The sequence below is a fragment of the Martelella sp. FOR1707 genome, from assembly GCF_053484265.1.
In genome coordinates this window covers 168,191-398,338 of sequence record NZ_JBAKFP010000004.1, presented here as the reverse complement: position 1 = coordinate 398,338, position 230,148 = coordinate 168,191, and the positions used below count along the sequence as shown (strand labels likewise).

212 protein-coding genes, 2 tRNA genes, 1 other RNA gene and 1 pseudogene (2 of these 216 only partly in view) are annotated in these 230,148 nt (G+C 62.2%); 132 read left to right on the top strand and 84 right to left on the bottom strand.

The window, feature by feature from the left end:
- The 13 genes from ctaD to V6765_RS13200 form a co-directional block, all read left to right on the top strand.
- On the top strand, positions 1-1,051 hold the 3' portion of the coding sequence (gene ctaD / locus V6765_RS13260; protein ID WP_448429492.1) for a cytochrome c oxidase subunit I. It extends 599 nt beyond the left edge of the window; the window shows 1,051 of its 1,650 coding nt (coding positions 600-1,650); the start codon falls outside the window, past its left edge; it ends in the stop codon at positions 1,049-1,051.
- Between the two features lie 72 nt (positions 1,052-1,123).
- Entirely contained in the window at positions 1,124-2,050 is a 927-nt protein-coding gene (locus tag V6765_RS13255; protein ID WP_448429490.1) for a heme o synthase, read from the top strand.
- Positions 2,051-2,054: 4 nt separating this feature from the next.
- Positions 2,055-2,189, top strand: coding sequence for a hypothetical protein (locus V6765_RS13250; protein WP_018066523.1), 135 nt, complete (start codon positions 2,055-2,057; stop codon positions 2,187-2,189).
- Between the two features lie 9 nt (positions 2,190-2,198).
- Positions 2,199-2,783, top strand: coding sequence for a cytochrome c oxidase assembly protein (locus V6765_RS13245; RefSeq protein WP_448429488.1), 585 nt, complete (start codon positions 2,199-2,201; stop codon positions 2,781-2,783).
- A 178-nt stretch (positions 2,784-2,961) separates the two neighbouring features.
- Complete coding sequence (locus V6765_RS13240; protein ID WP_448429486.1) at positions 2,962-3,846, top strand: cytochrome c oxidase subunit 3; 885 nt, start codon at positions 2,962-2,964, stop codon at positions 3,844-3,846.
- A 60-nt stretch (positions 3,847-3,906) separates the two neighbouring features.
- Positions 3,907-4,188: a GNAT family N-acetyltransferase gene (locus V6765_RS13235; RefSeq protein WP_448429484.1), complete on the top strand. Its 282-nt coding sequence runs from the start codon at positions 3,907-3,909 to the stop codon at positions 4,186-4,188.
- Between the two features lie 37 nt (positions 4,189-4,225).
- The gene (locus V6765_RS13230) at positions 4,226-4,612 is read left to right on the top strand and encodes a DUF983 domain-containing protein (RefSeq protein ID WP_448429482.1); all 387 of its coding nucleotides are present in this window, start codon (positions 4,226-4,228) and stop codon (positions 4,610-4,612) included.
- Positions 4,605-5,333 carry an SURF1 family protein gene (locus tag V6765_RS13225; protein WP_448429480.1) on the top strand — a complete coding sequence of 243 codons (729 nt, stop codon included), beginning with the start codon at positions 4,605-4,607 and terminating at the stop codon, positions 5,331-5,333. The genes V6765_RS13230 and V6765_RS13225 overlap by 8 nt, the downstream gene beginning before the upstream one ends.
- The gene (locus V6765_RS13220; RefSeq protein ID WP_448429478.1) at positions 5,326-5,805 is read left to right on the top strand and encodes a mismatch-specific DNA-glycosylase; all 480 of its coding nucleotides are present in this window, start codon (positions 5,326-5,328) and stop codon (positions 5,803-5,805) included. Before V6765_RS13225 ends, V6765_RS13220 begins: the two co-directional genes overlap by 8 nt.
- A gap of 5 nt (positions 5,806-5,810) precedes the next feature.
- Positions 5,811-6,806 (top strand): 4-hydroxy-3-methylbut-2-enyl diphosphate reductase, encoded by a 996-nt coding sequence (gene ispH / locus V6765_RS13215; RefSeq protein ID WP_448429476.1) that lies wholly within the window; start codon positions 5,811-5,813, stop codon positions 6,804-6,806.
- Between the two features lie 4 nt (positions 6,807-6,810).
- Positions 6,811-7,779, top strand: a complete 969-nt coding sequence (locus V6765_RS13210) for a homoserine kinase (protein WP_448429474.1) — start codon at positions 6,811-6,813, stop codon at positions 7,777-7,779.
- The gene (gene rnhA / locus V6765_RS13205; RefSeq protein WP_448429472.1) at positions 7,776-8,228 is read left to right on the top strand and encodes a ribonuclease HI; all 453 of its coding nucleotides are present in this window, start codon (positions 7,776-7,778) and stop codon (positions 8,226-8,228) included. The genes V6765_RS13210 and rnhA overlap by 4 nt, the downstream gene beginning before the upstream one ends.
- A gap of 18 nt (positions 8,229-8,246) precedes the next feature.
- Positions 8,247-8,555, top strand: a complete 309-nt coding sequence (locus V6765_RS13200; RefSeq protein ID WP_448429470.1) for a Dabb family protein — start codon at positions 8,247-8,249, stop codon at positions 8,553-8,555.
- 6 nt (positions 8,556-8,561) lie between these two features.
- Here V6765_RS13200 and V6765_RS13195 read toward each other — a convergent pair whose 3' ends face one another.
- From V6765_RS13195 to V6765_RS13185, 3 genes are all read right to left on the bottom strand, one after another.
- Positions 8,562-9,662: a hypothetical protein gene (locus tag V6765_RS13195; protein WP_448429468.1), complete on the bottom strand. Its 1,101-nt coding sequence runs from the start codon at positions 9,660-9,662 to the stop codon at positions 8,562-8,564.
- Positions 9,663-9,990: 328 nt separating this feature from the next.
- A complete protein-coding gene (locus V6765_RS13190; protein ID WP_448429466.1) occupies positions 9,991-10,476 on the bottom strand; it encodes a redoxin family protein in 486 nt (161 codons plus the stop codon).
- 35 nt (positions 10,477-10,511) lie between these two features.
- A complete protein-coding gene (locus V6765_RS13185; RefSeq protein WP_448429464.1) occupies positions 10,512-11,324 on the bottom strand; it encodes a protein-disulfide reductase DsbD domain-containing protein in 813 nt (270 codons plus the stop codon).
- Between the two features lie 141 nt (positions 11,325-11,465).
- On the opposite strand from V6765_RS13185, the gene V6765_RS13180 reads away from it, so the two are divergent.
- Positions 11,466-12,077 carry a YqgE/AlgH family protein gene (locus V6765_RS13180; RefSeq protein WP_448429863.1) on the top strand — a complete coding sequence of 204 codons (612 nt, stop codon included), beginning with the start codon at positions 11,466-11,468 and terminating at the stop codon, positions 12,075-12,077.
- 68 nt (positions 12,078-12,145) lie between these two features.
- Positions 12,146-13,210: a zinc-binding metallopeptidase family protein gene (locus V6765_RS13175; RefSeq protein ID WP_448429462.1), complete on the top strand. Its 1,065-nt coding sequence runs from the start codon at positions 12,146-12,148 to the stop codon at positions 13,208-13,210.
- A 63-nt stretch (positions 13,211-13,273) separates the two neighbouring features.
- Here the strand turns inward: V6765_RS13175 and V6765_RS13170 are convergent, their stop codons facing one another.
- The 4 genes from V6765_RS13170 to thrC all read right to left on the bottom strand — a co-directional run bounded on the left by V6765_RS13170 (position 13,274) and on the right by thrC (position 19,616).
- Positions 13,274-16,165 (bottom strand): EAL domain-containing protein, encoded by a 2,892-nt coding sequence (locus V6765_RS13170; RefSeq protein ID WP_448429460.1) that lies wholly within the window; start codon positions 16,163-16,165, stop codon positions 13,274-13,276.
- Positions 16,166-16,174: 9 nt separating this feature from the next.
- Positions 16,175-16,708, bottom strand: a complete 534-nt coding sequence (locus tag V6765_RS13165) for a GNAT family N-acetyltransferase (protein WP_448429458.1) — start codon at positions 16,706-16,708, stop codon at positions 16,175-16,177.
- Positions 16,709-16,894: 186 nt separating this feature from the next.
- Positions 16,895-18,193 carry a M16 family metallopeptidase gene (locus V6765_RS13160; protein WP_448429456.1) on the bottom strand — a complete coding sequence of 433 codons (1,299 nt, stop codon included), beginning with the start codon at positions 18,191-18,193 and terminating at the stop codon, positions 16,895-16,897.
- Positions 18,194-18,221: 28 nt separating this feature from the next.
- The gene (gene thrC, locus V6765_RS13155) at positions 18,222-19,616 is read right to left on the bottom strand and encodes a threonine synthase (protein ID WP_448429454.1); all 1,395 of its coding nucleotides are present in this window, start codon (positions 19,614-19,616) and stop codon (positions 18,222-18,224) included.
- Positions 19,617-19,795: 179 nt separating this feature from the next.
- Here thrC and V6765_RS13150 point away from each other — a divergent pair, with 179 nt between their 5' ends.
- Positions 19,796-20,332, top strand: coding sequence for a hypothetical protein (locus tag V6765_RS13150; RefSeq protein WP_448429452.1), 537 nt, complete (start codon positions 19,796-19,798; stop codon positions 20,330-20,332).
- A gap of 77 nt (positions 20,333-20,409) precedes the next feature.
- Here V6765_RS13150 and V6765_RS13145 read toward each other — a convergent pair whose 3' ends face one another.
- Entirely contained in the window at positions 20,410-26,550 is a 6,141-nt protein-coding gene (locus V6765_RS13145) for an apolipoprotein A-IV repeat region-like domain-containing protein (protein ID WP_448429450.1), read from the bottom strand.
- A 507-nt stretch (positions 26,551-27,057) separates the two neighbouring features.
- On the opposite strand from V6765_RS13145, the gene V6765_RS13140 reads away from it, so the two are divergent.
- From V6765_RS13140 to folK, 4 genes are all read left to right on the top strand, one after another.
- Positions 27,058-27,378, top strand: coding sequence for a 2Fe-2S iron-sulfur cluster-binding protein (locus V6765_RS13140; protein ID WP_026173774.1), 321 nt, complete (start codon positions 27,058-27,060; stop codon positions 27,376-27,378).
- Positions 27,379-27,560: 182 nt separating this feature from the next.
- Positions 27,561-28,433: a dihydropteroate synthase gene (gene folP, locus V6765_RS13135; RefSeq protein WP_448429448.1), complete on the top strand. Its 873-nt coding sequence runs from the start codon at positions 27,561-27,563 to the stop codon at positions 28,431-28,433.
- Positions 28,430-28,798 (top strand): dihydroneopterin aldolase, encoded by a 369-nt coding sequence (folB, locus tag V6765_RS13130; protein ID WP_448429446.1) that lies wholly within the window; start codon positions 28,430-28,432, stop codon positions 28,796-28,798. The genes folP and folB overlap by 4 nt, the downstream gene beginning before the upstream one ends.
- Positions 28,788-29,300, top strand: coding sequence for a 2-amino-4-hydroxy-6-hydroxymethyldihydropteridine diphosphokinase (gene folK / locus V6765_RS13125; RefSeq protein ID WP_448429444.1), 513 nt, complete (start codon positions 28,788-28,790; stop codon positions 29,298-29,300). Before folB ends, folK begins: the two co-directional genes overlap by 11 nt.
- Positions 29,301-29,327: 27 nt before the next feature.
- Here folK and V6765_RS13120 read toward each other — a convergent pair whose 3' ends face one another.
- From V6765_RS13120 to V6765_RS13105, 4 genes are all read right to left on the bottom strand, one after another.
- Complete coding sequence (locus V6765_RS13120; protein WP_448429442.1) at positions 29,328-29,873, bottom strand: hypothetical protein; 546 nt, start codon at positions 29,871-29,873, stop codon at positions 29,328-29,330.
- 99 nt (positions 29,874-29,972) lie between these two features.
- Positions 29,973-31,034 (bottom strand): YcjF family protein, encoded by a 1,062-nt coding sequence (locus V6765_RS13115; RefSeq protein ID WP_448429440.1) that lies wholly within the window; start codon positions 31,032-31,034, stop codon positions 29,973-29,975.
- Complete coding sequence (locus V6765_RS13110; protein ID WP_448429438.1) at positions 31,031-32,509, bottom strand: YcjX family protein; 1,479 nt, start codon at positions 32,507-32,509, stop codon at positions 31,031-31,033. The genes V6765_RS13115 and V6765_RS13110 overlap by 4 nt, the downstream gene beginning before the upstream one ends.
- 94 nt (positions 32,510-32,603) lie before the next feature.
- The gene (locus tag V6765_RS13105) at positions 32,604-33,119 is read right to left on the bottom strand and encodes a SixA phosphatase family protein (protein ID WP_448429436.1); all 516 of its coding nucleotides are present in this window, start codon (positions 33,117-33,119) and stop codon (positions 32,604-32,606) included.
- Between the two features lie 355 nt (positions 33,120-33,474).
- On the opposite strand from V6765_RS13105, the gene dksA reads away from it, so the two are divergent.
- Positions 33,475-33,894 (top strand): RNA polymerase-binding protein DksA, encoded by a 420-nt coding sequence (gene dksA, locus V6765_RS13100; protein ID WP_448429861.1) that lies wholly within the window; start codon positions 33,475-33,477, stop codon positions 33,892-33,894.
- Between the two features lie 73 nt (positions 33,895-33,967).
- Here dksA and V6765_RS13095 read toward each other — a convergent pair whose 3' ends face one another.
- Positions 33,968-34,324 carry a flagellar biosynthetic protein FliO gene (locus V6765_RS13095; RefSeq protein ID WP_448429434.1) on the bottom strand — a complete coding sequence of 119 codons (357 nt, stop codon included), beginning with the start codon at positions 34,322-34,324 and terminating at the stop codon, positions 33,968-33,970.
- Positions 34,325-34,600: 276 nt separating this feature from the next.
- On the opposite strand from V6765_RS13095, the gene cckA reads away from it, so the two are divergent.
- Positions 34,601-37,195 carry a cell cycle histidine kinase CckA gene (cckA, locus tag V6765_RS13090; RefSeq protein WP_448429432.1) on the top strand — a complete coding sequence of 865 codons (2,595 nt, stop codon included), beginning with the start codon at positions 34,601-34,603 and terminating at the stop codon, positions 37,193-37,195.
- Between the two features lie 134 nt (positions 37,196-37,329).
- Here the strand turns inward: cckA and V6765_RS13085 are convergent, their stop codons facing one another.
- Positions 37,330-37,803 carry a hypothetical protein gene (locus V6765_RS13085; RefSeq protein ID WP_448429430.1) on the bottom strand — a complete coding sequence of 158 codons (474 nt, stop codon included), beginning with the start codon at positions 37,801-37,803 and terminating at the stop codon, positions 37,330-37,332.
- A gap of 9 nt (positions 37,804-37,812) precedes the next feature.
- Here V6765_RS13085 and V6765_RS13080 point away from each other — a divergent pair, with 9 nt between their 5' ends.
- Positions 37,813-38,139 carry a hypothetical protein gene (locus V6765_RS13080; RefSeq protein ID WP_448429428.1) on the top strand — a complete coding sequence of 109 codons (327 nt, stop codon included), beginning with the start codon at positions 37,813-37,815 and terminating at the stop codon, positions 38,137-38,139.
- A 352-nt stretch (positions 38,140-38,491) separates the two neighbouring features.
- Complete coding sequence (locus V6765_RS13075) at positions 38,492-39,574, top strand: hypothetical protein (protein WP_448429426.1); 1,083 nt, start codon at positions 38,492-38,494, stop codon at positions 39,572-39,574.
- 101 nt (positions 39,575-39,675) lie between these two features.
- On the opposite strand, the pseudogene V6765_RS13070 reads toward V6765_RS13075, so the two are convergent.
- Positions 39,676-40,161: pseudogene (locus V6765_RS13070) on the bottom strand (5'-nucleotidase C-terminal domain-containing protein); the annotation flags it as partial.
- 53 nt (positions 40,162-40,214) lie between these two features.
- Between V6765_RS13070 and V6765_RS13065 the strand changes: the two are divergent.
- Positions 40,215-40,637 (top strand): DUF2834 domain-containing protein, encoded by a 423-nt coding sequence (locus V6765_RS13065; RefSeq protein WP_448429424.1) that lies wholly within the window; start codon positions 40,215-40,217, stop codon positions 40,635-40,637.
- Positions 40,638-40,845: 208 nt separating this feature from the next.
- Here the strand turns inward: V6765_RS13065 and V6765_RS13060 are convergent, their stop codons facing one another.
- Positions 40,846-42,834 carry a bifunctional 2',3'-cyclic-nucleotide 2'-phosphodiesterase/3'-nucleotidase gene (locus tag V6765_RS13060; RefSeq protein WP_448429422.1) on the bottom strand — a complete coding sequence of 663 codons (1,989 nt, stop codon included), beginning with the start codon at positions 42,832-42,834 and terminating at the stop codon, positions 40,846-40,848.
- Between the two features lie 140 nt (positions 42,835-42,974).
- On the opposite strand from V6765_RS13060, the gene V6765_RS13055 reads away from it, so the two are divergent.
- On the top strand, positions 42,975-43,556 hold the full coding sequence (locus tag V6765_RS13055) for an N-acetyltransferase family protein (RefSeq protein ID WP_448429420.1): 582 nt from the start codon (positions 42,975-42,977) through the stop codon (positions 43,554-43,556).
- Here V6765_RS13055 and V6765_RS13050 read toward each other — a convergent pair.
- Positions 43,553-44,014: an Lrp/AsnC family transcriptional regulator gene (locus tag V6765_RS13050; RefSeq protein WP_448429418.1), complete on the bottom strand. Its 462-nt coding sequence runs from the start codon at positions 44,012-44,014 to the stop codon at positions 43,553-43,555. The genes V6765_RS13055 and V6765_RS13050 overlap by 4 nt on opposite strands.
- 147 nt (positions 44,015-44,161) lie before the next feature.
- On the opposite strand from V6765_RS13050, the gene ald reads away from it, so the two are divergent.
- Positions 44,162-45,280 (top strand): alanine dehydrogenase, encoded by a 1,119-nt coding sequence (gene ald, locus V6765_RS13045; RefSeq protein WP_448429416.1) that lies wholly within the window; start codon positions 44,162-44,164, stop codon positions 45,278-45,280.
- A gap of 70 nt (positions 45,281-45,350) precedes the next feature.
- Here ald and rpsD read toward each other — a convergent pair whose 3' ends face one another.
- Entirely contained in the window at positions 45,351-45,968 is a 618-nt protein-coding gene (gene rpsD, locus V6765_RS13040) for a 30S ribosomal protein S4 (protein ID WP_448429414.1), read from the bottom strand.
- Between the two features lie 275 nt (positions 45,969-46,243).
- On the opposite strand from rpsD, the gene V6765_RS13035 reads away from it, so the two are divergent.
- Complete coding sequence (locus V6765_RS13035; RefSeq protein ID WP_448429412.1) at positions 46,244-47,071, top strand: inositol monophosphatase family protein; 828 nt, start codon at positions 46,244-46,246, stop codon at positions 47,069-47,071.
- Here V6765_RS13035 and V6765_RS13030 read toward each other — a convergent pair.
- Entirely contained in the window at positions 47,061-47,702 is a 642-nt protein-coding gene (locus V6765_RS13030) for a TetR/AcrR family transcriptional regulator (protein ID WP_448429410.1), read from the bottom strand. The genes V6765_RS13035 and V6765_RS13030 overlap by 11 nt on opposite strands.
- A 71-nt stretch (positions 47,703-47,773) precedes the next feature.
- Between V6765_RS13030 and V6765_RS13025 the strand changes: the two genes are divergently transcribed.
- A complete protein-coding gene (locus tag V6765_RS13025) occupies positions 47,774-48,490 on the top strand; it encodes an SDR family oxidoreductase (protein WP_448429408.1) in 717 nt (238 codons plus the stop codon).
- Positions 48,491-48,565: 75 nt separating this feature from the next.
- Here V6765_RS13025 and V6765_RS13020 read toward each other — a convergent pair whose 3' ends face one another.
- From V6765_RS13020 to V6765_RS13000, 5 genes are all read right to left on the bottom strand, one after another.
- Positions 48,566-49,747 carry a multidrug effflux MFS transporter gene (locus V6765_RS13020; protein WP_448429859.1) on the bottom strand — a complete coding sequence of 394 codons (1,182 nt, stop codon included), beginning with the start codon at positions 49,745-49,747 and terminating at the stop codon, positions 48,566-48,568.
- Positions 49,748-49,940: 193 nt separating this feature from the next.
- Positions 49,941-50,276, bottom strand: coding sequence for a Grx4 family monothiol glutaredoxin (grxD, locus tag V6765_RS13015; protein WP_292052795.1), 336 nt, complete (start codon positions 50,274-50,276; stop codon positions 49,941-49,943).
- Positions 50,277-50,405: 129 nt separating this feature from the next.
- Positions 50,406-50,639 (bottom strand): BolA/IbaG family iron-sulfur metabolism protein, encoded by a 234-nt coding sequence (locus tag V6765_RS13010; protein WP_018064326.1) that lies wholly within the window; start codon positions 50,637-50,639, stop codon positions 50,406-50,408.
- A gap of 28 nt (positions 50,640-50,667) precedes the next feature.
- Entirely contained in the window at positions 50,668-52,902 is a 2,235-nt protein-coding gene (purL, locus tag V6765_RS13005) for a phosphoribosylformylglycinamidine synthase subunit PurL (protein WP_448429406.1), read from the bottom strand.
- Positions 52,903-53,011: 109 nt separating this feature from the next.
- Complete coding sequence (locus V6765_RS13000; protein WP_448429404.1) at positions 53,012-54,466, bottom strand: TrkH family potassium uptake protein; 1,455 nt, start codon at positions 54,464-54,466, stop codon at positions 53,012-53,014.
- A 103-nt stretch (positions 54,467-54,569) separates the two neighbouring features.
- Here V6765_RS13000 and ilvA point away from each other — a divergent pair, with 103 nt between their 5' ends.
- Both ilvA and V6765_RS12990 read left to right on the top strand, forming a co-directional pair.
- Entirely contained in the window at positions 54,570-55,820 is a 1,251-nt protein-coding gene (gene ilvA, locus V6765_RS12995; protein ID WP_448429402.1) for a threonine ammonia-lyase, read from the top strand.
- A gap of 60 nt (positions 55,821-55,880) precedes the next feature.
- Positions 55,881-56,207 (top strand): HlyU family transcriptional regulator, encoded by a 327-nt coding sequence (locus V6765_RS12990; RefSeq protein WP_448429400.1) that lies wholly within the window; start codon positions 55,881-55,883, stop codon positions 56,205-56,207.
- A 357-nt stretch (positions 56,208-56,564) separates the two neighbouring features.
- Here the strand turns inward: V6765_RS12990 and V6765_RS12985 are convergent, their stop codons facing one another.
- Both V6765_RS12985 and V6765_RS12980 read right to left on the bottom strand, forming a co-directional pair.
- A complete protein-coding gene (locus tag V6765_RS12985; protein ID WP_448429398.1) occupies positions 56,565-56,792 on the bottom strand; it encodes a hypothetical protein in 228 nt (75 codons plus the stop codon).
- A 355-nt stretch (positions 56,793-57,147) separates the two neighbouring features.
- Positions 57,148-57,223, bottom strand: a tRNA-Val gene (locus V6765_RS12980).
- 237 nt (positions 57,224-57,460) lie between these two features.
- Here V6765_RS12980 and V6765_RS12975 point away from each other — a divergent pair.
- The 20 genes from V6765_RS12975 (at position 57,461) to V6765_RS12880 (ending at position 76,794) form a co-directional block, all read left to right on the top strand.
- Positions 57,461-57,907 (top strand): DUF3788 domain-containing protein, encoded by a 447-nt coding sequence (locus V6765_RS12975; protein ID WP_448429396.1) that lies wholly within the window; start codon positions 57,461-57,463, stop codon positions 57,905-57,907.
- A gap of 311 nt (positions 57,908-58,218) precedes the next feature.
- Positions 58,219-58,295: transfer RNA gene (locus V6765_RS12970), tRNA-Asp, on the top strand.
- Positions 58,296-58,640: 345 nt separating this feature from the next.
- Positions 58,641-59,006 (top strand): NADH-quinone oxidoreductase subunit A, encoded by a 366-nt coding sequence (locus V6765_RS12965; RefSeq protein WP_230720603.1) that lies wholly within the window; start codon positions 58,641-58,643, stop codon positions 59,004-59,006.
- Positions 58,997-59,572, top strand: coding sequence for a NuoB/complex I 20 kDa subunit family protein (locus tag V6765_RS12960; RefSeq protein WP_230720602.1), 576 nt, complete (start codon positions 58,997-58,999; stop codon positions 59,570-59,572). Before V6765_RS12965 ends, V6765_RS12960 begins: the two co-directional genes overlap by 10 nt.
- 15 nt (positions 59,573-59,587) lie before the next feature.
- Complete coding sequence (locus V6765_RS12955) at positions 59,588-60,184, top strand: NADH-quinone oxidoreductase subunit C (protein WP_448429393.1); 597 nt, start codon at positions 59,588-59,590, stop codon at positions 60,182-60,184.
- Positions 60,185-60,194: 10 nt separating this feature from the next.
- A complete protein-coding gene (locus V6765_RS12950) occupies positions 60,195-60,620 on the top strand; it encodes a GFA family protein (protein WP_448429391.1) in 426 nt (141 codons plus the stop codon).
- A 5-nt stretch (positions 60,621-60,625) separates the two neighbouring features.
- Positions 60,626-61,816: an NADH-quinone oxidoreductase subunit D gene (locus tag V6765_RS12945; protein ID WP_448429389.1), complete on the top strand. Its 1,191-nt coding sequence runs from the start codon at positions 60,626-60,628 to the stop codon at positions 61,814-61,816.
- A 122-nt stretch (positions 61,817-61,938) separates the two neighbouring features.
- Positions 61,939-62,907: an NADH-quinone oxidoreductase subunit NuoE gene (gene nuoE / locus V6765_RS12940; protein ID WP_448429387.1), complete on the top strand. Its 969-nt coding sequence runs from the start codon at positions 61,939-61,941 to the stop codon at positions 62,905-62,907.
- A gap of 9 nt (positions 62,908-62,916) precedes the next feature.
- Positions 62,917-64,215 carry an NADH-quinone oxidoreductase subunit NuoF gene (gene nuoF, locus V6765_RS12935; RefSeq protein ID WP_448429385.1) on the top strand — a complete coding sequence of 433 codons (1,299 nt, stop codon included), beginning with the start codon at positions 62,917-62,919 and terminating at the stop codon, positions 64,213-64,215.
- A gap of 4 nt (positions 64,216-64,219) precedes the next feature.
- Complete coding sequence (locus tag V6765_RS12930) at positions 64,220-64,519, top strand: pentapeptide repeat-containing protein (protein WP_448429383.1); 300 nt, start codon at positions 64,220-64,222, stop codon at positions 64,517-64,519.
- An 86-nt stretch (positions 64,520-64,605) separates the two neighbouring features.
- The gene (gene nuoG, locus V6765_RS12925; protein ID WP_448429381.1) at positions 64,606-66,681 is read left to right on the top strand and encodes an NADH-quinone oxidoreductase subunit NuoG; all 2,076 of its coding nucleotides are present in this window, start codon (positions 64,606-64,608) and stop codon (positions 66,679-66,681) included.
- A gap of 10 nt (positions 66,682-66,691) precedes the next feature.
- A complete protein-coding gene (gene nuoH, locus V6765_RS12920; RefSeq protein ID WP_448429379.1) occupies positions 66,692-67,738 on the top strand; it encodes an NADH-quinone oxidoreductase subunit NuoH in 1,047 nt (348 codons plus the stop codon).
- A 39-nt stretch (positions 67,739-67,777) separates the two neighbouring features.
- Positions 67,778-68,269, top strand: a complete 492-nt coding sequence (gene nuoI, locus V6765_RS12915) for an NADH-quinone oxidoreductase subunit NuoI (RefSeq protein WP_448429377.1) — start codon at positions 67,778-67,780, stop codon at positions 68,267-68,269.
- 135 nt (positions 68,270-68,404) lie between these two features.
- Positions 68,405-69,013 (top strand): NADH-quinone oxidoreductase subunit J, encoded by a 609-nt coding sequence (locus V6765_RS12910; RefSeq protein WP_448429375.1) that lies wholly within the window; start codon positions 68,405-68,407, stop codon positions 69,011-69,013.
- A gap of 41 nt (positions 69,014-69,054) precedes the next feature.
- Complete coding sequence (gene nuoK / locus V6765_RS12905) at positions 69,055-69,363, top strand: NADH-quinone oxidoreductase subunit NuoK (RefSeq protein WP_018064310.1); 309 nt, start codon at positions 69,055-69,057, stop codon at positions 69,361-69,363.
- 7 nt (positions 69,364-69,370) lie between these two features.
- Positions 69,371-71,380: an NADH-quinone oxidoreductase subunit L gene (gene nuoL, locus V6765_RS12900; RefSeq protein WP_448429373.1), complete on the top strand. Its 2,010-nt coding sequence runs from the start codon at positions 69,371-69,373 to the stop codon at positions 71,378-71,380.
- Positions 71,380-72,891 carry an NADH-quinone oxidoreductase subunit M gene (locus tag V6765_RS12895; RefSeq protein WP_448429371.1) on the top strand — a complete coding sequence of 504 codons (1,512 nt, stop codon included), beginning with the start codon at positions 71,380-71,382 and terminating at the stop codon, positions 72,889-72,891. The genes nuoL and V6765_RS12895 overlap by 1 nt, the downstream gene beginning before the upstream one ends.
- 17 nt (positions 72,892-72,908) lie before the next feature.
- Positions 72,909-74,348 (top strand): NADH-quinone oxidoreductase subunit NuoN, encoded by a 1,440-nt coding sequence (nuoN, locus tag V6765_RS12890; protein WP_448429369.1) that lies wholly within the window; start codon positions 72,909-72,911, stop codon positions 74,346-74,348.
- Between the two features lies 1 nt (position 74,349).
- Complete coding sequence (locus V6765_RS12885; RefSeq protein ID WP_448429367.1) at positions 74,350-75,114, top strand: biotin--[acetyl-CoA-carboxylase] ligase; 765 nt, start codon at positions 74,350-74,352, stop codon at positions 75,112-75,114.
- Positions 75,115-75,120: 6 nt separating this feature from the next.
- Entirely contained in the window at positions 75,121-76,794 is a 1,674-nt protein-coding gene (locus V6765_RS12880) for a ribonuclease J (RefSeq protein WP_448429365.1), read from the top strand.
- A 342-nt stretch (positions 76,795-77,136) separates the two neighbouring features.
- Here V6765_RS12880 and V6765_RS12875 read toward each other — a convergent pair whose 3' ends face one another.
- Positions 77,137-78,021: a MurR/RpiR family transcriptional regulator gene (locus V6765_RS12875; RefSeq protein ID WP_448429363.1), complete on the bottom strand. Its 885-nt coding sequence runs from the start codon at positions 78,019-78,021 to the stop codon at positions 77,137-77,139.
- Between the two features lie 137 nt (positions 78,022-78,158).
- On the opposite strand from V6765_RS12875, the gene V6765_RS12870 reads away from it, so the two are divergent.
- The 9 genes from V6765_RS12870 (at position 78,159) to V6765_RS12830 (ending at position 86,920) form a co-directional block, all read left to right on the top strand.
- Complete coding sequence (locus V6765_RS12870) at positions 78,159-78,929, top strand: N-formylglutamate amidohydrolase (protein WP_448429361.1); 771 nt, start codon at positions 78,159-78,161, stop codon at positions 78,927-78,929.
- Complete coding sequence (locus V6765_RS12865) at positions 78,929-79,438, top strand: TRAP transporter small permease subunit (protein WP_448429359.1); 510 nt, start codon at positions 78,929-78,931, stop codon at positions 79,436-79,438. Before V6765_RS12870 ends, V6765_RS12865 begins: the two co-directional genes overlap by 1 nt.
- The gene (locus tag V6765_RS12860; protein WP_448429357.1) at positions 79,435-80,763 is read left to right on the top strand and encodes a TRAP transporter large permease; all 1,329 of its coding nucleotides are present in this window, start codon (positions 79,435-79,437) and stop codon (positions 80,761-80,763) included. The genes V6765_RS12865 and V6765_RS12860 overlap by 4 nt, the downstream gene beginning before the upstream one ends.
- 90 nt (positions 80,764-80,853) lie before the next feature.
- Complete coding sequence (locus tag V6765_RS12855) at positions 80,854-81,900, top strand: TRAP transporter substrate-binding protein (protein WP_448429355.1); 1,047 nt, start codon at positions 80,854-80,856, stop codon at positions 81,898-81,900.
- A gap of 250 nt (positions 81,901-82,150) precedes the next feature.
- Entirely contained in the window at positions 82,151-83,524 is a 1,374-nt protein-coding gene (locus tag V6765_RS12850) for a glutamine synthetase family protein (RefSeq protein ID WP_448429353.1), read from the top strand.
- 52 nt (positions 83,525-83,576) lie between these two features.
- Entirely contained in the window at positions 83,577-83,978 is a 402-nt protein-coding gene (locus V6765_RS12845; RefSeq protein ID WP_448429351.1) for a helix-turn-helix domain-containing protein, read from the top strand.
- On the top strand, positions 83,968-84,378 hold the full coding sequence (locus V6765_RS12840; protein WP_448429349.1) for a type II toxin-antitoxin system VapC family toxin: 411 nt from the start codon (positions 83,968-83,970) through the stop codon (positions 84,376-84,378). Before V6765_RS12845 ends, V6765_RS12840 begins: the two co-directional genes overlap by 11 nt.
- Positions 84,379-84,392: 14 nt before the next feature.
- The gene (locus V6765_RS12835; protein ID WP_448429347.1) at positions 84,393-85,778 is read left to right on the top strand and encodes an aldehyde dehydrogenase family protein; all 1,386 of its coding nucleotides are present in this window, start codon (positions 84,393-84,395) and stop codon (positions 85,776-85,778) included.
- The gene (locus V6765_RS12830) at positions 85,775-86,920 is read left to right on the top strand and encodes an iron-containing alcohol dehydrogenase (protein ID WP_448429345.1); all 1,146 of its coding nucleotides are present in this window, start codon (positions 85,775-85,777) and stop codon (positions 86,918-86,920) included. The genes V6765_RS12835 and V6765_RS12830 overlap by 4 nt, the downstream gene beginning before the upstream one ends.
- A gap of 21 nt (positions 86,921-86,941) precedes the next feature.
- Here the strand turns inward: V6765_RS12830 and V6765_RS12825 are convergent, their stop codons facing one another.
- A complete protein-coding gene (locus tag V6765_RS12825; protein WP_448429343.1) occupies positions 86,942-87,595 on the bottom strand; it encodes a hypothetical protein in 654 nt (217 codons plus the stop codon).
- Positions 87,596-87,790: 195 nt separating this feature from the next.
- Here V6765_RS12825 and V6765_RS12820 point away from each other — a divergent pair, with 195 nt between their 5' ends.
- A complete protein-coding gene (locus V6765_RS12820) occupies positions 87,791-88,057 on the top strand; it encodes a DUF1467 family protein (RefSeq protein ID WP_448429341.1) in 267 nt (88 codons plus the stop codon).
- A 106-nt stretch (positions 88,058-88,163) separates the two neighbouring features.
- Here V6765_RS12820 and V6765_RS12815 read toward each other — a convergent pair whose 3' ends face one another.
- The 4 genes from V6765_RS12815 to V6765_RS12800 all read right to left on the bottom strand — a co-directional run bounded on the left by V6765_RS12815 (position 88,164) and on the right by V6765_RS12800 (position 93,561).
- Entirely contained in the window at positions 88,164-90,422 is a 2,259-nt protein-coding gene (locus V6765_RS12815) for an LPS-assembly protein LptD (protein WP_448429339.1), read from the bottom strand.
- A gap of 89 nt (positions 90,423-90,511) precedes the next feature.
- Positions 90,512-91,582: an LPS export ABC transporter permease LptG gene (lptG, locus tag V6765_RS12810; RefSeq protein ID WP_448429337.1), complete on the bottom strand. Its 1,071-nt coding sequence runs from the start codon at positions 91,580-91,582 to the stop codon at positions 90,512-90,514.
- Complete coding sequence (locus V6765_RS12805) at positions 91,579-92,739, bottom strand: LptF/LptG family permease (RefSeq protein WP_448429335.1); 1,161 nt, start codon at positions 92,737-92,739, stop codon at positions 91,579-91,581. The genes lptG and V6765_RS12805 overlap by 4 nt, the downstream gene beginning before the upstream one ends.
- 36 nt (positions 92,740-92,775) lie before the next feature.
- Complete coding sequence (locus V6765_RS12800; RefSeq protein ID WP_448429333.1) at positions 92,776-93,561, bottom strand: phosphatase PAP2 family protein; 786 nt, start codon at positions 93,559-93,561, stop codon at positions 92,776-92,778.
- 172 nt (positions 93,562-93,733) lie between these two features.
- On the opposite strand from V6765_RS12800, the gene V6765_RS12795 reads away from it, so the two are divergent.
- Together V6765_RS12795 and V6765_RS12790 are read left to right on the top strand one after the other, a co-directional pair.
- Positions 93,734-95,221 (top strand): leucyl aminopeptidase, encoded by a 1,488-nt coding sequence (locus V6765_RS12795; protein ID WP_448429331.1) that lies wholly within the window; start codon positions 93,734-93,736, stop codon positions 95,219-95,221.
- A gap of 14 nt (positions 95,222-95,235) precedes the next feature.
- The gene (locus V6765_RS12790) at positions 95,236-95,685 is read left to right on the top strand and encodes a DNA polymerase III subunit chi (RefSeq protein WP_448429329.1); all 450 of its coding nucleotides are present in this window, start codon (positions 95,236-95,238) and stop codon (positions 95,683-95,685) included.
- Between the two features lie 19 nt (positions 95,686-95,704).
- Here V6765_RS12790 and V6765_RS12785 read toward each other — a convergent pair whose 3' ends face one another.
- The 6 genes from V6765_RS12785 to V6765_RS12760 form a co-directional block, all read right to left on the bottom strand.
- Complete coding sequence (locus tag V6765_RS12785; protein ID WP_448429327.1) at positions 95,705-96,382, bottom strand: hypothetical protein; 678 nt, start codon at positions 96,380-96,382, stop codon at positions 95,705-95,707.
- 146 nt (positions 96,383-96,528) lie between these two features.
- Positions 96,529-97,350: a phosphate ABC transporter ATP-binding protein PstB gene (gene pstB, locus V6765_RS12780; RefSeq protein ID WP_448429325.1), complete on the bottom strand. Its 822-nt coding sequence runs from the start codon at positions 97,348-97,350 to the stop codon at positions 96,529-96,531.
- 17 nt (positions 97,351-97,367) lie between these two features.
- Positions 97,368-98,273, bottom strand: coding sequence for a phosphate ABC transporter permease PstA (pstA, locus tag V6765_RS12775; RefSeq protein WP_448429323.1), 906 nt, complete (start codon positions 98,271-98,273; stop codon positions 97,368-97,370).
- Positions 98,274-98,292: 19 nt separating this feature from the next.
- A complete protein-coding gene (gene pstC, locus V6765_RS12770) occupies positions 98,293-99,264 on the bottom strand; it encodes a phosphate ABC transporter permease subunit PstC (protein WP_448429321.1) in 972 nt (323 codons plus the stop codon).
- 140 nt (positions 99,265-99,404) lie between these two features.
- A complete protein-coding gene (pstS, locus tag V6765_RS12765) occupies positions 99,405-100,442 on the bottom strand; it encodes a phosphate ABC transporter substrate-binding protein PstS (RefSeq protein WP_448429319.1) in 1,038 nt (345 codons plus the stop codon).
- 376 nt (positions 100,443-100,818) lie between these two features.
- Positions 100,819-101,178, bottom strand: coding sequence for a hypothetical protein (locus V6765_RS12760; RefSeq protein ID WP_448429317.1), 360 nt, complete (start codon positions 101,176-101,178; stop codon positions 100,819-100,821).
- A 67-nt stretch (positions 101,179-101,245) separates the two neighbouring features.
- On the opposite strand from V6765_RS12760, the gene V6765_RS12755 reads away from it, so the two are divergent.
- Entirely contained in the window at positions 101,246-101,677 is a 432-nt protein-coding gene (locus V6765_RS12755) for a CoA-binding protein (protein ID WP_448429315.1), read from the top strand.
- Between the two features lie 3 nt (positions 101,678-101,680).
- On the opposite strand, the gene V6765_RS12750 is transcribed toward V6765_RS12755, so the two are convergent.
- Positions 101,681-102,040, bottom strand: a complete 360-nt coding sequence (locus V6765_RS12750) for a DUF6455 family protein (RefSeq protein WP_448429313.1) — start codon at positions 102,038-102,040, stop codon at positions 101,681-101,683.
- Positions 102,041-102,159: 119 nt separating this feature from the next.
- On the opposite strand from V6765_RS12750, the gene V6765_RS12745 reads away from it, so the two are divergent.
- Positions 102,160-103,443, top strand: a complete 1,284-nt coding sequence (locus V6765_RS12745; RefSeq protein ID WP_448429311.1) for an O-acetylhomoserine aminocarboxypropyltransferase — start codon at positions 102,160-102,162, stop codon at positions 103,441-103,443.
- Between the two features lie 70 nt (positions 103,444-103,513).
- On the opposite strand, the gene V6765_RS12740 is transcribed toward V6765_RS12745, so the two are convergent.
- Positions 103,514-104,608 (bottom strand): GGDEF domain-containing protein, encoded by a 1,095-nt coding sequence (locus V6765_RS12740; protein ID WP_448429309.1) that lies wholly within the window; start codon positions 104,606-104,608, stop codon positions 103,514-103,516.
- A gap of 382 nt (positions 104,609-104,990) precedes the next feature.
- Here V6765_RS12740 and clpP point away from each other — a divergent pair, with 382 nt between their 5' ends.
- The 7 genes from clpP to ilvC all read left to right on the top strand — a co-directional run bounded on the left by clpP (position 104,991) and on the right by ilvC (position 117,211).
- Complete coding sequence (clpP, locus tag V6765_RS12735; protein ID WP_448429307.1) at positions 104,991-105,617, top strand: ATP-dependent Clp endopeptidase proteolytic subunit ClpP; 627 nt, start codon at positions 104,991-104,993, stop codon at positions 105,615-105,617.
- A gap of 327 nt (positions 105,618-105,944) precedes the next feature.
- On the top strand, positions 105,945-107,225 hold the full coding sequence (gene clpX / locus V6765_RS12730) for an ATP-dependent Clp protease ATP-binding subunit ClpX (RefSeq protein ID WP_448429305.1): 1,281 nt from the start codon (positions 105,945-105,947) through the stop codon (positions 107,223-107,225).
- Between the two features lie 251 nt (positions 107,226-107,476).
- On the top strand, positions 107,477-109,894 hold the full coding sequence (gene lon / locus V6765_RS12725; protein WP_448429303.1) for an endopeptidase La: 2,418 nt from the start codon (positions 107,477-107,479) through the stop codon (positions 109,892-109,894).
- A 207-nt stretch (positions 109,895-110,101) separates the two neighbouring features.
- Positions 110,102-110,377, top strand: coding sequence for an HU family DNA-binding protein (locus V6765_RS12720; RefSeq protein WP_018066007.1), 276 nt, complete (start codon positions 110,102-110,104; stop codon positions 110,375-110,377).
- A gap of 264 nt (positions 110,378-110,641) precedes the next feature.
- Entirely contained in the window at positions 110,642-115,126 is a 4,485-nt protein-coding gene (locus V6765_RS12715; protein WP_448429301.1) for a PAS domain-containing protein, read from the top strand.
- 383 nt (positions 115,127-115,509) lie between these two features.
- Positions 115,510-116,133: a TetR/AcrR family transcriptional regulator gene (locus V6765_RS12710; protein ID WP_448429299.1), complete on the top strand. Its 624-nt coding sequence runs from the start codon at positions 115,510-115,512 to the stop codon at positions 116,131-116,133.
- 58 nt (positions 116,134-116,191) lie between these two features.
- The gene (gene ilvC / locus V6765_RS12705) at positions 116,192-117,211 is read left to right on the top strand and encodes a ketol-acid reductoisomerase (protein WP_448429297.1); all 1,020 of its coding nucleotides are present in this window, start codon (positions 116,192-116,194) and stop codon (positions 117,209-117,211) included.
- An 82-nt stretch (positions 117,212-117,293) separates the two neighbouring features.
- Here ilvC and V6765_RS12700 read toward each other — a convergent pair whose 3' ends face one another.
- The gene (locus V6765_RS12700) at positions 117,294-118,247 is read right to left on the bottom strand and encodes a threonine ammonia-lyase (protein ID WP_448429295.1); all 954 of its coding nucleotides are present in this window, start codon (positions 118,245-118,247) and stop codon (positions 117,294-117,296) included.
- An 89-nt stretch (positions 118,248-118,336) separates the two neighbouring features.
- On the opposite strand from V6765_RS12700, the gene V6765_RS12695 reads away from it, so the two are divergent.
- The 3 genes from V6765_RS12695 to V6765_RS12685 all read left to right on the top strand — a co-directional run bounded on the left by V6765_RS12695 (position 118,337) and on the right by V6765_RS12685 (position 121,874).
- Positions 118,337-118,798 (top strand): Lrp/AsnC family transcriptional regulator, encoded by a 462-nt coding sequence (locus tag V6765_RS12695; protein WP_448429293.1) that lies wholly within the window; start codon positions 118,337-118,339, stop codon positions 118,796-118,798.
- Between the two features lie 174 nt (positions 118,799-118,972).
- A complete protein-coding gene (locus V6765_RS12690) occupies positions 118,973-120,199 on the top strand; it encodes an aminotransferase-like domain-containing protein (RefSeq protein WP_448429291.1) in 1,227 nt (408 codons plus the stop codon).
- A gap of 199 nt (positions 120,200-120,398) precedes the next feature.
- Positions 120,399-121,874 carry an MFS transporter gene (locus tag V6765_RS12685; protein WP_448429289.1) on the top strand — a complete coding sequence of 492 codons (1,476 nt, stop codon included), beginning with the start codon at positions 120,399-120,401 and terminating at the stop codon, positions 121,872-121,874.
- 67 nt (positions 121,875-121,941) lie between these two features.
- Here V6765_RS12685 and proX read toward each other — a convergent pair whose 3' ends face one another.
- From proX to V6765_RS12670, 3 genes are all read right to left on the bottom strand, one after another.
- Positions 121,942-122,946: a glycine betaine/L-proline ABC transporter substrate-binding protein ProX gene (gene proX / locus V6765_RS12680; RefSeq protein WP_448429287.1), complete on the bottom strand. Its 1,005-nt coding sequence runs from the start codon at positions 122,944-122,946 to the stop codon at positions 121,942-121,944.
- A 110-nt stretch (positions 122,947-123,056) separates the two neighbouring features.
- Positions 123,057-123,968 carry an ABC transporter permease gene (locus V6765_RS12675; RefSeq protein WP_448429285.1) on the bottom strand — a complete coding sequence of 304 codons (912 nt, stop codon included), beginning with the start codon at positions 123,966-123,968 and terminating at the stop codon, positions 123,057-123,059.
- 19 nt (positions 123,969-123,987) lie between these two features.
- The gene (locus V6765_RS12670; protein WP_448429283.1) at positions 123,988-125,223 is read right to left on the bottom strand and encodes a quaternary amine ABC transporter ATP-binding protein; all 1,236 of its coding nucleotides are present in this window, start codon (positions 125,221-125,223) and stop codon (positions 123,988-123,990) included.
- Positions 125,224-125,604: 381 nt separating this feature from the next.
- Between V6765_RS12670 and V6765_RS12665 the strand changes: the two genes are divergently transcribed.
- The 3 genes from V6765_RS12665 (at position 125,605) to V6765_RS12655 (ending at position 127,913) form a co-directional block, all read left to right on the top strand.
- Entirely contained in the window at positions 125,605-126,246 is a 642-nt protein-coding gene (locus tag V6765_RS12665; protein WP_230722241.1) for a J domain-containing protein, read from the top strand.
- A gap of 73 nt (positions 126,247-126,319) precedes the next feature.
- On the top strand, positions 126,320-127,651 hold the full coding sequence (dgt, locus tag V6765_RS12660; RefSeq protein WP_448429280.1) for a dGTP triphosphohydrolase: 1,332 nt from the start codon (positions 126,320-126,322) through the stop codon (positions 127,649-127,651).
- A gap of 121 nt (positions 127,652-127,772) precedes the next feature.
- Entirely contained in the window at positions 127,773-127,913 is a 141-nt protein-coding gene (locus tag V6765_RS12655) for a hypothetical protein (protein WP_230722243.1), read from the top strand.
- 179 nt (positions 127,914-128,092) lie between these two features.
- Here the strand turns inward: V6765_RS12655 and V6765_RS12650 are convergent, their stop codons facing one another.
- The 3 genes from V6765_RS12650 to V6765_RS12640 form a co-directional block, all read right to left on the bottom strand.
- Positions 128,093-128,752 (bottom strand): hypothetical protein, encoded by a 660-nt coding sequence (locus tag V6765_RS12650; protein ID WP_448429278.1) that lies wholly within the window; start codon positions 128,750-128,752, stop codon positions 128,093-128,095.
- Entirely contained in the window at positions 128,749-129,177 is a 429-nt protein-coding gene (locus V6765_RS12645; RefSeq protein ID WP_448429276.1) for a hypothetical protein, read from the bottom strand. The genes V6765_RS12650 and V6765_RS12645 overlap by 4 nt, the downstream gene beginning before the upstream one ends.
- Positions 129,178-129,374: 197 nt before the next feature.
- On the bottom strand, positions 129,375-130,490 hold the full coding sequence (locus tag V6765_RS12640; protein WP_448429274.1) for a hypothetical protein: 1,116 nt from the start codon (positions 130,488-130,490) through the stop codon (positions 129,375-129,377).
- Between the two features lie 467 nt (positions 130,491-130,957).
- Here V6765_RS12640 and V6765_RS12635 point away from each other — a divergent pair, with 467 nt between their 5' ends.
- Positions 130,958-131,647 carry an NnrU family protein gene (locus V6765_RS12635; RefSeq protein ID WP_448429272.1) on the top strand — a complete coding sequence of 230 codons (690 nt, stop codon included), beginning with the start codon at positions 130,958-130,960 and terminating at the stop codon, positions 131,645-131,647.
- 69 nt (positions 131,648-131,716) lie between these two features.
- Here the strand turns inward: V6765_RS12635 and V6765_RS12630 are convergent, their stop codons facing one another.
- Positions 131,717-132,418: a helix-turn-helix domain-containing protein gene (locus tag V6765_RS12630; protein ID WP_448429270.1), complete on the bottom strand. Its 702-nt coding sequence runs from the start codon at positions 132,416-132,418 to the stop codon at positions 131,717-131,719.
- Between the two features lie 242 nt (positions 132,419-132,660).
- Between V6765_RS12630 and V6765_RS12625 the strand changes: the two genes are divergently transcribed.
- Genes V6765_RS12625 through V6765_RS12575 form a run of 11 tightly spaced genes read left to right on the top strand, consistent with a single transcriptional unit; the run spans position 132,661 to position 145,925 of the window.
- A complete protein-coding gene (locus V6765_RS12625; protein ID WP_448429268.1) occupies positions 132,661-135,336 on the top strand; it encodes a nitrate/nitrite transporter in 2,676 nt (891 codons plus the stop codon).
- Positions 135,337-135,360: 24 nt separating this feature from the next.
- Positions 135,361-139,104, top strand: a complete 3,744-nt coding sequence (locus V6765_RS12620) for a nitrate reductase subunit alpha (protein WP_448429266.1) — start codon at positions 135,361-135,363, stop codon at positions 139,102-139,104.
- Positions 139,101-140,639, top strand: coding sequence for a nitrate reductase subunit beta (narH, locus tag V6765_RS12615; protein ID WP_448429264.1), 1,539 nt, complete (start codon positions 139,101-139,103; stop codon positions 140,637-140,639). Before V6765_RS12620 ends, narH begins: the two co-directional genes overlap by 4 nt.
- Positions 140,639-141,349 carry a nitrate reductase molybdenum cofactor assembly chaperone gene (narJ, locus tag V6765_RS12610; RefSeq protein ID WP_448429262.1) on the top strand — a complete coding sequence of 237 codons (711 nt, stop codon included), beginning with the start codon at positions 140,639-140,641 and terminating at the stop codon, positions 141,347-141,349. Before narH ends, narJ begins: the two co-directional genes overlap by 1 nt.
- A gap of 10 nt (positions 141,350-141,359) precedes the next feature.
- Complete coding sequence (gene narI, locus V6765_RS12605) at positions 141,360-142,079, top strand: respiratory nitrate reductase subunit gamma (protein WP_448429260.1); 720 nt, start codon at positions 141,360-141,362, stop codon at positions 142,077-142,079.
- A gap of 6 nt (positions 142,080-142,085) precedes the next feature.
- A complete protein-coding gene (locus V6765_RS12600) occupies positions 142,086-142,991 on the top strand; it encodes a peptidylprolyl isomerase (protein WP_448429258.1) in 906 nt (301 codons plus the stop codon).
- A gap of 16 nt (positions 142,992-143,007) precedes the next feature.
- Entirely contained in the window at positions 143,008-143,571 is a 564-nt protein-coding gene (locus tag V6765_RS12595) for a DUF2478 domain-containing protein (RefSeq protein ID WP_448429256.1), read from the top strand.
- A complete protein-coding gene (gene moaA / locus V6765_RS12590) occupies positions 143,561-144,589 on the top strand; it encodes a GTP 3',8-cyclase MoaA (RefSeq protein ID WP_448429254.1) in 1,029 nt (342 codons plus the stop codon). The genes V6765_RS12595 and moaA overlap by 11 nt, the downstream gene beginning before the upstream one ends.
- Position 144,590: 1 nt before the next feature.
- Positions 144,591-145,112 carry a molybdopterin adenylyltransferase gene (gene mog, locus V6765_RS12585; RefSeq protein WP_448429253.1) on the top strand — a complete coding sequence of 174 codons (522 nt, stop codon included), beginning with the start codon at positions 144,591-144,593 and terminating at the stop codon, positions 145,110-145,112.
- Positions 145,113-145,146: 34 nt separating this feature from the next.
- Positions 145,147-145,638, top strand: coding sequence for a group III truncated hemoglobin (locus V6765_RS12580; RefSeq protein WP_448429251.1), 492 nt, complete (start codon positions 145,147-145,149; stop codon positions 145,636-145,638).
- Entirely contained in the window at positions 145,635-145,925 is a 291-nt protein-coding gene (locus tag V6765_RS12575; protein WP_448429249.1) for a DUF6522 family protein, read from the top strand. The genes V6765_RS12580 and V6765_RS12575 overlap by 4 nt, the downstream gene beginning before the upstream one ends.
- Before the next feature lie 3 nt (positions 145,926-145,928).
- Here the strand turns inward: V6765_RS12575 and V6765_RS12570 are convergent, their stop codons facing one another.
- Positions 145,929-146,456 carry a DUF488 domain-containing protein gene (locus V6765_RS12570; protein WP_448429247.1) on the bottom strand — a complete coding sequence of 176 codons (528 nt, stop codon included), beginning with the start codon at positions 146,454-146,456 and terminating at the stop codon, positions 145,929-145,931.
- A gap of 294 nt (positions 146,457-146,750) precedes the next feature.
- Between V6765_RS12570 and V6765_RS12565 the strand changes: the two genes are divergently transcribed.
- From V6765_RS12565 to cobU, 12 genes are all read left to right on the top strand, one after another.
- Entirely contained in the window at positions 146,751-150,545 is a 3,795-nt protein-coding gene (locus tag V6765_RS12565; RefSeq protein WP_448429245.1) for a molybdopterin-dependent oxidoreductase, read from the top strand.
- Between the two features lie 21 nt (positions 150,546-150,566).
- A complete protein-coding gene (locus tag V6765_RS12560; RefSeq protein ID WP_045679664.1) occupies positions 150,567-151,157 on the top strand; it encodes an ANTAR domain-containing response regulator in 591 nt (196 codons plus the stop codon).
- Between the two features lie 2 nt (positions 151,158-151,159).
- Positions 151,160-152,380, top strand: coding sequence for a CmpA/NrtA family ABC transporter substrate-binding protein (locus V6765_RS12555; RefSeq protein ID WP_448429242.1), 1,221 nt, complete (start codon positions 151,160-151,162; stop codon positions 152,378-152,380).
- Between the two features lie 258 nt (positions 152,381-152,638).
- Positions 152,639-154,012: a CmpA/NrtA family ABC transporter substrate-binding protein gene (locus V6765_RS12550; protein WP_448429240.1), complete on the top strand. Its 1,374-nt coding sequence runs from the start codon at positions 152,639-152,641 to the stop codon at positions 154,010-154,012.
- 41 nt (positions 154,013-154,053) lie between these two features.
- Positions 154,054-155,130, top strand: coding sequence for an ABC transporter permease (locus tag V6765_RS12545; RefSeq protein ID WP_448429238.1), 1,077 nt, complete (start codon positions 154,054-154,056; stop codon positions 155,128-155,130).
- A 7-nt stretch (positions 155,131-155,137) separates the two neighbouring features.
- Positions 155,138-156,904, top strand: coding sequence for an ABC transporter ATP-binding protein (locus tag V6765_RS12540; protein ID WP_448429236.1), 1,767 nt, complete (start codon positions 155,138-155,140; stop codon positions 156,902-156,904).
- A gap of 5 nt (positions 156,905-156,909) precedes the next feature.
- A complete protein-coding gene (gene nirB / locus V6765_RS12535; RefSeq protein ID WP_448429234.1) occupies positions 156,910-159,357 on the top strand; it encodes a nitrite reductase large subunit NirB in 2,448 nt (815 codons plus the stop codon).
- A 10-nt stretch (positions 159,358-159,367) separates the two neighbouring features.
- Positions 159,368-159,703, top strand: coding sequence for a nitrite reductase small subunit NirD (gene nirD, locus V6765_RS12530; RefSeq protein ID WP_448429232.1), 336 nt, complete (start codon positions 159,368-159,370; stop codon positions 159,701-159,703).
- A gap of 12 nt (positions 159,704-159,715) precedes the next feature.
- Positions 159,716-161,200 carry a siroheme synthase CysG gene (gene cysG, locus V6765_RS12525; RefSeq protein ID WP_448429230.1) on the top strand — a complete coding sequence of 495 codons (1,485 nt, stop codon included), beginning with the start codon at positions 159,716-159,718 and terminating at the stop codon, positions 161,198-161,200.
- Between the two features lie 243 nt (positions 161,201-161,443).
- Positions 161,444-161,869 carry a hypothetical protein gene (locus V6765_RS12520; protein WP_448429228.1) on the top strand — a complete coding sequence of 142 codons (426 nt, stop codon included), beginning with the start codon at positions 161,444-161,446 and terminating at the stop codon, positions 161,867-161,869.
- A gap of 315 nt (positions 161,870-162,184) precedes the next feature.
- Entirely contained in the window at positions 162,185-163,186 is a 1,002-nt protein-coding gene (locus tag V6765_RS12515) for a glycine betaine ABC transporter substrate-binding protein (protein WP_448429226.1), read from the top strand.
- Positions 163,187-163,397: 211 nt separating this feature from the next.
- On the top strand, positions 163,398-163,922 hold the full coding sequence (gene cobU, locus V6765_RS12510) for a bifunctional adenosylcobinamide kinase/adenosylcobinamide-phosphate guanylyltransferase (protein ID WP_448429224.1): 525 nt from the start codon (positions 163,398-163,400) through the stop codon (positions 163,920-163,922).
- On the opposite strand, the gene V6765_RS12505 is transcribed toward cobU, so the two are convergent.
- On the bottom strand, positions 163,906-164,697 hold the full coding sequence (locus tag V6765_RS12505; RefSeq protein ID WP_448429222.1) for a TSUP family transporter: 792 nt from the start codon (positions 164,695-164,697) through the stop codon (positions 163,906-163,908). The genes cobU and V6765_RS12505 overlap by 17 nt on opposite strands.
- Before the next feature lie 132 nt (positions 164,698-164,829).
- Here V6765_RS12505 and V6765_RS12500 point away from each other — a divergent pair, with 132 nt between their 5' ends.
- Together V6765_RS12500 and V6765_RS12495 are read left to right on the top strand one after the other, a co-directional pair.
- Positions 164,830-165,780 (top strand): nucleoside hydrolase, encoded by a 951-nt coding sequence (locus tag V6765_RS12500; protein WP_448429220.1) that lies wholly within the window; start codon positions 164,830-164,832, stop codon positions 165,778-165,780.
- 116 nt (positions 165,781-165,896) lie between these two features.
- Complete coding sequence (locus V6765_RS12495) at positions 165,897-166,349, top strand: L,D-transpeptidase (protein ID WP_448429218.1); 453 nt, start codon at positions 165,897-165,899, stop codon at positions 166,347-166,349.
- 6 nt (positions 166,350-166,355) lie between these two features.
- Here the strand turns inward: V6765_RS12495 and V6765_RS12490 are convergent, their stop codons facing one another.
- Complete coding sequence (locus tag V6765_RS12490) at positions 166,356-167,087, bottom strand: Crp/Fnr family transcriptional regulator (protein ID WP_448429216.1); 732 nt, start codon at positions 167,085-167,087, stop codon at positions 166,356-166,358.
- A 195-nt stretch (positions 167,088-167,282) separates the two neighbouring features.
- Between V6765_RS12490 and hemN the strand changes: the two genes are divergently transcribed.
- From hemN to V6765_RS12455, 7 genes are all read left to right on the top strand, one after another.
- Entirely contained in the window at positions 167,283-168,635 is a 1,353-nt protein-coding gene (hemN, locus tag V6765_RS12485) for an oxygen-independent coproporphyrinogen III oxidase (protein ID WP_448429214.1), read from the top strand.
- A gap of 96 nt (positions 168,636-168,731) precedes the next feature.
- Positions 168,732-169,019, top strand: coding sequence for an acyl carrier protein (locus tag V6765_RS12480; RefSeq protein WP_085986543.1), 288 nt, complete (start codon positions 168,732-168,734; stop codon positions 169,017-169,019).
- A 77-nt stretch (positions 169,020-169,096) separates the two neighbouring features.
- The gene (locus tag V6765_RS12475) at positions 169,097-169,582 is read left to right on the top strand and encodes a 3-hydroxyacyl-ACP dehydratase FabZ family protein (RefSeq protein ID WP_448429212.1); all 486 of its coding nucleotides are present in this window, start codon (positions 169,097-169,099) and stop codon (positions 169,580-169,582) included.
- 1 nt (position 169,583) lies between these two features.
- Complete coding sequence (locus V6765_RS12470) at positions 169,584-170,786, top strand: beta-ketoacyl-ACP synthase (RefSeq protein WP_448429210.1); 1,203 nt, start codon at positions 169,584-169,586, stop codon at positions 170,784-170,786.
- Between the two features lie 15 nt (positions 170,787-170,801).
- Positions 170,802-172,082 carry a beta-ketoacyl-ACP synthase gene (locus V6765_RS12465; protein WP_448429208.1) on the top strand — a complete coding sequence of 427 codons (1,281 nt, stop codon included), beginning with the start codon at positions 170,802-170,804 and terminating at the stop codon, positions 172,080-172,082.
- A 65-nt stretch (positions 172,083-172,147) separates the two neighbouring features.
- Entirely contained in the window at positions 172,148-173,179 is a 1,032-nt protein-coding gene (locus V6765_RS12460; protein WP_448429206.1) for a zinc-binding dehydrogenase, read from the top strand.
- 85 nt (positions 173,180-173,264) lie between these two features.
- Positions 173,265-174,194, top strand: a complete 930-nt coding sequence (locus tag V6765_RS12455; RefSeq protein ID WP_448429204.1) for a lipid A biosynthesis lauroyl acyltransferase — start codon at positions 173,265-173,267, stop codon at positions 174,192-174,194.
- Between the two features lie 8 nt (positions 174,195-174,202).
- On the opposite strand, the gene V6765_RS12450 is transcribed toward V6765_RS12455, so the two are convergent.
- Positions 174,203-174,643 (bottom strand): hemerythrin domain-containing protein, encoded by a 441-nt coding sequence (locus tag V6765_RS12450; RefSeq protein WP_448429202.1) that lies wholly within the window; start codon positions 174,641-174,643, stop codon positions 174,203-174,205.
- Positions 174,644-174,911: 268 nt separating this feature from the next.
- Between V6765_RS12450 and glmU the strand changes: the two genes are divergently transcribed.
- The 3 genes from glmU to V6765_RS12435 are packed head-to-tail and all read left to right on the top strand — an operon-like array spanning position 174,912 to position 178,607.
- On the top strand, positions 174,912-176,279 hold the full coding sequence (glmU, locus tag V6765_RS12445) for a bifunctional UDP-N-acetylglucosamine diphosphorylase/glucosamine-1-phosphate N-acetyltransferase GlmU (RefSeq protein ID WP_448429200.1): 1,368 nt from the start codon (positions 174,912-174,914) through the stop codon (positions 176,277-176,279).
- A 4-nt stretch (positions 176,280-176,283) separates the two neighbouring features.
- Positions 176,284-178,110: a glutamine--fructose-6-phosphate transaminase (isomerizing) gene (gene glmS, locus V6765_RS12440; RefSeq protein WP_448429198.1), complete on the top strand. Its 1,827-nt coding sequence runs from the start codon at positions 176,284-176,286 to the stop codon at positions 178,108-178,110.
- A complete protein-coding gene (locus V6765_RS12435; protein ID WP_448429196.1) occupies positions 178,107-178,607 on the top strand; it encodes a GNAT family N-acetyltransferase in 501 nt (166 codons plus the stop codon). The genes glmS and V6765_RS12435 overlap by 4 nt, the downstream gene beginning before the upstream one ends.
- A 13-nt stretch (positions 178,608-178,620) precedes the next feature.
- On the opposite strand, the gene V6765_RS12430 is transcribed toward V6765_RS12435, so the two are convergent.
- From V6765_RS12430 to ssrA, 4 genes are all read right to left on the bottom strand, one after another.
- Positions 178,621-178,833: a ribbon-helix-helix domain-containing protein gene (locus V6765_RS12430; protein ID WP_448429194.1), complete on the bottom strand. Its 213-nt coding sequence runs from the start codon at positions 178,831-178,833 to the stop codon at positions 178,621-178,623.
- Entirely contained in the window at positions 178,830-179,021 is a 192-nt protein-coding gene (locus tag V6765_RS12425; protein WP_448429192.1) for a DUF4169 family protein, read from the bottom strand. The genes V6765_RS12430 and V6765_RS12425 overlap by 4 nt, the downstream gene beginning before the upstream one ends.
- Before the next feature lie 7 nt (positions 179,022-179,028).
- Positions 179,029-179,505, bottom strand: a complete 477-nt coding sequence (locus tag V6765_RS12420) for an SspB family protein (protein ID WP_448429190.1) — start codon at positions 179,503-179,505, stop codon at positions 179,029-179,031.
- 98 nt (positions 179,506-179,603) lie between these two features.
- Positions 179,604-179,962, bottom strand: a transfer-messenger RNA (tmRNA) gene (gene ssrA / locus V6765_RS12415).
- 133 nt (positions 179,963-180,095) lie between these two features.
- On the opposite strand from ssrA, the gene thyA reads away from it, so the two are divergent.
- Positions 180,096-181,022, top strand: coding sequence for a thymidylate synthase (gene thyA / locus V6765_RS12410; RefSeq protein WP_448429188.1), 927 nt, complete (start codon positions 180,096-180,098; stop codon positions 181,020-181,022).
- A 228-nt stretch (positions 181,023-181,250) separates the two neighbouring features.
- Here thyA and V6765_RS12405 read toward each other — a convergent pair whose 3' ends face one another.
- Positions 181,251-181,550, bottom strand: a complete 300-nt coding sequence (locus V6765_RS12405; protein WP_448429186.1) for an ArsR/SmtB family transcription factor — start codon at positions 181,548-181,550, stop codon at positions 181,251-181,253.
- Between the two features lie 135 nt (positions 181,551-181,685).
- Between V6765_RS12405 and V6765_RS12400 the strand changes: the two genes are divergently transcribed.
- The 3 genes from V6765_RS12400 (at position 181,686) to V6765_RS12390 (ending at position 186,225) form a co-directional block, all read left to right on the top strand.
- Positions 181,686-181,889 carry a YgaP family membrane protein gene (locus tag V6765_RS12400; protein ID WP_448429184.1) on the top strand — a complete coding sequence of 68 codons (204 nt, stop codon included), beginning with the start codon at positions 181,686-181,688 and terminating at the stop codon, positions 181,887-181,889.
- A gap of 77 nt (positions 181,890-181,966) precedes the next feature.
- Entirely contained in the window at positions 181,967-182,977 is a 1,011-nt protein-coding gene (locus V6765_RS12395) for an efflux RND transporter periplasmic adaptor subunit (protein ID WP_448429182.1), read from the top strand.
- Positions 182,974-186,225 carry an efflux RND transporter permease subunit gene (locus tag V6765_RS12390; protein WP_448429180.1) on the top strand — a complete coding sequence of 1,084 codons (3,252 nt, stop codon included), beginning with the start codon at positions 182,974-182,976 and terminating at the stop codon, positions 186,223-186,225. Before V6765_RS12395 ends, V6765_RS12390 begins: the two co-directional genes overlap by 4 nt.
- A 23-nt stretch (positions 186,226-186,248) precedes the next feature.
- On the opposite strand, the gene V6765_RS12385 is transcribed toward V6765_RS12390, so the two are convergent.
- Entirely contained in the window at positions 186,249-187,889 is a 1,641-nt protein-coding gene (locus V6765_RS12385) for a sulfatase-like hydrolase/transferase (protein WP_448429178.1), read from the bottom strand.
- Between the two features lie 80 nt (positions 187,890-187,969).
- Between V6765_RS12385 and V6765_RS12380 the strand changes: the two genes are divergently transcribed.
- A complete protein-coding gene (locus tag V6765_RS12380) occupies positions 187,970-188,896 on the top strand; it encodes a lysylphosphatidylglycerol synthase transmembrane domain-containing protein (protein WP_448429176.1) in 927 nt (308 codons plus the stop codon).
- 11 nt (positions 188,897-188,907) lie between these two features.
- Here V6765_RS12380 and V6765_RS12375 read toward each other — a convergent pair whose 3' ends face one another.
- Together V6765_RS12375 and ribA are read right to left on the bottom strand one after the other, a co-directional pair.
- Positions 188,908-189,651 carry a CDP-alcohol phosphatidyltransferase family protein gene (locus V6765_RS12375; RefSeq protein WP_448429174.1) on the bottom strand — a complete coding sequence of 248 codons (744 nt, stop codon included), beginning with the start codon at positions 189,649-189,651 and terminating at the stop codon, positions 188,908-188,910.
- A gap of 13 nt (positions 189,652-189,664) precedes the next feature.
- Entirely contained in the window at positions 189,665-190,762 is a 1,098-nt protein-coding gene (gene ribA, locus V6765_RS12370) for a GTP cyclohydrolase II RibA (protein WP_448429172.1), read from the bottom strand.
- A gap of 221 nt (positions 190,763-190,983) precedes the next feature.
- On the opposite strand from ribA, the gene V6765_RS12365 reads away from it, so the two are divergent.
- Genes V6765_RS12365 through V6765_RS12350 form a run of 4 tightly spaced genes read left to right on the top strand, consistent with a single transcriptional unit; the run spans position 190,984 to position 194,225 of the window.
- Positions 190,984-191,982, top strand: coding sequence for a zinc-dependent alcohol dehydrogenase (locus V6765_RS12365; protein ID WP_448429170.1), 999 nt, complete (start codon positions 190,984-190,986; stop codon positions 191,980-191,982).
- Between the two features lie 13 nt (positions 191,983-191,995).
- Positions 191,996-192,394, top strand: a complete 399-nt coding sequence (locus V6765_RS12360; protein WP_448429168.1) for a 6-pyruvoyl trahydropterin synthase family protein — start codon at positions 191,996-191,998, stop codon at positions 192,392-192,394.
- Positions 192,391-193,434: a glycosyltransferase family 4 protein gene (locus tag V6765_RS12355; RefSeq protein ID WP_448429166.1), complete on the top strand. Its 1,044-nt coding sequence runs from the start codon at positions 192,391-192,393 to the stop codon at positions 193,432-193,434. The genes V6765_RS12360 and V6765_RS12355 overlap by 4 nt, the downstream gene beginning before the upstream one ends.
- Positions 193,431-194,225, top strand: a complete 795-nt coding sequence (locus V6765_RS12350; RefSeq protein ID WP_448429164.1) for a class I SAM-dependent methyltransferase — start codon at positions 193,431-193,433, stop codon at positions 194,223-194,225. Before V6765_RS12355 ends, V6765_RS12350 begins: the two co-directional genes overlap by 4 nt.
- On the opposite strand, the gene V6765_RS12345 is transcribed toward V6765_RS12350, so the two are convergent.
- Both V6765_RS12345 and V6765_RS12340 read right to left on the bottom strand, forming a co-directional pair.
- A complete protein-coding gene (locus V6765_RS12345; RefSeq protein WP_448429162.1) occupies positions 194,206-194,967 on the bottom strand; it encodes a RibD family protein in 762 nt (253 codons plus the stop codon). The two genes, V6765_RS12350 and V6765_RS12345, sit on opposite strands and share 20 nt — an antisense overlap.
- Positions 194,968-195,228: 261 nt before the next feature.
- Positions 195,229-195,753: a DedA family protein gene (locus V6765_RS12340; protein ID WP_448429857.1), complete on the bottom strand. Its 525-nt coding sequence runs from the start codon at positions 195,751-195,753 to the stop codon at positions 195,229-195,231.
- Positions 195,754-196,073: 320 nt separating this feature from the next.
- Here V6765_RS12340 and wecB point away from each other — a divergent pair, with 320 nt between their 5' ends.
- The 4 genes from wecB to V6765_RS12320 are packed head-to-tail and all read left to right on the top strand — an operon-like array spanning position 196,074 to position 203,839.
- Positions 196,074-197,273 carry a non-hydrolyzing UDP-N-acetylglucosamine 2-epimerase gene (gene wecB / locus V6765_RS12335; protein WP_448429160.1) on the top strand — a complete coding sequence of 400 codons (1,200 nt, stop codon included), beginning with the start codon at positions 196,074-196,076 and terminating at the stop codon, positions 197,271-197,273.
- On the top strand, positions 197,270-199,513 hold the full coding sequence (locus tag V6765_RS12330; protein WP_448429158.1) for a cellulose biosynthesis cyclic di-GMP-binding regulatory protein BcsB: 2,244 nt from the start codon (positions 197,270-197,272) through the stop codon (positions 199,511-199,513). The genes wecB and V6765_RS12330 overlap by 4 nt, the downstream gene beginning before the upstream one ends.
- A 10-nt stretch (positions 199,514-199,523) precedes the next feature.
- The gene (locus V6765_RS12325) at positions 199,524-201,698 is read left to right on the top strand and encodes a glycosyl transferase family protein (RefSeq protein WP_448429156.1); all 2,175 of its coding nucleotides are present in this window, start codon (positions 199,524-199,526) and stop codon (positions 201,696-201,698) included.
- A 2-nt stretch (positions 201,699-201,700) separates the two neighbouring features.
- Positions 201,701-203,839 carry an NfrA family protein gene (locus V6765_RS12320; RefSeq protein ID WP_448429154.1) on the top strand — a complete coding sequence of 713 codons (2,139 nt, stop codon included), beginning with the start codon at positions 201,701-201,703 and terminating at the stop codon, positions 203,837-203,839.
- 32 nt (positions 203,840-203,871) lie between these two features.
- Here V6765_RS12320 and V6765_RS12315 read toward each other — a convergent pair whose 3' ends face one another.
- From V6765_RS12315 to V6765_RS12285, 7 genes are all read right to left on the bottom strand, one after another.
- Positions 203,872-204,720, bottom strand: a complete 849-nt coding sequence (locus tag V6765_RS12315; RefSeq protein WP_448429152.1) for an MOSC domain-containing protein — start codon at positions 204,718-204,720, stop codon at positions 203,872-203,874.
- A gap of 13 nt (positions 204,721-204,733) precedes the next feature.
- Positions 204,734-205,720 carry a mechanosensitive ion channel family protein gene (locus V6765_RS12310; protein WP_448429855.1) on the bottom strand — a complete coding sequence of 329 codons (987 nt, stop codon included), beginning with the start codon at positions 205,718-205,720 and terminating at the stop codon, positions 204,734-204,736.
- Between the two features lie 62 nt (positions 205,721-205,782).
- Entirely contained in the window at positions 205,783-206,325 is a 543-nt protein-coding gene (locus tag V6765_RS12305; protein WP_448429150.1) for a tyrosine phosphatase family protein, read from the bottom strand.
- Positions 206,322-206,954, bottom strand: coding sequence for a YfbR-like 5'-deoxynucleotidase (locus V6765_RS12300; RefSeq protein ID WP_448429148.1), 633 nt, complete (start codon positions 206,952-206,954; stop codon positions 206,322-206,324). The genes V6765_RS12305 and V6765_RS12300 overlap by 4 nt, the downstream gene beginning before the upstream one ends.
- A 4-nt stretch (positions 206,955-206,958) precedes the next feature.
- Positions 206,959-207,777 (bottom strand): CAF17-like 4Fe-4S cluster assembly/insertion protein YgfZ, encoded by an 819-nt coding sequence (gene ygfZ, locus V6765_RS12295; RefSeq protein ID WP_448429146.1) that lies wholly within the window; start codon positions 207,775-207,777, stop codon positions 206,959-206,961.
- A 190-nt stretch (positions 207,778-207,967) separates the two neighbouring features.
- Positions 207,968-208,225: a hypothetical protein gene (locus V6765_RS12290; RefSeq protein WP_018066457.1), complete on the bottom strand. Its 258-nt coding sequence runs from the start codon at positions 208,223-208,225 to the stop codon at positions 207,968-207,970.
- 126 nt (positions 208,226-208,351) lie between these two features.
- Complete coding sequence (locus V6765_RS12285; RefSeq protein ID WP_448429143.1) at positions 208,352-208,795, bottom strand: NUDIX hydrolase; 444 nt, start codon at positions 208,793-208,795, stop codon at positions 208,352-208,354.
- Positions 208,796-208,874: 79 nt separating this feature from the next.
- Between V6765_RS12285 and V6765_RS12280 the strand changes: the two genes are divergently transcribed.
- Entirely contained in the window at positions 208,875-209,612 is a 738-nt protein-coding gene (locus V6765_RS12280) for an SOS response-associated peptidase (RefSeq protein WP_448429141.1), read from the top strand.
- Positions 209,613-209,903: 291 nt separating this feature from the next.
- On the opposite strand, the gene pssA is transcribed toward V6765_RS12280, so the two are convergent.
- The 4 genes from pssA to V6765_RS12260 all read right to left on the bottom strand — a co-directional run bounded on the left by pssA (position 209,904) and on the right by V6765_RS12260 (position 215,192).
- Positions 209,904-210,788, bottom strand: coding sequence for a CDP-diacylglycerol--serine O-phosphatidyltransferase (pssA, locus tag V6765_RS12275; protein ID WP_448429139.1), 885 nt, complete (start codon positions 210,786-210,788; stop codon positions 209,904-209,906).
- Positions 210,788-211,486 (bottom strand): phosphatidylserine decarboxylase, encoded by a 699-nt coding sequence (locus V6765_RS12270; RefSeq protein ID WP_448429137.1) that lies wholly within the window; start codon positions 211,484-211,486, stop codon positions 210,788-210,790. Before V6765_RS12270 ends, pssA begins: the two co-directional genes overlap by 1 nt.
- A 95-nt stretch (positions 211,487-211,581) precedes the next feature.
- A complete protein-coding gene (locus V6765_RS12265) occupies positions 211,582-213,468 on the bottom strand; it encodes an ABCB family ABC transporter ATP-binding protein/permease (protein WP_448429135.1) in 1,887 nt (628 codons plus the stop codon).
- A gap of 254 nt (positions 213,469-213,722) precedes the next feature.
- Positions 213,723-215,192, bottom strand: a complete 1,470-nt coding sequence (locus tag V6765_RS12260) for a LysM peptidoglycan-binding domain-containing protein (protein ID WP_448429133.1) — start codon at positions 215,190-215,192, stop codon at positions 213,723-213,725.
- 173 nt (positions 215,193-215,365) lie between these two features.
- Between V6765_RS12260 and V6765_RS12255 the strand changes: the two genes are divergently transcribed.
- Complete coding sequence (locus V6765_RS12255) at positions 215,366-215,986, top strand: LOG family protein (protein WP_448429131.1); 621 nt, start codon at positions 215,366-215,368, stop codon at positions 215,984-215,986.
- 6 nt (positions 215,987-215,992) lie between these two features.
- On the opposite strand, the gene rarD is transcribed toward V6765_RS12255, so the two are convergent.
- The 5 genes from rarD to cysS all read right to left on the bottom strand — a co-directional run bounded on the left by rarD (position 215,993) and on the right by cysS (position 221,302).
- Positions 215,993-216,925, bottom strand: coding sequence for an EamA family transporter RarD (gene rarD / locus V6765_RS12250; RefSeq protein ID WP_448429129.1), 933 nt, complete (start codon positions 216,923-216,925; stop codon positions 215,993-215,995).
- Between the two features lie 102 nt (positions 216,926-217,027).
- Positions 217,028-218,647: a citramalate synthase gene (gene cimA, locus V6765_RS12245; protein ID WP_448429127.1), complete on the bottom strand. Its 1,620-nt coding sequence runs from the start codon at positions 218,645-218,647 to the stop codon at positions 217,028-217,030.
- A 49-nt stretch (positions 218,648-218,696) separates the two neighbouring features.
- Positions 218,697-219,167, bottom strand: a complete 471-nt coding sequence (locus tag V6765_RS12240) for a GFA family protein (RefSeq protein ID WP_448429125.1) — start codon at positions 219,165-219,167, stop codon at positions 218,697-218,699.
- Entirely contained in the window at positions 219,157-219,648 is a 492-nt protein-coding gene (locus tag V6765_RS12235) for a GFA family protein (RefSeq protein WP_448429124.1), read from the bottom strand. The genes V6765_RS12240 and V6765_RS12235 overlap by 11 nt, the downstream gene beginning before the upstream one ends.
- A 199-nt stretch (positions 219,649-219,847) precedes the next feature.
- The gene (cysS, locus tag V6765_RS12230; RefSeq protein WP_448429123.1) at positions 219,848-221,302 is read right to left on the bottom strand and encodes a cysteine--tRNA ligase; all 1,455 of its coding nucleotides are present in this window, start codon (positions 221,300-221,302) and stop codon (positions 219,848-219,850) included.
- Positions 221,303-221,795: 493 nt separating this feature from the next.
- Between cysS and V6765_RS12225 the strand changes: the two genes are divergently transcribed.
- The 3 genes from V6765_RS12225 (at position 221,796) to V6765_RS12215 (ending at position 224,785) form a co-directional block, all read left to right on the top strand.
- Complete coding sequence (locus tag V6765_RS12225) at positions 221,796-222,362, top strand: outer membrane protein (RefSeq protein WP_448429121.1); 567 nt, start codon at positions 221,796-221,798, stop codon at positions 222,360-222,362.
- Between the two features lie 357 nt (positions 222,363-222,719).
- Positions 222,720-223,424 (top strand): outer membrane protein, encoded by a 705-nt coding sequence (locus V6765_RS12220; protein WP_448429119.1) that lies wholly within the window; start codon positions 222,720-222,722, stop codon positions 223,422-223,424.
- A 209-nt stretch (positions 223,425-223,633) separates the two neighbouring features.
- Entirely contained in the window at positions 223,634-224,785 is a 1,152-nt protein-coding gene (locus tag V6765_RS12215) for an MFS transporter (protein ID WP_448429117.1), read from the top strand.
- On the opposite strand, the gene V6765_RS12210 is transcribed toward V6765_RS12215, so the two are convergent.
- The 6 genes from V6765_RS12210 to alr form a co-directional block, all read right to left on the bottom strand.
- Entirely contained in the window at positions 224,786-225,349 is a 564-nt protein-coding gene (locus V6765_RS12210; protein WP_448429115.1) for a DUF1349 domain-containing protein, read from the bottom strand.
- A gap of 13 nt (positions 225,350-225,362) precedes the next feature.
- Positions 225,363-226,106: an SDR family NAD(P)-dependent oxidoreductase gene (locus V6765_RS12205; protein ID WP_448429113.1), complete on the bottom strand. Its 744-nt coding sequence runs from the start codon at positions 226,104-226,106 to the stop codon at positions 225,363-225,365.
- A 20-nt stretch (positions 226,107-226,126) separates the two neighbouring features.
- Complete coding sequence (gene purF / locus V6765_RS12200; protein WP_448429111.1) at positions 226,127-227,617, bottom strand: amidophosphoribosyltransferase; 1,491 nt, start codon at positions 227,615-227,617, stop codon at positions 226,127-226,129.
- Between the two features lie 51 nt (positions 227,618-227,668).
- Entirely contained in the window at positions 227,669-228,259 is a 591-nt protein-coding gene (locus V6765_RS12195; protein WP_448429109.1) for a CvpA family protein, read from the bottom strand.
- 66 nt (positions 228,260-228,325) lie between these two features.
- Positions 228,326-229,732 (bottom strand): DNA repair protein RadA, encoded by a 1,407-nt coding sequence (gene radA, locus V6765_RS12190; RefSeq protein WP_448429107.1) that lies wholly within the window; start codon positions 229,730-229,732, stop codon positions 228,326-228,328.
- Positions 229,733-229,756: 24 nt separating this feature from the next.
- On the bottom strand, positions 229,757-230,148 hold the final stretch of the coding sequence (gene alr, locus V6765_RS12185) for an alanine racemase (protein WP_448429105.1). 775 nt of this gene lie beyond the right edge of the window; the window shows 392 of its 1,167 coding nt (coding positions 776-1,167); its start codon lies off the right edge, out of view; the stop codon is at positions 229,757-229,759.

Genomic DNA, 230,148 nt, shown 5'->3' with positions numbered 1-230,148 from the left:
CATCACCACCATCCTGAACATGCGCGCGCCGGGCATGACCCTGCACAAGATGCCGTTGTTCGCCTGGTCGGTGCTGATCACCGCCTTCCTTCTGCTGCTGTCGCTGCCGGTTCTGGCGGGCGGCATCACCATGCTGCTGACGGACCGTAATTTCGGCACGACCTTCTTCTCGCCGGATGGCGGCGGCGACCCGATCCTGTTCCAGCATCTGTTCTGGTTCTTCGGTCACCCCGAGGTCTACATCCTGATCCTGCCCGGTTTCGGCATCATCAGCCACATCATCTCGACCTTCTCGAAGAAGCCGGTGTTCGGCTATCTCGGCATGGCCTACGCCATGGTCGCGATCGGCGCCGTCGGCTTCATCGTCTGGGCCCACCACATGTACACGGTCGGCCTGTCGCTCGACACCCAGCGCTACTTCGTCTTCGCCACCATGGTGATCGCGGTGCCGACGGGCGTGAAGATCTTTTCCTGGATCGCGACGATGTGGGGCGGCTCGATCTCGTTCCGCGCGCCGATGGTGTGGGCGATCGGCTTCATCTTCCTGTTCACCGTCGGCGGCGTTACGGGCGTGCAGCTCGCCAATGCCGGCCTCGACCGCTCGTTCCACGACACCTATTACGTGGTGGCCCATTTCCACTACGTGCTGTCGCTCGGCGCCGTGTTCGCGATCTTCGCCGGCTGGTATTACTGGTTCCCGAAGATCACCGGCTACATGTACAATGAGAAGATTGCCCACATTCATTTCTGGGTGATGTTCGTCGGCGTGAACCTGGTGTTCTTCCCGCAGCACTTCCTGGGCCTGTCGGGCATGCCGCGCCGCTATATCGACTATCCGGATGCCTTTGCCGGCTGGAACGCGGTTTCGTCCTACGGCTCCTATATCTCGGCCATCGGCGTACTGATCTTCCTGTTCGGCATTTTCGAGGCCTTCGCGAAGAAGCGGGTCGCCGGCAACAATCCCTGGGGTCCGGGCGCGACCACGCTCGAGTGGCAGCTTTCCTCGCCGCCGCCCTACCACCAGTGGTCGGAACTGCCGCGCATCCGCTAAGGCGATGCGACAAACAACAAAGCTCGCGCGCCGCCCAATGGCGCGCGGTCTTGTTTGAAATGAGAGCTGACAATGACAGTAATCGACAACGACCTTGGCGACGATCTCGTGCTTTCGGAAGCAACCGGGCGGGACTATTTCGCGCTGTTGAAGCCGCGGGTGATGTCGCTGGTGGTGTTTACCGCCTTTGCCGGCCTGTTCCTGGCGCCGGGCTCGATCAATCCGGTCATGGGCGCGATCGCGATCCTGTGCATCGCCATCGGCGCCGGCGCGGCTGGCGCGCTCAACATGTGGTATGACGCCGATATCGATGCCGTGATGTCGCGCACGGCGAATCGCCCCATCCCGGCCGGCCGGGTCCGCCGCGAAGAGGCGCTCGCTTTCGGTATAACGCTTGCCTGCTTCTCGGTGGCTACGCTCGGCCTCGCGATCAACTGGTTCGCCGCCGGTTTTCTGGCGTTTACGATCTTCTTTTACGCCGTGTTCTACACGATGTGGCTGAAGCGGGCGACGCCGCAGAACATCGTCATCGGCGGTGCGGCCGGCGCTTTCCCGCCCATGATCGGCTGGGCGGCGGTCACCGGCTCGATCTCGCTCGACAGTATCATTCTGTTTTCGATCACCTTCCTGTGGACCCCGCCGCATTTCTGGGCGCTGGCGCTCTTCAAGAAGGGCGATTACGACGATGTCGGCATCCCGATGATGCCGAATGTGGCCGGCGAGAAATCAACAAAGAACCAGATGGTCGTCTATGCGGTGCTGACCGCGATCGCAGGCGTCGCGCCGGCGCTGACGGGGCTTGCGAGCCCCTTCTACGCGGTGTTCGCGGCAGCGCTCGGCGGCTACTTCGTCTACCATTCACTGAAGGTGCGGGCGATGGCCGAGGGCGACAGCAAAATGGTGCCGGCAAAGAAGATGTTCGCGTTTTCGCTCTTCTATCTGGCGGCGATCTTCGCCGGTCTGATGGTCGATCGCGCGGCCATGCTGGTCTTTGGGTGAAGCCATGATCGAGACAGTGAAATTGACCGACAAGCAGAAGCGGGCCCGGCGCGCGCGCAATATCGCGCTCGGCTTCGTGCTGTTCGGCCTCGTGGTGCTGTTCTATATCATCACCATGGTCAAGTTCGGCGCGGCCTGAGGAGGCGAGATGACGCAAGCGAGCGGCAAACGCAACAACGGCGCCATCGTTCTGATGTGCCTTGTTTTCGTGTTCGGCATGACCGCGATGAGCTTCGCCGCCGTGCCGCTCTATCGCATATTCTGCCAGGTTACAGGGTATAACGGCACGGCCCAGCGGGTCGAGCAGTATTCCAACGTGGTGCTCGACAAGACGATCAAGGTGACCTTCGACGCCAATGTCGCGCCGGGTCTCGACTGGGAGTTCAAGCCGGAGCAGAAATCGGTTTCGCCGAAGATCGGCGAGACCGTGCAGGTCATGTTCAACGCCCGCAACAAGAGCAGCGAGCCTATACTCGGACAGGCGATCTTCAACGTCACGCCGCTTCAGGCCGGCGCCTATTTCAACAAGGTCGAGTGCTTCTGCTTCACCGAAACCGTGCTGCAGCCGGGCGAGACGCTGGAAATGCCGGTCGTCTTCTTCGTCGATCCGGCGATCGTTGAGGCGGAAGAGACCAAGGATATCAGGGTTCTGACGCTGTCCTATACATTCTTCGAACACGAGAAGCCGGTCGCCGCCAAGGCGTCTGCCGCAAGCTCGGACGGAAGCTCCTGAAGGAGCGCCGCCACCGCTCGCGGATTATCGTTCGCGGGGATTGATTAAGACGGCAAGTTCGGACCAAATGCTGATAAAGCAGCGGGCGATTTGCCAAAGACCGGAAACGGTGTAGATGCTAGTTTACTGAAACAGCGCCCGACGCGGTTTTCAGGGAGAGAGGAAACGGGGACCAGGAATGGCAGACGCGCAGCACAAGAACCACGATTATCATATCATCGACCCAAGCCCCTGGCCGCTGGTCGCCGCTATCGGCGCTTTCCTGCTGTGCTTCGGCGGCGTCGGCTATATGCGCTATCTCAGCGGTGGTTCGTTCAATATTCTCGGCCTCGATCTGGCGCAGCCCTGGCTGCTGCTGATCGGTCTCGCGGTTACCATCTATGTGATGTTCGGATGGTGGTCCGACACGATCAAGGAAGGGCGCGAGGGGCACCATACTCCGGTCGTTTCGCTGCATCTGCGCTACGGCATGATCATGTTCATCGCCTCGGAAGTGATGTTCTTCGTGGCGTGGTTCTGGGCGTTCTTCGATGCCAGCCTGTTCACCGGCGAGGCGATCCAGGCAGCGCGCGTGGAAGCGACCGGCGGAACATGGCCGCCGGAAGGCATCGCGGTTGTCGACCCCTGGCACTTCCCGCTCTACAACACCATCATCCTGCTTCTGTCCGGCACCACGCTGACCTGGGCGCATCACGCCCTGATCCATGGCGACCGCAAGGGCCTGCTCCAGGGTCTGACGCTCACCGTGTTGCTCGGCCTGCTGTTTACCGGCGTTCAGGCCTATGAGTATTACGAGGCGCCGTTTGCCTTCAAAAACTCCATTTATGGCGCCACCTTCTTCATGGCGACCGGTTTCCACGGCTTCCACGTGATCGTCGGCACGATCTTCCTGATCGTCTGCCTGATTCGCGCGGCCCGTGGATCGTTCACGGCGGAGCGCCATTTCGGCCTCGAGGCCGCCGCATGGTACTGGCACTTCGTCGACGTGGTCTGGCTGTTCCTGTTCTTCACCATCTATATCTGGGGCGGATGGGGCGCGCCGCTGGCCGAGACCGGCCACTGATTTTGAAACCACCCTCCGCCGCCCATCGAGGCGGCGGTCGGCTTTTGGGAAGGGCGCATCATGGCCATACAGGAAGAAAAGACCGCCTCGGGCGGCCGCTACTACACGGTCGTTGACGGCCATGAGGCGGAGATGACCTATTCCCGCAGCTCCGAACGGCTGATCATCATCGATCACACCGGCGTGCCGGATGCGCTGCGCGGCAAGGGCGTCGGCGAAACGCTGGCCCGCCACGCTGTCGACGAGGCGCGCAAGGGCGGTTGGAAGATCATTCCGCTCTGCCCGTTCTTCAAGGCGCTGAGCGTGCGCAACCACAACGACTGGCACGACGTTATCAAGTGAAGAGGCGCCTTCCGGTTTCAGGAAGGCTTTCAAATTCATGCCCGCAGACCAAAATCCGCTTGCCCCGCTCATTCTTTCCGGCCTCAAGGGCCGCTGCCCCCGCTGTGGCAAGGGCCCGCTTTTCGATGGCTTTCTGGCCGTGAAGCCGGAATGCGACAACTGCGGCCTGGACTACGGCTTTGCCGATTCAGGAGACGGTCCCGCGATCTTCGTGATGCTGGCCGTCGGCTTTCTGGTGATCGGGTTGGTGCTGTGGACCGAGATTACCTATTCGCCGCCGTTCTGGGTGCATATCGTCATCTGGGTGCCGCTCGCGATCGCGCTTTCGCTGGCTGCGCTGCGGGCCTTCAAGGGCGTGCTGATCGTTCTGCAGTACCGCCACTCCGCCGCCGAGGGCATGATCAAGCGCGATGACGATGCCTAGACGGAAGACGCTTGTGCGGGTGTTGGGGCTGGCGCTGGCAGCGCTTGCCTTCGTGACCCTGATCTCGCTCGGCAACTGGCAGGTGCGCCGGCTGCACTGGAAGGAGGCGCTGCTGGCCTCGGTCGAGCAGCAGTTGCAGGCGCCGCCGATCACGCTCGCCGAGGCAGAGGCGCTGCCGCGGAGTGAAATCGAATACCGGCCGATAGAGGTGACCGGCCGGTTTGAGCATGACCGTGAGCGGCATTTCTTCGCGACCTATCAGGGCCAGTCCGGCTATTACGTCTATACCCCGTTGCGGCTCGCCGATGGCCGCGCGATCTTCGTCAATCGCGGCTTCGTGCCGTTCGACATGAAGGATGCCGCGAGCCGGCCCGAAGGGCAGGTGACCGGCACGGTTACCGTGACAGGGCTTGCCCGCGACCGGCTCGACGAAAAACCCTCGTTTGCGGTGCCCGAGAACGATATCGCGCAGAACATCTTCTACTGGAAGGATATCGACGCGATGGCGCAATCGACCGGGCTTTCGGCCGGTGAGGTGGTGCCCTTTTTCGTCGATGCCGGTGACGCCCCCAATCCGGGCGGCTTGCCCGTCGGCGGCGTGACCCGGATTTCGTTTCCGAACGACCACCTGCAATATGCGGTCACATGGTACGGGCTTGCGGCCGTGCTGGCGATCATCGTTGGCCTGCTCGTCTGGCGGGGGCGGCGAAAGCATGATTGACCTGCTCGCGCCGGGCCTCGATATCGTGTTCTGCGGCACGGCGAAGGGGCACATCTCGGCGCGCACCGGCTCGTTCTACGCCAACCCCTCCAACAAGTTCTACCGCACGCTGCACGAGATCGGGCTGACGCCGGAGCGGGTTTCGCCGACGGATTTCCGCAAACTCCTTGATTACGGTATCGGCCTTACCGATCTAAACCAGAGCGAAAGCGGCATGGACAAGGCGCTGACCCTGTCGGCCTTCGATATCGCCGCATTCGAGGAGAAGATGCGGCATTTCCGCCCGAAGCTGATCGCGTTCACCAGCCTCACCGGCGCGCGCATATATTTCGGGGACAAGACGATAAGCTGCGGCCTGCAGCAGCGCACGCTCGATGGCATCGCGATTGCGGCGCTTCCATCCACCTCGGGCGCAAACGCGCATTGGACAAAGGACCGTCATCATTGGTATCAGTTGCCCGGAATGATTTGAGCGAGATGACCATGACCCCATTGACCATTCGCCTTTGCGGCCCGCGCGGCTTTTGCGCCGGCGTCGACCGGGCGATCCAGATCGTCGTGCTGGCGCTGAAGCGCTACGGCGCGCCGGTCTATGTGCGTCACGAGATCGTGCATAACCGCTACGTCGTGGAAGGGCTTGAGGCGCGCGGCGCGGTTTTCGTCGAGGAGCTCGACGAGATTCCGGCGGAGCATCGCGAGCAGCCTGTGGTATTTTCCGCCCATGGCGTGCCGAAATCCGTGCCGGCCGATGCCGAAAGCCGGAATCTCTTCTATCTCGACGCCACATGCCCGCTGGTTTCCAAGGTCCACAAACAGGCGATGCGCCATGAGCGGCTCGGCCGCCACGTGGTGCTGATCGGCCATGCCGGCCACCCGGAAGTGATCGGCACGATGGGGCAGTTGCCGGAGGGCGCGGTGTCGCTGGTGGAGACGGTGGAGGATGCCGAGCGCTACCAACCCGCCGATCCGGACAATCTCGGCTATGTGACGCAGACGACGCTCTCGGTGCAGGATACTGCGGCGGTGATCGCCAAGCTCACCGAGCGGTTTCCGAACCTCACCGCGCCGTCTGCCGATTCGATCTGCTATGCCACCACCAACCGCCAGGAATCGGTGTCGGCGGCAGCGCCCGGCTGCGATCTTTTCATCATTGTCGGCGCGCCGAACTCGTCCAATTCCCGGCGTCTCGTGGAGGTTGCGAAACGGGCAGGGGCGAAGGAGGCGATCCTCGTCCAGCGCGCCGCCGAACTCGATTTCGATGCGATCGGCCCGATCCGCACGCTTGGGCTTTCCGCCGGCGCTTCGGCCCCGGAGGTCGTGGTGAACGAGATCATCGAGGCGTTTCGCGCGCGGTTCGACACCACGATCGAGCTTGCCGAAACCACGGTCGAGAACGAACATTTCCTCGTCAACCGCCAGCTCCGCGATGTCGAACTGACCGTCGAGGACATGGCCTTCGTCAACGGACGATAAGCATTTGGCCGTCTATACCGATATCAATGAAGACGATCTCCGGCAGTTTCTGAAAGCCTATGACGTCGGCGGACTCCTGTCCTATCGCGGCATCGCGGAGGGCGTCGAGAACTCCAACTTCCTGCTCCACACCGAGAAATTTCCTCTGATCCTGACGCTCTATGAAAAGCGGGTGGATGAGGGCGATCTGCCGTTCTATCTCGGGCTGATGCAGCATCTGGCCGATCGCGGCCTGTCATGCCCGCTCCCGCTTCCCCGCGATGACGGCGCGCCTTATGGCAGGCTCTGCGGCCGCCCGGCGGCGCTGATTTCTTTTCTGGAAGGCATGTGGCTCAGAAAGCCCGCCGCGCCCCATTGCCGGGAACTGGGCGTCGCGCTCGCCCGCATGCACATCGCCGGGCAGGATTTCGATCTGACGCGCAAGAACGCGCTGGCGCTCAAGGGCTGGGTCGATCTGTGGGACAAGTCCGCCGCCCGCGCCGACGAGGTCCAGAAGGGGCTGGAAAGCGAGATCACCACGGAACTCGCGACGCTTGAGGATCGCTGGCCGGTGGACCTGCCGGAGGGCGTCATCCATGCCGATCTGTTCCCCGACAACGTGTTCTTCATCGGCGACAAGCTTTCCGGCCTCATCGACTTCTACTTCGCCTGCAATGACTTCCTCGCCTATGACCTTTCGATCTGCCTCAATGCCTGGTGCTTCGAGAAGGACGGCGCCTTCAACGTCACCAAGGCGCGGGCGCTGATCGAGGGCTATCAGAGCGTGCGGCCGCTTGGTGAGGACGAGATCGAGGCGCTGCCGCTGCTGTGCCGCGGCTCGGCGCTGCGCTTCTTCCTCACCCGGCTTTACGACTGGCTGAACACGCCGGCGGGCGCGCTGGTGGTCAAGAAGGACCCGCTCGAATATCTGCGCTATCTGCGCTTTCATCGTTCTGTGGCAACGGCCAGCGAATACGGACTGGAACAGGTTTGAAGAAGACAGTTGAGATTTTCACCGACGGGGCCTGCTCCGGCAATCCCGGCCCCGGCGGCTGGGGCGCGGTGCTGCGCTATGGCGACAAGGAACGCGATCTTTGCGGTGGCGAGAAGCTGACCACCAACAACCGCATGGAGCTGATGGCGGCGATCGAGGCCCTGAAGGCGCTGAAGGAGCCTTGCACCGTGGCGCTTTATACCGATAGCGTATACGTCAAGGACGGCATTTCGAAATGGATTCACGGCTGGAAGAAGAACGGCTGGAAAACCGCCGCGAAGAAGCCCGTCAAGAATGCCGAATTGTGGCAGGCTCTTGAAGCCGAGCGCAACAGGCACGATGTCACTCTACATTGGGTGAAGGGCCACGCCGGCCACGAAGAGAATGAGCGCGCCGACGAATTGGCGCGTCAGGGGATGGAACCGTTCAAAAAGGGGCCAGGGCGCTGAGGCGCTTCGGAAAACATCATGATCATGCATTGCGTATTCATTCGATTTCGACAGGAAGCCGGGGCCGAGGAAAAGCAGGCGCTCTACGATGAGATCGCCGGGCTGAAGCGCGTCATCCCCGGCATCGTGGATTTCAAGTCCGGCGCGAATGTCTCGCCGGAGGGGCTCGACAGCGGCTATGGCGACGGCTTCATCGTGACCTTCGAAGATTCGGCCGCGCGCGATGCCTATCTCGATCACCCCGATCACACAGTGGTCAGCGAGAAACTCGTCGCCGCCGCGGCCGGCGGCATTTCCGGCATCCTCGTCTTCGATATGGCGGTTTGAGCTCGCTCAAGCCCAGAGCCGGACAAGCATTCGTCCGGCCGGATAGAACAGAAACCGCCAGCCGACCCTGAGGGCGCGATAGCTGAAATAGGCCGCGCCCAGGAGCCACATCGCGAAAGTCGCCGTCCAGCTTGCCGCGATGAGCAAATACCCGGCGAGTGAGATGGCGCCGGAGCCCAGCATAAAGACGATGGCGCGGAAGCGCTTGCCGAAGCGGGTCGAGAGCTTGCCGAGCTTGGTCAGGTCGGCCGGCGTATCCGCCACTTTCAGCATGTCCGTGCCGGCCTTGAAGCCGTTCTTGGTCATCACCGTGCCGACCTCCATGGCCGCGTCCTGCATCTTCACCAGCGGCTTGACGTCGAGCGAGCTTGTCAGCGCCCGCCGTGCCGCCGGTACATTGCCGCGCTTGAGCAGCGGCAGGCTTTTGCGCAGCGCCGGGCCGCTGACGACCTCTCCGGAAAGCCGGGTAAAGGAACGGCGGAGCGGCGTGGCGATCGCGCCCGCCTTGCTCGCGGCCTTCAGCGTGCTGGTGCCGATCTTGGCGGATGACGCCGAGCCGCCGGACAGCACAACAGCGCCGGTGATCGCAAGACCTGCCATCGAAAGACCCAGGATCAGAGGGTCGTAGTCCTCGCCCTGCAGATAGGACCCGCCCTCGATGATGATGTCGCGGACATCGCCGACCGTCGTGAGATCGGTGGCGATCGCGCCCACGAGCCCGACGGCGCTGTCCGGCTTGCCGGTCAGCGCGCCATCCCACAGCTCATAGATCTGGTTGCCGAGGCTATTCTCCTCTGAGACGGCGATCTCGACGCGTTCCCGCTCGGCGCCGTCGATGCGCACGCCGCGGCTGTCGGCAAGGGTGATGACGCTTTCGGCAAGATCGGGATCGTCGCTGGCAAGCGCCTCGCGGATGGCGCGGTCGTAATCGGCGGGCGTGAGCTGCTCCAGCCGATAATCCGTCAGCTTGACCGGGTCATTGCGCAGCGCAAGCAGCTTCACGGATTCGATGCCGTTCGGCACCACGAACGGCGTGGAGACGATAAAGGCCACGGCGAGAAGCGCCGTTGCCGTCCGCCGGACGGTTCTGCTGGCAACGCGTTGCATTCGGGCCCTCCGTTCTCGGGTATCTTACCAGAGCCGATGAAGAATATGGAATGGTTTGTTATTGAGAACGGACAATGTAATACAATTAATATTAATTAATAAAAATGGTTTTAACTTTAAAATTGCATTGTATTATCTGCAGTGTTGTTTCGCATGGCGTAGAGACCAGCGTGCTTGTGGGGCCGCGGCTTGCGGCTCCGTCAAGCCTGGCGTGGTAATGCTACGGGCGCTTCCTGCCAAGTGTTGCGTCCGGGCATGAAAGAAGCCGGTCGGATATCCCGGCCGGCTTCCGTTTTTTCTTCAATGGCGTCTGCGCAAAAGTGCGCGATCAGAGTTGGCCGAGAATGGTCGCCGCGGCAGAGACGGTGGCCTCGCCGGGATTGTCCTCGACATTCAGCTCCTTCACCTTGCCGTCCTCGACGAGCATGGAATAGCGTTTGGAGCGCAGGCCGAGACCGGCGCCGGACATGTCGAGATCCATGCCAAGCGCCTTGGTGAACGCGCCGTCTGCATCCGAGAGGTAGCGAATCTTGCCTTCGCCGCCGGTGGCCTTGGCCCAGCCGCCCATCACGAACGGATCGTTGACCGCCACCACCGCGATCTCATCGACGCCGCGGCTCAAAATGGCGTCGCGGTTTTCGAGATAGGTCGGTAGATGGTTGATCGAGCAGGTCGGCGTGAACGCGCCGGGGACTGCGAACAGCACCACGCGCTTGCCCTTGAAAATGTCGTCGGTGGAGACCTGCTCCGGCCCGTTTTCGGTCAACTCGCGCAGGGTGGAGGAGGGCAGTGTGTCGCCCTTTGAAACAGACATGGAAAACTCCTTCTCTTATCCTCTGGGGACGAAACCTAAGGGGAGACCGTTTCAAACACAAGCGGCGTTTCCATGACCCGCCCGCCCGCCTTGGCAAGCAGCAACCAGTCGCCCGCGACGGAATCCCGGCCGTCGGGAAGGGAGGCCAGCGGTATGGTGATCGTGTAGGCTCCGTCCTTCATAGCGCCCGCCGGGGCCTCGACGATAAAGCCGCCGCTGCTGGCAAGCGTGATTTCGGGGTTTTCGGCTTCCGGCAGGGCGATCGCAAGCTCCAGGGCCTCGCCGGTCTTGACCGCGCGTTCGACGCGGAAATCGGCCGATGGCGCTTCCGGCAGCGTGGTTTCTGCGACGGCGAGGATCGCGGCATCCACCGCGCTGCCGTCATAGGTGGAGGCGGTGATCTCGAACGTCGTCTGGAACGGGATGCAGATATCCTTGCAAAGCCCGATAAAGGCGGTGACATCCATCCGCGGATGCGTGCCCGGCGCGGCCTTGAAGGTCAGCGGAAAGGTCACCGGCCCGTCATAGCCCATATCGGTCACGCCGGCGAGGTCAATGCGCTTGGGCACCGGGTAGGCAATCGCCTCGAGCGTGACGGCATCATTGCCGTCGACGGTGATCTGCGGAGGAATGCCGCTTTCGCCGGGCTCACGCCAGTAGGTGATGAAACCGTCGGCGGGCTCCACCTGCAGCGCGGCGCGGATCGTGCCGTCCTTATCGGGCGCCGTCATGATCATACGCATGCGCCCGCCGGCATCTTCGGCCCATTCGGTTTGTCCGGCATGGGAGAGGCTCGCGAAAGCGGGCAGGGCGAGTGCGGCGATGATCAGGATGCGGCGTGTTCTCATGCTTGCTCTTTAGCGCAGCCGGCGGGGCGGGGATATGGCGCTTCGATGATATTGCGGACAATTTGATTTGAATATCGCGTGACCTTGCCCCATCTTGGTTTCATGCCTACGATGAATTTTGAAAGCGGCGCAAACGGTTCGCTGGAGATCGACGTGTTGGAGAACTTTGCAAAAGGGCGTGAACGCGGGCCATTCGACGGCCAGTTTCTGATCGCCATGCCGCAGCTTGCCGAGAGCGAGTTCGAACGCAGCGTGATCTATATCTGCGCCCATTCCGGCGAGGGAGCGATGGGTTTTATCATCAACCGCGCTCAGTCCGTCACCTTTCCCGAAGTCCTCCATCAGCTCGACCTTGTCGGGGACGAGCGCGATCCGGAGATGCCGTCTCTGATCGATTTTCCGGTACTGTGCGGCGGGCCGGTGGAACCCGGCCGCGGCTTCGTGCTGCATTCCTACGATTATTCCGGCGACGGCAGCATTCCGATCAGCGATGATATGGCGATGACGGGAACGCTCGATGTGCTGAAATCGGTCGCCGCCGGCAGGGGCCCGGAACGGGCGACGCTGCTGCTCGGCTATACCGGCTGGGCGCCCGGCCAGCTTGAAAGCGAGATCGCCAACAATGACTGGCTGACATGCCCGGCGATCGAGGACATGGTTTTCGATCGCGATCTCGACAGCAAATATGAACGCGCGCTGTATTCGATGGGCGTGCGCCCCTCGTCGCTTTCCACCAATATCGGACACGCCTGAAACAATCCGGCCGGGATTCCCGTTTAGGGGCGTCTGCCAATGATGGCGGATGCAATTGCGAGGCCTCCATGAAGATCTTTGAATGCGATCACTGCGGGCAGACCGTTTATTTCGATAACGATACCTGCGTCGCTTGCGGCCATCGGCTGGGCTTTGCGCCGGATGATATCGCCCTCTATTCCATCAGGCAGGGCGAGGGAGACCTCTGGCACAAGGCGGATGATGAGAGCCGCCGTTTCCGGCTTTGCGAGAACACCGGGATCGGCGTGTGCAACTGGCTGGTGGATGAAGACGACGACGAAACCTTCTGCCTGGCCTGCCGGCACAACAACCTGATACCGGACACCAGCACCGAGATCGGGCTCAACCGTTTCAAGCGCATCGGCGCTGCCCAGCGGCATCTCTTCTATTCGCTGCTGCGCTGGGGCGTGGAAACGCCGACGCGCAAGCAGGACCCGCAAAACGGGCTGGTGTTCGATTTCCTTGAAGACACCGTGGAGGCTGACGGCTCTGTCACGCCGGCGATGACCGGCCACGAGGACGGCTTGATTTCACTCCGCGCGGCCGAGGCCGACGACGTCACCCGCGAGATCATCCGCGATCAGATGAACGAGCCCTATCGCACCATGCTCGGCCATTTCCGCCACGAGGTCGGGCATTATGTCTGGGACCGGCTGGTGCGCGACGACGGACGGCTGGAGAGCTTCCGCAAGGTGTTCGGTGATGAGCGCGACGACTATCAGGCGGCGCTCCAGCGGCACTATGAAAACGGCCCGCCGCCGGACTGGCCCGAGCACCACGTCAGCGCCTATGCGGCGACCCACCCCTGGGAGGATTTCGCCGAGAGCTTCGCCCATGCGCTCCATATCGTCGACACGCTGGAAACCGCGCGCGCCTTTGGCCTTGCGGTGGACGACGCACGGCTCGAACCACTCGGCGACCCCTATAAATGCGTCAGCGGCAAACGTCTGGCGGATGCGTGGATACCGCTGACGATCGCGATGAATGCGATCCACAAGTCAATGGGTCAGCAGGATTTCTATCCCTTCGTGCTCACCCCGGAAATCGTCGCCAAGATCGATTACATCGTCACCATGCTGAACGGCCCTAATGCCGGAAAAGCGGCAGCGTAACGCCGAGCCGCGCCCGGCAGGCCATGCCCCGGCTTTCGCGGGCGCGGGGCGGACCTTGCCGGTTCAGCTTGCTCCGTTCTCGCGCACAAGGCGGATCGCGGTGGTTGAGACGACCGCCGGCCCGTAAATCGGGCCGGTTGCATAGGTGCAGCCGGCTTCGGCAAAGGCTGTGGCATCGGCCTCATTGTCGAGGTCGCTGATCCCGATTGCCGTGCCGAGGCGCTCGGCCAGTTCGCTGAAGGCCTTGACGATTTCCGCCTGCGGTTCCTGATTGTATTTGAAGATTGCGCCGTCGACATAGGTCGCATCGAAGCGGAAGCTCTTCAGCAGCGTCAGCGAGCCGTGGCCGTTGCCGAAGCCCGACAGGGTAACGCCCGCGCCGATGGTGCGCAGATACTGCAGGGCGAGCTTCGCCTGCTCGGGCGCTTCCTGCACGATATCCTCCGGAATGGAGAACACGATCTGGCGCGGCGCGACTTCCGATTCCCGCACAATGCTTTCCAGCTCGATCAGCGTGCTGGTTTTCAGCATCTCGTTGCAGCTCAGCTCGACCATCACAAACGGGCGGGCATTGGCGACGGATTGCTGCCATGCCGCGAGATCGTTGGCAGCCTGACGGACGGTGTAGAGGATGAGCTCCGCCGAGCGGCCGCTCTCCCGGCTCAGCTCGAAAATCTCGCCGGCGGAGACATCGCCGCGCTGGGGATGCTTCCAGTTCAGCGAGCACCTGAAGCCCGCAAGCTTCTGCCCCTCGAACTTCACGATCGGCTGGTAGAGCACCGTCATTTCCTGGCGGTCGATCGCGCGGCCGAGGTCGCCTTGCAACTGCTTGCGCTCGTCATCGAGCATTCTGAGCGCCGGACGATAGGTCTCGACTGTGTTGCCGCCCATGCGCTTGGCGCGCAGCATCGCCAGCCGGGCATCCTCCAGAAACGCCTCGGCGGTCTCATGGTCGTCGTGCCACGACGCGATGCCGATCGCCGCCGTGAGCGCGATCTCGCGGTTCTCGAAGGTGATCGGCACATCAATCGCGGCGGTCAGGGCGTCGGTGAACTCGGCGATCGCGTCCGGGTCATTGTGGGATTGCAGGATGATCGCGAAGCTGCTGCCCCAGATTCTGGACAGCGTGTCCTCCGGCTTAAGCAGCCGCTGGATGCGGCGCGTCAGCGCGATCAGGATGTTGTCGCCGGCGGCAAAGCCCAGCGTCTCGTTGATCTCCTTGAACCGGTCGATATCCGCCACGATCAGCGTCGGGTGGAGATGCGGCGCCGTGCGCGACAATGCGATCAGCGATTGCAGCCGGTCGGTGAGGATGGTGTGGTTCGGCAGGCCGGTGAGATTGTCGATCACGGCGTCCTGCAACAGGCGCTGTGTGGAGACCTTGTGGTCCGTCTGGTCGTTCAGCGTGCCGACACAGCGGATCACCTCGCCATCCGAACTCAGCACCGGCCGGGCGCGGATGGTCATGAAATGATAATGCCCGTCATTCGCGCGCACGCGGAATTCAAGCTTCAGCCGGCCGCGCCGCCATTCGAGGAACAGGTCGAGGGTGGAGCGGAACCGGTCGCGGTCGGCGGGGTGGAGATATTGCAGCCATGTCCGCGCCGGGCCGTTCAGCGCGCCTGGCGCAAGGCCAAGCTTGGGCGCGAAATCGGGCTCTGTAACGATCCTGTCGCGGCCGACATCCCAGTCCCACACCGTGGCGTCGGTGCCGAGAAAGGCGAGCGCCTGACGCTCCAGATCGGAAAACAGGCCGGGCTGATAAACTCCGCCGGCAAAGGCGTGCTGGATCACGGTGAAGCCGAGCAGCAGCACGATCAGAACCATGCCGCCGTCAAGCGCCGGCTGAATGATGTCGTTGTCGATCCGGCCGGTCACAGCCATATAGCCGGCAAACAGCCAGGCGACGATCAGCGCCCAGGCCGGCATCAGCAAGATCGCGCGGTCATAGCGCCGGAAGCTCAGGTAGAACATCAGCACGATGCCGGCAAGCACGGTTGCGGCGAACGAGAGGCGCGCAATGCCGGCGGCCGCGGATGGGTCGAACAGCGCCACGCCGAACAGCGCCATCAGGAGCACGCCCCAGGCGGCCGTGCCATAGCCGAGCTGGGCATGCCATCGCGCCAGATTGAGATAGGTGAACAGGAACACCACCAGCGAAAACGCGATCGCGACATCGGCGCTTGCCCGCCATATGCGTTGATCAGACGCCGACAGCGGTATGATCTGGTTCAGGAAATTGAAATCGATCGCGACATAGAGCAGCACCGACCATGCCAGCATCGCCGTCGCCGGCAGCACCGAGGTTCCCTTGACCACGAACAGGATGCTCAAAAACACCGCCAGCAGGCCGGCAATGCCGAGCACGATGCCGTGGTAGAGCGTGAAGGCGTTTTCTGTGTCCTTGTAGGCCTCGGGCTCCCACATGTAGAGCTGCGGCAGTTCGGCGGTGTTGAGTTCCGCCACGAAGGTGATCACCGATCCCGGATTGAGCGTGATCGAGAATACGTCCGCGTCGTCGCTGTTGACGCGGTTCAGCGCGAAGCCCTCGCTCGGCGTGATCGCCTCGATCCGCGACGAGCCGAGATCGGGCCAGAACAGGCCGGAGCCGACGAGACGGAAATGCGGCGCGACGATCAGCCGGTCGAGCTGCTCGTCGGAAATATTGGCAAGCGAAAACACCGCCCAGTCGCCGGAGTGGCTGTCGCCGGTGGAGCGGACCTCGATGCGACGTCTTATGCCGTTCGGGTCGGGCACCGTGGAAATCTGGAAGGTCTCGCCCTCATTGGGATAGAGCTCGACCTGCGAGGTCAGGTCGATGGCGACATCGCCGCGCGACACTTCCACCGGTTCGAGCGCCAGGGCCGGCGCGGCCACAGCGATCATCACGACGATCGCGCCAAACAGCGCCAGAAGGTTACGGCAGAGCCAGCCGGTGAGGGGGGACATTGGCATCAGCGGTCTTTAATTCCCTTTGCGGTCGTAGTCGTCTTTGAGCAGGGCAAAGAGAATATGATCCTGCCATTCGCCGTTGATGCGCAGATATTTGTGCAAGTACCCCTCCTTGGTGAAGCCGGCTTTTTGCAACAGCGACGCGCTGCGCATATTGGTGGGGATACAGGCCGCCTCAATCCGGTGCAACCTCAACTCCTCGAAGATATAGCGAATTACGAGTTGAAGTGCGGCGAACATATGACCCTTGCCGGCATATTCCTCGCCCATCCAGTATCCAAGCATGCACATCTGCGCCACGCCGCGCCGGATCAGCCCGATCGTGATGCCGCCGACCAACCTGTCGGGGTTTCTGGCAAAGATGAAAAGCTGGATGCCCGAGCCCGACTCGAATTCGAGATTGACCCGGGCGATGCGCTTGCGAAATCCGCGCCGGGTCATGTCGGCAGCGCTCCAGACCGGCTCCCACGGCTGCAGAAAGGCGCGGCTGCGGGTTCTAAGCGCTTTCCACTCCTCGAAATCGGCCATCCGCGGCAGCCGCAGCATATGGTCGGCGGATTGTATGGCGAACCGATGGCGCCGTCGCGCGCGGGACGAAATCAGCAACGCAGCCACGCCTGCTACTCCGCCAACCGGCTGTCGGAGCCGCCGGACGCGCGCGCGGGACGGCCCCGTGGCGCAGCCGAAGGCGGGGCGGTTTTAACGGCGCGACGGGCAGCGTGCCCGTCTGGTCTACCCGGCAGCATTCACCGCCTGCTTGTGATTGAAGCTGAGGCTGCCGGCGATGTCTTCGATCCCGCCAAGCTGGTCCAGCGGCCCGATTGCCGACAGCGTCAGCGGCGCGTCGTAGAAGGAACGGCCGGCAAGGTCGGTCAGGCGGCGCGGCGTGATGTTTTCGATGCGCAGCATCATTTCCTCGTTGGGGATCGGCCTGCCCCACAGCATCACCTGGCGGGCGATCTGCCCGGCGCGGGCGGCCGCGCTCTCCTGTCCCATCAGAAGCTGGGCGCGGATCTGCTGGCGTGCGCGCTCGATCTCGCTTTCGTCGAAATGATCGGCCGCGCGCTGCAGCTCGTTTACGATGACGGGCATCAGTTCGGGCAGTTGCTCGCCGCCGGTTGCCGCGTGCACCGCAAATACGCCGGAATCCGAAAATCCCCAGTGGAAGGCGTAGACCGAGTAGCACAACCCCCTGATTTCGCGGACTTCCTGAAACAGGCGCGAGGACATGCCGCCGCCGAGGATATTGGCGAGGATCTGCGAGCAGTAGAAATCCTGCGCGTGATAGGCCGGGCCCTCGAAGCCGAGAATGATCTGCGCATCGGAAAGCGTGCGGCTCTCGCGCACCTCGCCGCCGGTGTAGATCGCGGCCTCCATCTGCGGCGGCGTTTCCGGTTTGCGCGGAAGGGATGCAAAGCGCTCCTCCACCATGCGGGCGAAGGACTGATGGTCGACCGCGCCGGTGGCGACGATGAAGATGCGGTCGGTCGTATAGTTGCGGGCGAGATAGCGGCGGATATCGTCCGGCGTGAACGCCATCACGGTCTCCGGCGTGCCGAGGATCGGACGGCCGATGGTCTGGTCGCGAAAGGCCGCGCCCGCGAAATTGTCGAACACCACGTCATCGGGGATGTCGTTGGCGGCGCCGATCTCCTGCATGATCACGTTCTTCTCGCGCGCCAGCTCCTCCTCGTCGAAGGCGGAACCGGTGAGGATATCGGCCAGGATATCGACGGCCAGCGGTACGTGATCCTTCAGGACGCGCGCATAGTAGGACGTGGTCTCGGTGGATGTCGCGGCATTGACCTCGCCGCCGACATTTTCGATCTCCTCGGCGATCTGGCGGGCGGTGCGGCGCTTGGTGCCCTTGAAGGCCATGTGTTCCAGAAGGTGGGCGATGCCATGCTCGTTTATGAGTTCATTGCGCGAACCAGACTTGATCCAGGTTCCGATCGCAACGCTTTCGATATGCGGCATGTTCTGGGTAACGACGGTCAACCCGGAGGAAAGCCGGGTGTACTCTACGGTCATGCGGTCCTGCTTTCGTTTTGGTCAGTGCTCAACCTTTTTGGATGCCTGAACGAATATAGGCCTCGATGGCATCCAGGTCGGGAGAGAGGACACTGAAACGCTCCTCCTTGTCCATCAAACCAGCAAGCCATGCGGGAAGCGCCGGGTCAATACCGCTTGCCGATTTTACTGCGTCCGGGAACTTGGCGGGATGGGCGGTCGACAGCACCACCATCGGGTTTTCCCTGCGCTCGTGCTTTCTGGCAACGGCGACGGCGACGGCGGTGTGGGGATCGATCAGCACGCCGGTGTCTTTGAGCGAGCGCGCGATCTCGGCGGCAGCGCCCGCCTGATCCGTTCTGCCGGCGGCAAACAGGGCGCGGATTTCGGCGAGCGTCTTCTCCTCGATATCGAACGCGCCGGATTGTTTGAGCCCGGCCATGGCGCGGCGCACATAAGCGCTGTCGCGGTCGCTTGCCTCGAACAGCAGCCGCTCGAAATTGGAAGAGATCTGGATGTCCATCGACGGCGAGGTAGTGGCCTCGACGCCGCGCATCTCATAGCGGCCGGTCTCCAGCGCGCGGGCGAGAATGTCGTTCTCATTGGTGGCGATCACCAGCCGGCCGACGGGCAGCCCCATCTTCATCGCGACATAGCCGGCGAAGATATCGCCGAAATTGCCGGTCGGCACGGTGAAGTCGATCTCGCGGTCGGGCGCGCCGAGCGCGATGCCGGCGGTGAAGTAATAGACCACCTGCGCCATGATCCGCGCCCAGTTGATGGAGTTGACGCCGGAAAGCTTCACCTCGTCGCGGAAGCCGCCATCGGCGAACATCGCCTTGACGAGGTTCTGGCAGTCGTCGAAATGTCCTTCCACTGCGATCGCGTGGACATTGTCGGCGCCGAGCGTGGTCATCTGCCGCTGTTGCACCGGCGACACCTTGCCATGGGGAAACAGGATGAAGATGTCGGTGCGGGTGCTTGCCGAAAACGCATCGATCGCAGCGCCGCCGGTATCGCCAGAGGTAGCCCCGACGATCGTGGCGCGCTGGCCGCGTTTTGCCAGCACGTGATCCATCAGCCGGGCCAGCAACTGCATGGCAACGTCCTTGAAGGCGAGCGTCGAGCCGTGGAACAGCTCCAGCGTGAACCGGTTCGCGCCGCTCTGGACCACCGGCACGACCGCCTCGTGGCGGAAGGTGGCGTAGGCGTCGTCGATCATCGCCTTCAGCTCGTCATCGGCGATCTCGCCATCGATGAACGGCTTGATGATCGTGAAGGCGATTTCCTGATAGGTCTTGCCGCGCAGCGCGCGGATACTATCGGTCGGCAGGAACGGCCATTCGCGCGGCAGATAGAGCCCGCCATCCTTCGCGAGGCCGGCCAGAACCGCATCTGAAAAACCGAGGACGGGCGCCTCGCCACGGGTAGAAATATAGTCCACGCAAAGCCCCTTTGTGCTTGCCAGAATACGGAAATTGTCTAGCTTGTGGCAGGCTTTACCTGTTAAGACCGTTCTAATGGAGACGAGGGGGCGGTCGACCAGACAATCTGTGTTGGCGCTGATATAAAGCAAAGCCCGAGTGCTTGAAAACCCCTTGAGAGAGGAAAGGAAGTTTCGCCGTGTCATTTCGCACTACCCGCCGCGTGGCAGCTGTTCTTGCAATTTCGGGACTGGCGGCCTGCTCGACGGCCCAGAACGAGCCGGAGCCCGCGCCCGCCCGCCCGGTCACCCCGGGCATCAACCTGACCGCCTTGACGAAGCTCTGCCCGAAGGTGATGCTCGATGACGAGGTTGCTTTCAAACGCGTTTACTCGCCGGCCAATTCCGAAGCGCCGGAAAATCTCGCCTACCAGGTCTCGCTCGGCGAATTCAGCCGCACCTGCGCGGCCGCGCCCGGCGGCAACCAGCTGCTTGAGACGATTTCGATCGCAGGCCGCCTCGTCGGCGGCCCGAAGGCAAAGTCCGGCACCTATCAGGTCCCGGTCCGCGTCGAGGTGGTCGATGGCGATGTCGCGCTTTACGACCAGGTGATCCAGCAGGAAGTCACGCTGCCCGCCGAAGGCATGTCGACCCAGTTCCTGTTCCGCGCCGACAACCTGCCGGTGCCCGCCACGGCAGGCCCGAACACCGCCGTCAGAGTTGGCATCGCCCGCTGAGCGGTCTGCATCCTTCTGCATTGGAACAATAAAAAAGGCGGCTCCGGGGCCGCCTTTTTCGTGTCGTGTCTTTCGCCTTATCGCAGCCTTCCGGCCGCGTGGGCGAGCATGGTGTAGACCTTGCCGGTGTCCGATGTCAGGTAGGACTGGACCACGCCGCGGTCGCGGTTGTTGTGCATCACGTCCGACAGAAGCTTCTCGAAATCGGCGATATAGCGGTCGACGGAGGTGCGGAATTCGCGGTCGCCTTCATAACGCGTCTTGATCTCGTCGAAGGTGCGCTGGCCCTTCAGCGTGTAAAGACGTCGGGAGAAGATGTCGCGTTCGCCCTGCTGGTACCGGTGCCAGAGATCGGCGGCGGTGTCGTGGTCGATCGCGCTGGCGATATCGACCGAGAGCGCATTCAGCGTTTCAGCGGCCGGCCGGCGTTCGGCGGGTTTGCGGCTCTGGCCGGCTTCCTCGCGGGCGGCGGCGCGCAGCAGATCGCTGATCCAGCCTTCGCCGCCGGGCGCGCTGGAGCCTGACGACCGGGTCACCGCCTGGCGGGCGGGCTGCGCGGGAGCGGCCGAGGCCTTGGTTTCGAAACTGCCGAGGCTGCGTTCGCCGGAAGCGTTGCCGGCGGGCGATGCCGAAAACGGCGGCAGGCTGTTGCTGTTGCGCGGCGCGGCGGCGGCAGGCGCGGGGTCCTGGCGCGTAGCCGGCTGCGAAAGCTGGTTGCGCGAGGTCGACACCAGCGTGGAGATATCCTGCAGCGCGCGGATCTGGTCCTCGACAGCCTTGCGCATGGCCTGCGCGCTTTCGCGGGCCTCCTCGGGCATGTCGTGAATGCCGCGTTTGACGGCTGCACGTGTATCATCAAGCTCGGCGCGGATGGCTGCTGCTGCCTGTTCGATCTCCCTGGTCGCGCCGGAGAAGCGCTTGGCGGCGTCTTCGACCGAGCCGCGCATGGTCTCGCCCACGCGCTGCGACATCGTCTCGGCCTCGCGGCCGGTCTGGTCCATGGTCGAGGCGATCATGGCGGCGACCGCCTTCAGACCGCGCTCGATTTCCTGCGAACGCTCGGCAAGCCCGTTGGACAGCAGGCCGAGAGCCTCCTGACGCTCGGTGAGCGTATTGGCGAGGTTGGACTGGGCGGAACCGATCAGGTTCGAGGCGCGGTCCAGAATGCCGGCATGGCTTTCGATCTTCTCGACCAGTTCGCGCACCGCGGCAAGCGAGTTGGACGCACTGCCGTCGAGCGCATCGACCTTGTTGCCGAGCATGGCGCCGGCCTCGGACATCGAGGCGGCGGAGCGTTCTGCGGTTTCGGTGATGCGGTTGGCGGTCGTGTTGAGGTTCCGGTCGACGGAAGACAGGCTGTCGGCGGCCTCGTTGACGACGCCGGCGAGCAACTGGTGGCTCTGGCCGAGATGGCGCACCAGCGCCTCGACATTGCCGGCCAGCGCATTGCTGTCATCGCGAAGCTGACGGCTGGTCTCGTCGGCGGCCTGACGGATTTCCTCCGCCGCGATCCGGCCGGTTTCGGCGTAACGCGCGATCAGCGGCTGCGCCTTTTCGTCGATCAGGGCGTTGAGTTCTGCGGTGCGGCCGGCCAGCATCGAGTTGAGGTCGCGCGAGCGCTCGTCGAGCGCGGTGCCGACGGCTTCGCCGCGGGCGGCAAGCGCACGGTCGGCGGCGCCGAGGATTTCCTGCAGCGATGCGATCTGCGAACCGAGATTGTCGCGCAGTTCGGCGGCCCGTTCGGTCATGGTCCGCTCGGTTTCGCCCATCGACTGCGAGATTGCGCCGGCGGCTTCGGTGATGCCGGCATTCATCCGCTCGGTGCGCTGGGCAAGCAGGTTTTCGGCATCGCTCATCGTGCTTTGGATCGTTGCGATCTGGTTGTCGATCCGCGCGCTGGTGGCCGACAGGATCTCGCTGATGCGGGCGCTGTTTTCCGATGCGTTTTCGCTTGCCGCGTTGCTCTGTTCGGCAAGCGCCTGCTGCAGTTCGCGGGCGCGGTCGAAGATCGCGTTGGCGGAAAGTTCCATGCCCTCGCGTGCGGAAGCGACGGAGTTCGTCACCTGCTCGGTGAAGGCGCTGCCGCTGGCTTCGAGCTTCTGACGCGCTTCCTCGGCATTGCGGGTCATGTCGCCGGCGGCCTCGGCGACGGTGTCGCGCAGGCGGCCCGCCAGCTCGCCGGCGCGGCGATCCATCGTGCTGTTGAGATTGCCGATGCCGTGATCGAGTGCCTGTTCCAGCCTGCCGAAGCGTTCCTCGATCTGGCCGTGGCCCTGTCCGAGCGTCTCGGAAATCCGACCGTGGCTCTGTTCCAGGGAATCGGAAAGTCGGCCCTCAGCCTGTTCCAGGGTCTCGGATATTCTTCCGTGGCCCTGTCCAAGCGTATCCGAGAGACGGCCCTCAGCCTGTTCAAGGCTCTCGGATATCCGGCCATGCCCCTGTTCCAGCGTCTCGCTGATCCGGCTGTGGCGGGCGTCAAGGGCTTCGCCGAGGCGGTCGGCGGCGGAGGAGGAGGCGGTCTCGATGCCGCGCGTCTTTTCGTCCAGCATGCTGTTCAGCCGCTCGTCGAACTGCGCGCCGATCAGCGAGAAGGTGTTTTCGTGCGTCAGCAGCGTCTCGTGGAGCCGTTCCGAAACGGTCTCGCCGGCCTGTTCCAGGCGCTTGCCATTGTCTTCCAGCGCGCCGGAGATGCGCGCGTGAAGCGCATCGGCGGAGGCATTGAGCTGGCTGCTCGCGTCATTGGCGGTGCGCTCGAAGGCCGAGCGCTGTTCGGCGAAGGTGTTTTCGAAACGGGTCCGCGCCTCGTCGGACGAGCGTTCGATCGCGCTGACGTGGTTGGTGAGCGCGTCGTCGAGACGGCGTCCGGTTTCCTCGGCAAGCCCCTCGATCCGGAACGCGCCTTTCTCCACGGCATCGCCATGGCGGGTGAGCGTTTCGTTCAGCACACCGAAGGAGGTTTCCACCCGGTCGGTCATGGTTTCGGCCGAGCGGGTGATGAGCCCGGCGGCGGTCGAGACCTTTTCGGCGATCGCGCCCGCCGAGCCGCGCAGGCGGCCTTCGAGCGCGGTGCCGGCCTTGTCGATGGTGTCCTGCAGGGCTTCGCGCCGGCCTTCCAGCGTCATTTCCAGGAGGCTGGTGGAGGCGGCGATCGATGCGGAGATATTGGTGGTCTGGTCGGTAAGCGTCTCGTTGACCTGTGCGCTTGCCTGGTCGAAGGCGCGCTGGATCTCGCCCGCATTGCTGCGCAGGGCGTCTTCGAGCTGGGTCTGGCCCTCGCGATAGGCATCGCGAATACCGGCTTCGCGGGCTGCGAAGGTTTCCGCAATCCGGCTGTCGATCGCGCTGATGCGGCCGTCAAGCGCGTTGGCTTCGTTGGTGATGGCCGCCTGCAGCCGGCTTGCCACGCCCTCATAGGCGCCTGCGAGCTGGCTCTGGCCGGACTCAAGCGCCGCGGCAAGGCGTGCGGTATTCGATTCGATGGTCTGGCCGAAGGTTTCCTCGCCGGTCGAAAGCGTGGTCGCCAGCATGATGGCGTGCTCGCTGAAGCGCTCGTCGAGCCGGCTGGCGGCCTCGGTGAGCGTTTTCGCGATGCTGCTTTCGCCATCGCCCAGACCCTGGGTGAGGCGGTCGAACTGCTGGTCGATCCGTTCCGAAGCGCCCGCAATGGCGGCGGAAATGCCGGTCTCGCCGGTGCTGATCCGGTCGCTGAAGCGTTCGAACTGGCTGCCGATCTCGCCGGTCGCCTGTTCCAGCGCCTGGCCAAGCCGGCCCTGGCCCGCGCCAAGCGTCTCTTCAAGCCGCGCGGAATGGGTGTCCAGCGTCTGGGCGAAGGATTCCTCGCTCGCCGAAAGCGCCGTGGTGAGCATGATCGTGCGGTCATTCAGCGTGTCGCTCAGGCGCTCGGAGGCGGCGTTGAGCGATGCGGCGATGCCGTTCTCGCTGTCGCCGATCTGGGCGTTGAAGCGGGTGAGGCGTTCCTCCAGCTTTTCGGCCGCGGTGTTGAGCGTGCCGTCGAGCTGGTCCTGGCTGAGGCGGATGGTATCGCCGAGCTTCTCCGCCTGGTTTTCGAGCGTGAGGCCGAAGGTTGCCTCGCTTGCCGAAAGCGTCGCGGCAAGGTCCATCTGATGTTCGTCGAGCTGCTCCTTGAGCCGGCTCGAAGCGTTTTCCAGCGTTGCGGCGATACCGCTCTCGCTGTCGCCCACCTGGGTGTTGAAGCGTTCGAGCTGGGCATCGAGCCGTTCCGAAACGCCCGAAAGCGTGCCGCTCAGGCGTTCATTACCCGCGCGCATGCTTTCCTCGACGCGCGCCGAATGGGAATCGAGCGTCTGGGCAAGGCTTTCCTCGCTCATCGAAAGCGTGGTGGTCAGCATGATCGCCTGCTCGTTCATGCGGTCGCCGAGCCGCTCGGCGGCATCGCTGAGTGAGGCGGCGATGCTGGCTTCTCCGCCGGCGAGCTGCTGGTTGAGGCGGGCAATATTGCCTTCCAGGCGGTTGCCGGCTTCATCGAAGGTCTGGCCAAGACGCTCGTGCTCGGCGCTGATCTTGCTGCCAAGCTCGCGGCTGCGGTTTTCAAGTGTCTGGTCGAGCGCTTCGACATTGGCCGAAAGGCTGGCGGCAAGCGCCTGGGTTTCGTCGCTCATGCGCTCCTGAAGGCGCTCGGATGCACTCTCCAGCATGCTGCCGATAGTGGATTCGCCCTCGGCCAGCGAACGCGAAACGCGCTCCACGCCGCCATTGAGACGATCTTCCAGAGCATTGCCACTGGCTTCGAGCGCGCCAGTGAAATTTTCCAGGCGGCTGTCGATATTGCTGCCGAGCCGGGTGAGCGTGGCTTCCAGCCGCTGGTCGACATACTGGCTGCGTTCGTCGAACCGGCTTGCCGCTTCCTCATTGGCCTCGTTGAGCTTCTGGGTAAAGCGGGCCTCGGTCTCGGTGATGGTGTCGGTCAATCCGCCGACAACGCGTTCGAGCGCCGCGTTCATTGCGGTTTCGCTGCTTTCGGCAACGTCGCGCAGCTTGGCGGTGCGCTCCGACAGGATTTCGTCAAGCTTGGCGCCGCGCTCGCTGAGCGTTGCCGTCAGGCGCTCGGTGTCCTCGTTCAGCGCGGTCGCGCTGGTGTGGAAATCGCCGATAAGCTTGCGACCGCGCTCGTCGAAGCGGTTGGAAAGGTCGTTGAAGCGGTCGTCGAAGAGTTCGCTCAACTGGCCATAGCTGCGATCGAAGGATTCGCGCAGTGTGGTCGAGCGTTCCTCCAAGAGGTCGCCAAGCGACTGGGCCGCGCGGCTTGTGCTTTCCGTGAGCGTCGCCGCGCGGGTTTCGAGCATCTTGGCAACGCCGTCGCCGGCGGTTCCGACCGTCTGGGTCAGTTCATCCATCACCTGGGCGATGTCGGACTTCATCTGGTCGTTGGTGCCCAGAAGCGAGGTGCGGATGCGGGCGGCGTGATTGACCACAGCCTCTCGCTCGGCCGTCAGTTCCTGCACCAGATTGCGGATCCGCATTTCGTTTTCGGCATAGCTGCGCTCGAGCGCATTGACTTCGGAATGGACCAGGTTTTCCAGTTCCGAGGCGCGCGCGATGGTGCGCTCGATGCCTTCATTCATGGCATAGACTTCGCGCCGCACCGCCTGGCTGACATTGCGCACCTGCTGGGCGGCGTTCTCATCCGGGTCGGAAAGCTTGAGCGCGACCTCGGCCATCGAGCGGGCGGCCTCCTGCATGTCGCGGGCGCGGGCGAGCATCAGGTTGAAGGCGTAGAACACGAAGATCGGCGCGACGGTGAGCGCCGCGGCAAGGCCGATGCCGTCGATCGAGAGAATGTCGGCGAAGGAGCGGGCGCGGAAGATTTCCGAACCGAAGGCGACCATGGTGCCGCCAATGCCGAGCGCCAGCCAGCCGGCGGCCATGATGGTGGAGTTGCGCAACGCCTTGACGGTCGACGAGCGCTCGAAGGCGCGCAGCACGCGCTGGGTCGAGACGATCCCGGGGTCGTTCGCGGGGCGGAATTCGGGTGATTTCGGCCGGGCGGCGGTGGCGCGCGACGATGCGGGCGCAGCGGACTGCTTGCGCTGCGACGGCGCGCGCAGCCGCGGGGCCTTCTTCTGCGCCGCGTCGGCTTCACCGGAAGTGTCGTCGCTCGCCACATCGGATGCAAGCGCGTCCTCCAGTGCGTGGAGTGCCTGATCGTCGAGCGAAGAGCCGCCAGTTTGGTTCGCCATAATACGCCTCGCAACACACGGGCGGTCTCGCATCAAGGCGAAAGCCGGCCCGATTACTCTATTTCAATCCCGAACCACACAGCCGTTGCGGCCTGTCTGGCGCGGTACGCATTTTCTGAAACAGCGTCCAGATGCCTTTTCAAACGGGACCTTTTCCATATGGGAAAGGCCTGTAAACTCGGGCAAATGTCTTCTATTTCAAAGGATTATCCCAGCTTTTCATCGCACATTCGCCAGACGCGCACAACATCGTGAAAGTCTCCCTCCCGAAGCTCCCCGCGATCGATCGCGCAAGAGCCGGTTTTGCGGCGGCAAAAACCGATCAAATTCCGATATTTAGCAAATATTAACCATAATGCGCCTTTTCTGAGGCTTTCGCAAAACCAAAACGCGGGGCCTTCAAGCCCGGCGTCCGCCACGCCATATGGGCAAGGCGATATTGACTGCCTCGCCCAGATGGCCCAATTAGCGCTGAACGACCCTCCCGAAAAGACCAAGGCCCGGCAAATGCTCAAACTGAAATTCATCGGCAATGACGATACGGTATATGACCTCGAGGTGCAGGACGGCTCGACCGTGATGGAAAACGCGGTCCGTAACGGCGTGCCCGGCATCGAGGCGGAATGCGGCGGGGCCTGCGCCTGCGCCACCTGTCACGTCTATGTCGACGAGGCCTGGACCGAAAAGGTTGGCGAGCCCGAGCCGATGGAAGAAGACATGCTCGACTTCGCGGTCGACGTACGCGCCAATTCGCGGCTTTCCTGTCAGATCACCATGTCCGCCGAACTGGACGGCCTGACGGTGCGGGTACCCGACAGCCAGGGCTGAGGCGCGCGCAGAAGGGGCAATGACGGCTTTCCGAGTGGACGAGCGGAAGGCCCGGATGTATGCGGGTCGTGACGGTTTCCCGTGCTTCGCCATGATGCCGCGCGCGTCATCTTTCTGTCTTGCCGCATGTTCGGGAACCTTGCCTGGTTCCGCCTGACTGCCAATTGCCCTGGAGGAACATCATGATCGAAGCGTCCGCCAGAATTTTTCAGCTGCGAAAGCTTGAATGCGCGCACGGGCGCTCGCTCACGCTCGGGCCGCGCGGCGTGCTGATGGCGATCGTCAATGTGACGCCCGATTCCTTTTCCGATGGCGGACAGTTCGACAGCGTCGAGGCTGCTGTTGACTTTGGCCTTGGGGCTGTGGAGGAGGGGGCAGCGATCCTCGATATCGGCGGCCAGTCGACCCGGCCGGGCGCCGCCGATGTGACGCCTGCCGAGGAGCAGGACCGCGTGCTGCCGGTGGTCGAGGCGCTGGCGGCGAAAACCGAGGCGCTGATCTCCATCGATACCTACCACGCCGAGACCGCCCGGCTCGCGGTGGCGGCGGGCGCGCATATCGTCAACGATATTTCCGGCGGCACGGCGGAGCCCGAGATTCTGTCCGTGACGGCCCGAAGCGGTGCGGCCTATTGCCTGATGCATACCAGCCGCCGGGATGACACGCTTTCCGATCCGATGGCCGATCAATTCGCCTTTCTCGAAGAAGCGCTTCGTGCGGCGCGCGCTGCGGGGATCGCCGATGACCGGTTGGTCCTCGATCCCGGCTTCGGCTTCGGCAAGGACAGCGACGACAATCTTGCAATCATGGCGCATTTTGAGCGGCTGCACGAGCTTCGCCTGCCGCTCCTGATCGGCACCTCGCGCAAGCGCTTTATCGCCGCCCTTGCCGGGGCCGACGACAATCTCGCGCGCGATTTCGCCACTGCCGCGACCACCGCGCTGCTGCGGCTTGCCGGAGGCGCGATATTCCGCGTGCACAATGTCGCGGCCAACAAGGCGGCGCTTGCCGCCGCCGACGCAATCATTTCCCGACGGTATGGAGACCGGTCATGAGCGGACGCTACACGATCACCATGAAAAACTGCGCCTTCTATGCCTATCACGGCGTATTGCCGGAAGAGGAGCGAATGGGCCAGCGCTTCTTCGTCGACGTCATCGTCGATGTCGATGACGCGGCAGCCCTTGCCGACGATTTCACCAATGCCGTCGATTACGGCGGGCTCTATCCGGTGGTGGGCGCGGTGGTGACGGAACGGCGCTTCCAGTTGATCGAGGCGCTTGCGGCCGCGATCGCCGAGGCCGTTGCCGCCTATCACCAAGCCATCACGCGCGTCGAAGTGGCGGTGCGCAAGCCCTCGGTGCCGATCTCGGGCATTCTCGATCATGTCGAGGCGAGGCTGGTGCGCGATGTCCGCTGAACCCGTCCGCGCCGCGCTCGGGCTCGGCGCCAATCTCGGCGATCCGGCGGCCGCCATGGCGCGCGCCTTGCAGTTGCTGGATGACGGGGAGGGCACCGCAGTTGTCGCCGTCTCGAAGCTTTACAGCACCCCGCCCTGGGGCCTTGTCGAGCAACCGCCCTTCATCAATTGTTGCGCGCTGGTCGAAACGTCACTGCCGCCGCAGGCGCTGATGCAGCGCTGCCTCGATATCGAAAAGCAATTGAAACGGGTGCGCGATGTGCGCTGGGGCCCGCGGTTGATCGATATCGATATCCTGACCTATGGCACGGAGACTTTGAATACCGAGACCGTGACCATCCCCCATCCGTGCATGCTGGAACGCGGCTTCGTGCTGATGCCGCTCGCCGAAATCGCGCCCGACCTTGCCGTCAACGGCCGCGCGGTGTCTGAATGGGCATCCGAGGCCGATATGGCGGGCATTGTCGCGATCAGCGATGACGGGGCATGGTGGACGGCGTGAGCGCGCTCCGGTTTTCCGAGGACGCCGCTATTTGATCGCGCCAACGGTGAAGGGATCGCCCTCGCGCTTCAGCGACAGGCCGATGACCGGAACATAGCGGGTGCCGCCCTTGATCAGAAGCGTGATGTTGAGATCGTTTTCGCTCTGCATGCTGGTCACCAGAGCGCCCTCGACCTCCTTGCGCCGCAGCGAAATCACGGCTTTCTGGTCCTCGATGCTGCCGCCGGTCACCGCCAGCCCGTCGCCATCCTCGCCGTCGAGAAACTGGCCGCGATAGCTGTCGCCGTCGCGGATGAACACGGCGGTGATCGGGTGGGAGAACAGGCCGGCGCGGCATTTGCCGTTCAGCTTGAAACCGCCTTCCTCGCCGGTTACCGGAAGGCCGTCGAGTTCGCATTTGAAGTGCGTGCCCTTCAGCTTGCCCTCGACGATCTTGCCGGGGCCTGTCCATTTGCCGGCAACCTGGCGGAAGAACGCGTCGTCATCGCTTTCGGCAAGGGCGCTTGCCGGAAGCGCCGCCGCGAGGGCCGCGATCAGCAGGGCGGAGCGAAGGATGCGGAAAGTGGGGGCCATCGATTGTTCCGGTTACGCAAGACATCAGTTCGGTAGCCAATCATGACGGCGAATGGTTAAGCTTTGGTTTGCGCACAATCTATGCTTGCGCGCAGGAGCCTATGGGTTCGACAGGTCGCGCTTTTCGCCGGGCGCGAGATCGCCGATGAAATCGCCCATGCCGGGGCGTTTCAGGGCGTGGAACGGCATCGGGCGGCAGAGATCCATGGCGGCGATGCCGATGCGGGCGGTCATCAGCCCGTTGATCATGCCCTCGCCGAAGCGGGCGGAAAGCTTGGAGGCGAGGCCATGGCCGAGCACCTGCTGGATTAGGCTGTCGCCGACGGCGATCGACCCAGTGACGGCCAGATGCGAGAGCACGTCGCGGATCAGCCGGAACATGCCGACAGAGCCGGGCCGGCCGCCATAAAGCTCCGCCATGTTGCGGATCAGGCGGATCGATTCGTAGAAGACATAGAGAAGATCGACGGCGGCGCGCGGGCTGATGGCGGTCACCACCGATACGCGCTTGGAGGCGTTGAGGATCAGCGCGCGGGCTTTCAGGTCCAGCGGCGCCATCATCTCGCGTTCGCAGAATTCCACAAGCTGCGGCGCGTCGACCACCTCCTCGTCGAGTTCGGACAGCCGCTGGCGGCCGCGCGCGGTCTCGGCCTTGCCGGCAAGCAGCGTGGAAAGCTCGCGGGCGGCGGTGCGGGCGCTTGCGGCATCGCTGCTCGCATGGGCCTCGGCCATCTTCAACTTGATATGCTGGATCGCGCCAAGCCGCATGATCGCGACGATCTCGCGGGCCACGACCACCAGCGCCGCCGCCACGCCCACCACGACAGCGCCGAGCGCCAGCCAGCCGAGCCAGGGCGCGCGGGCGAACAGCGAACGCACCAGATCGTCGATCCACAGCCCGATCGCCAGCGACAGCAGGATGCCGAAGGCGATGCCGGCAAGCTTGGAAAACGAGAAGCCGCGTTTCTTCATGGTCGCGACCGGCGGCTCCATCTCGTCGGCCGCGATCGTCTCCGCGTCGTTCAGGAACGGGTCGTCCTCATCGGGCGTCACCGGGGGCGGATCGAAATGGCGGGGCGGGCGGCGCGGCTCGTCTTCCTTGCGGGAGGCTTTCTCCTCGATATCGAATACCGCCGGGCGGCGCGTGTGGTCGGGGCTCATGCCAGTCTGTCTCCGATCAGAAACTGCAATGCCCGGTCGAGGCGGATATGCGGGATCGAAACCCCGCCCTCGCTGGCCTCGATGTCGATCTCGGGCGGGCGGAAACGCACGGCATTGATATCGGCAAGGCTTTCCGGCACGTCGCCGCCGCGCTTCAGCATGCGGAAAAACGCCTCCGGATTGGCCGGCAGGTCGCCGGGGAAGATTGCTGTTTTTCGAATTCCATCAAAGGTTTCCGTGCCGATCTTCTCGCCTTTTATAGGGGTGCCGACGATGACCGGAAGAACCTGCGATCCGGATTCAACCGTAGCTTCCCGCGTCGCCCGGACGGAGGCGATCGCCATCACGTCTATCCCGGCGCCGGAAATGCCGATGGTCTTGATCGCGTCATTGACGAGCCGGCGGGTCAGCTTTTCCAGCCGGTCATGGCTTTCGTGATGCAGATGGTCGGCCTTGGTGGCGGCGATCAGTACCCGGTCGATCCGCCGCCGCGCAAGCGAGGAGAGCCAGGAATTGCGTCCCGGACGGAAGCAGGACAGCACCTCGGAAAGCGCGCGCTCCAGATCGGCGATCGCCTCCGGCCCGCGGCTCAGCGCCTGCAGCGTGTCGACCAGCACGACCTGGCGATCGAGTCGGGCGAAGTGGTTGCGGAAGAACGGCTTCACCACGACGGATTTATAGGCCTCGAAGCGCCGCTCCATCTGGGCTGCAAGCGAGCCGCGCTTGAATTTTTCCTCGCCAAGACCCGGCAGCGGCGCGAAGGTGAGGGCGGGCGAACCTTCCAGATCGCCCGGCATCAGAAAGCGCCCGGGCGGCAGGGTGGAAAGCGAATGCTCATCCGCCCGGCAGGCGGTCAGATAGGCCGTGAAGCTTTCATGCAACGCCTTCAGGGCTTTTTCATCGGCAGGCGCGTCATAATCGAGAGAGCCTGCAAGCTCCATCCAGCCCTTGGCGAGCGCCGCTCGCGCCGGGCTTGTCGCCCGCGCCTCGGTCTCGCGACTGAAGGTGCGGAAATCCTGACCGAGCAGCGGCAGGTCGAGCAGCCATTCGCCTGGATAATCAACGATATCGATGGAGATGCTGCCACGCGAGAACATCCGGTTCCAGCGGCTCGCGCTCTGATAATGCAGCGTCAGGCGGAGTTCGGACACCGCGCGGGTCGAATCGGGCCAGATGCGTTCGTCGACCAGCCGGTCGATATGGGTTTCGTAGTCGAAGCGAGGGACCTGATCGTCGGGCTGCTCTTCCAGCCTGATGTCGGAGATGCGCCCAGAACGCATCGCCTCGAAGAATGGCAGGCGGCCATTATGCAGCAGGTTGTGGACAAGAGAGGCGATGAACACCGTCTTGCCGGCCCGCGACAGGCCGGTGACGCCAAGCCTGAGCGTTGGCTGAACAAGGTCGGAGGCGCGATCCGTGATGTTGTCGAGCGTAAGTCTGGCATTGTCGCCCAGCGACGTATGGATCGGCGTCAAGATCGGCCTCCTTTCACGGGTCTACCCGCAATATAGGGAAGCCGGCGCGCGGATCAAAGCGCTGTTGTGAACGGGAGCGTGCTTGCGCACTGGCCTAGTTCGGCGCGAGGAAGGCCGTGATATTCCATTGCGGCGTTTCGGTGCCCGCGCCATCGCCCGCGTGATCGAGCACAGCCATGCCGGCGGTGGGGAAGCCGTAGGGGCAGGCCCTGTTGAAGGCTTCGGGGCCCACCAGCATCAGCAGCGTTTCCTCTATGCCGGGATTGTGGCCGCAGATCAGCACGGTCTTGGCGTCGGCATTCTCGGCCAGCGCCTCCAGATAGGTGACGGGCGCGGCCTGGTAGAAATCGTCGAGGAACCGGCAGGCCGGCGCGCGGCCGAGCGTACGATAGGCGGCATCCGCCGTCTGCCGGCAGCGCATCGCGGAAGACGACAGGATCAGGCCTGGAACGTAGCCGCTCTGCTTCATCCGCTCGGCAAGCTCGGCCGCGTCATCGACGCCGCGCTTGGAGAGCGGCCGGTCGTAATCGCGCATGGTCGGCTCGGGCCAGACCGCCTGGGCATGGCGCAGAAGATAGATCCGGTCGGGGTGCGGGTTGATGGTCGACATTCTCAATCTCGAAGCGGCGTGAAGCGGTATCGAACGCGCGGTGGCTGCGCTGACATTCAAAAATCGACCATGTCTTTACCATGATTTTTTCACAAGGCCTCACGCTTTTTTGCCGGCTTTGTTCGATGCTTCCGGAGCGCGGAAAATCCATTCAAATACAGCCCTGGAGAGCGATATTCGCCGGTCCTGCAACGCAGGCGCGATTTTGAACGGCATTGTGACAGGAAGGCCGTTCTTCAGGCAGGGCCTATTTTTTCAACAGTTTTTTACCTGCCCAAATATGAAGCAGAGGCTTGAATTTTCGTATTTGTTTGGGATATACACCGCCCGTGGGGTGTTGTTCAGGAGAATGGCTTTGAACAAGAACATTGATCTTAGTAGCTATGTTCTCTCCGATAACGAAGAGTTCATGAATCCCAACCAGCGGGCCTATTTTCGCGCAAAACTGATCGCCTGGAAAAACGATATTCTGCGGGAAGCACGCGAAACGCTCGAACATCTGGCCGCCGAAAGCGCCAACCATCCCGATCTCGCTGACCGGGCCTCTTCCGAAACCGACCGTTCCATCGAATTGCGGGCACGCGATCGTCAGCGCAAGCTGATCTCGAAGATCGACGCGGCGCTGCGCCGTATCGACGACGGAACCTATGGTTATTGCGAGGAGACGGGTGAGCCGATCGGTCTCAAGCGGCTCGATGCGCGACCAATCGCAACCCTGTCGATCGAGGCGCAGGAGCGCCACGAGCGACGCGAAAAAGTCTACCGCGACGAATAGCATGACACATCAAAAGGCCGCGCCAGAGGACGCGGCCTTTTGATTCTCATGGCTGTTTGCGCTTGCCGCCGAATCACCTGGGCTCGGTGGGCGCGGCTGCGGGCTTTGCGGCGGTCTCTTCGGCCGAAGGCGCGCGGCGCGTGCCGATGGGCGCCGGTATGCGGGTTTCCAGAAGGATATCGTTCGGGCCGCCGATCATCACCAGATGTTCGACATTGTCGCGCCGGATCAGCACCACCCGGCGGCGCGCGTCGACGGCTGCGGCATCGACCACGAAAAGCCTGGGCTTACGGTTCTTGCCGCCCCTTATGAAGGGCGATGGCGGGCGCAGATGCATCAGAACCCAGATCGCGACTATGACCACGATGATCACGCCGATCGCGATCAGCGGTATATCGAAAATCATGCTGCCAAAACCGAGGTCGCCCATCGTCTGCCTTTCACTGCCTATGCCATGTCTGCGCATTGCCTGCGCATGCGCGGCACAATCTAGCATGGCTTACGGATTGAAATCGCGCCTTTTTTGGCAATATCACCAGAACGAAGCAAGGCATGGGCGCAACCGGGTCGCAGCGGGGCGGAAACCGTGCGGCAATACCGAAATTTAAGCATTTGTCGCTAGATATGCTTGCAGAACTGGCCGATCCTGTTGCATCGGGCACCAACGATGTTTCGCGGCGCGGGCCGGACGGATGACGAGGTTTCAATGACATCAGGGCAAAAGGACGACACGGGCAGCGAGACCACCGTCAGGCGCGGCTTCGGCGCCGGCATCATCTCCCGGCTGGCGCTCGTGCTTCTCATCCTGGCGACGATCGTCGTGCTTGCCTACCAGTATCGCGGCTATCTGCCGGAAGATCTTCTGCTGGCGATCCTCGGTCTGTTTGCCGTGCTCGGCGTGTTTTTCGTGCTGGCCACGCTGACCGGCCTTGCGGAACTGTTCCCGACGGGACGCCAGAATCACTTCGCCCGGCCGTTTCTCGACCAGTATCCCGAAGCCGTCGTGATCACCGATCACCGCAACCGGCTGGTCTATGCCAACGCCGCCTATGGCCGGCTGACGGGGGCGGCCGAGCCTGCAACGCTTGATACCCTGCTTTCGGAGGAGCCGGAGAGCTCGGAAGTGCTTTATCGCCTCAGCCAGGCGGTGCGCGCCGGCCGCGACGGGCAGGAGGAGTTCCGCCTCGTCAAGGCGCTTGCGAACGGGGAAGGCCCGCGCTGGTATCGCCTGCGCGCCCGCTTCTTCCCCGTCACCGACAGCCGCGCCACGACGCGCAATTTCCACATCTGGCAGATTTCCGACATCACCGAGGAGCGCCAGGAGCAGGAGCGCTATTTCCGCGAATTGCAGAAGGCGATCGACTATCTCGACCATGCCCCGGTCGGCTTCGTGGCGGCGGATAGCGACGGGAAGGTCAGCTATATGAACGCCACGCTCGCCGGCTGGCTGGGCGTCGATCTCGCCGCCTTCGTGGCCGGCCGGATGAAATTCTCCGATCTGGCGACCGGTGAGGGCATGGCGCTTCTGACCGCGCTCGATCCCGAACCCGGCGCGCGCGTCAGCGAACGGATTGAGGCGAACCTGAAGCTCGCCTCAGGACAGACCATGCCGGTGGTCATGCTTCACGAGGCCGTTGGCGGCCGCGAGGGCAGGGCGGGCGACAGCCGCACCGTGATCGTCCGGCGCGAGGCCGACGAACGCGCGGGCGATGCCGCCCCCGGCCGGTTCTTCGACGATACGCCGATGGCGATCGCCACCGTTGACCGCGATGGCAGGCTGCTCACCACCAACACCCGCTTCCTCACCATGTTCGCCGACCTTGTGCGGCGCGAGGATATCGGCACGGGCACCCGCGCGGGCGGGCTGATCGATGCCGGCGACCGGCCGCGGCTGGATGAGGCGCTGGCAGCGGCAGCGGCGGGCCAGAGCGATATCGCCCCCTTCGAGGCGCGCCATTTCAGCGACGACAGCCGCCATTTCCGCTTCTTCGTCCATGGCGCCAGCGGCTCCGCGCCGGATGCGCAGGCGCTGATCTATGTGATCGAAATCAGCGAACAGAAATCGCTGGAGGCGCAGATGGCGCGCACCCAGAAGCTCAATGCGGTCGGCACGCTTGCCGGCGGCATCGCCCATGATTTCAACAATGTGCTGACCGCGATCCTGCTTTCGGCCGATCATCTCCTGCTGCAGTCGCGCGCCTCCGACCCGGAATTCGCCGATCTGGTGGAGATCAAGCGCAATGCCAACCGCGCCTCGGGGCTCGTGCGGCAATTGCTGGCCTTCTCCCGCCAGCAGACCATGCGCCCGGAAGTGGTCGATCTCAACGACGTCATCGGCGACAACAGGATGATGATCGAACGCCTCACCGGCGGCTCGGATGTGCGCCTCACCACCGATTTCGCCCGCAATCTTTGGCCGGTGAAGACCGATCCCGGCCAGTTCGGCCAGGTGATCACCAATCTCTCGGTGAACGCCCGCGATGCCATGCCCGAGGGCGGCACGCTGACGGTGACGACCCGCAACGTGCCGGCGGCAGACGTCGCGAGCCTTGGCCTGCGCGAGGTGCCGGAGAAGGACTTCGTGATGGTCGAGGTCGCCGATACCGGCACGGGCATTCCGCCGGAAGTGCTGGACAAGATCTTCGAACCGTTCTTCACCACCAAGGATGTCGGCAAGGGCACGGGCCTTGGCCTTGCCATGGTCTATGGCATCGTCACCCAGTCGGGCGGCTTCCTGCACGCGGTTTCCGAAGTCGGCAAGGGCACGCGCTTCATCATCCTGCTGCCGCGCCATCAACGCGCTGCCGGCGAGAAGGACATGGCCGAAGCGCCGAAGGACCACAAGGGCAAACCGATCGCCGCCGCCTTCGGCGAGGGCAATGAGAGCGACAACGAAGCCCCGCGCGAGGAGGATATGGACCTCACCGGCCAGTCCGCCGTGGTGCTTCTGGTGGAAGACGAGGACGCGGTGCGCCGCTCCGGCAAGCGCATGCTGGAAATGCGCGGCTTCACCGTCTACGAGGCCGATACCGGCGTCCACGCCCTGAAGGTGCTGGAGAAGCTCGAAGGCGCTGTCGATATCGTCGTGTCCGACGTGGTGATGCCGGAAATGGACGGCCCGACGCTTCTGCGCGAGGCGCGCCGCATCTATCCCGACCTCAAATTCATCTTCGTCTCCGGCTACGCCGACGACGCCTTCGCCAAAAACCTCCCCGACGACGCCAAATTCGGCTTCCTCCCGAAGCCGTATAATCTGAAACAGCTGGTGGCGGCCGTGTGGGAGATGATCCGGGAGGGGTGAATGATACCCGAATTGATGGGCAACCGCATGGTTGATCCGGACGTCCGCCAGATCAGAGGCAGCATAAAGCAGACCGGAAACCACTTAAGAACGACCATAAGCCTGTTCAATCAATCCGAGCCAATTTCGACTGACTAACTATTTGCTGCATCGTCGGCTGAGAAACTCGCTATCGCGCTGGAGAATATTTTTCGCCTCTCAAGCTCTTCCTTTTTCTTTCTGTCATCTTCGAGAATGATGATGATCGACTGCTTCATGGCGTCGAACCAGCCCAAGCAAGTCTTGTCGTCGAGCGCGTGAATCCCAACGCTCAGAATCGAGTAAATCTTCCTGTTTTCCACCAGAAACTCCGGCAGATGGCCTTTCAAAAGGTCTATCTTGTCTTCCATCCGCACTGCGTAAAACTGCTTATCTTCCCAGCCTTCGGCCTCTTTAGACTCAACGAAACGCTTCTCGATCAGGCGCTCGAAGACCCGGCGTAAGTAGACGAATGACCCTACGCCTACTCCATGGGCAGCAAGACCGATGGCTTTGTGAAATTCTTGTGCGTCCAGCCTCTCCATATCTTTCCGATAGATGGCGACTTCATCATTGGCGATGTCTGCCAATGAAGGATATTGGCCAATCTTTTGGACAACCAATCTCTCAATACGGAAGAAATACTAGATGATGTGATCGCTCTTGCGGCTACAAGTCAGAGCCATCCTATCGTGTGCCAAACGTTTGGCGATCTCATTGCGATGAACGCCGCTGGGTATGTTCTGGAAGCGAACGCTAAATGTTGTTTGACGATTGCAGTAGGGGCAATGCCCGTCAATTTTGATTTCTTGCTCGAGCGAGTGTTCAGGCCAACCATAAAGTTGCCGGGGTCCAAACTCTTCATTCAGACCGTGGGGAGCGTAAAGAGGAACCTCAAAGAGAAAATGCTCAAGGCTCTTCAGTGACGGAATTTCTCTGGTCATTTATCGGTTCTTGCCGTTCTCGAAATGGTTGCCGCGTTTATTTTCTCAGTTCTATCACTGGGATCAAGTGAGGTCACACACGTTTCGCCAAAGTGATGTGAGAGCCTATGAATCATGAGACGTATTGCGGAGCGGGAGACCGCAAGTATCTGTTTCCATGGTTTTCAGACGGGGAGCAGGAACAAGATGAAATTAGTGGTATGGACCGAGCATCGACCGATTGTTTAACAGATACTGGTTTCAAATTTGGTTTTCAAAGTCCGTTCCTGCCTGACGCCATGTCAGCTTGCAGTCACAGCAAATGGCTGCTTTCCGGCCATTGCGGGAATTGTCCGTGCGCAGTACGAACGGCGGCTATTGGGGCAAGTCTCCATTGCTTCGAACGTCTGATAAGGCGCGCGCAAAACAGTCGCCAAATAGTCGCCCCTCATACGACACTTTCCTCTATTTGAGATCGAAGCTCGGGATGCTATTCTCGCAGCAGTTCGGAAAATTTTATGCGGGGGTAGTAATGGGCGATTGGGATTTCGATCTGGATGAGTACAATTTGGTAGACAGCGGAACTATCCAAGACCCTGTACTCGCATATTCTCTGGAAGAAACGAAATTTTATGAGGATGGTTCCCTGGCCAAGGGCGTCCTTCGCGAGGACACCTTATACAGGGGGCGTCTTTACAAAGGGGGCACCGAGCTATTGTTCTACAGGACCGGCGTTCTGCAAGCCGGTACGCTGGCCCGTGACGAGACTATTCCCATGCTTGGCGCATCGTTTAGTTTCGCGGCAGACACGCGAATTGTCTACCATGTCAATGCTATGATCCAGTCGGGCACCTTGAAGAACCATGCTGTCGTGCCGCAACCATACGGGCTGACGATTGGGCCCGCTTCCGTTAGCTTTCACATGAGCGGGGGCCTGGCCTTTTGCAGGCTGCTGAACGGGATTGCTGTGCAGATCGGCGTTTCGCAGCCGGTGATCAAGGCAAATACAACCGTTTCTCTGTTCGATTTCGATCGCGACGGCCAGGTATCGATAAAACAGGCTACTGTTACCGGGGGCTTCCGGTATCTTGATTTCGAAGCCGATCCCGCTACGCCGGTTTCTTTCTATCGCGGATCGTCAGTGGTGAAATGCGGTCCTCCTGAAGGATTCCAGGTGGCCCATGCCACGCTGGAGCAAGGATATATCGTCGCTGCTGGTTCATATGTGGGGCTCTACGAAAGTGGTCGATTGAACAGCCTCACCATGGGCGAAGATGCCGTCGTCGGTGAGCTTCGGCTGCTCACTGGAGAGCAGGTAGCGCTTTATGAGACAGGGCGGTTGCGTCTCTGGGTGCCGGAGCGGCAAGTCACCGTGGCCGGAGAGACATACGAAGCTTATGTGCCGATTCACTTCGATATCGAGGGGAATGTCATCTGAGGCCGTGAGGCCGCTCTTCCGCCGCCTCCGCTCATTTTCGGTCTCCAGGCAGGGTCGATGGTAAATCGGCCCTTTTCGATGAACGCGGTTCGCACTGGTCCTTATAGAACCACCCGATAAAGCGCGAACCCGTTCTCGCCGTCGCCCGCCGTTTCGATCTTCGCGCCCTTCACGTCGGCGATGTATTCCGCCGCGCGGGGGCCGGTTTCGAAGGTGGCGGTGGTGCCGGGCATGGGGGCGAAGGTCCAGTTGAAATCGGCCGACGGGTTGATCGTGCCTTGGTCGACGATGTAGCGCACGATCACGTCGCGGTTGGTGTCGGGGCCGACGAACACGATCACGTCCGAATTGATATCCGGGAAATTGCCGCCGCCGCCGGCGCGGTAATTGTTGGTCGCCACCACGAATTGCTGCTCGGGGTCGATCGGCTTGCCGTCATGGGCAAGATCGATGATGCGGTGGCTGTCCGGATTGGCGCGGCTGCCGTCCTTGGCGTAGCGCGCCGGCTTCGACAGGTCGATCTTGTAGGTCACGCCGTCGATGACGTCGAAATTGTAGGACGGGAAATCCGGGTTCAGCAGCGGGGCGAGCGAATATCCGCACCCACCGCAACACTTGCGACATTCGAGCAGGCAATGACATGTCGCTTCCTGGTGAGGCCGGCAACGGCCGCTGCGAGCCCGTTGTTTTTCAACCCTTTTCGCCCTTACATGGCGGCGTAAGCAAACCACCTTGGAATTTTTCTATGTCTCTTCGCCGCTTCTACCTCGTTATGTCCGTTCTCGGAGCCGTTGTTCCCTGGATATTTTTTGCAAATTTCTTCGCAGAAAACGGATTCGATGTCCCTCTGTTTGTAAGCGGCCTGTTTTCAAACGGCGCTGCTGGCGGGTTTTCGACGGATGTTATGATTTCAATTGGGGTATTTTGGGTTTGGTCGTGGGTTGATGCTCGGCAGCATAGTGTGCGCAACTGGTGGCTCGTCGTTCCGGCAGGGGGGCTTGTCGGTCTGTCACTCGCGCTGCCGCTTTACCTCTATTTCCGGCAAGAGATTGATCAGGAGTGAAGGGCAGACTTTTTGAGAACGTCCGCTTCAATGACGTCGCGTGCGAAAGCCGCCATTCTCCTCACTGCCCCTTAATGCGTGTTTCCGCTGTGCCGGCATTGCGCTCAAAGGGGCAGACTCGAGGATGACGCCCAAGGGGCAGTGGACAAAACAAAGGCCGACCCTCAGGCCGGCCCATGCCATTCCGCTCTGTCAAAAACTCAACCGATCACAGAACCACCCGATAAAGCGCAAACCCGTTCTCGCCGTCGCCCGCCGTTTCGATCTTTGCGCCCTTCACGTCGGCGATGTATTCCGCGGCCCGCGGTCCGGTCTCGAACACCGCCGTGGTGCCGGGCATGGGGGCGAAGGTCCAGTTGAAATCGGCCGACGGGTTGATCGTGCCTTGGTCGACGATGTAGCGCACGATCACGTCGCGGTTGGTGTCGGGGCCGACGAACACGATCACGTCCGAATTGATATCCGGGAAATTGCCGCCGCCGCCGGCGCGGTAATTGTTGGTCGCCACCACGAATTGCTGCTCGGGGTCGATCGGCTTGCCGTCATGGGCAAGATCGATGATGCGGTGGCTGTCCGGATTGGCGAGGCTGCCATCCTTGGCGTAGCGCGCCGGTTTCGACAGGTCGATCTTGTAGGTCACGCCGTCGATGACGTCGAAATTGTAGGACGGGAAATCCGGGTTCAGCAGCGGGGCGTCGGTCGCGCCGGGCGCCACCTGGTTGAACATGCCCGCCGACATTTCCAGCCACTCGCGCACCTGCGCCCCGTTGATCAGCACGGCGCGGGCGGTGTTGGGATAGAGGTAGAGGTCGGCGACGTTCTTGATGGCGATGTCGCCGGCCGGGACCTCGGTATAGTAATCCGGCCCGCCGCGACCGCCGGCCTTGAAGGGGGCTGCGGCGGAAAGCACGGGGAAGTCCCGGTATTCCGTGTCCTTCAGCATGTCTTTCGTGTACCAGGTCTGCGCCTTGGACACGATCTGCACGGACGGGTCGTCGGCCACCAGCGCGAAATAGGATTGCAGCGGCGCGGATGTCTTGCCGACCGGGGTGCGGACATATTCCAGCGTCGCCTCGTGATCGGCCTCGGCGGCGGCGATCACCGCCGCGTCGCTTTCGACATCGGCGATCACCTTGCGGTCTTCGGTGCGGTGGTAGATCGGCCGGGCCTCGGTGGTGAAGTCGACGATTTTCCAGCTATCGCCGTCCTTTTCCAGCAGCAGGTCGATCAGGCCCATATGCGAGCCCCAGAAGCCGGCCATCACCGCAGGCTTGCCCTTGAGCGTGCCCTTGTCGATATCGACGCCCTCGATGCCGGCGAAATCATCCGTGCCGGGGAAGACGAGATGCTGGTGGCCGGTGAACACCGCGTCTATGCCCCCGACGCCGGCGAGATGGAGCGAGGCATTTTCCATCAGGGGCGCGGGGCCCGTGCCATCGATGCCGGAATGCGACAGCGCCACGATGATATCGGCGCCTTCCTCCTTCATGACCGGCACCCAGGCTTCGGCCGCTTCCACGATATCGCGGGTATTGGCCTTGCCGGAAAGGTTCTTCTCGTCCCAGACCATGATCTGCGGCGGCACGAAGCCGATGAAGCCGATCTTCACCGGGCTCTTGTTGCCGTCGCCATCGGTGATCATCTGCTCCTGGATCAGGTAGGGCCTGACCATCAGATCGTCCTTGGTCGGGTCGTCCGCCAGTTCGCCGGTGGTCAGATTGGCGCAGACATACGGGAAGTTCGCGCCGGCCAGCACCTTGTGCATGAAATCGAGGCCGTAATTGAACTCGTGATTGCCGAGCGTGCCGACATCATAGCCGAGCACATTCATGGCCTTGATCACCGGGTGGACGTCGCCATCCTGCATGCCGCGCTCATAGGCGATGTAATCGCCCATCGGGTTGCCCTGCAGGAAGTCGCCATTGTCGATCAGCATGGAATTTGTCGATTCGGTGCGGATCGCGTCGATGATCGAGGCGGTGCGGGCGAGGCCCATCGTGTCGTTGGGCTTGTCGGCGTAATAGTCATAGGGAAACACGTTGACGTGGATATCGGTGGTTTCCATCAGCCGCAGATGCGCCTGATTGCCGGCGGCACGGGCGGAAAACGGATGCAGGGCGACCATGGCGGTGGCCGTTGCCATGCCGCGCAGCAGCGTGCGGCGGGAGATCGGTTGCAGTTCGAAAAGCGCGGACATCGGCGGCTCCGTTTTTGTTGTGGCGCGGGCTTTGCGCCGTCGGCGGTTGACAATGATCATGGAATGAATTGCAAGTCTGTGAAAGCTTAATGACAGGCTAGACGCGCAGCCGGCTTTGGGTCAATACGGGGAGGGGTGGATTGGTTTCGAGTTTCACGATCAGGGCAGCCACGGCGGAGGATGCGCCGGACATGGTGCGGCTCATCAATATCGCCGATCACGGCCTGCCGCTGTGGCGCTGGGGGCGGCTTGAGGGCGGCGAGGGCGATCCGTGGCAGGCCGGGCGCGACAGCGTCCGTCGCGAGGATCAGGTCGTCAACTGGAAGAACGGCACGGTGGCAACCCTTGGCTCCGATATCGTGGCGCTGCTGCTGGCCTATCCCCTGGAGCGCGATACGCCGACCGGCGAGGCCGACCATGCCGTGTTCGAACCGCTGAAGGCGCTGAAGGCGAAGGCCGTCGGCAGCTACTATATTCACGTGCTCGCGGCCTATGCGGAGTACCGCCGGCGCGGGCTCGGGAAATTGCTGATGGAGCGGGCGGCGCGGATGGCAGGCGGCCGCGATCTTGCCCTGATCGTCTCCGACGGCAATGCGCCGGCTCGCCGGTTTTATGATCAGCTCGGCTTTCGCGAGACCGCGCGTGAAGCGATCGTCACCGCCGAGGACTGGAAGGCCGAGGGCGAGAACTGGCTGCTGCTGGTCAAGTCGCCTAAAGCTTAATCGATGCCGACATTGATCCGTTCGATGATCGGCCTGAGCGCGAAGGACGAGTTGATCTGCACCACATGCGGCAGCGCCGACAGCCAGTCGCGGTGGATGCGCTCGTAATCCTTCAGGTCCTTCGCCGCCACCCGCAGCGTATAGTCATAGACGCCGGAGACCATGTAGCAGACGATGATGTTCGGGCAGCGCTTTACCGCCTCCTCGAACTCGGCAAGCGTGCGGGCGAACTGGCCGGAGAGCGAGATCTGCACGATCGCCACCATCTTGTAGCCAAGCGCCTCGGGCGAAATTCTTGCGGTATAGCCCTCGATCACGCCGCTTTTTTCCAATATATCGAGCCGTCTGGAACAGGCGGATGGCGACAGGCCCACGGTTTCCGCAAGGTCCGCATTGGTGATGCGGCCGTTCTTCTGGAGCGCCTTCAAGATCGCACGATCAATCTCGTCGATATCCATCGTTCGAATACCCTTCGATTTTTATTGTTCTTTTTCGAAAATTAAACGAAAAAAGTGAAAAATCAAGGATAACTTTGCAAGGACATTGCTGCGATTTCGCGTTTCAATCCCGGTTAGGTTGTACCGATTGGAGCGAGGAGATCGAAAATGCTTGTCGGCTGTCCGAAAGAAATCAAGAATCATGAGTACCGCGTCGGCCTGACCCCGGCATCGGTGCGCGAATATGTGGCGCATGGTCACCAGGTTATCGTCGAGACCGGCGCGGGTGCCGGCATCGGCGCCGGCGACGACGCCTACCGCGCGGCTGGCGCGACGGTTGTGCCGGACGCCGCCACTGTGTTTGCCAGGGCGGATATGATCGTCAAGGTCAAGGAGCCGCAGCCCTCCGAATGGGCGCAGCTCAGGGAAGGGCAGTTGCTCTATACCTATCTGCATCTGGCCCCCGATCCGGCGCAGACCGAGGGGCTGCTTGCCTCCGGCGTCACGGCGATTGCCTATGAGACGGTGACCGACGAGCGCGGCGGGCTGCCGCTTCTGGCTCCGATGTCGGAAGTGGCCGGAAGGCTTTCGATCCAGGCCGGTGCCACCGCGCTGCAGAAGGCCAATGGCGGGCTCGGCGTGCTGCTGGGCGGCGTTCCCGGTGTCCAGCCCGGCAAGGTGGTGGTGATCGGCGGCGGAGTTGTCGGCCTGCACGCCACGCTGATGGCGACCGGACTTGGCGCCGAGGTCACGATCCTCGACCGCTCGCTGCCGCGTCTGCGCATGCTTGACGAGCTGTTCCGCGGGCGGGTCAAGACGCTGTACTCGACCACGGAAGCGCTTGAGAACGAGATCTTTGCCGCCGATCTGGTCGTTGGCGCGGTGCTGGTGCCGGGGGCGGCCGCGCCCAAGCTCGTGACCCGCGAAATGCTGCCGGGTATGAAGACCGGCGCGGTCATGGTCGATGTCGCGATCGACCAGGGCGGTTGTTTCGAGACCTCGCACGCCACCACCCATTCCGACCCGACCTTCATCGTCGATGGCGTGGTGCATTACTGCGTCGCCAACATGCCGGGCGCCGTGCCGATCACCTCCGCTGCCGCGCTGAACAATGCGACGCTGCATTACGGGCTGATGCTGGCCGACAAGGGGCTCGCCGCGGTTTCCGAGGACCGTCATCTGCGCAACGGCCTCAACGTCCACCGCGGCCGGGTGACCAATGCCGCCGTCGCCGCCGCGCTCGGCTATGAGCTGGCCGCGCCCGAGGCGGTCCTGAAGGTCGCCTGAGGCGACTTGCTCCAGAAAACAAAAAAAGCCGCCCCGGAGGCGGCTTTTCGCATTCGATGTCGCGCGAGGATTAACGCGAGTAGAACTCGACCACGAGGTTCGGTTCCATGATGACCGGGTAGGGGATGTCGGCGAGCGCCGGGACCCGTACATAGGTTGCGGTCATCTTGTTGTGGTCGGCGTCGATGTAGTCCGGCACGTCACGCTCGGCGAGCTGGGTCGCTTCGAGAACGCTGGCGAGCTGCTTGGAGCGCTCGCGCACCTCGATCACGTCGCCGGCCTTGCAGCGGTACGAGCCAACATTGACCTTGACGCCGTTGACGGTGACATGGCCATGGTTGACGAACTGACGGGCTGCGAAAACGGTCGGCACGAACTTGGCGCGGTAGACGATCGCGTCGAGACGGCTTTCCAAGAGGCCGACCAGGTTTTCACCGGTATCGCCCTTGCGGCGGTTGGCTTCTTCGAAGATCGCGAGGAACTGCTTCTCGCGCAATTCGCCGTAGTAGCCCTTCAGCTTCTGCTTGGCGCGCAGCTGTACGCCGAAGTCGGAGAGCTTGCCCTTGCGGCGCTGGCCGTGCTGGCCGGGGCCGTATTCGCGGCGGTTGACCGGGGACTTCGGACGGCCCCAGATGTTTTCGCCCATACGGCGGTCGATTTTATGCTTGGACGATTCGCGCTTGCTCATCGTATTTCCTTAATCTCAACATAGCGGGACCGGCATGGCCGGGAGCCCAAGGAAACACGCCCTCCTTTGGCGCCCTCTTTCGAAGGGCCTGACAGGTTTTCGCGGAATAAAGCGCCCGGAAAACCACGGGACATGTCGGTTAGAACACCGATCAATTCAGTGTTGGCGCGCTGATAGTCGGCTTTTGCCTGAAAGTCAACGCCTGCGGCATGGACTCCTGCATGGGCGTCATGGTTTAACCGGGTGCAACAATCTTTCCAGCCAGGAATTACCATATGCCGATCACTTCCGAAACGCTCGACGCCATCGCCGGGCTGATGCGCCGCGCCGCCAAGCAGGAAATCCTGCCCCGTTTCCGCGCTCTTGGCGAAAGCGATGTCGCCGAAAAGACCGAGGCGAGCGATCTGGTGACCATCGCCGATACCGCAGCCGAGCGCGTGATCAAGGCCGGAATCGCCGAAATCCTGCCCGAGGCCCTGTTCATCGGTGAGGAAGGCGTTGCCGCCGATCCCGACCTTCTGACAAAGCTGAAGGACGCCGATGTGGCGGTCGTGGTCGACCCGATCGACGGCACGTTCAATTTCGCCCATGGCATTTCCGCCTTCGGTGTCATGGCCGCTGTCGTTGCCAATGGCGAAACCGTCGCCGGCCTGATCTATGATCCGATGGGCGATGATTTCATGATCGCGGAGAAGGGTGGCGGGGCCTGGCTGAAACGCGCCGACGGCTCATCAAGCCGGATGTCGGTGGCGGCGCCCGTTCCGCTCGAAGAAATGCTGGGCACCGCTTCGGTCGCCTTCATGCCGCAGCAAAACCGCACGGTCCTGCTCGGCAATATGGCGAAGGTGCGCTACGCGGCGAGCTATCGCGCTGCCGCCGTCGAATACCGCGCCTTTGCTTCCGGCGGGTCGCATTTCTTCACCTATTTCAAGCTGATGCCCTGGGACCATCTTCCGGGCGTGCTGATCGGCCAGGAAGCCGGCGGCTATATTGCCCGTTATGACGGCTCGCGCTACCTGCCAAGCCATCTGGACGGCGGCCTCCTCGGCGCGCCCGACAGGGATAGCTGGATGGAGCTGAAGGAAAAGGTCTTCACGCTTTAGGTGCGCCGGCGACGGCCTCAAGATAGGCGCGGCACATCACGATAACCTGCCGCTTCAGGGCGGCGATCTCGCCGGCATCAAGGTTTCGCTCGAAAGCATTGCGGACCGCGCCGAAGATTGTTGTTAGAAGGGCTAGGTTGACGGTTTCCAGATCGGGGATCGTGGCGTCTGACGCACTTGCAAACATGGCCTTGGTACAAGCATCGGCACGGTCGGCGAAATTGGCGACCAGAGCCGCGTTGTCGAGCTCCACGGCTGAGGCATAGAGCGCGCGGGTCACGTCGGCTCGCTCCGTCTTTGCCTGGAAATAGGTCTCGATCAGCGCTTCGCACATATCCCCGAGGCTGCTGCCGTGGTGGCTTTCGCAAACGGCTTCGAGGCGTATCGCCAGGGCTTCCAGATAGCGTTCATTGAGCGCATAGATCAGCGCCTGCTTGTGCGGAAAATACTGATACATCGTGCCAACCGAAACGCCGGCGCGCTCTGCGACGCGGGTGGTGGTCAGCCGCGCTACGCCGCCGCTCACCAAAAGCTGAATACTGGCTTCGACGATGGCATCGACGGTGACCGCCGCGCGCGCCTGACGCGGCTTCTTCCGGGGTCTCAGCGATGGTGGCGCGACTGCGGGCAAATGCGAATCCTCAAACTGAATGATCCTTCATATATTTGCCTCAGCCAGAACAGGCAAGAAAGGATTTGCATATGGACACCCAGAAGATCGCGCTCGTCACGGGAGCCAATAAGGGGATCGGGTTCGAGATCGCCCGCCAACTCGCCAGCGCCGGCGTCCGGGTTATCCTCGGATCGCGGAACCCTGAACGCGGCGAAAAGGCTGCGCGGAATATCACGGAAGGCACGGCGACGCCCATTCAACTCGATCTGACCAACCGCGATAGCATCGCCCGCGCTGCTGCCGAGATTGATGCCACATACGGGCGCCTCGACATTCTCGTCAACAATGCCGGCATCTTCGATTTCTCGGATGCTCCGCCGTCCTCGGCCTCGTTTGACGCTGTGCGGCAGACAATGGAGGTCAACTTCTTCGGAACCCTGGCGGTCACGCAGGCGATGCTGCCCTTGTTGAGAAAAGCGCCCGAGGGTCGGATCGTCAATGTGTCGAGTCCGCTCGGCTCGCTGACGCTCAACGGCACTCCGGATTGGATGTATTACAAGGCGCAGTTCATCGGCTACAACGCCTCAAAGGCGGCCCTGAACATGCTGACCGTGCAGTTGCGTGAGGAACTGCGTGACACGAATATCGTCGTCAATTCCGTCAGTCCCGGATACGTGGACACAGACCTAAATGGCGGCGCAGGCCACCTGACGCCCGAGGAAGGGGCGGAAATTCCGGTCCGCTTCGCTCTGGAGGGAGAAGAGAACGGCGGCTTCTTCGATACCGACGGCCGGATACCCTGGTAGGAGGATTTCACGGGAAAAGCGGTAACGAAAAAGGGCGCCGCGAGGGCGCCCTTTTTCCGTTTAGTGTGGTCTGCGTCAGATTTCCGGGTTGTGGGGCTGGAACAGCTTGCCCTTTTCCGCGATCAGCGTGAAGCCGAGCGCGACCGCGGCGAAGACGAAGAAGCCCGCGATCATCGGCGTGGTCGTGCCGTTATAGGCATAGCCTATCGCAGCGCCGAGCAGAGCCGAGAAAGCGGTGCTGGCGAAGCCGAGGATCGACGAGGCGGCGCCGGCCACATGGCCGAGCGGCTCCATGGCCAGCGCGTTGAAGTTAGGTCCGATCCAGCCGAACTGGAACCAGGCCAGCATGAACAGGGCATAGAACAGCCAGAACGGCATCGCCCCCGCATACATAAGATCAATCAGCAGCCAGACGCCATTGGTCAGTGTGAAACCGATCATTGCGCCGTGGGAAAGCCTGCGCATGCCGATCTTGCCCACGATCCGGGAGTTGATCAGCGAGGATGCCGCCATCACGATGCCGATGCCGGCGAAGGCAACCGGAAACAGCGTGCCCAGACCGTAGATCTCGACATAGACCTGCTGCGCCGAATTCACGAAGCCGAAAATGCAGGCCATGATGAAGGTCGTGCCGAGCGTGTAGAACAGCGCGACGCGGTTGGTCAGCACGGTCTTCGCGCTGTGGATCACCGCCTTTGGCGTCAGCTCGACAACGTCTTCCGGGTGCTGCGTTTCCGGCAGGCGGAAGGTGACCCAAAGAAAATTGCCGAACGCGGCAAGCGCCAGGAACACGAAGACCAGATGCCAGTCGCCGAACAGCATGATCGTCTGGCCGATCGATGGCGCGAGGATCGGGATGAGCATGAACACCATCATGATCAGCGACATGATCTCGGCCATGGCGCGGCCGCCATGAAGGTCGCGCACCACCGCCACGGAAATGACGCGGGTGGCCGCGGCCCCAAGGCCCTGACAGAACCGGACCAGCAGCATCAGGGTAAAGCTCGGCACGAAGGCGCAAAGCACCGCGCCGATGAAATAGATCACAAGACCGACGAGCAGCGGCTTCTTGCGGCCGAATCGGTCCGCGATCGGCCCATAGGCAAGCTGGGCGATGCCGAAGCCGAGCACATAGGCGGTGATGATGAACTGATGCTCATTGTCGGAGGTGACGCCAAGGCTGCTTCCGATCTGCTTCAGTCCAGGCAGCATGATGTCGATGGCCAGCGCGTTGAGCGCCATCAGCCCCGCCATCATGGCGACGAGTTCCCACTTGCCGGGCGCCTTGCGGGCGATCTCAGCCGGTGTCTTTAATGTTTCTGTCACAACAACTATTCCTGAAAGCAAAAGAAGGCGCCGCGATAGCGGCGCCCGGTCAATTCTGTGAGGTCACAGAGCGGGCGCGCCGAAAAAAACGCGCCCGAATACGGCTATGTGTGCCGGGATCGCCTCAGGCGGCGCCGCGAACGGCCACGCCCTTGGAGGAAAGATGTTCCTGCAGCTCGCCGGCCTGGAACATTTCCCTGACGATGTCGCAGCCGCCAAGGAACTCGCCCTTGACGTAAAGCTGCGGAATGGTCGGCCAGTTGGAGAAATCCTTTATGCCCTGGCGCAGATCGCCGTCGGCCAGCACGTTGACGCCCTTGTAGTCGACGCCGAGATAGTCGAGAATCTGGACGACCTGTCCGGAGAAGCCACACTGCGGAAACTGCGGCGTTCCCTTCATGAACAGCACGACATCATTGCTGTCGACTTCACTTTTGATGGCAGTCTGAATGTCACTCATGTGCAATCCTTTCACATACGGGTTCAAGGTCCGTAGCGTTTATTTGCTTTCAGCATATAATCGATCGATTGACATTCGCCAACCCCGCCGGGCGAGGAATTGAGCGAAAGCCGAATGGTTGCCGCGTCTCTATTGCGGCGCGGAGGTCTGCAGCGCCAGCGCGTGCAGAACGCCGCCCATATTGCCCTTCAGGGCGTCATAGACCATCTGGTGCTGCTGCACCCTTGTCTTGCCCCGGAAGCTCTCCGATACGACTTCGGCCGCGAAATGGTCGCCGTCGCCGGCCAGGTCCCTGATCGTGACGCTGGCGTCGGGAAGGGCGGCCTTGATCATGTCTTCGATTTCGCCCGCGCTCATCGCCATGTTGAATGCTCCTCGATGGATGCCGGTCTTATGCCGACTGGTTGTCGCCGCCCGGAGCGGCCATGAAGCGAGGGAACCACATTTCGTGGGCGGTGCGCAACTCCTCGACGGGCAAGGAAACAAGTTCATCGATCACCAGCGCATCGCCCTTGACGGTCCCGAGCCTGCGGAAGGCGATCGCGCTGCCTTCCGCCGAGGCGCAGACGAAATTGCCGTATTCCGCCGGAACGGTGATGACATAGCGCGCCTGATCCTCGCCGAAGAGCAGGGCATGCGCCTGGCCGCGCGCCTGGGCGATGCTGATCTCCATGCCCTTGCCGGCGGCCATGCACATTTCCGCAAGCGCCACGGCAAGACCGCCCGCCGAAATATCATGGCAGGCAGTGACCTGACCATTGTTGATCGCGGAGCGCACGAAATCGCCGGTGCGGCGCTCGAGATGGAGGTCGACCGTGGGCGCGGGGCCGTCCACGAGGCCGAGCACATCGCGCATATAGGCCGACGCGCCGAGATGCTCGCCGTCATTGCCGATCAGAATTACCTGGTCGCCCTCGGAAAACGAGCCGATCCGCGCCATCTTGCGCCAGTCGGCAAGAAGGCCGACGCCGCCGATGGTCGGCGTCGGCAGGATCGCCTCGCCATTGGTCTCGTTGTAGAGCGAGACGTTGCCCGAGACGATCGGGAAATCGAGCGCGCGGCAGGCCTCGCCGATGCCTTCGATCGCCTTGACGAGCTGCCCCATGATTTCCGGCTTCTCGGGATTGCCGAAATTGAGGTTGTCGGTCGACGCCAGCGGCTCCGCGCCGGTCGCGGTGATATTGCGCCAGCATTCGGCGACCGCCTGCTTGCCGCCCTCGAACGGGTTGGCCTCGACATAATGCGGGGTCACGTCGCAGGAAAACGCCAGCGCCTTGGTCGGGTGGCCATCGACGCGGATCACGCCGGCATCGCCGCCGGGCAGCTGCAGCGAATTGCCCTGGATCAGCGTGTCATACTGCTCGTAGACCCAGCGCCGGCTCGACTGGTTCGGGCCGCCGACGATCTTCAGCAGCGCTTCGTTGTAATCGGCGGGCGCGTCGACCAGATGGGCGGGCAGGGTGCCGCGGGTATCGGGCTCACGCCACGGGCGATCGTATTCCGGCGCCTGGTCGCCGAGATCCTTGATCGGCAGGTCGGCGACTTCCTCGTTGTTGTGGAACACGCGGAAGCGCAGATCGTCCGTGGTCTTGCCGACGATCGCGAAATCGAGGCCCCATTTGCGGAAGATCGCCTCGGCGACCTCTTCCTTTTCGGGGTCGAGCACCATCAGCATGCGCTCCTGGCTTTCCGAGAGCATCATCTCGTAGGCCGTCATGTTCTCCTCGCGCACCGGGACGCGGTTGAGGTCGAGCTCGATGCCGAGATTGCCCTTGGCGCCCATTTCGACGGCAGAGCAGGTGAGGCCGGCGGCGCCCATGTCCTGGATCGCGATCACGGCGCCGGTCTGCATCAGTTCCATGCAGGCTTCGAGCAGGCATTTTTCGGTGAAGGGATCGCCGACCTGCACGGTCGGGCGCTTCTCCTCGATATCCTCGTCGAATTCGGCCGATGCCATGGTCGCGCCGCCGACGCCGTCGCGCCCGGTCTTGGCCCCGAGATAGACCACCGGCAGGCCGACGCCCTTGGCCTCTGAATAGAAGATCGAATCGGATTTCGCGATGCCGGCCGCAAAGGCGTTGACGAGATTGTTGCCATTGTAGCGGGCATCGAATTCGACCTCGCCACCGACGGTTGGAACGCCAAAGGAATTACCATAGCCGCCGACCCCGGCAACGACGCCTGAAACGAGATGGCGGGTTTTCGGATGGTCCGGCGCGCCGAAGCGCAGCGCGTTCATCGCGGCAACGGGTCGCGCGCCCATGGTGAAGATGTCGCGCAGAATGCCGCCGACGCCGGTCGCGGCCCCCTGATAGGGCTCGATATAGGAGGGGTGGTTGTGGCTCTCCATCTTGAACACCACGCAATCGCCGTCATCGATATCGACCACGCCGGCATTTTCGCCGGGGCCCTGGATCACGCGGCGGCCGGTGGTCGGCAGTGTTCTGAGCCAGCGCTTGGAGGATTTGTAGGAGCAGTGCTCGTTCCACATCGCGGAGAAGATGCCGAGTTCGGTGAAGCTCGGCTCGCGGCCGATCAGCGACAATATCCGCTCGTATTCATCCGGCTTCAGCCCGTGGGCCGCGATCAGTTCCGGGGTGATGACCTGGCTGTTCGAAAGGGTCATGAGAGGTGAGCATCCCGCTTTGGTTTTTCAGATGGCATTCGCGTTCCATAACCGATGTTGCCGCGCGAGGCGACATGGTTTTTCGGTTTTTCCGGTCCGTCCGCCGGTGTCAGCTGCGCCAGTACATCGGCATCAGCACCACCATGACGGTCAGGATTTCAAGGCGACCGAGCAGCATCAGGATCGCCAGCAGGCAGAGCTCCGGATCGGCGAAGGTCGAGAAATTGCCCGCCGGCCCGATGATATCGCCAAGACCGGGGCCGACATTGGAAAGTGCGGTGAGCACGGCGGTGGTCGAGGTGATCAGGTCGTAGCCGAGCAGCGACATCGCCATACTGCCGAACGCCCACAGAAGGATGTAGGCGGTGAAGAACATTGAGACCGCGCGCTGGGTTTCCGAATCGACGCTGAGCCGGCCGTAGCGGATCGAGTAGACCGCGTTCGGATAGATCAGTTTCTTCATGCCGGTCCTCAGCATGTTGAAGAGGATCAGGAAGCGGTAGGATTTTATGCCGCCCGCCGTCGAGCCCGAGCAGCCGCCCATGAAGGTAAGAAAGAACACCAGCACCACCGCGAAGGCGCCCCATTGCGAATAGTCGGTGCTGGCGTAGCCCGTGGTCGACAGGATCGACGAGACGTTGAACGCCGACTGCGTCAGCGCGGCGAGGAAGTCCATCTGGTCGTTGAGGCTGATATAGAGCGAGAGCAGGAACACCGCCACGAAAAGATAGGTCAGGAACAGCATGATCTGCGGATCGCGCAGCGAATCGAGCCGGCCGCGCACCACGAACAGGATCAGGATCGAGAACGGCAGGCTGCACAGCGTCATGAAGAAGGTCGAGACCCACAAGAGCGCCGGGCTGTCGAAATAGCCGAAGGAGGCGTCATGAGTGGAAAAGCCGCCGGTCGCCACAGTCGTCAGCGCGTGGTTGAAGGCATCGAACTGCGACATGCCGGCGAAGCCGTAGCAGATCGCGCATAACAGCGTGATGCCGACATAGATCGCCAGAAAGGCCCGGGTGAAACTCGCCATGCGGGCAAAGGGCTTGTCGCCGGTATCCGACGATTCCATCTTGAAAAATGCCATGCCGCCGATCCGCAGGAACGGCAGGATGAACAGGCCGAGCGCGACGATGCCGATGCCGCCCATCCACTGCAGCAGCGAGCGCCACAGAAGAAGGCCAGGGGCTGCCTGATCGAGCCCCGTCAGAACCGTGGAGCCCGTGGTCGTGATCGCCGAGATCGATTCGAACAGCGACTGGGCAAAGGTCAGTTCACCGCTTGCGAGATAGATCGGGATTGCGCCGATCAGGCCGAAGGTCATCCACAGCAGATTGACCAGAAAGAAGCCGAGGCGGCGGCTGAAGGGCGGCGGATTGCCGCGCATGGCGACCGCAGTGACCGCGCTGGTGCCCCCGACCATGAAGCCGCACAGGGCGAAAACCTGCCAGTCGGCATTCGCGTAATAGAGGTCAACCATGGCCGGAACGAACATCGCGGCTGCGAGATAAATGCCGCAAATCGCCGCGATATAGAAGGCAGACCGCAGAAGCGTGGCGTTCAAGGGTCAGTTCCCTGTCATACTCTCTTGTCAGATACGGGCTTTTTCGTGACCCGGTTTGTATGCCATAGCGGTGTCACAGGACAAACTCAATGGGAAGCAGGAAATGCGCGATAACGTGATAGCGGCCAAAACGGCGTTGAGAGACCTGTGCGAGGCGACGCCGCTGCAGCGCAACGCCCATCTCAGCGCGAAGTACGACGCGGATATCTATCTGAAGCGTGAGGATCTGTCGCCGGTGCGTTCCTACAAGCTGCGCGGCGCCTTCAATTTCATGCGCAAGCGGATGGACGGCGACGGGGCCTCGAAAGTGTTCGTCTGCGCCTCGGCCGGCAATCACGCCCAGGGCTTTGCCTTCAGCTGCCGGCATTTCGGCGTCAAGGGCGTGGTCTTCATGCCGGTCACCACGCCGCAGCAGAAGATCGACAAGACCCGCACCTTCGGGGAGGGTTTCATCCGCATCGAACTGGTCGGCGATATATTCGACGTCTGCTATTCGGCCGCCCGCACATTTGCCGCCGAGCATGATGGGATCATGGTTCCGCCCTTCGACCATCCCGACATCATCGAGGGACAGGCGACGGTGGCGAGCGAGATCGAGGACGCCTGGCCGGAAGGGGAGGGCCTTCCCGATCTGATCGTGATGCCCGTCGGCGGCGGTGGGTTGTCTGCGGGGATAACGAGCTATTTCTCCGATCGCCTGCCGGATGACGCCTATCTGTTCGCCGAGCCGGAGGGCGCGCCGAGCCTGAAGCGTTCGCTTGAGGCCGGCGAGATCGTGACGCTCCAGGACGTCGATAATTTTGTGGATGGCGCGGCCGTCGCCCGCATCGGCGACGCCAATTTCGAGGCGCTCAGGCGGTTTTCGCCGGTTCAGGTGATGGCGGTGCCGGAAAATGCGCTGTGCGTGACCATGACCGAGATGCTGAATGTCGAGGGCGTGGTGCTGGAGCCGGCGGGCGCGCTGGCGCTGACCGCGCTTTCCCGTCTGCCGGCGGAAAAGGTGCGCGGCCGCAAGATCGTGGTACTCGTCTCCGGCGGCAATTTCGATTTCGACCGGCTGCCGGACGTGAAGGAACGCGCGATGCGCTATTCGGGACTGAAGAAGTACTTTGTCCTGCGCCTGCCGCAGCGCCCCGGCGCGCTGAAAGATTTTCTCGGCCTGCTGGGGCCGGACGACGATATCGCGCGGTTCGAATATCTGAAGAAATCGGCGCGCAATTTCGGCTCGATCCTGATCGGCATCGAAACCTCGCGGCCGGAAAACTTTCATGTCCTGTTTGAGAACCTCGCGAATAACGGTTTGAAATATCAGGATATTACCGAAAACGAAATTCTGGCGAACCTGATCATCTGACGGGCAGCGCTGGCGCGGCGCTCGCCGATCGACTAGAAAGATAAAAAAGGAGTTTTGAAGATGGCATCGTTTTTTTCTCGGATCGGCTCACTGTTTTCAGGCGGCGGAGGCGGCGAGGGGCGCGAGAACGAGCAGGCGGTGAAATCGATCGTCCATGAGGACTGCATCATCTTCGCCGAGCCGTTCAAGGAAGGGGCGCAGTATCGCCTTCAGGGCCGAATCGAAAAAGAGGTGAACGACGAGACGCTGACCCGGACCTTCATTCGCGCCGACCTGTTTTCGTCACAGGATGAAGCGATCGAGTGGACCTTCCGCAAGGGCAAGCAGATCATCGACCAGAATGGCCGCTCGCTGTTTTCAGACGGCGCCAAGAGCCGCACGGCCTGAAAACTCGCTCCAATGCGCCGACGCCCGCGGGGCGCCTGAGGACGCGACCCGGCTTCGAAGCTCTTTTGATTGAGCGCGTGGCCGTGGCGGCTTATGTGCAGCCGAAGCGCCGGCCGAGCACGTTTGCCTCGGACTTGGCATCATCACACGCAGTAGCCATGGCCCTCAGCCGCGTATTGCCTCTTCTGGCGGGTCGGATCGTCGACCCCTGAAGCACAGCTTGACCGAAAAGCCGGATTCCACTTTTTCGCCGACACTCCGACTCGGGCCAGAGGCCTGCTGACCAAACGACCAAAGCGCTGCCACTCCGCCCCGGATTTCCCTGCGGCGGAGGTGGCATGCGGCGCGCGCCGGGCGTCACACGTGGAAAAGCAGCAGATAGGACGTCAGAACGGCAATTCCGAAAAATGACAGCCATACGGGCATGTTGGACGATGCAGCAGCGGGCACCTGGGTGTTGCGTTCCCGCTCCATGACAGCGCCACCATGGGTTTCAAGCGCAGAAAGACTATAGCTCCCGCAACGCCGGCAAACGCGACCGGTGTTCTGCACCATCATGCAATCAGTGCATTTATAGTTTGCCATAATAGTGATCCTCCACAGCGGAGTTTATTATGGTTTTCTGTTACAGGCAATATAAAACGCGGAAGTATGATATGGTAAACGCAGGATTCTTCTGGATTTTTTGACCAGAAGGTCAAATATCGAGGCGGATTTTCAGTTTAAAACGTTTATAGTGCGCTCGGCTGGCCAAGCGGGGTCTGGATCTTTGCTTGCCGGACGCAATTTTCCGGCGGATTTCCGCAGCGCAGTTTTGCGGAACGTCAAAAACGCAAGGGAATCAGCAGCGTTACGCTGATTGAATCACTGCCGAAACGTTGGGCGGCACGCAACAGGCTCAACGAGACTGATCTGAAAACTACATGGAAAAGAAGAAGAATGGTGGGCGATGAGAGACTCGAACTCCCGACATCCTCGGTGTAAACGAGGCGCTCTACCAACTGAGCTAATCGCCCGACCGCGTTGGTGAGGCGTGAAATATGCGGATCGCGGCAAAACCGCAAGAGGGGAATGTACGGTTTTACATATTTTTTTCGCATCCGCGCCCGCAAAGCTTGCGACAGTCTGAATGAATTTGCGCCGCAGCTTTGACCGCGTCTTCGTCGCCCGCCCCTGGAGCCGGCCAAGGTGAGGTGCCTTTCCAGAACTTCGCGCATCTGCGATAACAGCGTGGTTGCAGAGGGTATTGCGTCATGAATCAGTCTCCCGGCATTGGCGACCGCCTCACCGACAGATCGGCCCCGCCCGATGACATCGCCATCCGCGACTGGATCGGGCCGGAGGCATATACGCAATGGTCCGCGCTGCGCGACTGGATTGCCGCGGCCTATCCCGGGGTATTCGCGCCGGACTGGATATATGGCGGCCAGAAGCACGGCTGGGCGCTGCGGTACAAGAAGAACAGGGCGTTCTGTACCTTTCTGCCGGAGTACCGCGCTTTTTCCGTGGTCATCGTGTTGGGAGCGGCGGAACGCGAAAAGGTGGAAGCTCGGCGTGACGCCTTTAGCCCCAGACTTATGAAGCTCTACGACTCAACGGAAACCTATCGTGACGGCAAATGGCTCAAGATTGGAGTGTCCTCGGCCGACGAGTTGAGAGATGTGACGGATCTGCTGATCCTCAAGCGCAGGCCGAGATAAGTCTCCTGATTCCGCCGGCTCGCGCACACGAAGCCGAAACTGCCACAGTAACCGATCGCAGATGCATTACTGGAAACGACGTCGCTTCGCTCTTGCGGCCGCGACTTCTCTTGTTGTTCCGGTAGATCCGGCGGCCCCGCCGAAAGGCGTCTTTTCGCAGGTTTCGCACAGGTCCCGGACGGCGATCGCAAAAAAATCAGAAATGCGTGACAAGCTGCTTGACACTTTCAGGCGACCCCCTTAAACAGCCGCTCACGCCGACAGACGAAGCGCTTCGAAAACAAGCGGTTCGAAACTGAAACGGCAAAAGCGCGGGTGTAGCTCAGCTGGTTAGAGTGCCGGCCTGTCACGCCGGAGGTCGCGGGTTCGAGCCCCGTCACTCGCGCCATTCTTCTTCTCCTAGGATGTTCCGAAAATTGCGCTTACAGCGTGGCTTGTTTTCATAGCCTTGCGTGGCGCGATTCTTCGTTTCGGACGTCGTTGCGCGTTTCGCGCTTCTTTCCATAATGGATGACAACCGCAACAATTTGCCGCAGCCTTTGCCTGCCGGGCCCGCCGCTTATCAGGGCGGGCGGTTGAAACTTTGTTGCAGCGCGACGAAAAGGGTTTGAATGTCTTGCGCGAGCGCGCCGGCTGCGCTAGTCACGACCCCGACATCTATCAATTTTCGGTCTCGCGGTTTATCCTGCGGGTGCGCTGACCCGGGCGCCTCAAAACGGCAAGGGTGTTTTATATGGCTGAAGTCCTCAGTTCCTATATTCCGATCGTCATCTTTATCGCTATCTGTCTCATCATCGGGCTGGCCCTGATGGTCGCGCCCTTCGCGCTGGCCTTCAAGGCGCCCGATGCGGAAAAGCTGTCCGCATACGAGTGCGGCTTCAATGCTTTCGACGATGCGCGCATGAAGTTCGACATCCGCTTCTATCTCGTGGCAATCCTGTTCATCATCTTCGATCTCGAGGTGGCCTTCCTGTTTCCCTGGGCGGCATCCTTCGGCGATATCGGCTGGTTCGGTTTCTGGTCGATGATGGTGTTCCTGGCCGTGCTGACCATCGGCTTCATCTATGAATGGAAGAAAGGAGCGCTGGAATGGGAGTGAGCAACGAGACACTCGTCGCCCCCGTACCGCGTGGCGTCGTCGATCCGATGACCAACAAGCCGGTCGGCGCTGATGACCGTTTCTTCGGCGAGATCAACAACGAGCTCGCCGACAAGGGCTTTCTGGTCACCTCGTCGGCCCAACTCATCACCTGGGCGCGCACCGGGTCGCTGATGTGGATGCAGTTTGGTCTTGCCTGCTGCGCCGTCGAGATGATGCAGATGTCGATGCCGCGCTATGACTGCGAACGCTTCGGCTTTGCCCCGCGCGCCTCGCCGCGCCAGTCCGACGTCATGATCGTCGCCGGCACGCTGACCAACAAGATGGCGCCTGCGCTGCGCAAGGTCTATGACCAGATGCCCGAGCCGCGCTACGTCATTTCCATGGGTTCCTGCGCCAATGGCGGCGGTTACTATCATTATTCCTACTCCGTCGTGCGCGGCTGCGACCGCGTCGTCCCGGTCGATATCTACGTGCCGGGCTGTCCGCCCACCGCCGAGGCGCTGCTTTACGGCGTGCTTCTTCTGCAAAAGAAGATCCGGCGCACCGGAACGATCGAGCGATAGCGGCGGGAGACTATTATGAGCGAAGCTTTGAACGATCTCGGCGCCCATATCCGCGAAGCCTGCGAGGGCGTTTCGGATATCGTGTTCGCGCATGAAGAGCTGACGGTGATGACGACGCCCGAGAGCATTGTCGATGTCGCCAAGTTCCTGCGCGATGACGGCCAGTGCGCATTTGTCTGCATCATTGATGTCTGCGGCGTGGACTGGCCGACGCGCGAGAAGCGCTTCGATGTTGTCTATCACCTGCTGTCGCCGACTCAGAACGCGCGTATCCGCATCAAGCTGGAAGTTGGCGAAGACGAGGTCGTGCCATCGATCACGCCGATCTTTCCCGGCGCCGACTGGTTCGAGCGCGAAACCTGGGACATGTACGGCATCCCGTTCAGCGGTCATCCGGACCTGCGCCGGATCCTCACCGATTACGGTTTCGAGGGTCACCCGCTGCGCAAGGATTTCCCGACCACCGGTTTCGTCGAGCTGCGCTATGACGAGGAAGCCAAGCGCGTGATCTACGAACCCGTCGAACTCCGCCAGGAATTCCGCAGCTTCGATTTCCTGTCGCCATGGGAAGGGCCCGAATACGTTCTGCCCGGCGACGAAAAGGCGAACTGAGGAGCGGGTGATGGCTGATCGTATGAAGGGTGGCTGTATCTGTGGCGCGGTTCGGTTTTCGGCCGTTCCGAAGGATCACGAGATGGGTGCATGCCATTGCGGGCTTTGCCGTCGCTGGACCGGCGGGGCCGGTTTCCTCGGCGTCGAGTGCGGCCGGAGCGTCGAGGTGGAAGGCGAGCCCGCCCTCGGGGTCTACAAGTCCTCTGAGTATGGCGAGCGAGTCTTCTGCAGCACCTGTGGTTCGACGCTGTTCTGGCGCATGCAGGATGGCTCGGATACCGTCGTTTCGTCCCAGGCTTTCGATGAGCCGGGCAGCTTCCGTTTCGCAAGCGAGATATTCATCGACGAGAAGCCGGATAACTACGCCTTCGCCAACGATACCAAGCAGATGACGTCCGCGGAGTTTTTCGCGGCAATTGCGTCGCAACAGGATTGATCGGCATGACTGAACATAATGTCCGCAACTTCACGATCAACTTCGGGCCGGAGCACCCTTCCGCCCACGGTGTGTTGCGACTGGTGCTGGAGCTTGACGGCGAGATTGTCGAGCGCGTCGACCCGCATATCGGCCTGCTTCACCGCGGTACCGAAAAGCTGATCGAGACCAAGACCTATCTTCAGGCCGTGCCCTATTTCGACCGGCTCGACTATGTCGCGCCGATGAACCAGGAGCATGCCTTCGCGCTTGCCGTGGAAAAGCTGCTTGAGGTCGAGATTCCGATCCGCGGCCAGCTCATCCGCGTGCTGTTCTCCGAGATCGGGCGCGTTCTGAACCATCTCCTCAACTGCACCACCGCCGCCATGGACGTCGGCGCGCTGACGCCGCCGCTCTGGGGCTTTGAGGAGCGCGAGAAGCTGATGGTGTTCTATGAGCGGGCCTGCGGCGCGCGCATGCATGCTGCCTATTTCCGGCCCGGTGGCGTACATCAGGATCTCCCTCCTGAACTCGTCGAGGATATCGGCAAGTGGTGCGAACAGTTTCCCGCCAAGCTTGACGATATTGAGGCGCTTCTTGCCGGCAACCGCATCTTCAAGCAGCGCAATGTCGATATCGGCAATGTGACGTTGGAAGACGCTTTTGCCTGGGGCTTTTCCGGCCCGATGGTGCGCGGCTCCGGCGCTGCCTGGGATCTCAGGCGCGCGCAGCCCTATGAATGCTACAACGACATGGATTTCGATGTCGTGATCGGCAAGAACGGCGACTGCTACGACCGGTGGGTGGTGCGCATCAACGAGATGCGCGAATCGGTCAAGATCATGAAGCAGTGCGTCGAGCGGCTTCTGGGCGATGCCAAGACCGGTCCGTTCAACTCCATGGACGGCAAGGTGGTTCCGCCGAAGCGCGCGCAGATGAAGCGCTCGATGGAAGCGCTGATCCATCACTTCAAGCTTTATACCGAGGGCTATCATGTGCCCGAAGGCGAGGTTTATGCCGCCGTGGAAGCGCCCAAGGGCGAATTCGGCGTCTATCTCGTCTCCGATGGCACCAACAAGCCTTACCGCTGCAAGATCCGTGCGCCGGGCTTTGCCCACCTGTCGGCCATGGACTTCATGTCCAAGGGTCACCAGCTTGCCGACGTCACCGCCATTATCGGTACGCTCGACATCGTGTTCGGAGAGGTGGACCGGTGACACTTGCGGTCGTAAAGAGTGCAGTATTCGTTTCCGACTGTCCCGCGCCGGTTGCAGACCGGCGGCATGGCATGGGATATGCGGAAGCCGTGATGACAACCTCCGAAGAGGTGTAAGAAAGCATGTCCGTTCGTCGATTAGCCGATGAGAATGTCCAGCCCGCCGCCTTTGCGTTTTCCGACGAGAACGCGGCCTGGGCCGAAGCCACGATCCGGAAATATCCGGAAGGCCGCCAGCAATCCGCCGTGATCCCGCTTCTGATGCGGGCGCAGGACCAGGAAGGCTGGGTGACCCGCGCCGCGATCGAAAAGGTCGCCGACATGCTGGCCATGCCGCTGATCCGCGTTCTGGAAGTGGCGACGTTCTACACCCAGTTCCAGCTGAAGCCGGTCGGCACCAACGCCCATATCCAGGTCTGCGGCACCACGCCCTGCATGCTGCGCGGCGCGGGCGACCTGATCAATGTCTGCAAGAAGAAGATCAACGCCAAGGCGCATGAGACCAATGCCGACGGCACGATGTCGTGGGAAGAGGTGGAATGCCTCGGTGCCTGCGCCAACGCGCCGATGGTGATGATCTTCAAGGATGTCTATGAAGACCTGACGCCCGAACGCATGGAAGAGATCATCGATGCGTTCGAGGCCGGGCGCGGTTCCGAGATCAAGCCGGGTCCGCAGATCGACCGCTGGCTTTCCGCGCCCGAAGGCGGCTTTACCTCGCTGACCGAGGATGGCGAGGGTGCGCTCGAATCCGAAGATACCGACGCCACCGACGAGGGCGCGGGCTCGAAGGAAGCGATCGACGGCGCAAAGGGCGATCGCCCGCCGGCCGTTGACCAGAAGCCCGACGACGCCGACGACCTGACGCTGATGTCCGGCGTTGGCCCGAAGATTGCCGGTCTTCTGAATGATATCGGCATCTACAAGTTCGAACAGATCGCTGCCTGGACGCCCGGCGAATGCGCATGGGTCAATGATTCGCTGAAGCTCGGCGGTCGCATCGAGCGCGACGAATGGGTGCGCCAGGCCGGTGTTCTGGCCAAGGGCGGCATCGAGGAATACGAAAAAGTATTCGGCAGAACAGCGCGGTAGGAGTGAAGCATGTTAAAGGATAAAGATCGCATCTTCACCAATCTCTACGGCCACAGGGACAAGTCCCTGAAGGGCGCGATGTCGCGCGGGCTGTGGGATAACACCAAAGGCATCATCGACAAGGGCCGCGACTGGATCATTCAGGAGATGAAGGATTCAGGTCTGCGCGGCCGTGGCGGCGCGGGCTTCCCGACGGGGCTGAAATGGTCGTTCATGCCGAAGGATGACCGTCCGCATTATCTCGTTGTGAATGCTGACGAATCCGAGCCCGGCACCTGCAAGGACCGCGAGATCCTGCGCAACGACCCGCATCACCTGATCGAGGGCTGCCTGATTGCCGGCTGCGCCATGGGCGCGCATACCGCCTATATCTATGTGCGCGGCGAGTTCATCCGCGAGCGCGAGGCGCTGCAGGCGGCAATCGATGAGTGCTACGACGCCGGGCTTCTCGGCAAGGGCAACAAGAGCGGCTGGGACATGGACGTGATCGTCCACCACGGAGCGGGCGCCTATATCTGCGGCGAGGAAACGGCGCTGCTGGAAAGCCTGGAAGGCAAGAAGGGCCAGCCCCGCCTGAAGCCGCCGTTCCCGGCAAACATGGGCCTTTACGGCCTGCCGACGACGGTCAACAACGTTGAATCGATCGCGGTTGCACCGACCATTCTGCGGCGCGGCGCGAGCTGGTTTTCGTCTTTCGGTCGTCCGAACAATGTCGGCACCAAGCTGTTCATGGTCTCCGGCCATGTGAACCGACCCTGCGTGGTCGAGGAATCGATGGGCATCACCTTCCGTGAGCTGATCGAGAAGCATTGCGGCGGCATTCGCGGCGGCTGGGATAATCTTCTGGCGGTCATCCCCGGCGGCGCATCCTGCCCGGTGGTCAAGGCCGAGGACATGATGGACGTCCAGCTCGACTTCGACGGCCTGCGCGAGGTCAAGTCGTCCTTCGGGACCGGCGGCGCGATCGTGATGGACAAGTCGACCGACATCATCGCTGCGATCGCAAGGCTTTCGGCCTTCTTCAAGCATGAAAGCTGCGGCCAGTGCACGCCGTGCCGCGAGGGCACCGGCTGGATGTGGCGGGTGATGGAGCGCATGGTGACGGGCAACGCCCAGAAGCGCGAGATCGACATGCTGTTCGACGTCACCAAGCAGGTGGAAGGCCACACGATCTGCGCGCTCGGCGATGCTGCTGCTTGGCCGATCCAGGGCCTGATCCGCAATTTCCGTCCGGAAATCGAAAAGCGGATCGACCAGTACACGGCCAACGCCACCTCGCATGGCGCGGTGATGGAAGCGGCGGAGTAAGGTTATGAAATTTCATGACCAGGTTGATCGCATCGATGCCAGCAAGAGCTGCCTAGCGGGTTCGGCGTTTGATGATGTGGATCTGTCTGGTTCGAAATTTCACAACGTGAACATGTCGGGCTGGAAGGTGAGCAACGCCAACTTCTCCGGCATGGCGGTCACGGACGCGAACCTTTCCGGCATGACGGTGACGGATGCCAATCTCTCTGGTGTCTCGATCAGTGAATGCCGGTTGCACGGAATGACGATTGACGGCGTGGATGTCGGCGCAATGCTGGCGCTGTGGAAAGAACACAAGGCTTGAGGCGACGCCCTTGAACGGGCAGACGCAATCGAGAATGGACTGCCGGTGCCCCAACAGGATTGTCCGGCGAAGCGGGAAGAACGGATATGGTAAATCTGATTGTAGACGGCAAGGAAATCGAGGTTCCCGACCACTACACGCTGCTGCAGGCGGCGGAGGCGGCGGGCGCTGAAATCCCGCGCTTCTGCTTTCACGAGCGGCTGTCGATTGCCGGCAACTGCCGCATGTGCCTCATTCAGGTGAAGGGCGGACCGCCGAAGCCGGCCGCTTCCTGCGCCATGGGCGTGAAGGATATCCGCGGCGGACCGGATGGCTCCCTGCCGGAAATCTTCACCAAGACGCCGATGGTCAAGAAGGCGCGCGAAGGGGTGATGGAGTTCCTGCTCATCAACCATCCGCTGGATTGCCCGATCTGCGACCAGGGCGGCGAATGCGACCTGCAGGACCAGGCGATGGCCTTCGGCATCGACAGTTCGCGCTACCGCGAGGACAAGCGCGCCGTCGAGGACAAGTATATCGGCCCGCTGGTGAAGACCGTGATGAACCGCTGCATTCACTGCACGCGCTGCGTCCGCTTCACCACCGAGGTTGCCGGCATTTCCGAGCTTGGCCTGATCGGCCGCGGCGAGGATGCCGAGATCACCACCTATCTCGAGCGCGCGATGACGTCCGAGCTTCAGGGCAATGTCGTCGACCTCTGCCCGGTCGGCGCGCTCACCTCCAAGCCGTTCGCCTTCACCGCCCGTCCGTGGGAGCTGAACAAGACCGAATCGATCGACGTCATGGATGCCGTCGGCTCGGCGATCCGCGTCGATACCCGTGGCCGCGAAGTGATGCGCATCATGCCGCGCATCAACGAGCAGGTGAACGAGGAGTGGATTTCCGACAAGACCCGGTTCATCTGGGACGGTCTGCGCACCCAGCGCATCGACAAGCCCTATATCCGCCAGGGCGGACGGCTTCAGCCCGCAAGCTGGGGTGATGCCTTTGCCGCGATCAAGGTCAAGGTCGATGGCGTGAAGGGCGAGAAGATCGGTGCGATTGCCGGCGATCTGGCTGCCGTAGAGGAAATGTACGCGCTGAAGGGCCTGATGGCCTCGCTCGGCTCGTCTAATATCGATTGTCGCCAGGATGGCGCAGCGCTGGATGCTTCGGCAGGTCGCGCGGGCTACATCTTCAACCCGACCATCGAAGGCATCGAGAATGCTGATGCGCTGCTGATCATCGGCTCCAATCCGCGCTTCGAGGCTTCGGTGCTGAACGCCCGTATCCGCAAGCGGTCGCGCAAGGGCAATTTCCCGATCGGCGTGATCGGCGAGAATGCCGATCTGCGTTATCCCGTAAGCTATCTCGGCGCAGGCCCGTCCTCGCTTGCCGATCTGGCATCCAGCGATTTCATGGATGTGCTCAAGAAGGCCGAGCGTCCGATCGTGCTCGTCGGCCCCGGTGCGCTGGCGCGCGCAGATGGCGCGGCGGTTCTCTCCAAGGCGGCGGCGATCGCAAAGGAAATCGGCGCGGTCACGGACGATTGGAACGGCTTTGCGGTGCTGCACACGGCGGCATCGCGCGTTGGCGGTCTCGATATCGGCTTCGTGCCGGGTGAGGGCGCTGCCGATACCGCTTCGATGCTGTCCGACATGGATGTTCTGTTCCTGCTCGGCGCTGACGAACTCGATTTCTCGGCCAAGAAGGCCGGCTTCACCGTCTATATCGGCAGCCATGGCGATGCCGGCGCGATGAACGCGGATGTCGTTCTGCCGGCCGCGACCTACACCGAAAAGTCCGGCACCTACGTCAATCTCGAGGGCCGGGTGCAGATGACCAACCGCGCCGGCTTCGCGCCTGGCGACGCCCGCGAGGACTGGGCGATCATCCGCGCGCTGTCGGGCGTTTTCGGCAAGGCGCTGCCCTACGACTCGCTCGGCGCGCTGCGCGCGGCCCTTTATGGCGAATTTCCGCACCTCGCCGCGCTTGACGAGATCGCTGACGCTGATATCAACGCCATCGAAACGCTGGCCGGTAAAGGTGGGGACCTTGGTGATTCCGGTTTCGTATCGCCGGTCACCGATTTCTACCTGACCAACCCGATTGCCCGGGCGTCTGCCGTCATGGCGGAATGCTCGGCGCTGGCGCGCAATAATTTCCAGGCGGCAGCGGAGTAAGGACGGAGCAATGGATTCTTTTTTCTGGACGTATCTCTGGCCCGCGCTGATCATGATCGGCCAGTCGCTGCTGCTTCTGGTTCTGCTGCTCGTCGGCATCGCCTTCATCCTGCTCGCCGACCGCAAGATCTGGGCGGCGGTGCAGATGCGGCGGGGCCCGAACGTGGTCGGCCCCTTCGGCCTGTTCCAGTCCTTTGCCGACCTTCTGAAGTTCGTGTTCAAGGAGCCGGTCATCCCGGCAAGCTCGGACAAGGTCGTATTCCTGCTGGCCCCGCTGATCTCGGTGACGCTGGCGCTTGCGACCTGGGCGGTGATGCCGGTTGCCGAGGGCTGGGTGATCGCCAATATCAATATCGGCATCCTCTATATCTTCGCCATTTCCTCGCTTGAGGTTTACGGCGTGATCATGGGCGGCTGGGCCTCGAACTCGAAATACGCCTTCCTCGGCTCGCTGCGATCCGCGGCGCAGATGGTGTCCTACGAAGTCTCGATCGGCCTCGTTATCGTCACTGTGCTGCTGACGGTCGGCTCGCTGAACCTTTCGGATATCGTGTTCGCGCAGGAAACGGGTCTCGGCACCATGCTTGGCCTGCCGCCGTCCTTCCTCGACTGGAACTGGCTGGCGCTGTTCCCGATGTTCATCGTGTTCTTCATTTCGGCGCTGGCCGAGACCAACCGTCCGCCCTTCGACCTTCCGGAAGCGGAATCGGAACTGGTCGCCGGTTTCATGGTCGAATACGGCTCGACCCCGTACATGATGTTCATGCTCGGCGAATATGCCGCAATCGTGCTGATGTGCGCGCTGACCACCACGCTGTTCCTCGGCGGCTGGCTGCCGATCCTGGATGTCGCGGTGCTGAACTGGATCCCCGGCGTCATCTGGTTCCTGATCAAGGTGTGCCTGTGCTTCTTCATGTTCGCAATGGTCAAGGCCTTCGTGCCGCGCTACCGCTACGACCAGCTGATGCGTCTGGGCTGGAAGGTCTTCCTTCCGCTGTCGCTCGCCATGGTCGTGATCGTCGCTTTCGTCGTCAAACTGACCGGCTGGGTCGGCTGATGCAGGTGTTTTTCGCAACACCGCAATGGAGATTGTGAAATGGGTTCTGTCGCTCAGGCATTCAACGCGCTCTTCCTGAAGGAGTTCTTCGGCGCGTTCTTTCTGACGATGCGCTACTTCTTCGGCCAGAAGTCGACGGTGAACTACCCGTTCGAGAAGGGGCCGGTGAGCCCGCGCTTTCGCGGCGAGCACGCGCTGCGCCGTTATCCGAACGGCGAGGAGCGCTGCATCGCCTGCAAGCTGTGCGAGGCGATCTGTCCCGCGCAGGCGATCACCATCGAGGCCGGTCCGCGCCGCAATGACGGCACGCGCCGCACGGTGCGCTACGATATCGATATGGTGAAGTGCATCTATTGCGGCTTCTGCCAGGAGGCATGTCCGGTGGAAGCGATCGTCGAGGGGCCGAATTTCGAGTTCGCCACCGAGACGCGCGAGGAACTGTACTACGACAAGGAACGACTGCTCGCCAATGGCGACCGGTGGGAACGCGAGATCGCGAAGAATATCGCGATGGATGCGCCTTACCGGTAAGGAGACGCCGGGCGGGGGGATTTCGCCCGGCGGTTCGATAGATCTGAAATGAAGGGCCTGCCGCATCCGGCGGCGGGGCTTTTACAAATGTGATAGCGGCCAAAGCCGCTGCGACCACGAAGAGAAGGCACCATCATGGGTCTCCATGCTCTTTTTTTCTATATTTTCGCGTTCGTCGCCGTGGCGTCGGCGTTCATGGTGATTTGGGCGAAGAACCCCGTTCATTCGGTGCTGTTCCTGATCGTCGTATTCGTGAATGCGGCGGCGCTGTTCATCCTGGCGGGCGCGGAATATCTCGGCCTTCTTCTGCTGGTGGTCTATGTCGGCGCGGTGGCGGTGTTGTTCCTGTTCGTGGTGATGATGCTCGACATCGATTTCGCCGAGCTCAGGTCCGGCATCCTGCACTACGCCCCGGTGGGTGCGCTGATCGGGATCGTGCTTCTGGCGGAGCTGATCGTGGTCGTCGGCGGCAGCTTCATTCCGACCGATATCGCCGCCAACACGGCGATGCCGATACCGGCCGACCGCTCGAGCGTGAGCGCGCTGGGCGACGTGATCTACACGCATTACGCCTATTTCTTCCAGGTGGCCGGCCTCATCCTGCTCGTCGCCATGATCGGCGCGATCGTGCTGACGCTGAAGCATCGCCCGGACGTCAAGCGCCAGAACATTGCCAAGCAGGTTGCGCGCACGCCTGAAAGCGCGCACGAGACTGTCAAGGTCAAGCCTGGCCAGGGCATATAAGAACGAGAATTTGCAGGGATACGGGATCTAAGGACAACGCAATGGAAATCGGACTTTCCCACTACCTGACGGTCAGTGCCATACTCTTCACGATTGGTGTCTTCGGCATCTTCCTGAACCGGAAGAACGTCATCATCATTCTCATGTCCATCGAGCTGATCCTGCTTTCGGTCAACCTCAACATGGTCGCGTTCTCCTCGTTCCTGAACGATATGGTCGGCCAGGTCTTCGCGCTGTTCATTCTGACCGTCGCGGCGGCCGAAGCCGCGATCGGTCTGGCGATCCTGGTGGTGTTCTATCGCAACCGCGGCTCGATCGCGGTCGAAGACGTCAACGTGATGAAGGGCTGATTTCCAGATGATCTACAAACTCATCGTTTTCCTGCCGCTCCTAGGCTTCCTCATCGCCGGCCTCTTCGGAATCCGCATCGGCGCCAAGGCCACCGAATGGGTGACGATCGCCCTGATGGCGGTTGCGGCCGTGCTTTCCTGGTACGTGTTCATTTCCGTCGGCTTCCTGACCCATGCGGAAGATTTCGTCATTCAGGTTCCGGTCATGCGCTGGATCACCTCCGGCGACATCGACGTCCTGTGGCAGCTTCGCGTCGACACGCTGACGGCGGTGATGCTGGTCGTGGTCAACACGGTCTCATGTCTCGTCCACCTCTATTCGGTGGGCTACATGCATGACGATCCGCATCGCCCGCGCTTCTTCGCCTATCTGTCGCTGTTCACCTTCGCCATGCTGGCGCTGGTCACCTCCGACAACCTGCTGCAGATGTTCTTCGGCTGGGAAGGCGTCGGCCTCGCCTCCTATCTGCTGATCGGTTTCTGGTACAAGAAGCCGTCGGCGAGTGCTGCCGCGATGAAGGCCTTCATCGTCAACCGCGTCGGCGACTTCGGCTTTCTGCTCGGCATTGCCGGCCTGTTCTTCCTCGCCCACACCATCAATTTCGATCCGATCTTCTCGGCGGCCGAACGTCTGGCCAATGGCGAGGTCACGCTGGCGACGGCCGAGGGCAAGGTTTCCGTTCTGCATTTCCTCGGCATGAGCATGGATGTGTCGACCGCGATCACCACGGTCTGCCTGCTCTTGTTCATGGGCGCGATGGGTAAATCCGCGCAGTTCCTGCTGCACACCTGGTTGCCGGACGCGATGGAAGGTCCGACGCCGGTTTCGGCCCTTATCCACGCCGCAACCATGGTGACCGCCGGCGTCTTCCTCGTCGCCCGCATGTCGCCGCTGTTCGAACTGTCGCCGACGGCGCTCACCTTCGTCACGCTCATCGGTTCGATCACCGCATTCTTCGCCGCGACCATCGGTCTGGTGCAGAACGATATCAAGCGCGTCATCGCCTATTCCACCTGCTCGCAGCTCGGCTACATGTTCGCGGCGCTCGGGGCAGGGGCCTTCGGGGCCGGCGTGTTCCACCTGTTCACCCACGCCTTCTTCAAGGCGCTTCTGTTCTTGTGCGCCGGCTCGGTGATCCATTCCGTCTCCGGCGAGCAGGACATGCGTCACATGGGCGGGCTCAGGAAGCACATCCCGGTTACCTTCTGGGCGATGATCATCGGCACGCTTGCCATCACCGGCGCCGGCATTCCCGGCACGCCGATCGGGGCGGCCGGCTACTTCTCCAAGGACGCAATCATCGAATCGGCCTATGTCTCGGCAAGCCCGCTCGGCAACTTCTCGTTCTGGATGCTGGTTATCGCCGCCGCCTTCACCGCCTTCTACTCCTGGCGCCTGATCTTCATGACCTTCTTCGGCAAGCCGCGCGCGTCTTCCGATGTCATGCACCACGTGCATGAAAGCCCCTGGGTCATGCTGCTGCCGCTGGTCGTGCTGTCGATCGGCGCGCTGTTCGCCGGCGTTGTCTTCCTGCCCTATTTCTTCGGGCATGATTACAGCGAGTTCTGGAAGGGCGCGCTGTTCACCGGACCGCACAACGAGGTGCTCGATGAGCATCACCATGTGCCGCTGTGGGTGGTGCTGTCGCCGTTCATCGCGATGTTGCTCGGCACGGTGGTCGCGATCTACATGTACCTGATCAAGCCGTCCTCCGCGCCGGCTCTGGCGAAGACATTTCCGCGCCTTTACGCCTTCCTGCTCAACAAGTGGTATTTCGATGAGCTTTACGACTTCCTGTTCGTAAGGCCGGCCAAGGCGCTCGGATACTTCCTGTGGCAGAAGGGTGATATCGGCGTGATCGACCGCTTCGGCCCGAACGGGATTGCAGCAAGGGTCAACGACGTGACCAACCGCGTCGTCAAGCTGCAGTCCGGATATGTTTACCACTATGCGTTTGCAATGCTGATCGGCGTGGCCGCGCTTGTAACCTGGATGATGCTCGGAGGGGCTCGGTAATGAGCGACTGGCCAATTCTCTCAACAGTCACCTTCCTGCCGCTTATCGGCGTGGTGCTGATCCTGTTCACCCGCGACGATAACGAGACCGGGCTCAGGAACATCCGCAACGTCGCGCTCTTGACGACGCTGTTCACCTTCATCGTTTCGCTGTTCGTGTGGATGAAGTTCGATCCGTCGAACCCGAACTTCCAGATGGTCGAAAACCATCCCTGGCTTGGCACGGGCATCTCCTATCATCTCGGGATCGACGGCATCTCGCTGCTGTTCATCCTGCTGACGACGGTGCTGATGCCGCTCTGCATCCTGGCCTCGTGGGAAGCCATCACCTATCGGGTGAAGGCATACATGATCGCCTTCCTGATCCTCGAAACGCTGATCATCGGCGTGTTCGTGTCGCTCGATATCGTGATGTTCTACATCTTCTTCGAGGCGGGCCTGATCCCGATGTACCTGATCATCGGCATCTGGGGGCATGAGCGGCGCGTCTACGCCTCGTTGAAGTTCTTCCTCTACACCTTCGCCGGCTCGGTGTTCATGCTCTTGGCCATCATGGCGATGTACTGGGTAACGGGCACGACCAGCGTGCCGGTGCTGCTGGAGTATGATTTCCCGGTCAACATGCAATACTGGCTGTTCCTCGGCTTCTTCGCCTCGTTTGCGGTGAAGATGCCGATGTGGCCGGTGCATACCTGGCTGCCGGACGCGCACGTGGAAGCGCCGACGGCCGCCTCGGGCGTGCTGGCGGGCGTTCTTCTGAAGCTCGGCGGGTTCGGCGTGCTGCGCTATTCGATGCCGATGTTCCCCGACGCCTCCTATTACTTCGCGCCGTTCATCTTCGCGCTGTCGATCATCGCGATCATCTACGCCTCGCTGGTGGCGCTGATGCAGACCGACATGAAGAAGCTGATCGCCTATTCGTCGGTCGCCCATATGGGCTTCGTCACCATGGGCATGTTCTCGGCCACCACCGAGGGCGTCGAGGGCTCGATCTTCCTGATGCTCTCGCATGGCATCGTCTCGGGCGCGCTGTTCTTCTGCGTCGGCATCGTCTACGACCGCATGCACACGCGTGAGATCGCGGCCTTCGGTGGGCTTGTGAACAATATGCCGAAATTCGCCGTCGCCTTCATGATCTTCACCATGGCCAATGTCGGCCTGCCCGGCACCTCCGGCTTCATCGGCGAATTCCTGACGGTCATCGGTGTGTTCCAGGTCAACACCTGGGTTGCCCTGTTCGCCGCCACCGGCGTCATCCTGTCGGCGGCCTATGCGCTGTGGCTTTACCGTAGGGTGATCTTCGGCGCACTGGAGAAGGACAGCCTGAAGGCGCTGCTGGACCTCAGCACCCGCGAGAAGATCGTTCTCTATCCGCTGATCTGCCTGACGATCTTCTTCGGCGTCTATCCGGAGCCGATCTTCGCGGCGATCCATGGCCCGGTGGCGCAGATCGTTCAACACTATGACGCCGTTCTTGAGCAGACCAAGAACATCGCGCTGCCGGTATACTGAGACAGGATCTTTTGGACATGACATCGGAACTCATACTTTCAAGTCTGAAGCTGATCATGCCGGAGCTGATCCTCGCGCTCGGTGCGATGGTTCTGCTGATGATCGGCGCGTTCGCCGGCCGCAAGAGCGGCCAGACGATCGTGGGCCTTGCCGTGTTCCTGCTGATCGCCGCCTTCGGCGCGCTGTTCTGGGCGGGCGAGGGCACGGCCTTCGGCGGCTCGCTGGTGTTCAACGACTTCACGCTGTTCATGCAGGCGCTCGCGCTGATCGGCGCGGCGCTGTCGATGATCCTGTCGGTCGGTCATGAGGAACCGGAATATCTCGACCGTTTCGAGTTTCCGGTGCTGATGCTGCTGTCGACCACCGGCATGCTGCTGATGACCTCGGCCAATGACATGCTCGCCTTCTATATGGGCCTCGAGCTGATGTCGCTGCCGCTCTACGTGATCGCCGCCATCAACCGCGACAGCCTGCGTTCCACCGAGGCGGGCCTGAAATATTTCGTGCTTGGCTCGCTGTCCTCCGGCATGCTGCTTTACGGCATCTCGCTGGTCTACGGCTTCACCGGCAATATCGGCTTCGGCCCGGTTGCCGCCGCGATCTCGGCTGGCGAGACAGGTCTCGGTTTCATCTTCGGCATGGTGTTCGTGCTGGCCGGCATCACCTTCAAGATCTCGGCCGTCCCGTTCCACATGTGGACGCCGGACGTCTATGAGGGCGCGCCGACGCCGGTCACCGCCTTTTTCGCCTCCGCGCCCAAGGTCGCGGCGATGGCGATCATCGTCCGGCTTCTGACCGAAGCGTTCGGCCCGGCCGCCGATGAATGGCGCCAGGTCGTGGTGTTCATCGCGATCGCCTCGATGGTGCTCGGCGCTTTCGCCGCGATCGGCCAGCGCAATATCAAGCGGCTGATGGCCTATTCCTCGATCACCCATATGGGCTACGCGCTGGTCGGCCTTGCCGCCGACAGCGAGGCGGGCGTCAAGGGTGTCGCGCTCTACATGGCGATCTACCTGTTCACCACGCTCGGCGTATTCGCGATCATCATGGCGATGCGGCTGAAGGAAGGCGGCAATGTCGAGAATATCGACGATCTCGCAGGCCTTTCGACCACCAAGCCGGTGATGGCCGTCGTGCTCACGGCGCTGATGTTCTCGCTTGCCGGCGTGCCGCCGCTTGCCGGTTTCTTCGGTAAATATTTCGTGTTCCTGGCCGCGATCGACGCCAAGCTCTATACGCTCGCCATCATTGGCATCGTGTCCTCCGTGGTCGCCTGCTTCTACTATCTGCGCGTGATCAAGGTGATGTGGTTCGATGAGCCGTCCGTCGAATTTTCACGGGTTGCCGGCGAGCTGCGCTTCGTCTTCGGGATCAGCGGGATTTTCGCGATCGGCTATCTCCTGTTCGGCGGCGCGCTGAACGATGCCGCGGCCAAGGCCGCTGCGGCTCTCTTCTAGGATGGCGGCAGCATATTCCGCCGCAGACGCCTACCGCCATGAAGCGCTCGATACCGTCGGCTCCACCAATAGCGAGGCGATGGATCGGGCGCGCGCCGGCGATCCCGGCCTGTTGTGGCTGACGGCTGAGCGGCAGGAGACCGGGCGCGGACGGCGCGGACGTAACTGGGTTTCGGAGCGGGGCAATCTCTATGCCTCGCTTCTGCTTGTGGACCCCGCGCCCCAGGCGCTGACAGCCTCGCTGCCGCTGGTGGCTGCACTCGGCGTTCACGGTGCGATTTCGCGGGTCATGGCCGGTCACGACAACGAAATCGCGATCAAATGGCCGAACGATATTCTGATCGACCGTCGCAAGGTTTGTGGCATTCTGCTGGAAGCGGAATTGCTTGACGATGGCAGGCTTGCCGTCGTGATCGGCATGGGCGTTAATGTCACGACCGGTCCGGATGACGCGCCGTATCCGGTCGCGCGGATCGCCGATTATGTCGCGGGCGCCGACCCCGATACGCTGTTTGCACATCTGTTCGAGACCATGGCGCAGGAACTTGCGATCTGGGATCGGGGCAGGGGCCTTGCCGAGACGGTGGCGCGCTGGCGCAAGCAAGCCTGCGGCATCAATGAACGTATTACCGTGAACCTTGCCCATGAGCAGGTCTCGGGGATTTTCGTCGGCATCGATGATGCCGGCATGCTGAAACTGGAAACGAAGGACGGCCTGCGCACCTTTGCGGCGGGCGACGTTTTTTTCGACAATGGAAATGGATAACGCTTGATGGCGGACAATAACGCGGAACTGGTCTTCCTTCCTCTGGGAGGCCTCGGCGAAATCGGCATGAACCTGGCGCTGTACGGCTATGGCCCGGCGAAGAAGCGCGAATGGATCATGGTGGATTGCGGGGTGACCTTTCCCGGCCCGGACCTGCCCGGCGTCGACCTGGTTCTGCCCGATATCGAATTCGTGCGCGAGCAGCGCGACAATCTCAAGGGAATGATCATTACCCACGCCCATGAGGACCATTTCGGCGCGATCGCGACGCTGTGGCCGGGCCTCAACGTGCCCGTCTACGCCTCGCCGTTTACCGCCGGCCTGCTGGAGGCCAAGCGCGAATATGACAGCTGGATGCGCGAAATCCCGGTGACGATCTTCAAGGGCGGCGACACCATCAATGTCGGGCCGTTCACGATCGAGGGCGTGCCCGTCAACCACTCGATCCCCGAGCCGATGGCGCTGGCGATCCGCACGCCGCTCGGCAATATCGTCCACACCGGCGACTGGAAGATCGACCACGCGCCGACGCTCGGCCCCAAGACCGACGAGGCGCGCTTCCGCGCGATCGGCGACGAGGGCGTGCTGGCGCTGATGTGCGATTCCACCAACGCCATGCGCGACGGCGTTTCGCCGTCGGAGGAAGAGGTTTCGGCAAGCCTGCGCAAGGTGATCGAGAATGCGGAGGGCCGGGTCGCGCTGACAACTTTCTCCTCCAATATCGGCCGTATCCGCTCGATCGCGAAGGCCGCGGACGAGGCCGGGCGCCAGGTGCTGCTGCTCGGCTCCTCACTGAAGCGCGCGGTCGCGGTCGCCCGAGATCTTGGGCTGATGGAGGGCGTGAAGCCGTTCGTCGACGAGGATGAGTTCGGCTATATCCCGCGCGACAAGGTGGTTGCGATCCTCACCGGGTCGCAGGGCGAGCCGCGCGCGGCCCTTGCCAAGCTTTCGCGCGACGAGATGCGCAATGTGGCGCTCGCCGCCGGCGATCTCGTGGTGTTTTCCTCGCGCGCCATTTCCGGCAACGAGAAGGCGATTCAGGAGATCAAGAACGGTCTGGTGGAGCAGGGCGTGCACATCCTCACCGACAATGAGGCGCTGGTGCATGTCTCGGGCCATCCCCGCCGCAACGAGTTGAAGCAGATGTATGAATGGATCCGGCCCGAGATCCTTGTGCCGGTTCACGGCGAGGCCCAGCACCTGACCGCGCAGAAGGAACTGGCGGAGCAGAGCGGCATCGCCCAAGTTCCGCGTGTGCGCAACGGCGACATGGTGCGCCTTGCTCCGGGGCCTGCCGAAGTGATCGGCCATGTCGAAGCTGGCCGGGTGTTCAAGGACGGCAAGCTGATCGGCAACTTCGACGAGATGGGCATCGGCGAGCGCCGCAAGCTCTCCTTCGTCGGCCACGTCTCCGTCAATGTCGTGCTGAATTCCAAATTCGAGTTCTCCGGCGATCCCGATGTCGTGCCGATCGGCCTTCCGGGCTTTGACGATGACGACGAGAAGATGGAAGACGTGCTGTTCGACGCCGTCCTCGGCGCCGTCGAGAGCATTCCGCGCTCACGCCGAAAAGACCTCGGCATGGTCAAGGAAGCCATCCGCCGCTCCGTCCGCGCCGCCGCCAACGAGTGCTGGGGCAAGAAGCCGGTGGTGACGGTGTTTGTGAACAGGCTTGGGTGAGGGCTTGTCGAGCAGGTTGAAGTTTTTCGGTTAAGCCTTAGAAGTCTTTTTATAAACCTTTTCAGCTGTTCGCGTATGCGAGTGTAGGTGAGAGCTTTTCAGCCCACAATCTCCCCCCTTGAGGGGGAGATGCCCCGACAGGGGCAGAGAGGGGTGAAACCTTTCCGAGAGCACAGTGTTTGCGGCTTCTAGGGCTTACGCCCTTTACCCCTCTCTGTCGCTTTCGCGACATCTCCCCCTCAAGGGGGGAGATTGGGGCTGAGACGCTGACAAATCTCCGATAGGCTGAAATAGTCTGCGGCGTTGTCTGGGTGATGCGGTTTGCGTATCCACCGACTGCTCTCACCCCGGCCGCCGAAACAGCCGGCTCTGCTCGAACAGACCCTCCAGCACGCTGATGCGCTCGCGGGTCTTGTCCCAGCTCTTCGATTGCACCGCCTCGATCAGCGCCTCCACCACGAACAGCGTCACGATCGACGAATCCCAGGCGGACGGGACCTCGATGTTGACGCGGAAGGTGTGGCGGGCGAATTTGGCGACGGGCGAGGCCCACTGGTCGGTGAACAGGATGATGTCCAGTCCGTTCTCCTTCGCCACCCGTGCCAGCACCGCCATGTCCTGCTCGTAGCGGCGGATATCGAAAATCACCAGCACATCGCCCTTGGCCATGTTCAGCATATGCTGCGGCCATGATGAGGAGTTGGACGACATCAGCGTCGTCTTAGGCCGGATCACCTGCATGTGGGTGAAGAAGTAGCTGGCCAGCGCGCCCGTGATGCGGCCGCCGACGAAATAGATCGCGCGATCGAGATCGGACAGAAGCTCGGCGGCGCCGGCAAAGGTTGCCTGATCGAGCTGTGACAGCGTGCGGCGCATATTGTCGATCGCGGCCTCGCCGAAGCGGTTCAGGATATGGGTCTCGGGCACGTTACGGGCGAGGCGGTCGTGCTTGGCGATCGGGTTGGAAAGCGTCGCCTCCAGCTCCTGGTGGAGCCGCGCCTGAAACTCGCCATAGCCCTTGAAGCCGAGCTTTTGCACCATGCGGGCAACCGTCGGCGTCGACACATCGGCGTTTTCGGCAAGCGTGGTGATGCTGCCGAGGCCGGAGACGGGATAATTCTCGCGGATTGTGTCGGCCAGCCGCTTCTCCGATCGCGTCAGCCCCTCATAGCTGGCGGCGATAATGTCGGCGACTGTCCGGACCGGTTCGTTCAAGCTCTGCTCCATGTTTCGCTGCCATTAAGAGACGCGGCGACTTTTTCGTCAATGACAAATTTGAAGAGAAGTTTTCAGGCGGTAATTGACATCGCCGACGTTCTGAAGAACTATTTACAAAACAAGAAACACATAAATCAGGGGATCGGATGCTGGAAATGTCGGGGCTCTTGAGCGCCCGCGACGGTGTGCCTGTTGCCATCGAACGCGCGGAAAGCAAAAGCGATATCGTGCTGATCTGCGAACATGCCAGCCGGCGTGTGCCGGAGAGCCTTGGCGATATGGGACTGAGCGAAGAGCTGCTCAAAAGCCACATTGCCTGGGACCCCGGCGCGCTTGCGGTTGCCATGATGCTCAGCGAGGCGCTGGACGCCACCCTCATTCACCAGCGGTTTTCGCGGTTGGCCTATGATTGCAACAGGCCGCCCGAGGCGAAGGATGCCATCCCGGAGATCAGCGAAATCTTCGAGGTTCCCGGCAATCGTGGTCTGGGACCGGTGGAGCGCGCGGCCCGGGCTGACGCGCTTTATCATCCGTTTCACAAGGCGATTGATGACCTGATCGTTGCGCGACAGGATGTGGGGCGTCCTCCTGTGATCGTCACCATTCACTCCTTTACACCGGTCTACAAGGGCGTGTCGCGCGATGTCGAGATCGGCATTCTGCATGACAGCGACAGCCGGCTTGCCGATTGCATGCTGACGAAGGTCGCGGGCGGATACGATGTGCGTCGCAACGAACCCTATGCACCGGTCGATGGCGTGACCCACACGCTGCGCCGCCACGCGCTGCCGCGCCGGCTCCTCAATGTGATGATCGAAATCCGCAACGATCTGATCGCGGATGCGGCCGGACAGGCCGCCGCGGCCGGTTTCATCGCGGGGCTTCTCGGCGCGTGCATTGGCGGGGAGACCGGATGATGCCGCAGGTTATCAGGACCTATGTGCGCTACGTCGATGGTTTCAACCGCGTGGTCGGCCGCATCGCCATGTGGCTGATCTTCGTGATGATGGGCATTCTGCTGTGGTCGTCGGTGTCGAAGACGATGTTCAACCCGTCGCTCTGGACGCTGGAAATGGCGCAGTTCGTGATGACGGCCTATTACATTCTCGGCGGCGCCTACTCGCTGCAGCTCGACAGCCATGTGCGCATGGACCTGATCTACGGGCGATGGTCGCCGCGCCAGAAGGCGGCGGTCGATGCGGTGACGGTCATCATGCTGTTCACCTATCTGATCTTCCTGCTGATCGGCGGGGTGTCCTCCACTGAGTACGCGCTGAAATACGGCGAAACCTCCTATTCGAGCTGGTCGCCCTATATGGCGCCGATCAAGATTGTCATGGTCTTCGGCATCTTCCTGATGTTCCTGCAGACGACATCGATATTCTTCAAGGACCTGGCGAAGGCGCTGGGGAGGGAAATGGCATGAACCTCTCCTATGAAATGATCGCGCTTCTGCTGTTCTTCTCGATGATGATGACGATGCTGACCGGCCAGCGCGTGTTCGCGGCAATCGGTTTTGTCGGCGTGGTGGCGGCTGCCGCACTCTGGGGCACCGGCGGCTACGAGCTTGGCTTTTCGGCCAGCATGAAGCTGATGAAGTGGTATCCGATGCTGACGCTGCCGCTGTTCATCTTCATGGGCTACATGCTGTCGGAATCGGGCATCGCCGAAGACCTCTACAAGGCGTTCCACGTCTGGATGGGCGGTCTGCCGGGCGGGCTTGCCGTCGGCACCATTGCGCTGATGGTGGTGATCTCGGCCATGAACGGGTTGTCGGTCGCCGGCATGGCGATCGGCGCGACGATCGCGCTGCCGGAACTTCTGCGGCGCGGCTATGACAAGATCATGGTCTCGGGCGTCATCCAGGCCGGCTCCTCGCTCGGCATTCTGGTGCCGCCGAGCGTCGTGCTGGTGCTTTACGGCATGATCGCGCGCCAGCCAGTCGGCAAGCTTTGGGTTGCCGGCGCGCTGCCCGGCCTGATGCTCGCCGCCCTGTTCGTGATCTACATCGTGATCCGCTGCCGCATGAACCCGGCGCTGGGGCCCGCGCTGCCCAAGGAAGAGCGCGACATGCCGCTCGGCGAAAAGCTGAAGCTGCTGCGCGCCGGCATCATCCCGTTCCTGATCTTCTTTCTGATGATGGGCCTGTTCCTGATGGGCGTGACCAGCCTGACGGAAAGTGCAGCCATCGGCGCGCTCTCGGCGCTGGTCGCCGCCCTCGTCAAACGCCGCCTGACCTGGAAGCTTCTGAACAAGACCATGGAGCAGACGCTCGGCATCTCCTGCATGTTCATGTGGATCATCGTGGCAGCACTCTGCTTCGGGGCGGTGTTCGATGGGCTTGGCGCGGTCCGCGCGCTCGAACATCTGCTGCTGGAGAAATGGGAGCTCGGCCCCTGGGAAATCCTGATCCTGATGCAGATTTCCTACATTATCATGGGCACCTTCCTGGATGACACGGCAATGCTGGTGATCGTCGCGCCGCTCTACGTGCCGCTGGTCGGCCATCTCGGCTTCGATCTTGTCTGGTATGGCGTGCTCTACACCATCACTTGCCAGATCGCCTATATGACGCCGCCCTTCGGCTACAATCTCTTTCTCATGCGGGCCATGGCCCCGCCCGAAATATCGCTTGTCGATATCTACCGCTCCGTCTGGCCGTTCGTGATCATCATGATCATTGGTCTGGCGATCGTCACGGCATTCCCGCAGATCGCGCTGTGGCTGCCGAACCTTGTCTATGCGCGCTGAGGGAGCGGACGGCGCGCTGGAACCGGTTTTGCCGGGAAAATGCGGAATGCGGCATGAGGCCGGGTTTCGACAAAACAGAGGGAAACAGACATGAACAGCAGACGTAGTTTTCTCAGGAATGCCGGTCTTGCGACTGCAGCCGGCGCTTCGGCGCTTGCCGCGCCCGCCGTCGTGCGCGCCCAGTCCAAGATCACCTGGCGGCTCCAGACCTATGCCGGCCCGGCGCTGGCCGAACACGTGGTGAAGGACTGCATCGACAACTTCAACAAGGCGGCAAATGGCGAGATGGAGATCCAGCTCTTCACCGCCGACCAGCTGGTGCCGACCGGCGAATTGTTCCGTGCCATGCAGTCCGGAACCATCGATGCCGTTCAGTCTGACGACGATTCGATGAACTCGCCGCTCGATATCAAGGTGTTCGGCGGCTATTTCCCCTTCGCCTCGAAATTCAGCCTCGACGTGCCGACGCTGTTCTATGAGTATGGCCTCGCCGATATCTGGGAGAAGGCCTATTCGGAGGTCGGCGTGCAATGGATTTCCGCCGGCGCCTGGGACCCGTGCAATTTCGCAACCGTCAATCCGGTCAAGAGCCTGTCCGATCTCGAGGGCCTGCGCATCTTCACCTTCCCGACGGCCGGCAAGTTCCTGTCGCAGTTCGGCGTCGTGCCGGTCACGCTGCCGTGGGAAGACGTGCAGGTCGCCATGCAGACCGGCGAACTCGACGGGCTTGCATGGTCGGGCATCACCGAGGATTACACCGTCGGCTGGGCGGATGTGACCAACTACTTCCTGACCAACAATATTTCGGGCGGCTGGTGCGGCTCGTTCTTCGTCAATTCCGACAAATGGGCGGAAGTGCCGGAGCATCTGCAGGTGCTGTTCCGCATGTGCACGGACAGTTCGCACCTCCACCGTCTGCACTGGTATTGGGGCGGCGAGGCGCGGCTGCGCGCTCATGGCGAGAAGCTGGAACTGACGACCATCCCGGATGCCGAATGGAAAACGGTCGAGGATGCCGCCGATGCCTTCTGGGACGAAATAGCCGCCGAGACCGACCGCACGGCGGAAGTCGTCAAGATCCTGAAGCAGTATCAGGCCGACATGAACGCTGCCGGCCCGCCCTACCGCGCCGGCTGATCGAGAGGGCTGCCGGGGCGGGGCTTTGTTCATGGCCTCGTCCCTTTCAAGTGTCATTCTCGGGCTTGACCCGAGAATCCAGGCCACACGGAGAGAGCTGCCTGGACCCTCGGGTCAAACCCGAGGGTGACGCGGAACAACAGGCGGGGGCGCGAACAACGCACCGGCCCGCCCCAGGCCGCCACACCATTGACACCGATCGTCCGGAGTGCTCCTGCTCCGGACGATTGCATGAACAAGGATGAGCCCTATGAGTGCCGAATACACATTCAACCAGTTGAAGAAGGACGTGGCGGACGGCAGCATCGACACGGTGCTCGCCTGCCAGATTGACATGCAGGGCCGCCTGATGGGCAAGCGCTTTACCGGGGAATACTTCATCGACAGCGCCCACAAGGAAACGCATGCCTGCAACTATGTCCAGGCAACCGACATGGAAATGAATACGGTTGAGGGCTATGCCTCGACGAGCTGGGCGTCGGGCTATGGCGACTACACCATGACGCCCGATCTTTCGACGCTGCGCCGGGTGCCGTGGCTGGAAGGCACGGCGCTGGTGCTTTGCGATGTCTCCGACCACGCCACCCATGCCGATGTCGCCCATTCGCCGCGCGCGATCCTCAAGAAGCAGGTCGCCCGGCTGGAAGATCGCGGCTGGCGCGCCTTCATGGCGACGGAGCTGGAATTCTTCCTGTTCAACCAGACATTCGAAAGCGCCCAGCAATCAGGCTATCGCGGGCTGACCCGTTCCAGCGCCTATAACGAGGACTACCACATTCTCCAGACCACCAAGGAGGAGGATGTGATGCGGGCGATCCGCAACGGTCTGCAGGGCGCCGGCATCCCGGTCGAAAACACCAAGGGCGAGGCCGATGCCGGGCAAGCGGAACTGAATGTGCGCTATGCCGACGCGCTGACCATGGCCGACCGCCATGTGATCGCCAAGAATGCCTGCAAGGAGATCGCCTGGCAGAAGGGCAAGGCCGTCACCTTCATGGCCAAATGGAATTACGATGCCGCCGGCAACTCCTCCCATGTCCACCAATCGCTCTGGAGCAAGGACGGCAAGACGCCGCTGTTCTACGACGCCGACGGTCGGTTTGGCATGACGAAACTGATGGAGCACTATGTGGCGGGCCTGCTGGCGCATTCGGCCGAGATCACCTATTTCCTGGCGCCCTACATCAATTCCTACAAGCGCTTCATGGCCGGCACCTTCGCGCCGACAAAGGCGATCTGGTCGAAGGACAATCGCACCGCCGGTTTCCGGCTTTGCGGCGATCATTCCAAAGGCATCCGCATCGAATGCCGCGTCGGCGGGGCGGACCTCAACCCCTATCTCGCATTCTCGGCGCTGCTCGCTGCGGGGCTCGACGGCATCGAGAAGGAAATGACGCTGGAAGAACCTTATGTCGGCGACGCCTATGGCGGTTCGTCCGATGTCCGCGAGATTCCCAAGACGCTGCGCGCCGCTCGCGAGGCCATGAACAACTCCGAAATGCTGCGCACGGCCTTCGGTGACGAGGTGATCGACCATTACTGCCGCGCAGCGGAATGGGAACAGGAGGAGTATGATCGCCGGGTAACGGACTGGGAGGTGGCAAGAGGCTTTGAACGCGCCTGATTGCGATAAACGCAACGCGATGTTATTTTCGCAATGACGCAAGGAGGCTTCGATGATCGACAGCGATTGGTTTTATCAGCAACTCGAAAGGCAGGGCCGTACGATCGGGGATCTTGGCGAGGCGCTGGGCATCGACAAGGCAGCGGTCTCGCGCATGTTGCGGGGGCTGCGGAAGATGAGCGCTGAAGAGCAGGACGGCATCGCTGCGTTTTTCGGCCGGCCGCTGGCGGAAGTAGCGGCGCATCGCCGCGGCGTTGCCGGCTTTGCCGAGGAAAAACCCGCGCCGTACAAGGCCGGTCCCGGCAAGGGCAAGACGCCGCGCGATGGCGACGACGAAAAGCCGCGCCGCCTGCACCCCATGTTCGGCTGCATGAAGGGAACGCTCACGATTGCCGAGGGTGTCGATCTCACGGAACCTGCCGATCCCGAATGGGGCCGCGTGTATGAAGACTGAGGGATTCCTGCTCGATACCTGCGCAATGATCTGGATTGCGGAAGGCAAGCGGCTTTCCGGCGAGATTCAGGACCTGCTCGAGGCCGGGAGCGAGGACTTCTACGTCTCCGCAATGTCGGCCTGGGAACTGGGCCTGCTGATCAGCAAGGGCCGGATACCTGCGACGGTGACCGCAGGGCAGTGGTTCGAGCAGTTTCTTGAGCTCAGCGGTGCGGCGCTCTTGCACCCGACGGTCGGCATACTGATCGCGGCCTCATTCCTTCCGCAACCGGTTCATAATGATCCGGCCGACCGCATTCTGATTGCCACGGCCCGCGCCGACGGGCTGACGCTGATAACGCGCGACCGCGCCATCCTCGCCTACGGGGCGGCCGGTCACGTCAAGACACTTGCATGCTAGAAAGGGCGAAAGCCATGACAATGATCCAATGTATCTCTCCGATCGACGGATCGGTCTATGCCGAGCGTGAGGCGGTCTCGGCTGCAGCGGCGAAGAGCGCCGTGGCACGCGCCCGCGTGGCGCAGAAGGAATGGGCGGCGCGGCCGCTTGCCGAGCGGATCGCGCTGGTTGAGGCCGGGGTGAAGGCGCTCAACGCCATGAGCGACGAGGTGGTGACGGAGCTTGCCTGGATGATGGGCCGGCCGGTGCGTTATGGCGGCGAGTTCGGCGGGGTCAACGAGCGCGCGGACCATATGGCGAAGATCGCGGAAGAGGCGCTGGCTCCGATCGAAGTGGAGGACAGCGGCAGCTTCCACCGCTATATCGCCCGCGAGCCCCATGGCGTCGTTCTCGTCATAGCGCCGTGGAACTACCCCTATCTGACATCGATAAACACAATCGTACCGGGGTTGATCGCCGGCAATGCGGTGATCATCAAGCACGCAAGCCAGACGCTGCTGGTCGGCGAGCGGATCGTGAAGGCGTTCGTCTCGGCCGGCATTCCGGAAGACCTGTTCCAGAACATCTTCCTGGATCACGCGACCACCAGCGAGTTGATTGCCGCAAAAACCTTTGATTTCATAAACTTCACAGGCTCGGTTGAAGGCGGACGCGAAATGGAACGTGCCGCCGCTGGCACCTTCACGCCGCTCGGTCTGGAGCTTGGCGGCAAGGATCCGGGCTATGTGATGGACGACGCCGATCTCGATGCCGCCGTTGCGACGCTGATGGACGCGGCGATGTTCAATGCCGGCCAGTGCTGCTGCGGCATCGAGCGCATTTATGTGATTGACAGCCTCTATGATGCCTTCGTCGAAAAGGCCGTGGCCTTCGCGTCGGCCTACAAGCTCGGTAATCCGCTCGACCAGGAAACCACGCTCGGTCCGATGGCGCACAAGCGCTTTGCTGCGGTGGTGCGCAAGCAGATCGAAGAGGCCGTTGCCGCCGGCGCCAAGGCGCTGGTCGATCCGAGCCTGTTTCCGGAAGATGACGGCGGCGCCTATCTCGCCCCGCAGGTGCTGGTCGACGTCGATCACTCGATGAGCGTGATGCGCGAGGAAAGCTTCGGCCCGGTCGTCGGCATCATGAAGGTGTCTTCGGATGAGGAGGCGCTGCAATTGATGAACGACAGCCAGTACGGGCTGACCGCATCGCTGTGGACTGAGGATGCCGATCGCGCTGCGGCGCTGGGCGCACGGATCGAAACCGGCACGATCTTCATGAACCGCGCCGATTACCTCGATCCCGGCCTGTGCTGGACCGGCTGCAAGAATACCGGGCGGGGCGGATCGCTCTCCGTGATCGGCTTCCACAATCTCACCCGGCCGAAATCCTATCACCTGAAGAAAGTCACGAAATGAGCCCGAGAGCCAATTGGAGCTATCCGACCGCCGTAAGATTCGGCGCCGGACGGATCGTCGAACTCGCCGATGCTTGCAACAGCCTCGGCATCAAGCGCCCGCTGCTGGTCACCGACAAGGGCCTGGCCAACCTGCCGATCACGAAGAACGCGATGGCGATCCTCGCCGATGGCGGGCTTGAGGCCGGTCTCTTCGCCGATGTCGATCCCAACCCGAACGAGAAGAACCTTGCCGCCGGGGTGAAGGCCTATGTCGATGGCGGTCATGACGGCGTGATCGCGTTCGGCGGCGGCTCCGGCCTCGATCTCGGCAAGCTGGTGGCGATGATGCCGGGCCAGACCCGGCCGGTCTGGGATTTCGAGGATATCGGCGACTGGTGGACGCGGGCGGATGCCAGCAAGATCGCGCCGATCATCGCGGTGCCGACCACTGCTGGCACGGGTTCGGAAGTCGGCCGGGCAGGGGTACTCACCAATTCCGAAACCCATGTGAAGAAGATCATCTTCCACCCGAAGCTGCTGCCGGGCATCGTCATCTGCGATCCTGAGCTGACGGTCGGCATGCCGAAGGTGATCACCGCTGGCACCGGGCTCGATGCGCTGGCGCATTGCCTGGAGGCCTATTGCTCGCCGCACTACCATCCGATGTCGCAGGGCATCGCGCTGGAGGGCATGCGGCTCGTCAAGGACAACCTGCCGCGCGTCTATGCGGACGGGTCGGATATCGAGGCGCGGGCCGAAATGATGAGCGCCGCCGCCATGGGCGCTGTCGCCTTCCAGAAGGGCCTCGGCGCGATCCACGCGATCTCGCATCCGATCGGCGCGGTCTACAACACCCACCACGGTATGACCAACGCCGTGGTCATGCCGCCGGTGCTGCACTTCAATCGCGAGAAGATCGAAGACAGGTTGAAGCTGGCTGCTGATTATCTCCAGATTTCAGGCGGTTATGAGGGCTTTTATAACTTCATTCTGGAGTTCAGGGCGGCCCTTGATGTGCCGGACACGCTGTCGGCCATGGGCATCAAGCCGGACCGGATCGACGAACTCGCCGCAATGGCCATGGAAGACCCGAGCACCGGCGGCAACCCGGTGGAGATGACGCTGGAGAACACCAGGGCGCTGCTCGCCGATTGCTTCTGATCGGCGAGCGAGGCGGCCGTGTCAGGCCGCCGCCTTCAGTATGTCGTCCTTCGCGTCGTCAAGCGCTGAGCGTACAAGCCCTGTCAGCAGGCGGGGGAGGTACTCCCGCTTGCCGGCCAGATCCGCCAGCGCCTCGCTATCGAGCCCCAGATCGGCGGCAGCCTCCGCCGCCTTGCGGTCGACGAAGGGGAAGTGTTCCTCCCAGGTGACCTGGACCTCGCGGAAGAATATGTCCGCGCCGACCTTGCCGATGCCCTTGAATTGCTGGAGCAACTCTCTTTCCCGCTCCGGGTCGTTCTCCGCCTCCTTGCGGAGATTGCGCAGATCGCCCGCGTAGCGATCATTGATGATCTCCGTCGTGTCGGCGATGTAGCGGGCGGTGCTCTCGTCATAGCGGGCATAGCCGTTCTCGTTCAGAACCTTGACGCGTTGCTCCCAGGTCGTCGCCGCCATCTTGTCCGGCGTCGTCCAGCCGGCGTCGAAAAGTGCGGCGGCTGCCTGCTGCGCCTGGTTGGCGTTGATGCGCGCGCTCATCAGCAATGAGCACAGCAGCCATTGATAGAGTGGAGCCGGCGTGTTTTTGCCGACATTGATGTGGAGCGCTTCCGCGTAGCTTTCTGGATAGCGCTCGAGGATTGCCTTGGCGATCGCCTTCTGTTGTGCCTTGCCGGTCATGTCTTCCTCCGATCGTGAGCCGTTGAGCTTCTATTGCGGTAATGCGACGATCCGCCCAAGGTTCCCGCCGTTGCCTCGAACGGGGTAAAAGGTTTAAGGAGGGGCGAGCAGGATGGCGCAAGCGGCGGGCCGGTTTTCTCGGGCCGGCGGGAATTATGACAGAATGTCGGCGCCCATCCGGTCGGAGGTTGATACGTGTCGCTGTTTTCCGCGTTTGCCGTTTATTTCGTGATCTGGTGGATCACACTGTTCGCCGTGCTGCCGTTCGGCCTCAAGACCCAGGACGAGGCGGGCGACGTCGTGCCCGGCACCACCGAGAGCGCCCCCCACAAATTCCGCCCCTGGCGCGTGGTGCTTTGGACCTCGGTGGTTTCGGCCGTGGTGTTCGCGCTGTGGTGGCTGGTGGTGATGGAAATCGGCTTCACGCTCGGCGATCTATCCCGTCTGATCGGGCCGGCGTAACGGATCGGCCTGTGAGAGCGAACCCAATTTTTGGGAAAGATGGCAGACCAGCCTGGCGCCACACTCTTCGCTGTCGCAGATTTTCCGCCGCTAAAGTAAAATAGACCTAGAAGCTGCCGCCGAAACTGTCGGAGCCGATGGCGATGTCGCCGAGTGTGCGCAGCGTCAGGCGCGCGCCGATCGTCCAGTCGACGCCCTTGGCATCGTTGGTATCCCAGCTTTCCTGGTAGGTGATCGAGAACAGGGTGCAGATGTCCTCATAGGTCAACCCTACCCAGCGGCGCGTCAGGACATTGTTGCTGAGGTCGTAGGTCAACGAACCCGAGACGCCCCAATTGTCGTTGAACCGGAAGGTGCTGGTGGATTTAATCTCGCTATTGCGCTCGTCATAGGCGTAGCCGGGCTGGGCCGTGACATTGGTGTAGTCGAGCGCGGTGTCGAAGCGGGCCGAGGTGTAGGTGATGCCGGCATCGGTACGCCGCAGCGAGAAATCGGTCTCGTCAAAACGGGCCGATGCGTTGAGGCCGACGCCGAAGGGGAACGAAATCTGGGCGGCGCCGACATAATCGGAGCGTTCGGTTTCAAGCCCGGATTCCAGACCGACGCCGACGAGATCGGGGGAGGCGAACGAGTTCGCGCCGGCAAGCTGGAAGGACTGGCCGAACAGGCCGTCGATCATGATGCCGTTGTCGTAGACGCCGCGATAGCGCAGCCCGATATTGGCGCGGGTGCCGCCTTCGACGCGGTCGTAGCCGGAGAACTTGTCGCGATCGAACAGCGTGGTGGCATCGAACACGAAGCTCTGGCTGTCCTCGTTCGGCAAGCCACCGGCATATCGCTCGTCCGGGCGGACGAAGATCTGGCCGATCGGCTCGACGATATGCGAGCTGAAGCCGTTGGTGATCAGCATCGGATATTTGACTTCGAGGCCGGCCGTCAGCATCGCGCGGGCGGCGGCATCCTGATCGACGAAATTGCCGGCGTAGCTGTAGACGCCCGGATCGATCTGGTTCGGATTGTCGACGTTGAGAAGATAGCCGTCGGCACGAGCGGCCAGGATCGGCGTAAGCTGCAGGCCTTGCGGAGAGGTGAAGGTCTTCTTCCACTCGACTTCGCTGGTCAGCCGCGTGCTGTTGCCCTGCAGGCCCAAAAACCTGTCATTGACCGCAGTGGGGACCACATCGTTCTTCTGCCGGACGATGTTGGTGAGATTATTGGTGACCGAAAGCTCGCCGCCGGCGAACGGGCGCGGGGCGATATAATCGTAATCGATGACCGGCAGAACGATCGCCTGCTCATCCTCGCTGGCGTTCTGGCTGTTGGCGTCCTGAACGTCGAAATAATTGCCCTTGATGGAGAGCGAACTGCGCTTGCCGAGACCTTCCAGATAGACCTGGTTATTGAAGATCCGGTCGTCATGACCGTCGATCGAATAGGTCCGCGCGAAATTGGTGTCGCTCTGGACCATGACATCCCAGCCGAAAACCCAGCGCGGGTTGATCTGGAATTCGCCGGTGGAGGCGATCATGCCGCGCAGGTCATTGTCGGCATCGCTGGTGCCGGCGGGGAAGCGGCTGCTGCCCAACTGGTCGATGCCGGCCATGCGCAGCGTGTGCTGGCCGTTGCGGTAGCGTTTGCGATATTCCGCCTCCAGCAGAAAGCCCTGCTGGGTGTAGCCTGTCCCGGTGAAGGTGACATCCGCGCTCGGGCCGAGCGGAATGTAATAGGGGACAGAAATGCCGAAGCCGAGATTTTCCTCGACAGAGGCAGAAGGAAACAGAAAGCCGCGCTTGCGCTTCACACTGGCGTCGGGAACCGTCACGGTCGGCAGGATCGCGATGGTGTGGCCCAGAAGCTGGAATCGCGGATGCTCCAGCCGCACGGTCTTCTCGACGCCGTTCTGGATAACGCGCTGGGCCCTGATCTGCCAGAAGGGCGGCTTTTCCGGATTTTCCGCACAGGGAATGCAGGCGGTGTAGACGCCGTTTTCCAGCACCATGACATCATTGTCGATTCGCTCGGCGCGTTCGCCGGCGATCGCGATATCTTCCGGGGTGCGCACGCTGATGGCTTCGAGAAAGCCGTTGGCGAAGTCGTCGGTGACGTCGAGCTTCTCTGCGCGCAACCGATTGCCGTCGGCATCGATAACCTCGATGCCGCCGTAGGCCATCAGCTTGCCGGCCTTCTGGTCGTATTCGACCTTGTTGGCGACCATGCGGTAGCCGGCATAGTAAATCTGCACGCCGCCAAGCGCGTAGACCTGCTGGGTGTCGTGGTTATAGACCAGTTCGTTGGCGCTAAGCAGCATCGGGCCCTGGTCGTCGGCGGGCGGCTCGGGAAGCATGCTTTCCTGCGCCGCTGCCATGGAATGCAGCCCCGCTCCGGGTGGGGTCAATGCGGTGGCAAGAACCAGGAGCCCGGCAAGGCGATATGCGCTTAGTTTACGCCGGGCCACTAACCATCCTCCTGATGCAGCAATATCGTCAAACCCAATGCCATCGCCACGACAACCGGAATCCAGGCTGCCAGAAGCGGGGACAGGATTCCGCTGCTGCCGAACGCCTTTACAAGAACACTCGTCACATAAAGCAGAAACCCGGACAGGATGCCACCCAAAATAACGGTGGGCGACTGCGCGAAGCGCGAAAACTTGAGGCAGACCGTCGCGGCGATCAAAGTCATGGCGACCAGCAATAATGGAAGGGAAAGCAGATAGTTATACTGGGTTTCCAAGGCGCTGGTCGAAGTTCCGAACTGGCGCGCCAGGGTAATCTGTCGCGGCAAGGCGAAGAAGCTTACGAGATCGGGCTGGACGAGGTGCTGCTGAACGAAATCCTCCTCCAGATTGGTCTTCACCTGCACCTCGTCCATATGTGTGGATAATTCGCCCGCCTCGGTCTGGGTCACGTCATGCAGCGTCCACAAACCGTCGCTCAGCACCGCGCGCGTCGCATCCTGGCGCTTGGCGATTCCCCCTTGATCGTCGAAATAGATGACCACGGCGTCAATAAGCTCGGTTCCGCCCTCGGCGATCCCGCGGCCGCCGATGATCGTGTCCTGCCCGTCGGTGATCTGCCGAAGCCACGGCACGACCTGATCCTGCTTGCCGCCGACGGCCTCAAGCCCGAGGGCGCGTTTCTGGCTCCAGGAGGCGAGCGGGTTGAGCGCCAGCACGCTTGCCGCGCCGAGAAGGGCCGCGCCGACCACGAACGGCATGATGAACTGCCACACCGAGATTCCGGCGGCGCGGGCGACCACGAGTTCGTGGCGGCGGTTGAGCGCGATCAGCGCCACCATCGCCGAAAACAGCGCGATGAAGGGAATGGTCTGCTGCAGGATATAGGGCAGGCGCAGCGCGGTGATCAGCAGGGCATCGCCAAGATTCTGCCCGGCCTCCTCGGAAATATTGCCGACCACCTCGCTGAAATCGATCAGGTAGATGATCGAGACCACGCCGAACAGGAACCATAAGACGGTGATGACGTAGCGGACGAAGAAGTAGCGACCGAGAACGGAGAAGATCATGCCGCACCTCCGCCATCAGCCTTGCGCGGCAGACGGAACAGCGCGGCCATCAGCCGGCCGAGCGGCCCGGTCTTGCGCCGCGCCCGGCGCGGCCGCAGCAGAAGATAGAGCCCGACGGCCAGCGACACGAAGATGATCGCATAGCAGACATAGACGAAGAACGGGTCGTTTTCCGCCTGATTGGAGCTGAAGTGGGAGAGCAGCCTGAGCAGCAGCGTCAGTCCGAACGCGCTTGCCATCGGCGGCACCCGCCGCTCGCGGTGGGAGCGGGCATCGCCGACGATCACGATGGTGAATACGGCATAGATGAAGGGCAGCGTCCAGTCGGTCAGTCGCCGGGTTAGCTCGGCGCGATAGGAGCCGGGATTGCCTAGGTAATCGGGGTCGTCCTGCGGCGGATTGAGCAGGTAGGCGAGGCCCCGGTCGGTCGCGCGCCTGCGGGTCTGGCTCTTGTCGCTGGTGAGTTCGGAAAGGTCGAAACTGTAGGAATCGAACTGAACGATGGAGACGTCGCCGTCCTGGTTTTCCCGCTGCACCTGGCCGTCGCGCATGATGAGCTGGCTGCCGCTTTCATCAACCGCGCCTTCCTTGGCGTAATAGATGTAGGAGTTTTCCGGCTCGCGGTAATCGGCGACGAAAAGCCCCTTCAGCACCCGGCCGGACATGCGCTCGGAAATCTGGATGTAAAGCCCGTCCTCGATCTCGCGGAAGGTCTTTTCCTCAATGACGGAGGACAGAAGGTCGGCATAGACGGAGGCGATCACGCTGCGGGCCTCAGCGCGTGAGCGCGGCTCGATATAATTGTCGAGCACGAAGGAGAACGCGCAGAGCACGACGGCGAACGCCAGAATCGGCCGGTAGATGATCGAGCGCCCGGCGCCGGCGCCGTCGATCACCGCAAGCTCCGAATCATTGTTCATCGACGTCAGCGTCTGCGCCGTGCCGAGCACGATGCCGAAGGGCAGGACGGTCGGAATCACGGTCGGGAGAATCAGCGTCGCCAGCGTCAGGAACGAGACGATCGACTGGCCGCTGTCGGTCACCAGATTGATGCGTCCGAGCACCTGCGTCAGCCACAGCACCGCCAGCACCGGCAACAATGTCGCCAGGAACATGCGCACAACCCGCGCCAATATGTAGCGTTCCAGTATCTTCATGCCGTTAGGTGTCGTGCGTTACGGAACGGACCGGCGTCAGGTCGTTTCGCGAAGCGGGCTGACCTTCTCCTTCCTGGTGAAAATGTAAAGACTTCCGGTGAAAATCACCACCGATGCAAGCCATCCGAGTATGATATCCGAAAGATAATGACCGCCATAGGCCAGCCGCATCGCCGGCGAGGCGAGAGAAAGCGCGATCAGCGGCGGCATCAGCAGGATCCGGAAGCGCTCCGGGACGAGGAAGATTGCATAGCAGAACAGCCAGCCGGCGCCGGCCGCCTCGCCGGAAACGAAGGAGCAGTTCGACTGGCATGCGCCGGAAAAATCGCCGGCCGGCACGAAGGTCAGATCGCCGCCGAAAAGGTCGGTGTTGCGCGGCCTCGGCCGGTGGGAAATTTCCTTCAGCACGCTGTTGACCAGAAGACCAGGACCGACGATCAGGGCGACGAGCCCGGCCAGCAGCCTGCGGGCGAGCGCCTTGTCATAGGTCGCGCCGTGATGGGACCAGACGATGATCAGGCGGTAGATCAGGGTAAGGCCGAGAATGATCGGCAGGTAGAAGATCGCTTCGCGCAGCAGGCCGAGCATCACGTCGCCGGAAATCGGAAAGCTGCCGCATATTTTGCCGTCCGGCGCGCTGGTGCTGCAGGTCGTCTGATGAAAGAACGCCCGGGAGGCCGCGAGGTCGATGCCGGGAAAGAGGTAGAAAACGAGAAGCAGCAAACACCACAGCGCCAAAAGCAGAATGAATGCGGCCTTGAGCGGTCGCATCGTGCCAAAGCGCCCCGGCAGTTTCTCAAGCCAATGGTTGTGTTGCTGCAATGCGGCGTTTCCGGTTTCGTTGGCGGCGCGGCGCACACACCGTTTCCATTTTCGTCGTTTTAAGTGTTATGAGAACCGGGTCAACCATTCTTGGCCGGTTGCGTTAACAAGGGGTGGATTTCTTTTTCACCCTATCCTGTCAATTCCGTGACACCAGAACCCGGAGCATGAAATGAAGTTCTCGATCTCCTTTGTCGACAAGGCCGAAAGCGCCGGAAACACCGCGATTGTCCTGGCGAGCGCCGGTCACGTTCCCGCGGGACTTCAGGCGGTCGGCATGGGCGAGACGCTTTACGAGAAGGCCTCGGCCACCGCTGGCTTCAAGGCGAAACTGTGTTCGACGCTCGATCTGCTGGCGCCGGCCGAAAGCGACGCGGCGCGGATCGTGCTGATCGGGCTTGGCGAGCGCGACTCGCTTTCGGCCAATGCGTGGCTCAGAGCCGGCGGCAAGGCTGCCGCTGCTGCCGGCAAGGCCAGGAAACTCGTGGTCTATCCGGACAGCGCCGCAACCGCGTCCGAGCTTGCGGACTTCGCGCTCGGCATGATTCTCGGTGGCTATTCCTTCGACCGGTTCAAGACGACGGGCAAGGACGATGAGGCGGATGAGAGCGGACGCGAGATCCCGGTCGAGATCGTCACCGGCGATGTCACCGCCGCCAATTCTGCTTTCGCGGATCGACAGGCTGTGGGCGAGGGCGTGGTGCTGGCGCGCGAACTGGTGAACCTGCCCGCCAACATCCTCGGCCCGCGCGAATTCGCCGACAAGGCCGAGGCGCTTACGGCGCTTGGCGCGAAGGTCGAGATTCTCGATCGTGACAAGATGGAAGAGCTCGGCATGGGCGCTCTGCTCGGTGTCGCGCAAGGCTCCGTACGCCCGCCCTATCTCGCCGTCATCCACTGGAACGGCGGCGGCAATGACGAGCGCCCGATCGCCTTTGTCGGCAAGGGCGTGGTGTTCGACACCGGCGGCATCTCGATCAAGCCCGCGGCCTCGATGGAGGACATGAAGGGCGACATGGGCGGCGCTGCAGCCGTGATCGGCCTTATGCACACGCTTGCCGCCCGCAAGGCGAAGGTCAATGTCGTCGGCATTCTCGGCCTCGTCGAGAACATGCCGGACGGCAATGCCCAGCGGCCGGGCGACATCGTGACCTCGATGTCCGGCCAGACGATCGAGGTGATCAACACCGACGCCGAGGGCCGGCTGGTTCTCGCCGATGCGCTCTGGTACTGCAAGGAACGCTTCAAGCCGCGCTTCATGATCGATCTCGCGACGCTGACCGGGGCCGTCATGATCGCGCTAGGCTCGCACCGCGCCGGCCTGTTTTCCAATGATGACGGCCTTTCGCAGGAGCTTGTCGATGCGGCCGAGCGCACCCAGGAAAACCTGTGGCGGCTGCCGCTCGGCGACGAGTACGACAAGATGATCGATAGCCGGTTCGCCGATATGCGCAATACCGGCGGCTCGCGCTATGCCGGGTCGATCACCGCCGCGCAGTTCCTGAAGCGGTTCGTCGGCGAAACGCCCTGGGCGCATCTCGATATCGCGGGCACCGCCATGGGCGCGCCCAAGAGCGAGATCAATGGCGGCTGGGCGTCCGGTTTCGGCGTCAGGCTTCTCGATGAACTGGTGCGCGCCCATTACGAGGCGCGTGACTGAGGGCAGGGGCGTTCATGGCGGAGATCCTGTTCTATCATCTGACGGAATCGCTGCGCGATGCGGCCTTGCCGCCGCTTGTCGAAAAAAGCCTGGAGCGCGGCTGGCGGGTCGCGATCCAGGCGACCAGCGAGGCGGAGCGCGATCGGCTGGACGAGGTGCTGTGGACCTTCCGCGCCGACAGCTTCATCCCGCACGGAAAGGATGACGAGCCGGACGCGGAACGCCAGCCCGTGCTGCTGACGACAGCGGACACCAATCCCGGCAAGGCCGATATCCGCTTCTTCGTGGAAGGCGCGCCGGTCTCGGGCGTCGAGGAATATCAGCGCGTCGTGGTGATGTTTGATGGCCACGATGTCGATGAGCTGACCGCGGCGCGGGCGGAATGGAAGCGGCTGAAGCAGAGCGAGCACAGCCTCACCTATTGGCAGCAGGGCGAGGGCGGGCGCTGGCAGAAGAAGGCGTGAGGGCCCATAGCGCCCGGCTTCAGTTCGTCTCCAGCGCTTCGGGCTTGGCGATCAGGCTCTCGTCCTCGTTTTCCTTCAGGAATTCAGCGAAATAGCGCTTCAGCTTCGGAATCTTGATGAGCTCGTCGAATGAATATTTGTGGGCGTCGCGGACAAGCGTTGACGGGTTGAAATAGGCCTCGGCGTTTTCCGGCGTCAGCACGAAGGGCGGCTTGCCCTCGCGGCCGAGAATATAGCTCATGATCAGCGCGCCGGTGCGGTGGTTGCCTTCGATATAGAGCTGCGGACGGCTGAGCACGCGGACATAGACGCCGGCCGCGCGTTTGCGCACCGGCTTGCCCTTATGGCGCTCGTACCAGTCCACGAGGCCGCCGATATCGCCCAGTTCACGATCGTAGAAATGGGCCTCCGTGCGCTCGATATGATTGCGGAACTCCGCGCGCGCTTCCCTTGAGGAGCCGCACAGGACCCGGTGGTTGAGTTCCAGGAGATGGTGAAACTGCCCGATCCTGAGGATGTCCGTGTTGTCGCGCAGCAACTGGTCGACATAGCTATAGCCCTCCATCATGTGCTCGACGATGCTGTCGGACATGCCGTCGCGCTGCATCGTCAGGCGCGCATTGATAAGGGCGAACTGCCGCTGGGTTTCGCGCAGCCTTTCTTCGATCTTCTCAAGGTCGAGTACGTGTTTGAACATCTTGGTTTCCGCTCAACCCTGAATTGGGTTCGAGTTTGACAGCGTAGCGAAGCGAGCGCTGAAGGCAACGGCTTCGTCCCGGATATCAAAAGGGCGGCATCCCGAAAGAGCCGCCCGAAATGCGTCGATTGCGAACGTGCCGTCGATCAGCTGAACTCGCCGGAGAGATATTCCTTGGTGAGCTGCTGCTTCGGGTTTTCGAAGATCTGCTTGGTGGCGCCGACCTCGACCAGGAAGCCGGTGCGGCCGCCCTGCGACATGTCGACCGAGAAGAAGGCGGTCTTGTCGGCAACGCGGATCGCCTGCTGCATGTTGTGGGTCACGATCGCGACGGTGTAGTCGTTCTTCAGCTCCAGCATCAGCTCTTCGATCTGACGCGTGGCGATCGGGTCGAGCGCGGAGCAGGGCTCGTCCATCAGAAGCACGGTCGGCTCGGTGGCGATCGCGCGGGCGATGCACAGGCGCTGCTGCTGGCCGCCGGAAAGCGACAGGCCATTCTGCTTCAGCTTGTCCTTGACCTCGTTCCAGAGCGCCGCGCGGCGCAGCGCCTTTTCGACGCGACCGTTGATATCGCCCTTGAAGCCGTTGAGACGCAGGCCGAAGGCGACGTTTTCGAAAATGCTCATCGAGAACGGGTTCGGCTGCTGGAACACCATGCCGATATGGCGGCGAACGACGACCGGGTCGACATTCCGACCATAAACGTCCTGGCCGAGGAAGTGGACATGACCCTCGAGCCGGAAGGAGGGGATCAGGTCGTTCATGCGGTTCAGCGAGCGCAGCACGGTCGACTTGCCGCAGCCCGACGGACCGATGAAGCCGGTGATCTTGCCTTTCTCGATGTCGACATCGGAATCGCGCACGGCAAGGAAATCGCCGTAGAAGATCTTCTCGATCCGCGCGCCGATTGCAACTTCGGGGCTGACATCGGCGGCTGGGGCGGTGTTCATTTCCAGTGTGGCAGACATATCTTTACGACCTTTTCCTATACGCGGCGCGTGCCGAAGGAGCGGCTGAGAATGTTGAAGACAAGCACGATGAGCACAAGCACAAGCGATGCGGTCCATGCGAGTTCAATCTGGTTTTCATAAGGCATTGCCGAGAAATTGTAGATCAAGATCGACAATGACGCTGTGGGCTCCGTGAAGCTTCCGATCCAATAATTCGAAAACAGCGCTGTAAACAGCAACGGGGCCGATTCTCCGGACGCGCCCGCAACCGCCAGCATGACACCGGTCATAACACCGGGAAGCGCCGTCGGCAAAACAATTCTGGTGGCAACCTGTGTGGCATTACAGCCCATGCCATAGGCTGCGTCCTTCATGCGCTGCGGCACCATCCGGAAGGCCTGTTCCGAGGTCAACAGGATGGTCGGCAGCATCAGGATCGCCAGCGAAAGCCCGCCGGCGACCGCCGAATAGGTCTTCATGACGATGACGAGCCAGGCGTAGACGAACACGCCGGACAGGATCGACGGAAAGCCGGTCAGCACCTTGCCCACGAAGCGGACCGTCGCGGAGAAGCGGCTGTTGGGGTTGATCAGGCCGGTATAGACGCCGCCGAGAACGCCGATCGGGATTGAGATCACCGATGCGATCGCAACCATCACAAGCGTGCCGAGGATCGCATTGCCGATGCCGCCGCCCTGTTCGAAGGGGGCGGGCGGCAGTTCGGTGAGCACGGCCGTGCTGATGCGCGCGCCGCCGCGGCTGATCAGCATGTAAAGCACCGAGATCAGCGGGATCGCCGCAATGCCGGCCAGGATCCAGAGGATGACGGTCTGGATGAAGTTCATCATCGTGCGCCGCTCGGCGAACGAGAAGCTCAGATTGGGATCGCCGAGGGCAATCACCTCGGGATTCATCGTTGTCTGATCGGTCGTCGTGGTCATGTTCGGTTTCCCAATGGCCTTACGTTACAGTCTGGCGCGAGGTGTAGCTCATGATGATCGTGCCGATGATGTTGACGGCCATGGTGATCACCAGCAGGGCCACAGCGGCATACATCAGCGGGCCGATCTGGTTCGCGCCGGCTTCCGGGAAGGTGGAGGCCAGAAGCGAGGCCAGCGTCGTTGCCGGCGAAAACAGCGAGAGCGAAACCTGCTGCGAGTTGCCGATCAGCATGGCGAGCGCCATGGTCTCGCCGAGCGCGCGACCAAACCCGAGAACGAGCGAGGCGAAAATGCCGCCGGACGCGGTCGGGATGATGACCTTGCGGATCGCTTCCCACTTGGTGGTGCCCATGCCATAGGCCGCTTCCTGGATCTTCATCGGGATCGCCTTGAAGGCGTCCTGGGAGATCGCCGCGACGGTCGGCAGGATCATGATCGACAGCACGATCATGGCCGGGAACATGCCGGGGCCGGCAAGCTTGGTGGAAAAGAAGGGAATGAAGGGCACCGTATCGTGCAGCCAGTTGGCGATCGGCCGGATTGCCGGGATCAGCACATAAATGCCCCAGAGGCCGAAAACGACCGAGGGGATGGCGGCCAGCATTTCGACGATCAGCCGGAAAACCCAGGCCAAGCGGGCATTGAGAAAGCCCTGCGTCAGAAAGATCGCGACAGCGATACCAAGGCCGCCGCCGAAGATCAATGCCAGAAACGACGAGTAAAGCGTGCCCCAGATTTCCGCGAGAATGCCGTATTCGTTGGTGTTTGGGTTCCATTCAACGGTCGTCAGGAAGCTCAGGCCGTATTGGCGCATGGCGGGCGCTGCCTGGCCGCCGATCTTCCAGAAAATATAGGCCAGCAGGACGACGATCAGCAGGCCTGCCAGAAATGTCAAAAAGCGGAAGGATTTGTCGTAACCGTACTCGAAAGCGGTCGGCGGGCGCGAAACGCTGCCATCGCTTGGCGGGGCGGATTTCGATGTATGGGCCATCAACGGGCTCCTGCTGGCGGCGATCGGGTGGCCGCGATCTGACAAATAACGAGCGTCACAATTCTTGCGCGGTGCTGCAATCGGACGAAAGCCGGGGCGCAAACACGTTACGCCCCGGCGAAAGCTTGATCAGGCCGAAATCAGCCGCCGATTTCTTCCATCGACTTCTTGTTGATTTCGATGATGTTTTCCGGCAGCGGGATGTAGCCCAGCTTGTCGGCCATGGTCTGGCCGGTGGTCAGGCCGTAGTTGATCATTTCCTTCAGAGCCGCAACGGTGTCGGCGTCCTGGCCGTCCTTGTAGAACAGCATCCAGGTGAAGGTGGCGATCGGGTAGGCCTGTTCGCCCTTCGGGTCGGTGATGAAGGCGACGTTGTTTTCGTCGAGTTCGGCCGAAGCGAGCGCGGCGCTACCAGCTTCCGGACCAGCCTTCACGAAGTTGCCGGCCTGGTTTTCCAGCATGGCATAAGGCGTGTTGGTCTGCTGGGCGTAGCCATACTCGATGTAGCCGATCGCGCCGGGGGTCTGCTTGACCGTGGCGGTGATGCCCTGGTTGCCCGGAGCGGCAACGAAGTTCGAAGCCTTCGGCCACGGAACGGTCTTGCCGCCGCCGACCTTGCTTTCGAAATCGGAAGAGATTGCCGAAAGATGGTTGGTGAAGTTGAAGTTGGTGCCCGAGGAGTCCGAACGAACGACAACGGTGATGTCTTCGTCGGGAAGCTCGACGCCTTCGTTGGCGGCGGCGATCGCTTCGTCGTTCCACTTGGTGATCTCGCCGAGGAAGATCTTCGGATAGACATCGCGCGGCAGCTTCAGCTCGGAAACGCCGTCAAGATTGTAGGCGAGAACAACTTCACCGGCCGTCATCGGCAGCAGAACAACGCCGCCGTCGATCTTGGCGATTTCTTCTTCATTCATGGCAGCGTCGGAGGCTGCGAAGTCGACAACGCGGTTGGTGAAGTCTTCGATACCGCCGCCGGAGCCCTTGGCCTGGTAGTTGACTTCGATACCGGTCTTCTGGCCAAAATCCTTAAACCAGGCCGAATAGAGCGGGAAGGGGAAGGAGGCGCCCGAGCCGGTCAGCGACGTGTCGGCGGCGTGAGCGAAAGTGCCGGAGACGGCCATGGCGACGGCAACGGCAGCAACCTTAGCGCCCTTGGAAAAATTTCCGATTTTCATCAGATAGCCCTTTTGAGGTTTGGTTGAAAACGGGAGTGCTATAACAACGAAAGTCTTGCAAGCATATATTGTTGTAAAAATTTCATAATTGCCGAAATTTACCGGTTCGTTGTTATTTAATATTCAAATAACTGTCATAAAACTGTCATGTAAGGCCGGAAAGTGGCTTGTTCTGTGGTCGTCTTTCAATGTTTACTGCGCTTGGCGCTCTGGCCGACCTCCGACAAATCCGGCAGGAATGGGCTGAATGGTTCGCCGGTCGGCAAGGTCCGCTTCCAGGCGCAGTGGTAAGCAACTGAGCATTACCAAAACAAAACCCCCGGAACCGCGCGGTTCCGGGGGGGCGTTTCGCTCGATGAGAAACTTTCAAGCCGGCTCAGTTGTCGTCCATGCAGCCGAACATGTCGAAGCCGAGAATGCCGTCATCGCATTCCGGTGGCCCGGGTTTGCAAGATAGCGTCGGACAGGCATTGGTGTCCTTGGTCGGGACAACGCGCTGGACCGCATGGCCCTGTTCCGCGAAGCAGATGGTGGGGCTGTCGACATAACGGTCATAGAGGATACGGCCATTGCCGTTCGGCGAGGGATAGCGCAGGATTGCGGCACCCTGCTGGCGCAGGATAGACTGAACCTGATTGCAGGTCATGTTCTGAATGTCGTAACGGTTTATCGGTTCCTGCGCGCCCGCCGCCCCGACTGAGGCCAGAACCATGCCGGCCGCGATGAAAGTTTTCATGTTCTCCAAACCCGCAAGGGCCTCCCTGATTGTCTTGATAACCCGCATCTAGAGGAATTGTTTCATCATGGTACAACTTAAAATGGACGATTCAATTATTATCGATGTCCTGAAATCCGTGCGCCGCATCGCTCTCGTCGGCGCGTCTCCCAAACCCGAGCGGCCCAGCCATCGGGTGATGGGGTTTCTGATGTCGAAGGGCTATGAGGTCGTGCCGGTCAATCCGGGACTGGCGGGCAAGACGATCCATGACCAGCCCGTCTATGGCAGCCTCTCAGATATTCCGGGTGCCATCGACATGGTCGATATCTTCCGCGCCTCGGCTTTCGTCGGCGGCGTCGTGGATGAGGCGCTGATGCTCTCGCCGCTGCCGCGGGTGATCTGGATGCAGCTCGATATCCGTGACGATGCCGCGGCCGAGCGGGCGCGTGCCCGTGGCCTCACCGTGATCATGGACCGGTGCCCGGCGATCGAATATCCGCGCCTGATCGGCGCCTGAGGGTCAGCCCTCCGCGCGCAACATGTACGGATCCGCGCGCATCTCGTTCAGCAAGGCTTCGTTTTCGCAATAATCGCGGAAGTTTTCGGCGGCGGTGTTGCTTGCGAGATCGGCGCGGCAGCGCTCCTTGTCGCGGCAGCCGGCGCAATTGGCTTCCATGCCGTAATAGAGGCGGCGATACTGGAACTCGGCCTCGACCGGGTCGATGTTGAGCGCCTTCATCATCTCGGTCATTTCGGCAGCGTCACGCGGTTCGGCGAAGGCGAACGCGGCCGTGGAGATCGCCGGGAAGATCGTATTTGCGCGATCCCGCCCGTCGACGGCATTATCGGTTCCGGCAAGGCCTTCAATCAAAAAATCCATTGCTGTTCTCCGCGTTGTCGACAGCGATACTGACACCTGTATAAAAGGCAGCATTGATCCCGATCAAAAAGCCGGAGGGGTGCTTTCGGCCGGGGCACAACACAGGGAAGGAAATGATCATGGAAAACCGGGAACCGGGATTTTCGACGCTTTCGATCCACGCGGGCGCGGCGCCCGACAGCGCAACGAATGCGCGGGCGACGCCGATCTACCAGACGACTTCGTTCGTCTTCAATGATTCCGATCACGCCGCAGCGCTCTTCGGCCTTCGGGAATTCGGCAATATCTACACCCGCATCATGAACCCGACCACGGCGGTGCTGGAAGAGCGTGTCGCAGCGCTTGAAGGCGGTTCGGCTGCGCTTGCGGTGGCCTCGGGCCACGCAGCCCAGCTCCTGACCTTCCACATGTTGATGCAGCCCGGCGACAATTTCGTCGCGGCGCGGCGTCTCTATGGCGGTTCTATCAACCAGTTCGGCCATTCCTTCGAGAATTTCGGCTGGCAGGTGCGCTGGGCCGATTCCGGCGATCTCGACAGCTTCGCATCCCAGATCGACGATCGCACCAAGGCGATCTTCATTGAAAGCCTCGCCAATCCGGGCGGCACCTTTGTCGATATCGAGGCGATCGCCAAGGTCGCGCACGACCACGGCCTGCCGCTGATCGTCGACAACACCATGGCGACGCCCTATCTGGTGCGCCCGCTTGCCCATGGCGCCGATATCGTCGTGCATTCGCTGACCAAGTTCCTCGGCGGCCACGGCAATTCCATGGGTGGCATTCTGGTCGATGGCGGCACGTTCGACTGGTCGAAGTCCGGCAAATATCCGATGCTGTCGGAGCCGCGCAGCGAATATGGCGGGCTGGTGATCCACGAAGCCTTCGGCAACCTTGCCTTCGCGCTCGGCGCCCGGGTTTTGAGCCTGCGCGACCTCGGCCCGGCGATCTCGCCGTTTAACGCGTTCATGATCGCGACCGGCATCGAAACCCTGCCGCTGCGCATGCAGCGTCATTGCGACAATGCGCTTGCCGTCGCCAAATGGCTGAAGCAATCGGACAAGGTGTCCTGGGTCAGCTATTGCGGGCTGGAGGACGATCCCAATCACGAACTTCAGCAGCGTTACGCGCCGAAGGGTGCGGGGGCAGTCTTCACCTTTGGCCTCAAGGGCGGTTATGAGGCTGGCAAGACCTTTGTCGGCGGGCTCGAACTGTTCTCGCATCTTGCCAATATCGGGGACACGAAATCACTGGTTATCCACCCTGCATCCACAACCCATGCACAGCTTACGCCGGAGCAGCAGGTTGCTGCGGGCGCGGGTCCGGATGTGGTGCGCCTGTCGATCGGTATTGAGGATGTCAATGATATCATTGCCGATCTCGAGCAGGCTCTGAGCAAGATCTAATTCAACGCTATGACGGGCGACGCTTAGACGTCGCCCGTTGTAGAGCCAGAAGACCCCGGAAGCCGCAGGCTCACATCGCCAATGCGATCTCTTGCTCGGCAGATTTTTCGGAATGAGGCGTCGGGCCGTCGTAGAAGACGATGCGATTGCGTCCGTCGCCCTTGGCCTGATAGAGCGCGCGGTCGGCCTCGGTCAGCATGGATTCGATATTGCCGATCCGGCCGCGCATTAGCGTGACGCCGATGCTGACGGTCATTCTCAGTTCGTGACCATCTTCATGAAACGTGGTGGCTTCCAGGGTCGTTCTGATCCGCTCCGCGATCTGGCCGGCGGTGTTTCGATCGGCGACCCGCGTGAAGATTGCGAATTCCTCTCCACCTGTTCGGCCGAATATATCCCTTTCACGCAGGCATTGGCGCACCACGTGCGTGAAGTTTACCAGGGCCCTGTCGCCAGCATTGTGGCCGTATACGTCGTTGATGCTTTTGAAATCGTCGAGATCGAGAGAGAAAAACGCGAACAGGTCCGTCTTGGCGGAGCGCTGGGACATCTTCTCGATTTCATCGACGACGCCGCGCCTGTTCAAGACGCTGGTGAGCGGATCGCTGAAGGCAAGGCCGCGCAGGTCGCTTTCCAGTTTTTCGACCGTCAGCCAGACCGCGAGGAACCCCTTGAGCGAGAATAGGACAAATCCGGTTATGAGCGCGATCGATGTGGTGGCGCTACCAAGCGACGGCGCTGTCTGCTGCAGGTTGTAGGTGCTGAGCAGCGCAAGGCAGATAAGGGCCTCGACGACGAAGATCGCCATGAGCGACTGGCGAAACGGCCCTTTGAGCGCATGCAGGTTCTTCGCCATGAAATAGAAGCCGTAAATCGCGACCGCGAAGGCCGCGATGTAGAAACTGGCGACATTGGCAACGCTATCAAATCCCGCAAGCCTGCTGACGACAACGGCGGCGAACCAGAGCCCGACGATTACCGAGGTGAAGGCGGCGGGCCGGTCTTCCCCGCAAAGGCTGAGAAGTCCTGCTGTGGAAAGCGCGCGGGCGCCGATAAGACCTGTGAACGCTATCATTCCGATCAGACGCAACTCGTCCCGGCCGGCCACCGTGAGGAGTGCTAGGCCGAGCCCCTGGGCAAGCAGAGCGAAAACCCAGTAAAGCACATATACGCGCGTGCGATTCCGCAGCCAGAGAGGAAGCAGAAAGGCGGCCAGAAGCAAGCTGTCCGCTGACCAGGCTATGACTGCGGTCAGGTTATAGGGCACATCAAAATCCCGAATATCTGCAATGCGGGGTCTGAGCATAGCGAGGGTGCAACCCACCCTCCAGATATGCCCCGACCCATTTTTGGTGCTAAACGATTTAATGCGATAGTTTGTGAAGTTTTACACAATTGAAACGCGAACAAAAGAACCTTCTTCGCCGGAAATCGTCTTGCGCCAGACGCAAACCATCTCTTGAAGTGACAAGGTGTGGCACTCTATGTAGGGGAAGACGAAAAGATTCGAATGAGACCGGCGACGATCAACCGCCCGAAGGACAGCCATGACAAATCCCGTAGACACCGCGATGGCCCTCGTACCCATGGTCGTGGAGCAGACCAATCGCGGCGAACGATCCTATGATATCTATTCGCGCCTCTTGAAGGAGCGGATCATCTTCCTGACCGGCCCGGTCGAGGACCATCTGGCGTCGCTCATCTGCGCGCAGCTTCTGTTTCTCGAAGCAGAGAACCCGAAGAAGGAAATCGCGCTTTACATCAACTCGCCGGGCGGCGTGGTCACGGCAGGCATGGCGATCTACGACACCATGCAGTTCATCCGTCCGGCCGTATCGACGCTTTGCATCGGTCAAGCCGCGTCCATGGGCTCGCTGCTGCTGGCCGCCGGCGAAAAGGGCATGCGCTTTGCCACGCCGAATGCGCGCATCATGGTTCACCAGCCTTCTGGCGGGTTCCAGGGGCAGGCCTCCGACATCGAGCGCCATGCCCGCGACATCATCAAGATGAAGCGCAAGCTCAACGAGGTTTATGTCCGCCATTGCGGCAAGACCTACGAGGAAGTTGAAACCACGCTCGATCGTGACCATTTCATGGATGCCGGCGAGGCGCAGGACTGGGGTCTCATCGACAAGGTCATGACCTCGCGCAGCGAAATCGAAGGCGCGAACTGAGGCACCGGTCCGTCCGATACCTGTTTTCGGACGGACGGCCGCCTATGACGGGCAGGGCATGTCGCATAGTTGCAATCCGCGCCATGCAAATCGTGCCGGTCGGCGCTTTTGGGGTTTTATCCGCCGTTGAAGCCGTTAATAGTATGGCAAACCGAAGCTGTTACGACAACGTAGTGCGTAGCAGTGCCGGGCTTGACGGCATGGCTTGGAAGCGGGCATGACCCGTCGTGTTGTTGCCCTTTTGTTTTGCGAGCGTTCTTCAGGGCGGCAGAAAGCGAATATGATAGTGGCCGTTCAAGGCGGGCGGCTTACTGGAAGGAAGTGATAATGAGCAAAGTCGGCGGTAACAATGGCGGTGACTCGAAGAACACGCTCTATTGTTCCTTTTGCGGAAAGAGTCAGCACGAAGTCCGTAAGCTGATCGCTGGCCCGACGGTTTTCATCTGCGATGAATGCGTCGAGCTGTGCATGGACATCATCCGCGAGGAAAACAAGACCTCGATGGTGAAGTCCAGCGACGGTGTGCCCACGCCGCAGGAGATCATGGAGGTTCTGGACGAGTATGTCATCGGACAGGGCCACGCCAAGCGCATTCTGTCGGTGGCGGTCCATAACCACTACAAGCGGCTCGCGCACGCCTCCAAGGGCGGCGGCGAGATCGAGCTGTCGAAATCCAACATCCTGCTCGTCGGTCCGACCGGCTGCGGCAAGACCTATCTTGCCCAGACGCTAGCCCGCATCATCGACGTGCCGTTCACCATGGCGGACGCTACGACGCTGACGGAAGCGGGCTATGTCGGCGAGGACGTCGAGAACATCATCCTGAAACTGCTGCAGTCTGCCGATTACAATGTCGAGCGCGCCCAGCGCGGCATCGTCTATATCGATGAGGTCGACAAGATTTCGCGCAAGTCCGACAACCCCTCGATCACCCGCGATGTGTCGGGCGAGGGCGTTCAGCAGGCGCTGTTGAAGATCATGGAGGGCACAGTTGCCTCCGTGCCGCCGCAGGGTGGGCGCAAGCATCCGCAGCAGGAGTTCCTGCAGGTGGATACGACGAATATCCTGTTCCTGTGCGGCGGCGCGTTTGCCGGCCTCGACAAGGTCATCTCGGCGCGCGGCGAGCGCACCTCGATCGGCTTCGGAGCTTCGGTGAAGGCTGCCGACGACCGTCGCGTTGGCGATGTGCTGCGCGAACTGGAGCCGGAAGATCTGGTCAAGTTCGGGCTGATCCCCGAATTCATCGGCCGTCTGCCGGTGATCGCGACGCTGGAAGACCTCGATGAGGCGGCGCTGATGCAGATCCTGACCGAGCCGAAGAATGCTCTGGTCAAGCAGTATCAGCGGCTGTTCGAGATGGAGGATGTCGAGCTGACATTCCACGAGGACGCGCTGCTTGCGATTGCGCGCCGCGCGATCGAACGCAAGACCGGCGCCCGCGGCCTGCGCTCGATCATGGAGAAGATCCTGCTCGACACGATGTTCGAACTGCCTGCGATGAAGGGCGTCCGCGAGGTCGTGATCTCCGACGAGGTGGTCGAAGGGACGGCGCAGCCGCTCTACATCTACGAGAATCGCTCGGGCGACAAGGCCAATGCCTCGGCCTGAGAACGGCGTATTCTGACCATACTTGATGCGGGCAGGGCGGTTTCATCGTCCTGCCCGCGTCGTTTCAGGGCGCATCCGGCACGAAACGGCGCGGATTGCCGGTTTGTTCCGCCGAATTCGCGGTACAGCTTGAAATCGATCTTTCAAAGCGCCACTTGTTCGGCAACAATCGAGAAGAAATCAACGGGTTGCTCCCAACAGCCCGTCAATGCTGCCCGGTCTTCCGCCGGGCGGTCGGAAAGGAAAAAGACATGACGCAGAACGCGCCAGCAGCGGAAGCCGCCGCTTTCCCCGTGTTGCCCTTGCGTGACATCGTGGTTTTCCCCCACATGATCGTTCCGCTGTTCGTCGGCCGCGAGAAGTCCATTCGCGCGCTGGAAGAAGTGATGAACGCCGATCGCCAGATCATGCTCGTCACCCAGATCAATGCCGCCGACGACGATCCGGAACCCGATGCGCTTTATCGGATCGGCACCATCGCCAATGTCCTGCAATTGCTGAAACTGCCTGACGGAACCGTGAAGGTTCTGGTCGAGGGCAAGGCGCGCGCGCAGATCGGCGATATCCGCCTTGAGAACGACTTCTACGAAGCCAATGCCAGCGTGCTGGCGGAGCCGGAAGAAGACACTGTCGAGATCGAGGCGCTGTCGCGCTCGGTGGTGTCCGAGTTCGAGAACTATGTGAAGCTGAACAAGAAGGTTTCGCCCGAGGTTGTAGGCGCCGCCGGCCAGATCGAGGACTACTCGAAGCTTGCCGATACCGTGGCCTCGCATCTCGCGATCAAGCTGACCGAGAAGCAGGAAATGCTGGAAACCACCAGCGTCAAGGGCCGCCTGGAGAAGGCGCTCGGCTTCATGGAAGGCGAGATCTCGGTTCTTCAGGTCGAAAAGCGCATCCGCACCCGCGTCAAGCGGCAAATGGAGAAGACCCAGCGCGAGTATTATCTGAATGAGCAGATGAAGGCCATTCAGAAGGAACTCGGCGAGGGCGAGGACGGCCGTGACGAAATGGCCGAGCTCGAAGAGCGCATCAAGAACACTAAGCTCTCCAAGGAAGCCCGTGAAAAGGCCGACGCGGAGATGAAGAAGCTCCGCAACATGAGCCCGATGTCGGCCGAATCGACCGTCGTTCGCAACTATCTCGACTGGCTGACGGGGCTGCCCTGGAACTCCAAGTCGAAGATCAAGCGCGATCTGAAGGCTGCCGAGAAGGTGCTGGAGGAAGATCACTTCGGTCTGGAAAAGGTCAAGGAACGCGTGGTCGAGTACCTTGCCGTGCAGGCGCGCGCCAAGAAGCTCAAGGGCCCGATCCTGTGCCTCGTCGGTCCGCCCGGCGTGGGCAAGACCTCGCTCGCCCAGTCGATCGCCAAGGCGACCGGCCGCGAATATGTGCGCATGGCGCTTGGCGGCGTTCGTGACGAGGCCGAGATCCGCGGTCACCGCAGGACCTATATCGGTTCGATGCCCGGCAAGATCGTGCAGTCGATGAAGAAGGTCGGCAAGAGCAATCCGCTCTTCCTGCTCGATGAAATCGACAAGATGGGCGCCGATTTCCGCGGCGATCCATCCTCGGCCCTGCTTGAGGTGCTGGATCCGGAACAGAACGCGACCTTCATGGACCACTATCTCGAGGTCGAATACGATCTGTCGAACGTGATGTTCATCACCACGGCGAATACGCTCGATATTCCGGGCCCGCTGATGGACCGTATGGAGATCATCCGGATCGCCGGTTACACCGAGGACGAGAAGCTGGAAATTGCCCGCCGTCACCTTCTGCCGAAGGCGATCCGCGAGCATGCGCTGAAGCCCGAGGAGTTCTCGGTCGATGACGGCGCGCTGACCCGCACGATCCAGCAGTACACCCGCGAAGCGGGCGTGCGCAGCCTTGAGCGTGAGCTGATGAAGCTCGCCCGCAAGGCCGTGACCGAAATCGTCAAGGGCGACAAGACCGAGGTTCACGTCACCGCGGACAATCTGCACGACTATCTCGGAGTCCAGCGCTATCGCCACGGCGAGGCGGAAGGCGACGATCAGGTTGGCGTTGTTACTGGGCTTGCGTGGACGGAAGTCGGCGGCGAACTGCTGACGATCGAAGGCGTGATGATGCCGGGCAAGGGCCGCATGACGGTCACCGGCAACCTGCGCGACGTGATGAAGGAATCGATTTCGGCAGCGGCATCTTATGTCCGCTCGCGCGCCGTCGACTTTGGAATCAAGCCGCCTATGTTCGACAAGAACGACATTCACGTTCACGTTCCGGAAGGCGCCACGCCCAAGGACGGTCCGTCTGCGGGCGTCGCAATGGCGACAGCCATCGTCTCGGTCATGACCGGAATTCCGATCCACAAGAACGTGGCGATGACGGGCGAGATCACGCTGCGCGGCCGGGTTCTCCCGATCGGCGGTCTGAAGGAGAAGCTGCTTGCGGCGCTGCGCGCCGGCATCACCAAGGTGCTGATCCCGGAAGAGAACGCCAAGGACCTGCCGGACATCCCGGACAACGTCAAGAACGGTCTCGAGATCGTGCCGGTATCGCGCATGGGCGAGGTGCTTGAGCACGCCTTGCTGGAAATGCCGAAGCCCATCGAATGGGACCCGGAAGCCGAGCCGGTGGCGATTTCGAGCGAGGAATCGGACGGCGACTCGGTCAAATCCGTGGCCCATTGAGGTCGAACAATTGCCACTTTTCACGGGCTCCTGTGGAAAAGGGGCGCAGGAGGCCGGTTTTCAACCGGCCTTTTGCGTGCAAAATGCCCCAAACCCCTTGCAATTCCCTGCCACGCAAGGCTTTTGAATTGCAGCGGGCTTTGGTGGAGTGTAACTAAACCCCTGAGACAAGACCTCGTTTCGAACCATTTGAGAAAGGGTGGAAACATGAACAAGAGTGAACTCGTAGCATCCGTAGCTGAAAAGGCTGGCCTGTCGAAGACCGATGCGGCTTCCGCTGTTGACGCTGTATTCGACGCCGTTCAGGGCGAACTGAAGAATGGCGGCGAAGTCCGTCTCGCCGGCTTCGGCGCCTTCACGGTATCCCACAGCGCCGCGCGCAAGGGCCGCAACCCGTCGACCGGCGCCGAAGTTGATATCCCGGCGCGCAACGTTCCGAAGTTCACGGCCGGCAAGGGCCTCAAGGAAGCTTGCAACTCCTGATCTCGCTGTTTGGCGAAAAACCCGGAGCCTCGCGTTCCGGGTTTTTTATGCGTGTTTAAGTTAGTGTTAGCTTACCTAAATCGGCGGCACACCTTGCCGATTGAACCGGCCTGATCTCGCTTGCTTGAAACTTTCGCGTTGCGCTTCATATCATGAGGTAATGCCGTTCATGTCCCGGCTTTGGCCAGGTCGGGTAACGGGAAGCGTTTTTTTATGCTATGCTAAAATGTCATAGAGGATTTGCCGGTATCAGGACGAGTGCCATTGAATAGCCACCTGAAGCCCAATGCGGAGGAGAAGCGCCTCGCGGCGCTGCGGAAGCTCGAGGTGATCGATACGCAGCCGGAGGCGGAGTTTGACGCGCTCGCCAGGGCTGCGGCGCTTGTTTGCGGCACGCCCGTTTCGCTGATCTCGCTGATCGACAGGGATCGGCAGTGGTTCAAGGCGAATGTCGGTCTCGAAGGTCTGGTAGAGACCGAGCGGCGCCTGTCCTTCTGCACCCACGCGATCGAGGGCGAGGGGCTTCTTGAGGTTGGCGATGCCCGCAAGGATGAGCGCTTTGCCGCGAACCCCTTCGTTACGGGAGATCCCGGAATCCGCTTTTACGCCGGCGTGCCGCTGAAGCTTTCCGGCGGCGAGAATGTCGGCTCCCTCTGCGTCATCGATATGGAAGCGCGCAGCCTTTCGGATGAACAGCGGCAAATTCTGAGCCATCTTGCGGAAGCGACGGCCAGGGCGCTGGAGATGCGCCGGGCTTTCCTGCACGAAAATGAACTGCTGGCCGCCGCCGCCGAAACCCAGTCTATCCTGCAAAACAGCGAGGATGCGATCGTCACCATGGATATGGGCGGCCGGATCACGCAGTGGAACAGGGCCGCCGAGCGTATGTTCGGTTATGCGGCTGATGAGGCCCTGGGCGCTTCGGCCGGCATCATGTCCGGCGACGATACCGCCGCCTATGACCCGTATTCACGGCTGATGGAAGTCGGCAACGCCCGCACGATCCGCACGGAGCGCAGGCACAGGGATGGATCGACCATTCCGGTCTCCGTGTCGATCGGTCCGGTGGTCTCCGAGGACGGCGATATCGTCGGCGCCACCGAAATCATCCGCGACATTTCGGATATCCTGGCGACGCAGAACGAGCTTTCGCAGGCGGAGCAGCGGCTGCGCCGGCTCTATCGGGCCACGCCGGCCATGCTTCACGCCGTCAATCCCGATGGTCTGCTCCTGAGCGTCAGCGACCGCTGGCTTGAGGTGATGGGTTATCACCGGGAGGATGTGATCGGCCGGCCTCTCGCGGATTTCATGCCGGAGCCCCCGGCACGACGCTTCCGCGCTGAACTGCAATCGGCGCTTGCGAGCGATGGACATTACGAGGATGTCGAGGCGCAGATGACCACCCGTTCCGGCGCGGTGATCGACGTACTGCTTTCGGCCGTGATCGAACGCGGCGGTTCAGGAGAGGTGCTGCGGTCAATCGGGATTGTCGAGAACGTCACTTATCGCCGGCAGATCGAAATGGCCCTGCGCGCCGAACGGCGCAGGCTCGGCCAGATCATCGAAGGCACCAGCGCGGGCACATGGGAGTGGAACGTCGCCACCGGCGAGAACCGGGTGAATGAGGAATGGGCGGCCATGCTGGGCTATACGCTCAAGGAGCTCGCTCCGGTCACCATCGACGCCTTCCGGGATCGCATTCACCCCGACGACCGGCCGCTGCTCGATGCGCGGATTGACGCGCATTTCAGCGGCGAGACCGATAATTTCGAAGCCGAGCTGCGCGTGCGCCACAAACAGGGGCACTGGGTATGGATCGCCACGCGCGGGCGCGTGCTTGCGCGCCTGAGCGATGGCCGCCCGGAGTGGATGTTTGGCATTCACGTGGACATCACGGTCCAGAAGCGCAGGGAAGAGGAACTCCGCCTGAGCAAGGAGCTTCTCGACCGTACGGGCCAAGTGGCTGGCGTCGGCGGCTGGGAGCTGGACCTGCTCGAAGGCAGGTTGCGCTGGTCGAAAGAGACATGTCGGATTCACGACCTTGAACCGGGTTATGAACCCGAGCTTGAGACAGCGATTGACTTCTATGCGCCGGATTCGCGGCCAATCATCCTCGCAGCAGTTGAAAAGTGCATTGCGACAGGAGAGGGATGGGACCTGGAGCTGCAGCTTGTTACCGCCAAGGGCCGTCTGCTCTGGGTCCGCGCCGTCGGCTCGGCAGAATTTGTGGACGGCAAGGCGGTGCGGCTGGTCGGCACGTTTCAGGATATCAGCGAGACGGTGGCCCAGCGCAAGGCGCTTGAAGACGTCAACCGGCTGTTTTCGGTGGCGACGGAAACCGGGCGGATCGGCATATGGGACGCCGACCTCGTTACCGGCAAGACCAACTACTCCGATATCTGGTGCGAACTGATCGGCTATACCCGCGAGGAGGTAACCGACAGCGGAACCGCCTGGCAATCCTTCATCCATCCCGACGATATGGAGCGCGCACTGGCGGCGGATGCCGCCCATGTTCGCGGCGAGGCGCCGATCTTCGAGGAACAGTTCCGGATGCGCCACAAGGATGGCCGATGGATCTGGATCCTCGACCGTGGGCTGGTCACCGAACGCGATGAAGATGGCCGGCCGCTGCGGATGATCGGCACCCACACCGACATCACCCGGCAGAAGGAGCAGGAGGCCGAGCGGCTCCTGAACGCGGAGCGCATGGCGATCGCCGCCGACAATGGCGGCATCGGCATATGGGAGATAGACCTCTCCACCAACGAGGCGAGCTGGGATGCCGGCATGTACCGCCTTTATGGTTTGCCGCCGGATACCGCTACGCCGCTCGCCGATCTCTGGCGGCGCTACACGCTTGAAGAGGATGTTGCCCGCCTGGTGGAGGCGGTCAGACGCGCCATCGAAAATGACGATCAGTTGGACGAGGAATACCGCATAATCTGGGCGGATGGCTCGCTCCATCATCTGCGCGCTTCGGCGCGGCTGGTGCGCGGTGTCGATGGCGGACCGGATCGGTTCATCGGCGTCACATGGGAAGTCACCGAGGAACGGCAGCTCGGGCTTGAGCTTGCGGAGCAGCACGAACTGATGCGGGTCACGCTGGATTCGATCGGGGACGCCGTGATCACGGCGGATGCGGATGGCATGATCCGGTGGCTGAATCCGATCGCCGAGCACATGACCGGATGGTCCGCCGCAAATGCCGAGGGCGAGCCTTCACATCATGTTTTTCGCATCATTCATGAAGACAGCCGTGATCCGGCAATGGATCCGATCCGCACCTGCCTGGATTTGCGCCAGGTGGTTGGCCTGCCGGAGGATACAGTCCTGATTTCGCGCGAGGGACGTGAATTCGCGATCGAGGACTCCTGCGCCCCGATCAGGAGCGAGGATGGCGAGATCCTGGGCGCCGTACTGGTGTTTCACGATGTCAGTGAGCAAAGGCGTCTGGCGCGTGAGATGTCTTATCGCGCAAGCCATGATCAGCTCACCGGTCTTATCAACCGGTCGGAATTCGAGCGGCGAATGCACAAGACCCTCGAGGCGGCCCGCGCCGGCGGCCCAGACTCGGCCCTGCTGTTCATCGATCTCGACCGGTTCAAGATCGTCAATGACAGTTGCGGCCATGCCGTGGGCGACGAGTTGCTGATCAAGATCAGCCGCCTGATACAGGGCGTAATCCGCGCGAATGACGCGCTTGCGCGTCTCGGCGGCGATGAGTTCGCTGTAATCCTCGAAAACTGTCCCATCGATATCGCCCATGGCATTGCGCAGAAGATCTGCGATGCGGTTGCCGATTTCGTTCTGGTGCATGAAGGCAAGCATTACCGGATCGGCGCCAGTATCGGCCTTGCCGCGATCGACTCAGATGCGCCGAGCGTTGCGACGATCCTGCAGGAGGCGGATGCCGCCTGTTATGCGGCCAAGGAGGAAGGTCGCAACCGGGTCCACGTCTGGAGGGACTATGATGAGGCCGTAAAGTCCCTGGTCGGTCAGAGAAGCTGGGTCACGCGCATAGAGCAGGCGCTGGAGGAGGATGGTTTCGTGCTCTACGCCCAGAAAATCGTCCCGTTCGCCGGGACGAGCGGCAGGACCCATGTCGAACTTCTGCTGCGCATGATCGGCGACAATGGCGAGGTCATTCCGCCAAGCGCCTTTCTGCCGGCCTCCGAGCGCTTCAATCTCGCGACCCGGATCGATCGCTGGGTGCTTGCCCATGCGCTGGAATGGATGGCGTCGGCCGGCGCCAGACCGCAAAGCGTCGTGTCGGTGAATGTCTCGGGCCAGTCGGTCGGCGACCGCGGCTTCCACCGGTTTGCCCTGGAATTGCTTGATGCGGCAAGCGAGCCGGTGCGCCGCAGCCTGTGCCTGGAAATAACCGAGACGTCCGTGATCTCCAACATGGCCGAGGCCATGGAATTTATTCGGGCGCTGCGTGAACGCGGCGTGATGATCGCGCTTGATGATTTCGGCGCCGGCTCCTCGTCTTTCAGCTATCTAAAAAGATTTTCCATCGATTTTCTCAAGATCGACGGCCAGTTTACCCAGGGGTTGCTGACCCATCCCGTCGACGAAGCGACGATCCGGTGCTTCGTCGAGATGGCCCGGGTGCTGCGCATCCAGACCGTCGCCGAATATGTCTCGGACGACAAGATCGCCGCGCGACTGAGGGATATGGGCGTCGATCTGGCGCAGGGCTATGCCTACCACCATCCGGAACCGGCGGCCGGGATCAAGCTATAAGCGCGCGCCGGGCTTCAGGATTGCGGCGTTGAAGCTCCTCGGGATCATCAGGGTAGACTGCGGGGTTATTGCATATGGTCTGGCAGCTTGCTCCCGATACTCTCTCCCGCTGGCGGGAGAGATGCCCCGAAAGGGGCAGTGAGGGTGGCGCGGCATTTCAAATTGCAAGCACGGTCGCGTTGATATTCCCCCCTCACTGTCGCTTTCGCGACATCTCTCCCCTCCGGGGCGAGAAGATTGGGGGGCTATGCGACAAAATCATGAGCGATAATCCTGCAGTAAGCAGGCAGCGTGTCAGGTCATGAAAACGCTTGACCGAACCTAAATTTTGCTGCACTAGGTACCGTACCGTACGTTACCTATTGGAGAAAGAGAGCCGTTCCGTGGTCGAGGACAGCGACATCGATGCCCATTTTTCGCCCCGCCAGCAGGCGGTGCTCGAGCAGGCGCTGCGGCTTCTGGTCGAAGGCGGCGAGAAATCCGTGACGACGGCGGGTATCGCGCGCGCGGCAAGCTGCTCGAAGGAAAGCCTTTACAAGTGGTTCGGCGATCGTGACGGTCTGCTGGCGGCCATGGTCGCCTATCAGGCCAGCAAGGTGCGCACCTTTGAAAGCGCCGGCCATCGCCTTGATAGCGACGAACTCAAGCGGCATCTCCAGACATTCGGACAGGATCTGCTGGAAGTGCTTTCCGGCGATGTCTCGCTGGCGCTGAACCGGCTGGCGATCGGCCGCGTGACGCGGGATGGACAAAAGCTCGGCCGCATGCTTCTGGAGCGCGGCAGGGCGCAGATCGACCAGCGCGCCCGCGCGCTGCTGGAAGACGGAAGACGCTCCGGCGTGCTGCTGTTCGACAATGGCGACGAGGCTTACCGCGTGCTCTACGGGCTGATCGTCGGCGATAGCCATGTGCGCCAGCTTCTGGGCGAGGCCGCCGACCGCGGCATGTTCCAGCGGCGCGCCGAGCGCGCTGTAGACCGTTTCTGGCTGCTTTACGCGGCCAAGTGAATTGACGCCGCCTTGGGGCGGTTGATCAAAAGACAGGTTGTCAAGGGAAGGAAAGACAATGCGTGTTTACTACGATCAGGATGCTGATCTCAATCTCGTCAAAGGCCGCAAGGTCGCGATCATCGGCTATGGCTCGCAGGGCCGCGCCCATGCGCTGAACCTGAAGGACAGCGGCGCCGAAAACGTCGCCATCGCCCTTCGCAAGGGTTCGGCGACCGCCAAGAAGGCCGAAGCCGATGGCTTCGAGGTCAAGACCGTGGCGGAAGCCGCTGCCTGGGCCGACCTGATGATGATGGCGACGCCTGATGAGCTGCAGGCCGGTATCTACAACAGCCAGATCGCCCCCAACATCCGCGACGGCGCGGCGATCGCATTTGCCCACGGCCTCAACGTTCACTTCGGCCTGATCGAGCCCAAGAAGACCGTCGACGTCATCATGATCGCGCCGAAGGGCCCCGGCCACACCGTGCGCGGCGAATACCAGAAGGGCGGCGGCGTACCCTGCCTCGTTGCCGTTCACCAGGACGCGTCCGGCAACGCGCTTGACGTTGCGCTGTCTTATGCGTCCGGCGTTGGCGGCGGTCGCTCGGGCATCATCGAGACCACCTTCCAGGAAGAGTGCGAAACCGACCTTTTCGGCGAGCAGGTTGTTCTGTGCGGCGGTCTGGTCGAGCTGATCCGCGCCGGTTTCGAAACCCTGGTCGAAGGCGGCTACGCCCCGGAAATGGCCTATTTCGAGTGCCTGCACGAAGTGAAGCTGATCGTCGACCTGATTTATGAAGGCGGCATCGCCAACATGAACTACTCGATTTCCAACACGGCCGAGTGGGGCGAATATGTCACCGGTCCGCGGATCATCACCGAAGAGACCAAGGCCGAGATGAAGCGCGTGCTGAAGGACATCCAGACCGGCCGCTTCACCAGCGAGTGGATGCAGGAATGGCATTCGGGTGCGGCCCGCTTCAAGGCCACCCGCCGCGTCAACGATCATCACCAGATCGAGGAAGTCGGCGAAAAGCTGCGCGGCATGATGCCCTGGATCAAGAAGGGCGCGCTGGTCGATAAGGAGCGCAACTAAGCGCGTCGCATTTGAGCCATGACAATGAAGTCGGAGGGGTGTGACCCTCCGACTTTTTTTGACTGGCGCCCGCTCTGTATTTTCAGCCTGCCGGAAACCATGAAGCGATCTGGGCATCGGTCAGGTTTCCACCGCACAAAGGCGTGGCCACGGATTTGCCTTTCAGGCGGTCCGCCTGGACAAGGGCGGCAGCCAATCCGGCAGCGCCTGCAGGTTCCACAAGGCGGTTCCAGCTTTGTCGCGCAAACCGCATGGCCTCCAATATCGCCTCATCATCCACCAGAACCACTTCGTCGACCGTGTCCTGCAACCATCCGACGGCCTGGGGGACCGGCTCGCGAATCGCGATCCCATCGGCGATCGTATCCGCCGAGGCCGTTGAAACCGGCTCTCCCGCTTCGAAGGACAAAGCCATGCACGGGGCGTTTCTGGCGGCGACGGCAACCACCCGTGTTTTTAGCGATCTTGCCTTGAACCAGCAGCCGATACCGGCGGCGAGCGCTCCGTTTCCCAAGGGTACGAAGATGACGTCGATATCGTCGGACCCGCCCGTCAGCTCCGCTGCGATCGTGCCGGCGCCCTCCGCGATGGCGGCGGATGCGCCGTCTTCGACGAAAAGCAGGGCGTTTGCTGTCGCGTAGGCCTTTGCTGAGGCCTTGGCCGCATCGAAATCCTCGCCCTCAAGAATGACCTCCGCGCCGAAACGGCGCATTGCCTCGATCTTGCGCGGATTGGCGTTGATACTTGCGAAGACGGTGAGCGTCCGTCCGGTGCGTGCGGCGTTGTAGGCGAGCCCCTGGCCGAAATTCCCAGCTGAGGCGGTGACCAGCGGCGGAGCATCTGGCTCCAGCCACGCTAGAAAATTACTGGTGCCGCGACCCTTGAAGCTCAGGATTGGATTTGTGGTCTCATCCTTGGCGAGGAGCAGGAAGTCTTGCGTCTCGGTCCGCAACAGCGGCGAGTTGAGGAATATCGGATCGATACGCTTCAAGGCGTTCTCGATCCGGGCGGCTGAAGGTTTTGTTTGCTTTGTCATGGCTAGATGATACCCCTATGGATCACCTAAAAACCGCTTTTTTTGAAGTAATGACGCGGAAAATCCGCACCAAATGGGGATGAGACGCCATGGATGAGATTGACCGCAACATTCTTTTTCTGCTTCAGGACAACGCGGACCTACCCGCCAAAGCGATCGCCGAGGGCATCAACCTTTCTACTTCGGCCGTGGAGCGCCGGATTGCCCGCCTGAAGCGGCAAGGTGTAATCGATCGCATCGTCGCTGTGGTGAGTCCAAAGGCGGTTGACAGAAACCTTTCCATTCTGGTCGAGCTCGAAATCGAAAATGAATATCGCCACACGCTTGACCAGTTCCAGAAATGGCTTGACAGCGCGGTCGAGGTTCAATCCTGCTGGTATGTGACCGGCGACGCCGACTATGTGCTGTTGGTGGCGGTGCGGGACCTGGCGGAATACAATGCCTTTATCGACAGGCTGATGCATGAGCAGCAATCGGTGGTGCGAAAATACAAGAGCATGGTTTCGCTGAAAACAATCAAGCACTCGCTGCGACTGCCGGTTTACGACTAGTTGATGTAGGGGAGCCGGCATAAAATTACGGGGTTGCTGGTCTTGGAGACCGAAAATTACGCCAGTTTGCCGTTACCAGCGCATTTATTGCCGAAAAATAGGTCAGTATTATTGACTTAAATCCCGTGCTGTGTTGATCTTCCCGGCACAAAAAAGACGTTTGAGGAAACCCCCATGCTTGACTGGGAAGCGATTTACGCCACACGCGCCAAACGGATGGGCGCCTCCGAAATACGCGAACTGCTGAAGCTGCTCGACCAACCGGACATCATTTCGTTCGCCGGCGGCATTCCCGATCCCGCGCTGTTTCCGGCGGCCGATTTTCAAAAGGCCTATTCCGATATTCTCGGCAGTTCGGAAGCCGGGCAGGCGCTGCAATATTCCGTTAGCGAAGGCTATCCGCGCCTGCGCGAATGGATCGTGCAGCGCATGAATGCGCGCGGCATCAACGCCGATATCGGCAATATCTTCATCACCTCCGGCTCGCAGCAGGCGCTCGATTATCTCGGCAAGCTGATGCTGTCGCCGGGCGATACCGCGCTGGTGCAGTGGCCGACCTATCTCGGCGCGCTGCAGGCCTTCAATGCCTATGAGCCGCGCTATGACAGGCTCGACCTTTCCCGCAACACCGCGCCGGAGGATTACGCGAAGGCGGCGAGCGAGGCCGGCAGTCGGGTGAAATTCGCCTATCTCTCGGCCGATTTCGCCAACCCGACCGGCGAATGCCTGACGCCGATGGAGCGCGAGAAACTGCTCGACATCGCCGATAAGCTGGATATCGCCGTTATCGAGGATGCGGCCTACCGGGCGCTGCGCTTTGACGGCGAGCGCCAGCAGACGCTGCTTGCGATGGATTGCGCGCGTTCCGGCGGCATCGAGAACACGCGCACGCTCTATTGCGGCAGCTTCTCGAAAACGCTGTCGCCGGGCCTGCGCGTCGGCTGGGTCTGCGCGGCGCGGCCGGTCATCCGCCGGCTGGTGCTGGCAAAGCAGGCCGCCGACCTGCACTCGCCGACGATCAACCAGATGGCGGTCGCGCGCGTTGCCGAAGCCGGTTTCGACGCCCAGGCAGAAAAGATCATCGCCGTCTATCGCGAGCGTCGCGACGCCATGCTGGATGCGCTCGCCAGGCATATGCCCGATGGCGTGAGCTGGACCAAACCACAGGGCGGCATGTTCGTCTGGGTGACGCTGCCGGAGCATATCGACAGCGCCGCGCTGCTGAAGGAATCGCTCAAGGAGGCCAAGGTGGCCTTCGTGCCCGGCAATGCGTTCTACGCGGACGGCAGCGGCAAGAACCATCTGCGCCTGTCGTTCTCCTGCTCGGCGCCTGCCGCCATCGATGAGGGCATGCGCCGGCTGGGCGCGCTGATCGGCAGCGAACTCGCAGCCGCCGCCTGACAAGGGCAGCAGGAAAAAACGTTCAGTCAGAAAGAGGCGCGGCGCTCAACGTCGGGCCTCTTTTTCTGTTCAATTCGTCCTCGCGCCACATCATCCCTCCAATCCAGGGCCCGTATTTCGGGTATTGTCATCAAAGTCTCAACCGGCGTCATTACGACTGTTGTCGCAGTGGATTGCGTCCGGCAGGGAAGGGATTGTGATGAATGTGGTAGACAAGGAAATGCGGACGACGGCAGGCGGCCACAGCGTCCAGCACTATATCGACGAGCACCCGTATTGGGCGGATGGCACGGCAGCGCCGGCGCCGCAGATGACGGCGATGCAGTGGCGGATCTGGAGCCTTTCGGTCGCCGGCAAGTTCTTCGAGGGGCTTGTGGTTTTCATGACCGGCGTCGCCATGCCTCTGATCGCGAAGGAATTCGGTCTCAATGCCGCCCAGCACGGTATGGTTGGCTCGGCCTCGCTGTTCGGCATTCTGATCGGCGCGAGCGCGCTTGGCAGCCTTTCGGATCGCTTCGGGCGCAAGAGGGTATTCATCTTCGAGATCGGGCTTTTCATCGCCTTTCTGGCAATGATCGTGTTCACGCCAAACTTCTCATGGTTGATTGTCTGCCTGTTCGGCATGGGGCTTGCCCTTGGCTGCGACTACCCCACCGCTCATCTCGTGATCTCCGAAAGCACGCCATCGCGCACGCGCGGCGGGCTTGTGCTTTCCGCCTTCGGGTTTCAGGCCGTCGGCGCGCTGTTCGGCACGGTTCTCGGCTATGTCATCCTCACGCTCGACCCGTCCGTGGGCGCATGGCGCTGGATGTATGGCTGTGCGATCATTCCGGCGCTCGCGGTTTTTGTCGGTCGGTTCTTCATTCCCGAAAGCCCGCACTGGCTGGCCGTCAGCGGCCGGGAGCGGGCCGCCGAGACGGAACTGCAGAAGCTGCTGCGCCGCAAGCCGCTCTATCCGAAGACGATCTCCATCAATGGTCGCCGGGAAAAGCGCGAGGGCAAGCCGCATGCGACCGGCTATCGCGGCCTGTTCCAGAACCGGAACCGCAGGGCGCTGATCCTGGCCTCCGTGCCCTGGTTCCTGCAGGATCTCGGCACCTATGGGATCGGCATCTTCACGCCGACGATCCTGGCGGCCACCGTGGGGCACCAACGCCAGCATGCCCAGAACATCGCCGATCTCGTGCATAACGACCTGATCGCCGCCAAGGGCACGGCTTTGCTGGATGTGCTTCTGCTGGTCGGCATTGTCGCCGCCGTCCTGCTCGCTGACCGGATCGGGCGGATCAGGTTGCAGGTATTCGGATTCGTTGGGTGCGCCGCAGGCCTGTTCATCGCCGCCCAGGCCGGTTCCTACAGCGGTGCGACACAGACCGCGCTGATCTTCACCGGCTTCATGTTGTTCAACTTCATGACCAATCTCGGCCCCAACGCGCAGACCTATCTGATCGCGGGCGAGGTGTTCCCGACGCAGATAAGGGGAACGGGGGCGGGGTTCGCGGCCTCCTTCGCCAAGATCGGGGCCTGCCTCACGGCTTTCCTGTTCCCGATCCTTCTCGCCGATATCGGCACGACGGCGCTGCTCTACGCCCTTGTGGCGACCTCGCTTGTCGGCGCTCTGGTGACCTTCTTCTTCCGCATCGAGACCAAGGGTATCAGCCTCGACGCTTCCTGAGCGTCAAGCCTAAAAAAGAGCCCCGGCCGAAAGGCCGGGGCTCCTCATTTCAGTCAATCAAGACCGATCAGCCAGCGGCTTCGCGGGCCTTTTCGAGCCAACCGTCAACCATGTCCTGGTTGTTCTTGATCCACTCGGTGGCCTGCGCCTGAACGTCGTCGTCGCCATTGTTCATCTTCGAGTTCTGGGCGAAGATGTCTTCCAGCGGGATCGATACTTCCTTCAGGAGCGCATCGACGGCCGGGTTGTCGGCGATGAATTCGTCATTGACGACCGGAACGATGTCGTTGGCGACAAAGCCCATGTAGCACGGATCGGCGACGCAGGTGTCGAGACCCTTGGCCGGAGCCGGCAGCTCGACGCCTTCCTTCTGCGGCACTTCAATCCACATCACGTCCTTGCCCGGCGAAAGCTGGTCAACAGTCCAGTTCGGGGTCCAGGTGTAGAAAAGGATGTGCTCGCCGTTCTGGTAGGCGGCGATCGCATCGGCCATCGAAGCGGAGTAGCCGGCCTTGATCGGGTTGATGTCGTCACCCAGGTCGAACTCTTCCATGTGCTTCGAAATCGTCAACTCGCAGCCCCAGCCGGGCGGGCAGGCGACCAGATCGGCCTTGCCATCGCCGTTGCGGTCGAAGGCTTCCTTGACTTCGTCGCGCTTGAAGTCGTCAAGCGTCTTGATGTCGAATTCTTCGATCGCGGCCTTGTCGACGAGATAACCCTGAAGCGCGCCGCCCTTGGCGACCGCGCCGTCAACCTTGGCCTTGCCTTCGAAGGTCGGCTTGTAGGTTTCGTGCAGCGGGAACCAGCCATTGACCCAGAGGTCGACATCGCCCTGCGACACAGCCTGATAGAAGGCGGACGCGCCGAGCGTCATCGGGCCGGTTACGCTGTAGCCGAGATCCTCGAACATCTGCTTGTAGATTTCGGCCTGGAACCAGCCGGTATCCCAGTCGGCCTGCGCCATCTTGATGGTCTTGCCATCGCCAGGTTCCTGCGCGAAGGCGGCAGTGGCGGGTACGATGCTGGCGGCGCCAAGCATGAGGGCGGCGGTCAGTTTGGTGAGATTGTTCATGAGCGTTTCTCCGTTTCTTCGTGTTGCGGCGCTTGCCCTGTTGCGGGCAACCGCCTTGGCGACGGGATTGGAGATCCCTTTCAGAAAGCGTCCGGATGGACGCCTTCGTTTTATTCGGCGGCCTTTTTCTGACCGCTGAAAAGCGTACCCAACGCCTGACGGAACGTCATCCGGTTGGGGTCCGATGGCTCGACGAGGCCCTGGGTGATGCGGTCGAGCACGATGGCAAGAACCACAATCCCGACGCCGCCGGCGGTAGCACCACCGACATCAAGCCGGCCGAGGCCAGTGTTGACGACCTGTCCAAGGCCGCCCGCGCCGATAAGCGCTGCGATGACAACCATTGACATGGCCAACATCAGCGTCTGATTCAACCCCGCCATGATGGTTCTCATGGCAAGCGGGAGCTGAACTTCGAACAGCGTCTGCGAATAGGTCGCGCCGAAAGCCTCCGATGCCTCGATCAGATCGGTGCGCACATTGCGGATGCCGAGATTGGTCATGCGGATGATCGGCGGCAGCGCGAAGATGATGGTGGCAATGATGCCCGGCGCCATGCCGACGCCGAACAGCATCACGATCGGCACGAGATAGACGAAGCTTGGAACCGTCTGCATCACGTCGAGGATCGGCCGAACGATCTTCCACATCGTGTCGCTGCGGGCGACGAGAATGCCGACCGGCACGCCGATGATGGTGCAGAAGAACACCGAGGTCAGGATCATGGCGAGCGTGGTCATCGTTTCCGGCCACAGCCCGATGAGATCGACGAACAGGAAGCCGACAATCGTGACGATTGCCATGGTCTTGCCGACGATGCGCCAGGCAAGCAGCGCGAACACCGCCGTCAGCACCAGCATCGGAATAAAGGCCAGGAACCCGTCAAGCGCCATCAGCACCTGGTTGACCGGCACCTGCAGCGCGCGGAAGAACGGCCGGAAATTCGGCACCAGAAAGCCGCGGACGAAATCGTTTACCCAGGCGTCGAAGGGAATGGTGAAATACTGTGATGGATCGAACATGGTCTAGCTCCCTCTCGACTTATTCGCTGGCCGGCTGGCCGGCCTGCTTCTTGGCTTCTTCTTCGGCGAGTTGTGGAGGGGGCTCCTCCGTATCGGCGGCGAGCTGCTCGAAGATCGCTTCCTGATCGACGACGCCGACAAGCTTGCCGTCGTCATCGGTCACGGCCATGGGCACGCCGGCCTGCGCCGCGCCATAGACCTCGTTCAGGTAGGACTCTTCCGAAACGGTCGGCGGTTCGGCATACATCACGTCGCGAACCGGGCTCGTGCGCTGGGCTTCCATCGCGTCGGAGCGCATCAGAAGGCCGACCGGCACGCCCTTTTCAACGACATAGGCGAGGTCGGACTTGGCCTTGTCCATCACCGCAAGCGCATCGGCCGTGGTCGAATCGACCTTCACCCATGCGGCATCGCGGGAAATGTCGGAGACCTTGAAGACCCGGCTGCGGTCGATATCGGAGACGAAGGCGCGGACATAGTCATCGGCGGGCTCGGAGACGATTTCCTGCGCCGTGCCGACCTGGACGAAGGCGCCGTCCTTCATGATCGCGATCCGGTCGCCGAGGATCATGGCTTCGTTCAGGTCATGGGTGATGAAGACGATGGTCTTCTTCAATTCTTTTTGAAGAACCACCAACTCGTCCTGCATTTCGCGCCGGATCAGCGGGTCGAGCGCGCCGAACGGTTCGTCCATCAGCAGAATTTCGGGATCATTGGCAAGGCCGCGGGCAAGGCCCACGCGCTGCTGCATGCCGCCGGAAAGCTGGCTCGGATAGCTGTTGGCATAGGCCTCGAGCCCGACCTTGGCGAGAGATTCGCGTGCGGCCTTGTGGCGCTCCTCCTTGCCCATGCCCTTGAGCTTCAGGCCGAAGGCGACGTTGTCTATGATCGTTTTATGAGGAAACAGCGCGAAGTGCTGGAAAACCATCGTGATTTTCTTGCGACGCACATCGCGCAGCGTTTCCTTGTCGCAGGAGGCGACGTCGACATTGTCGATGATGATCTGGCCGGAGGTCGGCGGGATCAGGCCGTTGAGCGTGCGAACGATCGTCGATTTTCCGGAGCCGGAAAGCCCCATGATCACGAAGATTTCCCCTTCATTGACGTCGAAACTGACGTTGTCGATCCCGACCGTGACGCCGGTTGCCTTGAAGATATCTTCCTTGCTTTCGCCAGCAGCGAGGCGTCGCGCGCCTTCGCCATCGTCGTCATTGAACAGTTTCGACACGTTTTTAGCGGTCAGTTTGACGCTCATACTTGTTCCTTCTCCGGCGGACATCGGTTTGTCCAGCGCTTTTGCCAGCGCTTGCACGCGATAAAACGCGAGGATTGCGTGCGGACGATGATCCCGCATGGGGGCGGGCATGCGAAGCCTCAGGCGGCGTCGCTCGGGCCTCCAGATAAGCAATAAAGGAGGCTTGCCGAAGACGGCGTTCGTCAACGGCACGGCTGATGTGTAGAATTTGGACGCCCGAATGTCAAATTTGCGGCCACAAAGTGCCCTTGCGGGAAAACAGTCCGGATTGAGCGCGATGCGCGAAATTTGCGCGCATTTCAACCGTCTTTCGCCTTGAACAGCGGGTGCTGGCGCGCTAGTCCATGAGGCGTTGTTGAACGGGATGAAACGGGTGACGGTTTGATCGACCCCTATGAAGTGCTGGGCATAGATCGCGATTGCGATAGCGAGACCGTGCGCGCGGCCTACCGGCGGCTTGCCAAGGAGGCGCATCCCGACAGCGGCGGCGACGGCGAGCGCTTCGCCCGCCTTCAGGCATCCTATGACCTTTTGAAGGACCCGGTGCGCCGCAAGGTCTATGACGATACCGGCTACGATCCCGAACTGGCCGACGCCAAGGATCTCAAGGGCGTGCTTCTGCTCGAGCCGCTGGTCAACGAGATGATCCTCGACGAGCGCGAGCCGGGCAGTTTCGATCCGGTCGCCGCGATGCGGCGCAAGCTTTCCGACGACATTTTGAAGAGCCGCTTCCACATCCTGGAGCTGGAGCGCCATCGCGCGCGGGTGCGCAAACACCTTGCGCGTCTCGCGCGGCGCAAGAGCGACAAGGGCAATTCCGACGTTCTGGGCTCCATGCTGCGGGCGCGCAGCGAATCGATCGCCGAGGCAATCCGCAACGCCGAAACTCAGATCGAGGCGATCGAGCAGGCCTATGTCATGCTTGAAGGCTATGCCTATGAGATGGAACATGACGGCGAAGCGGAGGATGCCGCCGGGCAGCGTCTGGAAGACAAGTCCGCGCAGGACAAGGCCGCTGAATAGGGGCTGCTGAGTGTGGCCCGCGGAACAGGGCTTGAGAATAACGGGCAGGGACACGCTGCCGGGGGATACCGAAATGTCTGAAATGGAATGGTCGCGGCTGCTCGACCTGGAACCGCTCTACCGTCCCGACCGTAAAGCCTCGCCCCGCCGCCCGGCCTTTGATCAGGATGCCGACCGGATCACCTTTTCCGCGCCGTTCCGCAGGCTGGCCAACAAGACCCAGGTTCACCCGCTCTACGATCACGACCACATCCATCACCGGCTGATCCACAGCGTGGAGACCGCGAGCGTCGGGCGCTCGCTCGGTCTGGAGGTCGGCTACTGGCTTGAGGAGGAGGGCAAGATTGCCAAGGGCGGGCAGGCAATTGTGGCCGGCCTCGTTCATGCCGCCTGTCTCGCGCACGACATCGGCAATCCGCCCTTCGGCCATTCCGGCGAGGCGGCGATCGGCGCGTGGTTTGCCGAGCGCTTCGACCGGGGCGAGGGGCTGTTTGCCGACCGTGAAGGGTGTTTTGCCGAGGAGTTTGAAGCCTTCGAGGGCAATGCCCAGGGCTTCCGCATCCTCACCCGGCTGGAAATGAACCGGCCCGGCGGCATGCGGTTGACCCATGGCACGCTCGGCGCGTTCATCAAATATCCGGTTACGGCGCGGGTGCGCAAATCGATCGCCGTCCATGATGGCGGGCTGAAGAAGTTCGGCGTTTTCGAAAGCGAGCGCGGCGAGCTGGAGGCCGTCGCCGCCCGCACCGGTCTGATCGCGGGCGATGCCTCGGCGACTTGGTGGCGGCGCCATCCGCTGGTTCTGCTGGTCGAGGCGGCCGATGATATCTGCTACAACATTCTCGATCTCGAGGATGCCTTCACCACCGGAGATCTCGGCTATGGCGACGTCGCGCCGCTTCTTGCCGAGATTGCGGGCTTTTCGCCGAAGGATGATCGCGGCGACACGCCGGCCGAGAAGATCGCCGTGTTGCGGGCGGTCGCGATCGGCAAGGCCTTCGAAGCGTGCAGCGGTGCCTTTGCCGAAAACTATGAGGCGATCATGGGCGGCAGGTTCGCCGGCGCGCTGGTCAGCGCCTCGGCGCAGGCGGAGAACTTCGCCGCGATCGAGAGTCTGGCGAATGAGCGCATCTTCACCTCGCCGCGCAAGACCGAGCTTGAGGTCATGGGCCGCAACCTGGTCCATCGCATTCTCGACGGCATTCTGCCGGTGGCCGACGCACTCGCTGCGGCCGACTGGCAGGCTGATCGGATCGACGGCTATCCCAGGCAATTGCAGCGCGCGCTGGGCATGGACCTGCGCCACGCCCGCGATCCCTACAGCGCGCTCCACGCGCTCGCCGACTACGTCTCCGGCATGACCGACCGCTATGCCGTGAAGATCGCGGAGATGATCTCGCGATAGCCGCGCGTCTTTTCCGCGACAGCTATCACATCAGCGCAATGCTGGGCTGCGTCGGCCCCCATACCTGACCGGCAATAAATCACTATCTTGGACTCAACAACGCCAAGATGAGGATATGAAGATGAAAACCACCCGTAAGAGTGAAGCCAGCAACCAGCGCAATCCCCTGGTCCGTTTCATGCACGGCCTTGGCGTCGTCTACAACGACTACCATGAACTGCGCGCTGAAGCCCGTCGTCGCTTTCCCGACACTTTCCGCTGATTTGAGCTTTGCCGGCAAACGCAGTTTCGCCTTGCACAGTTTCCACCGCAGCCGCCTTCCGGCTGGCGTGGTCTCTAACTGGATTATATTCTGTTAGGGCGGGGTGCTCAGCCGACGACATGTGATGTCGCCGGCTGTTTTTTCGGCCTTGGGGGTATCCCGCGCAGGCCGGTGATCCCTTATAGTTTCCTGATTCTCTTGGTATAAGGCGTCATAGAGGACTGGACGGGATAGCAGGAGACGAGATTAAGAATATCGCCTTCCTCCAGAATTTTTCCGTCCAGATACGGGGCCTCGAAGCTCAGACCTGTTCCGTTCATCTTTAGGTCGACGATTTTCTTGCCATCGCTCGAGCGCCAACCCATGATTTGCTGGTCCGGTGCCGCGGCCGTTCCGGAAACCTGGCTCGCGCCAACCTCGGTGATGACAGGCGCTTCATATTGCGGCGTTCGGGCGGGTTGTTTGACATAGGTATCGGACAATTCGCCGCCCGGATAGTTCGCGGTCGCGAGCAGGGTCGTCACGGGCGCGAGGCTTGTTGTCCCGATATCGAGCGACCACATGCCATCGGCAGAGAAAACCGGTCCATATCCCCTCGGGTGTCCCGTGGCGCCCGAGACTGTCAACTTGACATAAGTGTTCGGCGAGGTTGTCCCGGTGACCATAGAACCGGAAATCCCTTCGATTTCCGGCGGCACCGGCACGACGTCGCAATCGCCTATAACAACAGGGTCCGAAGGGGCGGAGCTAATTCCGAGTTCGCCATTCGTAATCTGAAAGGCTTGGGCGGAGATTTTGTCGCCGACCTTTGCCGCGGGGTTTTCCGCAACGAAGCTCATTCTCCGTTCGGTGGGACGATAATTCCACCGGGCGGGAACGTCCTGCCATCGTCCAGGTTGGTAAGCAAGATCGCAGTGCCCGGGTTCGCTTCCGTGCCGGCGAAATATTCAGGGGTGAAGACAGTAATGACCGGCTTGGCAGGCTCATCATCTACTGTCTTCCAGATCGGGTTTGAGGTAATGGTTGTGCCGATAAAGTAGGCCTGCGCCTCAATCTTGTCGCCAAGGCTGATGAGCAGCCGATCGGGAACTGCGCTCCATTGACCGTTGTGCACTATTGGCGGATCAGCCACCGGTCTGCGACCTCTGCTCAAGTTATAGAGCTGGATTTTTGTCCCGGGCGTCGCTTCGGTTCCCGCGATCAATGTTGTCGTGCACGTTGTGATGTCGGGAGTAGCGGGTGCAGTCAATGATTTTTGGGCCATTTTACTTCTCCTTTGGCTGTAAAGATTCAAACTGCGAATACTGAGTGCATTTCCGCCTTTAATAACTGTAAGTTGTATTTTGCAGTTTGGGTGGATGGCTCGATCCAGATTGGAGGCGAGGGCTCGTGCCTTGGTGAAGTGGAGGCGTCCCGGGGTTAACAGGACGCTCCCGAGTGTCGGCTGCACGCTCCCCGTCGCTATTTAGGATAGCCTTCCGGCGCCGATGAAAACGGCGTCATCGATCCATATTGCGGCAATGCGGCGACGACATTCAGAAAGTCGCCCGAGGCCAGCGTCATGTTGTCCAGATAGGAGGCGACGAAGTTCGTGCCGCTTCCCTGCATGAGGTGGTCCACGATCTTCTTTCCATCGCTCGACCGCCACGCCAGAATATGCTGGCCCGATTGCGGAGCCTCGCCCGACATCTGGTGCAAGCCGACCTCGGTAATGTTGACCGGCCCTGGTTCAAAATGCCCTAGCGCTCTTATGAATGGTTCAGAAGCGATGCCGCCGGGGTAGTTTGCGGTCGCGCTGAAGGTTGCATCACTCGGCACGCTGGGACCTACCTCAACCGACCAATTGCCATCTGCGGAAAAGACCGGGGGAAACGTAGCCCCGCCGCCCGCGCTGCCCGAGAAGCTGAGATTGACATAGGTGTTGGGATAAGTGGTTCCGCTGACAGTAGCGTGATCCACGTAGACGTCATCCATCTCCGGCGGAATCGGCGCGATGGCTTTGGGGTCTACGATTACGGCTTCAGAGGGCCCCGAAGCCACCCTCGGCACGCCGTCCGGTCCCGGCATATAGGCGTAAGCAAAGACCGTATCGCCAGCGTCTACCGGAAAATTGTCGGCAACCATGCTCCAGGCGCCGTTGACCACAGGAACCGGATTCTTCATTACGCTCTTGAGATGATTGTTCACGTTGAGGACATTCACCGACGTGCCGGGTGTTCCTTCCAGTCCGGCAAAATACAGTCCGGTATAGATCGTGATGACCGGCTTGTCGGCTCCGCCGGACTCCGTGACGCTATGGTTTGCGGACGGGCCGGAAGGCTCACCCAGGGTGCCATCGGGTTGCACTATGTAAGCCTCGGCGTAGACCATATCACCAACAGTGAGCGGTTTGTCCGGCGAAAGAATCCAGGCGCCGTCTTTCACGGTTGCCGGTTCGCTCGAGACCGGCGTCTTGTCATCGCCGGACTTGAAGACATTGACGACCGTTCCTGCGGTGGTCTCTCTGCCGGCGATGCTCTTGGTGGTGGAGCGCGAAATCACAGGCGCGTCGGGTTTGTTTCCGGCTTTCGTTGGCATGCTTCTTCTCCTTGTTCTGTTTCAATTGCATTCGCCAAAGGCAGTTTGGAGGGCGGATATCAAGATGCAGTTTAAAGTTGCATAATTTCTTTAGGGTAGGGAGCGGTCATCCTTGGATGTTGTGGCTTCCCATCGGCTTTACCGGTCGATAAAGTTCGCGCTAGAAGAGGTCCTTCTACCGCACATCAGAAACTATATACTACAACCTAAGATTGTCTACAGAAAACGCAACTTAAGGTAGAAATTGACGGAGGTTTACGTGGGCCCGCAATTTCTATGCCGTTTTGGATGAGCTTTCCAAGCCTGGCCGATCGAGCGGTGGGGACCCTTGATGCGTCGGAAAGGTTGTCTGGTCCTCTACAGCGGCGGATCAGGGAAGACATGCCGCATGCGGGTATTTTCCTGCCGTCGCGATTATCATATATCGCAGACGAATCTTATCGTTCGTCAGCAGACGGGACCAAGGCATGACGAATTTTCTGCTCGCGATCTTTGCTTTCCTGCTGGCCCATGTGGTCCCGCCGGCGCCGCCCGTGCGCGCCCGGTTGATCGCCTTCTTCGGACGTCGAGTCTATCTCACCCTCTATTCCGCTGTCTCGACCCTACTTCTGATCTGGATCATCATTGCGGCACGGCAGGCGCCGTTGATTTACCTCTGGTATCCCGCGCCGTGGCAGGCTCTTGTTCCGATATTGGCGATGCCGTTCGCCTTCTGGTTCATCGCAGCAGGTCTTGCCGCGCAAAACCGGGTTTCGATTACCTTCCGACGGAATAGTGAGACGGGCGCGCAAGGCACGATCATCGCCATAACCCGCCACCCCGTGCTGGTCGGTTTCCTGATCTGGGCACTGGCGCACATCCCGCCGAACGGGGATGTCGTTTCGCTGATCCTGTTTGGCGGCATGGGGCTGCTTGCGTTTGCCGGAATACCGGTGCTCGATCGCCGGGCGCGGCGCCGGCTCGGCGATGTCGAATGGACGGCCGTCCATGCGCAAACCTCCATCGTGCCTTTTCTGGCGATCATCGAAGGGCGCGCGCATCCGCATGGGGATCGAAGCTTCTGGTTCTGGTCCGGCCTTGGGCTTGCCTTCTATGTTTGGTTCCTGTTGCAGGGCCATCGCCTGCTGATCGGCGTCGACCCGCTGGCCTGGCTTTGAGCATGCTCGCGCTGACGCCGTTTTCTGGCGGCGTTCGTCGCAGGCTATCGAGGCGTGATAAACAGAGCGTCAGGTCTTGGGATCGTCGATCAGCGGCGTGGGCTTGGCAAGGGTCTTCAGCGCCTTGATGTCGGTGAGCCGGATCGTCGTGCCGTCGACCTCGACGCCGTAGGGCTTCAGCGTGTTGAAGGCGCGCGACAGGTTTTCCGGGGTCATGCCGAGCAGCGAGGCGAGCGTGCGCTTGTCGTAGGGCAGGTCGAAGGTGCCGGAGCCGTCGCCGAATTCATGGTCCTGGCGCAGCAGCGTATTCGCCAGCCGTTCGACGGAGCTGCGCAGTTTGAGGCCCTTGTGTTCCTTGATGACATAGCGGTAGCTGCCGGCCATCTCCAGCACCATGGCCCGGGCGAAGGCGTCGTCGAGCTCGAAGATCGAGCGGACATTTTCCGAAGGGATCAGCAGGATTTTCGAGCGCGCCCGCGTGCGCGCCGACATCAGGTAGACCGCATCCTTCAAAACCGCCGCCAGGATGAAGGCGCTGACCGGATGCACCATCGCCATCGTCGCCTCGCGCCGGTTGGCATTGGCGTAGAGCTCGACGCAACCTTCGATGACCACATAGAGAAAATCCGCTGGGTCGCCTTCATGCACGAGATCGAGCTGCGGCGGGAAGGTCTGCAGATAGGCCGCCTGCATCAGTGCCTCGAAATTTTCCTCGTCCATGCTGTTGAACAGGCTAAGTGCCCGCACCTGTGGCAAATCGGATGACCGCATCACTGTGCCTTGATTTTTTTCGTGTCTTCGATTGATAAATTTAGCAGCAACGAACGGCATCCGCAACAGACCGATTTGACGATGATTTCAGCGCGGGAAGGCAATTTCACGCGCAATTCTTGTTTGTCCCGCGCCACCCGTCAAGCTTGACTTAGGTCAACTTCGAGCGCCTCCCAATCCCTCTAGCTCTCAGGCAGAATTTCCAATGAGCGGTCTACCGCTTAAGCCTTAGGGGGCAAGTCATGTCTGCAATTGACGGTGTTTCGCGGAAAGACCAGCGCAGGGCGCTTGGTCTCAGCACTGTGGCCTTCACGGTCTGTTTCGCGGTCTGGACGATCTTCGCCATCATCGGGGTCGAGATCAAAGGTGAACTCGGCCTTTCCGAAACCCAGTTCGGCATACTGGTGGCAACGCCGGTGCTGACCGGCTCGCTGTCGCGGCTGATGCTCGGCATCTGGACCGAGCAATATGGCGGGCGGCTGGTGTTTCCGTTGCAGATGCTGCTGGCCGCCGCGGCGACCTTTCTCCTGACCAGCGCCACGACCTATCCGCTGTTTCTGCTCGCAGCCCTCGGCGTCGGCCTTGCCGGCGGTTCCTTCGCGGTTGGCGTCACCTATGTCTCGCACTGGTATCCGCCGGAAAAGCAGGGCACGGCGCTTGGCATTTTCGGCGCCGGCAATGTCGGCGCGGCGGTGACAAAATTCGGCGCGCCCTTCGTCATGGTGGCCTTCGGATGGCAGGCGGTCGCCAATGTCTGGGCCTTCGCGCTTGCCGCCATTGCCGTCATCTTCTTTGTGTTCTCCAAACATGATCCGGTGTTCGAAGCCCGCCGCCGCTCCGGCGCGAAGGCCACCACGGTCGCGGCCCAGCTCGCGCCGCTGAAGAACCTGCAGGTCTGGCGCTTCTCGCTTTACTATTTCTTCGTCTTCGGCGCATTCGTCGCGCTGGCGCTGTGGCTGCCCCATTACCTCGTCGATGTCTACGGCGTCGATATCCGCACCGCGGGCATGGCGGCGGCAGCCTTCTCGCTGTCGGCTAGCCTGTTCCGCGCCTATGGCGGTCATCTCTCGGACCGGTTCGGCGCGCGCTCGGTGATGTACTGGACATTCGGCTTTGCGCTGCTCTTGCTGTTCATGCTGTCCTATCCGCCGACCAGCTACACGATCCACGCCAAGGGTGGCGACATCATCTTTACGACCGCGATGAGCTTCGGCGCCTTCGTGCTGATGATCTTCTGTCTCGGCTTCTTCATGAGCCTCGGCAAGGCGGCGGTCTACAAGCATATCCCGGTCTATTATCCCGACAATGTCGGCTCGGTCGGTGGTCTCGTCGGCATGATCGGCGGGCTCGGCGGCTTCGTCCTGCCGATTGTGTTCGGCACGCTCCTGGACCTGACCGGCGTCTACACCACCTGTTTCGCCTTCCTGTTCGTGCTGGTGCTCGTCGCCCTGACATGGATGCATCTTTCCATCCGGCAGATGGAGCGCCGCAACCGGACGACGACCGACACCTTGCCGGAACTTCCGGAATTCGAAGGCATGACGCCGAAGACGTCGGCGGCGACGCTGACGGAATGGAACCCGGAAGACGCAACCTTCTGGGAACAGACCGGGCGGAAGATCGCCAAGCGCAATCTGTGGGTCTCCATTCCTGCGCTGCTTCTGGCCTTTTCGGTCTGGATGGTCTGGTCGGTCGTGGTCGCGCGGCTTCCCGCCATCGGCTTTGAATTCACCGATGCCCAGCTCTTCTGGCTGGCGGCGCTGCCGGGGCTTTCGGGCGCCACGCTCAGGATCTTCTATTCCTTCATGGTGCCGATCTTCGGCGGACGGCTGTGGACCACGCTTTCGACCGCGTCTCTGCTGCTGCCGGCCATGGGCATCGGCTATGCCGTGCAGAACCCGGAAACGCCTTATCTCATCTTCCTGGTTCTGGCGCTTCTGTGCGGGCTCGGCGGCGGCAATTTCGCCTCGTCCATGGCCAATATCAGCTTCTTCTTTCCCAAGGCCGAAAAGGGCAATGCGCTGGCCATGAATGCCGGTCTCGGCAATCTCGGGGTCTCGGTCATGCAGTTCCTGGTGCCGGTGGTCATTACCATGGGCGTGTTCGGCGCGCTTGGCGGCGAACCGCAGGCACTGACCGATGGCGGACGGCTGTGGCTGCAGAATGCCGGCTTCGTCTGGGTGCCGTTCATCATCGCGGCTACCATCGCCGCCTATTTCGGCATGAACGACATTGCCTCGGCCAAGGCCTCCTTTGCCGATCAGGCGGTGATCTTCTCGCGCTTCCACAACTGGATCATGTGCATTCTCTATACCGGCACATTCGGCTCGTTCATCGGCTACTCGGCGGGTTTCCCGCTGCTGATGAAAACCCAGTTCCCCGAGGTCAACGCTCTTTCCTATGCCTTCCTCGGCCCGCTTGTCGGCGCGCTGAGCCGGGCGGGCACGGGCTGGATTTCCGACCGCTTCGGCGGTGGACGGGTGACCTTCTGGACCTTCGTCGGCATGTTCGTGGCTGTCGTCGGCGTGCTGCAGTTCCTGCCGCAGGACGGAGCGGGCGGCAATTTCTGGGCCTTCTTCGCCTGCTTCATGGCGCTGTTCTTCCTCACCGGCGTCGGCAATGCGTCGACCTTCCAGATGATCCCGGCGATCATGCGCCAGGAAGTGCCCCGCCTGATGCCGGAACTGGATGCGGGCGCGCTGCAGAAGCAGACGGACCGCGAGAGCGCGGCGATTATCGCCTTCACCTCGGCGATTGCCGCCTACGGCGCATTCTTCATCCCGAAATCCTACGGCACCTCGATCTCGATGACCGGCGGACCGGATATGGCGCTGTGGGGCTTCGGCATCTTCTACGTCATCTGCGCCGCGCTGACCTTCTTCTACTACACCCGCCGCAACGCGCCGGTGCCCTGCTAATCGCCCGAAACAAAGGAACGGATCATGTCTCTTCTCCTCGACCGCCTCAACTTTCTGGCGCGCAAGAATGTCGACACCTTCTCCGATGGTCACGGCGTGACCACCAATGAAAACCGTGATTGGGAAGACGCCTATCGCAAGCGCTGGCAGCACGACAAGATCGTGCGCTCCACCCATGGGGTGAACTGCACGGGCTCCTGTTCGTGGAAGATCTACGTCAAGGGCGGGATCGTCACCTGGGAAACCCAGCAGACCGACTATCCGCGCACTCGTCCGGATATGCCCAATCACGAGCCGCGCGGCTGTTCGCGCGGCGCCAGCTACAGCTGGTACATGTATTCGGCCAACCGGGTGAAATACCCGCTGATCCGGGCGCGGCTTTTGAAGCTCTGGCGCAAGGAGCGCGCCGACCAGAGCCCGGTCGCCGCCTGGCGCGCCATTCAGGAGGATCCGGCAAAACGCGCCGAATACATCAAGGTGCGCGGCCTCGGCGGCTTCGTGCGCGCCACCTGGGACGAGGTCAACGAGCTCATCGCGGCGGCGAATGCCTATACCGCGAAGAGGTGGGGGCCCGACCGCGTCATCGGATTTTCGCCGATCCCGGCGATGTCGATGGTCTCTTACGCGGCCGGGTCCCGCTACCTGTCGCTGCTCGGCGGCACCTGCATGTCGTTTTACGACTGGTATTGCGACCTGCCGCCGGCCTCGCCGATGACCTGGGGCGAACAGACCGACGTGCCGGAATCGGCCGACTGGTACAATGCCGGCTTCCTGATGCTCTGGGGCTCCAACGTGCCGCAGACCCGTACGCCGGACGCGCATTTCTACACCGAGGTGCGCTACAAGGGCACGAAGTCGGTGGTCGTGTCGCCCGACTATTCGGAGGCCGCGAAATTCTCCGATCTCTGGCTGCACCCCAAGCAGGGGACCGACGCCGCCCTTGCCATGGCGCTCGGCCACGTGATCCTGCGCGAGTACCACCTCGACCGGACAGTCGGCTATTTCGACGACTACTGTCGCCGCTACACCGACATGCCGATGCTGGTGCGGCTGGTGAAGAAGGACGGCCGCCTCGTGCCGGAACGCTTCCTCCGCGCCTCCGATTTCAAGGATGGCCTCGGCGAGAGCAACAATCCCGAATGGAAGACGGTGGGTTTCGATGCAAAGACCGGCGATGTTGTCGCGCCGCGCGGGTCGGCAGGTTATCGCTGGGGCGAAAAGGGCAAGTGGAACCTCGAGCAGAAGGATGGCGCGGGCAGCGACATCGATCTGGTGATGAGCCTTGCCGAAACACATGATGATGTCGAAGACGTCGCCTTTCCCTATTTCGGCAGCCGTCAGCACGACTATTTCGAGGGCACGGACCATGACGACGTTCTGGCGCGCAAGGTGCCGGTCCGCCGTGTGGCGCTCGCAGAGGGCGAGGCGGTTGTCGCGACGGTGTTCGACCTGTTCGTCGCCAATTACGGGCTCGACCGCGGCTTCGGCGGCGAGAATGTCGCAAGCTCGTTTGATGATGGAACGCCCTATACGCCGGCCTGGGCGGAAAAGATCACCGGCGTGCCGCGCGAGCAGATCATCGCCACCGCCCGCGCTTTTGCGGGCAACGCGGAAAAGACCAATGGCCGGTCCATGGTGATTCTCGGCGCCGGTCTGAACCACTGGTACCACATGGACATGAACTACCGCGGCATCATCAACATGCTGGTGATGTGCGGCTGTATCGGGCAGTCCGGCGGCGGCTGGAGCCATTATGTCGGTCAGGAAAAGCTGCGCCCGCAGACGGGATGGCTGCCGCTCGCCTTCGGGCTCGACTGGCAGCGCCCGCCGCGCCACATGAACTCGACCTCGTTCTTCTATGCCCATACCGACCAGTGGCGCTACGAGACCGTGAAGGTCGACGAGCTTCTGTCGCCGACCGCGCCGGAAGGCCCGTGGGACGCGACGTTGATCGACTACAATATCCGCGCCGAACGCATGGGCTGGTTGCCTTCAGCCCCGCAACTGCGCGCCAACCCGCTGGAGGTCGCTCGCGCGGCGGAAGCCTCCGGCCAAAAGCCTGCCGATTATGTCGCCGATGCGCTGAAATCCGGCACGCTTTCCATGTCCTGCGAAGATCCGGATGCGGAGGAGAACTGGCCGCGCAACATGTTCGTCTGGCGCTCGAACCTGCTTGGCTCGTCGGGCAAGGGGCACGAATATTTCCTCAAGCACCTGCTCGGCACATCCCATGGCCTGCTCGGCAAGGATCTCGGCGACGAGGGCCGTCAGGAGGTCAAGGAGGCCGTCTGGCATGACGAGGCGCCGGAAGGAAAGCTCGATCTGCTGGTGACCCTCGACTTCCGCATGTCGACCACCTGCGTCTATTCCGACATCGTGCTGCCGACGGCGACATGGTACGAGAAGAACGACCTCAACACCTCCGACATGCACCCCTTCATCCACCCGCTGACCAGTGCGGCCGATCCGGCCTGGCAGTCGCGCTCGGACTGGGACATCTTCAAGGGCATCGCAAAGACGTTTTCCGAAGTCGCGCCGGAAGTGCTGGGCGTGGAAAAGGACGTCGTCCTTGTGCCGACCCTGCACGACACCCCCGGCGAACTGGCCCAGCCCTTCGATGTGAAGGACTGGAAACAGGGCGAGACCGATCCGGTGCCGGGCAAGACCATGCCGACGGTTGCCGTGGTCGAGCGGGATTACCCCAATCTCTACAAGCGCTTCACCTCCGTCGGTCCGCTGCTCGACAAGCTCGGCAATGGCGGCAAGGGCATTTCCTGGAACACCGAGCATGAGGTCGGCCTGCTCGGCAAGCTGAACGGCACGGTGACGGAAGAGGGCGCCTCGAAAGGCCGTCCGAAGATCGAGACCGATATCGACGCCACCGAGGTGATCCTGTCGCTGGCGCCGGAAACCAATGGCGAGGTTGCGGTCAAAGCCTGGGAAGCGCTCTCGGCCATCACCGGGCGCGATCACACCCATCTCGCCCTTCCGAAAGAGGACGAAAAAATCCGTTTCCGTGACATCGTCGCCCAGCCGCGCAAGATCATCTCCTCGCCGACATGGTCGGGGCTGGAATCGGAAAAGGTTTGCTACAACGCCTGCTATACCAATGTTCACGAACTGATCCCCTGGCGGACGCTCTCCGGGCGTCAGCAGCTCTATCAGGACCATCTTTGGATGCGGGCCTTCGGCGAGGCCTTCTGCGTTTATCGTCCGCCGATCGATACCGGAACCGTGACGCCGGCGATCGAGGCGCGTCTCGACGGCCAGCCGCATCTGGTGCTGAACTTCATCACCCCGCACCAGAAATGGGGCATCCACTCCACCTATACCGATAACCTGTTGATGCTGACGCTCAATCGCGGCGGCCCGGTGGTGTGGATTTCCGAGCCGGATGCCGCTCGCGCCGGCATTGTCGATAATGACTGGGTCGAGGTCTACAACGCCAATGGCGCACTGGTCGCCCGCGCGGTCGTCTCGCAGCGCATGAAGGACGGCACGATCTTCATGTACCACGCGCAGGAGAAGATCGTGAATACGCCCGGCTCGCCGCTGACCGGCCAGCGCGGCGGCATTCACAACTCCGTCACCCGCGTGATCCCGAAGCCCACCCACATGATCGGCGGCTACGCCCACCAGTCCTACGGTTTCAACTACTACGGAACCGTAGGCGCCAACCGCGATGAATTCGTCGTCGTCCGCAAGCTCGAAAATGTCGACTGGATGGACGAGACCCCAAGCCTTGCAGGAAAGGAGGCCGCAGAATGAAGGTCCGCGCACAGATCGGCATGGTGCTCAATCTCGATAAATGCATCGGGTGCCACACCTGCTCCGTTACCTGCAAGAATGTCTGGACGAACCGCGAGGGCGTTGAATATGCCTGGTTCAACAATGTCGAGACCAAGCCGGGGATCGGCTTTCCCAAGGAATGGGAAAACCAGAAGAAGTGGAATGGCGGCTGGGTCCGCAAGAAGAACGGCCGGATCGAGCCGAAGATGGGCGCCAAATGGCGCATCCTCGCCAAGATCTTCGCCAATCCGGATCTGCCGGAAATCGATGACTATTACGAACCTTTCGATTTTGACTATGGCCATCTCCAGACCGCCGGCGAAAGCAAGACCATGCCGACGGCGCGGCCGCGCTCGAAGCTCACCGGCGAGCGCATGGAGAAGATCGAATGGGGGCCGAACTGGGAGGAAATCCTGGGCGGCGAATTCGAGAAGCGCTCGAAGGATGTGAATTTCGAGGGGGTCGAGAAGGAAATCTACGGCCAGTTCGAAAACACCTTCATGATGTATCTGCCGCGCCTGTGCGAACACTGTCTGAACCCGACCTGCGTGGCCGCCTGTCCCTCAGGCGCGATCTACAAGCGTGAGGATGACGGCATCGTCCTGATCGACCAGGAAAAATGCCGCGGCTGGCGCATGTGCGTCTCCGGCTGCCCCTACAAGAAGATCTATTACAACTGGAATTCCGGCAAATCGGAAAAGTGCATCTTCTGCTATCCGCGCATCGAAGCCGGCCAGCCGACGGTCTGTTCGGAAACCTGTGTCGGCCGCATCCGCTATCTCGGCGTCATTCTCTACGATGCCGACCGGATTTCGGAAGCCGCCTCGACGGCGAACGAACAGGATCTCTATGAAGAACAGCTCAAGGTTTTCCTCGATCCGAACGACCCGGAAGTCATCGAGCAGGCCCGCAAGGACGGAGTGCCGGAGGACTGGCTGAAAGCGGCGCGGAACTCGCCGGTCTACAAGATGGCGATCGACTGGAAGGTGGCCTTCCCGCTGCACCCGGAATACCGCACCCTGCCGATGGTCTGGTATGTGCCGCCGCTCTCGCCGGTGCAGTCCGCCGCCGAGGCCGGCAAGCTCGGTCTCGATGGCGATATGCCCGATGTGAAGTCGCTGCGCATCCCGGTGCGCTATCTCGCCAACCTTTTGACGGCGGGGAAGGAAGAGCCGGTGGTGAATGCGCTGGAACGCATGCTCGCCATGCGCGCCTATATGCGTTCGAAAACCGTCGATGGCGTCGATGACAACGCGATTGCCGAACGCGTCGGCCTCACCGGCCAGATGATCGAGGACATGTACCACGTGATGGCGATCGCCAATTACGAGGACCGTTTCGTCATCCCGACCACGCACCGCGAGGTTTCCGAGGACGCTTACGACGTGCGCGGCTCCTGCGGCTTCTCCTTCGGCAATGGCTGCTCGGGCGGCAATTCCGAAACGGAACTCTTTGGCGCCGGACGTCGCAAGGTGGTGCAGACGCCCACCGATATCTTCAAGGAGCAGGCCTGATGAACATTGCCCTGAAAATCACCTCCCTGCTTCTGTCCTACCCGGAGCGGGAACTGCTGGACGACCTGCCGGAGCTGAAGGCCGCGCTCGCGTCCTCGGCGGTGCCGGAAGCCGTTGCCGTCGCGCTCGGCAGGCTGATCGACGATCTTGCGGGCCGCGATCTCTACGAGGCCCAGGAACGCTACGTCCACCTGTTCGACCGCACCCGGGCGCTGTCGCTGCATCTTTTCGAGCACGTCCACGGCGAAAGCCGGGATCGCGGCCAGGCGATGGTCGATCTGATGGCGCTTTACGAGACGGGTGGCTTCGAAATCGACGCCAAGGAACTGCCGGACTATCTGCCGCTGTTCCTCGAATTCCTCTCCACGCGCCCGAGCGCCGAGACGGAAGACCTTCTCGGCCAGACGGCGCACATCACCGAGGCGATCGGCGAGCGGTTGAAGAAGCGGGAGTCCGTCTATGCCTCGGCCTTTGCCGTGCTTTCTATGCAGTCATCCGCGGAAGCCGACCAGAAGCTTCTGAAGGAGCTGATGGCCGCACCCGAAGACGACCCTGACGACCTCAAGGCGCTTGACAGCATCTGGGAAGAGGAAGCCGTCACCTTCGGCGGCAATGCCGGCGAGGGCGCGTGCGGGCCGGACCGGCTCAGAACCCGCATGCGCGCGGCAGACCGCCAACCCGGCGATGTCGCCGGTTCCGTTTCGAACTAGGAGACAGACCATGTCAGCCTATCTCAACACCCTCGTTTTCGGCATCTACCCATATATAGCGCTCACAGTGCTGATCCTGGGAACCGTCATCCGCTATGACCGCGAACCCTATTCCTGGCGCTCGGGCTCGTCGCAACTGCTGCGACGCAAGCAACTCATCTGGGGTTCGGTGCTGTTTCACGTCGGCGTGCTGGTCATCTTCGTTGGCCATCTCGTCGGGCTTTTGACGCCGATCTGGATTTTCGATGCGCTCGGCATCAGCCACGGGACCAAGCAGTTGCTGGCCGTCGTCGCCGGCGGTATTGCCGGGGTGATGGGCATTGTCGGCGCGACGCTGCTCGTCCATCGCCGGCTGTTCGATGCGCGGGTGCGCGCCGCCTCGACCTTCAGCGACACGATGATCATCATCCTGCTCTGGCTGCAGCTTCTGCTGGGTCTCGGCACGATCCCGGTATCGCTGCACCATCTCGACGGCCATGAAATGGTGAAATTCATGAGCTGGGCGCAGGGCATCTTCACCTTCAACTTCGCCGCCTCGTCGTACGTCGCCGATGCCGCGTGGGTCTTCAAGGCGCATATTATCCTGGGCCTCACCATTCTGCTCGTCTTCCCGTTCACCCGGCTGGTGCACATGCTGAGCGCGCCGGTGCGCTATATCTGGCGGCCCGGCTATCAGGTCGCCCGGCAGAAGGGCGACGGATCGCGCATCAACGGCACACCGGCGGAGTGACGAGCAATGGTCAATCTCTTTACACCACAACAGCCCAAAGCCACTGGCGGCGGGCCGGAACCGGGCAGCGGCTATCAGGCCGTCGACACGAAAATACCGCCCAAGGCGCGGCCGGTGTTCTCCGAAATCTCGGTCAACGGCGTCGCGATTGCCGAAAGCGCCATCCTCGCCGAGGCCCAGAACCACCCGGCCGACAATCCTGGCGCGGCGCTTCGGGCCGCGGCCGAAGCGCTCGTCATCCGCGAGCTGCTGCTGCAGAAGGCCGTAGAGGAACAGGTGGCCGGCACGCCGCAGGCAACCGCCGACGGCAAGACCGAGACCGCCGAGGATGCGGCAATCCGGGCGCTGATCGAGGCATCGGTCAATGTGCCAACTGCCGGCGAGGCGGAATGCCGCCGGTTCTACGACAACAATCGGGCCCGTTTCCGCTCGGAGCCGATCTTCGAGGCGCGCCATATCCTGCTCGTCGCAAATCCGACTGACGAGGCCGCCCGGCAGCAGGCACGTGCAGAGGCGGAGCAGATGATCGCGGACCTTTCGGCTGGTGCCGTTGGTTTCAGTGAGCTGGCGCGGGCGCGTTCGGCCTGCCCGTCGGCGGAACAGGGCGGCAATCTCGGTCAGCTTTCGCCGGGCAGCACCGTGCCGGAATTCGAGGCGGTGCTGATGCGGCTGCCGGAAGGCGAGATGGTCACCTCGCCAGTGGAAACCCGCTACGGCTTCCACATCATCCGCACGGATCGCCGGATCGAGGGCGCGCAATTGCCGTTCGAGGCGGTTAAGCCGCGCATCGCTGCCTGGCTGGAGGCGGCAGCCTGGTCGAAGGCGGTCGCGCAGTTCATCGCCGTGCTGGCGTCGGAAGCCGAAATCGAGGGCATCGAGATCGCCGGCGTCGACGGGCCGCTGGTGCAATAAGGCAAAGGGGGGTGTGATGGCGGACGGAAAAGGAGCGACGGGTGAATGCAAGCCGCTGGGCTTCATCCCGTTCATGCAGGATGACGCCGCCGACCGGGTCCTGGAAGCGGTTGCGCGGCTGCTCGCGGCCAAGGGGTATCGGGTCGATGGCTTCGTTCAGCATGCCGACAAGGACGAGGGCCAGTGCTGCGGCGCGGTCGATCTGGAAGACATCGCGACCGGCAAGCGCTGGCAGATCATGCAGGCGCTCGGTGCCCATGCGCGAGGCTGCAGGCTGGATTTCAATGCGCTTTCGGACGCGGCGGTGTTTGCCGAGGGGAGGATCAGGACGCGGCCGGAGCTCCTTATCCTCAACCGTTTCGGCAAAGGGGAAGAGCAGGGCGGCGGGTTGCGCTCGGTTTTCGAGGCCGCCTTCGTGGCGGGGGTGCCGATCCTGACTTCGGTGAAGCAGCCTTATCTCGATGGCTGGGGGGCATTTTCAGGCGGTCTGTCACAAGCTTTGCCGCCCGAAACCGATGCTGTCCTGCAATGGTGTTACGACGCCATCGCTCGGGCGAGGCAGGTGCGCAATGCGGCATGAACGCGCGATAAGGCAGGCCGTTCCGCGTCCGCTGGTCGACGGGTTCGGCCGCACCGCAACCTATCTCCGGCTTTCGGTGACGGATCGCTGCGACCTGCGCTGCACCTATTGCATGTCCGAGAACATGACGTTTCTGCCGCGCCGCGACATTCTCGACCTAGAGGAGCTTCACCGGCTGTCCCGCATCTTCATGGCGCGGGGCGTGCGCAAGATCCGGATCACCGGCGGCGAGCCGCTGGTGCGCAAGAACATCATGGCGCTGTTTGCCATGCTCGGCGCTGACCTGAAGCGTGGCGCGCTCGACGAGCTAACGCTGACGACCAACGGCACGCTGCTGGATCGTTATGCGGAAGCGCTGTTTACCCATGGCGTGCGCCGGGTGAATGTCTCGCTCGACACGCTCGATCCCGAGCGCTACCAGGCGATCACCCGCTGGGGCCGGATCGAACGGGTCTTCGCCGGCATCGCGGCGGCGCAGGCGGCGGGCCTTCGGGTCAAGATCAATGCGGTTGCCATGCGCGGCGCATTCGAGCAGGAGGTGGACGATCTGATCCGCTTTGCCCATGAACAGGACATGGACCTGACCCTGATCGAGGAAATGCCGCTCGGCGAGGGACGGCATGACCGCCGGGAGAGTTTTCTGTCGCTGTCGAGGCTTCGCGAAACGCTTTCGAAGCGCTGGACGCTTCAGCCGCTTGCCTTGAAAAGCGGTGGCCCGGCGCATTATATGCGGGTTGCGGAAACAGGCGGACTGCTTGGGTTCATCACGCCGCTTTCCTGCGGTTTCTGCGCCGCATGCAACCGCCTGCGCGTCAGCGCCACCGGCGATCTTTACACCTGTATGGGCGATGAAGGCCGGGTCGGTCTCAGGGAGACCCTGCGAACGCGTGACGACGATACGCCAATCGACGCGCTGATCTCGCGCGCGGTGGCGATGAAGCCCGAGGGGCATGCATTTTCGATTACGAGTGACCATGTCGAGGGCATCGGCCGGACGATGTCCGTGCTTGGAGGTTAAAATGCTGATCGTTGCACTGACCATTTCCGATCGCGCCAGCCGTGGCGAATATGAAGATCAAAGCGGCGCCATGATCGAGACCTGGCTGGCGGAGACTGTCACGTCACCGTATGCCCTGAACCGCGTCATCATCCCGGACGGCGTCGCCTCGGTGCGGGATACGCTGATGGAGCTGTGCGACAATGTTCGCGCCGACCTGATCCTGACCACCGGCGGCACGGGCCCTGCGCCCCGCGACGAGACGCCGGAGGCGATGCAGGCGGTGATCGAGAAGGAATTGCCGGGCTTCGGCGAACTGATGCGGCGCATCAGTCTGGAACAGGCGCCGACCGCCATCCTCTCGCGCCAGACGGCCGGGGTGCGCGGGAAGAGCCTGATCGTCAACCTGCCGGGCCGACCGGCGTCGATAAGGCTTTGCCTCGATGCGGTATTCCCGGCGATCCCCTATTGTCTCGACTTGATCGGCGCCGGCCCGATCGAGACCGACCCAGCGCGGATCAAGGCACATCGTCCGCCGGGCTGAGGCCGGTCGTGGTTTGCAACAAGGAGTTTTGGACATGAGAGGACGTCCCGCGCCGGAGCGCACCGTGATCATCGACGGCAAACCGCTTCCCGAGGTTCTGGACGAGGCGATGATCCGGGCCGTGGTGTACGGCTTTTACGACCGGATCCGCGAGGACCCGCTGCTCGGGCCGGTCTTCAACAGCCGGATCGCCGCCGATGACTGGCCCCGCCATCTTGAGCGGATGTGCGACTTCTGGTCGGCGACGCTGTTGCGCACGGCGCGCTATCAGGGCCGCCCGCTGCCGCCGCATCTGGCGATCCCCGAAATCGACGAGCGGCATTTCCGCCGCTGGCTTCAGCTCTTTGCCGAAACCGTTGACGCGATCTGTCCGGAAGAAGCGGCGGCGCTGTTTCTCGACAGGGCCATGCGCATTGCCCATTCCTTCCGTCTGGCGATCGGCTTTCATCGCGGCGAGGATACGACCGGGCTGTGCCCGATCGGCCATGCCGATCTTGCCCGCCCGGCAAACGGTGCGAAACCATGAGCGCTCAGGAAACCGGGACCTTCATCGAACGCAATGCGGAAGGCCAGTTCGAAATCGGCGCGGAGCGGCTCGCCCGCCGTTTCGGTCTCGGCGTCAATGATCTGCACGCGATGACGGCCCGCGGGCAGGTTCGGTCGTCGGTGGAGCGCGGCGATGGCGAGGACGCGGGACGCTGGCGCCTCTCCTTCCGCATCGGCAATCGTCGCTGGCGGCTGACCGTGCGCGAGGATGGCCTGATCGAGGAAGACGAGTTCACCATCGTCTCCTCCGGCGGGCGTATGACCTGAGCGCTATTTCGTGCGGCCGGTTTTCTTGTGCGAGGGCTGGTCGTTGGGTTCGCGATCGACGGTTTCGCCGCTGTCGTCGCGGCTTTCCGTTCCCAGCCAGGCCGGGTCCAGTTCGTGCAGAAAGCAGGGCGGGGACGACACTTCTAGCACGCCTTCGTCCCACCGATTCGTCTCGGCGTGGCAGCCGCTCCTTTCCGCGATGATGGCCGCGAGGACCCGCGCATGATTGATGCATTCGTCGCGGGCGGCATAGAGCAAGGTCACGGTGTGTTGCTCGCTCCTTGCGCAGAGTTCATCAAGCGCGGCGTTTTCCTCAAGCTCCGCGCGATAGCGCCGTTGGAAATCCTCCCACCGGTCTTTTCTGTGCGAGAACCATGTGCGCAACTCGCCTGAGGGAGCAACATCCTTGGCCCAGAGATCGACGCGGGCCTTGTCCTTCGCAAGGCCGCGCGGCCAGAGGCGGTCAACGAGAATGCGCAGGCCGTCCGCCTTGTCGGGTTCGTCATAGACCCGTTTGATCTTCACCGTCATGGCGCTGTCTTCCTCCCCTGTGACGACCGCTCCCGCAATTCCCCCGGCGGGCTTGAAAGTCGCCGCGTGTCGGACTATCGTTGATGCATCGATGTCCAATGGCGGGCATTCCATCGCAAAGCTGCGGATCTGAGAACCGTTTCCTGAAAGGGAAGCGCTTCGACTGATGCCGCGGCTTTTTTGTTTTCATTTTAGACAGCGAGGAAAGCCGATGCCAGTCCGGCATGTGATCCATTCTGCGCGTCATCTCCGGTTCCCGTCAAACCTCGGCGCTCTGCAAGGCAGGGGGTGGCGATGGGCGTAGAAACCGTCAAGAGCGTCTGTCCCTATTGCGGCGTCGGCTGCGGGGTGGTGCTCGATGTCGAGGACGGGCGGATCGTCAGGCTTTCCGGCGACAAGGACCATCCCGCCAATCGCGGCCGGCTCTGCACCAAGGGCAAGACCGCGCATGAGGCGATCGCCGCGCCCGGCCGGCTCGAAACCGCGTTTGTCCGGGGCGAGGGCGTTGCGCCGGAAGCCACATCCATCGATGCGGCAACCGCCGAAACGGCCAGAAGGCTGTGCGCCATCGTCGCCGAGCACGGGCCGGACGCCGTGGCGCTCTATGTCTCCGGCCAGATGTCGATGGAGGCGCAGTATCTCGCCAACAAGCTCGCCAAGGGTTTTTTGCGCACGCGCCATATCGAATCCAACTCACGCCTTTGCATGGCAAGTGCCGGGTCCGGCTACAAGCTGTCGCTGGGGGCGGACGCGCCGCCGGGATCCTATGACGACATCGAGAAGGCCGATCTGTTTCTGGTGATCGGCTCGAACATGGCCGATTGTCATCCGATCCTGTTTCTAAGGATGATGGACCGGGTCAAGCAGGGTGCGAAGCTGATCGTCGTTGATCCGCGCCGCACAGCCACCGCCGAGAAGGCCGATTTGTTTCTGGCGCCGAAACCCGGGACCGATCTTGCGCTCCTCAACGGCATCCTGCATCTGATCGTCGAAGCAGGCGGCATCGATCAGGCCTTCATCGACGCCCATACCGATGGCTGGGCGGATATGCCGAGCTTGCTTGCCGATTATCCGCCGGAGCGCGTCGCCGAGCTGACCGGGCTCGCGCTGGACGATATCAGGACGGCGGCCGACATGGTGCTTGCCGTCGGCGAGTTCATGACGCTGTGGACCATGGGGCTCAATCAGTCGGTCCAGGGCACGTTCAACACCAATGCGATCTGCAATCTGCATCTTGCAACGGGGAAGATCTGTCGGCCCGGCAGCGGGCCGTTCTCGCTGACCGGGCAGCCGAATGCCATGGGCGGGCGCGAGATGGGCTATATGGGGCCCGGCCTGCCGGGGCAGCGCTCGGCGCTGGTGGAGGCCGACCGGCGCTTTTGCGAGGCGCGCTGGGGTATCGCGCCCGGCGCCATCCGTGCCGAGGAGGGGACGGGCACCATCGACATGTTCAGGGCGATGGCGGCGGGCGACATCAAGGCGGCCTGGATCATCTGCACCAATCCGGTCGCAAGCGTCTCCAATCGCAAGACGGTGACGGCGGCGCTCGATCGGGCGGCGTTCGTGGTGGTCCAGGATGCCTTTGCCGAGACCGAGACAACGCCCTATGCCGATATCCTTCTTCCTGCGGCGGTGTCGTTCGAGGCCGACGGCGTGATGGTCAATTCCGAGCGCAACATGGCGCTGACAGCGGCGGCAGCGAAGCCGCCGGGCGAAGCGCTGCCGGACTGGCGGATCATCGCGAAAGTCGCCTGTGCCATGGGCTATGAGGACGCCTTCAGCTATGACAGCGCGGCAGAGGTCTTCGAGGAGATCCGCCAGTTCTCCAACCCCGCGACCGGTTACGACATTTCCGGCGTCACGCATGAGCGGCTGCGCAATGGCAGCATCCAGTGGCCGGCATCCGAGGCCGGTGATGCCAGCCGTAACCCGATCCGCTACCGCGCGCCGGATAGAGGATTGAAATTCGCCACCGAAAGCGGCCGGGCGAAATTCTGGCAGCGTCCGCATTCCGGCCCGGCCGAAACGCCGGATGACGATTATCCGTTGATCCTCAATACCGGTCGCCTGCAGCACCAGTGGCATACCATGACCAAGACCGGCAAGGTTGCCAAGCTGAACAAGCTCAACGCCGCGCCCTTCGTCGAGATCAACCCGGCCGATGCGGCGGCGCTTGCGATTGGCGACAATGACCAGGTGTCCATCACCTCGCGCCACGGCAGGGCGGTGCTGCCCGCCATCATCACCGATAGGGTCTCGCCGGGCGCGCTGTTCGCGCCGTTTCACTGGAACGACGTGTTCGGCGATCAACTGGCGGTCAATGCAGTGACCGGCGATGCGACCGATCCGATCTCGCTGCAGCCGGAATTCAAGGTGACGGCGGTTTCGCTCGCCCGCGTGGCGGCGGCGGAGCCCGATGCGCCGACGGATGCGCCGCGCAAGGCTGAGGACATGCCCGCCGGAATTGATGCCAGGCAGAGAGATGAGGACCCGACAAAGCCAAAAGTCTCCGTGTTCTTCGCCTCGCAGACGGGGACTGCGGAAATGGCGGCCTCCGATCTCTGTAATGCGCTTGGCGGGGCAGGTTACCGCGCGGCGTTGCGTCCGCTCGACGCGGTCTCGCTGGATGACTTTGCGACAAAGGACCCGGTGGTTTTCATCGTCAGCACCTTCGGCGATGGCGACCCGCCCGATCATGCGGCCGATTTCTGGGCAGCGCTTTCGCGCGAGGATTCACCTCGCCTTGAGGACCTCAGCTATGCCGTGGTGGCGATGGGCGACAGTTCCTATGACCAGTTCTGCGGTTTCGGCCGGAAACTGGATGCCCGGCTTGAGGCGCTCGGCGCGGCGCGGCTGGCAGCCTGCCGCACGCTGGATGCGGACGAGGAGGGGGACGCGGTTGCGGCGGCGATGGCCGCTCTTTCCGGGCGTTCGAATGGCGCGGCGGCTTCGGAAGCCGCCGTCCGATCCAATGGGCGAAAGCCAACCGAAACCCTCGCGGCCAGGCTCAGCGTCAACCGGTTGCTGAGCGGTTCCGGCAGCGCCAAGGAGGTGCGCCAGTTCGGGTTCCGGGTCGATGGCGCGGCGGCTTACGAGGCGGGAGACGCGCTTTCCATCATGCCGCGCAATTGTCCCGAGCTTGTCGATGAAATCCTGGCCTCTTTGCAATTGCCGGCGGAAACGCCGATCTCCGGGATCAACGGCCATGACATCGGGATCGGCGAGGCGCTGCGCGATCATTTCGAGATCGGTCAGCCGCATCCGGATTTCCTCCAATGGTGGGCGGATGTCAGCGGGCATGAAACGCTGAAGACCCTGACAAGTTCGGCCGACCGGAAAGCCCTCGATGACTGGCTGTGGGGCCGGCAGATCGCGGACATTCTGGCCATGGCGCCGAAACGCGTCGACGGGCAGGAATTCTGCGACCATCTGAAAAAGCTCAAGCCGCGGCTCTATTCGATCGCCTCCAGCCCGAAGACGAACCCGGACGAAATCCACCTGACGGTTTCGGTGCTGCGCCATGCCCGCCACGGGAAAAGCCGCAAGGGCGTGGCCTCGGCGTTTCTGGCCGACAGGGCGGCGGAGGCGCCGGTGCGCGTTTCGGTAAAGAAACAGGCGCATTTCCGCCCGCCGGCGGACCCTGCAACGCCGGCGATCATGGTCGGGCCGGGCACCGGCATCGCGCCGTTCCGCGCCTTTCTGCAGGACCGCGAGGCGGCAGGGGCGACCGGGGCCAACTGGCTGTTCTTCGGCGAGCAGTCGCGAGAAAGCGGCTACTACTATCGCGACGAGATCGAGGCCTGGCTTGAGGGCGGCCTGCTGACCCGGTTCGACACCGCCTTTTCGCGCGACCAGGCGGAGAAGATCTATGTCCAGCACCGCATGGCGGAAAACGGCCTCGAGATATGGAAGTGGCTGCAGGAGGGCGCGCATTTCTATGTCTGCGGCGATGCGAGCCGCATGGCAAAGGATGTTGATGCATCGCTGAAAACCATCGCCCGGACGCATGGCGGGCTTTCGCCCGAGGCAGCCGAGGGCTACGTTAGGTCGCTCGCCCGGGAAAAGCGCTATATGCGTGATGTCTACTGAACCTATTGCGGAAGCCGCCTCATGAACACCAGTGATCTGGCGATCCTTGTCATCGATGAAAACGCGATCCGCGCCGCTATCATCAGGGACGGGCTGCTCAAGGCCGGCCACCATAATGTCACCGTGGTCGAGGAACTGGTCGGCGTCGCCCGGACGATCGAGCGGCTTTCGCCCGATGTGATCGTGATCGATATCGAAAACCCCAACCGCGACATGCTCGAAAGCCTGTTCGTGCTGTCGCGATCGGTGAAGAAGCCGATCGCGATGTTCGTCGACCGTTCGGATGCGGAAACCATCCACGCCGCCGTGGAGGCCGGGGTTTCGGCCTATGTCGTCGACGGGCTGAAGCAGGAGCGCGTCAAGCCGATCCTCGACATGGCGATTTCCCGGTTCAACGCGTTTTCGCGCATGGCGCAGGAGCTGGAGGCGGCGAAGAGCCAGCTCGAAAACCGCAAGGTGGTCGACCGCGCCAAGGCGTTGTTGATGAAATCGCGCGGCATGGACGAGGAAAAGGCCTATGCGCTGCTGCGGCGCACGGCGATGGATCAGAACCGCAAGATTGTCGATGTGGCGCAGAGCCTGATCATGACGTTCGAGATGCTGGAGAGATAGAGATGCAGGACCTTTCAATCGGATTTGTACCGCTTCTCGACAGCGCCATCGTTCTGGCGGCCGAGGCGAAGGGCTTTTTCATCGAGGAAGGGCTCAAGGTGCGCCTCACCCGGGAAACCTCGTGGAGCGCGATCCGCGACCGGCTGGCCGTCGGCAGCCTTCAGGCGGCCCATGTGCTGGCGCCGATGCCGATTGCCGCCAATCTCGGCCTGTTTCCGTTGGCGCCGAAACTGGTGGCGCCGATCGCGCTCGGGCTCGGCGGCAATGCGGTGACGGTTTCGGCGGCGCTTGGCGCGGCAATGGAAGCGGAGGGTGATGAGAGCGATCTTGACCCGGCCAAAGCGGGGGCAGCGCTGAGACGGGTGATTGCGGCCAGAAAGGCTGAAGGCCTGCCGCGGCTGCGCTTCGGCGTCGTCTACGTGTTTTCCGGGCACAATCTCGAACTGCGCTACTGGCTCGCGGCCAACGGCATCGATCCCGATCGGGATATCGAGATCGTGGTGCTGCCGCCCCCCTTCATGCCGGATGCGGTGGAAGCCGGGCGGATCGACGGCTATTGCGCCGGCGAACCGTGGAACACGATTGCAGCGCGGCGCGGGGCGGCGCGAATCGTCACCGTCAAGGCGAAGATCTGGCGCTCCAGCCCGGAAAAGGTGCTGGCGCTGCCCGCCGATTTTGTGGACGCCAACGAGGAGACCGTGGCGGCGCTGCTGCGCGGCCTCTACCGGGCCTCGCAATGGGCGGCCGCGCCGGAAAACCACCCGGAACTGGCCGCGATCCTCGCCGAGCCGGGCCATCTCGATGTCGACCGGGCGATGCTCGAGCCGCTGTTCTCCGGCACGCTGGCGGTGAGCGAAAAGGCGCAAACCACGGTCGAGGATTTCTTCCTGACCTCCGCCAAGGCCGCGACCTTTCCCTGGCAGAGCCATGCGCTATGGTTCTACAGCCAGATCGTGCGCTGGGGGCTTTGCGATCACTCGGCCGAAAACGCCGAGATCGCGAAGATGAGCTATCGGCCGGATATCTACCGCAAGGCGCTGCAGCCGCTGCATACGCCGCTGCCTGGCGCGAGCCTCAAGGTCGAGGGCGCGCTCAAGGCGCCGACGCCGGTGGGCGCGAGCGCCGGCGGTCTCATCCTCGGCCCCGACGGCTTTTTCGACGGACAGACCTTCGATCCCGATCAGGTGAGCGCTTATATCGAACAGCAGAAGGCGGCGATCTGAGCCCGTATTTTGTGCGCGTTTCGGGTGCATTTGCATAAATTTTAGTCTGTTTTTCGATTCATACATTTTTTATGCAAAAATCCGCCGATGCCGCTTGTCTGATGCGGCATTGTGTGTTTCCATAAGTCTCAAGAATTCGGCGCCCAATGGAGGGTGCCAGGCAACGCCGCCAACGCATTCGCGCCAGAACTGGCACGATGACCGTTAGGCGGCTTTTTTCGTTTTTATCCGACATTCCCCATCCATCAGGAGAACGCCATGCGCCATTTCCTTTGCTCTGCCACCATGCTCTGTTCGCTGACATTCGCGGCGACGGCCACCCATGCCGAAATGCTGTTTCCGGAAAAGGACGAGCTCACCATCGGCTTCATCAAGCTGACGGATATGGCGCCGCTGGCAATCGCCAAGGAGATGCATTTCTTCGAGGATGAGGGGCTTTATGTCACACTCGAAGCGCAGGCGAACTGGAAGGTGCTGCTCGACCGGGTGATCACCGGCGAACTGGACGGCGCGCATATGCTGGCCGGCCAGCCGCTGGCGGCCACCATCGGCTATGGCACCGAGGCGCATATCGTCACGCCGTTCTCGATGGATCTCAACGGCAATGCGATCACGGTCTCCAATGCGGTCTGGGACCGGATGAAGGAAAACATTCCTGTCGGGCCTGATGGCAAGCCGCAACACCCGATCAAGGCTGATGCGCTGAAGCCGGTGGTCGAGGCCTACAAGGCCGAGGGCAAGCCGTTCAAGATGGGCATGGTCTTCCCGGTCTCCACCCATAATTACGAGCTGCGCTACTGGCTGGCCGCCGGCGGCATCAATCCAGGCTACTATTCGCCGGGCGATATTTCCGGCCAGATCCAGGCCGATGCGCTGCTTTCCGTCACCCCGCCGCCGCAGATGCCGGCGACGATGGAGGCGGGCACGATCGAGGGCTATTGCGTCGGCGAGCCGTGGAACCAGGCGGCGGTGTTCAAGGGCATCGGCGTGCCGGTCGTCACCGATTACGACATCTGGAAGAACAACCCGGAAAAGGTCTTCGGCCTGACCGAGGAGTTCACCGAAAAATATCCGCAGACCACGCTGGGGCTGACCAAGGCGCTGATCCGCGCCGCCATGTGGCTGGACGAGAACGACAATGCCAACCGCGAAGAGGCCGTCGAGATCCTGTCGCGGCCCGAATATGTCGGGGCCGATGCCGAGGTGATCGCCAATTCGATGACCGGCACGTTCGAATATGAAAAGGGCGACAAGCGTCCGGCGGAAGACTTCAACGTCTTCTTCCGCCACTACGCCACCTATCCCTATTATTCAGACGCCATCTGGTATCTCACCCAGATGCGCCGCTGGGGCCAGATCGCCGAGCCACAGGAAGACGGCTGGTATGACGAGGTCGCCCGCTCGGTCTATCTGCCGGAACTCTATCTGGAAGCGGCCCGCCAGCTGATCGACGAGGGCCATGCCACGGAAGCCGACTTCCCCTTCGATACCGACGGCTACAAGCCCGCGACAAACGAGTTCATCGACGGCGTGACCTATGACGGTCGCCACCCCAACGCCTATCTCGACAGCTTCCCCATCGGCCTGAAGGGCGATGAGGTGATCGACGGCAACAAGATCGCCGGCCGCTGAGCGCGATTGAAACGAGCACGGACAAGGAAGGCTCAGACGTCATGACCATTGCAACGGACATTCTGGACCCCGAAATCGCCGCCCGCCGCGAACGGCGCATCGCCCGGATCAACCGGGCCGGCAAGGTGCTCGGCCCCTTCGGCCTCGGCTTCGTCGTGCCGCTGCTGAAGCTGGCCGCCGGCGACACGCCATCGGAGCAATGGGCGGATCTGAAGCAGATGCTGCTGGTGCCGCTTGTCGGCATCTTGGCCTTTCTCGCCGCCTGGGCGTATCTCGCGCCGAAGGTGCAGACTTCGCTTGGCGCGATCCCCGGCCCGGCGGCGGTATTCCATCAGGCCGAGGTGCTGATGGACGATCATTTTGCCGAGCGGCAGAAGGCCGAAGCATTCTACGCCCGCCAGGACGAGCGCAACCAGATGCTGATTGCCGAGGGCTATGCCGACCGCGTGAAGGTGCGGCCCTATACCGGCAAGCCGACCTACCTGGACCAGATCTGGACCTCGCTGATGACGGTCGCGCTCGGTTTCTTCATCGGCACGGTGATCGCCGTCCCCGTCGGCATCGCCTGCGGGTTGTCGAAGACCTTCGAGGGCGCGATCAATCCACTGATCCAGCTGTTCAAGCCGGTCTCGCCGCTCGCCTGGCTGCCGATCGTGACCATGGTGGTGGCAGCCCTTTATGAAAGCCAGAACGACCTTCTGCCAAAGTCGATGGTGATCTCGGCGATCACGGTGACGCTCTGTTCCATCTGGCCGACGATCATCAACACGGCGCTCGGCGTCGCCTCGATCGATCGCGATCTCGTCAATGTCGGCAAGGTGCTGCAGCTTTCCACCTGGACGACGATCCGCAAGCTGGTGCTGCCGTCCTCGCTGCCGCTGATCTTCACCGGCATGCGGTTGTCCCTCGGTGTGGGCTGGATGGTGCTGATTGCCGCGGAAATGCTGGCGCAGAACCCCGGCCTCGGCAAGTTCGTCTGGGACGAGTTCCAGAACGGTTCCTCGGATTCGCTCGCCCGCATCATGGTCGCGGTGATCACCATCGGCCTGATCGGCTTCTTCCTCGACCGGGTGATGTTCGCGCTGCAGACCGCCTTCACCTATTCGGCGAACCGGTAAGGAGGGCATGATGAACGCCATTCTTCAGCTCAGAAACGTCGAAAAAGGCTTTGGCGAAGGCGTCAAACGCAATGCCGTCCTTTCCGATATTTCGCTCGATGTGCAGGAAGGCGAGTTTATTGCGATCCTTGGGTTTTCCGGCGCGGGCAAGACAACGCTGATGTCAATGTTCGCCGGTCTCGAAAGGCCTGATAGCGGCGAAATCCTGTTTCGCGGCGAGCCGGTCGAAGGCCCGTCGCCGAAGCGCGGCATCGTGTTCCAGAACTATGCGCTGATGCCCTGGCTTTCGGTGGAGGCCAATGTGCGGCTTGCCGTCGACGCGGTGCATCAGGGAAAATCGGCAAAGGAACGGGCCGCACTCGTTGATTGGTATGTGGCGATGGTTGGCCTGAAACATGCCCGCGACCGCAAGCCGTCGGAACTGTCCGGCGGCATGCGCCAGCGCGTTTCGGTCGCCCGCGCGCTTGCCATGCAGCCGGACGTGCTGCTGCTCGACGAGCCGCTTTCGGCGCTTGATGCGCTGACCCGCGCCAAGCTGCAGGACGAGCTTGCCGATATCTCGCAGAAAGAGAAGAAGACCATCATCCTCGTCACCAATGATGTTGACGAGGCCATTCTTCTGGCAGACCGGATCGTGCCGCTGACCCCCGGTCCCGACGCCACTTTCGGCCCGTCCTTCGATGTGAATATCGCCCGGCCGCGCGAGCGCGCAGCGATGAATTCCGACCCCGATTTCATCCGCCTGCGCGCGTCGATCACCGAATATCTGATGGATGTCGGCGTCAGCGCGAAACCGGACACCACGAGGGTGGAAACGCTGCCCAATGTCGTCCCGATTTCCATCAAGTCGACCTCGAAGCCGCTCCCCGCCGCCTATCGCGAAAAGGCCCAGTCGCCCATCGAGAGCGGCTATGTCGAGTTTTCCAACGTCGCCAAGATCTATCCGACGCCCAAGGGCCCGCTCACCGTTGTCGACGGCTTCGACCTTAAGATGAAAAAGGGCGAGTTCATTTCCGTGATCGGCCACTCCGGCTGCGGAAAATCGACGGTGCTTTCCATGGCGGCGGGGCTGAACCCGATCAATGCCGGCGGCATCATTCTCGATGGCCGCGAGATTTCCGGCGCCGGGCCGGACCGCGCCGTGGTGTTTCAGGCCCCCTCGCTGATGCCATGGCTAACGGCGCGCGAGAATGTCGCCCTCGGCGTTGACCGGGTCTATCCGAAGGCAAGCCCCGCCGAACGCCGCGATATCGTCGAATATTATCTCGAACGCGTCGGCCTTGGCGATGCCATGCACCGGCCGGCAGCCGACATGTCGAACGGCATGCGCCAACGCGTCGGCATTGCCCGCGCCTTCGCGCTGTCGCCGAAGCTTCTCCTGCTCGACGAACCCTTCGGCATGCTCGACAGCCTGACGCGCTGGGAGCTGCAGGAGGTGCTGATGGAAGTCTGGTCGCGCACCAAGGTCACCGCCATCTGCGTCACCCACGACGTCGACGAGGCCATTCTCCTGGCCGATCGGGTGGTGATGATGTCGAACGGGCCGAATGCCCGCATCGGCAACATCATGGAGGTCGACCTGCCGCGCCCGCGCTCCAGAAAAGCGCTGCTCGACCACCCGGATTATTACGCCTACCGCGAGGAACTGCTGGAATTCCTGGAGGCCTATGAAGGCGGCGCCTCGCCCGCCGAGGAACAGCTCGCCGCCATCAGGCAGAAGCGCGATCAGCGCATCAGCCGGCAGACCTGCAACAAACGCGTCGCAGCGGAGTAGATATCATGGCCCAGAAACTCGTCATCATCGGAAACGGCATGGCTCCCGGCCGCATGCTCGAAGACCTGTTCGAGCGCGCCCCCGGTCTCTATGACGTCACCATCTTCAACGCCGAACCGCGGGTGAATTACGACCGCATCATGCTGTCGCCGGTGCTCTCCGGCGAAAAGACCTATGAAGACATCATCATCCATGGCGACGACTGGTATGAGGCGAACGGCGTGACGCTGCATCGCGGCGCAAAGGTCGCGAAGATCGACCGGGAAGCGAAGGCCGTCACCGCCGAAAACGGCGTCACGGCCTCCTATGACCGGCTGGTGATCGCGACCGGGTCGTCGCCCTTCATCATCCCGGTGCCGGGGCACGATCTGCCCGGCGTGCTCGCCTATCGCGACCTCGACGATGTCGAGAAGATGCTGAAGATTGCCGCGGGGCAGGGCCATGCGGTTGTCATCGGCGGCGGGCTTCTGGGGCTTGAGGCGGCCTACGGGCTGAAGCAACGCGGCATGAGCGTCACCGTGCTGCACCTGATGGACACGATCATGGAGCGCCAACTCGATCCGGCGGCGGCCTATCTCCTGGAAAAGGCGCTCGACGATCGCGGCATCGAGATCATCACCAAGGCCAACACCAAGAAAATCCTTGGGAATGGCAGGGTCGAGGGCGTCGAACTGGAGGACGGCCGCATCATCTCCGCCGACATGGTGGTGATGGCAGTCGGCATCCGCCCGGCGGCGGGGCTCGCCAAGGATGCGGGGCTAGCGGTCAATCGCGGCATCGTCGTCGATGACGGCATGGCGACCTCCGATCCGTCGATCTTCGCGCTTGGTGAATGTGCCGAGCATCGCGGCACCTGCTATGGGCTGGTCGCGCCGCTTTATGAGAGTGCGGGCGTTCTCGCCGACCGACTTGCCGGCGGCGCGGCGGAATACAAGGGCTCGCATGTCAACACCAAGCTGAAGGTCACCGGCATCAAGCTGTTTTCCGCCGGCGATTTCGCCGAGGGGCCGGACCGTGAGGAAGTGGTTCTGCGCGATGCCACGCGCGGCGTCTACAAGCGCGTAATCCTGCAGGATAACCGCGTGATCGGCGCCGTGCTTTATGGCGACACCGCCGACGGCGCTTGGTATTTCGACATGCTGAAGCGCGGGACGGACGTTTCCGAAATGCGCGAGACGCTGATCTACGGCCAGGCCTATCAGGGCGGTGGCGCTACTGATCCGGCGGCGGCCGTGGCAGCGCTTCCCGATGACGCGGAAATCTGCGGCTGCAACGGCATCTGCAAGGGCAAGATCGTTTCCGCCATCAAGGACAAGGGCCTGACCTCGCTCGACGATGTCCGCGCCCACACGAAGGCCTCGGCATCGTGCGGCACCTGCACCGGGCTCGTCGAACAGCTTATGGCGCTGACGCTGGGTGACGCCTATAACCCCGCGGCCGTCCAGCCGGTCTGCGGCTGCACCGATCTTGGCCATGACGACGTGCGCCGCCTGATCCGGGCCAAGGAGCTGAAGACCATTCCCGCCGTGATGCAGGAGCTCGAATGGAAAACCTCCTGCGGCTGCGCCAAGTGCCGGCCGGCGCTCAACTACTATCTCGTCTGCGACTGGCCCGGCGAATATGCCGATGACTATCAGTCGCGCTTCATCAACGAGCGCGTTCACGCCAATATCCAGAAGGACGGCACCTATTCGGTGGTGCCGCGCATGTGGGGCGGCGTCACCTCGTCGAAGGAGCTGCGCGCGATTGCCGATGTCGTCGACAAATACGAGATCCCGACCGTCAAATGCACCGGCGGCCAGCGCATCGACATGCTGGGCGTGAAGAAGGAGGACCTGCCGGCAGTCTGGGCCGATCTCGGCAAGGCCGGCTTCGTCTCCGGCCAGGCCTATGCAAAGGGCCTGCGCACGGTGAAGACCTGCGTCGGCAATGACTGGTGCCGCTTCGGCACACAGGATTCGACCGGGCTCGGCATAAGGCTCGAGAAATTCATGTGGGGCTCGTGGACGCCGGCCAAACTCAAGCTCGCCGTTTCCGGCTGTCCGCGCAACTGCGCCGAGGCAACCTGCAAGGATATCGGCGTGATCTGCGTCGATTCCGGCTTCGAAATCCATTTCGCCGGCGCTGCCGGGCTCGAAATCCGGGGCACCGAGGTGCTCGGCATGGTGAAGACCGAGGACGAGGCGCTGGAGCATATCGTGGCGCTCACCCAGATGTACCGCGAACAGGCGCGCTATCTGGAGCGCATCTACAAATGGGCAAAGCGCATCGGCTATGACGAAGTCCGCGCCCAGATCATGGATGATGCCGAAAAGCGCAAGGCCTATTTCGCTCGCTTCGTCGAGAGCCAGAAATACGCCCAGGTCGACCCGTGGTCGGAACGCGTCTCCGGCAAGGACAAGCACGAGTTCAAGCCGATGGCCGTGGTCGGCCATCCCGAGCCGGCGGAGTGAGGAGCCCATCATGAGCAATGATTTCATGGCCATCGGCCATATTCAGGACATTCCCCGGCGCGGCGCGCGCTGCATCAACACGGCTTTCGGGCGCATCGCGGTCTTCCGCACCGCCGAGGATGACGTCTTTGCCATGGATGACCGCTGCCCGCACAAGGGCGGGCCGTTGTCGCAAGGCCTGGTGCATGGCAGGGCCGTGACCTGCCCCTTGCACAACATGGTCATCTCCCTGGAAAGCGGCGAGGCACTCGGCGCCGATGAAGGCGAGGTGCGGACCTATCCCGTCCGGGTGGACGACGGGCAGCTTTCCATCGCGCTCTCCGCTTTGCCGCTCGCGGCCGAATAGGGAGGCGGACTGATGGCTGACGCACGCGTCCCCGCCCGCATGGAGGAACTGGCTGTCCTGCCGCTGTTCTTTCGGCTGAAAGGCCGGCCGGTGCTGGTCGCCGGGGCCAGCGAAGCGGCGGCCTGGAAGGCCGAGCTTATGGCCGCCGCCGAGGCTGACGTCACGGTCTTTCTCGGCGGCGAGAAGGCCTGCGACGAATTGCTGGCGCTGCAGGAAGATGGCCGGGTTCGCCTTCACGACGTGAACTGGCAGGTGGCGGAATGGCGCGATCTCAGCCTGGCGCTGGCGGATTGCGACGACGATGCCGAGGCTGAAGCCTTCGCCGCCCGCGCGAGAGCCGAGGGCGTGCCCTTTAACGTCATCGACAAGCCGGCCTTCTGCAGCTTCCAGTTCGGCTCGATCGTCAACCGCTCGCCGGTCGTTGTCGGCATTTCCACCGATGGCGCCGCCCCCATTCTCGGCCAGGCGATCCGGCGGCGGATCGAGACGCTGCTGCCGAAGGCGCTTGCCGAATGGGCAGGCCTTGCCGCCTCCCTGCGCGATGCCATCGGCCAGAGGCTGAAACCGGGCGGCCCGCGCCGGGCCTTCTGGGAGCATTTCGTTGATCTGAGCTTTGCCGGACAGTCCGGCCCCGACGAGGCTGCGGCCGACCGGCTTCTGGCGCGTGCGACGAAGATCGCGGCCTCGCCGCAAACCGGCAGCGTCACGCTTGTCGGTGCCGGTCCGGGCGATCCGGAACTCGTGACGCTGAAGGCCATGCGGGCGCTACAATCGGCCGATGTCATCCTGTTCGACGATCTGATCTCGCCGGATATCCTCGAACTGGCGCGGCGCGAGGCCAAGCGCATGCTGGTCGGCAAACGCGGCGGGCGAACAAGTTGCCGGCAGGAAGATATCAACCGGATGATGCTCGATCTGGCGCGGACCGGGAAGCGGGTCGTGCGGCTGAAATCCGGCGATCCTTCGGTGTTCGGGCGGTCCGGCGAGGAAATCACGGCGCTTCAGCAGGCAGGCATCCCGGTTTCCGTCATCCCTGGCATCACCGCCGCAAGCGCACTTGCCGCCGGCACCACCACGTCGCTGACCCAACGCGACTGCGCCCAATCGGTCCGCTTCGTCACCGGCCATTCGAAAAAGGGTGCGCTGCCCGCCGATATCGACTGGCGCGCCATCGCCGACCCGACGACCACGACGGTGTTCTACATGGGCGGCCGCACCGCCGGCGAAATCAGCGCCCGATTGATTGCGGAGGGACTCTCGCCCGAAACCCCGGTCCTGATCGCCGCCAACATCAGCCGTGCGGATGAGAAACGCTGGCACGGCAGGCTCGCGGGCCTGAGCGAAGGCATGGCCGAAATCGGCTACGACAACCCCGTCTTGTTCGGGGTCGGCAAGGTGTTCGCGCGGACGTCTGTCTTGATGGAGGCGACAAATGATGGGCATCTTGTCTCTAAACCTTTTATTGGCGGTGCTAAATCCCTTTACGCTTTCGCTTGATCGTTCACCCCTGCCAGCTAGGTCTCGAAGTGCGCCCCTACCGGCTCCGGGGAGATGAGTGCGATCGCGGCCAGGAAGCAGGGCCAGATGGGACAAGACGTAAGTTCGTGCATGACCCATATCTCAATACGCCTCTTTTCGTCTCAGCGGCGGCCTCACTGACATGCGAAGTTCCGCCAGCGCCTTGTTTGCGGCGCATTCGCGCGGAAGATGTATTCAGCCTAGGAACGAGCGAGGTGAATCATGCAGGCGGCGTTGATTGCGATGACGATTTTCGGCTGTGATGACGGTCTGAACCAGTGCAGCTACATCGATATGGCCGAAACGCGCTATGCCACTGTCCAGGCCTGCGACAGCGAGATCGAAAGCAAGCTTTCGGCCTATGGCGACAGCGGTTTTCCCACGATCATCGCCGTCTGCCGGGAGCCGGGCGAACTCGTCAATGCCGCGCTCGGGCGGAACCCGGATGCCGTCTTGCCATCAACCATGCCCGAAACGACGACCGCCGAGGCGCAAACCGAGATACCAAACCGCCTCCAGCGCCTGACAAGAGGGTCGATGGCGGCGCTGATGGGGATCGTACCGTCGCGCCAGCAGCTCGCCAACGCCTTTTCGGCGCCGCTGCATGTCGTGACCGACAGCTATTCCTGGGTGGTGAAGAAGATCTAGCGCCGAAGTCCGGCTCGACGCTGCGCGGCGGTTGCATACGCAATACCTGAAACGGCACTCCCGGAAACGCGAAACTGATAAAGCCGGGAGGACATTTGCCGCGCAACCGTCCGCTGACACCCGTTCTAGCGGCAGAACGTTACCGCTTGGTTAGCACTCCTGCATAAATGCCAAAGCCGGCCAAATTTCACCCTAAAAGCCGCGTCTTGCGATTTGTTATTTTGACGCGGCGGACGTATTCTTGACCGAGTTGGGCGCTAGCGCCCTCTGGCGGCAGGATTCCGCCGAATGTGGTTACCGGAGGAAACAGCAACAATGAAGTCCTATGTCGCCGCTCTGTCATTGGCCTCAGCCGTTGCCTTGTTTTCCGGAGCCGCCGCAGCCGAGACCGACTGTCGCGATCTGACGATCGCCGAGCTGAACTGGCCCTCGGCCGGGCTTGCGGCCTGGGTCGACAAGCTGATCATGGAGGCCGGATACGGCTGCACGGTGTCGCTCGTCGAAGGCGACACCAACAGCGCTGTCGCTTCGATCGCGAAGGACGGCAAGCCCGACATCGTGCCGGAGTTCTGGTTCGAAAGCACGACGCCGGCGCTTGAGGAGGCGGTCGCCGACAAGCGCGTCGCCTTCGGGGCGGCGCTGCTGAACGAGGGCGGGGTGCAGGGCTGGTGGATGCCGAAATATATCCTCGACGCCAATCCCGGCATGACAACCGTTCAGCAGGCCTTGCAGCATCCTGAACTTTTCATGCCGGCCGAGGAGGGCGGCAAGCCGGCGGTGTTCAACTGTCCCGAGGGCTGGGCCTGTCGCGCCTCGACCGAAAACCTGTTCCGCGCGATCGACGCGGAAGCGGCCGGCTTCGCGCTTCACGATGTGAAGGACGCCGCCGCCCTTGACGAATCGATCATCGAGGCGTTCGAGAACAAGGAGGGCTGGCTCGGCTATTACTGGGCGCCAACGGCTCTTCTCGGCAATCATCCGATGGTCAAGCTCAGCTTCGGCGTGGAATTCAGCAAGGAGGAATGGGACAATTGCACCATCGTGCCGGATTGCCCGGATCCCAAGCTCAACACCTATCCCGTCTCGGCCGTCTACACGCTGATCGCGGGTGATTTCGTCGAGGAAAATCCCGAACTGATGAGCTATTTCAACACCCGCTCCTGGAGCAACGGGACGGTGAGCGAAGTGCTGGCCTGGATGGATGAGGAAGAGGCCGGCAACGAGGCGGGCGCCCGCCATTTCCTCGCCAACTATCCCGATGTCTGGAAGGCCTGGCTGCCGGAGGACGTCGCCGAAAAGGTCGCAGGCAAGATCTGACCGACGAGGGTTGTTGCGTCGTCCGTTCGTCGCCGTTATGATTACGGCGTGCCGGCAAGGGTGCAGTCGGGGATGGTCCCCGATCGGTCATCGTGACCGTGGCGATCAACACAGCGGACGCCTCCATGAACTACGAATCGTCCGCTTTCGCCAAGCTGCCGCCCGCCGGCGCATTCTCCTTAGCTTTGAAAGGCCGACCGGGGTCGGCTGGATGAAGGCCACCTGTCTGGTCCTCGGCGGAGCACGCTCCGGCAAGTCGCGTCACGCCGAAATGATGGCGCGCCGGCATGGCGCCAATCTGCATTATATCGCGACCGCCGAAAGCATGGACGACGCCGAAATGGCGGCGCGGATCGCGCGACACAGGGCCGATCGCGGCAGCGACTGGATCACCCATGAAACGCCGTTTGCGCTGGTCGAGCGTCTCGAAGCGCTGGAGCGGGAGAATGAGCCCGAGGTGGTGCTTGACTGCCTGACGCTGTGGCTCAGCAACCTGCTGCTGGCGGAGCGCGATATCGAGGCCGAAGGTGCGCGGCTTGCCGATTTCGTCGCGCGCTGCCCCTATCGGCTGATCATGGTGAGCAATGAGGTGGGGCTGTCGATCGTGCCGGAGAACGCGCTGGCGCGCCGCTTCCGCGATGCTGCGGGCATTTTGAACCAGCGCATCGCGGCGGTCTCGGCGGAGGTGGTGTTCATGGCGGCGGGCCTGCCGCTTCACCTTAAAACTGCATCATAAGCCATTGATAGGCGGGGTTTTTCTCATCGAAGAAAACCCTGATTGCCATCGCCATGCAGGACAGAACCAGAAGCGGGCGGATGATTTTCGCACCGTTCTTCATTGCGAGATTCGATCCGGTGCGGGCACCCAAAAACTGGCCAAGGCCCATCACCAGCCCGACCTTCCACAGGATCGCGCCGCCGAACATGAACACCGCGAAAGCGCCGATATTGGTCGAAAGGTTCAGAAACTTGGTGTGGGCGGTGGCCTTCAGCATGCCGAAGCCGCCGAGCGTGACGAAGGCGATCATGAAGAACGATCCGGTCCCGGGGCCGAAAAGCCCGTCATAAAAGCCGATCGCCGGCACCACCAGTGCGGCGAAGAGCGGGGTGGAAAGCCGCTTCTCGCGGTCGCTGTCATCGAGCCCGGTGCGCAGCGCGAAATAAAGCCCGATCGCGACCAGAAGGAAGGGAAGCGCGGCGCGCAGCGCATCGCCGGAAATCAGCGTGGCGACCAGCGCGCCGAGCGCGCCGCCGGCAATCGCGATCAAGGCCATCGGCCATTGTTTCATGGGCTCCACCCGACCGGCGCGGGCATAGGAGATCGTGGCGGAAGCCGCGCCGAACATGCCCTGCAGCTTGTTGGTGCCAAGCGCCTGCAGCGGCGGTACGCCGGAAATCAGCAGCACCGGTATGGTGATAAGGCCGCCGCCGCCGGCGATCGAATCGACGAAGCCGGCGATATAGGCGGCCGCAAACAGGATCAGCAGCAGTTCAATACTGGTTTCAAACACGAATATATCCTTGGCGGGCCGCCGCAGCCCGTGCAGGCCTGCGGCGTTTCCTTTTTTCTCCGGATCGTGTAGGGCCTTTCTCGATCCGGCGCAAACGCCGTTCCCATATTTCCGAAGACAGGATGCGTTTTCATGCACAAGGTAATTTTCGACACGGACCCCGGTATTGACGATGCCATGGCGCTGCTCTTCCTCGAGCGCCATCCCGATATCGAACTCCTCGGCGTAACCTCCGTTTTCGGCAACGCCTCCGCCGACACGACGACGCGCAATGCGCAGTTCCTGAAGCGCGAATTCGGCATCAAGGCCCCGGTCGCCCGCGGCGCCGACATAACCTTCGATCCGGGCCGGCCGATGGCCTCGTGGCCGACATTCGTGCATGGCGTCAACGGGCTTGGCGATATCGAGGTGCCGGAGACGATCGAGGACGTGCCGCTCGATCCGCGTCCTGCCTTCCAGTTCATCATCGATACGGTGCGTGAACATCCCGGCGAGGTCGAGATCGTCGCCGTCGGCCGCATGACCAACCTTGCCATGGCGCTGGCGCGCGATCCGGAAATCGCCGGCCTCGTCAAGCAGGTCGTCGTGATGGGCGGCGCGTTCGACACCAACGGCAATGTGACGCCGGCCGCTGAAGCCAACATCCACGGCGACCCGGAAGCGGCTGATGTCGTGTTCACCGCGCCCTGGAAGGTCGTGATCATCGGCCTCGATGTCACCCTCCAGACTGTCATGACCCGGACCACGATGAAGGAACTGGCTCTGCGCGGCGGTCCGGCGGTGGAACTGCTCGCGAAGATCTCTGATCCCTATATCGATTTCTACAGCCAGCAGGTCGAAGATGGCATGGTGGTGCATGACAGCTGCGCCTGCGCCTATGTGGTGGCGCCAGAGCTCTTCGGCCTGAGGTCGGGCTCCGTGCGCGTGGTCTGCGGCGGCATTGCCGACGGACTGACCTTGCAGAAGCCGTCCGGCGGCGCGTTCGGCCCCAGCCCGTGGGACGACAAGACCGAGCAGAAGGTGGCGATGACCATCGAAGCGAAGAAGGTCGTCGATCTGATCGCCGCCACGCTCGCGCCCTGACGCATGAACAGACCGGTCTTGTGCCGGTTGTGTTTACCTTAAAATCAGTATCGCGTTGATAGTAATCCCCGCTGCACATATCGTTCATTAGAAACATATGTGTGTCGGGGGTGGATATGCGTAAAATACTTTTGGCGTTACTGGTGTTGCTTGGCGCGGCGTCGGCTGCGAATGCCGCGCGCAAATCCGGCGACGAGATTTTCGATCCGGGCAAGGTCGTTGCGGCCGTCAGCCTGACGAGCCAGACCATGAAGGTCATCATTGGCGGCCATGAGCGCTATGAATGGCCGGTCTCGACCGGGGCAGGGGGCTATTCGACGCCGCGCGGCATATACGGCGCGGAATGGCTGTCGAAGAACCACCGCTCGCGCAAATACAACAATGCGCCGATGCCCTATGCGATCTTCTTTCATCACGGCTATGCCGTCCACGGTACGGACCAGCTCTCGCGGCTCGGCCGCCCCGCCTCGCACGGTTGCGTGCGGCTTCATCCGGACAATGCGGCGCTGCTGTTCGAACTCGCGCAGACGATGGGGCTCGAAAACGTCACGGTGGTGATCGGCGACTGAGCCGGCTCAGTCGTTGCCGGCCGCCGCGCTCAGCCTGTCGATATCCGGCACGCTGACGTGGCGGTTGTTTTCGACGATGATGATCTTCTCGTTGCGCAGCTTGGTCATCTGACGGCTGACCGTCTCGATGGTGAGGCCGAGGAAATCGGCGATGTCGGCGCGCGACAGCGGCAGGTCGAAGGTGAAGCCGTCATCGGCCAGCGGATCGATATGGGTTGCGATCAGATACAGGAAGGAGGCGACTTTCTCACGCGCGCTCTTGCGGCCGAGCGTCAGCATCCAGTCGCGTGCCTCGTCGAGTTCCTTCAGGGACTGATTGTAAAGCTTGCGTTCCAGTTCCGGCGATTCTTCGATCATCCGCTCCAGCGCGGCGCGCGGGAAGGCGCAGATTTCCGTTTCCGTTGCCGCCTCGGCCGTCAGCGCGCTTTCGCGCGAAAAGGGGCGGCCCATGAAATCTGGCGCGAATTGCAGGCCGACGATCTGCTGGCGGCCGTCGGCCATCATCTTGGAAAGCTTCACCACGCCGCGCAGGATGTTTGAGTAGCTGCCGACGCTTTCGCCCTGGCCGACGACTTCCGCGCCGCCCTCAATCGTCCGGCGCGAAGAATGCTTGTTGATCTGCGCCAGTTGCTCGGGCGTCAGCACCGAACAGATGCCGCCATGGCGCGCCTCGCATGCCCGGCATACGTGTGGCAGAAGGTCGTCGCCTTCATGGGATCGGTTCGTATTGTCGGTCATAGGGTATTCTCAGTTCGTCGTGGCGTGGAATCGCCTGCTTTCGGTTCAGCGAAATCGGATGGCAGGGCTGCGAGGCGGGTCACAACTGCGTTGGTTCGCACACGAACACTCTGCAACCAAACTTGATCAAAGTCAAAGCTGAGACGGCCGCAACGGTCTATTCCGATTGCATTATCAGTCAGGAAGAGGCGCGTCATGACGTCGCAACGGCAGTTGTTGGAAAAATTCTCGGACCCGGTTCCGCGCTACACGAGCTACCCCACCGCGCCTCATTTTCACGACGGCGTCGATTCGGCCACGGCGAGACAGTGGATCGCGGCGCTGGGCGCAGGCCGGAAGCTCTCGCTCTACGTGCATATTCCTTACTGCGACCGGCTCTGCTGGTTTTGCGCGTGTCATACCAAACATACGCTGAAGTATGAGCCGGTAGCCGCCTATCTCGAAAGCCTGAAGCATGAAATCGAGACCATGGGCCGGCTTGTGTCGCCCGATGTTGTGGTGACCGGCCTGCATTGGGGCGGCGGCTCTCCGACCATGCTGAAGCCCGAGGACATGCACCGCCTGATGGGCTGGCTGCGGTCCGCCTTCAATTTCGCCGAGAACACCGAGATCAGCGTCGAGATGGACCCGAACGATCTCGATGAGGCGCGCTACGATGCGCTGGCCGAAATCGGGGTGACGCGGGCGAGCCTCGGCGTTCAGGACTTCGATCCCAAGGTGCAGAAAACCATCAACCGCCTTCAGACTTTCGAGCAGACGGCAGAGGTGATCGCGGCGATGCGCAAGCGGGGCGTCCACTCCGTCAATTGCGACCTGCTCTACGGTCTGCCGTATCAGACGCTTGATACGATGGCGAAGACCGTCGCCGATATCATAAGCCTGGAACCCGACCGGATCGCGCTGTTCGGCTATGCCCATGTGCCATGGATGAAGAAGCATCAGGCGCTGATTCCCGAAGATGCGCTTCCGGATGCGGAGGAAAGGTTCCGTCAGATGTCGCTGGCGGCCGGGATGCTGGCAGAAGCCGGCTACGAGGCGATCGGCATCGACCATTTCGCGCTTGCCGACGACACGCTTGCCAAGGCGGCCCGCACCGGCAGGCTGCGGCGCAATTTCCAGGGCTATACGGATGAAAGCGCCGATGCGCTGATCGGGCTCGGGGCGTCATCCATCAGCCAGCTCCCCGAGGGTTACTGGCAGAACATGCCGGCGACCGGCGAATATCGGCGCATGGTCGAAGGCGGCGATCTGGCAGTGGTGCGCGGTGTCGCGCTTCAGCCGGAAGACCGCGCGCGGGCCTTCGTGATCGAGAGAATCATGTGCGCCTACGGATTTTCCGCCTGCGAACTGAAGGCGCGATTCGCTGCCGGCGCTGACGATATCATCGCCGAAGCCAAGGCTTATGCGGTCGAAAATCCGGACGTGTGCGTTTATGACCGGTTCGGATTTCGACTGAAAAAAGAGGCTTTTCCGTTCGCGCGCTCTGTTGCTGCGGTTTTCGATACCTATCTTGGGCGCGGCAAGGGTCGCCATTCGGCGGCCGTCTGAGTTACAATCGAAAAATTGCCCTCCCACACCTTGCGGCCATTGGCTTTTCGTCAATCATTGCCTATGAGGAGGGCACACTTGAAAGATGAAGAGGTAATAGGCGTGAGCGCTACATTTGATAAAGTTGCCGATATCATCGCGGAAACGAGCGAAATCGACCGCGATCAGATTACGCCGGAAAGCAATACGATCGACGATCTCGGCATCGACAGCCTCGATTTCCTCGATATCGTCTTTGCGATCGACAAGGAATTCGGTATCAAGATCCCGCTCGAAAAGTGGACGCAGGACGTCAACGAGGGCAAGGTCGATGCGGATGAGTACTTCATTCTGAAGAATCTCTGCGCCAAGATCGACGAGCTGAGAGCGGCAAAGCAGTCTTAAGGGCGACCGGTTTTACGACCGGCATCTCAGCCCGCCTGGCTTCGCTGCGGAACTGATGCAGGGGCTGAAAGCATTCAATGCTGCTCGAATATTTCCAGATGATTGACGAGATCGTGTCGGCGGACATCTCCGCCGGTACGATCGTCGCGCGTTCCACGGTTCCCGAAAAAAGCACGGTTTTCGAGGGACATTTTCCTGGCATGCCGCTGGTGCCGGGCGTGCTTTTGATCGAAACCATGGCGCAGGCGTCCGGCATGCTGCTGCTCGGCGTCAATGACTGCACGGCCATGCCGTTTCTGATGATGGTCGACAGCGCCAAGCTGCGCGGCTTCGTGGAGCCCAATGCCGTGCTCGATATCGAAGCGCAACTGGAGCATGAGGGCTCGGGCTTTGCCGTTACCAAGGCGAAGATCGCGTCGGGCGGAAAGCCGATCGCGAGCGCCCAGCTCAAATTCCGCACGATGTCCTTCGATGACAATGAACTCGCGCCGATCGTGAAACGGCGCGCCGAGGAAGTCGGCCTGTTTGCGGCGATCGCCGGGCAGGCCGCGGAGAGGTCCTGACATGGCGAAATCCTCCAATGATGTGGTCGTCACCGGCATTGGTCTGGTCACGAGTTTCGGCGTCGGCATCGAGCCGCACGTGGCGATGCTGGCGGGCGGCGAGCCGGAAGTCCGGATCGATGCCGATATCTGCGCGCCCTATCCGGTGCACCCGCTGCCGGAAATCGACTGGAAGGATCAGATCCCGAAGCGCGGCGACCAGCGCCAGATGGAAAACTGGCAGCGTCTCGGCGTTTATGCCGCAGGCCTCGCGCTGGACGATGCCGGGATGAAGGAAAACGAAGAGCTTTGCGCGACGATGGACATGATCGTCGCCGCCGGCGGTGGCGAGCGCGATATCGCCGTCGACAGCCTGATCGTCAACGAGGCGCGCCAGCGCAATGATCGCGAAATCCTGCTGAACGAGAAGCTGACCACCGAGCTGCGCCCGACGTTGTTTCTGGCCCAGCTCGCCAATCTCGTCGCCGGCAATATCTCGATCGTCCACAAGGTCGCCGGCTCCTCGCGCACTTTCATGGGCGAGGAAGGCGCGGGGATTTCCGCCGTCGCCACCGCCTATGCCCGCATCCTCGCGGGCCAGTCCAGCCATACGCTGGTCGGCGGCTCGTTCGTGGCCGAGCGGCGCGATATCCTGCTGATGATGGAATCGGTGCATGCGCTGTCGCGCGGCGAGTGGAGACCGCTCTGGGACCGGCCTGAAGATGAAGATGGCGGCATGGTCATGGGCACGGCCGGCGCGTTTCTGGTTCTGGAATCGCGTGAACATGCCGAGGCCCGCGGCGCGCATATCTATGCCGTGCTGTCCGGCGTCGAAGGCGATCGCGGTAAGCGCGACGACGGCCGTCTGGAGCAGCGGCTCGAACGACTGTTCAAGGATGCCGGGTTTACGGGCGCGTCCAACGAGGCGATCCTCTCCGGCGCGACTGGCCTGACCGATATCACCAAGCGCGAGGCTGCTTTCGTGAGAGAGCATTTCCCGTCGGCGCCGCTGCGCGGCTATACCGGCGCAACCGGCCATGCCATGGAAGCCAATTTTACCCTGGGTCTCGCGCTGGCAGCCCTGGCGCTCGACAGGAAGGTCGCTCTGCCGGTCTTCAACCCCGGCGCGGAGCAGACGATGGCGGAGCCGGCGGAAAAGATCGCGGTGACCACGGTCGGCCATCAGCGCGGCGAGGGCGTCGCCGTGCTCTCGGCCGAGAAATAAGGAAGGACCGGACAGATGAGCAATGCCTATACAGATCATCTCGGCCGTCCGCTCGTCGCCGTCACCGGCATGGGCGTGGTGACCTCGCTCGGTCGCGGGCTTGAGGACAACTGGGAAAAGCTGACGGAGGGCGTCTCCGGCATCCACGCCATTTCGCGCTTTCCGACCGACCATCTCTCCACCCGCATCGCCGGGACGGTCGATTTCATTCCGGCCGAGGACAATGCGGTTTCCCGCTCCTATAATTTTGCCGAGGCGACCATCGAGGAGGCGCTTGCCGCGGCCGGCCTTTCCGGCGATTTCGATGCGCCGCTGTTTCTGGCCGCCCCGCCGGTCGAGCCCGAATGGTCGATGCGCTTCGCGCTGACCGATCGCTCCGGTCCGCCGGTCGAGGAGAACGACGCCTATGTCCGTTTCCTCGCTGCGATGCGCGAGAAGGGCGATCCGGCCTTTCACGAAGCGGTGCTGTTCGGCTCGATCTCGGAGCGGATTGCCGACAAGTTCGGCACGCGCGGCCTGCCGGTGACGACGTCGACGGCCTGTGCGTCCGGCGCGACCGCGATCCAACTCGGCGTCGAGGCGATCCGGCAGGGCCGCACGGAGCGCGCCATGACGGTTGCCACCGACGGCTCCGTCAGCGCCGAGGCGCTGGTGCGGTTCTCGCTGCTTTCCGCGCTGTCGACCCAGAATGACCCGCCGGAAAAGGCTTCCAAGCCCTTCAGCAAGGATCGTGACGGCTTCGTGATCGCCGAAGGCGCTGCAACGCTGATCCTCGAATCGCTCGCTTCCGCCGTTGCCCGCGGCGCGAAGGTCTACGGCATCGTGCGCGGCTGCGGCGAAAAGGCCGATCATTTCCACCGCACCCGGTCCTCGCCCGATGGCGCGCCGGCGATTGCGACCGTGCGCGCGGCGCTGGACGATGCGGGCCTCGACATCGACGGCATCGACTATATCAATGCCCACGGCACCTCGACGCCGGAAAACGACAAGATGGAGTATTCCTCGCTCAAGGCCGTGTTCGGCGAAGGGCTGAAATCGATCCCGCTGTCGTCCAACAAGTCGATGATCGGCCACACTCTGACGGCGGCCGGCGCGGTTGAGGCGGTGTTCTCCTTTCAGGCGATGCAGACCGGCGTGCTGCCGCCGACCATCAATCACGTCAATCCGGACCCGGCGATCGAGCTCGATGTGGTACCGAACGTGAAGCGGTCGGCCGATACCGGATCGGTGCTCTCCAATTCGTTCGGCTTTGGCGGCCAGAATGCCTGCCTGGTGATGACGCGCGAGCCGGCGTGAGCCTGACTGGTTGATAGTATAGTTTAGTTAGTAGCTCTAACATATTGAATATGAAGGAATGACCCATGCGCGCCTTGCAGCTGACCGATGACCGCAAGATCGAATTGCGCGAGGTGGCCGAGCCCGACGCGCCGGCGCCCGGCGAGGTGACGCTGCGCTTGAAGGCGGTCGCGCTCAACCATATCGATGTCTGGGGCTGGCGCGGCATGGCGTTTGCCAAGCGCAAGCTGCCGCTGACGATCGGCGCGGAAGCCTCCGGCGTGGTCGAGGCGATCGGGGCAGGGGTATCCAATGTCCTGCCCGGCGATCTGGTGTCGATCTACGGCGCGCGGGTCTGCGGCCGCTGCAAGGCCTGTCGCGAGGGCCGCGACAATCTCTGCGAACATGTCGGCGGCGTGCACGGCTTCCATCTCGATGGCTTCGCGCAGGAAAAGATCAACATTCCCGCGCGCCAGCTCGTTGCGGCGCCTCCCGGCGTGGACGCGATCGGGGCGGCGCTTGCGCCCGTGACCTTCGGGACCGTGGAGCACATGCTGTTCGACAACGCCAAGCTCCAGCCGGGCGAAACCATCCTTGTCCATGCCGGTGGTTCCGGCATCGGCTCGGCCGCGATCCAGCTTGCCAAGAAGACGGGCTGCACGGTGATCACCACGGTCGGATCCGAGGACAAGATGGAAAAGGCGCGCGAACTCGGCGCCGATCATGTCATCAACTATCGTGAGGACCGGTTCGAGGGCGTGGTGCGCAAGCTCACCAAGAAGAAGGGCGTCGACGTCGTGTTCGAACATGTCGGCGCCGATACCTGGGCGGGATCGATGCTGTCGATGAAGCGTGGCGGACGACTGGTCACCTGCGGCTCGACCTCGGGCGTCTCCACCAATGTCAACCTGATGATGCTGTTCCAGCAGCAGCTCAAGCTGCTCGGCTCGTTCGGCTGCCGCATGGAAAACATGGCAAACGCCATGCAGAAGATGGCCCAGGGCGTGGTGCATCCGGTCATCGATACGCTGGTCGACTTCGACGGCATCGACAAGGCGCTGGAGCGGATGGAAAGCCGCCAGGTGTTCGGCAAGATCGTGCTCAGGATCGAGGATTGATTGCGACTTGGCTTGAGGGGCTTTCGCCGATAAAAGACGGACGCGCGGCATTTGCTTCGCAAAGTTCTAATATGGGCCAGAGTCTTTGAAATCCTTCATCACCCGCGTCGTTCTGAAAGCCCGCCAGTTCCAGCAATGGCTGGTGGCCTATCTGATTTTCGCGCTGCTTTCGGTGCTCAAGCTGTTTCCCGCCGATGGTTCGATCCGCTTTGCGGATTGGGTAATGCGCAGGATCGGACCGCATGTCGGCCGCCACAAGCTGATTCTCGAAAACCTGCGGAAAGCCTTTCCGGAAAAGGATGACGCCGAGATCGAGCGCATCGCGATCGCGAGCTGGGGCCATATCGGCCGGCTGGCGGCGGAATATGTGTTTCTCGACGAGTTGTTTGACTTCGATCCGGAGGCCGAGACCGCCGGCCGGATCGAGGTGGAGGGTGTGGAGCGGTTTCTGACGCTGCTCGATCGCAATCGGCCGTTCATCGTCTTCACCGCCCATACCGGCAATTTCGAGCTTCTGCCGGTCGCTGCAGCGTCATTCGATCTTCACGTCTCGGTGCTGTTCCGTCCGCCCAACAACCCCTATATCGCCAAGAAGGTATTCCGCTTCCGGCGCAAGCGCATGGGCAATCTGGTGCCCTCCCATGCCGGTTCGGCCTTCGCGCTGGCGGGAACGCTGGAACAGGGCGGCGGCGTTGGCGTGCTGGTGGACCAGAAGTTCAAGCGCGGCACGCACTCGAGCTTCTTCGGCCAGCAGGTGCAGACCAATCCGCTGCTCGGAAAGCTCGCCCGCCAGTTCGATTGCGCGATCTATCCCGCCCGCTGCATCCGCCTGCCGGGCAACCGGTTCCGGCTGGTGCTGGAAGACGAGATCACGCTTCCGCGCAATGAAAAAGGCGCGATCGACATACCGGCGACCGCCCAGGTGCTGAATGACAAGGTTGAAAGCTGGGTTCGGGAATATCCCGAGCAGTGGCTATGGTATCATGACCGCTGGAACCGCCGGAAACGGGGATAGCAGCTTTACTACTTCGTGGCCTGCAGACTTTCGAGAAAGTCCTTTTCGAACACGATATGACGGCGCAACGTGGTGAAAAGGCCGCGCAGCAGATAGCCAGTCGCCTCGGTATTGACCTCTTCGCCCCGGGCGAGCCGTGCCAGCGCCTCGCTGGCCTCCTCGGCGAAGCACAGATCCTCGAAATGCTCCTGATGAAGCCGGTCGAACATGGCCGCCGCGCCTCCCTTGCGGCGCAATGGCGGAAACACCTGTCTTTCCTCGCGTTGCTGGGCGAGCTTCAACAGAGGCATCAAGGTTTCGGACAGGCACTGGCAACTGTGCCGGTCGATATTGCCGGGCAGCGAATCGGCCACCGCCTCCAGCGCATCGCAAAGCCCTATAATCGTGCCATGTGTCGATGAGAGCGCCGAGAACGGCGCCAGGTTCTTGACCAGCATATGTTTGTTCACAACTGTTTCCCGGATGCATTAGCTCGGCCTTCCGCCCGGCCGTTCTGTCGCCATTAGAGTTCAATGCCTCTCGTGCTTCATTGACCTGGGTCAAGACGGCTTCCAGGGCGTGGCGGTGTTCGTCGCAGGGCAGGGGCGGCGCGTGGCGAAAAACATGTCGCATGGCGGCGCCGCACATAAAAATTATTCACATTTTTTGAATAGGTCTCGGTGAGGATTCCGCTACAAGCGATAGCGGATCAATCGGCGGCAAACGGAAGGGGATTTCATGTCACGCAGTGCACTGGCAATCGTTCTGGCGGCAGGCGATGGAACGCGGATGAAATCGGCCAGGACCAAGATGCTGCACGAGGTGGCCGGCCGGGCGATGGCGGCGCATGTGGTCGATACCGTTTCCCGTTCCGGTGTCGATGCGGTGGCGCTCGTCGTCGGGCGCGATGGCGACCGGGTGGCGGATGCCTGCGCGCTGCCCGGGGTGGCGCTGGAGACCTATGAGCAGCGCGAACGGCTTGGCACCGCCCACGCCGTTCTTGCCGCCCGCGCGGCGCTGGAACGCGGTTATGACGACGTGATCGTGACCTATGGCGATACGCCGCTGGTGACGGGAGAGACGCTTGCCACCGCGCGGGCGGCGCTCGAAGCGGGCGACGACGTCGTCGTGATCGGCTTTGAGACCGACGAGCCGACGGGCTATGGCCGGCTTCTGACCCGCGACGGCGCGCTCTATGCCATCCGCGAGGAAAAGGACGCCACCGACGAGGAGCGCAGGGTGACGCTCTGTAACAGCGGCCTGATGGCCTTCAACGGCAGGCGCGCGCTCGAGCTGCTCGATGCTATCGGCAATGACAATGCCAAGGGCGAATACTATCTGACCGACATCGTCGAGGCGGCGCTTGCGAGCGGCGGTCGCGCCGGCGTGGTGATGGCCGACGCCGACGAGGTGCTGGGCTGCAACAACCGCGCCGAACTCGCCGAACTCGAACGCATCTGGCAACTCCGCCGCCGCCGCGAACTGATGCTTGACGGCGTCACGATGATCGCGCCTGAGACCGTCTTCCTCTGCCACGACACCGTCATCGGCGCCGATTGCCTGATCGAGCCCAATGTTTTCTTCGGCCCAGGCGTCGAGATTGCGGATAACGTTACGATCCACGCCTATAGTCACATCGAGGGCGCGAAGATCGCGCCCGGCAGCAAGGTCGGGCCGTTCGCGCGGCTGAGACCGGGCGCGGTGCTGCACGAAGACGCCAAGGTCGGCAATTTCTGCGAGGTGAAGAATGGCGACATCGGCGTGGGCGCCAAGGTCAACCACCTGACCTATATCGGTGACGCCAGCGTCGGCGCGCGCGCCAATATCGGCGCGGGCACGATCACCTGCAATTATGACGGGGTCAACAAGTTCAGGACGGAGATCGGGGCGGACAGTTTCATCGGCTCCAATTCGTCGCTGGTGGCGCCGGTGCGCATCGGCGATCACGCCTATGTCGCATCCGGCAGCGTGGTGACACGCGATGTGCCGGACAATGCGCTTGCGCTCGCGCGCGGACGCCAGGAAAACAAGGAAGGGCGTGCCGAAATGCTGCGCGCCCGCTCGCTCGCCATCAAGGCGGCGCGCAAGAAGGACGGGGGCAAGTGACCATATGTGCGGAATAGTGGGGATCGTTGGCGTTCGGCCGGTAGCCGGTCGTCTTGTCGATGCTTTGAAGCGACTTGAATATCGCGGGTATGATTCGGCCGGCATCGCTGTGATCGAGGATGCCGAGCTGGTGCGCCGCCGCGCGCCGGGCAAGCTTGAAAACCTGCGCGTCTGCCTTGCCGATGATCCTGTCGATGGCGTCACCGGCATCGCCCATACCCGCTGGGCGACCCACGGCGTTCCCAACGAGGCCAATGCCCATCCTCATATCGCGGGCGATGTCGCCGTGGTTCATAACGGCATCATCGAGAATTTCGCGGAACTGCGCGCCGAACTGACGGCCAAGGGCGTCAGTTTTTCGAGCGACACGGACACCGAGGTCGTCGCACGGCTTCTGGACGATTATCGCCGCGCCGGCATGGCCCCACGCGATGCGGTGCTGGCCATGCTGCAGAGGGTCACCGGCGCTTTCGCGCTGGTCATCCTGTTCAAGGACCGTCCGGATACGCTGTTCGTCGCGCGCTACGGCCCGCCGCTTGCCATCGGTTACGGAGAGGACGAGATGTATGTCGGTTCGGATGCGATCGCGCTTGCGCCGCTTGCCACCGGCATCTCCTATCTGGAAGACGGCGACATGGCGATCGTCGATCGCGACGGCGCGGTGTTCTGCGATTTTGCCGGCGAACCGGTGCGTCGCCAGCGCCAGCCGCTGCAATTGTCCGCGATGATGATCGACAAGGGCAATCACCGCCACTTCATGGAAAAGGAAATTTTCGATCAGCCCGAAGTGATTTCGCACACACTCGGCCGCTATTGCGATTTCGCGGCGGAACGGACCGCGGCGGCAGAAGACGGCATCGATTTTTCGAAAATCTCCCGTCTCACCATCGCCGCCTGCGGCACGGCCTATCTCTCCGGTCTTATCGGCAAGTACTGGATCGAGCGCTATGCGCGCCTGCCGGTGGAGATCGACGTCGCTTCAGAGTTCCGCTACCGCGAACTGCCGATATCGGACGATACGCTTGCGCTGTTCATATCGCAGTCTGGCGAAACCGCCGATACGCTGGCCTCGCTGCGCTATTGCAAGGAGCAGGGCGCGAAGACCGGCGCGCTCGTCAACGTCACCGGCTCGACGATCGCGCGCGAGGCCGATGCGGTGTTCCCGATCCTGGCGGGGCCTGAAATCTCGGTCGCCTCGACCAAGGCCTTCACCTGCCAGCTCGCGCTGATGGCATCGCTCGCGCTGCGCGCCGGACGCGAACGCGGCACGCTTTCACCGGCGGACGAAAAGGAATTGGTGCACGCACTTTCGGAAGTGCCGCGCCTGATGAGCCAGGTGCTGCACGCCGTTCAGCCGCAGATCGAAAAGCTCTCACGCGAACTCTCGCACTTCCATCACGTGCTGTATCTCGGCCGCGGCACCAGCTTCCCGCTGGCAATGGAGGGCGCGCTCAAGCTCAAGGAGATCACCTATATCCACGCCGAGGGCTATGCCGCAGGTGAGCTGAAGCACGGGCCGATCGCGCTGATCGATGAAAATATGCCGGTGATCGTGATCGCGCCGCATGACCGTTTCTTCGAAAAGACGGTCTCCAACATGCAGGAAGTCGCCGCCCGCGACGGAAAGATCGTGTTCATCACCGACGAGAGCGGCGCGAAGGCCTCGGAGCTGAAAACCATGCAGACCATCGTGCTGCCCGACATGCCGGAATTCATCGCGCCGATGGTGTTCTCGCTGCCGATCCAGCTCCTAGCCTATCATACCGCGGTGTTCATGGGCACGGACGCCGACCAGCCGCGCAATCTCGCCAAGGCGGTGACGGTGGAATGATCATCCGCCGGGAACGCCTGGGTGATGTCGCCGCGGTCTACAAGCTAGTGGCCGCGGCCTTTGCCGGGACGCCGTACAGCGATGGCAGCGAGCCCGACATCATCCGGAGGCTGCGCAAGGCGGGCGCCCTGTCGCTGGCGCTCGTTGCGGAGGAAGAGGAGCGGGTGGTCGGCCACATCGCGTTCTCGCCGGTCGGCATTTCCGATGGGTCGGACGGCTGGTTCGGCCTTGGCCCGCTGGCCGTCGATCCTGCGTTTCAGGACCGCGAGATCGGCACCTCGCTCGTGCTCGGCGGGCTGGAGCTTCTGAAGGATGAGGGTGCGCATGGCGTCGTGGTGCTCGGCGCGCCCGCCTTTTACCGACGCTTCGGCTTCCGCCACGAGCCGGCGCTGACGCTGGAGGGCGTGCCGCCGGACCACTTCATGGCGCTCGATTTCGATGGCCACGTTCCAAGCGGTAAGGTTGCCTATCACCGGGCATTCTACGGCGAAGTCTGAGAAGGGCAGGGGCTCACTTCCCCGCCTTTACCTCGGCAAGCACGAAAAGCCGGATAGCGGATGACAGGTTGATCTCGCCATCCCGCGTGTCGTCGATTTCTGCGATAAGGGCTGCGAGGCTGAGATCGCGGGCGTCCGCGATCCGGGTCAGCTCCGTGTAGAATTCATCTTCCAGGGAGAAGCTGGTGCGGTGGCCGTGGAGGCTGATGGAGTGCTTGCGGGTCACGCTTCGTCGTCGCGCTCGCGCCGCCCCTGATCGAACTGGCGCTCAGCCTTGACGCGCTCAAGCTTTTCGCGCTGCTTCTCGCCCTTGGTCAGACCGTGAAGCGCCCGATTTTCAGCGGCTTTCTGCTCGGATTTGCGGCGTTCGTTGCGTTTGCGCTGCTGCCGCAGATTGACGATCTCGGCGCACATCGAACGTTCAGTGCTTCTTGCGGAAGGCGTCGAGAGAGACCACGGACGCGCCGTCATCGCCGCCGGGGGTGTCGTCACCGTCATTCATCGGCGGATCGGTCGGCGTCTCGTCTTCTACGTCAAGAGTGGCGACGTCGAATTCGAGCTCGAAATTCACCGAAGGATCGTAGAAACCGACAATGGCGTTGAAGGGAATGACGAGGCGCTCCGGCACGTCGGAGAAAGACAGGCCGATCTCGAACAGCGCGTCGGTCACCTTCAGGTCCCAGAACTGGTGCTGGATGACGATGGTCATCTGCTGGGCGTATTTTTCCTTCAGCGCCGGCGAGATTTTCACGCCCGGCGCGCCGGTGAGGAAGGTGATGAAGAAATGATGTTCGCCGGGCAGGTGGCCGGTTGCGGCCACTTCGGCCAGAACCTTGCGGATCATGCCCCGCAATGCATCCTGCGCCAAAACGTCGTAGCGAATATGGTCCTGCCCCATTAAATCTTCCTGCCTCTCGCCCGGTTGCTGCATTCCCCACAGCCATAAGTCGGCTTTTCGGAAATCGCAATCATTATAGGGGATTTTGTTCAAAATCAGGTGGAGGCTTCTGTTGCCAGGTGCCTCCGGACCCCGCCTTACAGTGCTACCCGCAAGGACTTAATTTGGGTTTCTGGAACCGCCATTAGGCAGCTACAGCGTAACCCTGAGCTTTGTTGTCATTTGCAACTACTCGTTTGACCCGATAACGGTGGTATCATGCCGGGTAAAAGGTCAATCTTTACACTCTTGTCGATCCTGTTTCGCCCCCATCAAAATCAGGCCTTTCCGCCTGATCATGGTGGAGGCGCCGGGTACCGCCCCCGGGTCCAATGAGCTTATTGCATTGCCGTTTATCACCATAGCCGGTCAAGCCGGCAGACCTGATATAAGTGTTTCAAAAGCTTCTGGAAAGGGGCGGGACCGAGAAATTCCGGTCCCGGGCCCGCAGAGGCCGCATTCCGGTGGGCAACCGCGCGAATTCGGCGCCGATATCTTGCCTTGCCGGCCCGCCGTCGTCAGACTTGCGGCACGATTCCAAGGAGCTTCGCATGGCGCGCCATCCCGAATATCAGTATCTCGACCTGCTCGAGCACCTTCTGGAAAAAGGCGACCGCCGGATAGACCGCACCGGCGTCGGAACGCTGTCGGCCTTCGGCGCGATGATGCGCTTCGATATTTCCGACGGCACGTTTCCGGCGTTCACGACCAAGCGCGTCTACTGGAAAACCGCGATCAAAGAGATGTTGTGGTTCCTGACCGGGCAGACCAATATCCAGTCGCTGCTGACGGAAAACGTCCGCATCTGGACCGACTGGCCGCTGGAGAAATACCGGAATGCCACGGGCGAGGAAATCTCGCAGGAAGCCTTCGAGGAACGTATCCTCGCCGATGACGCATTTGCGCTTGAGTGGGGCGATCTCGGCCCCGTCTACGGCAAGCAGTGGCGGCGCTGGCTCGATGCCAATGGCAAGGAACACGACCAGATCGCGACCGTCATCGAGACGCTCAAGACCAATCCGGCAAGCCGGCGCATGCTGTTTCATGCCTGGAATGTGGGCGAACTGGACCAGATGGCGCTGCCGCCCTGCCATATGACCTACCAGTTCCACACCTCCGAGAACAAGGACGCGGGGCCGGGCGAGCCGAAGCTCAAGCTTTCCATGCTGCTGTTCCAGCGAAGCCTCGATGTCGGCCTCGGCGCGCCCTTCAACTGCGCGGCCTCGGCGGCGCTGCTTTCCATGGTCGCGCAACAGGTCGACATGGCCCCCGGCGAACTGATCTGGATGGCTGGAGACTATCACCTCTATTTGAACCACCTCGACATGGCCCAGCAACTGGTCGCCCGCGAGCCGCGCCCGTTCCCCAAGCTGCGCCTTCTCCGCCGCCCGGCCTCCATCGACGGCTACCGGATCGAAGACTTCGAGGTAACCGACTACGATCCCCACCCCGCGATCGCGGCGCCCGTGGCGGTGTAGCGAGGCGGGAAGGGCGGTTGCCGGCGCGTCAAATGTGCTGGTCGTCAGGCTGGCTTGGCAAGCGCGCTGCTCGCCCAGGTGCGACTGGAATGTCGCTCAGCCAGAATTTCGCGAAGGTCTGATCCACCGAGCGATGTCGGGAATGCCGAAGTCGTTTCCGGCAATGCCGTTTTGCCGGCGCGATGGTTGTGCAAAGCCCGCAACAGCGGCTGAACAACAGCAGGCTCGCTATTCTTTCCTGCAAAAAGCGCCGTGGAGCGCGTTGATCACGGTCAACACCTCCGGTCGAGTGATGGCGTAGAACACTGTTGTGCCTTCTCGCCGGGATTCGACAAGGCCGTCGGCCCTGAGCCGCATGAGCTGCTGCGACATCGGCACCTGTTCGATGCCGAGTTCCCGGCGCAATTCGGCAACCGATTTTTCGCCATCCACAAGCGCGCAAAGCACCAGCAGTCTTTGCGGATGGGAAAGGCTGCTCATCAGTTCGGCGGCCGCTTCGGCGGCGGGGATCATTTCTGTGACATTCATGTTCTTGAATTTAATATCTTTGAATGTTATATGCAAGCCATGTGTCTACGTTGTCGTGCGAACGGCGCTGAACCGGCAAGTTCCAACCACGCCGCTGTCCGCGCAACGTATTGAGATAACAGAAGGAATGTTCAAATGTCTCTCGATCGCGCCGTGATGATATTCGCGGGTTTCATGGTTCTTCTCTCTCTTGCGCTTGGCGTCTACGTCTCGCCCTGGTGGTTCCTGCTCAATGCCTTTGTCGGTCTCAACCTGATCCAGGCATCGGTGACAGGTTTCTGCCCAGCAGCAATTGTGTTCCGAAAGCTCGGAGTCAAGTCGGGCGTAGCGTTCAAGTAAGCGCGGCGGTCGCGCAAATCACACATTTACCCGGGTGCCGCGGCAAGGCCGCAGACACCTGAAGGAGCTTTGGTCTCATGTTAAAAGCCGCTTTCCGATTAACCGCCGCCCTTGCCGTGATAATGCCGTTTGCCGCTCCGGCAGCGCTGGCCGCCGAGTTTACGGTTGAACCCGTGACGGTGACCGAGATGAAGGCCGTTTTTGGTCGGGTCGAAAGCCGGATCGTGGTGCCGGCGCGCGCCAGGATCGGCGGCGTCGTGGAGGATGTGCGCGTCGGCGAGGGCGATACGGTCGCCAAGGGCGATACCATCGCGGTGATCGTCGACGACAAGATCGCGCTGGAACTGAAGGCCGCCGACGCACGGCTCGAGGCCCTGAACTCGCAGCTTGAAAACGCCCGCACCGAACTCGATCGCGCCCAGCAGCTGCGCACCTCCGGTTCCGGCACCCAGGCTCGGCTCGATCAGGCGACGATGCAGTTCGACGTCACCACCAATCAGGTTGCTGCCGCCCTTGCCGAAAAGGCCGTCGTCGAGCAGCGCGCCAGGGAGGGCGAGGTGCTTGCGCCGGCAACGGGCCGGGTGCTGACCGTGCCGGTCACCCTCGGTTCGGTCGTGATGGCGGGCGAGAACGTCGCGCGCATCGCGCCGGGGCCATATTACCTGCGCCTGTCGCTGCCTGAGCGCCATGCCGCCGAGATCGTCGAAGGCGCCGAGGTGCAGGTCGGCGAGCGCGGGCTTGTGCCCGGGCAGGACGCGCTTCCGGCCGTCAGCACCGGGCGCATCAGCAAGGTCTATCCGGAAATCGCCGACGGGCGCGTGATCGCCGATGTCGAGATTGAAAGCGTCGGCGACTATTTCGTCAACGAGCGCACGCTGGTGTCGATCCCGGTCGGCAAGCGCGCGGCGCTGGTCGTGCCGCCCGAGGCGGTCAAGACCGTGCACGGCGTCGACTATGTGCGGATTGTAACCGGTGACGGCGGGATGGATGTCGCGGTCGTTCTCGGCGAGATCGTGCGCGACAATGACGAGGAACGGATCGAGGTCCTGTCCGGCCTGCGCGCCGGTGATCGGGTTATACTGCCATGAAACTCGGAATTGCAGGCGGGCTCACCCGCACCTTCATCACGTCGCCGCTCACGCCGCTCTTGCTGCTGGCCGCCATTGCGCTCGGGCTGATCGCGCTCGTCTCTCTGCCGCGCGAGGAGGAGCCGCAGATTTCCGTGCCGATGGTCGACATCCACGTCAACGCCAACGGACTGAAGGCCGAGGACGCCGTCAAGCTCGTCACCGAGCCGCTGGAAACCATCGTCAAGAGCATAGACGGCGTCGAGCACGTCTATTCGCAGACGGATGATGACGGCGCGCTCGTTACCGCCCGGTTCGAGGTCGGCACCGACGCTGATACCGCGATATTGCGGGTGCATGAGAAGATCCGCGCCAATATGGACCGCATCCCGGTCGGCGTGCCGGAGCCGCTGATCGTCGGTCGCGGCATCGATGATGTGGCGGCCGTCGTCGTCACCTTGCGGCCGACCGCAGAGGCTGCGGGGCGCTGGACGGAAAACGACCTGACCCGGCTTGCCCGCGAGCTTCAGGTGGAAGTCTCCAAACTGCCGGATATCGGGCTCACCTATATTGTCGGCGAACAGCCCGAACAGTTCCGCGTGGAGCCAGATCCCGAGCGGCTGTCGCTGTTCGGCATCACGCTGCAGCAGCTCGCCGCCAAGGTCCAGGGCGCCAATCGGTCCTTCCGGGTCGGCACGATCCGCGAGGATGGCGGCCAGCTTCCGGTTATCGCCGGGCAGACGCTGCAATCCTTGCCAGAAATCGGCAATCTTCTGTTGACCGCCCGCGATGGCCGTCCGGTTTATGTCCGCGACGTCGCTGACGTGGTACTCGCGACATCGCCGGCCGAACACCGCGTCACCGATATCCGCCGGACCGATGACGGGCTGGATCGCGCCGCCGCTGTGTCGCTGGCGATTGCCAAGCGTCCCGGCACCAATGCGGTGGTGATTGCCGAGGAAATCGTGCACAGGCTGGAGCAGGTGCGCGGCCAGATCTTCCCAGCTGACGTCGAGATGACGGTCACGCGCAATTACGGCGAGACGGCCAATGAGAAGGCCAATGAGCTGCTGTTCCATCTGGCGCTCGCCACCGTCTCGATCGTCGTGCTGGTGGGCATCGCCATCGGCTGGCGCGAGGCGCTGGTGGTCGCCGTCGTCATTCCCACGACGATCCTGCTGACCTTCTTCGCGTCATGGATCATGGGCTACACGATCAACCGCGTCTCGCTGTTCGCGCTGATTTTCTCGATCGGCATCCTTGTCGACGACGCCATCGTCGTGATCGAGAATATCGCCCGCCACTGGGCGATGCAGGATGACCGTTCGCGCGTCCAGTCGGCGATTGACGCCGTCGCCGAGGTCGGCAATCCCACCATCGTTGCCACGCTGACGGTGATCGCGGCGCTGCTGCCGATGATGTTCGTCTCGGGCATGATGGGCCCCTATATGAGCCCGATCCCGGCCAATGCCTCGGCGGCCATGCTGTTCTCGTTCTTCGTTGCCGTCATCCTGACGCCGTGGCTGATGATCAAGCTCGGCGGCAAGGGAGCCGGCCACGGACATGGCGACGCCGCGGCCGCTCATGGCGCTGCCGGCGGCGGTCGTCTTGGCCGGTTCTACGTCGCGGTCGCGCGGCCTGTTCTCAAAAGCCGGGCGCGGGCCTGGACGTTCATCGGTCTGGTGGCGCTGGCAACCTTTGCCTCGCTTGCGCTGTTCTACACCAAGGATGTCACCGTCAAGCTGCTGCCGTTCGACAACAAGTCCGATCTTCAGGTCGTGGTCGACTTGCCGAAAGGGGCATCCGTCGAGGATACCGACCGGGCGCTGCAATCGGTTGTCGACAGGCTTGCGGAGATGCCGGAAATCGTCTCCTTCCAGACCTATGCCGGCACCGCGGCGCCCTTCGATTTCAACGGGCTGGTGCGTCACTATTATCTGAGGGCCAATCCCGAGCAGGGGCAGGTCGCCGTCAACCTTCTGCCGAAGGGGGAGCGCGACCGGGCGAGCCACGCCATCGCGCTCGACATGCGCGAACGGCTCACCGGTCTCGATCTGCCGCAGGGCACGGTTGTGAAGGTGGTGGAACCGCCGCCCGGCCCGCCGGTCATGGGTACACTGCTTGCCGAAATCTACGGCCCGGACCCCGAGACCCGGCGCGCGGTCGCCGACAAGGTGCGCGAGGCTTTCGCGAGCGTGCCGTTCATCGTCGATCTCGACGACAGCTACCACAATCGGCCGGAACGGGTGCGGATCGCCATCGACCAGGACAATCTCGAATATTACCGGGTCGAGCAATCCGATGTCTACGACACGCTCAGCTATCTCTATGGCGGGGCCACGGTCGGCTATTCGCATCGCGGCGACGGACGCCAGCCGATCCCGATCCGGCTTGCGCTGCCGAAGGAGCACGACACGCTGGACGAACGCGCGCTGTCGACACCGGTGCCGGCCAATGCGCTGCCGGGCGGGCGCGGCGTGGTCGAGCTCGGCGATGTCGTCAGCGTCACGCAGGAGCCCGCGTCCTATCCGGTGTTCCGCCACAATGGCCGCGCCGCCGAAATGGTGATGGCGGAGCTTGCCGGCGCATATGAAGCGCCGATCTATGGCATGCTGGCGGTGCAGGATGCGATCGATGCCATGGACTGGGGCGATCTGCCCAAGCCGGAGATCGTGCTCCACGGCCAGCCCGACGACGAGACCCATCCGACGCTTTTGTGGGATGGCGAGTGGGAGGTGACCTGGGTGACCTTCCGCGACATGGGCGCTGCCTTCATGGTCGCGATCATCGGGATCTATATCTTGGTCGTCGCCCAGTTCGGCTCGTTCAAGCTGCCGCTGGTGATCCTGACGCCGATCCCGCTGACCTTCATCGGCATTCTCTGCGGGCACTGGCTGTTCGGCGCGCCGTTCACCGCGACATCGATGATCGGCTTCATAGCGCTTGCCGGCATCATCGTGCGCAACTCGATCCTGCTGGTGGATTTCATCCGCCATGCGCGCACGCCCGGCCGGCCGCTGATCGATGTGCTTCTGGAAGCCGGCGCGATCCGCTTCAAGCCTATCCTGCTCACCGCGCTTGCCGCGATGATCGGGGCGGCCGTGATCCTGACCGACCCGATCTTCCAGGGGTTGGCGATCTCGCTGCTGTTCGGCCTTGCCTCCTCGACGGCGCTGACCGTGCTGGTCATTCCCGCGATCTATGTCGTGTTGCGGGGAGACCGGAAGAACAGTGCGGCGGCGAGCCCTGAAGGCACGGCATCGGCATAGGCGTTGAGCCGGGCCGGCGGGCGTTACATCGCCGGCCCGGAGCTGTCGCCAAAGATGTCGATGAGCCGCCCCCGCATCATGTCCATCCCCGTTTCCGGCGCGTCCGGGGCGGGGATCATGCCGGGGGTGAAGCCGTCCGCCTCGAAACGTTCGATCAACGCCTGATCCTTGCTGATGACGTGTATCGGAACCGCCCGCGAGGCATCGGGCCCGGTCACGACCGGAGCGGGCTGATGGTCGCCGAGAACGATGAACACGGCGTCATCGCTGAAGCGGGCGATGTAGTCGCCGACGGTCTGCAGCGAATAATCGATGGTGCCGATATAATGGTCGCGGATATCGTCGCGGTTGGACCAGACTTGCTGCGGCGTTTCACCGCTTTCAGCCTGGGCGTCGAACACGGTGCCGTCGCCGACATCGTTCCAGTCGATCAGGCTCGGCACCGGCGTCCATGGCGCATGGCTTGAGATCAGCGCGATTTCCGCCATCAGCGGCGTGCCGTCGGCGCGGGCTGGCTCTCGCGCCAACCGATCAAACGCCGATAATGTGTACTGGTCGGGCATGGTGATCCAGTTGAAGGGCTTGCCGCGATAGCCGAGATCGCCCGAGGCAAAAACCTGATCATAGCCGTAGTAGGAGGCCTCGGGCCAATCCATGGTGATTGCCGGCATGACTGCCGCCGTGCGCCAACCGGCCTCGCGGAACAGGCGGTTCAGGCTTTGCCGGTCGCTGATCATCAGCCGGTCGTAGCGGGCCTGGCTGTCGGTCCACAGGCCGGAAAGAAATGTGCCGTGCGCAAGCCAGCTCAGCCCGCCCATGGTCGGCGAAACCAGCCAGTCGGACGCCGAGGAGAAGCCGGCTTCGGTGAGCTCGCTTTCGACATTCTCAAGCCTCGGAACCATCACCGGACTGTAGTGCGGGCCCTCCACCGCGCTGCGACCGTAGGATTCGATGAAGATGAGGATGACGTCGCGGCCCCTGATCGCACCAAACAGGTCGTTTCCGATCTCATCCGCGGCCGCCAGATCGCGCTCGAACTTCTGCATATCCGCGACCGATTTCTTTACCAGCGCCAGCCTGTTGCCGAGATAGACGACGGCCTTCATCTCCGCCCGGACAGGGGTTTCGACAAGCTGGAGCGTTGTTCCGATCGCAAGCAGAACGAGCGCCGCGATCACCGGTCCGCGCTTTTGCGGTCTGCTCAGTCTTATAAGCCGTCGCTCCGTGTTGAAATAGAGCACGAGGAGGCCGACAAAGGCGGCGAGAACCACCGCGAGCGCGAGGCCCGCCTTCCATGCGCCCAGCGTTCCGGAGAAGACATTCCAACCATCGGCCAGCATCTTCATGTCGAGATAGGGGTTGAACCGCCGCTGGAACGCGGATTGCACGCCGATATCGGCGATCTTCAGGAACAGCAGCGTGAAGATGGCCAACGCAAACAGGACGGCCAGCACGGTCGCGATCCGTCGCGGCAGCACCAGCAGCGCCAGCGCCATGATCGGCACTTCCAGTTGAAACCGCAGGAAAGCCGCGCCGTAAAACGCGCCCGGATGATCCGGCAGGATCAGCGCGGCGAAGCTCAGGACGACGAAAAATATAAACGCGGTCCAGCTCGCCCGGGATGAGACGGTTCGCCCCTTGTCAGGCCTGTCGCTTCTTGTCATCAAACCATCACCGCGCGCCATACGTTTCACCAACAGGCGGCGCGTGCGATTTCGGGCCGCATGTGGCGAAGGACCAGAGCTTGAACAAACTTGCCGTTGTTTCGGTTATCGCCTGTCTGGCGCTGCTTGCCGGGCTTATCGCTCTGGCCGGGCCGGAACGTCTGGTCGCCGCCTTCAGCGATGTTCCGCCAGCCCTCGTTATCCTGGCGCTCGCGCTGGTGCAGGTGCAGATCATCGCCTCGGCCTGCCGCTGGCGTTTCACGGCCAAGAGGCTCGGGCAGGAGATCGGTCTCGGCCTCGCCATTCGCGAATATTACATCAGCAGCGCGCTCAATCTGGTCCTGCCCGGCGGCATGGCGGGCGACGCCGTGCGCGCCTATCGCAGCCGGCTGGAAGGGGCGGGCGGCTGGAAGCGACCGGCAGCGGCTGTGTTTCTGGAAAGATTGTCCGGCCAGATCGCCTTCTTCGCACTGAGCTTTCTCGGTCTTCTCGCCTGGCCGGTGTTTTTGAGCGAACGCCTGCCGGATCAGGCGGATGCGCTGATATGGGGCGTCAGCGCGGTGTTCATCGTCGGCGTTCTGATCGCCGCCGTATTCTGGGCGGAGTGGTTGCCGCAGCGCTTCCGCGCGCTGGGAGCCGATATCGCCGCCGTGTTCTGGAAGGACCGCGCGTTTCTGGTGCAGGGCGGCCTCAGCCTGCTGATCGTGGGCGGCTACATCGCGGTGTTCCTGATCGCCTCGCGCGCGGTCGGCGCGCCCTTGCCGGCGACCGCGGCCGTCACCGCCATTCCGCTCTGTCTGATGACCATGCTGATCCCCGCCGGCATCGGCGGCTGGGGCACGCGCGAGGCGGCCGCCGCCGCGCTCTGGCCGCTCTTCGGCTTCACCAGTGCCGAGGGTGTGGCCGCAAGCCTGCTTTACGGTGTGATATCGCTGGCGGGCGCTGCCGTGCCCGGCGGCATCTCGGTTGCCGTTTCGCTCTACCGGGGCAGGATCGCCAGACCCTGAGAACGGCGACCTCATGACCGGCTCTTGCGCAGCAGATAGAGCGTGTCGGCCGCGAATGAATAGGCCAGCAGCCCCAGCGCAACCAGCGCGGCGACTGTCGAAACAGGCGGCACGACCGTTGGCACGAGGATGACGCACAGCGTTGCCACCTGCACGACGCAGATCAGCTTCCGGCGAAATGACGGGGGCAGGGGCTCGCCCAGCGCCGGCACGAAATATTGCGCGCCGACGAAGAGATAGCGCATCAGCCCGATCAAAAGCACCCACCAACCGGCCTTGCCCAGCATCAGGGCCGCCTCCGACAGGACCAGAATGAGAAGCGCATCGACCTCCATGTCGAAGCGGGCGCCAAGGGCGGATTCCTGGCCAAACCGCCGGGCGAGATAGCCATCGAATCCATCGAGGACGAAAGCTGTCACCACGAGAGCGATCAGAATCCAGACCGCAGATTGAACCCCCATGTCAGCGGCGAAAAACACGAAAGCCGTCACCAGACTGACGATCGCCGTCCGGATTGCGGTGATCGCATTGGCCGCGCCGAAAGAACTGTGCGGATGATAGGGCAGGGCGCTGAGGACGACGGTGAAGATCGCAAACAGCAGCAACGCCGCGAACATCACGGCCCAGCGTCCGAGCGTCAGATGCGGGCCCAGCATCTGATAGAAAACCAGCGCGGCGGCGAAGACCACGCCGAGGACAAGAAGCGCGCTGGCTTTGAGCTGCGGCGGCGGTGCGGGGCTCGGCTTGTCGGTCATGCGGCTCCCAGTTTTATTTCGTTGTCGCGAGCATTTCGGGGTCGAAAATGTGATCGGCCTTCGACGCCTTGGTGCGCAGGTAATTCAGGTTCTCCGCCGTTATCTTGCCATGAGTCGGCATCCGCCCCACCACGTTTATGCCAGCAGCATTGATCGCCGCGATCTTGGTGGGGTTGTTGGTGTGCAGAACGACGCTCGATATGCCCAGCAGCCGCAGGATCGCGATCGCCGCCTCATAGCGGCGGTGGTCCGGTTCAAGCCCCAGCTCGGCGTCGGCATCGATCGTGTCGAGGCCCTGGTGCTGATAGCCATAGGCCCGCATCTTGGAGCCGATGCCGGTGCCGCGGCCTTCCTGATCGAGATAGATCAGCACGCCGCCGCCCGCCGCCCTCAGATTGGCGAGGCCGTTGCGCAGCTGGTCGCCGCAATCGCATTTCAGCGAACCGCAAAGATCGCCCGTGAGGCAGGAGGAGTGAATGCGCACGGAGACCGGACGGCTGAAATCCGGATCGCCGACGATGATGGCGATCTGGTCCTTCTGCGCAAGCCCGCCGCGAAACACCGCAAACTGCGCATCGCCGAGATCTTTCAGCGGAACCCGTGTGCGCACGACCTCGGTGAAGTCCTGCCGGGCGTGCCTGGTATCGGAAAGGTGGGCGCAGTCGAGCCTGTGGCAGGCATCGAAACGATCCTCGATGCCATCGATTTCCGTGCAGACCATGGCCGGCAGCAGCAGGGCCATGCGCGCCAGTTCAGCCGCGGCAGACATCGCCGGATCGGCCTCGCGCCATTCACCCGGCGCCCTGGCATCGAGCGCGTAGGAAAGCCTTGCTGCGGCATCGAAAGACATCCCTTCGGCGGGCACGGCAATGCCGAGGCTCGATGAAACGCCCAGGCAATGGGCCCGCTGCGCGGTTACGAACAGCGCATGACGATTGTCACTCGCGGCCGCGAAGGCATCATAGGTCTCCGGCGCGGCGCAATCGAGCGCCAGCACGGCATGGCTTTTTTCACCCTGCTGCAGAATGACCGGGCGCCCGAAGCGCAGTTCGGCGACGGCCCGTTCGATCTCCATTGCCGGGGTGCAAACTCGAAAACTGAACCTATCCATCTGTTCCTGCGTTGATCTGCTATGTTGCACGCGTATGATGCGGCCACCCGGCAGCATCATCGTTTTGTCACAAAACCATCGACTCGTCCCGTTCCACAAACGGGCAGCGCGACGAAGTTATTGGAACCTAATACGTAATTAGAGCGTAAGTGGATTGGTTCCAGTCGCACACTGCGACTGGACTTTAACAAAAAAGTGTTCGCCGGAAGGAGCGTCGGGAATTGAAGGGAAGTTTTGGCGATGATGACCGAGCGGGCCAGACGGCGCGGGCGCTCTGGTTCCCGGCGGCGCGGACCTGCGCCGTCCAGGAGGAAGAACTCGGCGCGGTCGACGAGGGGGCGGTGTTCGTCCGGACGCTTTTCAGCGGCATCAGCCGGGGCACGGAATCACTGGTTTTCAACGGTCTGGTTCCCGAAAGCGAGCGCGAGCGCATGCGCGGACCGCATATGGCAGGCGATTTTCCGTTTCCGGTGAAATATGGCTATGCGCTGGTGGGTCGCGTGGAGAGCGGCCCCGACCATCTGGCCGGCCGCAACGTCTTTTGCCTGCACCCGCATCAAAGCGCGGCGGTCGTGGCCGAAGGCATGGTCACGCCGCTGCCGGATGGGGTGCCGCCGGAACGCGCCATTCTCACCGCCAATATGGAGACGGCGCTCAACATTGTCTGGGATGCTGGAATCATGCCCGGCGACCGGGTGGCGGTGTTCGGCGCGGGCGTGGTCGGCGCGCTCACGGCCTTCCTCGCCACCGCGATCATCGGCACCGACGTCGTGCTGGTCGACCGCAATCCGGCGCGGCGGGCGCTTGCCGATAGGCTCGGCGTGACCTTTGCCGAGAGCGGCGCGCTCGACGGTGAATTCGATGTGCTGATCAATGCCTCCGCCTCCGGCGAAGCGCTCGCGGAAGCGCTGGATCACGCGGGTTTCGAGGCCCGCATCGTCGAGGCGAGCTGGTACGGCGACAAAAAACTGACACTGCCGCTCGGCGGGGCGTTCCATTCGCAAAGGCTTTCTATCGTCGCTTCACAGGTCGGCTCGTTGCCGCCCGCGCAACGTGCCCGCTGGACCTTTGCGCGCCGTCTGGCCAAGGCGGTTACGCTTCTTGAAGACGACCGCCTCGATGCCCTGATCTCCGGCGAGACCGCGTTCGAGGACATTGCCGCCGCCTATCCCGGCATCATCGATGATCCGGAAACGCTCTGCCACCGTATCCGATACTAAAAAGAGAGAAGCCATGTTTGCAGTCGAAGTCCGCGATCATATCATGATCGCCCACAGCCTCCCCCGACCCGTGTTCGGCCCTGCCCAGGGCATGCACGGCGCCACATTCGTGGTCGACGCCGCCTTCTTCACCGAGGATGTCGATGATGACGGCCTTGCCGTCGATATCGGCGCGGCAACCGAGACGCTTTCCGAGGTGCTGAAGCCGCTCAACTATCAGAATCTGGACGAAGTCGAAGCGTTCAGCGGCAAGGTGTCGACCACCGAAGTGATCGCGAAGCACATCTTCGACCAGCTCGCATCCGCCGTCGGCGAGAAGAAACTCGGCCCGGGCAGCCACCGGATCGCGAAAATCCGCGTGACCCTCCACGAATCCCACGCCGCGCGCGGCTGGTATGAGGGCGCGCTTTGACGGCCCAGCTTGTCTTTGCCTATCCCGGCGATCTTTCAACCCGAACCGGCGGCTATGGCTATGACCGGCGGATGATTGCCGGGCTGGAGGCGCTTGGCTGGGACCTGGAATTGCTGGCGCTCGGCGATGGCTTTCCCGCGCCGGAACCGGCGGTGAAGCAGAACGCCGAACGTCTGCTCTCGGCCCTGCCGGACGGGGCGCTGGTGATGATTGACGGGCTCGCCTTCGGCATTCTGGACGACTGGGCCGTCCGAGAGGCGACTCGCCTGCGGATCGTGGCCCTGGTGCATCATCCGCTGGCGCTGGAAACCGGGCTCGACGCCGACCGGCAGACCGTCTTGCGAGAAAGCGAACGCAGGGCGCTCGCTCTTGTCCGCCGTATCGTCGTAACCTCGCAAGCGACAGCGCAAACGCTTGTCAGCGGGTTCGCGATACCGGCGGACGAGATCACCGTCGCGCTTCCCGGCACGGACCCTGCGCCGGTATCCGCCTGCGATGGCGATCCGCCCCATATCGTTTCCATCGGCTCGCTGATCCCGCGCAAGGCGCATGATGTGTTGGTCGACGCGCTGAAACGGATCGAAGGCCTTCCCTGGAGAGCGACCATTGCCGGCAGCCGGGATATGGACCCGCCGACCGCGCGAGCGCTCGAACGGCAGATCGCCGCGCTTGGGCTCCACGACAGAATTCTGCTGGCCGGCGACTGTGACGACACCCGCGCGCTGCTTGCCACGGCGGACATGTTCGCGCTTGCCAGCCGCTATGAAGGATATGGCATGGTGTTTGCCGAGGCGCTATCTCAGGGCGTCCCGGTGATTGCCTGCCGTGCCGGCGCGATCCCCGACGTGGTGCCAGCGGATGCCGGCTTTCTGTTGCCCGTCGATGACAGCGCGGTTTTCGCCGAGGCCCTTGAAAGGATGATCACCGACAAGGCTTTTCACGCCGACATGGCTGTTGCGGCCCGGCGCGCGGGCGAGAGACTGCCGGGATGGGATGACACGGCGCGCACTATTTCCGAGGCTCTGGAGGCGGTCGCATGAGCGGTTTCGAAACCGAATGGTTGGCGCTGCGCGAACCGGCGGACAGGCTCGCCCGCGCCCCGGCGCTGATCGAAACGCTGTCGCGCTATCTGCAGGCCATGCCGGCGCCGGCGATTATCGATATCGGCTGCGGCACGGGTTCGACATGGCGCAGTCTGAAAAGCCATGTGCCGGAAGGCACAAGCTGGCTGCTTCTCGATTATGACCCGGTTTTGCTGAAGGAAGCGGAACGCAGCATCGGAAACGATCAAGACGTCGCCTTTCGACGCTTCGATCTCAACGATCTACAGGATCTGCCGCTAGGAGGCGTCTCAATGGTAACGGCCTCGGCGCTGTTCGATCTGGTTTCGGAAGACTTCTGCGTCGCTTTCTGTGAGCGAATCGTCGCTCAAGGCTGCGGCCTCTACGCGGCGCTGAACTATGACGGAATCATTCGCTGGACGCACCGCCATCCGCTCGATGACGACATGGTCGAGGCCTTCAACCGTCACCAGCAGACGGACAAGGGCTTCGGCAAGGCGCTCGGTCCCAAGGCAAGCGCCTGTCTTGAGCGACTGCTCGAAGCGAGAGGCTATCAGGTTGAGGCGATGCCCAGCCCATGGCGGATGGACGCAACGGCGGCGGCCCTGCAGAAGGCGTTCCTGTCGGGGTTCCGTCAGCCGTTAAAGGAGATGTCGTGCCATTCAGACGCCGATATCGAGGACTGGCTTGCCTTCCGCATGGCCGCCATCGCCGCGCCGGAGAGCCTCTGCGAGGTCGGCCACACCGATCTCATTGCCCTTCCGGCCTGATAGCTGGCTTGAGCGGGCAATCGAACAAAATGTCGCTCCCCAGACTGTAAACCTGCGCCTCTGGCCGAAGCGCGTCTGAAAGGCGCTCGACCGGGGGCAGGGCGATTCCGTTCGGGCCCGATCCGATGATCAGCGGCGAAACCGCGACATGCAGCCGGTCCACCAATCCGGCCTCGATGAAGCGGGCAATCGTGCGCGCGCCGCCCTCGACAAGCACGCGCCGCAGACCGAGCCCGGAAAGCGCCGCCAGCATCTCCTGCGGTGCGAGCCCGTTCTCGTGGGGGCGAAGACGGATGATCTCGGCATTCGGAAGATCGTTGCGGCTGGCCTCGTCGCTCTGAAAAACGATCACGTGCGCGCCGCCGTCATGGAACAGACCTTCCCGTCCGGTAAGCCGCCCATGGCAGTCGATGACCACACGCACGGGATCGGGGCCGTCGACAAGGCGCACGGAAAGGCGCGGATCATCGCAACTGACCGTGTTCTCACCGACTATGACGGCATCGACCAGCGCGCGACACCGATGAAGATGCGCCAGACCCTCCGGTCCCGAAATATCGCGCGCGTCCCCGGACGGCGTTGCCACCCGCCCGTCCAGCGACTGACCGACCTGTGCCAGCACGAATTGGTCTGAAGCAGCCGCGATGGGCCCGTACAACGCGCCCGCGGGATCGGATAAGGGTGGCGCGCTTGCAGCGCCGCGCCGTAACGCGAGAAGCAGCGCCCACAGCTCGTCGGTCATTCTGATTGTTTGTATTGTCACCGCATCCTGTCCGGGCCTGTTCGGGGGTGTCGTCTCACACCGGGAATCTCCCAAACAGCGATATCGCGTTTGATAGCATAATGCACGAAGAACGCGGTGAGGCGTAAGAGCGAAAGCGAAATTCCTTCGGTGAAGCTATGATCGTCTCGCGGAGCACCAATCGTGACCCGAGCCGATGTTACGCAGCGTTCTGACTAAGGGGAACTTGACAACCGGCTCTTCGATAGGCCCGTCAGGCAATCATGACGGCGCGCCGTGCAAGGTGAGATGCAGGCGCTCGGCGATGATGTCGCCGAACATATAGGGCCCGATGGTCCAGACTGCGGCCCACAGCAGGCCGCCGGCGATATTGGCGGCGAGGAAGGGCGGCCAGCGCATTCCCATGGAGCCCGCCACGATTCCGTTCAACTGCCGGAGGATGACAACGAAGCGGGCGCCGACCACGACCCAGGCGCCGCGTTTTTCGTAAAGTCCCTCGATCCATTGCTGGCGGTCCTCCGTCATGCCAACATAACGTCCGTAGCGCGAAATCAACGCCCGGCCGCCAAACCGGCCGATCAGATAGCCGGTGCTGTCTCCCATCACGGCGGCGCAGACGACGACGAAGAAGATCCCGACGATCGACAATTGACCATCCGCCGCCAGCAATGAGGCGCCGATCAACGCGCTTTCGCCCGGCATCGGCGCGCCGAGCGATTCGAGATAGATGATCACAAACAGCGCCACCAGGCCGTAATGGCGGAGATAGGGTTCGATGAAGGTGATCGACTCGTGAAGAAAATGCGCCATGGGGTTCTGCTTGATCAGGACGCCGGCTTGCGTTTGAAAACCGGTCCGGTTGGCCTTGTTTCGTTGGTCATGGCTCACCTTGCCCGATTTTCATCCACGACGCCACAGCGCTCTTCCACCTGCGAGACCAACCGCCGGCGCGAAGGTCTGAATGCCGCAGATCCGGTTGTGAACTCCGGCGCGCCCAATGCGGGAGGTTAACGAAATGTAACCCGCAGAAAAGACACGTTTGCCCAATAGTCGGGTTTCCCGATCCGGATCCACCGGAGCCCTCTGTTTTGAATCGGAGCAAGAACTTGACCAAGATTCTCTGTGTTTTCGGCACCCGCCCTGAGGCCATAAAGATGGCCCCGGTGGTCAATGCTCTGAGGTGTGATAGCGCTATCACAACTGAGGTTTGTGTCACCGGCCAGCATCGCAGCATGCTTGACCAGGTGCTGTCGCTTTTCGCAATCAAGCCGGATTTCGATCTTGCCGTCATGGCGCCCAACCAGGGGCTGAATGCCCTCAGCGCGAAGATGATCGCCGGTCTCGACCAGGTGTTCGAAGAGGCGCGGCCTGATGTCGTCCTGGTCCACGGCGATACCACCACGGCCATGGCGGCGGGCATTGCCGCCTTCCATCGCTGCATTGCCGTCGGGCATGTTGAGGCGGGGCTGAGAACCTACGATCTTTCGAAGCCTTGGCCCGAAGAGATGAACCGGCGGCTCGTAGATGTTGTCTCGGCCTATCATTTCGCGCCCACCCTTTCGAGCGCGCGCAATCTCGCGGGCGAGCACCTTCAGGGCAGGGTCGTCGTCACCGGCAATACGGTGATCGATGCGCTCAGGGAGGTTGCCGCCCGCATTCGCGGCGACGCGGACCTCAGGGCCCGGCTGGACGCCGATTTTCCGTTTCTGGATTCCGAGCTGAAGACCCTGCTTGTCACCGGGCATCGCCGCGAAAGTTTCGGCGGCGGTTTCATCAATATCTGCAAGGCGCTGCGCGAACTCGCCCGGCGCGAGGATCTGCAGATCGTCTATCCCGTGCACCTCAACCCCAATGTCGCGGGGCCGGTGCAGGAAATGCTGGGCGACCTGAACAACGTGCATCTGATTGCGCCGCAGGCCTATCTCGAATTCGTCTATCTGATGGAGCGCTCCCATATCATCCTGACCGATTCGGGCGGCGTGCAGGAGGAGGCGCCTTCGCTTGGAAAACCCGTTCTGGTGATGCGCGACGTCACCGAGCGACCCGAAGCGCTCGCGGCCGGCACGGTGAAACTGGTCGGAACCGACACCGCGCGCATCATGCGCGAGGTCGTGCACCTTCTGGATGATCCCCGCGCCCATGCGCTCCAGTCCGCCGCGATCAACCCCTATGGCGACGGCAAGGCTGCAGAGCGCATCGTCGATACGCTTGCCGGACGCGCCGTCATTCCCTTTGCCGCGGAGCCTGCCCCGCATGCTCGTCCGCGCCACCTTCGCGCTGTTTCCTTGAGGACTGCCACGAAATGAAAAACACCAAAACCGCCCCCTCGAGGAACGCCATGATCGCCGCCCTGCTTGCGAGCACGGTGGCGCCAGTCCTGCTGGTTCCGCAGGTAAGCCATGCCGGCGCCATCGCCGATACGCTTGCGGCGGGGACCAAGGATCGGGTGATCACCCGCAAGGTCACGCTGGAGGACCTCGGCATCGGCACGCCGGTGGCGCTTGGATCGACAGCGGCCGAGCGCGATATCTATATTCCCGTCCCGGCGGGCGTCGAACTGATCGACCCCACGCTTAATTTCGAAGGCCGTTACCTGCGGGCGGACGGCGGACAGACCACCTACACCCTGTCGGCTGACGACCGTATGCTGCTTGCGCGCTCGCCGACGGATGACGGCGGTTCGGCCGATGCCAGCATCGGCATCGACGGCGCGGCCCGCGACAACGGTTTCGTCCATCTCAATGTGAACTGGTCGTCCGCCACCGGGCAATATTATTGCGACGATGCGCGACCGATCGGCAACATGCTCGAGATCGAGCCCGACACCTATCTGGAATATGGCTACGCGGCTTCCGCCGTGAAGGATATCAGCACGGCATGGTCGGCGCTTCCCACGGAGGTGACGCTGCTGGTTTCGGGCAACCACCTCGACAGGAACAGCTATGATGCCGCCTGGCGCATCGGAACCGCCCTGCAGCGCGACGGCAAGACCGTCAGGACCATCGCCCTGCCGAAGGTTGGCGACCGGATCGACACCGCCACGCTGACGGTACCGCCATCGCTTGCCGGGGTTCCGGCGTTCAAGAGCCTTGCGGGCGGCGGCGAGGTGCAGATCGCCAATGAAGCCGAGATTGGCGCGTTGATGCTGCTGGACGCCCCGCAATTCATCGCCGATATTGCCATCGCCGACGGCGCGATGGCTGAGCAGTTGAAATCCGCGCTCGATGCCGTTTCGGCGGAAATTGTCGATGCCGACGGCACTGCTTCTGCTGCTCTCGCGACCATCCGGCAGGATCTCAATTCGCTTGGCCAACCCGTTGGCGACGACACTGTCGGGCTCCGCACGCTTTCGGGCCGGCCGGTCGTCGCGGTTGCGCCGGATGCCGCCAATGCCGCGGTCGGCCTGTTCGATACGGTCTGGCGTCAATCGGCGGTATCGGGAGACCTCACGCTTGGCGCTGCGGCGATGCCGCCGGTGGCGGGCGACGCCATTGCGCTGGGTGCGCTCGGCAAGGCGCCGAGCCGGCTCGACGTCGTGGCAAGGGGCGACTGGTCGACGCAGTTCGATCTCGGCACGGCTGCGCCCGGAAAGGTGCCGAGCCGCCTCGACCTCGCGGTCTCGGCTGCCCCCGGCGCCACCGCGACGCTGCCGGTCGCTTCGGTCTCGATCAACGGCTATCTGCTGGGCGCAAAGCAATTGAAGGCCGACGGCACGCCGGAGCGGATCTCGGTCGCCATCCCCGCCTACACTTTGCTGCCGCGCAATGTCATCAATGTCGAGTTCCAGCGCCAGCCCGCGAGCGACCAGTGTCGCGAAGTCCCGCAGGCCTATCCCGCCGCGGTATTGCCGGATAGCCGCATCCTGTTCAGCGACGCCCCCGCCGCCGATGGCTTCACCACGCTTGTGGCGAAGCTGGCGGGCGACAGCCAGGTGGCCGTGCCGGCGGCATGGCTCGATGATGCGCTGAAAACGCTGCCGACGGTGATGAGCGTGGCCGATGCCGCGGGCATCGCGCCCGCGCGCTCCGAGTTTGCGGTCGTCGATAGCGCCACGGCGCCGCTGCCGAACAAGCCCTTCCTGTTCTTCGATATTGCGCCGGAAAAGGGTGCGGACCGCGTCAGCGTCACGGGCAACAAGATCACGATCGACTCGGCGCGCGGCGAGCGGCTTTTCGATGCCGCCGGGCTTTCGGACGTTTCGGTCGCCGAGGCCGTGCTCGACCAGAGCCAGCCGGGCCTCTACTATCGCACGGTCGGCGCCGGGGCCGATCTCGGCAAGCCGTTCAGCTTCGGCCAGGGCGATGTCGCCGTCATCGGCGAAGGCGGTGTTCTGACGGCGCTGAATGCCAGCGGCAACACGGTCTATGCCGCCTCCGGTGCGCCGCTCGACCAAAGCAACGGGTCGACGCTGCGACTGCTCACCAGTCCGAAATTCTGGCTGGAACAGGCGCCATGGGCGCTTACGACGCTGATCATCGGCGGCTTCATCGTTCTTGTCCTGCTGGCCGGTATCGCGCGCCGCAGGAACCGGGACAAGCGGGACTAGGCCGACAATCATGGAGCTCTACTGGCCATTCCTGTTCGCCGACTATTATCGGTTGCTGGAGGATTTCACCGCGATCGTCGCGGTGATCATCCTGCTGTCGTGCCTCGACGATCTTTTCATCGATGCGATTTTCTATGCGCGGGCGATCAAGCGGCGGTTCGCGGCCAGGAAACACCACTACCAGCCGCTTCAGCCGGAACAGCTTCATAACCGACCCGAACAGCATATGGCGATCATGGTGCCCGCCTGGCTGGAGCATGACGTGATCGCGGCCATGATCGAGGGCATGGTGCGCACGCTCGACTACCGGAACTACACGATTTTCGTCGGCACTTATCGCAATGACCGCGCCACGATCGACGAGGTCGAGCGGATGCGCAAGCGTTACCGCCAGCTTGTGCGCGTCGAGGTTCCCCATGACGGGCCGACCTGCAAGGCGGACTGCCTCAACTGGGTCGTCCAGGCGATTTTCGCCCATGAGAAGACGCACGGCATCACATTCGCGGGTACCATTCTGCATGACAGCGAGGACGTTCTTCATCCGCTGGAGCTGCGTTTCTTCAACTACCTGCTGCCGCGGATCGACCTGATTCAGATTCCTGTGAACTCGCTGGAGCGCAACTGGTACGAGCTCGTGGCCGGGGTATACATGGATGAGTTCGCCGAATGGCACGGGAAGGATATCGTCGTGCGCGAGGCTCTTTCAGGGATGGTGCCGTCCGCCGGCGTGGGAACATGTTTCTCGCGCAAGGCGCTCTTGACCCTTTCGGCCGAAACCGACAATCAGCCATTTAACACCCAGACGCTCACCGAGGATTACGATATCGGGGTGCGGCTTGCCGAACACGGCATGCGCTCGATCCTCGCGCGCTTCACCGTCGATTATAAAATGCGGCGCAAGAGCTGGTTCGGCTTTGGGCCGGAGCGTGAGAAGACTGTCCGCATGCCGCTTTGCGTTCAGGAATATTTTCCCAACAGGTTCCGCACCTCCTATCGCCAGAAGGCGCGGTGGTCGCTTGGCATCTGCTTCCAGGGCTGGGCTTATTTCGGCTGGTACGGTTCGCTGGTCGACCGCTATTTTCTGCTCAGAGACAGAAAGGCGATCGTCACCAGCTTCGTCACCGTTTTCGCCTATTTGCTGGCGCTCCAGTATATAGTCTTCCATTTCGCCATCAGCTTCGGCCTGTTTACAGCGACATATCCACCGCTGCTTTCGGTTCACGGCTGGGTCGGTGTCGTGCTGATCCTGAACGCGGTCGCGCTGGTTCTGCGCGTCGTCCAGCGCTTCTATTTCACGTCGCGGACTTTCGGCTGGGAGCATGGAGTGCTGTCGATCCCGCGCATGGTTGTCGGCAATTTCGTGAACTTCATGGCGATGGCGCGCGCGCTCAAGCAGTATGTCACCCACCTCGTGACCGGCAAGCGACTGGTCTGGGACAAGACCATGCACGACTTCCCGTCGGGCGACGGACTGGTGGAGCGCAGCGCGAAGCTTGGCGATCTGCTCGTCACCTGGCAGGCGATCGACGACGCCCAGCTTGATCAGGCGCTGGCGAAGCAATATCAGCAGCGCCGCCCGCTCGGTCGTATCCTGCTCGATGAAGGCTGGCTTCACGAGGAGGTGCTGGCCGAAGCCGTGGCTTTCCAGGCGGGTCACGAGATGCGGACGATCTCAGAAGACGACGTGCTGAACGCCCGCGGCCGGCTTTCCACCGATCTCTGTCTTCGCTTGCGCGTCCTGCCGGTGCAGGACGACGGGCAGGTGATGGTGGCAACCGCAGTACCGCTGGAACCCCAGGCGCTCGCCGAAATCGTCGCGGCGTGCGGCGAAATGCCGAAAATCTGCATTGTCCGCGACAGCCAGATCGCGGCGGGTCTGGACCTTCTTTGCGAACGCGATATCGCGGACGGCCGACACGTTTCTCGCCCTCTCAGTGACGAGATGCCGCGTCTTGGCGATATTCTCGTCGAACGAGGCGATATCTCCCCGGAAGCGCTGCGGGCGGCGCTTGCCGATTATTCTCCCCAGCGCGACGGACTGATCGGGGCCTATCTCGCCGCCCGGGATGTGGTCTTCAACCAGGCGATCGAGGAGGCGCTGGCCGAGCAGCGCCGCAGGATCGAGCGATTGCGCGAGAACCGGACGCTTTCGCCACTCCAACCTGTTGCCGGAAAGGCGATATGAACATGGCAGCGACAAACACGAAACGCTCATTCCGCAATGCCGCGTCCCGGCTCGCCCTGTCGGCGGCGGTTGCTGCAATCGCGCTCTCCATGGCTGCGCCTGCCGTTCTGGCCGACGACCAGTCTCCGCCGCCGCTCTCGCAGAGCAGTCCGGCCTATCAGGCGGCCGACGCTGCCTATCGCGCCTATAGCGCGGGCGATTATGACAAGGCGGTGGAGGAGGCCAGGAAGGCCGTTGAACTGGCGCCTGATCATGAGGCCTACAAGACCCTGCTGAAGAATGCCGAGACCGCGCGCGACCTAAAAAATCAGCCGGACGCGGCAAGCGGCGGCGTTTCGGAAACAAGCCCCGCCTATGAGGCTGCGGACGCCGCCTACAAGGCCTATGCCGCCGGACAATACGGCAAGGCTGTCGATCAGGCCAGGCAGGCTGTGGAACTCGCGCCGGACAATGCCGACTATCAGACGCTTCTGAAGAATGCCGAAGCGGCGGCGAGCCGGCCGCCAGCCAGAAAGGCAAGCCCTGCCGACAGGCAGGCGGACGCGGCCTATGCCGCCCAGCGCAAGGGCGATCTGGCGAGCGCTGTCGACCATGCCCGAAAGGCCGTCCGGCTTGCGCCCGGAAACCTGTCATTCCGCCTGCTGCTGATTGATCTGCTGAACGGAGAGGGCGACACGAAAGCCGCGATGGCGGCGACGGATCGGGCGATCGCGGCGCTTGGCGACAACCGCGAGCTTCTGCGCCGGCGCGGCGTGCTGGAACAGAAGAGCGGCGACCAGACTGCGGCGCTCGCCGATTTTTCGCGCGCGCTAGAGTTTCCCGGTCTGGCGGACGCTGACCGCCAGCTCAGGCTGGATCTCGCCGCCGCGGCAATGGCGACCTCCGACCCCTTGCTGGCCTATCGAACGCTGCAGCCGCTCGGCGATGCTGCCGGCTACGGTGTCTGGCTGCAACGCGGCGAAGCCTTGACCGCGATGGCGGATTATGACGCCGCCGGCAGCGCGCTCGACCGGGCCGGCGCCCTGGCCGGAAGCGAGATCGAGCAAGCGGACGTCGCCGCGGCTAAAATCAGGCTTGCCGCCGCCAAGGACGGCAAGCGGGAGGCGAGGGCGATGTTTGCCGAGGCCTCGGAGGACGGCGCGCTCGCGCCGCTTGGTTCCGCCGATATTGCCTATCTTGCCGCGAGCGTCGGCAACAAGGACATCGCCTATCAGTCCTTCAAGAACGCCTATGATCAGGGACAGTTGCGGGGCGCGCAACTGATTGACGCCGGTTACGCCGCCGTCAGGGACTATCGCAATGAAGAAGCGGTCGACCTGTTCAAACAGGCGATCGACCAGGCCGATGCCGGCGTCTTTCCGCTTTCCGAAACCGAACGCTTCAATCTCCGCCGCCAGATCGGCGACGTCTCGCGCCAGTGGGGCGCCTATGCCAGCGTGATCTACGGCACAAGCGGCATCTCGGATGGCTATCTGTCCCCGGCGGCTTCCTCCGGTGAGGTGATGCAGGTGGGGACCGAGATATACTGGCGTCCGCCGATGTTCGGCTATCGCGACGGGCGCACGGTCGACCTGTTCCTGCGCCAGTTCACCACGCTCTATGATTCGCTCGACGGTCCGGTTGGCGCTTCGACCATGCAGGGCGCGGCGGGGATCCGGATCAAGCCGTTCTCCGATTACAACTTCATTGTGGAGGGCGCGCGCTACTTCAAGATCGGTCGCGACAGCCGGGACGATTACCTGCTGCGGGCGGCGATCTCCGGCGGCTTCAACACCGACCTGATGCCGGCAATGTCCTCATGGTGGACGGGCCAGTATTTCGGCGAGGTCGGGCGCTATCTCGAAAGCAACCAGAACTTCGCCGACGGTTACGCGCAACTGGGGCGCAGCTTCAAGCTTGGCGGCGACGACGGAAAATTCGTGCTCACGCCCTATCTCGGGATCGCCGCTGACTATAACAGCACCGATGCCAACGAATTCGCGCTTGGCGCCGGCCCCGGCGTCAAGTTCAGCTACTGGTTCCGCGAAAACAAGTACGAGGCGCCGATGTCGCACATCGACCTCAACGTGCAGTACCGCGCGCGGCTGGACGGAGACGACAGGGCGCAAGGTTGGTTCGCGAGCCTCGGTCTGTCATTCTGACGGCGTCAAGGCGGCTCTGCCTGACGCCGTATTCACACCCGCCTCTTCAGCGGCCAGCGCTCCGACGCGCTTTTGGTGACGGTGACCGGATCGCCGACGCGCAGCATGCCTTCGCCGCGCGGCACCGCGTTCCAGCCGAACAGCGGGCCGGGCACCCGGCGGTCTGCAGACATGCGGAGCCGTCCGAGCGCGGGCAGCGGGTTTGCGCCTTCGCGCGAGCCGGTGGTCTGGTCCTGCGTGGTCATGATGCAGCGGGTGCAGGGCTTGACGAAATCGAAGGCGATGCCGCCGATTTCGATGCCCGCCCAGCCATCCTCCGCCCAGGCCTCGTCGCAATCGACCACGATATTGGGCCGGAACCGCTCCATGCCGACCTCTTCCGCGCCATGGGCCTTCAGATCGGCATTGAGCGCGGCAAGCGACCCCGTGGTGGTCACCAGCACCTGAAAACCGTCGGCGAAGGAAACCGGCGTTTCGTCGCCTATCCAGTCGCGGCTTGCGATCCGCTGTGCTGCGTTATCGAAGAAGGCGAGGCGGACCGGACGGTCGAACCAGTCCGAAAGTGTGGCATCGGCCGCGCCGGTGCTCGCCGCCGCGTTGACCGTGTCTTTCCAGACGGTGACATCGATCCGCTGCTCGCTGGAAGGCCCGGTTTCGATCTCCCCCTTGCCCTCTATCGACAGCACAAGCCCGTCCGGCCCCGGACGCGCCGTTACCCGGGCGAGCGCCGGCAGATCGCGCTGGGTGATGAAACGGCCATCCGGCTCCGTCAGTAGTGCGATGCGATCGCCTTCAAGGCCGCTCGCACGGCAAAACGCGGCATCAAGGGTGATGCCGCGCGCGCTTTTCATGGGATAGATGTTGAGTTCTGCGACTTTCATCGCCGGGCTCCGATCATTCGGGTTGTTTCTTTGCACTGGCCCTTGCGGCTGGTTTGCTCGCCGGCTTGGTGCCAGCCTTGGCTGCCGGTTTTTTCTCTGCCGTATCAGCCTGTTCGTTCTCAGCCTGCTCGCTTTTTTCCGGCTTTACCGGAAGTCCATCATCGTCAAGCGTCGAAAGCGTGACCTGCGGGAACGGTATCGAGATGCCGGCGTCGTCGAAGGCGAGCTTGGCGTCGCGGGTCATCACATGGGTGGTCTTCCACCACAGCGGGCCGGGCACCCAGTAGCGCATGGCCACCACCACGGCGCTGTCGCCGAGCTCCTTGACGAAGGCGTAGGGTTCGGGATCGGAGAGCACGTTCTCGTTGTTCTTCGCCAGATCGAGCATGATGTCGATCGCCTTGCGGAGATCGTCCTCATAGCCGATGCCGATGGCGAGTTCGTGCATGCGCTGTGCGACGCGGGAATAATTGGTGATCGAGACATTCCAGAGCGTCGAGTTCGGCGCGAGCCGGTAGAGGCCGTCGAAGGTCTTGAGCTCGGTGGCGAACAGGCCAACCTCCTGCACCGTGCCGTCAATAGAGCCAGTCGAGATATACTCGCCCACCTTGAAGGGGCGCAGCACCAGAAGCATGATGCCGGCGGCGATGTTCTGCAGCGTGCCCTGCAGGGCGAGACCGATGGCGAGGCCGGCGGCGCCGAGAGCGGCGAGGATCGAAGCGGTCTGCACCCCGAACTGGCCAAGCACCATGACGATGACGATGGTGAGAATGCCGTAGCGCGCGATCGCGCCGAAGAAACCGGCCAGTGTCTTGTCGACATTGTCGAACTTCATGAAAGCGGTTTTGACGGAGCGCTGGGCAATCGCCGCGACGATCCAGCCGACGATCAGCAGAATAATCGCGCCAAGCACCGAGAATGCGTAGGTGACGACCAGGGCCATCATCGCTTCGGCAAAATCGCTGGATGCATTCAGCAGGTCGGAGGCTTGCTTCTCTATCGAATCCATCAATGAGTCCTTATTATTCGTCTCAAATATCGTGGGCCAAGGTTACGGATACTCTACCTATGGCGCAACGGCGTGATGGCAAGATCATCGAGATCAAGTCTGAAAGGCGCGTTGAGCCGGCAGTCCCGGCCGCGGCCGATACCTTTTACGGCGGCAGTGAGCCGCCCCCCGCGCTGAAGCGCTTCATCGCCGAGCGCCGCCAGCCGCCTGTTTGGCGTGGCGGAGGGGGAGGCAGCGCGTAACGCCTTCGCCAGTGCATCCTCATCGATGTCTGGCGCGACCGCGAGGGCGGCGATCATGGCCGCTGCCGGCGAACGCGAGACGCCCAGCCAGCAATGCACCAGCAGCGGCCCATTGCCGCCCCACTGCCGTGCGAAATCGATGATCTGATCGACATGGGCGCGTTCCGGCGCCACGAGATCGCCGGCGCCGGCAAAGGCGATGTCGTTCATGCGCAGCACGAGGTGGCGGTCGATCATGCCGGGCCGGGCGAAATCATGTCCCGCGGCCATCAGCGAAATCATTTGCCGGCAGCCGTGTCGGGCGCACATCTCGCCGATCCGCTCGAGCGGCGAAACGATGATCGCCCCGCTCATTTGGCGGATTTCTTTGCCGTTTTCTGAAGCGCTGCGCGGGCTGTCTCGATTTCGCCGAACCGGTCGAGGAAACGCTGCTGGGCAAGCGCTGTCGGCATTGGCTCGATCGGCAGCATGTCTATGGATATGCCGTTCGGTTCTCCGAAGAAGCGCTTTGCCTCGGCGATCGAGAAGCCGGCGAGGCTGACCGATTCGAAATAGGCCGCGATCTTGTCGGCCGTCTTGATCCTGGCCTTCAGCGCCGGGCGGGGATGCGGCGGCAGGCCGAAGCGGAGATGCACGGCTGCTTCCAGCCGCTTTTCCACCGCCTTGTAGCCGCCGCCGACGACCGCCTTGAAAGGCGAGATCATGTCGCCGATGACATATTCCGGCGCGTCGTGCAGCAACGCCGCCTGGCAATCGTCGGCATTCGCCTGGGTGATGTGGCAGAACACCGCCTCGACCACGAGCGAGTGCTGGGCGACCGAATAGGCATGTTCGCCCAGCGTCTGGCCGTTCCAGCGTGCCACCCGCGCAAGCCCGTGGGCGATATCGGAAATCTCGACATCGAGCGGCGAGGGGTCCAGGAGATCGAGCCTTCGGCCCGAAAGCATGCGCTGCCAGGCGCGGCTGTCGTTCTTCGGCGGCATCGGGCTATTCCGCCCCGGATGCTTCGAGCGTGATGCCGCTCCAGCCATAGGGCGTGACGGTGACCGCCACATCGCCGGCCGTCAGGCTTTCGGCCGAAGCGGCCCGCTCGATCCGGAGGATGGCCATCGCCGCATCGCCCGCGACCGAGCCGATTTCGCCGGCGGGCTTGCCATCCGCAAGCACCGTCGTGCCGGGAGCGGGGAGGGCTTCCGTGCCGCGCACCATCACCAGCCTTCGCCGGGCGGTGCCGCGATGCTGCATGCGCGAGACGACTTCCTGGCCGACAAAGCAGCCCTTCTTGAAGGAAACCGCGCCATTCCTGTCAAACAGAAGGTCGTGCGGGAAGGCGTCCTGCGGGGCGTAATCGGCATGCATTTCCGGCACGCCGGCCTCGATCCTGAGCGCGGTATAGGCCGCTTCATCCGCCTCGCCATGGCGGCCGGGCAGGCGCTTTACGGTCGTGCCGGCGGGCGAAAAACGCATATCGGTCACCGCGGCTTCGGGCGCGTCGCCGGCGAAGACCGTCACGCCCTCGGTCTCTTCCTGAGCAATCGTCACTCTTGCCCGCAATTTGTAGAGCGTCAGCCGCTGCAGCAAGCTGGCGGCGTCTTGGGCATGGGTTTCGATCGCAAATCCCGCGTCGGTGCGGCTGATGAGAAAGTCGAACATCACCTTGCCCTGCGGCGTCAGAAGCGCGCCGGGCCACGCCTCGGCGGGGCCGATCCTGTCGAGGTCGGTGGTGATAAGGTTCTGCAGAAAATGTTCGGCGTCATCGCCGGCAAGCGTGATGACGGCCCGTTCCGGAAGGTGGATCTCAGCCATGATCATATCCTCTGGCATGCCGGCGGCATCGGGCCGGCCCGAATTCAAGATGTAGGGTCGCAGGCAGGGCGCACAAGCAAGCCGCGCGCGTTCCCTTCAACGGAGGCAATCGCTCGTGTTGTCACGCGGCGCAATGGATTCGTCAATGGTTGAAGTCGCGGGCGTTTTGCGAGAAAGAAAGTCGGAGGCGCTATTGCAGGATGCGTTCGGGCGAAAACTCGCCGGCGAGCATGCGTTCGCGCAGCGATTCGAGCATGGCTTCCGCGCCTTCCTCGCCGATCATCCGAACGGTTTCGCGCATCGCAAGCGCGAGCGCAGCATCGGCGATGATCTCGGGCTCGATGCCATCGGCAACGCCGTCAGCCCAGGCTTCGTTCTGATATTCGAGAGCCACCTGCATCTTTTCGCGCACGATCATGTCGTCGATCTCGTTGGCGTTCGGCTTCATCGCATATCCTTGTCGGCTTCGTCTTTGTCGGTCATGCTATCAATTTTTTCGCGCTCGTGTCAGAGCGGCTGTCCGAAAAAGTGAATTTCCGGTTAATTGCAGCGCGTTGGCGCCTATTTCACGGCGCTAATGTGCTTCTTTCGCCACAGTGTCGCGGCGCTCCCGATCCAGCGCCTCGGCGCATTCGCGCACGCTGGAAGGCACGTTGAGGCGGGTGATATCGGCGAGCGTGAACCAGCCGAGATCGTCGGCGTCATCGGCCGCCGCCGCGATCGCGCGGTCATCGACCTTCGCCAGGAAGACGCTGAGTCGGTAGAAGCTGGTCACCGCGCCTGTCTCGTTCCTGTCGATCAGATCATAAACGGAAAACAGCTTTACATTTTCGGCGGTTAGGCCGGTTTCCTCCCGTAGCTCGCGAATCGCCGCCTGTTCTTCAGTTTCGCCCGCTTCCGCCTTGCCGCCGGGAAAGGCATACATGGCTTTCGCCGGTGGATTGGCGCGGCGCACCAGCAGGAACGTGTCTTTCCGGCGGATGATCACCGAGGAAGCGGGTTTTGGCGTCTCTGTCATGCTATATACGGGTGGCAAAGCCCAATGGATGATTCAAGGAAGGCGCGCCTTCCGTCTTCAGGATGAGTTTCAAAGCGCAATGTGTGGACGTTTCGGCCTGATAGCAACCCCCGAAGAGGTGGGCGAGGCTTTCGACATTACCGGCATCGAGCCGTTCCCGCCGCGCTATAACATCGCGCCGTCGCAGCCGATCCTGATGGTCGTGAGCGCATCTGAACTGACCGGCGGCGGGGAGGGGCGCAATGCGCTTCTGGTGCGTTGGGGATTGATTCCCGCTTGGGTGAAGGATGCACGTGCGTTCTCGCTGCTGTTCAATGCGCGCAGCGAAACCGCGGCGGAGAAACCTGCGTTTCGCGGGTCGATGCGCCATTTCCGCACGCTGGTTCCGGCCTCCGGCTTCTTCGAATGGCGCAGGACCGGCGGCGGCGCGCAGCCTTACTGGATCCGCCCGCGCCATGGCGGCGTGATCGCCTTTGCCGGCCTGATGTCGCCATGGCTGGGGGCCGACGGCACGGAGATCGATACCGGCACGATCCTGACCACAGCCTCAAGCGGCGTGATCGCGCACATTCACGAGCGTTCGCCGGTGGTGATTGCGCCGGAGGATTACGAACGCTGGCTCGATTGCCGCAATTACGAACCGCGCGAAGTCGCCGACCTGATGAAACCGCCGCCCGCCGATTTCTTCGAGGCCCTCCCGGTCTCGAAGGCCGTCAGCAACGCCCGCAATATGGGGGCAGACCTGATTGAGCCGATCGGGCCGGCGCTGGAGGGCGAGCCTGAGGATGAGGGTCCGGGGCAGATGGATTTGTTTTGAGGGAGGGTAGGGCGGTTGCCTGGTGGTTAGCTGGCAGACCCACAATCCGTCTCCGATTTTCGGTTCGGGAAACCGCGCAGCCCCAATCTCCCCCCTTGAGGGGGAGATGTCGCGAAAGCGACAGAGAGGGGTATGGGCATAAGCCCCAAGCTCCGAATTCGCCGAAAGGGTTCACCCCTCTCTGCCCCTGTCGGGGCATCTCTCCCTCAAGGGGGGAGATTATGGGCGGCAAGGCTTTCGGGCGTAACTGGCGTCCATCAGAGCCGGCGCAATCTTATGCAAAGCGGCCCATCAAATATCGAGATCCAGCCGGTTCTTGCGCGGCAAGTCGTCGTCCTCGTCGTCCTCGGTGTCATCCTCCATCACCAGCGTGCCGTATTTGCGGTGCCAGGCGCGGGCGCCGAGCGGCAGGCTGAGGAGGTAGAGCACGGAGCCGGCGATCATCACGTGCCAGGTATAGGCAAACAACAGCGCGACCGAGAGCACGGCGACCAGCATCATCGGCAGCGCGAAATCGCGCCGGACGGTGAAGCCGAGGCTCTTGCCGGACCAGACCGGCAGGCGGCTGATCAGCAGGAAGCCGATGAGCACGGTGTAGGCGGCTGAGGCCAGCGCCACGCCGCGGCCGAGCTCCATGCCGAGAAAGCCGAGATAGACCGGCAACAGCATGATGATCGCGCCAAGCGGCGCGGGGACGCCGACGAAATACTCGCCCTGCCAGCTCGCCTTGCGCTTGCGGTCGGCCATCACGTTGAAGCGGGCGAGGCGGAGGGCGGCCGCGATCGCATAGGTCAGCGCCGCGATCCAGCCGAGCGTGCCGCCGTCATTGAGCAGATAAGTATAGGCGACAAGCGCCGGCGCGATGCCGAAATTGACGATATCGGCAAGAGAGTCCATCTGCTCGCCGAATTTGGAGGAGGCCTTCAGAAGTCGCGCCAGCCTGCCGTCGACGCCGTCCAGAAAGGCTGCGATCAGCAGCATGGCGACGGCTTTCGGAAACTGGCCGTCGATTGCCATCCTGATGCCGGAAAGCCCGGCGCAGATCGCGAGCACGGTGACCAGATTGGGGATGATGAGGCGGAGCGGTATTTCGCGAAGCCGAGGTCCACGACCGGATTTGTCGGCCGTGGGCTTTATCCGGGGCTCCAGCGCACGATCCTGGCTGCCTTCATCCATCAGATTTTCCGTCCGACGGTCGGAAGATCAAAACCGCCGAAGCCCGCCAGCACGGTCTCGCCAGCCGTCGCCATCTGGCCGACGGCAACGCGCGGGGTGGCGGTCGTCGGCAGGTAGACATCGAGCCGCGAACCGAAGCGGATCAGGCCGAAGCGCTCGCCGGCATCAAGTACGTCGCCGTTCTCGGAGAAGCAGACGATCCGGCGGGCGACGAGGCCCGCGATCTGCACCACGCCGATCAAACCGTGGCCGGTTTCGATCACGAGGCCATTGCGCTCATTGTCTTCGCTCGCCTTGTCGAGTTCGGCATTGAGAAACTTGCCGGGGCGATAGTGGATGCCGGTGATCCGGCCGGCCATCGGCGCGCGGTTCACATGGCAGTCGAACACGTTCATGAACACGCAGATGCGCAGCATCGGCTCGGCGCCAAGCCCCATTTCGGCCGGCGGTATTTCCTCGCTGATCGCGGAGACGCGGCCATCGGCCGGGCTGATGACGAGATTGTCATCCTGCGGCACGACCCGGTCGGGATCGCGGAAGAAATAGGCGCACCAGAGCGTGGCGATCAGGCCGATCCAGAACAGCGGCTGGGCAATCCATCCAAGGATCAGGGTCGCCACCAGAAAGATGGCGACAAAGCGGTGGCCTTCCTTGTGGATCGGCGCCATCGAATGCCGGATGGAATCGATAATGGTCATTGGTCCTCGCTAGGTTGCCCGGTACTCACGGGCGACAATACAGGCTGCGCGCGGCCTTGGGAACACGGCCGTGCGTCGGTTTTGCGGCGGTCTTGTCAGTTGGCGGGGTCGAGCCGCATGATTACGCCCATATCGTCGCTCTCGCGCACCTTGCGCAACTGCTCCTCGGCAAGGGTCGCCTCGCGCTGGCGCTCCCACATCTGGGCGTAAAGGCCGCTCTGCGCGATCAGGTCGTCATGGGTGCCGCGCTCGGCAATCTCGCCGCGCTTGAGCACGATGATCTCGTCGGCGCCGATCACGGTCGAAAGCCGGTGGGCGATCACCAGCGTGGTGCGGTTCTTCGAGACCACGTCAAGCGCGGCCTGGATTTCGCGCTCGGTATGGGTGTCGAGGGCGGAGGTTGCCTCGTCAAGCACGAGAATTGGCGGGGCCTTGAGAATCGTTCGGGCGATCGCCACGCGCTGCTTCTCGCCGCCGGAAAGCTTCAGGCCGCGCTCGCCGACCTGGGTGTCGAAACCCTCCGGCAACTGCCGGATGAAATCGCCAACCTGTGCGAGTTCTGCGGCGGCATTGACCTCCTCGTCGGTCGCAGACGTGCGGCCATAGCGGATATTGTAGGCGATCGTGTCGTTGAACAGCACCGTATCCTGCGGCACCATGCCGATCGCCTCGCGCAGGCTCGACTGGCGCACCTCGCGCAGATCCTGCCCGTCAATGGTGATCGCGCCCTCATTGACATCGTAGAAGCGGAACAGCAGGCGCGAGATCGTCGACTTGCCGGCGCCCGTCGGGCCGACGATCGCGACCGTCTTGCCGGCCGGAACCTCGAAGGAAACCCCCTTCAGGATCGGGCGGGACGGATCATAGGAAAAATGCACGTCCTTGAAGGCGATCGCGCCCTGGCGGATCTGCAGGTCCGGGGCATCGAGCTTGTCGGTGATTTCGAGGTCTTCCTCGAGAATATCGAACATCTGCTCGATATCGGTCAGGCCCTGGCGGATTTCGCGGTAGACCGAGCCGATGAAATTGAGCGGGATGGCAAGCTGGATCAGCATGGCGTTGATGAACACGAAATCGCCGATAGTCTGGGTGCCGTTTTTCACCGAGATCGCCGACAGCACCATCATGATCGTCATGCCAACGCCGAAGATCACGCCCTGGCCGAAATTGAGCCAGCCGAGCGACGTCCAGATACGGGTGGCCGCATTCTCATAGCGCGCCATGGAGGCATCGAAGCGGTGCGCCTCCATCTTCTCATTGCCGAAATATTTGACGGTCTCGTAGTTCAGAAGCGAGTCGACGGCCTTCGTGTTGGCGTCGTTGTCGCTGTCGTTCATCTCGCGGCGGATGGCGATGCGCCAGTCGCTGGCCTTGATGGTGAACCAGACATAGAGCACGACCGTGACGGCGGTGATCGCGAGATAATCGAAGCCGTAGCCCCACCAGAAGATGATTGCGACCAGGAAGAATTCGAGCACGGTCGGCAGCGTCGCGAGGATCGTGAAGCGCACGATCGTCTCGATGCCCTTGGTGCCGCGCTCGATGATCCGCGACAGACCACCGGTCTTTCGCGAGAGATGAAAGCGCAGGGCGAGCTGATGCATGTGCACGAAAACGCGGTGTGCAAGGCGGCGCACAGCATACTGGCCGACGCTGGCGAACAGGGCGTCGCGCAGCTGGTTGAAGCCGAGCTGGCCGATGCGCGCGAGATTGTAGAACAGCACCAGCGTGACCGCGCCGAAAAGGACGGCCGGCAGGATGGTGTTGATTTCCAGCTCGCCGGTCAGCGCATTGGTCGCCCATTTGAAGGAATAGGGGACCAGCAGGAGAATGAGCTTGGCGACCACCAGCGCGATGGTGGCGAGAACCACGCGACGCTTCAGGTCCGGACGACTTTCCGGCCAGATATACGGCCATAGATTGATGATCGTCTGAAGCGGATTGGATGAATCCGCTGACACGGTTTTACCGCGATCTGCCATGCTTGTCCCCGCGCTCAAGGCCTGAAGGCCGAGCCGAAATAAGAGAAGTATCAAAATGAAAGGCGCCCCGCGGGGCGCCGCTTTCACCGCGACATAAGGTCGCCGCGGGGATATTGCAATGGCCGCGGGCCGAAACCGATTGCGCCGGCGGCGGGACGTTTTTCGCATATCGCCGGGCGCGCGGTCTTTCCCGGGCTGGCGCTGGAGCGGCGAAAAAAAGCGCGGTCAGCGATTTGCGGGCCGCATTTCAGCTTCTATTGGTCGCCCGCCGGCAGATGGTATTCCGGGCCGATCGGCATGCCGTCCAGCAGGCGGCGGTGGATCGTTTCCGCTTCCCCGATCGGCAGCGGTTCCTTCGGCACGGAGAAGACCTGGCCGGGCAGGATCAGGTTGGGATTGACGATTTGGGGCTCGTTGGCAAGGTAGATCGTGGTGTAGCGCACGCCGCGTCCATACATGCGCCGCGAGATGCGCCACAGATTGTCGCCGCGGCGGATGATCACGGCATTGTCGCTGCTTTCAAGCTGCGGCTGGGTAAAAGTCTGGCTGCCGTCCTGCTGCTGTTCGCCGCTGGTCGCCGGCGCGCTGGAGACTGCTGCTACCTGGTCGCCGGGCGGGCGGTCGAAAGGCACGACGGCGCGGGCGACGACCCCGCCATCCTCATCGAGCATATCGACGCGGATCGTATGCAGGCCCACTGAAACGTCGATCTCGGCGTCGAGAACGTAGTTGCCTTCGACATTCACCTCCGCATCGCCGATGAGCGCGTCATCGATATATCCGCGAATCGTGGCCCCCTGCGTGCCGCTGCCCGCCACAAACAGCCGGTTGCCTTCGATTTCGACGGCCTTGATGCTGACTAGGGGCGCCGCCTGTTCGCCGCCATTCCCGTCCGTCTTTTCCGCGTCGGTCTCGACCGTAACCGTCTGAAGCTGGGTTTTTTCTTCCTGCTCGCCGCCGTCATCCGTTTGCGAAGCATCCTGGTTGGAGGCCTGATCGCTGGAGCCGGTCTGCTGGGTGTTCCCGCTCGTCGGGCCTGTGTCGGCCGAGGTCGTGTCGCCGCCGGCATTCTGCTGCGCGGACGGCTGGCCGCCAGTGTCTTGCTCTTCGGTTCCCGCATCCTCGGCGCGCGCAACGACGGCGCCTTCGGGTGCGTCTTCGTCGCCATCCGGCGAGGCGATGATTTCGGAGGCCTTGCCCGGCTCGGTGATCAGGGCCAGCAGGTCGCCGTCCGGCGTTTCGGGGATCGAGATCGTCGCGGTCTGCAGCGATCGGGCGGTGCGGCCGTCGGGCATGGTGACGTCCAGATAGATCAGATGATCGCCGGGCGTCAGCGGCGTTTCGATGATGGCGACGAAATCGCCGGAATCGCCAACATTGGAAGAGGCGACAACGGTGTCACCCTCCTTGACGTCGAGCACGCCAAGCGGCTCGGCGGCGCCTGCGATGACGGCCGTGCCGTCGGGCTCCACGCGCAGCACGTCAAAGGTCGGGATGCGCAGGCCCGTCTGCTGCTGCTCTTCGTTCGCGTCGCTGTCGCTGTCGGGGCTGTTCGCGCTCTCGCCGGATGCGTCCGCGGGTTCGCTCTGCTCGGTCTGCGGCGCGCTGCCTTCCGTGGTGCTGCCGGTCTCGCCACCATCCTCGCGGGTAAAATAATAGAGGCCCGCCGCGATGAGAACGAGCAGGATGATGGCGATGACGATACCGGACCGGTTATTTTTCATTCAGAGCTCCGAAGAGGCGATGACGCCAATTGGCTGAAAACGCTAGCCATAGTGCCGGATATATACAAGAGTTCATTGGCTGTCTCGGCAAAGCGTGAACAGGGTAAATCTGCGATTGTGGTCTAAATGCAATGAACTTGACCGGTCGCGGGCTAATGGGATTGATTGGCGGCATGAAAAAACAAGACAAACCGATTCGCAGCATCTGCGTTTATTGCGGCTCCAGGCCGGGCGCGGCGCCTGAATATATGGCCGCCGGCAAGGCGCTTGGCACTGCCATCGCGACAGCCGGTTACGGCCTCGTCTATGGCGGCGGAACCAAGGGCATCATGGGTTCTGTTGCCGAGGGCGTGCTGGAAAACGGCGGCCACGTTGTTGGCATCATCCCGGAATTCCTCGTCGACATGGAAGCGACCCGCGACCAACTCGAGGCGCTCGACGAGCTTTTGATCACGCCCGACATGCATGTGCGCAAGCACACAATGTTCGAACGGGCGGATGCCTTCGTGGCGCTTCCCGGCGGAATCGGCACGCTCGAGGAGATCGTCGAGATCATGACCTGGGCGCAGCTCGGCCGCCATACCAAGCCGATGATCCTCGGCGATATCGGCGGTTTCTGGCAGCCGATGATAGAACTGCTGGATCATATGCTGAAGGAGGGCTTCCTCCACACCAGCCATCAGGTGCGTCCGCAGCTCATCGGCAATGTCGACGACATGATCCCCGCGATCGAGGCCGGCTGGGCGGAGACCGCCGACGAGGACGGCGATCCCCGGATCATCGGCAAGATGTGAGCCGCGCTATTCCGCCGGCGCTGATGCCTTGCGCCTGCGCCTGACCATGGGCGCGGTATAGATTACCAGCGCCACCCAAATGAGCACAAAGGCCATGAGTTTCGCCAGTTCAAGCGGCTCGCGGAAGATCAGGATCGCGATCAGGAAGATCACGCTCGGCGCGATATACTGCATGATGCCGATGGTCGAAAGCCTGAGCAGCTTGGTCGCGTTCGCGTAGATCAAGAGCGGTATGGCGGTGACAGCGCCGCAGCCGATCAAGAGCAGCGCCGTGACCGGCGAGTTCAGGAAATGCCCGGCGCCTGTGGCTTCCAGATAGATGATATAGCCGAGCGCAGGGCCGCTCAGCACCATCGCTTCCAGCGTGAAGGCGGTGGTGCCTTCCACCGGCATGACCTTGTGCAGAAACGCATAGAGCCCGAAACTGAGCGGCAGCAGCAGGGCGACCATCGGAAGTCGTCCGAGTTCCACGGTCAGGATGACCACCGCTGCGAAAGCGAGCGCCACTGCCACCATCTGGCCGCGCCCGAGCTTTTCGCGCAGGATCACCGCCGCGAGCGCGATCGAAAACAGCGGATTGATGAAATAGCCAAGGGCGGCATCCACCGTCTGGGCGGTGCTGACCGCGTAGATATAGGTGCCCCAGTTGAGCGTGATGAACAGGCTGCACAGAACCACAAGCCCCATCATCTTCGGCTGGCGCAGCACGCCGGTGACGGTGCGCGACTGGCCGGAATAGGCAACCATCGCCCCTGCAAACGGCAGCGACCAGACGATCCGGTGCGCCAGGATTTCGTCTGTCGGAAGGTGCGTGACGAGCTTCATGTAAAGCGGCAGCACGCCCCACAGCATGAAGACGATGAAGGCAAGCACGAAACCCTTTGTGGTATCGCCCTGCGGCGCCGGCGCTTCCTGGGCGGCTGGGATTTCGGTGGACATGGTGTTTCCTTGAAGTCTTTTGCCCAAACGCAATAGACCTTCGTTATCGCCGCCGCCACACGAAACTTGCGATCAAACCATCAAATGAATTGAACGAACCGCCTATTCCGCTGCAGCGCGGCCTGCGAGCTTGCGGTTTTTCATCAGCTTGAAGGTGATCGAATCCATCAGCGCCTGGAACGAGGCGTCGATGATGTTTTCGGAAACGCCGACCGTCCACCACCGCACACCGTCGTCATCGACGCTCTCGATCAGCACGCGGGTGATCGCCTCCGTGCCGCCATTGAGGATACGGACCTTGTAGTCGGCAAGCTTGAGGTCGGCGATCTCGCCCTGGAACTTGCCGAGGTCCTTGCGGAACGCCTTGTCGAGCGCATTGACCGGGCCGTCGCCCTCCGACACCGACATCACCCTGCGGCCGTCGATCTCGAGCTTGACCACGGCTTCCGACACGCTCTTCACCCGGCCGTGGCTGTCGTAGCGGCGCTCGACCATGACCCGGAAACTGTCGACATGGAAGAAATGCGGCACGCTGCCGAGTTCGCGCAGCGCCAATAGCTCGAAACTGGCATCAGCCGCCTCATATGCATAGCCCATGGCCTCGCGCTCCTTGACGATCGCAATCAGCTTGTCGAGCCGTGGATCGTCTTTGGCAACGGAAATGCCCAGCCGATTGAGTTCGTTTATGAAATTGGACTTTCCGCCCTGGTCCGACACCATCACTCGGCGGCTGTTGCCGACGGCTGCCGGATCGACATGCTCATAGGTCTTCGGGTCTTTCAGCAGTGCGGAGGCGTGAATGCCGGCCTTGGTGGCGAAGGCAGAGGCGCCGACATAGGGAAGCTGCGGATCGGGCGCGCGGTTCAAAAGCTCGTCGAAGCCGTGGGAGAGGGCGGAGATTTCGGTCAGCCCTTCGGCATCGATGCCGAGTTCGAAACGGCTGCTGTAGCGTTCCTTCAGCGCCAGCGTGGCGGCAAGCGTGATGATGTTGGCATTGCCGCAGCGCTCGCCGATGCCGTTCAGCGTGCCCTGCACCTGACGCACCCCGGCGTTGACGGCGACAAGCGAGTTGGCGACCGCCTGTCCGGTATCGTTATGCGCGTGAATGCCGAGGTTTTCGCCCGGAATGCCGCCCGCGATCACGGCGGCGATGATTTCCGCGATCTCGTCCGGCTGCGTGCCGCCATTGGTGTCGCACAGCACCACCCAGCGCGCGCCGGCATCATAGGCGGCCTTGGCGCAGGCCTGCGCATAGGCGGGGTTGGCCTTGTAGCCGTCGAAGAAGTGCTCGCAGTCGAGCAGCGCTTCCTTGCCGGACGCCGCGACGGCGGCGATGCTTTCGGCGATGCATTCGAGGTTGTCCTCGTTGGAGATGCCGAGCGCGACTTTGACGTGATAGTCCCAGCTTTTCGCGACCAGACAGACCGCGTCGCCAGCCGCGTCGATCAACGCTGCAAGGCCGGGATCATTGGAGGCCGAGACGCCAGCGCGCTTGGTCATGCCGAACGCCGTCATTTTCGCCCGGCCGGTGCGTCTCTTGGAGAAGAACGCGGTATCGGTGGGATTGGCGCCGGGATAGCCGCCCTCGACATAATCAATGCCGAAATGGTCGAGCATGTTGGCAATGGCGATCTTGTCCTCGACCGAGAAATCGACGCCGGGCGTTTGCTGGCCATCGCGCAGGGTTGTGTCGAACAAATAGATGCGTTCGCGGTCTGACATTGTCGGGTCTCCATCCCTTCGGGCCTTTGCGGCCATTCTTATGCGTCTGTTATGCCTCGGCGCCGTCTTCGGGCGGCCATTGGTCGGTGTCGTGGTCGGGGTGCTGGCGCGAGACGATCTCGCCCTCCTCCACCGTCTGCGGGCGTCCGGGCTTTTCGAAAAGCGCATCGATCCACGGCAGGCGGCAGTCGTGATTGACCTGGATCTGCGGCTCGAGATGCTGAGGCGCGTCAAATGCGCCGATCGCGAGCTCGACGCCACCCGAAAACTGATAGGTCAGCGGCGTGCCGCAGTTCTCGCAAAACCCGCGCAGCACCTTTGCGGAGGAGCGGAACATCTTCGGCTTGCCGCGTGTCCATGTGAGATGCGCGATATCCGCCGTCACCAGCGCGCCGAAGAAATTGCCGAATGCCTTCTGACACATCCGGCAATGGCAGATCGACGGGCGGCCGAGATGACTTGCGCGAAACCGCACCGCGCCGCACTGGCATCCGCCGGAAAAACTGCGTTCATCGCTCATCGCCACGCTCCTTCGGCCAATGGTCTGTGTCGTGATCGGGATGCTGACAATTACTCCCAGCCACGCCTTCCGTTCCACCGGGAAGGTCGGAACGGTCGGTGCCGCGTTCTGGAAGGCCGGGCAGGGCGGCAAAGAAGGTCACCCGACCCTCGACGCCATCCTGCGTTGCCGGAACAACCGCCGACGGATCGTCGAGACTGCCGAGCGTCACCGAGACGTGATCGCCGCCCTCGGTCATGAAAAACAGCGGCGTGCCGCACTGCTCGCAAAAGCCGCGCTTGACATGCTCGGAAGAAAAGAACCACCGCGGCGCGCCGCGCGTCAACGAAAACGCTTCGCTGTCCGCGCTCGCCAGCGGCATGAAATAATTCCCCGCCGCCTTCTGGCACATGCGACAGTGGCATAGATGCGGCGTCGCCAGCGCGCCCTCTACCCGATACCGCACCGCCCCGCACTGGCAACCGCCGGAGTAGCCTGTCATGATCGACCTCCCCGGATGAGTGTCGGGCCAGCCAGCGCCTTGCCGGGGATAGTGCCCACCCTCTCGGAGTCATGCTCGGGCTTGACCCGAGCATCCAGGCCACTCGGGAAATGCTGCCTGGATCCTCGGGTCAAGCCCGAGGATGACGCGCCGATAGGGTACGCCGGGATTGGCGAGGGAAGGGCGACAACGACAGTGCTCACCGCTTAACCTCCCACGTGGTGATGCGCTCGCCGGTTTCCTTGTCTTTTGAATCCTTTAGCTGGATTCCCTGAGAGGCGAGTTCGTCGCGGATACGGTCGGCTTCGGCCCAGTTCTTGTCGCGGATGAAGGCGAGGCGTTGGGTAACGGCGGCCTCTATTTCTTCTTGCAGCGTGTCATCAACAAGAAAATTAGCAACTTCGTGCGAGGCGTATTCAATTTGATCAAACCCAAGCAACTGAAGACCAAGTTTAAAACTGACTGCGGCTTGATTGTTGCCTTTGTTGGCATCTTTAAGCAGCCCCTGCATCTTTGCGATGAATAACGGGGTGTTCAGGTCGTCCATAAGTGGATGTTGGGGTTCAAGCGAGAAGCCGGATGTATTTACTCCAAACGACGCCGATGCCCAGCGTTGATAGATATTCTCCGCCTCCTCCAGCCGCTTCACCGAAAAATCTATCGGCTCGCGATAATGCGTCATCAGCATTGCCAGCCGCAGCACCTCGCCGGGCCATTTCCGGCCGCCGAATTTTTCCGTCTCCAGCAAATCATGGATCGTCACGAAATTGCCCTCGGACTTGGCCATCTTCCGGCCTTCCACCTGCACGAAGCCGTTATGCATCCAGACATTTGCCATCATGTGGTTGCCGTGGGCGCAGCAGGACTGGGCGATTTCGTTTTCGTGGTGGGGGAAGATTAGGTCGAGGCCGCCGCCGTGGATGTCGAAGGTCTCGCCGAGATGCTTTTCCGACATGACGGAGCATTCGATATGCCAACCGGGTCGGCCGTGGATCGCGACGGGTTTGCCGCCGACTGTGAACGCGCCTTCCCAGCCGGGCTCGTCGGCAGCGCTTTCCTTCCACAGCACGAAATCGGCCGGGCTTTTCTTGTGGCTTTCCACCGCGATGCGGGCGCCGGCCTGCTGGTCGTCGAGGTTGCGGCGCGACAGCCTGCCGTAATCGGGCATGGAGGGCACGTCGAACAGCACCTCCTTGCCTTCCGGCCCTTCCGCCACATAGGCATTGCCCTTGTCGAGCAACGTCTGGATCATCGCCACCATGCCATCAATATGGTCGGTCGCGCGCGGCTCGACTGTGGGCGGCAGCACGCCGAGGGCAGCAATATCCTTGTGGAACTGGTCGGCGGTCTTCTCGGTGACGGCGCGGATCGCCGCGTTCAGCGGCAGGTCCGGATAGTCGCGCTTGGCCCGCGCGTTGATCTTGTCATCGACGTCGGTGATGTTGCGCACATAGGTGACGTGGTCCTCGCCATAGAGATGGCGCAGCAGCCGGTAGAGCACGTCGAACACGATCACCGGGCGGGCATTGCCGATATGGGCGAAGTCATAGACCGTCGGCCCGCAGACATACATGCGCACATTGTCCGGATCGATCGGCTCGAAAGCCTGCTTCTCGCGGGTCAGCGTATTGTAGAGTCTGAGGGCATTGCCCATGTCGTCTCTCCCGAAATCCGTAATGACGAGCCGCGCCCGGAAGCCGGGTCGTCTGTCTGGGATGGATTTTCAGGACAAGAACGGCCGGCCAGCGAAGCGCTAGCGAATAATGATGCAGATCGTGCAGATGGCCGTGTTCATGCGCGGAGTTATGGCGGGAAGGGCGCAGAACGTCAAGCCTGTCGGCATGATTCGTAAGGCCGAAGATATAAAAGAAATTTTTAATGTTTATCTTCGTAATATTCAATATAATAATAAATATTGTCTTTCAAATATTTATATATAATTCAATTTCGCGAAATCTAAAAGGCAATATAAATGAATAATTAACTATAATATATAAATATTAATTTCATTATTTCTTAAATGGGAAAGAAGGGGAATTGCAATGTTCAAGGGGGTGATGATCTGCACGGGGGTCTTGTTTTCGGCCGTGGCAGTTCAGGCTGCGGATGTCGTGATTGCGCCTGCGCCAGTTCTCGACGAAATAACTGTGAGCGAGCAAAACGGCTTCAAGTGGACCGGCTTCTATCTCGGCGCGGTGGCCGGCTATCACTGGACCGATACCGATGTCGATACCTGGCGTCTGGTGGACCGGGATCTCCAGCTCGACAACTGGCTGGCCGGTGGGTTCTTCGGGGCCAATTACCAGTTTGAAAACAATATCGTTCTCGGCATGGAGGGTGAGTTCGACTATGCGGACGGCGTCAGCGGCGAGAACCTCCAGGTCATCATTGCCGGCGTGCCTGAAAACGCGACTGGTGATTTCGACCTTGGCTGGGGCGGTTCGCTCAGGGGCAGACTCGGCTACGCCATGGACCGGACCCTGATCTATGCCACGGCGGGCGGCGAGGTGGCGGCAGGCAGTGTGACCGGTAGCGCGCTGACCTATTCGCTGGACACGGGTGAGAAGGTCATGTTCGGCTGGACGGTCGGGGCGGGCATCGAACAGGCGTTCACCGATCACCTGTTCGCTCGACTGGAATACCGCTATTCCGGGTATCCGTCCGTCGATCACAGTTTTCGCTGGGATCCGAATTTCAGCATAAGCGCAAGCTAGAGCGTGGTGAAGGCCGGTCTTGGCTACAAATTCTAGGTCTGACCGGTCTCGGCACTGGCTGGGTGGTCGGGCCTGTTATGCCCTGCTGTGTGTTGATGCCGGAGGCCAGCGCCGGCCCGGCAGATTTGCTCCGCGATTGCGTCCGCATCCGGAGTAATCGATCTAAGGTGGTATATTCGCAGGGTTTTACTTAAGGTAGTGGGTGAAATTTATCGCGATTAATCAATGGGATAGGTGGTCATATGTGTTTTTTATGTACCACTGTCCGCTTTTCCGAAAATAATAATCTAATTTAAACTATACTAATGCACTCTATGCCCTACCTTTTAATCTGGAAGAGCAACAGGGGTGCATAAAATGATCAAGCGAATTTCAATTCTCGCGGCGGCTTTCGTGCCCGCCATCGGTGCTCAGGCGGCTGACGTGGTTTACACGCCGCCGGTCGTCGAGGATGTCGTTATCGTCGAACAGCGGGCCTTTACCTGGACCGGCTTCTATCTCGGTGCGAACTTCGGCTATCACTGGACGCAGGCCAATGCCGATACATATCGCCTCGTCGATAACAGTTTCGATTTCGACAACTGGGTTGGCGGCGCCTTCTTCGGCTACAACTACCAGCTCTCGAACGATGTCGTTGTTGGTGTGGAAGGCGAAGTCGATTACTTCGGCAATTCGGACGACCAGTCGGTTCAGGTGATCATCAGCGGTGCGCCGGAACCGGCGGTCGGCAAGTTCGAGCGTGGCTGGGCCGGTTCGCTGCGCGGCCGGCTCGGCTACGCCATGGACCGGACCCTGATCTATGCCACGGCGGGCGGCGAAGTTGCTAGCGGCAAGGTGGTAGGTTCGACCGCGCTTTATTCGCTCGACACCGGCGAACAGGCAATTCTTGGCTGGACCGTCGGCGCCGGCATCGAACATGCCTTCAACGACAACTTGTTCGGTCGCATCGAGTATCGCTACAGCGATTTCCCGAAATACGACAAGAGCTTCAGCTGGGACCCCAATTTCAGCATGGATGCATCGCAGAGCGTCGTGAAGGTCGGCCTCGGCTACAAGTTCTAGCATAGGGGCGTCGGGCGAGGATCGGTATCCGGTTCTTGAAAAAGCCCGTCGCGCGAAAGGATCTGGATAATCAGGCGGATCATCGTGATTGCCTGATCATCCCAGCCTTCCGATGAAATACGGTTGGCAGCCGCGCCGGAGGGCGGGTTGCGTGGTAGAGTGATCGGGCGATAATGATCGCTCGTGAATCACTTGCCACAGGTCATTCCTTGCCAAATCCGCTCACATTCCGGCTGCGGCTTGCCGCGTTGGTTATCGGCGTCTTTCTGATCGGCGCCAATTCGTTCATCCTCAGCCCGATCCTGAGCGATGTCGCCGCATCGCTGAACACCACTGCCGTGCCGATCACCTGGTCGATCTCGGCTTTTGGCGGGGCGACCGGCCTCTCGGCCTTTTTTCTTTCTGGCATGATCGATCGGTCCGATGCGCGGCTGGTGTTTTCAGCGGCGTTTATCGTGATGGCGCTCGGCTTTGTCGGCTCGGCGGCGACGCCGGTCTGGCAGGGGCTCGCCGCCGGTCAGGCGCTGGTCGGCGTCGCGACGGGCATCCTGCTGCCGGCGATCTATTCGGAGGCGGTGCGGATCGCTCCGGAAGGCGCGGGCGCGCGCTCGCTTGGCATCGTGCTGTCGGGCTGGTCTCTTTCCCTTATGCTTGGCGTACCGCTCTCCGCGGCGCTCAGCGACATGCTGGACTGGCGCACCGCCTATTTCGCGCTCGGCGGCATTGCCGCACTGCAGGCCGTGGCCTTCGCGATGTTCAAACCCTCCCAGCCGGTTGAGCCCGACCGCGCGAAGGGGCCGGCCAGGCTCCAGGTGTTGCGCATTGCCGGGGTCCGCAGCCTGCTGGTCACCTGCCTGTGCTTCATGAGCGCCTTTTATGGCGCCTATGCGCTGCTCGGCCACCATATGCGCGAGACGCTGGGCATCAGCGCCTCGGCGGCCAGCATGGCGGCCCTGACCTATGGCATCGGTTTCGGGCTCGGCGGCGTCGCCGCGCGGCATGTGGATCGTCTCGGTCCGGCGCGTGTGTTTCCCTATATCCTGGCATGTTCCAGTGCGCTCTATCTGGTGCTGGCCTTTGCCACGCAGGCATTCTGGAGTGCGCTGCTGGCAACGCTCGCACTGGGCTTCTTCAACCATTTCGGGTTGAACCTGACCGTGCTGCGCCTGGCGGGGCGCAATCCCGCCGCGCGCGGCATTCTGATCGGTTTCAATATCACCGCGACTTATATCGCCGTGTTCTGCGGGCCTTTACTGATGAGCGCGCTCTATGCGGCAGATGGTTTCGGCGCGGTTTCGCTGATGGCCGCGGCTCTGGTCGCGGTAGCGGTCATTCTGAACTGGCGCATCCGCGGGATCTGATCAGTCGTGAAGCTGCCGCGCGATCGGCGGCCCGACCTCGAAGGCGCTGAAGCGCACCTTCAGCCCGGCGCGTTCCGGCGTGCAGGCGGTCATGCCGACAAGGGCATCGGCGGCAGGGAAGGGGCAAAGCCGCGCCATCTGCCATTTTCCGTCGCCGAGATGAAACTGGACGCGGACGGCATCGCCGTGCCGGGTGATGCGGATCGAGACAGGCGTTTCCGGCGTGGCCGAATGAAGCGGGATCACAGACCAGTCCGAGACATCGCGGGTGACGACCGTCGAAAAATGCATAAGGCCGTCGGTGAATTCGATGCCGGCCTTGATCCAACAGGTCTCGTCGATCCTGAGCATGATGCCGGCCTGATCGTAGAGCGCCTGATAATCGGCGCTGACGGTGAGGCTGGCGGAGAAATCGCCGGTCACCGGTTCCAGCCAGGCGTGGCCGCTGTCGCGGGTAAAGCCGTAGAAGGTCTCGCGCCAGAAATCGGTCGCCTTGTCGGTAACAAGCGTCAGCGATGCGCCATCCGCGGACCACTCGGCCGGTTCGTTCAGCCATTCGCGCATCGCCCGGCCCCCCTTATTGCGGCAGCTGATAGTCCTTGAGGCGATCCTCGCGGACGGAATAGAGCTTGCCGCTTTCGGTGAAATCCGGCCGCGTCAGCCCCACGATCTTGGCCGCAACCTCGCTTGGATGCGGCAGCGTCATCGGATCCTCGCCGGGCGCGGCCTGGGCGCGCATCGCGGTGCGGGTGCGACCCGGATCGACGCTGTTGACCTTGAGCCCGGTATGGGCGGTTTCGCCGGCCCAGGTGCGCGCCAGCGCCTCGACGGCGGCCTTGGACGCGGCATAGGGCCCCCAGAACGGGCGGCAGGTATGGGCGACGCCGGAGGACAGCAGCACGGCGCGTCCGGCATCCGACTGCGTCAGCAGCGGTTCCAGCGAGCGGATCAGCCGCCATGTCGCGGTCACGTTGACGGTCATCACCTGCTCGAACACCTTGGCTTCGACATGGGCGAGCGGCGAGACGACGCCAAGCACGCCGGCATTGGCGATCATGATGTCGAGCTTGCCCCAGCGCTTGAAGATCGAGCCGCCGAGCCGGTCGATCGCGCCCATATCGGCGAGATCCATCGGCACCAGCGTGGCCGAGCCATTGCCATCGGCCTTGATCGCGTCGTCCAGCTCTTCCAGCCCGCCGACGGTGCGCGCGCAGGCAATCACGTGCGCGCCTTCGCTGGCAAGCTTGAGCGCGGTGAAATAGCCGATGCCGCGGGAGGCGCCGGTGACGACGGCCAACCGCCCTTCAAGTGGTTTGGACATGGTATGCTCCGGAAGTGTTTTCAGCCGTTGCCGGCCAGAAGCTCGACCCTCGAAAACTCGCCCTCATGCTCCTTGTCGAGGAGGCGGGTCGGGTAGTCGCCGGTGAACTGGTGATCGGTGAACTGCGGCAGCGCGTTGTTGCGCTTCTGCCCGCCGACAGCCTCGTAGAGCCCGTCGAGCGACAGGAATTGCAGCGAATCCGCGCCAATGAAGCGGCACATGTCGGCAAGCGTCTCGTGATTGTTGGCGAGCAGCTTGTCGCGGTCCGGCGTGTCGATGCCGTAATAATCCGGATAGTAGATCATCGGGCTCGCGACGCGGATATGCACTTCCTTGGCGCCTGCCTCGCGCAGCATCTGCACGATCTTCACCGACGTGGTGCCGCGCACGATCGAATCGTCGATCAGCACCACGCGGGCACCGGAAATCACTGCCTTGTTGGCCGAATGCTTCAGCTTGACGCCGAAGGCGCGGATCTGCTGGGTCGGCTCGATGAAGGTGCGCCCGACATAATGGTTGCGGATGATGCCAAGCTCGAAGGGAATGCCACTTTCCTGGGCGTAGCCGATCGCGGCCGGCGTGCCGCCGTCCGGCACCGGCACCACGACATCGGCTTCCACCGGCGCTTCCTTGGCAAGGTTGAAGCCCATATTCTTGCGGGTCTGGTAGACATTGCGGCCGCCGACGATCGAATCGGGGCGGGCGAAATAGACATATTCGAACAGGCAGAGCCGTTCCGGCTGTTTCAGCGCCGGCTTGCGGCTGTCGATCGAGATCGTGCCGTCGGGCTGGACTTCGCAAATCACCACTTCGCCATTTTCGACATCGCGAATGAATTTCGCGCCGATAATGTCGAGCGCGCAGGTCTCCGAACAGAAGATCGGCTTGCCGTCGAGTTCGCCCATCACCAGCGGGCGGATGCCCGTCGGGTCGCGCGCGGCGATCAGCTTGGTGCGGGTCATCGCGATCATCGAATAGCCGCCTTCCATCTGGCCGATGGCATCGATGAACCGGTCGGACGAGGTCTTGGCGCGCGAGCGGGCGATGAGGTGCAGCACCACCTCGGTATCGGATGTCGACTGACAGATCGCGCCGTCGGAGATGAGCTTGCGCCGCATCGACAGACCGTTGGTGAAATTGCCGTTATGGGCGATCGCGATACCGCCGACGCCGAGTTCTGCAAACAGCGGCTGCACGTTGCGCAGCACCGTTCCGCCGGTGGTCGAATAGCGCACATGGCCCATCGCCATCGAGCCGCTCAGGCTCTCCAGCATGGCGGGATCGGTGAAATGATCGCCGACGAGGCCGAGATGGCGTTCGGAACGGAACTGCTGGCCGTCATAGGACACGATGCCCGCAGCCTCCTGGCCGCGATGCTGCAGCGCATGCAGGCCGAGCGCGGTGAGCGCGGCCGCATCGGGGTGGCCCAGAATGCCGAATACGCCGCATTCCTCATGTAGCGTATCGTCATCAATGCTGAAATCGTCGCTCACGTCAAAACTGGTGCTCATCATCTGGTCCGGATAAGGCGGGGCAGGGGTCCGCTATAAATTCGTCTCGACTTATATAGCCTTGGTCGAAGCCTGTACATCGGGCGGAAGGATCACAATCGTCTTACCATCGATTTCGGCCACCACGCGGCCTTCCGTGGGCACAAGATAGGTCTCGATCTCTTCGCCGCCCGGCAGAAGGGCCTCGAGCTTGTCGGCCAGTATATCGAGCAGCGGCTTGGACTTCGCATTCCTGATCCAGTCCGGGCTCTGCGCGTCGCCGACCAGCCAGTTCCAGAAGGCGACGGCGACGGCCAGAATGAGAATACCGCGCAGCAGGCCGAAAACGAAACCAAGCGAACGGTCGAGCACGCCGGCGCGACTGTCGATAATATAGTCGGCAAATCGCGTTGTAACCAGCGAAAGAAGCAGCAACGCCACCAGAAAGATAATGGCGAAGGCGCCGGCCATCGCCAGACGCGGGTCGCTGAGCAGATTTTGAAGCGGCGGGGCAAGATAGGGAAAGCCGAGATAGGCGATCACCGCGGACAGGCCCCAGGCCAGAAGCGCCAAGATCTCGCGGGAAAAACCCCTGACCATGGCCAGAAGCGCGGAAAACAGAACGACCAAAACGACGATAAGGTCAAACAGGGTCACTGGCATTCATTGCTCCGCTCGTCTTTCGGCCTTGCCTGCGGCCAGATTCTGGTTGGACCGACGCCGGAGAACTCAAAAGTCGCCGTCGTCATTCGTGCGCTCCAACCGTTTGCCGCCTGCAATTTCCGCCACAAGCTCCGGTAGAGTCTCGAATCCTTTTAACCCGTTTCCCGTGACTGTTGCAATTTCAACCGTGCCGGACGGAAGAACGGCACTGGAAAAGCCGAGTTTCGCGGCTTCTTTCAGACGCTGAACGGCGTGGGCGACGGGTCTGATCGCGCCGGACAGGCTGATTTCGCCGAAATAAACAGAATCGGCGGGCAGGGCAAGGCCGGCCAGCGACGAAATCAGGGCGGCCGCGACCGCGAGATCGGCGGCCGGCTCGGTAACGCGGTAGCCGCCGGCGACATTCAGGTAGACATCGTGACTGCCGAGCCTGACGCCGCAATGGGCTTCCAGCACGGCGAGGACCATCGAAAGCCGCGCCGAATCCCAGCCGACCACCGCGCGCCGCGGTGTGCCGAGCGAGGTGGGCGCAACCAGCGCCTGGATTTCCACCAGCACCGGGCGGGTGCCTTCCATGCCGGCGAACACGGCGGCCCCCGGGGCCTTCTCGTTGCGTTCGCCGAGAAACAGTTCGGAGGGATTGGCGACCTCGCGCAGGCCCTTGTCGCCCATTTCGAACACGCCGATCTCGTCGGTTGCGCCGAAGCGGTTCTTGACGGTGCGCAGGATACGGTAGTGGTGGCCGCGCTCGCCCTCGAAATAAAGCACGGCGTCGACCATGTGCTCGACGACGCGGGGACCGGCGATCTGGCCTTCCTTGGTGACGTGACCGACCAGCACCATGGCGGCGCCCGTCTGCTTGGCAAAGCGGATCATCGCCTGCACGCCGGTGCGCACTTGCGTTACCGTACCGGGGGCGGCTTCAGCCATGTCGGACCACAGCGTCTGGATCGAATCGATGATCACGAGATCGGGGCGATCTCCATGAGCGAGCGTCGCCAGGATGTCCTCGACATTGGTTTCGGCGGCAAGCAGCACCTGGGCGTCGGCAGCGCCCAGCCGTTTTGCCCGCAGCCGCACCTGGGCAATCGCTTCCTCGCCGGAGACATAGATCACACGCTGATTCTGGCGCGCGAGGGCTGCCGCCGCCTGCATCAGCAGCGTCGATTTGCCGATGCCGGGATCGCCGCCAACCAGCACCGCCGAGCCGCGCACGAAGCCGCCGCCGGTGACCCTGTCGAGTTCGGCGATCCGGCTGTGGATGCGCGGCGCTTCCTCGCTTTCGCCGTCAAGCGGCACGAGGGCGACGGGACGGCCCTTCTTCGGCGAGCGGACGGGACCGCCGCCGATGCCGGCTGTCGGGTTTTCCTCGACGATGGTGTTCCACGCCCCGCAGGCATCGCAGCGTCCGGACCAGCGCGGCGTGACCGATCCGCAATTCTGGCAGATGAACTGGGTTTTCGGTTTGGCCAAGGTCTCGTCTTTTCGGGAGTGGTTTCAGTCCGGCTGGATATAACGGCGGTTATAGCGCAAGCCAAGGGAGGTCAGCAATTCATACCCGATCGTGCCGGCTGCCGCCGCCGCATCGTCAAGCGCGATATTAGGGCCGAAAAGCTCGACATAATCGCCGGCCCTGACCGCGCCTTCGGGCAAATCGGTAATGTCGAAAATTGTCATATCCATGGTGATGCGGCCGAGGATTGGCACGCGATGCCCGGCGACAAAGCCCATACCGCCTGAGGGAACGGCCTCGCGCAGCGGCACGCCGGTGCCCGATTTGGCGCGCAGATAGCCATCGGCATAGCCCGCCGAAACGATGGCGAGCCGGCTGTCGCGGTCAAGCTGCTGGGTCGCCCCGTAGCTGACATTTTCGCCCTTCTTCGCAAACC

Coding starts and splice junctions, on each gene's coding strand:
- V6765_RS12850 (WP_448429353.1), top strand. CDS start 82,151: ATGAGTGCCGAATACACATTCAACCAGTTGAAGAAGGACGTGGCGGAC.
- V6765_RS12545 (WP_448429238.1), top strand. CDS start 154,054: ATGACCATTGCAACGGACATTCTGGACCCCGAAATCGCCGCCCGCCGC.
- V6765_RS12805 (WP_448429335.1), bottom strand. CDS start 92,739: ATGAAGATACTGGAACGCTACATATTGGCGCGGGTTGTGCGCATGTTC.
- V6765_RS13115 (WP_448429440.1), bottom strand. CDS start 31,034: ATGAGCCCCGACCACACGCGCCGCCCGGCGGTATTCGATATCGAGGAG.
- nuoL (WP_448429373.1), top strand. CDS start 69,371: ATGATCTACAAACTCATCGTTTTCCTGCCGCTCCTAGGCTTCCTCATC.
- V6765_RS12580 (WP_448429251.1), top strand. CDS start 145,147: ATGAGAGGACGTCCCGCGCCGGAGCGCACCGTGATCATCGACGGCAAA.
- V6765_RS13245 (WP_448429488.1), top strand. CDS start 2,199: ATGACGCAAGCGAGCGGCAAACGCAACAACGGCGCCATCGTTCTGATG.
- V6765_RS12515 (WP_448429226.1), top strand. CDS start 162,185: ATGAAGTCCTATGTCGCCGCTCTGTCATTGGCCTCAGCCGTTGCCTTG.
- nuoI (WP_448429377.1), top strand. CDS start 67,778: ATGGGTTCTGTCGCTCAGGCATTCAACGCGCTCTTCCTGAAGGAGTTC.
- pssA (WP_448429139.1), bottom strand. CDS start 210,788: ATGGATGAAGGCAGCCAGGATCGTGCGCTGGAGCCCCGGATAAAGCCC.
- V6765_RS12255 (WP_448429131.1), top strand. CDS start 215,366: ATGAAAAAACAAGACAAACCGATTCGCAGCATCTGCGTTTATTGCGGC.
- folK (WP_448429444.1), top strand. CDS start 28,788: ATGTCCGCTGAACCCGTCCGCGCCGCGCTCGGGCTCGGCGCCAATCTC.
- V6765_RS12930 (WP_448429383.1), top strand. CDS start 64,220: ATGAAATTTCATGACCAGGTTGATCGCATCGATGCCAGCAAGAGCTGC.
- V6765_RS12570 (WP_448429247.1), bottom strand. CDS start 146,456: ATGACGGTGAAGATCAAACGGGTCTATGACGAACCCGACAAGGCGGAC.
- ilvC (WP_448429297.1), top strand. CDS start 116,192: ATGCGTGTTTACTACGATCAGGATGCTGATCTCAATCTCGTCAAAGGC.
- ispH (WP_448429476.1), top strand. CDS start 5,811: ATGACCATGACCCCATTGACCATTCGCCTTTGCGGCCCGCGCGGCTTT.
- V6765_RS12195 (WP_448429109.1), bottom strand. CDS start 228,259: ATGCCAGTGACCCTGTTTGACCTTATCGTCGTTTTGGTCGTTCTGTTT.
- clpX (WP_448429305.1), top strand. CDS start 105,945: ATGAGCAAAGTCGGCGGTAACAATGGCGGTGACTCGAAGAACACGCTC.
- V6765_RS12400 (WP_448429184.1), top strand. CDS start 181,686: ATGTCTCTCGATCGCGCCGTGATGATATTCGCGGGTTTCATGGTTCTT.
- V6765_RS12835 (WP_448429347.1), top strand. CDS start 84,393: ATGACAATGATCCAATGTATCTCTCCGATCGACGGATCGGTCTATGCC.
- V6765_RS13035 (WP_448429412.1), top strand. CDS start 46,244: ATGCCGATCACTTCCGAAACGCTCGACGCCATCGCCGGGCTGATGCGC.
- V6765_RS12755 (WP_448429315.1), top strand. CDS start 101,246: ATGGTACAACTTAAAATGGACGATTCAATTATTATCGATGTCCTGAAA.
- V6765_RS12360 (WP_448429168.1), top strand. CDS start 191,996: ATGTTTGCAGTCGAAGTCCGCGATCATATCATGATCGCCCACAGCCTC.
- ilvA (WP_448429402.1), top strand. CDS start 54,570: ATGCGCGATAACGTGATAGCGGCCAAAACGGCGTTGAGAGACCTGTGC.
- V6765_RS12500 (WP_448429220.1), top strand. CDS start 164,830: ATGCACAAGGTAATTTTCGACACGGACCCCGGTATTGACGATGCCATG.
- V6765_RS12910 (WP_448429375.1), top strand. CDS start 68,405: ATGGGTCTCCATGCTCTTTTTTTCTATATTTTCGCGTTCGTCGCCGTG.
- nuoN (WP_448429369.1), top strand. CDS start 72,909: ATGACATCGGAACTCATACTTTCAAGTCTGAAGCTGATCATGCCGGAG.
- V6765_RS12560 (WP_045679664.1), top strand. CDS start 150,567: ATGAACACCAGTGATCTGGCGATCCTTGTCATCGATGAAAACGCGATC.
- cimA (WP_448429127.1), bottom strand. CDS start 218,647: ATGTCAGACCGCGAACGCATCTATTTGTTCGACACAACCCTGCGCGAT.
- nuoE (WP_448429387.1), top strand. CDS start 61,939: ATGTCCGTTCGTCGATTAGCCGATGAGAATGTCCAGCCCGCCGCCTTT.
- V6765_RS12885 (WP_448429367.1), top strand. CDS start 74,350: ATGGCGGCAGCATATTCCGCCGCAGACGCCTACCGCCATGAAGCGCTC.
- dgt (WP_448429280.1), top strand. CDS start 126,320: ATGTCTGAAATGGAATGGTCGCGGCTGCTCGACCTGGAACCGCTCTAC.
- nuoH (WP_448429379.1), top strand. CDS start 66,692: ATGGATTCTTTTTTCTGGACGTATCTCTGGCCCGCGCTGATCATGATC.
- nirD (WP_448429232.1), top strand. CDS start 159,368: ATGAGCAATGATTTCATGGCCATCGGCCATATTCAGGACATTCCCCGG.
- V6765_RS12270 (WP_448429137.1), bottom strand. CDS start 211,486: ATGACCATTATCGATTCCATCCGGCATTCGATGGCGCCGATCCACAAG.
- folB (WP_448429446.1), top strand. CDS start 28,430: ATGAGCGGACGCTACACGATCACCATGAAAAACTGCGCCTTCTATGCC.
- V6765_RS12465 (WP_448429208.1), top strand. CDS start 170,802: ATGAGCAATGCCTATACAGATCATCTCGGCCGTCCGCTCGTCGCCGTC.
- V6765_RS12315 (WP_448429152.1), bottom strand. CDS start 204,720: ATGAAAGTCGCAGAACTCAACATCTATCCCATGAAAAGCGCGCGCGGC.
- V6765_RS13240 (WP_448429486.1), top strand. CDS start 2,962: ATGGCAGACGCGCAGCACAAGAACCACGATTATCATATCATCGACCCA.
- nirB (WP_448429234.1), top strand. CDS start 156,910: ATGGCCCAGAAACTCGTCATCATCGGAAACGGCATGGCTCCCGGCCGC.
- V6765_RS12695 (WP_448429293.1), top strand. CDS start 118,337: ATGGATGAGATTGACCGCAACATTCTTTTTCTGCTTCAGGACAACGCG.
- narH (WP_448429264.1), top strand. CDS start 139,101: ATGAAGGTCCGCGCACAGATCGGCATGGTGCTCAATCTCGATAAATGC.
- V6765_RS12855 (WP_448429355.1), top strand. CDS start 80,854: ATGAACAGCAGACGTAGTTTTCTCAGGAATGCCGGTCTTGCGACTGCA.
- V6765_RS12385 (WP_448429178.1), bottom strand. CDS start 187,889: ATGACAAGAAGCGACAGGCCTGACAAGGGGCGAACCGTCTCATCCCGG.
- V6765_RS12490 (WP_448429216.1), bottom strand. CDS start 167,087: ATGACCGACAATACGAACCGATCCCATGAAGGCGACGACCTTCTGCCA.
- V6765_RS12345 (WP_448429162.1), bottom strand. CDS start 194,967: ATGACCGACGAGCTGTGGGCGCTGCTTCTCGCGTTACGGCGCGGCGCT.
- V6765_RS12625 (WP_448429268.1), top strand. CDS start 132,661: ATGTCTGCAATTGACGGTGTTTCGCGGAAAGACCAGCGCAGGGCGCTT.
- mog (WP_448429253.1), top strand. CDS start 144,591: ATGCTGATCGTTGCACTGACCATTTCCGATCGCGCCAGCCGTGGCGAA.
- V6765_RS12860 (WP_448429357.1), top strand. CDS start 79,435: ATGAACCTCTCCTATGAAATGATCGCGCTTCTGCTGTTCTTCTCGATG.
- V6765_RS13175 (WP_448429462.1), top strand. CDS start 12,146: ATGAAGATCTTTGAATGCGATCACTGCGGGCAGACCGTTTATTTCGAT.
- narJ (WP_448429262.1), top strand. CDS start 140,639: ATGAACATTGCCCTGAAAATCACCTCCCTGCTTCTGTCCTACCCGGAG.
- ald (WP_448429416.1), top strand. CDS start 44,162: ATGCTTGTCGGCTGTCCGAAAGAAATCAAGAATCATGAGTACCGCGTC.
- V6765_RS12825 (WP_448429343.1), bottom strand. CDS start 87,595: ATGACCGGCAAGGCACAACAGAAGGCGATCGCCAAGGCAATCCTCGAG.
- V6765_RS12640 (WP_448429274.1), bottom strand. CDS start 130,490: ATGCCAACGAAAGCCGGAAACAAACCCGACGCGCCTGTGATTTCGCGC.
- V6765_RS12475 (WP_448429212.1), top strand. CDS start 169,097: ATGCTGCTCGAATATTTCCAGATGATTGACGAGATCGTGTCGGCGGAC.
- V6765_RS12595 (WP_448429256.1), top strand. CDS start 143,008: ATGGCGGACGGAAAAGGAGCGACGGGTGAATGCAAGCCGCTGGGCTTC.
- V6765_RS12300 (WP_448429148.1), bottom strand. CDS start 206,954: ATGCCGCCGAAGAACGACAGCCGCGCCTGGCAGCGCATGCTTTCGGGC.
- nuoK (WP_018064310.1), top strand. CDS start 69,055: ATGGAAATCGGACTTTCCCACTACCTGACGGTCAGTGCCATACTCTTC.
- V6765_RS13095 (WP_448429434.1), bottom strand. CDS start 34,324: ATGGGCGACCTCGGTTTTGGCAGCATGATTTTCGATATACCGCTGATC.
- V6765_RS12260 (WP_448429133.1), bottom strand. CDS start 215,192: ATGAAAAATAACCGGTCCGGTATCGTCATCGCCATCATCCTGCTCGTT.
- grxD (WP_292052795.1), bottom strand. CDS start 50,276: ATGAGTGACATTCAGACTGCCATCAAAAGTGAAGTCGACAGCAATGAT.
- glmS (WP_448429198.1), top strand. CDS start 176,284: ATGTGCGGAATAGTGGGGATCGTTGGCGTTCGGCCGGTAGCCGGTCGT.
- V6765_RS12460 (WP_448429206.1), top strand. CDS start 172,148: ATGCGCGCCTTGCAGCTGACCGATGACCGCAAGATCGAATTGCGCGAG.
- V6765_RS12220 (WP_448429119.1), top strand. CDS start 222,720: ATGATCAAGCGAATTTCAATTCTCGCGGCGGCTTTCGTGCCCGCCATC.
- V6765_RS12540 (WP_448429236.1), top strand. CDS start 155,138: ATGATGAACGCCATTCTTCAGCTCAGAAACGTCGAAAAAGGCTTTGGC.
- cckA (WP_448429432.1), top strand. CDS start 34,601: ATGACATCAGGGCAAAAGGACGACACGGGCAGCGAGACCACCGTCAGG.
- V6765_RS12495 (WP_448429218.1), top strand. CDS start 165,897: ATGCGTAAAATACTTTTGGCGTTACTGGTGTTGCTTGGCGCGGCGTCG.
- V6765_RS13200 (WP_448429470.1), top strand. CDS start 8,247: ATGATCATGCATTGCGTATTCATTCGATTTCGACAGGAAGCCGGGGCC.
- cysG (WP_448429230.1), top strand. CDS start 159,716: ATGGCTGACGCACGCGTCCCCGCCCGCATGGAGGAACTGGCTGTCCTG.
- V6765_RS13225 (WP_448429480.1), top strand. CDS start 4,605: ATGCCTAGACGGAAGACGCTTGTGCGGGTGTTGGGGCTGGCGCTGGCA.
- V6765_RS12600 (WP_448429258.1), top strand. CDS start 142,086: ATGGTCAATCTCTTTACACCACAACAGCCCAAAGCCACTGGCGGCGGG.
- V6765_RS12285 (WP_448429143.1), bottom strand. CDS start 208,795: ATGACAGAGACGCCAAAACCCGCTTCCTCGGTGATCATCCGCCGGAAA.
- V6765_RS12950 (WP_448429391.1), top strand. CDS start 60,195: ATGGCTGATCGTATGAAGGGTGGCTGTATCTGTGGCGCGGTTCGGTTT.
- V6765_RS12550 (WP_448429240.1), top strand. CDS start 152,639: ATGCGCCATTTCCTTTGCTCTGCCACCATGCTCTGTTCGCTGACATTC.
- V6765_RS13230 (WP_448429482.1), top strand. CDS start 4,226: ATGCCCGCAGACCAAAATCCGCTTGCCCCGCTCATTCTTTCCGGCCTC.
- V6765_RS13185 (WP_448429464.1), bottom strand. CDS start 11,324: ATGAGAACACGCCGCATCCTGATCATCGCCGCACTCGCCCTGCCCGCT.
- V6765_RS12435 (WP_448429196.1), top strand. CDS start 178,107: ATGATCATCCGCCGGGAACGCCTGGGTGATGTCGCCGCGGTCTACAAG.
- V6765_RS12955 (WP_448429393.1), top strand. CDS start 59,588: ATGAGCGAAGCTTTGAACGATCTCGGCGCCCATATCCGCGAAGCCTGC.
- V6765_RS12395 (WP_448429182.1), top strand. CDS start 181,967: ATGTTAAAAGCCGCTTTCCGATTAACCGCCGCCCTTGCCGTGATAATG.
- V6765_RS13195 (WP_448429468.1), bottom strand. CDS start 9,662: ATGCAACGCGTTGCCAGCAGAACCGTCCGGCGGACGGCAACGGCGCTT.
- V6765_RS12700 (WP_448429295.1), bottom strand. CDS start 118,247: ATGACAAAGCAAACAAAACCTTCAGCCGCCCGGATCGAGAACGCCTTG.
- V6765_RS13160 (WP_448429456.1), bottom strand. CDS start 18,193: ATGACCGTAGAGTACACCCGGCTTTCCTCCGGGTTGACCGTCGTTACC.
- V6765_RS12845 (WP_448429351.1), top strand. CDS start 83,577: ATGATCGACAGCGATTGGTTTTATCAGCAACTCGAAAGGCAGGGCCGT.
- V6765_RS12675 (WP_448429285.1), bottom strand. CDS start 123,968: ATGTTCGATCCATCACAGTATTTCACCATTCCCTTCGACGCCTGGGTA.
- V6765_RS13105 (WP_448429436.1), bottom strand. CDS start 33,119: ATGTCGACCATCAACCCGCACCCCGACCGGATCTATCTTCTGCGCCAT.
- V6765_RS13065 (WP_448429424.1), top strand. CDS start 40,215: ATGTCGCTTCCTGGTGAGGCCGGCAACGGCCGCTGCGAGCCCGTTGTT.
- pstS (WP_448429319.1), bottom strand. CDS start 100,442: ATGAAAATCGGAAATTTTTCCAAGGGCGCTAAGGTTGCTGCCGTTGCC.
- nuoG (WP_448429381.1), top strand. CDS start 64,606: ATGGTAAATCTGATTGTAGACGGCAAGGAAATCGAGGTTCCCGACCAC.
- V6765_RS12685 (WP_448429289.1), top strand. CDS start 120,399: ATGAATGTGGTAGACAAGGAAATGCGGACGACGGCAGGCGGCCACAGC.
- V6765_RS12390 (WP_448429180.1), top strand. CDS start 182,974: ATGAAACTCGGAATTGCAGGCGGGCTCACCCGCACCTTCATCACGTCG.
- V6765_RS12235 (WP_448429124.1), bottom strand. CDS start 219,648: ATGACAGGCTACTCCGGCGGTTGCCAGTGCGGGGCGGTGCGGTATCGG.
- V6765_RS12425 (WP_448429192.1), bottom strand. CDS start 179,021: ATGTGCGCCGAGATCGTCAATCTGCGGCAGCAGCGCAAACGCAACGAA.
- V6765_RS12880 (WP_448429365.1), top strand. CDS start 75,121: ATGGCGGACAATAACGCGGAACTGGTCTTCCTTCCTCTGGGAGGCCTC.
- purF (WP_448429111.1), bottom strand. CDS start 227,617: ATGAGCACCAGTTTTGACGTGAGCGACGATTTCAGCATTGATGACGAT.
- rarD (WP_448429129.1), bottom strand. CDS start 216,925: ATGTCCACCGAAATCCCAGCCGCCCAGGAAGCGCCGGCGCCGCAGGGC.
- V6765_RS12785 (WP_448429327.1), bottom strand. CDS start 96,382: ATGTTCAAACACGTACTCGACCTTGAGAAGATCGAAGAAAGGCTGCGC.
- V6765_RS12895 (WP_448429371.1), top strand. CDS start 71,380: ATGAGCGACTGGCCAATTCTCTCAACAGTCACCTTCCTGCCGCTTATC.
- V6765_RS12330 (WP_448429158.1), top strand. CDS start 197,270: ATGAAAAACACCAAAACCGCCCCCTCGAGGAACGCCATGATCGCCGCC.
- V6765_RS12645 (WP_448429276.1), bottom strand. CDS start 129,177: ATGGCCCAAAAATCATTGACTGCACCCGCTACTCCCGACATCACAACG.
- V6765_RS12630 (WP_448429270.1), bottom strand. CDS start 132,418: ATGCGGTCATCCGATTTGCCACAGGTGCGGGCACTTAGCCTGTTCAAC.
- V6765_RS12575 (WP_448429249.1), top strand. CDS start 145,635: ATGAGCGCTCAGGAAACCGGGACCTTCATCGAACGCAATGCGGAAGGC.
- lon (WP_448429303.1), top strand. CDS start 107,477: ATGACGCAGAACGCGCCAGCAGCGGAAGCCGCCGCTTTCCCCGTGTTG.
- V6765_RS12750 (WP_448429313.1), bottom strand. CDS start 102,040: ATGGATTTTTTGATTGAAGGCCTTGCCGGAACCGATAATGCCGTCGAC.
- V6765_RS12745 (WP_448429311.1), top strand. CDS start 102,160: ATGGAAAACCGGGAACCGGGATTTTCGACGCTTTCGATCCACGCGGGC.
- cobU (WP_448429224.1), top strand. CDS start 163,398: ATGAAGGCCACCTGTCTGGTCCTCGGCGGAGCACGCTCCGGCAAGTCG.
- V6765_RS13010 (WP_018064326.1), bottom strand. CDS start 50,639: ATGGCGATGAGCGCGGGCGAAATCGAAGACATGATCAAGGCCGCCCTT.
- nuoF (WP_448429385.1), top strand. CDS start 62,917: ATGTTAAAGGATAAAGATCGCATCTTCACCAATCTCTACGGCCACAGG.
- V6765_RS13255 (WP_448429490.1), top strand. CDS start 1,124: ATGACAGTAATCGACAACGACCTTGGCGACGATCTCGTGCTTTCGGAA.
- folP (WP_448429448.1), top strand. CDS start 27,561: ATGATCGAAGCGTCCGCCAGAATTTTTCAGCTGCGAAAGCTTGAATGC.
- V6765_RS12760 (WP_448429317.1), bottom strand. CDS start 101,178: ATGAAAACTTTCATCGCGGCCGGCATGGTTCTGGCCTCAGTCGGGGCG.
- V6765_RS13060 (WP_448429422.1), bottom strand. CDS start 42,834: ATGTCCGCGCTTTTCGAACTGCAACCGATCTCCCGCCGCACGCTGCTG.
- V6765_RS12720 (WP_018066007.1), top strand. CDS start 110,102: ATGAACAAGAGTGAACTCGTAGCATCCGTAGCTGAAAAGGCTGGCCTG.
- pstA (WP_448429323.1), bottom strand. CDS start 98,273: ATGACCACGACGACCGATCAGACAACGATGAATCCCGAGGTGATTGCC.
- narI (WP_448429260.1), top strand. CDS start 141,360: ATGTCAGCCTATCTCAACACCCTCGTTTTCGGCATCTACCCATATATA.
- proX (WP_448429287.1), bottom strand. CDS start 122,946: ATGAACAATCTCACCAAACTGACCGCCGCCCTCATGCTTGGCGCCGCC.
- thyA (WP_448429188.1), top strand. CDS start 180,096: ATGGCGCGCCATCCCGAATATCAGTATCTCGACCTGCTCGAGCACCTT.
- V6765_RS13235 (WP_448429484.1), top strand. CDS start 3,907: ATGGCCATACAGGAAGAAAAGACCGCCTCGGGCGGCCGCTACTACACG.
- V6765_RS12405 (WP_448429186.1), bottom strand. CDS start 181,550: ATGAATGTCACAGAAATGATCCCCGCCGCCGAAGCGGCCGCCGAACTG.
- V6765_RS12830 (WP_448429345.1), top strand. CDS start 85,775: ATGAGCCCGAGAGCCAATTGGAGCTATCCGACCGCCGTAAGATTCGGC.
- V6765_RS12815 (WP_448429339.1), bottom strand. CDS start 90,422: ATGGCAGCGGCGCAGGAAAGCATGCTTCCCGAGCCGCCCGCCGACGAC.
- V6765_RS12865 (WP_448429359.1), top strand. CDS start 78,929: ATGCCGCAGGTTATCAGGACCTATGTGCGCTACGTCGATGGTTTCAAC.
- purL (WP_448429406.1), bottom strand. CDS start 52,902: ATGACCCTTTCGAACAGCCAGGTCATCACCCCGGAACTGATCGCGGCC.
- V6765_RS12350 (WP_448429164.1), top strand. CDS start 193,431: ATGAGCGGTTTCGAAACCGAATGGTTGGCGCTGCGCGAACCGGCGGAC.
- V6765_RS12620 (WP_448429266.1), top strand. CDS start 135,361: ATGTCTCTTCTCCTCGACCGCCTCAACTTTCTGGCGCGCAAGAATGTC.
- V6765_RS12870 (WP_448429361.1), top strand. CDS start 78,159: ATGCTGGAAATGTCGGGGCTCTTGAGCGCCCGCGACGGTGTGCCTGTT.
- V6765_RS12520 (WP_448429228.1), top strand. CDS start 161,444: ATGCAGGCGGCGTTGATTGCGATGACGATTTTCGGCTGTGATGACGGT.
- glmU (WP_448429200.1), top strand. CDS start 174,912: ATGTCACGCAGTGCACTGGCAATCGTTCTGGCGGCAGGCGATGGAACG.
- V6765_RS12960 (WP_230720602.1), top strand. CDS start 58,997: ATGGGAGTGAGCAACGAGACACTCGTCGCCCCCGTACCGCGTGGCGTC.
- V6765_RS12655 (WP_230722243.1), top strand. CDS start 127,773: ATGAAAACCACCCGTAAGAGTGAAGCCAGCAACCAGCGCAATCCCCTG.
- moaA (WP_448429254.1), top strand. CDS start 143,561: ATGCGGCATGAACGCGCGATAAGGCAGGCCGTTCCGCGTCCGCTGGTC.
- V6765_RS13250 (WP_018066523.1), top strand. CDS start 2,055: ATGATCGAGACAGTGAAATTGACCGACAAGCAGAAGCGGGCCCGGCGC.
- ribA (WP_448429172.1), bottom strand. CDS start 190,762: ATGGATAGGTTCAGTTTTCGAGTTTGCACCCCGGCAATGGAGATCGAA.
- V6765_RS12945 (WP_448429389.1), top strand. CDS start 60,626: ATGACTGAACATAATGTCCGCAACTTCACGATCAACTTCGGGCCGGAG.
- V6765_RS12650 (WP_448429278.1), bottom strand. CDS start 128,752: ATGAGCTTCGTTGCGGAAAACCCCGCGGCAAAGGTCGGCGACAAAATC.
- V6765_RS12320 (WP_448429154.1), top strand. CDS start 201,701: ATGGCAGCGACAAACACGAAACGCTCATTCCGCAATGCCGCGTCCCGG.
- V6765_RS13140 (WP_026173774.1), top strand. CDS start 27,058: ATGCTCAAACTGAAATTCATCGGCAATGACGATACGGTATATGACCTC.
- V6765_RS12635 (WP_448429272.1), top strand. CDS start 130,958: ATGACGAATTTTCTGCTCGCGATCTTTGCTTTCCTGCTGGCCCATGTG.
- V6765_RS12555 (WP_448429242.1), top strand. CDS start 151,160: ATGCAGGACCTTTCAATCGGATTTGTACCGCTTCTCGACAGCGCCATC.
- V6765_RS12965 (WP_230720603.1), top strand. CDS start 58,641: ATGGCTGAAGTCCTCAGTTCCTATATTCCGATCGTCATCTTTATCGCT.
- pstB (WP_448429325.1), bottom strand. CDS start 97,350: ATGTCTGCCACACTGGAAATGAACACCGCCCCAGCCGCCGATGTCAGC.
- V6765_RS13020 (WP_448429859.1), bottom strand. CDS start 49,747: ATGATGGCGGGGCTGATGGCGCTCAACGCGCTGGCCATCGACATCATG.
- V6765_RS13170 (WP_448429460.1), bottom strand. CDS start 16,165: ATGCCAATGTCCCCCCTCACCGGCTGGCTCTGCCGTAACCTTCTGGCG.
- clpP (WP_448429307.1), top strand. CDS start 104,991: ATGACAAATCCCGTAGACACCGCGATGGCCCTCGTACCCATGGTCGTG.
- V6765_RS13220 (WP_448429478.1), top strand. CDS start 5,326: ATGATTGACCTGCTCGCGCCGGGCCTCGATATCGTGTTCTGCGGCACG.
- V6765_RS12690 (WP_448429291.1), top strand. CDS start 118,973: ATGCTTGACTGGGAAGCGATTTACGCCACACGCGCCAAACGGATGGGC.
- V6765_RS13120 (WP_448429442.1), bottom strand. CDS start 29,873: ATGGCCCCCACTTTCCGCATCCTTCGCTCCGCCCTGCTGATCGCGGCC.
- V6765_RS12205 (WP_448429113.1), bottom strand. CDS start 226,106: ATGTCCAAACCACTTGAAGGGCGGTTGGCCGTCGTCACCGGCGCCTCC.
- V6765_RS12565 (WP_448429245.1), top strand. CDS start 146,751: ATGGGCGTAGAAACCGTCAAGAGCGTCTGTCCCTATTGCGGCGTCGGC.
- V6765_RS12280 (WP_448429141.1), top strand. CDS start 208,875: ATGTGTGGACGTTTCGGCCTGATAGCAACCCCCGAAGAGGTGGGCGAG.
- V6765_RS12420 (WP_448429190.1), bottom strand. CDS start 179,505: ATGGGGCAGGACCATATTCGCTACGACGTTTTGGCGCAGGATGCATTG.
- V6765_RS13190 (WP_448429466.1), bottom strand. CDS start 10,476: ATGTCTGTTTCAAAGGGCGACACACTGCCCTCCTCCACCCTGCGCGAG.
- V6765_RS13025 (WP_448429408.1), top strand. CDS start 47,774: ATGGACACCCAGAAGATCGCGCTCGTCACGGGAGCCAATAAGGGGATC.
- V6765_RS12240 (WP_448429125.1), bottom strand. CDS start 219,167: ATGAGCGATGAACGCAGTTTTTCCGGCGGATGCCAGTGCGGCGCGGTG.
- V6765_RS13165 (WP_448429458.1), bottom strand. CDS start 16,708: ATGCTGCGGCTGCCGCGGATGGCCGATTTCGAGGAGTGGAAAGCGCTT.
- V6765_RS12985 (WP_448429398.1), bottom strand. CDS start 56,792: ATGGCAAACTATAAATGCACTGATTGCATGATGGTGCAGAACACCGGT.
- pstC (WP_448429321.1), bottom strand. CDS start 99,264: ATGGCCCATACATCGAAATCCGCCCCGCCAAGCGATGGCAGCGTTTCG.
- V6765_RS12975 (WP_448429396.1), top strand. CDS start 57,461: ATGAATCAGTCTCCCGGCATTGGCGACCGCCTCACCGACAGATCGGCC.
- cysS (WP_448429123.1), bottom strand. CDS start 221,302: ATGGGCAATGCCCTCAGACTCTACAATACGCTGACCCGCGAGAAGCAG.
- V6765_RS12265 (WP_448429135.1), bottom strand. CDS start 213,468: ATGGCAGATCGCGGTAAAACCGTGTCAGCGGATTCATCCAATCCGCTT.
- V6765_RS12840 (WP_448429349.1), top strand. CDS start 83,968: ATGAAGACTGAGGGATTCCTGCTCGATACCTGCGCAATGATCTGGATT.
- rpsD (WP_448429414.1), bottom strand. CDS start 45,968: ATGAGCAAGCGCGAATCGTCCAAGCATAAAATCGACCGCCGTATGGGC.
- V6765_RS12305 (WP_448429150.1), bottom strand. CDS start 206,325: ATGAGCGGGGCGATCATCGTTTCGCCGCTCGAGCGGATCGGCGAGATG.
- V6765_RS13145 (WP_448429450.1), bottom strand. CDS start 26,550: ATGGCGAACCAAACTGGCGGCTCTTCGCTCGACGATCAGGCACTCCAC.
- V6765_RS12375 (WP_448429174.1), bottom strand. CDS start 189,651: ATGACCGACAAGCCGAGCCCCGCACCGCCGCCGCAGCTCAAAGCCAGC.
- V6765_RS12470 (WP_448429210.1), top strand. CDS start 169,584: ATGGCGAAATCCTCCAATGATGTGGTCGTCACCGGCATTGGTCTGGTC.
- V6765_RS12990 (WP_448429400.1), top strand. CDS start 55,881: ATGGCATCGTTTTTTTCTCGGATCGGCTCACTGTTTTCAGGCGGCGGA.
- hemN (WP_448429214.1), top strand. CDS start 167,283: ATGACGTCGCAACGGCAGTTGTTGGAAAAATTCTCGGACCCGGTTCCG.
- lptG (WP_448429337.1), bottom strand. CDS start 91,582: ATGATCTTCTCCGTTCTCGGTCGCTACTTCTTCGTCCGCTACGTCATC.
- V6765_RS12795 (WP_448429331.1), top strand. CDS start 93,734: ATGAAGTTCTCGATCTCCTTTGTCGACAAGGCCGAAAGCGCCGGAAAC.
- V6765_RS12790 (WP_448429329.1), top strand. CDS start 95,236: ATGGCGGAGATCCTGTTCTATCATCTGACGGAATCGCTGCGCGATGCG.
- V6765_RS12875 (WP_448429363.1), bottom strand. CDS start 78,021: ATGGAGCAGAGCTTGAACGAACCGGTCCGGACAGTCGCCGACATTATC.
- V6765_RS12210 (WP_448429115.1), bottom strand. CDS start 225,349: ATGCGCGAATGGCTGAACGAACCGGCCGAGTGGTCCGCGGATGGCGCA.
- V6765_RS12290 (WP_018066457.1), bottom strand. CDS start 208,225: ATGAAGCCGAACGCCAACGAGATCGACGACATGATCGTGCGCGAAAAG.
- V6765_RS13050 (WP_448429418.1), bottom strand. CDS start 44,014: ATGGATATCGACGAGATTGATCGTGCGATCTTGAAGGCGCTCCAGAAG.
- V6765_RS12670 (WP_448429283.1), bottom strand. CDS start 125,223: ATGAGCGTCAAACTGACCGCTAAAAACGTGTCGAAACTGTTCAATGAC.
- ygfZ (WP_448429146.1), bottom strand. CDS start 207,777: ATGGCTGAGATCCACCTTCCGGAACGGGCCGTCATCACGCTTGCCGGC.
- V6765_RS12325 (WP_448429156.1), top strand. CDS start 199,524: ATGGAGCTCTACTGGCCATTCCTGTTCGCCGACTATTATCGGTTGCTG.